Raw genomic sequence first — 229232 nt, forward strand, 5'->3', positions numbered from 1 at the left:
TCCAGACCCGCGCCGACGCACCGGCCGTGATCATCTATACCTCTGGCACCACGGGCAAACCCAAGGGCGCGCTGCATGCGCATCGGGTGCTGCTCGGGCATTTGCCGGGCGTGGAGACGTCGCACAACGGATTCCCGCAAGAGGGCGATCTGATCTGGACGCCCGCCGACTGGGCGTGGATCGGCGGACTGCTCGACGTGCTGCTGCCCGCGCTCCATCACGGCGTGCCGGTCCTGTCACGACGCTTCGAAAAGTTCGACCCGGTAGCTGCCTTCGATCTGATGGCGCGTCACGGCGTGCGCAACACGTTCCTGCCGCCGACCGCGCTCAAGATGCTGCGCACAGTGGCATCCCCGCGCGACCACTGGCCGCTGCAACTGCGCTCTGTCGCGAGCGGCGGCGAATCGCTCGGCCCCGAATTGCTGGCGTGGGGACGGGAGCATCTGGGCGTCGACATCAACGAGTTCTACGGGCAGACGGAGTGCAACATGGTCGTCTCGTCATGCGCCGCAGAATTCCCGGCGCTACCCGGCGCCATCGGACGCGCCGTGCGCGGGCACGACGTCACCATCGTCGATGACGAAGGTACGCCGTTACCCACTGGCGCGGTGGGCAATATCGCCATCGCACGGCCCAACCCCGTAATGTTCCTTGGCTACTGGCATAACCCGGACGCCACCATGGACAAATACCGTGGCGACTTCCTGCTCACGGGTGACTCAGGATTCGTCGACGAGAACGGGTACATCACGTTCACCGGTCGATCGGACGACGTCATTACCAGCGCCGGCTACCGCATCGGACCGGGACCGATCGAGGACTGCTTGATCCGGCATCCGTCGGTGCAATTCGCGGCCGTGGTCGGTGAACCCGACGACCTGCGTACCGAGATCGTGAAGGCGTTCGTCGTACTGCGCGAAGGACATGAGCCGTCAGACGCCCTGGCAAAGGAGATTCAAGACTTCGTCAAGCACCGACTTGCGGCGCACGAATACCCGCGCAAGGTCGTTTTCCTGCCGGAGCTGCCAATGACCGTCACCGGCAAGATCATCCGCAAGGCGCTAAGGGAGATGGGGGCGTCGCTGGGGTAGGTGCGATTGTAAAAAGCGGCGGGACATCCGATGATGTCCCGCCGTTTTCATTTTTGCTGCCGTTGGGCGATTACTTCTTCTCGCCTTCCAGAAACATCCCCTGAAGGTCGTTCAGGAAGCGTTGACCCAACTCGGTTGGGGCGATCCGTTGCGGATCGTCGACCAGCAAGCCCTTTTCGACCCCGGCCGCGAGCGCCCTGGCGATCTTCGCCATCGGCAATCCCGTGCGGTCGGCAAACAGCTCGCTCTTCACGCCATCGGTCAAACGTAGCGCATTGAGCATGAATTCGAACGGCAAATCACGCGCATCGACTTCACGCTCTTCCTGAATCGCGTTACCGGCGGCGGCTGCCTCCATGAATCGCTGCGGATGCTTATGACGCACCTGACGCAGCACACGATGCGGGAACGAAATCTTGCTGTGCGCGCCTGCGCCGATGCCAAGATAGTCGCCGAACTCCCAATAATTCAGATTGTGCTTGGCGCGTCGGTGCGGCTGGGCGTACGCCGACACCTCGTAGCGTCCGTAGCCCGCGGCCGCAGTGCGCTCGGCAATCCAGTCCTGCATGTCGGCAGACGTGTCGTCGTCCGGCACCGTCGGTGGATATTTGTGGAACTGCGTATTGGGTTCGAGCGTGAGGTGATACAGCGACAGATGCGGCGGGGCGAACGAGATCGCCGTCTCCACATCCTCCTGACATTGCGCGAGCGTCTGGTTCGGCAGCGCAAACATCAGGTCGAGGTTGAAGTTGTCGAAATTCGCTTGCGCGATCTCGATGGCATGACGGGCTTCGTCGCCGTCGTGAATACGGCCGAGCGCCTTCAGATGCTCGCTGTTGAAGCTCTGGATGCCGATCGACAGCCGGTTGATCCCGCTCGCACGGAAGCTGCGGAATTTGTCCGCTTCGAACGTACCGGGGTTGGCTTCCATCGTAATTTCGGCGTCGGCGTCGAGCGGCAGCAGGGCGCGCAGATCCGAGAGCAGGCGATCCAGACCGGCAGCCGACAACAGACTCGGTGTGCCGCCGCCGATGAAGACCGTATGCACCGGACGTCCCCACACCAGCGGCAACGCCTGTTCGAGATCCTGACGCAATGCATCCAGATAGGCCTGCTCGGGAAACGCTTGCGCGCCGCCTTCGCCGCGCCACTCGTGCGAGTTGAAATCGCAGTAGGGGCACTTGCGCACACACCACGGGAAATGCACGTACAGCGACATCGGCGGCAAGGCCGGCAAGCTGATCTTGCCGGGCCGCAGAAAGTTCTGCACGGGCAACGTGGATTCACTCATACGACTTACGCCTCCCGCCCCAGCTTTTCCAGCAGCACGCGCAATGCACGAGCGCGGTGGCTATGGGCGTTTTTCACGGCAGGATCGAGTTCGGCAGCCGTCTGATTCAACGAGCGGATGAGGAAGTGCGGATCGTAGCCGAAGCCATGCGCGCCACGTGCGTCGTCCACGATCTCGCCGTCCCAGCGCCCCTCGGCGATGATTGGCTGCGGGTCTTCTGCGTGACGCACGAGTACGAGGGCCGCGAAGTAATACGCGTCGCGATATCCCGGCGTGTCGGCGTGCGGAGCCAGTTGCTCGATCAGATGGCGGTTGTTCGCGGCATCCGACTTCTCACGGCCGGCGCGCGCAGCATAACGTGCGGAATACACGCCAGGGGCGCCGCCGAGGATCGGCACGCACAGGCCGGAGTCGTCGGCGAGCGCAGGCAGGCCGGTCGCGGCAGCCGCGTGACGTGCCTTCGCCAGCGCGTTCTCGATGAAAGTGACGTGCGGTTCTTCGGCCTCGGACACGCCGAGCATGCCCTGCGGCACCAGCTCGATGCCGAGCGGCGCGAACAACGACGCGAACTCGCGCAGCTTGCCCGGGTTGTTCGACGCCAGCACGATCTTCTGCATGGTCATCTTCAGACTCCCAACGCACGCTTTTGCGCGTCGATCAGTTGACGAATACCGGCGTCGGCCAGATCGAGCAACACATTGCTTTGCGCGCGCGTGAACGGTGCGCCTTCGGCCGTGCCTTGAATTTCGACGAAACCGCCTTCGCTCGTCATGATCACGTTCATGTCGGTGTCGCAGGCCGAGTCTTCGACGTAGTTCAGATCGAGCACCGGCTGTCCCTGATACAACCCGACGGAGACGGCCGCCACGTGCGCGCGGATGGGCGACGATTCGAGCTTGCCGTCGGCGATGAGCTTCGAGACGGCGTCATGCGCAGCGACGAATGCGCCGGTGATCGACGCGCAACGCGTGCCGCCGTCGGCCTGAATGACGTCGCAGTCGATCTGAATGGTGCGCGGGCCGAACTTCTCCAGGTCGAATACGGCGCGCAGCGAGCGGCCGATCAGACGCTGAATTTCCTGCGTGCGACCGCTTTGCTTGCCGCGTGCGGCTTCACGGTCGCCTCGGGTGTGCGTGGCGCGCGGCAGCATGCCGTACTCGGCGGTGAGCCAGCCCTGGCCCGAATCGCGCAGGAAACCCGGCACTTTCTCTTCGACGCTGGCCGTGCAGATGACCTTGGTCTCGCCGCACTCGATCAGCACGGAGCCTTCGGCGTAACGGGTGTATTGGCGGGTAATGCGCACGGGGCGCAATGCGTCTTGCGCACGGCCGTCCGGGCGGGTGATTTGCGTCATGGATGAATGTCCTGCGAGGTGAATTTATGCGGCAATACCCGAATGGTATCGCTAAACGCCAAAAGCTTGGCGGCGCGCACCGGTGTCGTGCGCGGAATCAGGAGCCTTGGGCCGGAAAATGCGATAATCCCGTTTCATCCATTGCATGCGAAACTGGTTGCTGCATCGCCCCGCTGAAAAAGTGTCACGGCGCTGTGGTAACGGTCACCCCGATGAAAGACAACAATATCTACAGTATGACCGGCTACGCCAGCGTCACGCGCGACATTGCGCATGCCGATGGAGCCGCAGGCGCGAGCGTGTCGGTCGAATTGCGCACGGTTAATTCGCGCTTCCTCGATCTGGCATTCCGTATGCCCGAAGAAGCGCGTGCGTGCGAGCCGTCGTTGCGTGAATCGCTGACTGCCAAGCTCTCGCGCGGCAAGGTCGATATCCGCATCAACGTGCAACGTCCCGAGAGCGGCACCAACGGTGCGCTCAATCTCGAGGCCGTCAAACAACTCGCCGATCTCGAACAACAAGTCCTCGTTTATTTCCCCGATGCCGAACGCATGCGCACGGGTGAAATCCTGCGCTGGCCGGGCGTGCTCGGCGAAGAGTCGGTGACGGCCGAAGCGCTGCGCGATGCCGTGATCGATGCCGGTCGTGCGGCGATCGGCGATCTCGTCGACGTGCGCCGTCGCGAAGGTGCGCAGCTCAAGACCAGTCTGATCGAGCGCATCGAGAAGATGGAGACGATTCTTACGGGCCTGCAACCGCTCGTGCCGGATCTGATCGCGCGCCATCAGCAAAAGATCGTCGATCGTCTGCAAGAAGCGCTGGGCGTGGTCGTGCCGGAAGGCTCGGCGGCACCGAGCAAGGAAGAGGTCGCGGAACGCATTCGCCAGGAAGTGACGATTTACGGCGTGCGCATCGACGTTGCAGAAGAACTCACGCGACTCGACGCCCACCTGAAGGAAACCCGCCACATCCTCGATAAGGGAGGATTGGTCGGCAAACGGCTCGACTTCATGATGCAGGAGCTCAATCGCGAAGCGAATACGCTCGGCTCGAAGGCAGCCTCGAAGGAACTCGCCGATGCATCGATGGAGCTCAAGCTCTACATCGAGCAGATGCGCGAGCAAGTGCAGAATCTGGAGTAAGTCGTATGTCCCCGCAATCACACGCCCCGCAACCCGCCTTGCATGCCGAGTACCCCGGCAATCTGTTCATGGTGGTCGCCCCCTCGGGCGCGGGCAAGTCCACGCTCGTCAACGCGCTGCTCGCGCAGGATAGCGACGTTCGTCTGTCGATTTCCTGCACGACGCGAGCACCGCGTGCCAACGAAGAAGAAGGCGTGCACTACAACTTCATTTCGGTCGATCAGTTTCTCGAACGCCGCAAGCGTGGCGAGTTTCTGGAAAGCGCCGAGGTGCATGGCAACTATTACGGCACGTCGCGCGTGTGGATCGAAGAGCAGATGCGCGAAGGCCGTGACGTGCTGCTGGAAATCGACTGGCAGGGTGCGCAGCAGGTGCGCAAGCGCTTTTCGAATGCGGTCGGTATCTTCATTCTGCCGCCGTCCATCGAAGCCTTGGAAGAGCGCCTGAAGAAGCGCGGGACCGACGAGCCAAAGGTGATTGCACGCCGCTTGCTGGCAGCCGGTGGTGAGATCGCCCACGCGCCGGAAGCGGACTTCATCATCATCAATGACGAATTCCAGCGCGCGCTGGATCAATTGCAATCGGTGTTCACTGCGGTGCGTCTGCGATTCGCTTCGCAGTATGCGCGGCACAAGACGTTGTTCACCGATCTGGATATCCACGCGCCGAACGATCACGAGTAACACCGTCGCATTCGCTGGCAGCACTCGTGTTTTGCGCGAGCGCGCGCCGGCTGCGATAGAATACGCCTTATATTGAGAAGGAACCTCCTTATGGCCCGAATTACCGTTGAAGATTGCCTGAAACAAATTCCGAATCGCTTCGAGCTCGCACTCGCCGCGACCTACCGCGCCCGCCAACTGGCGCAAGGTCATACGCCGAAGCTCGAGAACAACAAGGACAAGCCTACCGTCGTCGCGCTGCGCGAAATCGCAGCTGGCCAGGTGGGCATCGAGATGCTCAAGAAAGTGCCGCTCTGATCGGGAGACTGCACTGATGCGATGTGACGTTGCGGGCCGCTCGACGAAGCAGGTACATGTATGAGTCATGCGAAATCACCGGCCACGTCCATCGCTGCGGATGAACCCAAAGCGGGGGAGCCCAAGCCCGAGCGCAAGAAGAAAAAGGGCGAGAGCGCCACGCGACAGTACATCGACGCGCTGCTGGAGCAGTCCTATCGGCACCTCTTCGGTCCGACGGCAACGCCCGAGCAGCCGCGCAAGCACGAGGTCGTCTCGATCGCCCGTCTCAAGGGCATGCTTGGGGAGTACCTCAAGGAAAGCGACCTCGCGCAAATCAAAGAAGCCTTCCAGTTCAGCGATGAGGCCCACCTGGGCCAGTATCGTCAGAGCGGACAGCCTTACATCACCCATCCCGTTGCTGTAGCCGAGATCTGTGCCGAGTGGAAACTCGATGCGCAGTCGATCATGGCTGCGCTATTGCACGACGTGATGGAAGACCAGGGCGTGACCAAGGCCGAACTCGCCGAGCGATTCGGACCGAAGGTCGCGGAACTGGTCGACGGCCTGTCGAAACTCGACAAGATGGAGTTTCGCAGCCGCGAAGAAGCGCAAGCCGAGAGCTTCCGCAAAATGCTGCTGGCGATGGCGCGCGATGTGCGCGTCATTCTCGTCAAGCTGGCCGACCGCTTGCACAACATGCGCACGCTGGGCGTGACGTCGACGGAAAAGCAGCGCCGCGTGGCGCGCGAAACGCTCGACATCTATGCGCCGATTGCGCACCGTCTCGGCCTGAACAACACCTATCGCGAACTTCAGGATCTGAGCTTCGCGAATTACCATCCGCGTCGTTACGCCGTGCTCGACAAGGCCGTGAAGGCCGCGCGCGGCAACCGGCGCGAGGTGGTCGGCAAGATTCTCGACGCCGTCGAGAAAGCCCTCAAAGACGGCGAAGTCAGTGCCGACGTCTTCGGCCGCGAGAAGACGCTCTTCAGCATCTATACGAAGATGCAGGAAAAGCAGTTGTCGTTCTCGCAGGTGCTGGACGTCTATGGCTTCCGCGTGGTCGTCGAGTCGAACGCGCAGTGTTATCTCGCGCTCGGCGTGCTGCACGCGCTCTACAAGCCCGTACCGGGCAAGTTCAAGGATTACATCGCGATTCCGAAGGTCAACGGCTATCAGTCGTTGCACACGACGCTTGTCGGCCCTTTCGGCACGCCCATCGAATTCCAGATTCGCACGCGCCGCATGCATGAGATCGCGGAAGCGGGTGTGGCCGCGCACTGGCTGTACAAGAACGGCGGCGCGGACATGAATGACGTGCAGAAGCATGCACACCAGTGGCTCCAGTCGCTGCTCGATATTCAGAGCGAGACGGGCGACTCCACCGAATTCCTCGAACACGTCAAGATCGACCTGTTCCCCGACGCCGTCTACGTCTTCACCCCGAAGGCGCGCATCATGGCGCTGCCACGCGGTGCGACGGCGCTCGACTTCGCTTATTCGGTCCACAGCGATCTGGGCAACCAGTGCGTGGCCGTCAAGATCAACAACGAGTTGCTGCCGCTTCGCACCGAACTGAAGAACGGCGACATCGTGGAAGTGATTACGGCGCCGTATTCGAAGCCGAACCCCGTGTGGCTCGGCTTCGTGCGTACCGGCAAGGCGCGCTCGGCCATTCGTCACTACCTGAAGACGATGCGCTTCGCCGAGTCAGTGCAGCTTGGCGAGCGTCTGGTCGAGCAGGCGCTCAAGGGTTACGGGCTGACGATGAGCGAGATCTCGCCCGAGATCTGGGACAAGCTTGCGCAGTGGACGGGCAACAAGGATCGTCAGGACATCTTTGCCGACATCGGGCTTGGACGTCGTGTCGCCGCCGTGATGGCCAAGCGTCTCGCGGTGCTCACCTCGGGCAAGGAAGGCGAGAACGACGACAGCCCGGACGATCCCGATTCGCCGCGTACGGGCGACGAGAACGTCGGCCCGCCGGTACTCATCACGGGCACGGAAGGCATGTCGGTGCAGTTCTCGGCGTGCTGCCGCCCGATCCCGGGCGACGCCATCATGGGCTATATCGGCATCGGGCTGGGCATGGCGATCCACACGACGGACTGTCCGGTCGCGCGCCGTATCCATCGCAAGGATCCGACCCGCTGGATCGACGTGGCGTGGGCACCGCAGCCGGGGCGTCTGTTCGACGTCGGCATCAAGGTGCTGGTGCATCACAACCGTGGCGTGTTCTCGCGTGTGGCGGCCGATATCACGGCATCCGACGCGAACATCGTGCACATCGGGATGGACGAAGTGGTGCCGGACGAATCCGCCACGCTACGCTTCCTCATTCAGGTGAGCGATCGTGTGCATCTGGCTAACGTGATGCGTCGCATTCGCGTGAATCCGGACGTCATGCGCGTGGCGCGCGAGCGTCCGAGCGAGCGGCATCAGGACGATGTCCACGCGAATCACGCCATGCGCATTTCGCGCGAACGCGGCAACTACTGATCAACTACTGATTCGCGGGATTCGCGGCATCGATGAAATGAAAACGCCTCCCTCGGGAGGCGTTTTGCATGGTGTCGAACGGCGCGCGGTGCGCTTATTCGGACGGCGGGTAACGCACGTCGAGAATCTCGATCTGATCGAGCCCGGCCGGCGTGCGCAACGGCACGGTGTCGCCGATCTTCGATTTGGTGATGGCTCGGGCGATGGGCGAGATCCAACTGACGTGCCCTCGGTCGAGATCCACTTCGTCGATACCGACGATCATGATCGTATGCTCGTCTCCCTTGCCGTCCGCATAGGTGACTTGCGCACCGAAAAACACCTGATCGACGTTCTCCTGACGACGCGTATCCACCACTTCCGCGTTATCCAGGCGTTTCGTCAGAAAGCGAATTCGCCGGTCGATTTCACGCAGACGCCGTTTGCCGTAGATGTAATCGCCGTTCTCCGAACGGTCGCCGTTGGACGCCGCCCACGACACGATCTTCACCACTTCAGGGCGCTGATTATCGATGAGATCCAGCATCTCATCCTTGAGACGACGGTAGCCTGCGGGCGTGATGTAGTTCTTGGAGCCCGCAGGAATCTCCGGCGCGCCTGCGTCGAGATCATCATCGTCGTCGCCGTTATCTTCCTTGACGAAGGCCTTGTTCATAAGTCGATGCCCGCGACGCGCGCGAGCCAAAAGCGTTAGACAATCCCTGCATTATAGGAGCGATGTCGCAGGAACACTCGCGCCCCCCATTTTTCGTGGTGGCGGCCATCATGCTCAGGTGTCATGGAGCGCGCCCGCAATGTCCTCTACAATCGGGCGACAGCACCCCCCACTTGACCGCAACACTTCACCACAAGTGTCGAACGCAGGAGAACCGCGCCATGACCGATTCCACGAGTCCCTTCCTTGCCGTGCTCAAGCCGCACCTGAGCGATATCGGCGCTTTCACCGTGCAGCGCAGTCTGCCGAGCCTGCCATTCAAGACCGTCGGGCCGTTCATTTTCTTCGACCACATGGGGCCTGCAACACTGCCGCCCGGTGTGGGGCTGGACGTGCGTCCGCACCCGCACATCGGGTTGGCGACCGTCACCTATCTGTTCGATGGCGAAATCTGGCACCGCGACAGTCTCGGCAGCGATCAGCGCATCACGCCAGGGGCTGTGAACTGGATGACGGCCGGGCGCGGCATCGTGCATTCGGAACGTTCGCCGGACGACGTGCGCGCGCGCGGCGGTGACGTTCACGGCATTCAGACGTGGGTCGCACTGCCGCAGGCCGACGAGGAGACCGCGCCGTCGTTTTCGCATCACGAGGCGTCGTCGCTGCCGGACATCTTCCTGCCGGGCGTGCACATGCGCCTGATCCTCGGTGAAGCGTTCGGCGAGAAGGCCCCGGTCAAAGTGTTCTCGCCGATCTTCTATCTCGCGGTCGAAATGGAGCCGTGCGCGGCGTTCGTGCTGCCGCCGGAGTACGCCGAGCGCGCCGTCTACACGGTGCAGGGCGAGGTGACGGTGAACGACGAGGCGCTGCCGGAGCATCGGATGGGGGTGCTCGCCCCGGGTGGGGACGTGCGCATTGTGGCGGGCGACCGACCCGCACGACTGATGCTGCTAGGGGGCGCGCCGCTCGACGGCGAGCGCTTCATCTTCTGGAACTTCGTGTCGTCGAGCCGTGAGCGCATCGAGCAGGCGAAGGCCGCCTGGACCGCGCAGGAAATGGGCAAGGTGCCCGGTGAGACGGAATGGATTCCGTTGCCGGAGCGCAAGCCGTCGGCGAACTGAGTTTCATCGCAGTAAGCACTAAAAACGCCTGTTGACGGTCTGCCGCAACAGGCGTTTTTCATTGGGCTGTTCTGAGACGTCAGGCGCTCAGCACGATCACGGAACAGCGCCGCTCTTCGAGCAAACGATGGGAGACGGCACCGAAGTTGAGACGGTCGCCGAAACGCGGTTGCACACCGAGCACGAGCAGGTTGTGTTTGCCGTGGTGGATCTGGTGCAGGATGGCGTCGTCGACCTTGCCGCCCGCGAGCAGACGCGTACGGAGCTTCACACCGTTACGCTCGGCCAGCGAATGCAGGTTCTCCAGCATGGCGGCTTCTGCGGCGTCCGGGCGCAACACGCGCGGACGCCACCGGCGGTGAAGCATGCCCGGCGCCACGCGCGCCGAGACGTGCAGCGCGGTGACCGGCGCGTTCGCCGCGCGCGCGAGGGTGATCGCCAGCTCGGCCGCATGCCGCGAATAGTCGGTGCCCGAGACCGGCACGAGGATGTTCAGCGGTGCATCCGGCTGGAGAGCGTGGTCGCCATGCGCGAGCACGATGGCGATGGCCCCGTCGAACGCCTTGGTCAGCGGCAGCACGCCCGTCGGCAGGGGGAGCGGAGGGACGTCCGAGTCCGATTCTTGGCCCGGTGCGTCGAACCCTGCGATGACGAAGCCGTAGCCCTTGGCGATTTCGTCGGAGATGCGCACCGCTTCCTCGCTGCTCTCCGGCTGCGCCGCTTCCTGGTCGCGTGCGGTGTCGGACGGATCGTCTGCGACGAATTCGCCTTCCTCCGTCGCCTCGCTCACGCGCTTGTCGTCGTGCGCTTCGCCGACCGGTTCGTGCTTCGGGGCAGCTTTGGATGACGTTTCGCTGGTCGGCGTTTCGTCTTCGCCATCCTCGCCATCCTCGCCTTCCTTGATGGGGCCGTGTGGCAATTCCGGCGTTTTCTGCGGCGCTTTGCCAGTGCGCTCGCGTAGCACCAGACGTGCTGCCTCACGCTCCTTCTCGCCCGGTTTGACGGGTTTGTCTTCTTCCACGCCCGGCGTACCCGGGGCGCGGCTCACCGCATGCGTGGCGGCGGCAAGGGCGATCTCATAGGCATCGAGTCCAGCGCATTCGCCCGCATCGACGGCGGCGCTGTCATCGGTCGCAGCAGGTGCGGGGGCAAGCACAGTGGTCAGTGTGCCGCGCACACCGGCCGTCAGCCCGGCGATCCACGCGGCGAAGCGTCCGTTGGCGCTACCGTCGACCGCCGTCAGAATGCGCTCGACGTTCGGCAGGAAGTCCTTCTCCTCGGCGGCTTCCTTTTCAAGCCGCGCTTTCTCTTCGGCAGACAGCGGAATGCGCACGAGCGCACGGCGCAGCACTGGCGGCATGATGAGCGTGGTGATGAGCGCCATGATGACGATCATGGTGAAGAGGTCCTTGCTCAGCACGCCCAGCGATAACCCGATGCTCGCGACGATGATCTCGGTCGAGCCGCGCGCGTTCATGCCCGTGGCCAGCGCAAGCGCTTCCGCTGTGGACATGCCGCCCAGACGTCCACCGATAAAGCACCCCGTGAACTTGCCGATGCTCGCGATCAGGATCAGTCCGGCCACCAGTCCGAGCATTCGCCAGTCGAACAGGATCGTTAGGTCCACCGACAGGCCCGCCACACCGAAGAACACGGGCGCAAAGAGGGCGACGATCAGCCCGCGCAACTGCGCCTCGATCTGTTCGCTGAGAATAGGCGACTGCCCAATCATCACGCCTGCCATGAATGCACCCAGCGCCGTGTGCACGCCCAGTTTGTCGGTCGCGAGCGCCAGGACGAACGTGATGACGAGAATCGCGCTGAGCACCGGCATTTCCACGGTAAATCGGTCGTTCGTCCAGCGAATGGCCACCGCCACGGCGCGCTTGCCGACGGTAAAGCACAGCACGATGAACAACAGGGTGCCGCCGAGGCTGAGCGTCAGATGGCCGAGGTCGACCGAACCGCTGGCCCCCAGGCCTGCGATGGCGGCGATGATGATCCAGCCGGTCGTGTCGTCGAGAATGGCCGCAGCGAGGATGATCTGGCCGATGTTGCGCCGCAGATAATCGACTTCGCGAATGACCATCGCCACGACCTTGACCGACGAAATCGACAGTGCCGTGCCGAGAAAGAGCGATGTGACGAGCCGCGCTTCCGGATGCGGCAGCAGATTGTCGGGCAGATGCCACCCGAGCGCGAAACCGCAGACGAACGGAATCAGCATGCCACCCGCCGACGCGAAGATGGCCATGCGCTTCATACGTCGCACAAGCCCCAGATCCGTCTCCAGCCCCGTGGACAACAAAAGCAGCAGCACGCCCAACTCGGAGACGGCGTCGAGCATCTTTTTCTGCGCTTCGTTGTCGGGAAAGACGGCGTGTTGCCAGGCGGGCATCAGCGCGCCGAAGATGGACGGGCCGAGCAGCACGCCCGCGAGCAACTGGCCCATGACCGCTGGCTGACGTAGCCGTTGCATGACCTCGCCGAGCAGACGGCCGACGAGAACCAGCAAGAGAAGTTGGGTAAAGAAGATTGCCGTGCCGTGGCCTGCGTGCATGTGCCTCCCTGCCCGTCGTTGGACTTTGCGATTACCATGCTTCAAGCTGGCGGCTGTTTTCTATGAGTAACGGCCGCTATTTACGCAATTTACCACGCTCGACAGAACCCATGATCGATACCAATCTCGCCAGTTTCGACACCGACGTACTGGCCGTCTCGCATCAGGTCCCCGTGCTGGCCGACTTCTGGGCCCCGTGGTGCGGCCCCTGCAACACGCTCGGGCCGATGCTCGAAAAGCTGGAGGCCGAAGCGCAGGGGCGCATCCGTCTCGTTAAGATCAACGCTGATGAAAACGCGCAACTGTGCGCGGAGTATGGTGTGCGTAGCCTGCCGACCGTCGTGGCATTCGTCGATGGCGAGCCGGTTGATCAGTTCGTAGGTGCGTTGCCGGAGGGGCAGTTGCGCGCGTTCATCGACCGCATCGTGCCGAATCCGGCGGACATGGCGCGCAACGTGGCGCGTAAGGCGCTCGCAGAAGGCCAGCCGACGGTGGCGCGCGACGCCCTGCAAGCCGCGCTGGCGCTCGACCCGGCGCATGACGAAGTCCGTCTCGATCTGGTGGATGTTTTGCTCGGCATGGGGGACATCGATGCAGCACGTACCGAGCTGACGCTGCTCTCGCCGCGCACTGCCGCGAGCGGCGACGCCCGCATCGCTGCCCTCAACACGCGTATTGCCGCCGCCGAGCAGGCCAGCCATCTGCCGCCAGCCTCGGAGCTGATCGCACGCGTGGACGCCGAACCGGCTAATCTTCAGGCACGTCTGGATCTTGCCAATCGTTATCTCGCGGACCGGGCTTACGAACCGGCCTTGCAGACGTTGCTCGATATCGTGCAGCGCGACCGCTCGTTCGGCGACGATGCGGGACGCAAGTCGATGCTCGCGATCTTCGACGCACTCGCCGAGACCGATCCGGCGACGGTGGCGGCGTGGCGTCGCAAGCTGAGCGCGGCGCTGAACTAAGCGATGCCCCGACGTCCGGACGCCCGGACGCCACATAGCTCTCTAAACTCTTCGACGCATATGACAACTCCAACATCTCCCGCACTCATTACGTTCGCCCCCGATCAGGCGGGCGAAGCGGTCTTCGATCATCCCGCCGAGGCGCGCCGTGTGAGTGGCAATCCGCAGCGCATGACGCGCCCGTTCTACACCGACGCACTGGGCGAGTTCGATTGCGGCGAATGGACCTGCGAACCCGGCGCGTGGCGCATCGCCTTCGGTGCGCATCGCCAGGAATACTTCTCGGTGATCGAAGGACGTATCCGCATCAGCGATCTTGACGGCAACGCGTCGGAGTTCGGGCCGGGCGACGCTTGCGTGATTCCGGCCGGGTTCGAAGGCGTGTTCGAAGTCGTCGAACCGGTGCGCAAACACTTCGTGATGTTCGAGCGCAAGGCGGCGGCATGACACGTCTGATCTTTTTCTGCGGCCACGCCGGGGCAGGGAAGACCACGCTGGCCAAGCGTCTGATACGTCCGCTGATTGCGCGCAGCGGCGAGGCCTTTTGTCTGCTCGATAAGGACACGCTGTATGGCGCGTACAGCGCGTCGGTCATGGGCGCGCTGACCGGCAATCCCAACGACCGCGACAGCCCGCTCTATTTGCAGACGTTGCGCGAGCCGGAGTACGCGGGACTGCTGGAGACGGCGCGCGAGAACCTGCGTCTCGGCGTGAACGTGCTGGTGGTCGGCCCGCTCTCGCGGGAGTTGCGCGAAGGCCTGCTATTCGACCGCGCGTGGCTGGACGTCGACGACGACGTGGGTGTTCACGTGGTCTGGGTGGATCTTGACGAAGCGCAGGCGCGTGAACGCATCGAGAGCCGGGGTAATCCGAACGACGCCTACAAGCTGGAACATTGGGACGAGTATCGGGTGCGTCGTTTCCTGCCGCCCGCTGCGGCATTCCCGGGACTCGTGCGCTTCGATAACACCGCGCCGACGCCGGACGACGACGAGCAACTTTTGCAGACGTTGCTGGCGCATACGCGCTAAGGCCGCCGCAGAAGGGGCAGTCGCCGCGAAGGGAATAATCCGAAAGGGTTGGCGTCGCCGGTCGTTTCGCCGGTGGCCGTCGCTAAGGTGTGGGCATTTTCCCTCTTGGTGTCGCGTCGACCATGTCCCTTATTTCCCTTCTTTCCCTTCCGTTCCTCATCGCTGCGGGTACTCGCCGTCGGTCCGGCCGCTTCATCAGCGCCTTTATCGGCATCGTCATCGGCACCTTCGCGGCCACCATGCTCGCGTCCCCCAATGCGACGCTCGCCGCCGAGCCGCCCGTGGCGGGCATGCCGCGCCTGAGCACGGTGGCTGCGCCCGCACAAGCGCCCACATTTCCTGCCGACACCTCGTTTGCTCAGACACCAGCCGTCGCCGATACGCCGACGACGGCGCGCATTCGCGAGCGCGGTCGCATTCTGCTCGGGTATCGGCAAACCGCCGTGCCGTTCTCTTATGTCGACGCCGACGATCGGCCGATGGGACTGGCGTGGGCACTATGCCAGCGGGTCGTGACCTCGCTGCAACAGGAGATGGCGATGCCGGAACTGCGCGTCACGCCTGTGCGGGTGATCGAACAGATGCGCGGGCCGATGGTGAAGGGGGATGCCATCGATATCGACTGCGCGCCGTCGACGGTCACGGCGTCGCGCGGGCAGCAGGTGGCCTTCAGCTTGCCGTATTACGCTGCGAACGTTCGGTTGATGGTCAGGGCGGGCACGGGCGTCACGTCGATCGACGATTTACGAGGACTGCGCCTGGCGGTCGTGCAGGGGACGACTGCCGAGCGCCTCGTGAGGGCACAGCATGCCCGCGCAGGGTTTCAGCTTTTGATGGCGCGCGACTACGACGAGGCGTTTCGCATGTTGAGCGAGCGCCGTGCGCAGGCGTTGGCGCTGGACGATGTGCTCCTCGAAGGTTTGCGTGCCACCAGCAAGACACCGGACGCCTACCGGATCGTCGGTGCGCCGCTCGCCGTGCAGTCCGAGTCTTACGCGCTGGTCCTGCCCAAGGACGACCCCGCGTTCAAGGCGCGTGTCGACGCGGCCCTTGCGGCGGTCTTTCGTAGCGGCGAAATGGCGCAGCTTCAGCGGCAATGGTTTCAGGCCGCCATACCGCCGTACGGGCACCGTCTGGCGGTCGAGCCGTCGCCCGAGACCCTGACCCTATGGGAGATCGGCGGGCGCTCCGGCAACGAGCAGGAAGCGTCTGCCGCATCGCCGACAACTTCGTCATCTTCGACATCAGGCAGTTGATTGTCCGCGCATAAGCTAATGACAAAGGTTTCTTTGCGCTGCGTACCGCAAATCTGTAACTTCCTATCATGCTGTTAATCCGATAGGAATTTGCTGTGAACGGTTTCAAGAAAGTCGACTGGAAAATCGCTGCTGGACGCGTCGCGCTCAGTCTGTCCGTGTGGTTCGCCGCTCAAGCGGGTATTTCGACAGCGACCGCCGCGCCCGCCAAGGCTGATACGGTCGTCGCGCTGCCGACGGTGAACGGTGATCTCACCGGCACCCTCAAGAAGATTCGCGAGACCGGCGTCATCACGCTGGGGTATCGCGAGGCGGCCATCCCGTTCTCGTACGTGAACGACAAGGGCAAGCCCGTCGGCTACACGATGGATCTCTGCTATGCGGTAGTCGACGCCGTCAAGACCGCGCTCAATCTGCCGAATCTGCGCGTGCGTGAAATGTCCATCACGCCGCAGAACCGTATTCCGCTGGTGAAGAACGGCACCGTCGATCTCGATTGCGCCCCGAACACCATTACCCCGGAGCGCGCTGAGCAGGTCGGTTTCAGCAATCCCTACTACGTCTCCGAAGTGCGCCTTCTGGTCAACAAGAAGGACAAGATTCAGGGTCTGGAAGACCTGAAGGGGCAGAACCTCGTGGCGTCTGCCGGTTCGACCGGTGAGCGTCTGGCGCGCATGCAGGCGGAGAAGATCGGCTACCGCGTGATTCCGGCGCGCGACCACGGCGAATCGATGGTGACGCTCGAAACCGGTCGCGCCAAGGCGTTTGCACTGGATGACGTGCTGCTTGCGGGCTTCCGTGCGAATGCTCGGGACCCGGAGTCGTTCGCCATCGTCGGCGCACCGCTGGAGACGGAACTGAACGCGCTGATGTTGCCGCGCGACGATCTGCAGTTCAAACGCTTCGTGGATACGACGCTGGCGCATATATATAGCTCGGGCGAGATCCGTCGCATTCAACGCAAGTGGTTCCAGCAACCGATTCCGCCGCGCAACGTCAACCTGAACCTCGAACCGAGCAAGGAAGTCGTGGAAGTCTGGCGCAAAGGCTCGCATGTGACAGAGTGACGTGCGTCTGACGAACGTCTGACAGGCGCGCGGCGAGAAATCCCGCAGCGCCTTAGCCAGCACGGCCCAGAAGCCCGCCGATAGCGATATCGGCGGGCTTTGTCGTTTACACATTTCGGCCCCGTGTTTACACGTTGTTTACACCCCCTTTACCCCTTTTGTCCCCGTCTTTACGCGCCCCTACGTATCGTTCAGGGCACGGCTGGCATGCGCATGCGAGGGCGCGTCGCGCCCGTGGCGTGCCAGCCGCCACACGATAGGGAGTTGTCATGGACTGGTTATATCTCGGCGTGATCGTGGTGTTCGTTGCCACGACCGTCGGCTTTGTCGCGTTTTGCGCGTCGGTAGGGGGGCAGCAATGACAGCCATGTATTGGCTGAGCGGCGGACTCACGCTCGCGCTGCTCGCTTATCTCGTCTACGCGCTGTTCAAGCCGGAGGACCTAGCATGACACTCAATGCCTGGATCCAGCTCGGCGTTTTCCTCGTCGTGCTACTGGTGCTGGCGCGCCCGCTCGGTCGTTTCATGGCTGACGTGCTCGCCGGTGAATCCCGCGTGAACCGCTGGTTCGCGCCTGTCGAACGCGGTCTTTATCGTCTGTGCGGGATTCGTCCCGAACAGGAGATGCACTGGCGCACCTACGCGTTCGCGCTGATCGGCTTTAACGCCGTGGGCGCTTTCGCTGTCTACGCGCTGCAACGCTGGCAAGTCTGGCTGCCGCTGAACCCGCAAGCGTTCGGTAACGTCACGCCGGATTCGTCGATGAACACGGCCGTCAGCTTCGTGGCAAACACGAACTGGCAGGGCTACGCCGGTGAGTCGACGATGAGCTATCTCACGCAGATGCTCGGTCTGGCCGTTCAGAACTTCCTGTCGGCCGCCACCGGTATCGCGGTCGTGGTTGCGCTCATTCGCGGTTTCGCCCGTCACACGGCGCAGACGATCGGCAACTTCTGGGTCGACATGACCCGCATCACGCTCTACGTTCTCGTGCCGCTGTCGGTGGTGCTTGCCGCAGCGTTCATGAGTCAGGGCGTGATTCAGAACTTCGACGCCTACCAGGACGTGACGACGCTGCAGGTCACGCACTACGACAATCCGGTCCTCGGCCCGGACGGTCAGCCGAAGATGGACGCCGCTGGCAAGCCGGTCACGACGCCCGCGCAGACGCAGACGCAAACGCTCGCCATGGGCCCGGTCGCTTCGCAGGAAGCGATCAAGATGCTTGGCACGAACGGTGGCGGCTTCTTCAACGCGAACTCGGCGCACCCCTACGAGAACCCGACGCCGCTGTCGAACTTCCTTCAAATCCTTGCGATCTTCCTGATTCCGGCGGCGCTGTGCCACACGTTCGGACGCATGGTCGGCGACCGTCGTCAGGGCATCGCGATTCTGGCGGCCATGACGATTGCGTTCTCGATTGCGGCAGTGGCGACCGTGTCCGCAGAGCAGGCGGGCAACCCGCTGCTCACACCGCTCGGTGTGGATCAGCAGGTCAGCGCTACGCAGTCGGGCGGCAACATGGAAGGCAAGGAAACGCGCTTCGGCATCGTCTCGTCGGGCATCTTCGCGACGGTTACGACAGCTGCGTCATGCGGTGCCGTCAACGCGATGCATGACTCGCTTACGCCGCTCGGCGGCATGGTGCCGATGTTGCTGATGCAGTTGGGCGAAGTGATCTTCGGCGGCGTCGGGTCCGGCCTGTACGGCATGCTCGTCTTCGCCATGCTCGCGGTGTTCGTGGCCGGGCTGATGATCGGTCGCACACCGGAATATCTGGGCAAGAAGATCGAAGCGTACGAGATGAAGATGGTCGCTGTGGCCGTGCTCATGACGCCGCTGCTGGTGCTGCTCGGGACTGCGCTTGCAGTGCTCGTCGCGGCCGGTCAGGCGGGCGTGCTGAACCCCGGAACACACGGCTTCTCGGAAATTTTGTACGCCTATAGCTCGGCCGCGAACAACAACGGCAGCGCATTTGCGGGTCTGTCGGCAAACACGCCGTTCTACAACACCACGCTGGGTATCGCGATGTGGTTCGGCCGCTTCTGGGTGATCGTGCCGGTGCTGGCGATTGCCGGAGCGCTGGCGCGCAAGAAGCGCATTGCCGCGACGTCGGGCACGTTGCCCACGCATGGTCCGCTGTTTGTCGTGCTGCTGCTCGGCACGGTGCTGCTGGTGGGCGCGCTCACCTACGTACCGGCGCTTGCACTCGGTCCGGTCGCCGAACATCTGGCGATGATCGGTGCGCATTGAACAATGAAATGAGGCATTCGAGGCTCTCATGAATCAACCCTCAAGTAATACCGCCACCCGGCAGATGGGCGAAGGGCATACATCGGCGTCTCAGTCGATGTTCGACCCTGCCATCGTCAAACCGGCCATCGTGGACTCGTTCCGCAAGTTGCACCCGATCACGCAGGCCAAGAACCCGGTGATGTTCGTGGTGTATGTCGGCAGTCTGCTCACGACCGTGCTGTTTGGCATGGCCGTGGCAGGCCACGCCGAGGCGAGCGCGCCCTTCATCCTCGCGATCACGCTGTGGCTGTGGTTCACGGTGCTCTTCGCGAACTTTGCCGAAGCGCTGGCCGAAGGTCGTAGCAAGGCGCAGGCTGCTTCGCTGCGTCAGGCCAAGAAGAACGTGCCCGCCAAGCAGCTGCGTTCGGCACGTCGCGACGCAGAATGTCTGGTGATCGACAGTGCCAGCCTGCGTCGTGGCGACTTCGTGCTGGTCGAGGCGGGCGATGTCATTCCGGCCGACGGCGAGGTCGTAGAGGGCGTGGCGTCCGTCGACGAATCGGCTATCACGGGCGAATCCGCGCCGGTGATCCGCGAGTCCGGCGGCGACTTCTCGGCCGTGACCGGTGGCACGCGTGTGCTCTCGGACTGGGTCATCATGAAGGTGACCGTCAATCCGGGCGAAGCGTTTCTCGACCGCATGATCGCGATGGTGGAAGGCGCAAAGCGTCAAAAGACGCCGAACGAAATCGCGCTCACGATTCTGCTCGTTGCGCTCACGCTGGTGCTGCTGCTCGCCACGGCCACGCTGCTGCCGTACTCGATCTATAGCGTGTTCGTCACGCATGCCGGGAATCCGGTCACGATCACGGTGCTCGTCGCGCTGCTGGTGTGCCTGATTCCCACGACCATCGGTGGCCTGCTTTCGGCCATCGGTGTGGCAGGCATGAGCCGCATGATGCAGGCGAACGTGATCGCAACGTCGGGCCGTGCGGTGGAAGCGGCTGGCGACGTGGACGTGCTGCTGCTCGACAAGACCGGCACGATCACGCTGGGCAATCGTCAGGCGTCGCAGTTTGTGCCCGCGCCGGGCGTGGACGAGCGTGCGCTGGCTGACGCCGCGCAACTCGCGTCGCTGGCCGACGAAACGCCGGAAGGCCGCAGTATCGCGGTGCTCGCCAAGCAGCGCTTCAATTTGCGCGAGCGTGAAATGAGCGGTCTGAACGCGCTGTTCATTCCGTTCACGGCACACACGCGCATGAGCGGCGTGGATCTGACCGACAAGCAGATTCGCAAGGGCGCAGCCGATGCCGTCAAGCGTTATGTGGAGTCGGCCGGTGGCGTGTGGCCGGTGGCGCTCGCGACGTCGGTCGACGAGATCGCACGTCGTGGCAGCACGCCGCTGGTGGTGGCAGAGCAAGACGCGAACGGCGCGCGTGCGCTGGGCGTGATCGAGCTGAAGGACGTGGTCAAGGGCGGCATCAAGGAACGATTCGCCGAACTGCGCCAGATGGGGATCACCACGCTGATGGTCACGGGCGACAATCGCCTTACGGCCGCCGCGATTGCCGCAGAAGCGGGGGTGGACGACTTCCTCGCAGAAGCTACGCCCGAGGAAAAACTCGCGACGATTCGTAAGTACCAGGCCGAAGGTAAGCTCGTGGCGATGACGGGCGACGGCACCAACGACGCCCCGGCGCTTGCGCAGGCCGACGTGGCCGTCGCGATGAACTCGGGCACGCAGGCCGCGAAGGAAGCGGGCAACATGGTCGACCTCGATTCGAACCCGACCAAGTTGATCGAGATTGTCGAGATCGGCAAGCAGATGCTGATGACGCGCGGCAGCCTCACCACGTTCTCGATTGCGAACGACGTGGCGAAATACTTCGCCATCATTCCGGCCGCCTTCGCCACCACGTATCCGCAACTCGACGCGCTGAACGTCATGCGTCTGGCAAGTCCGTCGTCGGCCATTTTGTCGGCGGTGATCTTCAACGCGCTGATCATCGTGGTGCTGATTCCGCTGGCATTGAAGGGCGTGAAGTATCGCCCGCTCGGGGCTGCGACGCTGCTGCGCCGCAATCTCTTCGTCTACGGTCTGGGCGGGATTCTGGTGCCGTTTGCCGGTATCAAGGTCATCGACATGATCATCGCCGCGATGGGCTGGGCCTGATCGCGACGGCTTCCGGGCGCGGCGGCAGCGGTTGCCGTGCACCCGGGCCACATTGCTGAAACTCTAAGGAACAGACGTCATGAAAACCCTCTTGCGCCCGATGTTGAGCCTGTTTGTGGTGCTCTCGGTCATCACGGGGCTGGTGTATCCGCTGGTCGTGACCGGCATCGGCCGCGCGGCCTTCTCGCGCGAAGCGGCCGGTAGCCTGATTTACAAGGACGGCAAAGCCGTCGGCTCGTCGCTGATCGGTCAAAACTTCGACGAACCGAAGTACTTCTGGGGCCGCCTGTCGGCCACCTCGCCGAATCCGAATAACGCCACGGCGTCGGGCGGCACGAACTTCGGTCCGCTCAATCCGTCGCTCACCGATGCCGTCAAGGCGCGCATTGCCGCGCTGCGCGACGCCGATCCGAGCGCTCAATTGCCGGTGCCTGCCGATCTCGTGACGGCGTCGGGCAGCGGGCTCGACCCGGAAATCAGCCCAGCGGCGGCCGACTATCAGGTCACGCGCGCGGCCAAGGCCCGTGGGCTGACGCCGGACGTCGTGCGCGATCTGATCGCACGCAACACGCAAGGCCGTCAGTGGGGAATTTTCGGAGAACCCCGGGTGAATGTTCTGAGGCTCAACCTGGCATTGGACGGATTGGCACGCGGCGCTGTCTGAAAGGCGCAGCCGCAGGCGGGCGTATGACCGGGAATCTCTGGTTTTGCCTGTCGGCCTGCGGTAGATTGGCGGCACGCCCTGCGCGTGCCGCGTTTTTTTGCTTCATCGGGTAACCGATGAGGATTTGCCGCCCGAAGGTGACGCCGGGCGACTTGGCTCGCGCTTTCATAGTGGACTGACCCGATGGCTGGCATGGAACGCCCCGATCCCGACGAATTGCTTGGCAAGCTGCAACGCGACGAAGCGCGCGAGCGGCGCGGCCGTCTGAAGATATTCTTCGGCGCTTCCGCCGGTGTGGGCAAAACGTTTGCGATGCTGCAAGCCGCCCGCAAGTTGAGCGAGGAGGGCACCGATGTGGTCGTCGGTGTGCTGGAGACGCATGGCCGGGAAGAGACCGCGCGTTTGCTCGAAGGGCTGGAAGTCCTGCCGCAGAAAACGGTCGAGTATCGCGGTCGCGTGCTACGCGAGTTCGATCTCGATGGCATGCTCGCGCGCAAACCGGCCGTCGCACTCGTCGACGAACTCGCGCATGCCAATGTGGCGGGCGAGCGGCACCTCAAGCGCTGGCAAGACGTGCACGAACTGCTCGATGCAGGCATCGACGTCTACACCACGCTCAATGTGCAGCATCTCGAACGGCTTAACGATGTGGTCGGCCAGATTACCGGCATCCGTGTCTGGGAGACGATTCCCGACCGGGTGTTCGATCTGGCGGACGAAGTGAAGCTGGTCGATCTGCCGCCCGACGAACTGCTCGAACGCATGCGCGAGGGCAAGGTGTACATGGCCGCGCAGGCGGAGCGCGCCGTGCGTAACTTCTTCCGCAAAGGCAACCTGATCGCGCTGCGCGAACTGGCGCTGCGTCGCACGGCCGACCGTGTGGACGCGCAGATGCGCGAGTACCGTGCGGACCAGTCGATCAGTCAGGTCTGGCAGGCGCGTGAGCGTTTGCTCGTGGCGATCGGGCCGGGACCGGAAGGCGTGGCGCTGGTGCGCGCGGCCGCGCGACTCGCGGCGAGTCTGCGCGCAGACTGGTTGGCGGTACATGTGGAAACACCGGCGATTCTGCGTCAGTCTACGGCCCGTCGGGAGAGTGTCTATGCCACGCTCAAACTGGCGCACGAACTGGGCGCCGAAACGCTCACGCTGGACGGGGCGCAAGCCGCGACGACATTGCTGGCCTATGCGCAGATGCGTAACGTCTCGAAGCTGGTGGTCGGGGCGAGCGGTGCGCGACGCTGGTGGACGGCGCGCACGCCGTTGCATGAACAATTGCTGCGTCACGCACGCGGCGTAGATGTGGTGCTGATCGGGCCAGCTGCCGGCGACCGGTCGGCCGAGAACCGGGTGGTGCGCGGCGACTGGCGTGACTGGTTCGATACGCCCCCGGAACTGGGGCTCGTCGGTGGCCCGTGGCGGGCGTATGCGTGGGCTGTAGGCATCTGCGGCGCGGTGTCGCTGGCGGCGGCCGAGCTGACGTCGTTCCTCGATCTCGCCAACATCGCCATGCTGTATCTGCTGGGCGTGATCGTTGCGGCGATGCGGCTGGGGCGTGGGCCGGGGGTGCTTGCATCGTTCCTCTCGGTGGTGGCGTTCGATTTCTTCTTCGTGCCGCCGAAGATGTCGCTGTCGGTCTCGGACACCCAGTATTTGCTGACGTTCGCCGTCATGCTGACCGTCGCGCTGGTCATTAGCCACCTGACGACGAGCTTGCGGTTTCAGGCGCGTCTTGCCACGTGGCGGGAGCGGCGCACCGGCGCGGTGTATGCGATGGCGCGCGAACTCGCGGCGGCGCTCACAACGCCGCAGATCGTCGAGATCGGCTCGCGACACGTACGTGAAGTGTTCCAGGCGCGCGTGGCGTTGTTGCTGCCGGACAGTCAGAGCAGTGTGCGTCAACCGGTGGAGAATGCCCGGGAAGAGACCATGCCTGCGCATATCGATACGGATGTCGCGCAATGGGTGTACGACCGGCAGCAGGCGGCGGGGCGGGGCACGAATACGCTGCCCGGATCGGACGCCTACTATCTGCCGCTGCGCGCGCCGATGCGCACGCGCGGGGTGCTGGTCGTCGCCCCGGAGTCGGGCGGCGGTGCAATCGGCACGCCGGAACAGCAGCGTCTGCTCGATACGTTTGCGGCGCAAATTGCATTGGCGCTCGAACGTGTGCACTACGTCGAAATCGCACAGGATGCGCTGGTGACGATGGAGTCGGAGCGCCTGCGCAATTCGTTGCTCTCTGCGATCTCGCACGACTTGCGCACGCCGCTCACGTCCATCGTCGGATTTGCGAGCATGCTCAGCCGCAACGCGCAGACGCCCGGGCCGCTGCGTATCGATCTCGTCGACGCCATTCATGAAGAAGCGCAGCGCATGACGGGCCTCGTGACTAATCTGCTCGACATGGCGAAGCTGGAAGGCGGTGGCGTTCAGCTCAATCGTCAGTGGCAGATGCTGGAGGAAGTGGTGGGCACCTCGCTGCGTGCTTGTCGTCGTGTGCTCGCGGATCACGAAGTGACGACGCGCTTGCCTGCCGATCTGCCCTTACTGCGTTTCGATGCCGTGCTGCTCGAGCGTCTCTTCGCCAACTTGTTGGAGAACGCCGCGAAGTATTCGCCTGCGGGCTCGCACATCGAAATCGCGGCACGTGTCGTCGGTGAGGAAGTCGAAGTGAGCGTGAGCGATGACGGTCCCGGTTTGCAGGCGGGCATGGAAGGCCGTATCTTCGAGAAATTCATGCGTGGCGAGAAGGAGTCGGCCAAGCCCGGCATCGGCCTGGGGCTGGCGATCTGCCGCGCGATTGTGGAAGCACACGGCGGTAAAATTCACGCCACCAATGTCCCTGACGGGCACGGTGCGCGCTTCATATTCACCTTGCCGGTGGAAACGCCGCCTGTGGCGCCCGACGTCGCAGAAGGGATCGATGACGGCGTCGCCGAGTCTGGCGATTCGGCGTTATCCGTCGACCCGACCGGCGATGTGGAAGCCGCAGCTGGCGCACCTGATGCGCCTGACACAAACGTAACGAAACAACATGAGTGAACCGACCATCAACATCGTGGTGATTGAGGACGAGCGCCAGATCAGGCGGTTTCTGCGCACGTCGCTCGAAGCCGAAGGCATGGTCGTGCACGAGGCGGAAGCCGGGCGGCAGGGCATGGTCGAAGCGGCCACGCGCAAGCCCGACTTGCTGATCGTCGATCTGGGGTTGCCGGATATCGACGGCGTGGAAGTCATTCGCGAAGTCCGAAGCTGGACCGACATGCCGATCATCGTGCTGTCGGCACGCAACGAGGAGGCGGAAAAAGTCGTCGCACTCGATGTCGGGGCCGACGATTATCTGACGAAGCCGTTCGGGGTGTCGGAACTGCTCGCGCGCATTCGGGCGCAACTGCGACGGCATCATCGGGGCGGCAATTCCGAGACGCTCGACGAAGCGTTCTCGTTCGGCGATATCAACATCGACCTCGCCCGCCGCAAGGTGACACGCGCGGGTGAACCGGTGCACCTGACGCCCATCGAGTATCGGCTGCTGGTCACGCTCGTGCGTCATGCGGGGCGGGTACTCACGCATCGACAGTTGCTCAAGGAGGTGTGGGGGCCGTCGCATGTCGAGAGCAATCACTATTTGCGCATCTACATGGGGCACCTGCGGCAGAAGCTGGAAGCCGACCCCGCGCAGCCGCAACACATCCTGACCGAGACGGGCGTGGGCTACCGGCTTGAGGTGGACGCGAACGGCTGAGACCGTCGGCGGACGTCGGACGGCCTGCTTTGCTAAAATCGCCCCTGTTCCGTCCGGGGTGTCTGGCGCTCAGCCTCAATTCGATTGACCTTCGATGGAATCCATTGCCGGGACGACCCGGCAAGCGGTTCTCTTTTCTCCGGGGACGACCCCGATCTTTCATCGAAGTCAGTCATGGCCTGGATTCTTCTGGTTTGTGCCGGTTTTCTTGAAGTGGCGTGGGCCGTCGGGCTCAAGTACACGCAAGGTTTCTCGCGTCTAGTCCCCTCTGTATTCACCATTGTGTCGATGGTCGGCAGTGTGTGGCTGCTAGCCCTCGCCGTGCGCACGCTGCCGCTCGGCACCGCCTACGCCATCTGGACGGGCATCGGCGCCGTCGGCGCGTTCGTCCTCGGGATTGTGCTGTTCGGCGAGTCGGCGTCCGCCGCCCGTATCGCAAGCGTTACGCTCATTCTTGCCGGGCTGGTCGGTCTGAAGCTGACGGCGGCTTGATGGGGAGGTGATGGCGACGTGATAGTGACGTAGTAGCGACATCAGGCCGCTGTCCCACCGGGTCGGTCAACGCCTCCAACGCTGTGCCCGGACGCGCCACAGGCACCTTTCAAGTCACCGGTGGTGCGTTGCCGCAACGCGCGGCATAATGACGCGGTAACAGTCGAGTTACTCATCGGTCACATGTAGGGCGGATGTCGGGCAGATGCCGGGTGGTTGAACGGCGTTAAGGGGTCAGCGTTCGACGTCCCGCGGATGGCCAGCGGGCTGTTGCCGCGTCGGCAGTGCGTGACGCGTGATCGTGCGACGCCGTCATGTCGGCGGCAGCGAGGTCACCATGCTTGAATCGATTGCGCTCGGTGCAGGGCTGTCCTGGGGCAGCGGCCTGCGGTTGTACCTGACGGTGTTCTGCGCGGGGCTGGCGGCGCGTTTCGGGTGGCTGCACTTGCCACCAACGCTGGCCGTGCTGGCGTCGACGTGGGTGATTGCCACGGCGGGCGTGCTGGCGGCCATCGAGTTCTTTGCGGACAAGATCCCCTTTGTCGACAGCGCGTGGGACGCCGTGCACACGTTCATCCGGATTCCGGCGGGGATAGTGCTTGGCGCGGCGGCGCTCGGTCAGACCGATCCGGCCGTGACCGTGCTGGCCGGGCTGGCGGGCGGCGCGCTGGCAGGCACGGCGCATCTGGCCAAGGCGGGCAGCCGTGCGCTGATCAATACGTCGCCGGAACCTTTCTCGAATGTCGCGGCCTCAGCCGGCGAAGATGTCTCCACGGTGGGCGGACTGGCGCTGGCGTTTTTCCTTCCCGCCGTTTTTCTCCTGATGTTGTTACTGTTCGTCGTGTTGGCTTGGTGGTGGTTGCCGCGCGTCTGGCGCGGTTGGCGCTCGTTACTGGCGCGGGTCAAAGGATTGAGGAACGATGGGGTTCACTGAAGTTGCCCGCCAGGCCTGGCGGATGTTCCTGCGCGATTGGCGCGCAGGCGAGTTGCATCTGCTTCTCGTGGCATTGTTGCTGGCGGTCGGCGCACTCTCCAGCGTAGGTTTTCTCTCCGATCGGATGCAGGGCGGGCTTGAGCGCGACGCGCGCCAGATGCTCGCCGCCGATCTCGTCGTTCGCAGCGACGCGCCTCTGGCACCCGAATTCACCCGTCAGGCACAGGCCGACGGGCTATCGACGGCCGTGATCGCCAATTTCCCGAGTATGGCCAGCGCGACGGGCGAGGGCGGGCAGACGGCCGCGAGCCGTCTCTCGTCGCTCAAAGCGGTGAGCGACGGTTATCCGTTGCGTGGCCGCGTGCGCGTGGCCCCCGACGCCGGGGCCAATACACCGGATGCACCCGCCGACGGCATTCCCGCGCCCGGTACGGTCTGGGTCGACGCCGCGTTGCTCGATGCCCTGCATGTCAAACCCGGCGAGTCGATCCGCGTGGGCAACCGCACGCTGCGCATCGCCGCCGTCATTACTCGCGAGATGGATCGGGGCTACGGCTTCGGCTCGCTCGCACCGCGCGTGATGATGCGCTTCGACGAATTGCCGTCGACCGGCCTCGTGCAGTTCGGCAGTCGCATCACCTACCGCCTGTTGGTGGCGGGCACCGACACGCAGGTCGGCAAGTTCACCGCATGGGCGCGTCCGGCGGCGGAGCAGGCGCGCGGCGTTCACCTCGAATCGCTGGAAGACGGGCAGCCGCAGGTGCGGCAAACGCTTGATCGCGCCGAACGTTTCCTCTCGCTCGTGGCACTGCTCGCCGCTGTGCTCGCGGCGGTGGCCGTGGGCATCGCGTCGCGCCGGTACAGCGAGCGCCATCTCGACGCGTGCGCCGTCATGCGCTGTCTCGGCCTGCCGCGTCGCGCCTTGCGCGGCATGGTGACACTCGAATTCATCGGGCTCGGTCTGATAGGCGGCGTGCTCGGCGTCGCGCTCGGGTACGCAGCGCACTGGGTACTGCTGGCGCAACTCGGCGACGTGATTCCGGCGGGGTTGCCTGCGCCTACGTGGCGACCCGCTGCGTTCGGTCTCGCAAGCGCGCTGGTGATGCTGCTGGGGTTTGCGTTGCCGCCACTGTTGCCGCTGTCGGAAGTGGCCCCGCTGCACGTGCTGCGTCGCGACGTGGTGGGGGGCGCGCGCCGTCAGGGTTGGCTTGCGTACGGAGCAAGCGCGCTGGCGTTCGGCGCGCTGCTGCTGTTCGCGGCACGCGACCTGCGTCTGGGGGCGATGGTGGCCGGTGGGTTCGTCGTCGGCGCGATTGTTTTCGGCGTGCTGGCCTGGTTGGCGATTCGCGCTCTTGCGGTCTGGGCGCGCAGGACGGGGGCCGCCGGCGGTGCAATGGGTGGCATCGGCTGGCGGTATGCGGTGGCGGGGTTGCGCCGTCGAGGTCTCGGCAGCGCCTTGCAGGTGGTGGCGTTGGGGCTGGGATTGATGGCGTTGCTGCTGTTGGCGGTGACGCGCAACGATCTGGTCGCGGGTTGGCAGCATTCAAGTCCGCCGGATGCGCCGAACCGTTTCGTCATCGACATTCAGCCGGGGCAGGACGCGCCGGTGCTCACACAACTTCACGCGGCCGGTCTTCCGGACGTGCAGCTCTCGCCGATGATCCGTGCGCGACTGACGGCCATCAACGACAAGCCGGTGACAGGCGAAAGCTACACTGAGGAGCGCGCGCGTCGCCTCGCTGAGCGCGAATTCAACCTGTCGTACACGTCGGCGTTGCCCGATGGGAACCGTGTGACGGCGGGTCAGTGGTACGGCGAGACCGACAAGCCACAGATCTCGATGGAAGAGGGCATCGCGAAGACGCTCGGCCTGAAGCTCGGCGACACGCTGCGTTTCGAAGTGACGGGGCAGACCATCGACGCGCCGATCACGAGTCTGCGCAAGCTCGACTGGGGCTCGATGCGAGTGAATTTCTTCGTGGTGATGCCGCCCGCTGCGCTGCGCGATTTCCCGATGACGTGGATTACCTCGTTCCATCTGGAACCGAGTCAGCAGCGCGTGGCGGACGCTTTGGTGCGTCAGTTCCCCAACGTCACCGTAATCGACACGGGCGCATTGCTCGCACAGATTCAGCAGATTCTGTCGCAGGTGATCGATGCCGTGCAGGCGCTCTTCCTCTTCACGCTCGCTGCCGGGGTGCTGGTGCTGTACGCTGCGCTCGCCGGGACGCGCGACGAACGCATGCGCGAGAGCGGCATTTTGCGGGCGCTGGGGGCATCGTCGCGGCAGTTGCGAGACGTCCATCTGGCAGAACTGGTGACGGTGGGTGCGCTGGCTGGGCTGCTCGCTGCGCTGGGGGCGGGCGCGTTGGGTTGGGCTTTGGCGCGCTACGTCTTCGAGTTCGCGCTGACGTTCAATCCGTGGCTACCGGTGCTCGGGATCGGCGCGGGTGTCCTGTGTGCGCTGATCGGTGGCTGGAGCGGGTTGCGCGCGGTCTTACGTCAGTCGGCAGTGCGCACGTTGCGCGACGTGTGATCGTTTGCTGTCGGGCGCTGCAATGTGCCGCGCCGGTTTAGCGCTCATTGGCACGTGCATGGTCCTGCATGGTCCCGCATTGTCCTGGCCACGCGGCGTCTTTTTCGAGACGCCGTCCGTGGCAGACGTGTTGAGCCTCGGGCACAATATCGCCCATGACGACCGAAAACTCCTCCGAAAACACCCGTCAGGCTGCTGCGGCAGATGACGAAACGCAAGACGCGCCGGCACAGCCTACGGCCTTTTCTCTGCTCGGCGGCGAGGCGCGCGTACGCGAACTCGTCGACCGTTTTTACGACCTGATGGACCTTGAGCCCGAGTTTGCGGGCATTCGGGCGATGCATTCCGCGTCGCTCGACGGCTCACGCGACAAGCTCTTCTGGTTCCTGTGCGGCTGGCTCGGTGGGCCGAATCATTACATTGAACGGTTCGGCCACCCGATGCTGCGCGCGCGCCATCTGCCGTTCCCGATCGCGTCGAGCGAGCGCGACCAGTGGTTGCGCTGCATGGCACTCGCCATGCAGGACATCCACGTGGAGAGCACGTTGCAGGAACGTCTGATGCAGGCGTTTTACGGCACGGCGGACTGGATGCGGAATAAGGCAGGCTAAGCTCCCAAGGCGCGTGCCGAACATTCCTTCGCTTCGCGAGGGGCGTGTGACGTTAAACCCGGCTCACCATGTCGGCATCCCGCGGCCTGAACTTCCCCTCGGTCCCGAACGGGTCTTCGTAGTTCAGGCAGCGCTCGACCACATCCATGTTGCGTTTTTCTTCTCTCGCGCTCATCCAGTCGATGACCGCTGTCGTCGCGATGTCCCCGAAGGCACGGTAAGTCGTGGCGACAAGGCCGATGTAGCTTTGCAGCGCGTCGAGTTCCTGTGCGCGGGTCTGCGGTGAGGCGGACGGCGCGGGCAAGCTCAGCGAGTTCGGCGTGACGGCGTCGTCGTGTTCGTGCTGCGCGTCGTGCTGGCCTGCGATCTGCCCCGCCTGATTGAAGAACAGGATCATCGACGTACCGAGTAGCGCCGTCTGATATTTCCCGCCGTAGGTCTCGAAATGCTTCGAGCCGAGGAGCTTTCCGGCCGATGCGACCCATGCCGTATTCATGATCTGCGACGTGGTCGACGTGGGATTACAGTACTTGCCGACGGCCACCGCCAGGTCCATCACGCTCGACAACGATGCGACTGCGGCCGTACTCAATGTAATCTTGTGCGCGCTGGAAAGCGTGCTGCTCTCATACGTTTCCTTCACCATATTCAGACTGGCGGCACCCAGCGCGCTGATGCTCAGTGCAGCGTTGCTGACGTGATGCATCAACGCGGTAAAGCGACCGACCGTGGGCGGCGACGGCGCCATTTCACTCAATGAACTCGAAAATTCGGAAAGGCGGTTAAGGGCTTTTGCAGCGTCGTTTCGCACGGCGGCGTTGTCCCCGCCTGGCAAAGGAATGCCACCGGCGTAGGTGTTCGAAACGTTGGCTTGTGTGACGTATGTGTTCGTTTGTGTACTTGGCATCGACTTGAGGGGGGAAGGGTGTTGAAAGAGCCAGGGAATCAGAGGGCGTCCAGCAGGCGCGTCAAACGCGCGCGCAGGTCGGTGTTGTCGTGGATGCAGCGGGCCATGTCCAGCGCGTCGGTCGCCATCTCGCGCGCGGTTTGTGGGTCGCCCGTGCGTTGCATGCAGATCGCGGCGAAGTAGAGTGGCTCCGGATTGCCGTATTCGCGGGAGATCGCCACCATCAGTGGCGCAATCGCCTGCTCGAAATCGCCGAGCTGGCAAAGCACATAGCCGAATGCCTTGTACGCGGCGGTGTGATCGGGAAGCGCGCGGCAAATCGAGGCGAACGCGCGTGCGGCCCCCTCCAGATCGTTCGAGGCGTACAGGGCGTACGCATGCGCGAGCGCTTGCGAATCCACCGCGCCGTTGATACGGGGTGTCGGTGCAGGCGACGACAAGGCACGCGTTCGATGATGGACGGTGGCACCGGCAGAGATGACTGACGGGGGGGAAAGGGAGGGTCTCGTCATGGCGTCGTTCCTTTCAAAGGCGACCGCGTCATTGCGATCGTCCGTAATATGCGGCGAGCCAAAACGGCGGGCTGTTGCCCCGGGACAATCAATGTCGAGAAGTCGCAAGCGCGGCGTCGGGTTGGGGCGCAGCCTATGAGGGCACGCTGCTCATGGACCAAAGTGGGCTGCGTTGGGATAAGCACGAGGAACTGCCTGATGGCGCAGGATTGCGGTCGTGGGGCACGACCGTACCGGTGTCGGCGCACGGGATTGTGTCTTGCCAGCGGGGCAAGAGTCGCGCGAACATGTCCCGTTCCCACAGGAGGCTGCATGACAACCGAAGCGCTGTTCCGACAAGACGCCTATTTGCGCCAATGCGAGGCGCGCATCACGCATATCGACGAGACGGGCATCATGCTCGATCGCACGGTTTTCTATCCGCTCGGTGGTGGGCAAGCCGGTGACGCCGGTGCATTCGTGCTTGCCGACGGTACGCGCCTGACGATCGCCGACACCCGCAAATCGAAGCACGAAGGCGCGACGCCCGACGATGCCGTGCACGTACCCGCCGAAGGGCAGAGCCACTTGCTTGCCGGACTGTCGGTCGGCGATGTCGTTCAAGCGGAAATCGACTGGGAGCGGCGCTTTCGTCATATGCGATTTCATACCGCGTCGCACCTGATGTGCGCCGTGCTGCCGCACCCGGTCGACGGATGCAGCATCACCACGGAATACGCGCGGCTCGACTTCGTGACGAACGAACCGATTGAGCGCGAGACGGTAGAGGCCGGATTGGCGGCGCTGGTGGCAGCGGCACGTCCTGTGGCGATCGACAGCATCAGCGACGAGGAGATGGCGGAGCGTCCTGAACTCGTGCGCACGATGAGCGTGAAGCCGCCGGTCGGGCTGGGACGTGTGCGACTCGTGCGTATCGAGGGCATCGACTTGCAGCCTTGCGGCGGCACGCACGTGGGCAACACGGCGGAGATCGGCGCATTGCGCGTGTCGAAGATCGAGAAGAAGACGTCGCGCACCCGTCGGGTGGTGTTGGCATTCGCCTGAGTCTGGCATTATCGGGTGATCTCCCAACGCTTACCTCAGGATTCTCGATGGCGACTCCGGCAGCAGACATTCTTTCGCAAATCCAACCGTTGCAACCCTGGCAGGCGGTGCTGGACTTCTGGTTCGGCACGCCTGACGCCGAGGTCTATGGGATGGCCCGTCCCGAGTGGTTCCGTAAATCGGATGCCTTCGACGAGGAGATTCGTACACGCTTCGGTGAGATCCACGCGCAGGCGATTGCCGGGGCGTTGAGCGATTGGGCGCAAACGCCGCTCGGTGCTTGTGCGCTGATCGTGGTGCTCGATCAGTTCTCACGTAACTTGTTCCGGCATCGTGGCGAAGCGTTCGCGGGAGACGCGCAGGCGCTGGCGGTGGCGCGTCGTCTCGTGGACGCGGGTGACGATCAGCGGCTGCCGACTGCGCAGCATCGCGTGTTCGTCTATCTGCCGTTCGAACACGACGAGTCGCTCGAAAGCCAGCACATGTCGCTGGCGCTATATGAGCAACTGGCGCAAACGTCGGGCCTCGTCGACAACCTGGATTACGCACGCAGGCATGCCGTCATCATCGAGCGATTCGGTCGATATCCGCACCGTAATGCGGCGTTGGGACGCGACTCGACGCCGGAGGAAATCGCTTTCCTCAAGGAGCCGGGGTCGTCGTTCTGATCTGCTGAGGTGGGGGACGTGCAGTCAGTCGCGCGGCGGGTTCCTCACCGCTGCATTGGCTGCCGAGGTGGGTGAAGTCACCGGCGTTGCCGGTTGACGTTGTTGGTGCCACCGGATCGAGAGGAAGCCGATGACGTACGCCAGCGCACCACCCACGACGGCAAAGGCAGCCAGACCGATGCCGAGATGCAACGTTGCGGTGCCGAAGTCGAAATTCAGTAATTGCGCCCAGAAGCTCTCACCGGCCTGGGTGGCCGCCGCGACAGTCGCCTCGATCTCTGCCTTGGGGGACCAATCGAGCATCCACCGGCCGACGTGATGCGCCCCGAAATAGACGAACGGCACTGTGAGCGGATTGGTAATCAGCGTGCCCATCGTCGCCAGAAAGAGATTCCCGCGCAGAAGGGCTGCCACGAGAATCGCCACCGGCATTTGCGCCACCGGAATCAGAAACCCGAAAAAGACGCCGCACGCCAGTCCGATGGCCACGCCACGCGGTGTGGCTTGCCACAGACTGCGGCGCAACAGTAGGCCTGCATGCGGACGCAGCCAACGGGATCGCAGCAGCCGCATCGGGCGGAGCATCTTTAACATCATGGGTAGGTTGCTCGTCGGATGGTGTTGACCCAGGCGGGCAGAAAGGTGGGTGCATACGCAAAGGTCCGCATGCAACGGATGTCTGAGTGTCGGAGACGTCGAGAGTTCAATCGCGCCATTGCGCCATTTAGCGCGCGATGAGGCTGCCGTAGGGGCGGGGAGATGATGAGGAGGTGCAGGTGCTGCGCGACGGCCATGCCGCGCAGCGATGCAGCGAAAGGCAACGAGACGGCGACTTAAATCTGCGTGCGCTGATGCGCCCAGCGATCGACCTGCGACGGCTTGAAGTGACGCATCGTCTCCAACAACGATTCCGGCGATGCGGCAATCTGCAACTGATCGAGTTGCGGTGCCTTGAGGAACTGTTCGGTCACCATCGACTTGAGGAACACCAGCAGCGGATCGTAGTAGTTCTCGACGTTGAGCAAGCCAATCGGTTTCGCGTGGTAGCCGATTTGCAGCCAGGTGAAAACTTCGAACAGCTCTTCGCACGTACCGATGCCGCCGGGCATCGCGATGAAGGCGTCCGAGAGATCGGCCATCATCTGCTTGCGCTGATGCATGTTCTCGACGACGTGCAATTCCGTGAGCCCGGTATGGCCCACTTCCTTTTCCATCAATGCCTTCGGAATGATGCCGATGACGTTGCCGCCATGCGCGAGCACGGCGTCGGCAATGATGCCCATCAGGCCGACCTTGCCGCCGCCGTACACGAGACGGATGCCAGCTTCGGCCATGCGACGGCCCAGATCACGGGCGGCGTCTGCGTACTCGGGGCGAGCGCCGGTCGCGGCCCCGCAGTAGATGCAAATGGATTTGACTTCCGACGACATGCCTTACTGAACTCCCTTGGACGATGATTCCCGGGCCATCTTGTCATACAGCTCGCGCGACTTGCCCTTGAGGTAGGGCGCCATCTGCGAAAGGATGTGATAGCTCGATTGATGCAGTCCCGCGCCGATTTCTTCGGGGTCGTTGTACTTGCGCGGGTTCATCACGAATTGATAGGACAACCAGTACGTGGACAACACCACCATATTGGTGGTCACGATCTCGATCTGCTCCGGCGTGATTTCCATTTCGCCATCGGCCAGGAGCAGGTCGCACATCTCGCGTGCAAAGCGCTTCTTGTGGCCGACGATCTGCTTGAAATGCGTCTCCAGCGTGCGGTTACGCGCGAGCAGATCGTTGAGGTCGCGATAAAGGAAACGGAAACGCCACAGAAATTCGGACATGTATTGCAGGTACGTCCAGACTTCGTCGAGCGTGGGTTTGTGATCATCGGGCAGCCGCAGGCGACGTTCGATTTCCTGCTCGAACTGCGCAAAGATGCTGTTGATGATGTCGTCTTTGTTGCGGAAGTGATAGTACAGATTGCCCGGGCTGATTTTCATTTCCTCGGCAATCGTAGTGGTGGTGACGTTCGGTTCGCCGATTTCGTTGAAGAGTCGCAGGGACACTTCGAGAATTCGTTCGCGGGTTCGGCGTGGCGGCTTTGCTTCCATGTCTGTCGGCCCCGGTTAGCGGCAAGCTCGGCGAAGGAGGTTCTCCGCTTGCGTTTATGAGTTGAGTATTGGGTATACGGCGAACGATTATACCCGGCAGCCCGACGCTGCCAAGCCTGCAACCCGGGGCGACGGGCGATATCAGAAAAATGCCGTACGTACGAGCGCCACAATGACCGGGCCGGCGAGCGAGACCCAGGTGAGAAGACACAGGCCGAGTGCGACCAGCACGGCGGCGCTGCCGAAATCCTTCGCGCGCTTGGACAGTTCGTGCCGTTCGAGCGAAATACGGTCGATGGCGGCTTCGATGCTCGAATTGATCAGCTCGATGATGAGCACGAGCAGGATCGAGCCGATCAGCAGGACGCGCTCGACGGCCGTGACCGGCAGGAAAATGGCAGCGGGCAGGAGAATGGCGGCGAGCGCGAGTTCCTGACGGAAGGCGCTCTCCTCGAACACGGCAAACTTGAATCCGGACAGCGAATACTTCAGGGCTCGCCAGGCGCGCATGACGCCCCGGTTGCCTTTGTACGGATTCGGTTGTTTGTCGCGTGGCGGCGGGTGATCGATGAACAAGCGTCAGGTTCCTCGCCGCAACGGGCTCTGGAGGTGGATCAGACCGCGGGCGCGAGCGACGGCTCGGGCTTGCGCGGATGCAGATGCGAGGCGAATTCTTCAGAGGCCGCCTGCCACGAGAAGCGCTCGGCCCAGGCACGTGCGCTCGCTCGCGAGACCTTTAGGGCGTCCAGACACGCCTCGCGCAAATCCTCACGCAGTGCGCCGCCGTCGCCCTCGGGGCAACCGGCGAACACATCGACCGGCCCGGTTACCGGATAGGCCGCCACCGGCAGGCCGCACGCCATCGCTTCGAGCAACACCAGACCGAACGTATCGGTGCGGCTCGGGAACACGAAGACGTCTGCCGATGCGTAGACCTTCGCCAGTTCAGGCTGCGAGAGCATGCCGAGATAGTTCACATCGGGGTAGCGCGAGCGAAGCTCGGCCAGTTGCGGCCCCTCGCCTGCAACCCATTTCGAGCCAGGCAAATCCAGCTTCAGGAAGGCTTCGATGTTCTTCTCCACGGCAACGCGCCCTACGTAGAGGAAAATCGGATGTGCTGAATTTAGCACATGTGCTTCCTGCACACGGAAGATGTCGAGATCGACGCCGCGCGTCCACAACACTACGTTGTCGAAGCCGTTCGCTTCGAGGTCGCGTTTGACGACCGGCGTGGGAGCCATGACCGCACGCGAGGGTTTGTGAAACCAACGCAGGAAGCGGTAGGTGGCGGAGAGCGGGAAGCCGAAGCGAGCCTGCACGTATTCCGGGAAACGCGTGTGATAGGCAGTGGTGAACGGGAAACCGTTACGCACCGCCCACTTGCGGGCTGCCATGCCCAGCGGGCCTTCGGTGGCGATGTGCAGGGCGTCCGGGGCGAAGTCTTCGATGCGGCGTCCGACGCGTCCGCCCGCGAAGAACGCGAGACGGATTTCGGGATACGTCGGGCACGGAATCGTGCGGAATTCCTGCGGCGTGAGCAGCTCGACACGATGGCCGGCCGCTTCGAGCTGAGCGCGCGTGTTTTTCAACGTGCGGACCACGCCGTTAATCTGCGGATCCCAGGCGTCGGTGACGATCATGATTTTCATCGGGCGCTCCTTCGCGCGTTTGGCGCGGGTGGAATGACACGCGCAATCGCGCGTGAAGTGAAGCGCATGTCGGGCGGTGTTCGGCCGTCCGTGCGCAGGTTGAGTTCGGCGTTTCGCGGGCCGCCGTGTCAGGCGCTGACTGGCGTGGCCTTCACGCTCTCACGCGTATTGCGCTTCTGCGTCCAGTAGATGATCTTCAGCTCGCCTTCGGTCGTCTCGACGAGCGCAGACAGGCTTTCGACCCAGTCACCGTCGTTGCAATACAGCAGCCCGTCGATCTCGCGGATTTCCGGCTTGTGGATGTGCCCGCAGACCACGCCGTCACAACCGCGGCGGCGCGCTTCGTCGGCCATCACGTTCTCGAACGCAGAAATGAAATTCACGGCGTTCTTCACTTGATGCTTCAGATACTGAGAGAGCGACCAGTACGGGAAGCCGAAGCGCGTGCGCACGCGGTTGAACCAGCGGTTGAGCAGCAGCGTGAGCGTGTAAAGCGAGTCGCCCAGATAAGCGAGCCACTTGGCGTGTTGAATCACGCCGTCGAACAGATCGCCGTGGGTGATCCACAGACGCTTGCCCGAGAGCGTTGTGTGAAACGCTTCGTCGCGCACTGCGATGTCGCCGAACGCCAGCCCGCAGAACTGACGTGCCGCTTCGTCGTGATTACCCGGCACGTAGATGACCTGCGTGCCCTTGCGCGCGCGCCGCAGCATTTTCTGCACGACGTCGTTGTGCGCCTGAGGCCAGTGCCAGCCCTTGCGCAAATGCCAACCGTCGATGATGTCGCCCACGAGATACAGGTAATCCGACTCGTGATGCCGCAGGAAGTCGAGCAGATATTCTGCCTGGCAGCCTTGCGTGCCGAGGTGGATGTCCGAGAGCCAGATGGTGCGGTAGCGGGTGATACCTTCGGGCGGCGGGTCGAGCGGATCGGGGGTGTCCGGCGGCAGGTCGATGATGGAGGGCGGTGTGGCGGGAGGGCTGGCGGGCGGGGAGGCGGGGCGGCCCGGCGGGGTATCTGCGAAGTGACCGGCGCGAGCCGAAGGCGTTGGGATCGGCAGATCGAAAGTGGGTGTCGTCGTCATAGCGGCTCGCACGTCGCGTTGAACATGCGAGCATTGCGCCATGCCTTCGTGAACGCACGATGACAGTCATGCGTGTGTCGCGAAAGTGTCTTTTAGCGTCGTGCCGATGCGACAGCATGCAGCGCATGCACCCATCGGGAGATGCCGGGCGGCATCGCCGTGCCTATGTCACTTGCCGTGCCGCAAACCTTGCGCCACGCGCTCAAGCGTTTCCAGCACCAGTGCCCGCGAGCGCGGATGCGTGCCCAGAGAGACGTGCCCCAGACCGTCCAGCGCAATGTTGTGCGCGCCCGGCAAAACCGACGTGCGCACCGGATACACGACGTTGTCGTGCGCCGTGTAAATCGACGTGATTCGCGCGCGTTCGGAATCCTTTTCGCTGCTGGCCAGTGCCACCAGCCACTCGCTGCCGATGCTCATCTGACGGACGTTATGGCCGATGCCATGACGCGCGTGCAGCGTGCCGAAGTGCGGCGAACCCAGCGTGATGGTGTGCGCGACAGGCAGCGTCGGATAGCGGCGCAGGCAGGCGCGTGCGGCGATCCCGCCCATGCTGTGACCGATGATGACCACGGGCAGCCGCGTGCGCGCCGCAAGGCTCTGCGCAGCGTTGGCGATGGTCTCGGCGTAGTCGTCGATATCGCCGAAGATCGGGGCGAGATTGATGGCGTCGCAGTGGTAGCCGGCGTCCGCCAGATGACGGGAGAAGCGCAGCCAGAAGGCGCGATTGCAGCCGTAACCGTGGAGCAAGAGGACGGCCACGGGGCGCGCGGGTCCGACGGGGGCGGGCAGTGGGGCCGCGCTGAACCACGGTTGGTACAGATCGAGCAGGAGGATCGACGCTGCGCACTCGTAAGCCCAGACAGCGATGTTCGTGCTGGCAGTGGTGCGCCGCTCGGCGCTCGGATCACCGTGCGCCGCCATCACGAAGCCTGCCGCAAGGCCGAGCGCGTGCGAGACGGGAAGCCAGAGGAGTGTCCAGAGCACGGTCGTCCACGGGCTGTGCCACGCCGACCACGTCGCGATGGCGACGACGATCGACAGGGCGATTTCGATCGCGCCGTAGACCAGATGCGCACGGGAGGGCCGCAGCACCGGGGCGGCGGCCAGCGGCGGCGTGCTCATGGTCCCCTCATTTGCCCAAAACGCTGACGAGCCGCGTACCGGCGAGCCGGTCGTGAACGAATTGATGATCGGGCATCACGCGCATGGCGAGCGCCCAGATGACGAGCCATCCGGCCAGCAGCGCCACACTGTTCCAGCCGGTGAGTCCCAGTGCCCAGTCGAGCGCCATGGCGGGCAGTACCCAAAGCCACGCGAGGACGTAACGCAAGACCGCGCGGCCCGGGCGCACCGGCGAACCGTGCGCGTCGACCAGGCGGATCTTCCAGGTCTTCATGGCAAGGGTCTGACCGCCATGCGTCCAGAACCAGACGAAGTACGCGCCGAGCACGAGGAACAGCCAGGTTTGCATGGCGTGACGGTACATCAGGCCGCTGCGTTGTTGCGTCAGGGCACTGAAGAGGTAGCCCGCAAGGAAGAGTACGCCAAAGAGCAGCAGCGACTCGTAGACCATCGAGAGCAGACGGCGACGCAGCGTCGGCACGGCATAGCTTTGCTGCTCGGCGCTGTCCTGCGTGTTGGGCCTGTCGGGCGTGCCGGCAGCCGGGGACGAATGAGACGAACGAGGCGGCTTGGCAGGCTGAGTCGTAGCGGAGTCGGTCATCGCGGCGTGGTCTGAGGTCTTGTTGTCGAAGGCGAGTGGCGGCCCGGTTTGCATCCCGCAGCATGCGTTCGCTGATATGGCGTCGCCCATTATGCGGAAGATTAGGCGGATGGGCCAGCCAGCCTTGGTGGCCTCACGCGGGCGCCAAATGCAAACGGCCGCCCGAAGGCGGCCGTCCACTGTCATGCAGGCTGACGCTTCACGTCAGTTGTGGTGATACAGATCCGAGTTGAAGGTGTCCGCATTCTTGTCGCCGTTGGCCGGGGCGACGCTGGCCGCACCGTTGCTGGCGGCGGATGGATTGGACGCAGCGGGTGACGACGAGCCTGACGCCGGTGCCGGAAGGGCGGCCGACGGGCTCGACGCGACCGGTGTGGGTACAGGCAACGCACCGTTCCTCGATGCGGCAGCGCCATCCTTGCGGTGCACGGCAGCGTACGGATTCTTCACACCGGAACGGCCCGTGGGCGGGGCGCTGACCACGTTGGGACGGTTGGCCTGCTTCTTGTCGTCCGCGGCCAGGCGCTTTTTCTGTTCTTCCGTGAGCTGCTGGTACTGCTGCCAGACTTGCGCCTTGCGCTCGGGCGGCAGGGTCTTGGCGTTCTGATAGCTTTCGCGGGCCAGTTGGCGCTGCTCAGGCGTCAGGCGCACCCAGTCGGCCATGCGGTCGTGCAGACGCTTGCGGCTTTCGGGCGACAACGTCTGGAAACGCTTGGCAATCTCGACCCACTTCTCGCGCTGACGCTCGCTCATCCGGTTCCAGTCCTGGGCGAGCGGGGCGAGGGCTTCCTGCTGTGCGGCATTGAGCTTTGCCCACGCACCGCCCGGTGAGGGCAGGGCGGCCAGCGGCGCGCTGGCTGCGGCGGGTTGGCTGGCCGTGAGCGTACCGACGGGGCCGGAGGCCGCCGCGCCGTTGCCGGATGCGGTGGCGCCGTCCATCACCGGCGGCACGTCAGACACCGGTTCGGGGGCTTGCGAGCGGCGCAGCGCTGCCGTGCCGGCAAGAGCGGCGACGACTAGCGCGGCGACCAGAAAAAGTACGTTGCGTCGCGTCACTGGCTGGTCTTGGATGGGGGGACTACTGGGCACGCTTCACGTAAGCGTTGAAACCATGATCGGCATAAGCCGACAGCGGCAGTTCGTCGCTCAATACGGCAGCGTCGATATCTGCCAGATCCTGAATATGCTGCTGATGTTCCCAGTACGCTATGCCTGCCAGACCGATCACCAGTGCGGCGAGCGGCCAGAGCAGGCCCAGACGGCCCAGTTTGTCGAACGCGCGACGCGGCCCGCCGATATCCGGCGATTGCATGCCGCCCACACCCGCGAGCACCAGCGCCGGTTGCACAACGGCCACCGGTTCGGGCTTCTTGCGGGCGAGCGCCTCCTGGCGCGCGGCGGCCAGCCGGGCCGCGATGTTCGGCGACGGTGCCTCGGACGCCTCGTCCAATGCCAGTCGCACGCGATGTGCGAAGCGAATTTCCCTCGTTTCCAGATCGTGACTCATAACCTGATCCCTTTTGCCTTCAACGCCTGTGCCAACGCGTGAGTGGCACGCGAGCAGTGCGTCTTGACGCTGCCTTCCGAGCACCCCATCGTGGCGGCGGTCTCGGCAACGTCCATGTCTTCCCAGTAACGCATGAGGAAGGCTTCTCGTTGACGTGTCGGTAGTTTCTGTATTTCCGCTTCGATGAGCGTGAGGATTTCGGCACGCGAAACCGAGTCTTCGCTGCTCTCGGTTTGCACAGACCCATCCTCGCCCAGCAAGGTTTCCAGCGGGTCGAAGTCGTCGCGGTCGTCGTCGCCGGGGCCGGCGAGGTTGGAGAACAGCGTGACCCACGTGTTGCGCACCTTCTGGCGGCGGAAATAGTCGTGAATGGTGTTCTGGAGAATGCGCGTGAACAGCAGCGGCAGGTCGGACGGCGGCTTGTCACCGTACTTCTCGGCCAAACGGATCATCGCATCCTGAACGATATCGAGGGCGGCCTCGTCGTCGCGTACGGCATAGACGGCCTGCTTGAAAGCGCGCCGTTCGATGCCCGCGAGAAAATCCGCCAGTTCCTTGTCAGATGCCATCCGGTGGGGTACACGCAGCGTCGGCCGCTGCGCCTGTGAAATGCCGTGTAAGCGTAAAGATTACGTAAAGATCGCGTAGTCGGTGCGGATGCTACCAAAAACGCGCCTGCCTGTAACCGCTTTTGCTTCCGGTTGTGTCGCGTTGTGTCGAGTTAGGTCGGTCGGACCGGTGCCGCCTTCCTATCATGTGAGGATTGTGCACCAGCGTGGGGACGCACGCCGCAGGGTGTGGGAATTTTGCGAACCGGACTTCGCGATCATGCTGCAAATGCATAAACTTGCTTGACCATTTTGCTGCAAACCGGTAACGTTGCCAGTTCGCAATATCTGTGATTGTCTCAATATCGGCACACCCATCAGGTGGGTCCATCATTCAGACGCGCAGCTTGAGCCCGGACCACAAGTTCGCGGGGAGAGCACCCAATCAAAATTTTTGCCGAAACTTTGAAAGGTCGACGATGAACATGCCAAGCGCGGAATTCTCCGAGGCGGAAGCTACACGCCACCAAAATACTTCTGAAGACATGATTGGCGCCGAGATCCTCGTGCGCTCGCTTCAAGAAGAAGGGGTCGAACATCTGTGGGGTTATCCCGGCGGTTCGGTTCTCTACATCTACGACGAACTCTACAAGCAGGACAAGATCCAGCACATTCTGGTGCGCCATGAGCAGGCAGCCGTGCATGCGGCCGACGCTTATTCGCGTTCCACCGACAAAGTCGGCGTGTGTCTCGTGACGTCTGGCCCGGGCGTGACCAATGCTGTCACCGGGATTGCCACGGCGTACATGGATTCGATCCCGCTCGTCATCATCACCGGGCAGGTGCCCACGGCCGCGATTGGTCAGGACGCCTTCCAGGAGTGCGACACGGTCGGTATCACCCGTCCCTGCGTCAAGCACAACTTCCTTGTGAAGGACGTGCGCGACCTCGCTGCCACCATCAAGAAAGCCTTCTATATCGCCAAGACGGGCCGTCCGGGTCCGGTGCTGGTCGACATTCCGAAGGACGTTTCCAAGGCACGTTGCCGCTTTGAATATCCGAAGACGGTGTCGCTGCGCTCGTACAACCCGGTGACGAAGGGCCATTCGGGCCAGATCCGCAAGGCCATGAGCCTGCTGCTCTCGGCCAAGCGTCCCTACATCTACACCGGCGGCGGCATCATTCTGGCCGACGCGTCGAAGGAACTGAACCAGTTCTGCGACCTGCTTGGCTATCCGGTGACCAATACGCTCATGGGCCTGGGCGGGTATCGCGCGAGCGATCCCAAATTCCTCGGCATGCTGGGCATGCACGGCACGTACGAAGCCAACATGGCCATGCAGCACTGCGACGTGCTCATCGCCATCGGTGCGCGCTTCGATGACCGTGTGATCGGCAACCCGGAACACTTCTCGTCGACCGCCCGCAAGATCATTCACATCGATATCGACCCGTCGTCGATTTCCAAGCGTGTGAAGGTCGACATTCCGATCGTCGGCGACGTGAAGGAAGTGCTGCGCGAGATGATCGAGAATCTGCAAACCGCCGAGCACGGCCCGGATACCGGGGCACTTGCCGACTGGTGGAAGCAGATCGAGGAATGGCGTTCGCGCGATTGCCTCGCCTTCGATCGCAAGAGCGAGATCATCAAGCCGCAACATGTGGTCGAGACCTACTGGAAGCTCACTGACGGTGAAGCCTTCGTGTGCTCGGACGTCGGCCAGCATCAGATGTGGGCCGCTCAGTACTATCGCTTCAACAAGCCGCGCCGCTGGATCAACTCGGGCGGGCTGGGAACGATGGGCTTCGGCTTGCCGGCGGCGATGGGCGTGAAGATGGCGCATCCGGACGCAGAAGTTGCCTGTATTACCGGCGAAGGCTCGATCCAGATGTGCATTCAGGAGCTCTCGACGTGCCTGCAATACCGCACGCCGGTCAAGATCCTGTCGCTCAACAACCGCTATCTGGGCATGGTTCGTCAGTGGCAGCAGATCGAATACAGCAAGCGTTACTCCAGTTCGTACATGGACGCGCTGCCGGACTTCGTGAAGCTCGCCGAGGCGTACGGTCATGTGGGGATGCGTATCGAGAAGTCGTCGGACGTCGAGCCGGCACTGCGCGAGGCGCTGGCCCTGAAGGACCGCACGGTATTCATGGATTTCCAAACGGATCCCACCGAAAACGTCTGGCCGATGGTTCAGGCGGGCAAGGGCATCAGCGAGATGCTGCTCGGTTCGGAAGATCTGTAAGACGAAGCGGCACGTACGCGCTGCCAGTCGCTGCCGGCATGGCCGGGGCACGGGCGCGACGTCCCCAACAAGGACAATCCGGGATACACCATGAGGCACATTATTTCTGTTTTGCTCGAAAACGAGCCGGGCGCGCTGTCGCGCGTGGTCGGGCTGTTTTCTGCACGTGGCTACAATATCGAGACCCTCACCGTTGCGCCGACCGAAGACCGGTCGCTCTCACGCATGACGGTGGTCACGACCGGCTCCGATGACGTCATCGAGCAGATCACGAAGCACCTGAACCGGCTCATCGAAGTGGTGAAGGTGGTCGATCTGACCGAGGGCGCGCATATCGAGCGCGAACTCATGCTGATCAAGGTTCGCGCGGTAGGCAAAGAGCGGGAAGAGATGAAGCGGATGTCGGATATTTTCCGCGGCCGCATCATTGACGTTACGGAAAAGACCTATACGATTGAGCTCACCGGAAATTCGTCGAAGCTTGACGCATTTATCGAAGGGCTCGACCAGACGGCGATTCTCGAGACGGTTCGTACCGGTGGCTCGGGCATTGGGCGCGGCGAGCGCATCCTGAAGGTCTGACCGGCAACGGCAACGCGGTAAGCGGATTTCGATCCATTCTGATTTCAGTTTATTTTTGGTAATACGGGACACTCCAAATGAAAGTTTTCTACGACAAAGACGCCGACCTCTCCCTCATCAAGGGCAAGCAAGTCACGATCATCGGTTACGGCTCGCAAGGCCACGCCCACGCACAGAACCTGAAGGACAGCGGCGTGAACGTGACGGTCGGTCTTCGCAAAGACGGCGCTTCGTGGAACAAGGCAGTCAACGCTGGCCTGAACACCAAGGAAGTGGCGGAAGCCGTGAAGTCGGCCGATATCGTCATGATGCTGCTGCCGGATGAGCAAATCGCCGACGTGTACAAGAACGAAGTGCACGCCAACATCAAGGAAGGCGCTGCGCTGGCCTTCGCGCACGGCTTCAACGTGCACTACGGCTGCGTGATCCCGCGTGCGGACCTCGACGTCATCATGATCGCCCCGAAGGCACCGGGCCACACGGTGCGCTCGACGTACTCGCAAGGTGGCGGCGTGCCGCACCTGATCGCCGTGGCACAAGACAAGTCGGGCGCTGCTCGTGACATCGCGCTGTCGTACGCTGCCGCTAACGGCGGTGGCCGTGCCGGCATCATCGAAACGAACTTCCGCGAAGAAACGGAAACCGACCTGTTCGGCGAACAAGCCGTGCTGTGCGGCGGTACCGTCGAGCTGATCAAGGCCGGTTTCGAAACGCTGGTCGAAGCCGGTTACGCGCCGGAAATGGCCTACTTCGAGTGCCTGCACGAACTGAAGCTGATCGTCGACCTGATCTATGAAGGCGGCATCGCCAACATGAACTACTCGATCTCGAACAACGCCGAATACGGCGAGTACGTCACCGGCCCGCGCGTCGTGACGGAAGAGACGAAGAAGGCCATGAAGCAGTGCCTGACCGACATCCAGACCGGCGAGTACGCCAAGTCGTTCATCCTGGAAAACAAGGCAGGCGCTCCGACCCTGATCTCGCGTCGTCGTATCACGGCCGAGCACCAGATCGAGCAAGTGGGCGGCAAGCTGCGCGCAATGATGCCGTGGATCGCCAAGAACAAGCTGGTCGACCAGTCGAAGAACTAAGTTCTCTGAACTGACGTCGCTGACCGCCTGTTTTGCCGTAGCTGTCGCTGCGGTAAAACGGGCGGTTTTTTTATGACATCCGCGTGTCGGTTGGGGAAAAAGTGTCGCCGTGTCGCGCGCATTGCTACAATGCCGCCACGCCACGGTTTGGTCCAAAGCAGGCCGACCCGCTCACTCAACCGTTTTACCAAGGACGCGAGTTCAATCGCATGAATTATCCTCACCCGATCATCGCCCGCGAGGGCTGGCCCTTCCTGGGTATCGCCGTCGCCGTCGCGCTCGTCGTGCATTTTATGGCTGGCGTGTTTTGGGCCGCGCCGTTCTGGGTGATCGCCCTGTTCGTATTGCAGTTCTTCCGCGACCCGCCGCGTGAAGTGCCGCAGCAGGCCAATGCCGTGCTGTCCCCGGCAGACGGTCGCATCGTGGCCATCGAAACCACGCAGGACCCGTATGCAGGCCGTGAAGCGCTGAAAATCAGCGTTTTCATGAACGTCTTCAATGTTCACTCGAATCGTGCCCCGGTTGACGGCACGGTAACCAAGGTGGAATATTTCCCGGGACGTTTTTTCAACGCCGATCTCGACAAGGCGTCGCTTGAGAACGAGCGCAATGCGCTGGTGATCGACGTGGGCGGCCAGATCGTGACGAGCGTGCAGGTCGCCGGTCTGATCGCGCGCCGTATCCTGTGCTACGTGAAGGCGGGCGACCGTCTCACGCGTGGTCAGCGTTATGGCTTCATTCGCTTTGGTTCGCGTGTCGACGTCTATCTGCCGCTGGGTTCGCGCCCGCGCGTGGCGATCGGCGACAAGGTGTCCGCCACCTCGACGATCCTCGCCGAGCTGTAAGCTGCTCGTAACTGCATCAGTGCCAGTGGTGGTGGCGCGACCTCCGGGCCGCACGCCACCGTGGCCACCGCGTCGTCAGGCTTCGCCACGGGGTGCCGCGGTTGGACGATGCGGTCTGCAACTGCTTTCGCGTTTCACGTTCCAATAGCGGTGATCCGTCGCGGGTTCGCCCGCAGTCTTGGGGTCTGTCCATCGACCCTAGCATCGAAAAGGAGTTATAGATGCCGGAAAACCATCGCGGCCGCTTGCGCAACAATGTCAGGCATCTCTCGCCGTTCGGCCGTCACAAGAATCCATCAGAGCCATCGATGAACGAAGACCACGATCAGGGTGTGGAGGACGATGTGCCGGTGCGTCCGCGCAATCGCGGCATCTATCTGCTGCCGAACGCTTTTACGACCGCAGCACTCTTTTGCGGCTTCTTCGCCATCGTGCAGGCGATGAACGACCGCTTCGAGCAGGCGGCCATTGCCATCTTTTTCGCGATGGTGCTCGACGGCATGGACGGGCGCGTAGCCCGCATGACCAATACGCAGAGCGCCTTTGGTGAGCAGTACGATTCGCTGTCCGATATGACCTCGTTTGGCGTTGCGCCGGCGCTGGTGATGTACGAGTGGATCCTGCACGAAATCGGCAAGTGGGGCTGGCTCGCGGCGTTCGTCTATGTGGCGGGGGCAGCGTTACGTCTGGCGCGCTTTAACGCCAACATCGGCGTGGTCGATAAGCGCTTCTTCCAGGGGCTCGCCAGTCCGGCGGCGGCGGCATTGATCGCCGGGTTCGTCTGGATCACGATCGACAACAAGTTGCCGGTGAACGTGTTCTGGATGCCGTGGGTCGCATTCTTCCTCACCATCTATGCGGGGATGTCGATGGTGTCGAACGCGCCGTTCTACAGCGGCAAGGCGCTCGATGTGCGCCAGCGCGTCTCGTTCGGCGTGGTGCTGCTGTTCATGGTCGGCTTCATTCTGGTGTCGTCCGACCCGCCGCTGGCGCTGTTCGGCATGTTCTGTGTGTACAGCGTGTCGGGCTATGTGCTGTGGGCGTTCCGCTTCGTCAAGGGGCGCCGTCAGCGGATTTTCGGCGAAGTCGACGAATAACAGATTAGGAAACAAGGGGCGTCTCGGTACGCCCCTTGTCATATCTACCTGTCAGTGTTGTCAGGCATGACATCGTTGGGATGCGCTAATCTTGACGTTGGTAAGCGAAGTACCCTTGTGGCACGGGCCGTTTTCCGCCGATCTGGCGGGGCCCGGCGCTGTTTTCCATAGTTCGACGTGACGAAGGAGAAATCATGGGCATACTCGATTTCGTGAAGGAAGCCGGTCAGGCACTGCTTGGTAACGCACATGCGGCAGACGCGCCGCCGCCCGCCCCGGGGCCCGATGCGGATGCGGCCAACCGCGCCGCCGGCGAAGCCATCGAAAACTACATCAGATCGCAAGGATTGGATGCGACCGGTCTCGACGCAGAATTCGACGGCGCAACCCGCACCGTCAAGGTCTACGGCGTAGCCGCCGATCAGGCGACCAAGGAGAAGATTCTCCTGTGCTGCGGCAACGTGAAGGGGGTTGCCAAGGTGGACGACCAGATGTCGGTATCGACGGCGTCGGCCGAAGCCACGTACTACACGGTGAAATCGGGTGACACGCTGTCGGCCATCTCCAAGTCGGTTTATGGCGACGCCAACAAGTACAACGGCATCTTCGAAGCGAACAAGCCGATGCTCTCCAGCCCGGACAAGATTTATCCGGGGCAGGTGCTGCGGATTCCGCCGCTCTGATCGGGCCTTCGTCCCGAGATTGCCAGCCCGGCCTCGTGCCGGGCTGTTTCGTTTTGGGAGGCGGCTAGCGCTCCGTCCGATGGCCGCGAATGCCCGTATGTACGGGACTTTACGTCTGCCGCCCGCGTTGCGGAATCACCCGTTTGCGACTATATTGGCGCTCATGATTTCAGGCGCCTGACCGGCTCCGGGCCTTCTTCATGCGCCGCTTGTCGTCGCACACGGTGTCACTTGCGATGCCGCCGATGCCATGCTGTTTCTCCGCCTTCGGGCCGGCCAAGCCTGCACGCGCCGCGCGCTGATATCAAAAAAATACCGAACCCTACGAAATCCCCACAGGAGCAAATCATGGCCGACAAGCTGATCATTTTCGATACGACCTTGCGCGACGGTGAGCAGTCGCCGGGTGCGTCGATGACCCGCGACGAGAAGATCCGCATCGCCCGTCAACTGGAGCGACTTCGCGTGGATGTCATCGAAGCCGGTTTCGCGGCCAGCTCGAACGGCGATTTCGAGGCGATTCAGGCGATCGCCGGCATCGTGAAGGACAGCACGGTCTGCTCGCTCGCACGCGCCAACGACCGTGATATCGCGCGGGCCGCCGAGGCGCTCAAAGGCGCGAATTCGTCGCGTATTCATACGTTCATCGCCACGTCGCCGCTGCACATGGAGAAGAAGCTGCGCATGAGCCCGGACCAGGTGTTCGAGCAGGCAAAGCTTGCCGTGCGTTACGCGCGCCAATTCACCGACAACATCGAATTCTCGCCGGAAGACGGCAGCCGCTCGGATCTGGACTTCCTGTGCCGCGTGCTCGAAGCCGTGATCAACGAAGGTGCAACGACCATCAACGTGGCAGACACCGTCGGCTACGGCGTGCCGGAACTCTACGGCCAACTCGTGCGCACGTTGCGTGAGCGCATGCCGAATTCGGACAAGGCGGTCTGGTCGGTGCACTGCCACAACGACCTGGGCATGGCCGTGGCGAACTCGCTGGCTGGCGTGCAACTGGGTGGCGCGCGTCAGATCGAGTGCACGATCAACGGCTTGGGCGAGCGGGCAGGCAATACGTCGCTCGAAGAAGTCGTGATGGCGCTCAAGACCCGCAAGGATTATTTCGGTCTGGAACTCGGCATCGACACGACGCAGATCGTGCCGGCCTCGAAGCTCGTTTCGCAGATCACCGGCTTTAATGTGCAGCCGAACAAGGCCGTTGTGGGCGCCAATGCGTTCGCGCACGCGTCGGGCATCCACCAGGATGGCGTGCTCAAGGCGCGCGATACGTACGAAATCATGCGTGCGGAAGACGTGGGCTGGACGGCGAACAAGATCGTGCTGGGTAAGCTCTCGGGCCGTAACGCGTTCAAGCAGCGTTTGCAAGAACTGGGCATCGAGATGGAGTCGGAGCAGGACGTGAATGCCGCCTTCTCCCGCTTCAAGGAACTCGCCGACCAGAAGTCGGAAATCTTCGACGAGGACATTCTCGCGATCGTCTCGAACGAAGCGCAGGCCGAAGGCAACGAGCACTTCTACCTCGTGTCGATGGCGCAGCACTCCGAGACCGGTGAGCGTCCGAGCGCACGCGTGGTGTTCACAGCGCAGGGCAAGGAACTTGTGGGTGAGTCCGACGGCAACGGGCCGGTCGACGCCGTGCTCAATGCCATCGAATCGCAGGTGAAGAGCGGTGCGGAGCAACTGCTGTACTCGGTCAACGCCATCACGACCGGCACGCAGTCGCAAGGGGAAGTGACGGTGCGTCTGTCGAAGGCGGGCCGTATCGTGAACGGGGTCGGTACGGACCCGGACATCGTTGCTGCGTCGGCCAAGGCCTATCTGTCGGCGCTCAACAAGTTGTACTCGAAGGCTGAGAAACTGAATCCGCAGCTCACGCCGTAATCGTCTCGATCGCCTCAATCGCAGTTAGACACGGAAGATCCGGTCGATCGATCCGTCGGGTGGGGCGATTATGTCGCCGTCGACGACGAAAATGCTCGCACCCTGCACATCGGGGGCGGGCATTTTTTCTATTTCAGTGCCGAAGGGTACCGGCTGTAGATGTTCTGCTCGCGGCCTTGCGCGAACGTGCGTGCTGCGACCAGCAGGGCGACACTCAGCAGCGTCAGATCTTTGATCAGAAAACCGAAGGTGCCGCCGCGCAGGTCCGGTGTCGTCGCAAGGAACGAGACAGTCACGATTAGGGTGAGCGCCACCCCCAGACTGCCTGCCAGACGCACGCGCCGGTTACCTGCGTGCGCCATGGCCAGCGCCGAGGCGAGTTCGAAGCAACCGACGAGGTTGGATACCGTCTGCGCGCTCAGACCCAGGTAGAGCCAGCCCAGCAGCGGATGTTGGCTGACTAGCGGGAAAATGACAGCGGCCTCGCGTTCGGTGAACTTATGAAAGCCGTAGCCGATGAAGATGCCGACCACGCTGTAGAGGGCGAAGTAGTAAGCAAGGCGCTCCAGCCGAGCCGCGGTAGGGCATGTCATATGAGCGTTATGCATGGGTGGGGCCGACTCCGAAATTAGTCCCGTGTCCCCGGGGAGTCTGCAGAGGTATTCTCGGCTCGCCGCCGACTCGGCGACGAGTGACTTCCGATCGACGACTTACTGACCGCGATAGATGCGCTCGTGCAGCGATGCGTCACCGTAGGCTGCGCGCTTCATACCTGACTTCATACCCGAGGCAGATGCAGGCATGGCGTCGCCGGTGGCAACGCCAGTTGCGGTTTGCGTGGGCGCCTGTTCGCGCTTTGCCAGCTCCGCGTTTGCCGCCAGAAGGTTGGCGGGATATCGGGTATGGTCGGTACCGCTGTGATAGCCGACCGCTTGCAGTGCCTTGAGTTCGGCGACGACCTGTTCGCGCGTCAGCCCGCTCTGCGGGGAGGCAAAGGCGACGGTCGAAACGCTGACGATGGAAAGTGCGGCAGCCGAGAGAATGGACGTCTTCATGGTAGCTATCTCCAAATGATAAGCGTGGGTGGAAAAGTTCAATCGCCTAGCACGTTGGCTGTCGATCGCACCGGTTAGTCGTAGGGAGTCGCCGGATATGACAGCGCGGCGAAAAAATTCTTGCTCATCGTCAATCATCGCTGGGCGTTGCGGCGACGTCGGCGTAACCGGCAACGCGGCGCGATAGGGCGCGCAGCGTGGCGATTTGCGATGCGTACGCGCGGCACCCCGCGCACATCAGCAGATGCGCATGAACACGAGCGCTCTCGAGCGTGGTCAACGGCTGGTCGAGTTGGTCGGAGAGCGAGCGTGTGACATTGGCGCAGTTACCCAAGGGCATCGGTGACTTCCAGTCCTTTGGCCGAAAGGCAAGTGCGCAGGCGAGTGCGCGCGCGGTACAGCAATACGCTGCAATGATTGGCATCGAGGTCAAGTTCCCGGCAGATTTCGGCGATGTCCATGTCGAGCAATTCGCGCATGGAAAACACGCGACCGGTGGATTCGGGCAGGGTGTTCAGGCAACCGTCGAACAACGCCCAGAACTGTTGCCTGGCTACCAGCGTCTCGGGGTGATGCCAGGGGCGTGGGCGCGCATGATCGTTCCAATGGCCGCGCTCGTCGAAAAGCTCGCGATCGAACACGGAGTTCTCATCGGCGTCGTCTTCGAGAGACGAAGCGTTGATCGTGCGGCGTCGCGCTCGCATGGTATCGGTCAGCTTGTTGCGCAGAATCGCGAAGACCCACGTCTTGTGTTGGGAGCGCCCCGAGAATTCGTTCGATGGCGAGCAAGCCGCCGTCAGCGCTTCCTGAACGGCGTCTTCTGCCAGATGTTCGTCGCGCAATTGCAACTTGGCAAAGCGCAGCAGATCGCGACGCAGTTCCGCGAGATACGAGTGGTCGAGATACGAATTCGCGGGAATAGGGCCCCTCCTGACTTAGAACAAATTGTTATCCCGTTTCTCGTGCAGCGGATCCGGGCTGATTTGGGTGGTCTTGACGATGCCGTCGGCGTCGAAATAGAAGTTCATCATCGAGAACCACACGTCGTCCTGCTTGAAGCGGTACGTCCAGACTTCGCGCTTCATCAGAGGGAACGCCGAGGTCTCGACAGGCTCGCCAAAGTGATGCAGTACATCCGTCTTGGTCCACTTGTCGATTTCGACCTTGTTGAACTCCTGCGTCGACAATACTTGCGTGACGTGCAGCAGCCGTCCCTGCGCGTCGAAGTCGGCGGCAATCGTTTCCTCGCCGAACGGCTTCGTCGGATAGAGCCAGCGTGTGACGCCGGGCGCGAGCGGATAGACCTCCTTGGGCTTGCCCAATTGCGCCTGAACTTCCGCCTGAGACGCCGACGCGGGCAATTGTTGCCACGGCGGCGTGATACAGGCCGACAACGACAACGCGAGCACGCCTGCAGCGGCCCAGCGAATGGCTCGAGTCGACGTAGTATCGGTGTCGATAAGCATGGGGAAACGATACGTCATGGTTGGCCTCATGGGGGTGGGGATTTGCCCAAAATATGGGCGATGGTGGCTTGCTGATAGCATACCGCCACCATTCCCCATCGTGGGGTGCCTTGGCTTGCCCGGGCGGGTGGCGGCAGTTATGATTCGCGCCGGAACAGTTCTGGGGGCCTCGATGAAATCTCACGTATTGCTGGCGCGTGTTTGCGCGGTGCTGTGCACTTTGGGTCTGCTGGCCGCCACCGGTGTGGCCGATGCCGCGCCGCCGATTCGGCTTGCCCTCATCGAGGGGATGAGCGGGCCTTTCGGCAATGCGGGGGCGATGGTCGAGCGAAATCTGCGTTTCGCGATCGATCGCGTGAACGCACGTGGCGGTGTGAAGTTGCGCGACGGCGCACATCCGCTCGAATTGACAGTGTTCGATAGCAAGGGCGCCGTCGAAGACAGTCTCGTGCAGCTCAAGGCTGCCGGGGATCTCGGTATTCCGTTCGTCCTGCAGGGCAACAGTTCTGCGGTGGCGTCGGCACTGATCGACGCCATCAACAAGCGCAATGCGCGTGAGCCAGGCCAGCGCATGCTGTTCTTCAACTACTCCGCTGTCGATACGGCGCTGACCAACGAGCAGTGCAGCTTCTGGCATTTCGCATTCGACGCCAACGCCGCGATGCGCATGCAGGCGCTTACCGAAGCCATCAAGCAGGACGACAGCATTCAGAAGGTCTATCTGCTCAATCAGGACTACAGCTTCGGGCGTCAGGTCGCCACACTGGCTCGCCAGATGATCGGTGCCAAGCGCCCCGACGTTCAGATTGTGGGCGAACAGTTCAGCCCGGTAGGCCGTGTGAAGGACTTCACGCCGTATCTCGCGCGTATTCGCGCGGCCGGGGCCGATACCGTGGTCACGGGCAGCTGGGGTAACGACCTGACGCTGCTCGTCAAGGCTGCGCGAGAGCAGGGCATGGAGCTCAAGTTCTACACGTTCTACGGCAACGCGCTCGGTGCCCCGGCGGCGCTGGGCGATGCCGGAGTCGGACGCGTGTACGCGGTGGCTGAGTGGCATCCGAATGTCGGGGGCGAAGCGTCGGACGCGTACTACAAGGCGTTTCGTGCGCGCTATCCGGAGGCGCGCGACGACTATCCATTGCTGCGCATGAGCGTGATGGTCGACATGATTGCCGCAGCGCTCGAACAAGCGGGGACCACAGATGTGACGACGGTCGCGCGCGCGCTCGAAAACCGTCGCGTGCGTGAGGCGCCGGCCGACGCGTGGATGCGCGCGAACGACCATCAGATGATTGAACCGCTGTACGTCTCCGTGATGCGTCGCGCGGGCGAGCCTGGCGTGAAGTTCGATAACGAGGGCTCGGGCTACGGTTTCCGGACCGTGATGGAGCTGCCGATGAACAAGGTGGCGCTGCCGAGCACGTGTCGGATGGCGCGTCAGCGCTGACCGGCGGTCGGCCCTGAGGGCGACAGGGAAGGTCGATTGGTCGTGATTTTTCGGATAATTTGACGAATTTCTCCGGATTATTCGTCGGAAATTGGCGTTTTATGCGGTTTCAGGGGGGCTTGCAAGCCCCCCTGCTGCGGCAAAGCGCGGAAAAAAGTGGCGTCGTGATGCCGGTTCCCGTATAATCGCGCACTTGCAGTTTTGTTTATGTACGGCAACGTACATGTTTTTGTAAGTTCACGGCACGGCCATTCTTCCGTGACCGCGTGTATATCCAAAGGAAAGAAAATGTCGAACGCAGATATCAAGAAGTCGGACGTCGTGGCGCAATTCGCCCGCGCCGCCAATGACACTGGCTCCCCCGAAGTTCAGGTTGCGCTGCTGACCACGCGCATCAACGAACTGACCCCGCACTTCAAGGCACACATGAAGGATCACCACAGCCGCCGCGGTCTGCTGCGCATGGTGAGCCGTCGTCGTAAGCTGCTCGACTACCTCAAGGGCAAGGATGCAGACCGCTACCGCGCCCTGATCGAGAAGCTGGGCCTGCGTAAGTAAGCGATTACGATTACGACGAGATGCCTGTATCAGCGTGCTGATGCAGGCATTTTGTTTTTGGGCGGTACCCGATCGATGCTCTGAGAGCGACTTTCGGGGCGTTCTGCCCGGCGGTTGCGCCGGGTTTCCGGTCTCCGTTACCGATTTACGGGGCCTCGTCGGCAAGCAGGGCTTGTGTCATTCCAGGGTCGTCTTAGAGGCGCGCTAGCGGATTTTCGCAGCGGGCTACGCTGGAATGGCATAACACTCCCCCCTGTAAGGCGTCGGGATCACCCCGGCAGCGATATCGCGCCGCTGCTGCATTCGCGCGATTCGATATAGGAGTGCAAATGTTCAATAAAGTCGTCAAGTCTTTCCAATGGGGACAAAACACGGTTCGCATGGAAACCGGTGAGATCGCTCGCCAGGCATCCGGTGCTGTGCTCGTCGACATGGACGATACCGTCGTGCTCGCCACGGTCGTGGGTGCGAAGAAGGCCAAGGCTGGCCAGGATTTCTTCCCGCTGACGGTCGACTACCTTGAAAAGACTTACGCCGCCGGCAAGATCCCGGGTGGCTTCTTCAAGCGTGAAGGCCGTCCGTCGGAAAACGAAACGCTGACGTCGCGCCTGATCGACCGTCCGATCCGCCCGCTGTTCCCGGAAGGCTTCTACAACGAAGTCCAGGTGGTGGTGCAGGTCGTCTCGCTGAACCCGGAAGTCCCGGCCGATATCCCGGCCCTGATCGGTGCTTCGGCCGCGCTGGCCATCTCGGGTCTGCCGTTCAACGGCCCGGTCGGCGCCGCCCGCGTTGCCTACGTCGACAGCCAGTACGTGCTCAACCCGTCGCGCGAGCAGATCGCCAAGTCGAAGCTCGACCTGGTCGTCGCCGGTACGGAGCAAGCTGTGCTGATGGTGGAATCGGAAGCACAAGAGCTGCCGGAAGACGTGATGCTGGGCGCAGTCGTGTTCGGTCACGAGCAAATGCAAACGGCCATCAACGCGATTCACGAACTCGTGCGCGACGGTGGCAAGGCTGAGTGGGAATGGGCCCCGGCTGCCAAGAACGACGCACTGATCTCGCAAGTGGGCGAGTTGGCCGAAGGTCAACTGCGCGCTGCATACCAGACGCGTGAAAAGCAAGCGCGTACGCAACAACTGCGCGCTGTGAGCACCGACGTGATCGCCAAGCTGGCCGAAGCCGCAGCGGCTAAGGGCGAAGCTGCACCGGACGACATCGAAGTCGGCAACATCCTGTTCGATCTGGAAGCCAAGATCGTCCGTAGCCAGATCCTGGCGGGTGAGCCGCGTATCGACGGCCGCGACACGCGCACCGTGCGCCCGATCTCGATCCGCACCGGCGTGCTGCCGCGTGCCCACGGTTCGGCGCTGTTCACGCGTGGCGAAACGCAGGCACTCGTGGTGGCCACGCTGGGCACCAAGAGCGATGAGCAGATCATCGACGCGCTGCAAGGCGAGTACCGCGATCGCTTCATGCTGCACTACAACTTCCCGCCGTTCTCGACGGGCGAAACGGGGCGCGTGGGTTCGCCCAAGCGTCGCGAAATCGGTCACGGCCGTCTGGCCAAGCGCGCGCTGGTCGCGTGTCTGCCGGGTGCCGACGATTTCGGTTACACCGTGCGTGTTGTGTCGGAAATCACCGAGTCGAACGGTTCGTCGTCGATGGCATCGGTCTGCGGCGGTAGCCTCGCCATGATGGACGCCGGTGTGCCGATGACCTCGCCGGTCGCCGGTATCGCCATGGGTCTGATCCTTGAAGGCAACAAGTTTGCCGTGCTGACCGACATCCTCGGCGATGAAGATCACCTGGGCGACATGGACTTCAAGGTGGCCGGTACGTCGAATGGCGTGACCGCACTGCAGATGGACATCAAGATCCAGGGCATCACGAAGGAAATCATGCAGGTCGCGCTGGCGCAAGCCAAGGAAGGCCGTCTGCATATCCTGGGCAAGATGACGGAAGCCCAGTCTGGCGTGCGTACGGAGCTGTCGGAATTCGCACCGCGTATGGTCACCATCAAGATCAATCCGGAAAAGATCCGTGACGTGATCGGTAAGGGTGGTTCGGTGATCCGCGCGTTGACGGAAGAGACTGGTACGAGCATCGACATTTCGGACGACGGCGTGGTGACTATCGCTAGCCCGAGCGCCGAAGGTATTGCCGAAGCGAAGCGTCGGATCGAATTGATCACGGTGGAAGTCGAGGTCGGTCAGGTCTACGACGGTACCGTGCTCAAGCTGCTCGAGTTCGGCGCCATCGTCTCGGTGCTGCCGGGTAAGGACGGTCTGCTGCACATCTCGGAAATTGCCAACGAGCGCATCAAGGACATCAACGAGTACGTCAAGGAAGGTCAGGCCGTGCGCGTGAAGGTGATCCAGCAAGACGACAAGGGTCGTCTGCGTCTGTCGCACAAGGCACTGACCGAAGAAGAGAAGCAAGGCGGTGCACTGCTGGTCAAGCGCGAAGGCGACGCCCAGTAAATCGGGCCTTGGCATGAAGCGGGGCGGCGCGCTTGCGTGCCGTGACGACATGCCATGATCGCGATAAAGAAGACGGCGACTCTCATGAGTCGCCGTTTTTTTATCTTTCGCACGGATTCGCAAAATAATGCGGAAAAAATGCGAGGAGGGTATTTACAGGAAATGGGTTTGTCATTAGAATCTCATTTCTCTGTTCGGGGGTATAGCTCAGCTGGGAGAGCGCTTGCATGGCATGCAAGAGGTCAGCGGTTCGATCCCGCTTACCTCCACCACGGATTCAGAAGCTTGATTTTCAGGCTGCGTCGAAAGAGCAAGATTCTTGCAAAAACGATGCAAAAAACTTGAAAATAAAGCTTCACAAGCGAAGAAATGTTGTTTAGAATGGCGTTCTTCGCGAAATGCAGTAAGCAGTAGCGAAACAGACAAAGTTTTGACGATTTTGTCCCCTTCGTCTAGAGGCCTAGGACATCACCCTTTCACGGTGAGTACAGGGGTTCGAATCCCCTAGGGGACGCCAGAATTGGTGCCGGTAGCGAGTCGGTATCAGTTTGAAAATGCCAAGCAGTTTGTGGCGTAAAGCCCGCTGAAAGTTAGGCGGGTTTTTTTGTCGGTTTTGGAGCGGTAGTTCAGTTGGTTAGAATACCGGCCTGTCACGCCGGGGGTCGCGGGTTCGAGCCCCGTCCGCTCCGCCAAAACCTACGAAGTTCGGTGATATGCGCATGAAAATGCAGCAATGCCGGACAACTAGCAGGAAAGCAAAGTGAGTGACATCACGATGCTGCAGCAAGTTTGGAGCGGTAGTTCAGTTGGTTAGAATACCGGCCTGTCACGCCGGGGGTCGCGGGTTCGAGCCCCGTCCGCTCCGCCAAACGAAGAAAGCCCAGGCTTAACCGCCTGGGCTTTTTTTATGTCCGAAATCACTCGGCCATCGAGCATCGCATAGGTATCGCAGGGTCTCGCAAGGAGGTCTTCCGAAGGTTTCGATACCGATTTTTCCTCCATTGATTCCCTTTGACACGGCCTTGCGGATTTTTCGCGTCGTTTTTTAAAATTCCGCAATTCATGCGCATTGCGACCGGACGGTGACAGAGCGTCGGGATTTTGATTCTCCGACGCTCCGAACGATGCAGTGACGCAAGCGTGAAATGCCGACGAATCAGCGCACCAGGCAAGGGCGTTTCGGATCGAATTTCCAATCCGGCACAAGATATTGCATAGCAACGCTGTCGTCGCGCGCGCCAAGACCGTGTTCGAGGTACAGCGCGTGGGCTGCCTCGACGGCATCCATGTCCAGCGTCACCCCGAGTCCGGGAACGGTCGGCACCTGAACGTTACCGCCGACGATTTGCAGCGGGTTGCGCGTCAGGTATTGACCGTCCTGCCAGATCCAGTGGGTATCGATGGCGGTGATCTTGCCGGGCGCGGCGGCCGCCACGTGGGTGAACATCGCAAGCGACACATCGAAGTGGTTATTCGAGTGCGAACCCCACGTCAGTCCCCACTCGTGGCACATCTGCGCGACGCGGACCGAGCCTTGCATCGTCCAGAAATGCGGATCGGCGAGCGGAATGTCCACGGACTGCAACTGAATCGCGTGGCCCATCTGACGCCAATCCGTCGCGATCATGTTGGTGGCCGTCGGCAACCCTGTCGCGCGTCGGAATTCCGCCATCACTTCACGACCTGAGTAGCCGTTTTCCGCACCGCACGGATCTTCTGCATATGCCAGCACGCCGTGCTGATCGCGGCACAGACGAACGGCCTCGGCCAGCGACCATGCACCATTCGGATCGAGCGTCACGCGTGCCTGCGGGAAGCGTTTCGCAAGGGCGGTGACGGCTTCGATTTCCGCGTCGCCCTCCAGTACACCGCCTTTGAGCTTGAAGTCCTGGAAGCCGTAACGCGCATGTGCTGCCTCTGCCAGTCTGACGACGGCCTCGGGTGTCATAGCGACTTCCGTGCGCACGCGCTCCCAGTCGTCGCGCGCGCCACGATTGTCGGCATAGGCCAGATCGGTGCTATTGCGGTCGCCGATGAAGAACAGATATCCGAGCATCGCGACTTCACTGCGCTGCTGTCCTTCGCCCAGGAGGGCGGCAACAGGGACTTCCAGGTGCTGGCCGAGCAAGTCCAGCAACGCAGCTTCGAGCGCGGTAACAGCGTGGATCGTCGTACGCAGATCGAAGGTTTGCAGGCCACGTCCACCCGCATCGCGGTCGGCGAAGACGCGACGCGTCTGGCCGAGAATCGCCTGAACGTTGGCGACGGATTGTCCGACGACGTAGGGGCGGGCGTCCTCCAGCGTCTTGCGAATCGACTCACCGCCGGGCACTTCGCCAACACCGGTATGCCCGGCGCTGTCCGTCAGGATGACGAGGTTGCGGGTGAAGAACGGCCCGTGTGCGCCGCTGAGATTCAGCAGCATGCTGTCGCGGCCGGCGACGGGAACAACGCGCAATTCGGTGACGATGGGGGTTCGGCTCATGGCAGGGAACGTTGATCAGACCAAAGGGAACGAAGAGTCAGGCATACCGTTGTATGTCGTCAGACAACATTCTATGGAAAGTTCCGTAGATTGCCTTTGCGGGTATACCCGTTTTCTTGGAATATCGGCTGCTTGACGCAGTTGGTCTATGAGGCAGGGAAAGGGGGGGGGCGTATGTGTGCGGCGCTTTCTGTTGTCGTACAACTAGGTCTGAGTTAAAGTCGTCGTCGCCTCACTCTGGCGTCGGCACACGATCTCGCGCATCCACGCAACCTTGCAGCCAATTGATGAACGTAGTGAGGTGTGACGTACCGTCGGTATTCCGATAGAGCGCGTGATAGGGCGGACCTTCGAGCGAAACGCGGTCGTCGAACAGGGCGACGAGTTGGCCGCTTTCCAGTGCGTCGCGCACGACCGAACGCGGTGCGAGGCAGACAATCCGATAATCTCGTTTCCTTCGTTTGCCGCTACGTCTCACCTCTCAATGGACGCCGCTTCGCGAATCGCGCGTCTCCTCATGCTCAGTGCTGCGATTGCGCTGTCCGCTTGCGCGAGCAAGTCCCCGAACGAACGCGAAACGGGGAGTGGCGGCGATTTCATTCGCTACAGTTCGCGTCAGGTCAGCGTGGACCTGACGGATAGGCAACGCGAGACGCTACGCTCGTTGCGTGATCATCGGTTTGTCGCGGCGACGGCAGCGAAGATGCTCGATGCCGTCGCCGCTGCGCTCAAACAGCAGGGGTTCGATCCCGTGTCCATCGACCGAGAGATGGCCGTTGTCGAGGCGGATCGTCATGCCGTGCTCGTTCCGCAATGGCGACAGATTTTGCGTGGCGTGCTGAAGTCCAAAATCGGCGGCTTGCCTGCCAAACCGGATCACGAACGTATGGCGGCGATCATCGCCGTGCGTACGGTGGACGGTGGACGGTGGCGGTGGTGATGGATGGTTGGTGCGTGTGCGGTTCGATCGCACCGTATGGGACAGCAATGGAGACGCACGAACGGAGACGGTGTTGAAGCGAGAAACCTATGACGGCTTCTTTGCCGACGTCGAGAAGTCACTCAAAGGCGGGCTTGCGCTGAAGCCGTCGCTATCAACGTCAGCCCCGAAGGCCGCATCGGCGGCGACGGCAACGCAATAGCGCACGGATGTGTGTCGCTCAGGCCTGCGCGTTCACCACGGGCGTCGCCGAGCCTTTGACATGCACGACCCAACGCAGATACATCAGCAATCCGATGGCGGCGACTGCAACGCTCGCGCTGTTGGCGGCCCAGAAGCCGGTGGCCCCGTGAAGCCAGGCGGGCGAGAGACCACCGACGTCGAAGCCGAGCACGTATCCGCCGCCCAATCCCACACCCCATAGGGACAGGGCGTAAATGACTGTCGGTACGACCGCAACTTTCCACGCCCGCAAGACGAAGACGGCGTTCACCTGAAGGGCGTCGAAGATGTGATAGAAGGCGACGATGGTCAGCAGCGGCGCGGTCACGGCGGCGACCAGTGGGTCCGACGTGTAGGCGGCGAGCACCAGCGGTCGGCCGAGCCACATCAGCAGGGCTACGAGCAATCCCAACGTCCCGGCCAGTTCGACGCCACGCCGCCCGACGAGTTGTGCCGCCTTGTAGTCGCGTGAGCCGATCGCTTGCGCGGTGAGCGTTGCCGTTGCGATGCCGATCGACATCGGCAGCATGTACATGAGCGCGCCGAGGTTGGCGGCGATCTGATGGCCCGCAAGCGTCACGTCGCCCAGACGGGCAATGAAGATCGCCATGAACGAGTAGGCCGTGACTTCGATGAGGTAACTCAAGCCCATCGGCACGCCGAGTTTGAGCAGTGCGCGAATCGCGCGCCACTGCGGCCAGCAGAACTTCGTGAAGACGCCAAATTCGCGCAGCTTCGGATGCCGCGCCATCAGGAGAAGTCCGAGGCTGCAGGAGACCCAGTTGATGGCGGTCGTGGCGATGGCACAGCCGGTACTGCCCAGCGCCGGGATACCCAGCCGATCCACGCCGTAGATCAGCGCGAGATTGAGCGGCACCTTCAGCGCCAGTCCCGTCACCTGAATCATCATGACGATGCGCGGTTGCGCCACGGCCGTCGATAGCGACGAGTACACGCGGAACAGCATGGCTGCAGGTAAGCCATACGCAAGGATATGCAGATAGGCGGTCGCGCGTGCTTCAAGTTCGGGCGTCGCTTCGGAGAGTCGCAGGATGAATTGCGGATGCGACAGCACGAGGAAGCCGGGCACGGCGAGGAACAGGGCGAGCCAGAACGTTTGACGCACTTCCTCGCCAATGGCGATGCGCTCACCCGCGCCGTAAAGCTGTGCGGCGATGGGCGAGAGGGCGACGAGAATGCCCATCAGGCCGACGTACACGGTGATGTAGATCGAGCCGCCGAGTGCGAGCGACGCGAGGTCGAAGGCCGAGGCGCGACCGACCATGGCGGTGTCCATCACCCCGAAGGCGATGACCGCCAACTGGCCGACCAGCACTGGCCATGCCAGCGCGGCAATGCGTTTGATGTCTTGCCACATGGTGTCGGTGTCAGGCGGGTCGTGCAATCAGCGCGGACGCGCCGCGCGACGCCACGGGCGCTCTTGCAGGACGTAAAGACGGAAGCGCTCGTCACGGTCGGCTGCGCGACGACCCTCCCACAGTTGGCGCCACTCATACGGCGCGAGCGACAGCGGTTCGCTGTAGTCCTGCGAATCCTGACGCAGCAGCACGTCGCAGTCGTCGTCGGCCGAACCGAAGCGCATCTTGCCGAAGTAGGCAAACGACGCGAGCTGAGCATCGCCCACCCGTGCCGTGCGAATGCAGGTGTAGTCCGCTGGCAGATGAGACGCAATTTGCGCGGCGACGTCGCGATACGTTCTGCCGTAGTTGACGACCGGCAGCCAGAGCGTCATGAGCAACACCCACATGAGAGTCGTGCCGCCCGAGGACAGCACCACGCTGCGCCAGAGCACCTTCGGGCTGCGCGACACGCGCCACGCCACCAGTGCGACCCAGGCGCCCGTGACGATCAGTGCGCTGATCAGCGTGATCCAGCTGAATTCCGGGTTAAAACCGGGCACCAGACGTCGCAGGTTGCGTGCCGTCGATGCCGGGAAGCCCGTAATGCCTGCGAGCCAGACGATCCATACGAAGCCGGCCAGCACGGTAAACGACAGCACGGCGAACCAGTCGATGGCGTTGACGGTGCCGCGCTTGAGCGTCGGCAGACCGAAGGCTGCGATGATCGAGAGTGCAGGCAGCGCCAGCATGAAGAGCTGGTTGCCCTGATGCGCTTGCAGCACGATCAGTACGAGGATCGTGATGGCGAAGACGAGAGAGATCGCAATGTGCGGGGCGCGTCGCATGCCGCGCCAGGAGTACAGCGACCACGCAGCGAGCGGCCAGGCAGGCCACGCGAACAGCGCCAGGTTCTTGGCGATGTAGCTCAGCGAGGTGATCGTGGGACCGCTGAAAGCGTCCATCCCGATATCGGCCCACTCGCCGAGCCAGCGGCGCGCACCGTCGGCAAATTTGAGGGCTGCGAGGGGCCACGTGCAGGCGATGAGCAGCGTGATCGGGGTGGAGACGAGCAACAGCATGCGCAGCGGAAGCGCGCGGCACACCACGGCTGCGATCATGCCTGCGAACCACAGCGAGAGCGTCATCAGCGGGGACGACGCCAACGCCATCCCGCCAAGTGCCAGACCAAACCACACGGCACCCTGGCGCGGCTTATCCAGGCTGCGCACGAGGCCGTAGATCGCCATCGAGATCAGCGTAAGCTGCCCGACGGTGGCGGTCGTTTCATGGCCGCGCTCGGCCAGACCGAAGCACGCCAGCAGAATCAGCAACGCCCCGTCGGCGAGGGTGCGACCGTAGTCGCGCGGTTCCGGCTCACCGCCGAAAGCGTATTTGAACGGTTGCACTTCCGGTCGGCGGCCCAGCAGATAGGTGCCGTACCAGATGAACGTACAGGTGACGTAGAAGCAAAGACCCGTGACGATGCGGGCGGCGTCGGGCGCATCGAGCCACGAGAAGGCGCGGATGGAGAGTGCGCCGAGCCACGAGACGAGTGGGCCGTTGTCGTAAATCGGTTTGCCTGCGATGTTCGGCAACAACCAGTCGGACAGATGACCGTGCGCCATCGTCCACATGATGCCGAAGCCTGCGGCGTCCTCATTTTTCCACGGATCGCGACCGAACAACCCCGCCAGCACATAGATGACGCAAATGGCGATCAACAGCGAACGCGGTAGCGCGCTGGTGGCGGAGGCGGTGATGCGAACTCGTTTCATAGGCGATACGACAGGATCGGCAGGGCAGCCGGATCGGAAAGACTGAGGGGCTGAGCCGGAACTGGCTCGGGGGCGATGCTCGGGGTAAAACCGTGACCAATGCTCAGGGCAGACCTAAGGGAAAGCGCGCGGCACCCTGAAAAGCCGACAGTATGACAGTAACCGACGACTTGGCGCAGCGCAGACCCAAGAAAAAAGGGCAGCCTGAGCTGCCCCTTTCCAATGCTTTTCACAACGTCGGGATCTTGTCCCTGATGCGCTGACCGGCAAACGTCTGTCCGGTCCCGCATCGCGTTGTACGGCGCGTTGCCGGTGAAGCTTACGCAGCCTTGCCGCCGGCGCGAGCGCCGAACTTCTTGCGGAACTTGTCCACGCGACCTTCAGCGTCCATGATGCGCGTTTCGCCGGTGTAGAAGTTGTGCGATGCCGACGACGTATCCAGCTTCACGAGCGGGTACTCTTTGCCGTTGAACTCGGCCGTTTCCTTCGTGTTGATCGTCGAACGCGAGACGAACTGGAAGTCGACGCCCGGCGTCATGTCGCGGAACAGGACTTCGCGGTAATTCGGGTGAATGCCTTCTTTCATGGTGCACCTTGAGTTAAGTCGGTAGCCAGTCTGCGCGAGCCCCTTGCCCGCTAACGCTATCGCCGCCGTATTGACGGGAAACGCGCCAACCACTTTCCGGATTTGGAAAACGCGCATTATGCCATGAAAACAACAACTTTCGCAAAGTTTTCATGGGGTTGCGGCGGGCTCGTCCGGCGGGGCGGCGGCGGGGTCGGGCGCAGATGCCGTCTGGGCGGCGGGATCTTGCAGAAAATAGCGCGAAAAGAGCGTGTACAGCGCTGGATACTCGCGTTGGAAGGCTTCGGGGGCGACGAAGAACGCCTCAGCGCAGACGGCGAAGAATTCCGACTCGTGTTCCGTGGCGTAGGGATCGAGCAGAGACGTCGAAGCGAAGGCGTCCCACTGCTCGTCGGGCACGTTCGCCACGTGGTGACAGAACTCCTCGTACGCCGGGTCGAACACATCGCACCATGTCTCGGCGGTCAGGTCGCCATGAAGACGGCGCAGCATGGGCGGCACGCCGTCCGCTTCCCCGCCTTCCATATCGATCTTGTGGACGAACTCATGGATCACGACGTTGTACGCCAGCACGTCGCTTGCCTGAACATCCTGCCATGAAAGCACCACCGGGCCGCCTTCCCACGCTTCGCCGCTGGCTTCCTGTTCGACGTCGTGCACGACGCCCGCTTCATCCTGAACCGTCTTGCGAATCAGGAATTCGCCGGGATAGAGCACGATGCCGGTCCATCCGCGATAAAGCGCTGGCGGCAGATGCAAAATCGGGAGACAGGCCTGCGCGGCGACCGAGACGCACATTGATTGCGTGAGCGGCAGGTCGTGTGCCGTTGAGAAATGCTTCCCGGCTAGAAAATCGGCCGCCAGTGCGCGGAGCTTTTCCAGATCGGCGGCACTGCGTCGGGAAAGAAACGGCAAGGCATTGACGACCTCGCGCCAGACGTCGTCTTCAATGGACGTGGGGTGTTGGGAAAGTCCCAGGCGGGCGAACAGGGTCTTGAGCATGGCGGGCGTGGCCGGACGTTGGTGCCGCCGCGACCGTTACATACGATGGATCGCAGTGTGCAACGCAGCCGCGCGAAGGGCAATGACGCAACGATTCTAATTGAGCTGCTTTTGAATTGCCGCAAAAATCGCACCACACAACGCCACGATGGCAATGAAATGAAAACCGTCGATGAACGAGAGAAACGACGCCTGCCGCTCGATCATCCGGGCAATCTGTGCGAGCGCCGCCCCCTGCGCCTGCGAGGCGGCAACGCCCGCATGCGTGAGCGCATTTGCGAGCGACTCCAGCGTCTGCGTGAAGATCGGATTATAAGGATTGGCCACTTCCGTGAGCCGGGTGCGATGCAGGGCTTCCCGGTGCTGCTCGAACGCGACGATGGTGGAGACGGCGAAAGAGCCGGAGAGCTGCCGGAGAATGTTCTTGAGGCGATATCCGTGCACGAAACTCTCGTGATCGAAGGTGCGGAACGTGAGGTTTGCCACTGGCAATACGGTGAAAATACCGAACACGGCTTTGAGCGCGAGAACGCCGTAAAGCTGCGACTGCCCGGCGTCCGGCGGCATGGCGCCGAGCCACATGCTGGTGGCGATCGTCATCAGAAAGCCGCTCACGATTAGCAGCTTCTTGTTCGTGATGAACTTCGCCACACGGAAGTAGGCGACGAGCAGGATGACGGTGAGTAGCGCGGAGTAGCCAAGCAATTGCCCGGTGCGCTCGACCGTGAAGCCGAGCCCCTGCTCCAGCAACCGCGGCATCAGATAACTCTGCGTGTTTGCCAGATAGTAGTAAGCGGCGTAGAGCAGAAGTCCGACCTGGAACTCGCGTCGACGTAACGGCTGCAAACGGATGAACGGCGCAGGATGCTGCCATTGGTGGTAGCCGAACCACACCAGCGCGCCCACGCCCACGACGGTGAGCAACGGTAACGCGGGCGTTTGCAGCCACAGTGTGTAGCGCATCTCCTGGAGCACGACCTGAAATGCACCCATCGCGAGGGCAAAGGCCATGAACGGCGCGAACGGATAGCTGCCACCGGTGGCGCGGTCGCGCAGGCGGCCAACGTCCGGTATGGCGAACCAGGCAAGACCGGCGAGCAGTACGGCCGGTGGCGCGGTGCACAGGAAAAGCGTGCGCCAGGTGTATTCGGAGACCAGCAGGCCGCCGATGAGCGGTGCCGCCGCCGAGCCGGTGAACAGCAGCAGGGCGAAGGTCTGGACCGTTTTGCCACGACGCTCGGCAGGCACGCTCACTTGCGCGAGGATCCGGCATGAGCTCATCCAACTGCCCGCGCAGAAGCCCTGACACGCGCGCGCGATCACGAGTTGCATCACGCTTTCGCTAGCGCCGGCCAGCACGGCGCCGCACGCATAAAGCAGCAGCGAGGCCGTCAGATAACGGCGGTAGCCGATGCGCTCGACGAACCACTGTTGTTTAAGAATGGCGAGTACGGACGCGATGCCATACGCCGTCGTCATCCAGACGAATTCTTTGGGGGACGCATCGACGCCGCCGGAAACATAGACGGCGAAGTACACCAGGAGCGCGTTCTCGAAGAACTCCAGCCCGGGGATCAGGCCGAGGGCGTAACGATAGGCCTCGACGCGCATGGGGCGCAGCGGGTCCGAGCCACCGATGTTGCCCGCAGACGGAGGGCTTGGGGGGGCGTTGGACGAGGTCGGCGGCGCGGCGGGAGGCATGATCGGACTTGGCGGGGCCTGGCTGGGCTTGGTAGGGCTTGGTGGGGCTTGGTGGGGCTTCGGGAGCTCAGTGCGACGAGGATGTCTTGCGCGCTTTGGCGGCGCGCTCGGCCAGCAAGTCATCGGCAGGTACGCCCTGGAGGCGTTGTTCGATGTAGCGAAGGTCGTGACGAATCTGGGCTTCCAGTGTCTCGGCATCGCGCAATTCGCGACGCACCTGCGCGGTGCGCTCGCGTAGCGTGTCGAGTTGCGACGTGAGTGCGTCCCGCACGACTTGGAGGTCTTCCTCGTTCATGCGCGATTTACCCGCTTCGACCATGCGACGCGGACGCTTGAGCATTTCGGTAATCGCCGCAATCGAGAAGCCGAGCGAGCGCATGCGCAGGATGCGGCCGAAGGTTTCGAGATCGGCAGGCGTGTACATGCGGTAGCGTCCGCCGCTGCGAGCGGGGACGACGAGGTTCAGCTCCTCGTAATACTTCAAGGTGCGCGCCGTGACGCCAAGCGCGGCAGCCGCCTGACCAACGGTCAGCAGCGATGCATCGTCCGGTGTGGTGCCGTCGGGGACTGTCGACGAGAGATCTGTGGGCATGAACGTGCCTCCGATCGAATGATGGACGGAATCTTAGCACAACCTATACGTGAACGTACAGGTTTGGGTGGTGGCGCGTCGGTGAGGGAGTGTGAGCGGAAATGGCAATCGGCCCGGGAGAGTATGGACGTCTGAACGTCGTTGCTCGCCGGGCCGATGGGAGGGCGGGGAGGGAGTTGGAAGGGGAGGGAAACTAGCGCGCAGCCAGATTCGGCGCAGTTTCCCAGCGAATCGCGCGGACGCCGGGCGTATCGCCGAGCGTCGAGACAAGATGCACGAGCGCGGCGCGACCACTGCGGTCGCAGCGCAACACGTAGTCGAGCTCCAGCAGGTAGCCGCCCGAGCGGTCGATGCGGGTCGCCGTTTCCGGCGAAATCCGCTGCGAGCGAAGGGCGTCGCGCACCGTGGCGTCGATGGTGTCTGCCCGGGACGCCAGTGTCAGCACGACGAGGCGGTACTGGGGCAACGGGTGCGACGTGGTGATGTGGGAAGTCGGCGTGGCATTCGATGTGGCGGAAGCCGGTGCGAGGCGAGTGCGAGCGCGATCGAACAGCGACGGGATAAGCATTTGCAGCGTCATGGTGTCCTCCTGATTCAAGGGCCTGAGACGGCGGATGCCGGGGCTTGGCGATGCATCGTATGCAGTCGGCGGCCGCTTCCGAGCCACGGATGGTGCGGGAGGCGTACGGATAACGTCACGCGATACATGAATTCGACGCAAGCGTCGGCAGGCTTGATCGCGCCTCGGGTGACCGACGATGTCATGTCGGTCGCGTGACGGCGCTAAAAAGCGTGCCTTGTTCCGGATGACGTGACGTCATCCGTCAAACAAACGCTGAACGGCGGTGATAGGTGCGGGAAATCTGAATCGCTTACCGAAGTCTCGGATGACGCTGACGTCATGGGGATTCGGTGCGATCGATGCACTACCGCTGCGGCATTGAGGCCGGCAGCGGCAGTCGGGGACGACTGCGGGTTACCGGGCCAACGCCTCGCCGGTCATTGCCGACGCTTGCGTGCTTCTAGAGCAACTGCCCACGGAAAACTCCGTCGTAATTGGAAAGAAGCCATTCTAGGGATTTGGAGCGTGTCTGTAAAGAAAATGGCGGGATTTCGCGGCGTTTTGTCGCGAAATTGACGACATTTCTCCAAAAAACGGCGAATTTTTAATGCGTAGTCATCGATTGCATCGATGGCTTGCCGCGATGTCCTGATCTGCTCAGTCGGGCAGCACTTTGCCGGGATTCATCAGCCCGAGCGGATCGAACGCCGACTTGAGCGCGCGCATCAGCGCGATTTCCACGGGCGATTTGTAATGGGCGGACGCGTCGCGCTTGAACTGCCCGAGGCCATGCTCGGCGCTGATCGTGCCGCGATGCGCATGCACGCTGTCGTGGACGGCGGCGGTGACGGGCGTTTGATATTGCTTGAGGAAGGCGGCCGGGTCGACGCCGTCCGGTGCCATCACGTTGTAGTGCAGATTGCCGTCGCCGAGATGGCCGAACGTCACCATTCGCGCACCCGGCGCAATGCGCTGCACGATGGGATCGGTCGCTGCGATGAACGCGGGCACCTGTGAGACGGGCACGGCGATGTCGTGCTTGATGTTAAGTCCTGTGGCCGATTGCGCCAGCGGAATGCTCTCGCGCAGGTGCCAGAGCGCATTCGACTGCGCGAGGCTGCTGGCGACAATGGCGTCGCGCACGATGCCCCGCTCGATGGCGGCATTCAGCACCCGTTCCAACAGGTCGCGCGCGTGCGCCTCGCTCTCGTTGTCGGAGAGTTCGAGCAGTACCGACTGTGCATAGGGTTGGGAGAACGGGTAGCGCAGCGACGTGAAAACCTGTGCGACCAACTGCATACAGAAATCGGACATCAGTTCGAAGCCCGTGAGCAACGGCCCAGCCATGCGCTGTGCAAGATTCAGCAAAGCGAGGGCTTCGGCGGGGCTGTCGAGCGCTGCGAGCGCCGTCATGCGCGCGGCGGGTTGTGCAAAGAGCTTGAGCGTCGCCGCCGTGATCAGGCCAAGTGTGCCTTCCGCGCCGATGAACAGATCGCGCAGATCGTATCCGGTGTTGTCCTTGCGCAGGCCGCGCAGGCCGTCCCACAACTCGCCCTGCGGCGTGACGACTTCCAGGCCCAGACACAACTCGCGTGCATTGCCGTATCGCAGCACCGCCGTGCCGCCTGCGTTCGTCGCCAGATTGCCGCCGATGGTGCAGCTGCCTTCGGCCGCGAGGCTCAGCGGAAACAGACGCTCGGCGGCGGCCGCAGCGGCCTGCACATTGGCGAGGAGGCACCCGGCTTCGGCGGTGAGTGTCAGGTTATCGGCGTCTACCTGACGGATACGATCCAGACGCCGCAGGCTGATCACGACCTGATGGCCGCTGGTGTCAGGCGTTGCGCCGCCAGCGAGGCCAGTGTTCCCCCCTTGCGGCACCATCGGCACACCATGTGCGATGCACAGACGCACAAGCGCGGCGGTCTGGACGGCGTCGGCAGGACGTAGGACAGCGAGCGCGTTGCCAACGTACCGTTTGCGCTGATCGGTGAGGTAAGTGCCGGTGTCGGCGCGCTCAGTCAGCACATGATCGCGACCCAGCAAGTCGCGACAGGCTGTGAGGAATTCGGCGTGGTTCATTTGACGAAGGCGGGGCGAAGGCGTGAGGCGGGAATGCAGGGACGGCGTCGCCTGAAGGGGAGGTGCAGCGCGCTAGCGCGCTGCCGCCGCCCGGGCTTTCGCAGCGCGCTTGAAGGGTCGCAGATAAAAGACGGTCGCGAAGAAAAAGATCAGCGACAGCGCCGTCTCGATCCAGGCGAGCGTGGCAGATGGGCCGGTATCGCTCATGCCACGCACCACGCCTTCTGCGAGGAATAACAGGATGAACATGCTCGACCACTGGAGCGTGTACAGGTTGCCGCGCAATACGCCGCGCAGCGGCAGGAGCAAAAGTAACGCCTTGAGCACGAGCCACGAACCGCCTGGACGCAGCGGCGCCAGCCACAGTTCCCACGCTACCGACAACGCGATCAACGCCAGCAAGCTGGCAATGCTCACTCGTCGCAACCCCTGGGCGTGGCCCGGCGAGGGTGCCCGACGGACATCGACTTGCGGGGCATCGTCACGCGGGAGGTCGTGCTGACGGTCGGGCGGCGTGGCAGTCATGGGCGTGTCTCGTGGACTGTACTACTGCGGGAAGTGATCATTCTGCCAGCTTGCAGGCCGCGCGTGCGAGTCGTGCGCCGAGTGCCGAGGCGAGCTGACGTTCGTCCGCCGAGAGCGGGTTGCCGTCGTGTGCGAAGTGCGTCGCGCCGTAAGGTGAGCCGCCGGTGCGCGTGCTCGAGAGCGCAGGTTCGGTGTACGGGAGTCCCATGAGCAGCATCCCGTGGTGCAGCAGCGGGATCATCATCGACAACAACGTGCTTTCCTGACCGCCGTGGAGGCTGGCGCTGGACGTGAACACGCATGCGGGCTTGCCAGCGAGCGCACCGGACAACCACTGGGGCGTGGTGCCGTCGAGAAAGTACTTCAGCGCGGCAGCCATGTTGCCGAAGCGGGTCGGCGAGCCGAGCGCGAGACCGGCGCACTCTTCCAGATCGCGCAATTCGACGTACGGTGGGCCGCTGTCCGGAATGTCCGGTGCGCTGGCTTCGCATACCGTCGACACGGCGGGCACGGTGCGCACGCGGGCTTGTGCGCCGGGAACGCTGTCGATTCCCGCAGCAATGCATTGGGCGAGTTGTGCGGTGGTGCCGTGACGGCTGTAGTACAAGACGAGGATTTCAGTCATTGATGCGAGTGAGCGAAGAATCGAATGCGAGCCGGTTGACCGGAACCGCGGGCGTTCCATCTTCCGGAGCACGCTGGCAACGCTGCCAAAGCCCCAAGTGCAGAGTGAAAAGCCTGCGAAAAGTGCGGGTATTATAGGGCGTTCCTGGTGGCGTGATTGTAGGGTGGCGTGGGCGCGGCGGATCGCGCTCGACCCGCTGCCATTGTCAGATTCTTGTCACGCGGTCGTACCTGTGTCGTACGTGTGTCGAACCGGTGTCGTGTGGGTGTAGTGCTTTCGTAGTGTCTGTGTATTACCTGGTAAGGAGCCCGATTTGTTCAAACTGTCCCGCATCAACTGGAATAACGTTCGCCAACTGCTGAGGTACGCGCTCGCGCGGGCGCAGGACGACCGGATTCCCCAAGTGGCGGGCAGTCTGACGTTCACCTCGATTCTGTCGATCGTGCCGTTGTTCGCCGTGACCTTCGCCTTGTTTACGGCGTTCCCGATTTTCAATTCGTTTCGCGACGCCCTTCAGGGCTTTCTGCTCGAACACCTGATGCCGGAGAGCGTCAACGCACAGATATTCAATTACCTCAATCAGTTCGCCTCGAAAGCGAAGAGCCTGACGGCGTTCGGTCTGATCGGTTTGCTCTTCACCTCCGTGCTGACGTTGATGACGATCGAGTCGGCATTCAACGTCATCTGGCGTGTGCCGCGTCCGCGTCCACTGGCCCAGCGTCTGCTCATTTACTGGAGCCTGCTCACGCTCGGGCCGTTGTTGTTCGGTGTGAGTCTGTCGATCAGTTCCTATGTCTTCACGCAATCGATGTCGCTGGTGAGCACCTTGCCACCGGCCGTGGCGTCGCTGCTCAGTCTGATTCCGCTGGCACTCACGAGCGTGGCGTTCATGCTGATGTACGTCTACATGCCGAATTGCAAGGTCGACTGGCGCGACGCGCTGGTGGGCGGCGTGGTGGCGGCGCTGGCGTTCGATCTGACCAAGCGCGGCTTCGGCATGTACATCCGGCAGTTCCCGACCTATACGGCGGTGTACGGTGCCTTCGCAGCCGTGCCGATCTTCCTGCTCTGGATCTACCTCTCGTGGCTCGTCGCGCTGGCGGGCGCGACGATCACATCGGTGCTTCCCGCGTTGCGCCTTGGCCATTTCCAGTATCCACGCTTCCCCGGCAGCGATTTGCTCGATGGCCTGACACTCATCCATCTGCTCAATCAGGATCGTGAAGCCGGTGGCAGTGGTTATACGACGCAGCAACTGGCGCGCACCATGCGCACGAGTCTTGAACACGCTAACGAGCTGCTGTGCCGCCTCGAACGCATGGGCTGGGTCGGACGCATGACCATGCAACCCCCCGCCGAGCGTTGGCTGCTGCTTGCGAACCCACGGACGACGACTCTGGCGCCGCTCGTCGCCCAACTGGCGCTCAACGTGGACGAACTGGCCCGGCAGATGGAGCGACATGCGCTGGATGGCGCACATGTGGCCGACATGCTGCGCGAAGGGAAGTGGGACGTGCCGCTTGCTGACGCGCTGCCGCGTGACCCGTCGTCACTCGATGCAGACGCGTCGGACGAAAGCGATGCGTGCACTGACACCCGCCATTCGACCGACACGCCTTCGGCGCAGGATGTCCGGCAATGGACCCCCGCGTCCGGCAAGCGCTAAAGCTTGATGCGGCCGACGCAGATGTCGCGAAACATGACCCAGTCGCCCATCAGGCTGTAGACGGGATGCCGAAACGTGGCGGGCCGGTTCTTCTCGAAGAAGAAGTGCCCGACCCACGCGAACGCATAACCGCAGACGACTGCCGCAAGCAGCCACCACGCGTTGCCCGTCACAGCGAACGTCACCAAAAAAGCGATCACCCCCCACGAGCCGACGAAGTGCAGGCGGCGGCACGTGGCATTCCTGTGTTCGCCGAGATAGAACGGGTAAAAGTCCGCGAACCGGTCGAACGTTCTTGTTGCCGGTTCGGGGTCACGGCCCTCGGTCATGGCAAGCCTCCTTGTCCTGGTTGGCGAAAGTGACGTTTTCGCGTCATGCATCCCGGTCACACATTCCGATTGTGCGGTGTTGTCCAATCAGCCTGCATCCAGACCGGGTCAGTCTCGCAAGAATCGTTTGAGCGCGTCGAGCAGTGCATCCGGCTGTTCGGTCATGATGGCATGACCAGCGTTGACGAGTTCTACCGTCACCGGCGCGCCGTTGTCTCGCAAGGCGTCGAGCAGGGCTTGCGCGGCGCGCGGCGGTGTCATCTGGTCGCGTTGTCCCAGCACGGCCAGCACCGGGCACTTGATTCGCGCGGGGGCGTCCATGCCCTGATCGTAGCCGTTGCAAGCCTCGAAATCCGTAAGAAACACTTTGGCCGGATTCCGTTGCGCGACGCGCTCCATCAACCGCTGGTTGCCGCCCCATGTCCAGAACCCGGGGCCCGGCGCGGAAGGTTTGGCCGCGAGCGTGCTATGCGACCAGGCATTGACCAGTGCGATGGCCTCGGACTCGCGCTCGGCGGCGGCGCTGAGCAATGTGTCGGCGACCTTCATCGGGTAGGCCGTGCCCACCAGCGCGATACGCGAGACGCGGGCCGGGTGACGTGCGGCCGCATCCAGCGCAATCAGCGACCCCATGCTGTGGCCCACCCATGTCGCGCGCTCGACACCCGCTGCGTCGAGCACTGCGACCACGCAATCCGCCATCTCACCGATGGTCTTTAGCGGCGCGCCGGTGCTGCGATGATGTCCCGGCAGATCGAGCGCGAGCACGTTCATGCCGTGATGCGCCAGATATCGACTCTGCAACCCCCAGACACTGTGATCGTGCTGTGCGCCGTGCAGGAAAACCACGGTCGGCTGCGTCGGTTGAATCGGCTTGCCTGCGGTGTAGGCGTAGACGTTATTGCCCGCAATGTCGAAATTCATCGTGCCTGCCCCTTCGAAGACGATTTCACCGCCGCCTTGAGGCCGCGCTTGAGGTCCTGAATCAGATCGTCGGCGTCTTCCAGTCCGATGGACAGGCGTACGGTGCCTTCCCCGATGCCGGCAGCGGCGAGGGCGGCGGCGTCCATGCGGAAGTGCGTGGTGGACGCGGGGTGAATGACCAGCGAGCGTGCGTCGCCGACGTTCGCGAGGTGCGAGAACAACTGCAACGCTTCAATGAATCGCCGACCGGCTTCGCGATCTCCCTTCAGGTTGAAACTGAAGACTGCACCGGCACCGCGCGGAAGTAACCGTTTCGCCAATGCGTAATCGGGGTGCGACGGCAACTCTGGGTAGGCGACGCTCTCGACCGCTTCGTGACCTGCGAGGAACTCGACAACCTTGCGCGCATTCTCGACGTGGCGCGCCATGCGCAACGGAAGCGTTTCGATCCCCTGAAGCAGTTGCCAGGCGGCCTGTGGGTGAAGGCACGCGCCGAAATCGCGCAACCCTTCGCGCCGTGCACGCAACAGGAACGGCGCGACCGAGCTTTCCTCTGCGAAGACCATGCCGTGGAAGCCGTCATAGGGTTCGGTCAATTCGGGAAATTTGCCGCTTTTCTCGAAATCGAACGTGCCGCCGTCGATCAGCACGCCACCGATGGTCGTGCCGTGGCCGCCGAGGAATTTCGTCGCCGAGTGATAAACGAGGTCCGCACCGTGCTCGAAGGGCTGGATGAGCCACGGCGTCGTGAACGTGCTGTCGACGAGCAGGGGTACGCCCGCGTCGTGCGCGATGGCCGCGACCTGTGCGATGTCGAGCACGTCGAGGCCGGGGTTCCCCAGCGTCTCGCCGAAAAACAGGCGCGTCTCAGGGCGGACGGCTGCCCGCCAGCCCGCCAGATCGCCGGGGCGAACGAACGTCGTTTCGATGCCGAACCGGCGCAACGTGTAATGCAGCAGATTGTGTGAACCGCCGTAGAGCGCGCTTGACGCCACGATATGCGAGCCGGCCCCCATCAGGGTCGCGATGGCCAGATGCAGCGCAGCTTGTCCGCTCGCCGTTGCAATCGCGCCGACGCCATTCTCCAGCGCTGCCATGCGTTCTTCGAAGACCGCGTTCGTCGGATTGGAAATCCGGGAATACACATGCCCGGCACGCTCCATATTGAACAGGGCGGCCGCCTGATCGGCATCGGAGAACACGAAGGAGGTGGTCTGATAGATCGGTGTGGCACGCGCCCCCGTGGTGGGGTCGGGGGCCGCACCGGCGTGCAGGGCAAGCGTATCGAAGTGCGGGACTGACATGTCGTGGATGGCCTCGCAGGTGGTGTGATGTGAGCTTTACGTATACGGCAATCCTAGCACCACCTTCGTGCGCTCCGGCAGGCATTACGGGGGGATCAGGGAAATTGCGGTGTTGTCTTACGTCAGCGGCAAGGTGTTGTCCGAGAAGGAGGTGGAATCGGCTGAAAACCCGCGTGGTACGGCCATGTCGGCGTTCTTCGCCTTTCCTTTTGGGGCGCTTTCCGATAGCATCCATCGAAAAGGTTCCAATCACTATTTGACACGGAGACAGCGGGCGTACGCGTCGGCCATCCGTCTCGCAAGCCGAGTTCGGCAACGTCGGCGGCAACGTTCTGCCATGATTGCCGGAGCAACACAATGAGGAGTGTGTGCCATGCGTGTGTCTGACATCCTGAAAGTAAAGGGCAACACCCTTTTCACCGTGACCCCGGAGACGTCGCTGGCGGATGCCGTCGACACGATGGCGGAACATGACATCGGTTCGCTCGTCGTGATGGAGTACGGCGATCTCGTGGGCATGCTCACGTTCCGCGAGATCATCAACACGATCAGTAAGAACGGCGGCACGGTCGGCGGCTCCACGATTCGCAAGATCATGGACGACCATCCGCTGACCTGCACGCCCGAGACGGACGTCAACGAAGTGCGTCGCATGATGCTCGAGCGCCACGCGCGCTATCTGCCGGTCATGGAAAGCCGCACGCTCATGGGCGTAATCTCCTTCTACGATGTGGCCCGCGCGGTCGTCGAGGAGCAATCCTTCGAGAACCGTATGCTCAAGGCCTACATTCGCGACTGGCCTGCCGAGGAAGCGGAAAACGCAAAGTGAGTGAGGCCAGTCAGCGCGAGGCTCGCGGCGACGGCCACCAATCACGACTGCTGAAGGAACGCCGTTTCGCGCCGTTCTTCTGGACGCAGTTCCTCGGTGCGATGAACGACAACGTGTTCAAGATTGCGTTCACGTCGCTCGTCACGTATCACGCATCGCTTTTTCAGGACGTCGATGGCAAGACCGCGGCGTTCCTGATCTCGGCCATTTTCATCGCACCGTTTCTCCTGTTCTCCGCGACCAGCGGGCAGATTGCCGACAAGTGGGACAAGGCCCGGCTGATCCGCTTCGTCAAGACACTGGAGATTGCCATCATGGTCGTGGGCGCTGCCGGGTTCGTCTGGACGAGCGCGCCGATGCTGTACGTCTGCACGTTTCTGATGGGCTTGCACTCGACGCTGTTCGGGCCGGTGAAGTACGCGTATCTGCCGCAGCACCTCGCCAATCATGAACTGGTCGGTGGCAACGGGCTGGTTGAGATGGGCACGTTCGTGGCGATTCTCGTCGGCACGATCATCGGCGGCGAATTGGCGGGGGCGGGCGCAGGTGCGCTGCCGTGGATCGGCGGCGTGTGTATCGGTCTGGCGGTGCTCGGGCGTCTGGTCTCCACCTGGGTGCCGCAAACACCTGCCGCGCAACCGGACCTGCGCATCAACTGGAATCCGTTTACCGAAACGTGGCGAAATCTGAGCATCGCGCGCAAGGATCGCGCCGTGTTTCAGAGCCTGCTCGGGATTTCGTGGTTGTGGTTTCTCGGCGCCACATTCCTCGCATCGTTCTTCAATTTTTCGCGCGACGTGCTGGGGGCGAACCCCGACGTCGTGACGTTGCTGCTGGCCATGTTCTCCGTCGGCATCGGCTTGGGGTCGCTGCTCTGTGAGCGTCTCTCGGGTGGCAAGGTGGAAATCGGGCTGGTGCCGTTCGGGTCGATCGGCATGACGGTATTTGCCGTCGATTTGTACTTCGCGAGCCGGGGCGGCGCGCCCGGCGGGGCGTTGCAGACGGTCGGACAGTTCATCTCGCAACCCGCCCATTGGCGCATCCTGGCCGATCTGTTCCTGCTGGCGATGTTCGGTGGCTTCTACAGTGTCCCGTTGTATGCACTGATTCAGAGCGGAAGCGCGCCGTCGCATCGCGCGCGCATCATTGCGGCAAACAATATTCTGAACGCCTTGTTCATGGTCGTCTCTGCGCTGATGGCCATGATGCTCACGAAGGCCGGACTGACCATCGATCAGTTGTATCTCGTTACCGGCATTCTCAACGCGCTCGTCGCCGTCTATCTCTATACGTTACTCCCCGAGTTCCTGATTCGATTCGTGATGTGGTTGATGCTCCACACCATTTATCGAATCGAGGTGAAAGGCGCGGATCGGATTCCGGACGAGGGGCCTTGCGTTCTGGTGTGCAATCACGTGAGCTTTGCCGATGCCGTGGTGATCGGCGCGTCGATTCGTCGCCCGGTGCGTTTCGTGATGGATCATCGGATTTTCCAGATTCCCGTGCTGTCCTGGTTCTTCCGGACCGTGGGCGCCATTCCGATTGCGCCGGCGCACGAGGACGCGGCGGGCCTGGAGCGCGCTTACGCGCAGATCGCCAGGGCGCTCGACGCAGGGGATGTGGTTTGCATCTTCCCGGAGGGCAAGCTCACGGCGTCGGGCGACCTGCAAGTGTTTCGGCAGGGCGTGCAGCGCATCATCGAGCGCTCCCCTGTGCCGGTCGTGCCGATGGCGCTGCGTGGACTGTGGGGAAGTTTCTTCTCGCGGCACGGCGGGGCAGCCATGACGCGTCCGTTCAAGCGAGGCATTCTGAACCGGCTGGAACTGGTGATCGGTGAGCCGGTCGCGCCGGCGCACGCGACGCCGGAATCTTTGCGCGACAAGGTACTCAAGCTTCGCGGCCCCTGGCCGGTATAATAGACAATTCCCGTCACACCCCAATCTGATCCCCGTATGTCTGGCAATACGCTTGGAACCCTGTTTACCGTTACCACTTTCGGCGAATCTCATGGCCCGGCCATCGGCTGTGTGATCGATGGATGTCCGCCGGGAATGGCGCTGACGGAAGCCGACATTCAGGTGGAACTGGATCGCCGCCGTCCGGGTACGTCGCGTCACGTGACGCAGCGCAACGAGCCGGATGCCGTCGAGATTCTCTCGGGCGTATTCGAAGGTGTGACGACAGGCACGCCCATCGCCTTGCTCATTCGCAATACCGATCAGCGCAGCAAGGATTACGGCAACATCGTGCAGACGTTCCGTCCCGGGCACGCCGATTACACCTATTTGCAGAAATACGGCGTGCGCGACTATCGCGGCGGCGGACGTTCGTCGGCGCGTCTGACGGCACCGGTCGTGGCAGCGGGTGCGGTGGCGAAGAAGTGGCTGGCGGAGCGCTTTGGCGTGCAGGTGCGTGGCTGCATGACGCAGCTCGGCGAAATCGAAATTCCGCAGAGCGACTGGTCGCAAGTGCCTCAGAACCCGTTTTTCGCAGCAAACGCGGAGGTTGTCCCGCAGCTCGAAGCGTACATGGACGATCTGCGCAAGGCCGGTGATTCGGTCGGCGCGAAGTTGCGTGTGATCGCAACGGGCGTGCCGGTCGGTCTCGGGGAGCCGTTGTTCGATCGCCTCGATGCCGATATCGCGCACGCCATGATGGGGTTGAACGCCGTCAAGGGCGTCGAGATCGGTGCGGGATTCCGCAGCGTGACGCAGAAGGGGTCCGAGCACGGCGACGAACTGACGCCGGAAGGCTTTGTCGGCAACAATGCCGGCGGGATTCTGGGTGGCATTTCGACGGGCCAGGACATCGACGTCTCGATTGCCATCAAGCCGACGTCGAGCATCCGTACGCCGCGCCAGTCGATCGACGTCAATGGACAGCCAGCGACGGTAGAGACGTTTGGTCGTCACGATCCGTGCGTCGGCATTCGCGCGACGCCGATTGCCGAAGCGTTGCTGGCGCTCGTGCTGATCGACCATGCGCTGCGTCATCGTGCGCAGTGCGGCGATGTTCACGTGAACACGCCGGTCATTCCGGCGCGCGCACCGGACTAAGCGGAGTGGGGGAAGTAAAGCGGCGTGAGCCGAAGCGCTGAACCCACAAAAAAACGCCAGACGATAAGTCTGGCGTTTTTCACATCTGCGGCCTCATCTTTCGCTTTCGGTTGGTGCGATTACTCGCGACATTGCGTGATGGGTTGCTCGCCCTTGGCGGTGTACAGCGTGCCTTCAGGGCCCTTGCTCCACCAGATGAGCGTGCGTCCGACGTGCTTTTCTCCACTCGCGGCGCGCGCCGGTTTGAGGACCTCGCGTTTGCCCATCCAGTACAGCGTGACGTCGCCACCGAGGTTGTGATCGTCGTAGACGAGCACGGCGACGTGCTGGTTGTCGCACAGGTAACTCACCGTCTTGGCCTGGACGGCGCCGCCGGTCAGTGCGAGGGCGCTTGCCAACGTCGCGCCCGACATCCATACGGAAATTCTCGTCATCATGCCTCCTGTGTGTGCAAATAAAAACCGCCGGGCGAACCGGCGGCAATACAACATCACATATTCGGGTAGTTCGGACCGCCGCCGCCTTCCGGCGTGACCCACACGATGTTTTGCGTCGGGTCCTTGATGTCGCACGTTTTGCAGTGCACGCAGTTCTGGGCGTTGATCTGCAAACGTTCGGAGTCGTCGTCGTTCTTCACGAACTCGTACACACCGGCCGGGCAGTAGCGTTGTTCCGGCCCGGCGTATTCGTTGAGATTGATACCGACCGGCACGCTCGCGTCCTTGAGCGTCAGGTGAGCCGGTTGGTTCTCTTCGTGGTTGGTATTCGAGATGAACACCGACGACAGACGGTCGAACGTGAGCTTGCCATCCGGCTTCGGATAGACGATCGGCTGGCATTGCGCGGCCGGCAGCAGACATTCATGATCGGCTTTCTTGCGATGAATCGTCCAGGGCATCTTGCCGCCGAGCAGCTTTTGCTCGATACCGGTCATGAGCGTCGCGACCGTCAAACCCTTCTTGAACCACTGCTTGAAGTTGCGTGCCTTGTTCAGTTCCTCGTGCAACCACGATTGCTCGAATGCGGCCGGGTAGGTCGTCAGCTCGTCGCGCTGGCGATCTGCCGTGACGGCATCGAACGCAGCATCGGCGGCCATCATGCCGCTCTTGATCGCGGCGTGGCTGCCCTTGATGCGGCTGACGTTGAGGAAACCAGCTTCGCAGCCGACCAGCGCACCGCCCTTGAACACCAGCTTCGGCAGCGCGAGCAAACCACCTGCCGTGATGGCGCGGGCACCGTACGAAATGCGTTTGCCGCCTTCGAGGAAGTGGCGGATCGACGGATGCGTCTTGTAGCGTTGGAACTCCTCGAACGGCGACAGATACGGATTGCTGTAGTCCAGCCCGACGATAAAGCCGACGGCCACCTGATTATTCGGCAGATGGTAGAGGAACGAGCCGCCGTAGGTGCTCGAATTGAGCGGCCAGCCCGCCGTGTGAATCACCAGCCCTTCCTTGTGCTTGGACGGATCGATTTCCCACAATTCCTTGATGCCAAGACCGTACGCCTGAGGATCGCGCCCCTCATCGAGGTTGAACTTGCGCATTAGTTGGCGGCCGAGACTGCCGCGCGCACCTTCAGAGAAGATCGTGTACTTGGCGTGCAGCTCCATGCCGAGCTGGAAATTCTCGGTCGGCTCGCCGTCCTTGCCGATACCCATATTGCCGGTCGCCACGCCCATGACCGCGCCGTTTTCGTCATAAAGCACTTCGGCGGCAGGGAAGCCCGGGAAGATTTCGACGCCCAGCGCTTCGGCCTGCTGGCCGAGCCAGCGCACGACGTTGCCCAGGCTGATGACGTAATTACCGTGATTCTGGAAGCAGGCAGGCAGCAGCCAGGAAGGCGTGGAGGTCGCGCCTGTTTCGCTCAGGAACAGGAAGCGGTCTTCGACGACGGGGGTGTCGAGCGGTGCGCCGAGTTCCTTCCAGTTGGGGATGAGTTCGGTCAGGGCTTGCGGATCCATGACCGCGCCGGACAGGATGTGAGCCCCGATTTCCGAGCCTTTTTCCAGGACGCAGACGGAAATCTCCTTGCCCGCTTCCTGTGCGCGTTGCTTCAAACGGATAGCCGTGGACAGGCCGGCCGGACCGCCGCCAACAATGACGACGTCATACTCCATCGACTCCCTCGGGCCGTACTGCTCAAGCAGCTTGGGATCCATTGATGCTCCTGTTATAAACGTTAGAATTCGTGGGTGCGGCCATTTTCCGGGAATGGAGAACACCTCGCAACCGCATATTAATAGTACGGTCGTTCGATTTGGTAGGTAGGAAGCTCTAGCGGCGAGCCGGTTGGCGACGCCGTTGCTCAACGGGTGTCGAGGCACGAGGGAGAAGACGATGGGGCGTTCGCTGAATCTGGAAGGCAAGGTCGCAATGGTGACGGGGGCGTCGAGCGGGCTTGGCATGCAGTTCGCCAAGGTGCTCGCGCAGGCGGGGGCGAAGGTCGTGCTGGCCAGCCGTCGCGTTGAGCGACTCAAGGAATTGCGGGCGGAAATCGAGTCTCAGGGCGGCGCGGCGCACGTTGTGCCGCTCGATGTCACCGATTACGACAGTATTCGCGCCGGAGTGGCGCATGCCGAGACTGAAGCCGGCGCCATCGACATTCTGATCAACAACTCGGGGGTGTCCACCCAGCAAAAGCTGGTCGATGTGACGCCACAAGACTTCGATTACGTCGTCGACACGAACACGCGTGGTGCGTTTTTCGTGGCGCAGGAAGTGGCCAAGCGCATGATCCGTCGCAGCAAAGGCGACCCGCAACGGCAGCACCGGATCATCAATGTGGCCTCGGTCGCCGGACAACGGGCCATTTCCATGCTCGGCGTCTATTGCGTGAGCAAGGCCGCCGTGATTCACATGACCCGTTCAATGGCGCTCGAATGGGGGCGCTACAACATCAACGTGAACGCGCTCTGTCCGGGATATATCGATACGGAAATCAATCACGATCATTGGCAGACCGAAGCCGGCCGCAAGCTGATCCAGATGTTGCCGCGCCAGCGTGTTGGTGAACCCGGCGACCTTGACGGGTTGATTCTGCTTTTGGCGTCAGACGATTCCCGTTTCATTAACGGCTCGATCATGACCATCGACGATGGTCTGGCCGTGGGCTAAGTGCAACGGCCGTCCGATGGCCGCCGGGCAAGGCCATCACAGGCGACTGGTCGATTGCGCAGGCTCGCTGCAATGCGGCAATCGGGGATTGTCCGAGGCAGTCAGCGCAGCGACGACGAGCGCATAATTTCTCGGCGCTCCAGAACGCTTTTTTGACGTTCATGGACGCGCAGCGGATCACGAAGGACGTCGCGTTGACGTCGGATCCCGAATCATCTCGAGGACAACATGCGTAATCAAGGCTGGCGGGGGCTCGTCGGAGTCGCGCTTGCCCTCGCCGCAATCGCGCTGCCAGTGGCCGCGCAACCTTACAAGGCCGAATACACGCTGTCGATCGTGCCCGATGGAGGCACACCGTGGGGCAAGGGCACGCAGCTCTGGGCGGACATGGTGCGCGAGCGCACGCAAGGGCGCATCAACATCCGGCTTCACCCCAACGCCACGCTCATGGGCGGCGATCAGACGCGTGAATTCACGGCGCTGCGTCAGGGCGTCATCGACATGGCCGTCGGCTCGACGATCAATTGGTCGTCGGCGATACCTGAATTCAACGTCTTCTCGCTGCCATTCCTGCTGCGCGGGTATCGCTCGCTTGACGCGCTCACGCAGGGCGAAGTCGGCCGTGAACTCTTCCGTCGCGTGGAGGAGCAGGGGGTCGTGCCGCTAGCGTGGGGGGAGAACGGTTTTCGCCAGGTGACCAATTCGCGTCGCGCAATTCGTTCGCCGGAAGACATGAAAGGGCTGCGCTTTCGCGTCGTTGGCTCGCTTTTGTTCAACGATATCTTCACAGCGCTCGGCGCAGTACCCACTCAGATGACGTGGGGCGAGGCCATTCGCGCGTTGCGAGCCCGCAAGATCGACGGTCAGGAAAATCCGATCACGATATTCAACAATGCGCGGCTCGATACCGTCGGACAGCGCTATCTGACGGTGTGGGATTACGTGGCTGACCCCATCGTCTTCGTCGTCAATCGTCAGGTCTGGGATAGCTGGTCGCCGCAGGATCGTGACATCGTTCGCGACGCTGCGGTGGAGGCGGCACGCTTTGAAGTCGCGCTGGCCCGTGAGGATCTGCTCAGCAGCGGGCAGGGGATGTGGGAGAACCTGGAGTCCCGCGGGGTGAAGGTCACACGACTGACCCCTGAGCAGCGCCAGCGCTTTGTCGACGCGACGCGGCCGGTCTACGTGAAGTGGAAGACACTGGTCGGGCGGGATCTTGTCGAAAAGGCCGAAGCGGCCGTCAGGGACGAGTCGATCAGCAGCAAGGCGCCATCCCTCGGGACGCGCAAGTAAGACGCAAGACGCGGGATCGTCGCCTTGCCGGAATTGGGGCGGGCGCTTCGGAAACTTCCGATGCACGGCCCTCTCGCCATTCCTAAATGACAGCTCGTCGAGGCAAATCCGGGTAGTCTGACGCGCGCCACAACATCCGAAGCGCTACACTTTATCCCCATGACGCCCTGTCAGTTCAAAGCAGGGCGTCGATTTTCATCATGGGGAATTGCAGTGTCGTCAGAGTACAAAGAAGTCTTTCGTATGAGCATGCCCATTCGCTGGGGCGATATGGACGCCTTTGGGCATGTCAATAACACCGTGTATTTCCGTTACATGGAGCAGGTGCGTATTTCGTGGCTGGAAACGCTGGACATCGCCTCGGAAGAGCGTGATACGGGCGAGGGCCCGGTCATCGTCAATGCCAACATGACGTTCCTGCGTCAATTGCGCTATCCCGGCGATATCGAATGCCGCATGTTTATCGGTGCACCGGGGCGCAGCAGCATCGATACGCGTTTCGAACTGCGCCGTGCCGATATGCCGGACATTCTCGTCGCCGAAGGCGGCGCGAAAATCGTCTGGGTGAACTATCAGGCTGAGAAGTCGGTGCCGTTGCCGGAGGCTGTGCGCACGTTGGTCGCGGGGGATTGACGCTGGTATGCAAGGTGAACGGCTGAGAGGGTGTCGATGACCGCTCGCCGTCGCCTATGCTGTGGGTGCTTGTGTTGTCGTGCCTGAACCCGCGTTGGCATTCAGTTGCCGAGCAGACGTTGCACCAGTTCCGTTGCAGTGCCCGCACCGTATTTCTGCATGAGGCGGGCGCGGTAGATATCGACGGTTCGCGGGCTGATCTCGAGAATCTTGCCGATCTGCTTGCTTGTCTTGCCTTGCACCAGTTGGGCGGCAATTTCGCGTTCACGGGCGGTCAGCGCGACGGCGACGCGGCGTGTGGCGGAGATGTCTTCGAAGGTCCAGAGCCCAGCGGCGTGCGGATCCTTGACGTCGAGCGAACGGCCCGTAACGTGGCACCAGAACAGTTCGCCGTTGGCGCGTCGCATGATGCGTTCGTCCGAATAGACGCCTTGCGTGCTCATGATGGGGGGAATGCGTTCGCCGATGCGCTCGAATTCCTTCGGTGACGGATACAGGACCTGGAAAGACTGGCCGATGAGTGTTTCGTGTGCGTAGCCGAAGATCTTGCCGAGCTGGCGGTTGCAGTCCTCGATGATGCGCTGGCGCGAAATGACCAGACCGACGGGGGCAATGTGAAAAGCTGTCTGGTAATCGAACGTCGGCATTGGGGGAGATACGGATCCGGTCGGGTCTCCGGCGCGGGAGCTGCGTGTGGCGGCCCGGTACGCGGGAAGATATGTAATTTCACGTATTGTGCCCCATTTGCGTGCCACCGTAAGCTCTGAGATTGCATGAGGTGCGTGGTCCGTGGTGTCGGCGGACTGTCGCAAGCCTCGCAACGCGCGAGCGCGCGGCATAATTTCAATTCTCAACCGAGGGAAAGGGACAAACGATGAACAAGGTATACGCCAGCGCCAAGGAGGCGCTCGCCGGTGTCGTCGCAGACGGGCAAACGCTCGCCGTCGGTGGCTTCGGCCTGTGTGGCATTCCGGAGGCCCTGATCGCCGCATTGCGCGACTCGGGCGTCAAGGGGCTCACCTGTATCAGCAACAACGCCGGTGTCGACGGCTTCGGCCTTGGTCTGCTGCTTGAGACGCGTCAGATCAAGAAAATGATTTCGTCGTACGTGGGCGAAAACAAGGAATTCGAGCGTCAGTATCTGGCGGGCGAACTCGAACTTGAATTCACGCCGCAGGGCACGCTGGCCGAGAAGCTGCGCGCTGGCGGCGCTGGTATTCCGGCATTCTTTACGAAGACGGGCGTGGGCACTGTTGTTGCCGAAGGTAAGGACACGCGCGAGTTCGATGGCGAGACGTACGTCATGGAGCGCTCGCTGCGCGCCGACGTTGCGCTGGTCAAGGCTGCCAAGGCCGACCGCGCAGGCAACCTCGTCTTTAACCGCACCGCTCGCAACTTCAATCCGATGGCCGCCATGGCCGGCAAGATCACCATCGTCGAAGTCGAAGAACTGGTCGAAACCGGTTCGATCGACCCGGACGATGTGCATCTGCCGGGGATCTTCGTTCAGCGCATTGTGCTGAACGCACATCCGGAGAAACGCATCGAACAACGCACGGTACGTGCCAAGTAAGCGCCGAGATCAAGGAGATAACCATGGCATGGAATCGTGATGAAATGGCTGCGCGCGCGGCGCGAGAGCTCGAAGACGGCTTTTACGTGAACCTTGGCATCGGTTTGCCCACGCTGGTGGCGAACCATGTGCCGGACGGCATGGAAGTTTGGCTGCAATCGGAAAACGGCCTGCTCGGTATCGGTCCGTTCCCGACCGAAGACGAAGTGGACGCCGACATGATCAACGCGGGCAAGCAGACCGTGACGACGCTCCCGGGCTCGTCGATCTTTTCGTCGGCCGATTCGTTCGCGATGATTCGCGGCGGTCACATCAATCTGGCGATTCTCGGGGCGATGCAGGTCAGCGAAAAGGGCGACCTCGCGAACTGGATGATCCCGGGCAAGATGATCAAGGGCATGGGCGGCGCAATGGACCTCGTTGCTGGCGTCGGTCGCGTGGTAGTGCTCATGGAGCATGTGGCCAAGGGCGATGCGCACAAGATCCTCAAGGCGTGCGATCTGCCGCTGACCGGTGTGGGCGTGGTCAATCGCATCATTACCGATCTCGGTGTGATCGACATCACGCCGGACGGCCTCAAGGTCATCGAACTGGCACCGGGCGTGACGAAGGAAGAAATTTCGCAGAAGACCGGAGCGCAGCTCGATACGAGCGCTGTCTGAGGTCAAAGCGCTTGCCGCCGACGCCAGGGTTACCGGGTTAGGCGCGGCAACGGATTGCTGAGGATGGCCTGGGCCGTTGAACCCGGTCGTCGATGATGTAGGAAGTTGGACTGTGCAAGGCAAAACGGGCGGAGAGTTTCTCCGCCCGTTTTGTTTTGATGGTCAGCATGGTTGGCTAGCGGTTGAAATGCCGCGTCGGTGCCTTCGTCGCCGCCTTCGTCACATTACTGTGCCGTCCAGCCACCGTCCATGTTCCACGCTGCGCCGCGCACTTGCGCGGCGGCGTCGCTGCACAGGAACACGGCGAGCGCTCCGAGCTGCTCGGGCGTGACGAACTCGCCAGACGGTTGCTTCTCGCCGAGCAGCGAGCGTTTCGCTTCATCCCCTGACAGCTTGTCACGGGCTGCGCGGTCGTCCACCTGCTTTTGCACGAGTGGCGTGAGCACGAAGCCCGGGCAGATCGCGTTGGCCGTCACGCCGGTCTGCGCATTTTCCAGTGCCGTGACTTTCGTCAGGCCGACGATGCCGTGTTTGGCTGCCACATACGCCGACTTGCCTGCCGAGCCGACGAGTCCGTGGACCGACGCGATGTTGATGATGCGTCCCCAGTTGCGTGTGCGCATGCCGGGCAAGGCAAGTCGCGTGGTATGGAAAGCGGACGTCAGGTTGATGGCGATGATCGCGTCCCATTTGTCCGTCGGAAAATCCTGAATTTCCGCAACGTGCTGAATGCCTGCGTTGTTCACCAGAATGTCCACGCCACCGAACTCCGATTCGGCGTATTGCATCATCGTCTCGATCTCGCTTGCGCGGCTCATGTCGGCACCGTGGTAGCCGACTCGTGTGCCGGTGTGGCCCGCCTTCGCTGCGGCATCGGCAATAGCCTTGCGCGCCGTATCTGCGTCGCCGAAACCATTCGTGATGAGGGTGGCGCCTTGTGCCGCAAGCGCTTGTGCCATGCCCAGACCGATGCCGCTGGTCGAGCCGGTCACGAGGGCGATTTTTCCTTTCAGCATTGCGTCGTCTCCGTGCGGGAGGAGGGTGGGGGAGGAACTCGATGTCGACGAGTGCGGCCCGCAGACTGCGGTTTGATGCCGCTAATGAGTGACCTCATTCTAGCTTACGGTTTGCGGCAAGCGCGGTAGAATTCGAGTCTGGAAACCGATCCGATGAGTCTGCCATGCCGAGTCACGCGCCGCGTCTGTCGAACGTTCAGTGTCTGAGTCCATCCGGGCTGCATCGCATGGCCTATGCAGAGTGGGGTGATCCCGAGAACCCTCGTGTGTTGGTCTGCGTTCACGGGCTCACGCGCAGTGGCCGCGATTTTGACGCGATGGCGAATGCGCTCGCAAACGACTACCGTGTGGTGTGCCCCGATGTGGTGGGGCGAGGCCAGTCGTCCTGGTTGCGAAACCCCGCGGGTTACGTTGTGCCGCAGTACGTCGCGGACATGGTGACGCTTATCGCTCGTCTCGGCGTCGCGACCGTCGACTGGTTTGGTACGTCGATGGGGGGACTCATCGGCATGGGACTCGCGGGTCTGCCGGATACACCGATTCGTAGCCTGTTGCTTAACGACGTGGGTCCGCATATCGATGCGCCAGCCCTCGCGCGCATCGGGCAGTATGTTGGTATCCCGAAGCGATTTGCATCGATCGACGAGGGCGCAGATTACATCTGGTCGATCTCGTCGGCGTTCGGGCCGCATACCCGTCAGGAGTGGCTTGCGCTGAGCGAGCCGCTACTCAAGGCGGATGGCGATGGCTATGTGTTGCGTTACGACCCGTCGATCGGCACGGCTTTCTCGGCGGTGACGCCTGAGGCCATTGCGGCAGGAGAGGCTATGCTTTGGGCGTCGCTTGCCGCGTTCCCGGGGCGGACATTGATCGTGCGGGGCGAGCAGTCGGACCTGCTTTCGCGCACGACGCTCGACCAGATGCTGGCGCACGCGCAACACGCGCGCGCCGTTGAAATTCCCGGCGTGGGACACGCGCCGACCTTTGTGCATGCGGATCAGATCGAGATCGCACGCCGATTTTATGAGGGATATGCCGACTGAGACGCGTCCGTACGACGTGGCGTGGCGGTAGGTCCCGAGTCAGAAGAATACGAGGAGTCTTACATCATGGCAGTACAACGTTTTTACGTCGAAAAGCGCTGGTCGGATATGGCTGTGCACAATGGCACCGTCTATCTCGCCGGTCAGACCCCCGACGACCGCTCACAGGATATGGCAGGTCAGACGCGTCAGGTGCTCGCGCACATCGACCGCCTGCTCGGCGAAGCGAACAGCGACAAGTCGCTCATTTTGTCCTGTCAGATCTTCATCTCGGACATGAAGTACTTCGGTGAAATGAATCAGGTGTGGGACGAGTGGGTGCCGGCAGGTAATGCGCCCCCGCGTGCTACGGTGCAGGCGTTGCTCGCCGACCCTGCCATGCTTGTTGAAATCGTGGTCGTGGCAGCTCAGCGCGAAAGCTGAGCGCACGACCCGCAACATCCGGGGCGCTGGTCGCCCCGTGTTCCGACATGAACCAACATCAAGCACCGACATCCACTGAGTCGCGTTCGACGCCGGGTGTGGGTGATGCACCACTGCCCGCTACTCTGGACGACGCACTCGCGTTCGCCGCGACGCTGTGCGGCGAACACGTCCTCTCTTCTGGCGAGCCGATCATGGCGCACGCGCGCGGCATGATCGCGATTCTCGACACGCTACGCGTGGACGAGGCGACGCATCAGGCGGCTGCGCTCTTTTCGGCCGTCGAGTTCCTCCCCGATCCGCAAGCGACCTTGACGCAGAAGTTCGGCGCCGAAGTCGCCGCGCTCGTGATCGATGTGCGCAAGCTGCAACGGCTCTCGGGTGCTGGCGCGCGTGCCGCGCAAGCGATGCCGGTCGATGGCCGCGATCGTGACGCCATCGCGGAGCGTAAGTCGCAGGTCGAGGGGCTGCGCAAGATGCTGCTGGCGTTTGCGCAGGACATTCGCGTTGTAATGATCCGGCTGGCGTCGCGTCTGCAATCGCTGCGCTGGTATGCGGCCGAGAAAAAGGCGCCGCCCGAAGAGATGCCGCACGAGGTGCTGGAAATCTATGCGCCGCTGGCCAATCGACTTGGTATCTGGCAACTGAAGTGGGAGCTTGAAGACCTCGCGTTCCGTTTCCTGGAGCCGGTCACTTATAAGCAGATCGCCAAGCTGCTGGAGGAAAAGCGCGTCGAGCGTCAGACCTTTATCGAAGGGGCGATCCAGCGGCTTCAGGACGAACTGTCGCGCGCGGGCGTCAAGGCCGAGGTGTCCGGGCGGCCGAAGCACATCTACAGCATCTGGAAGAAGATGCGCGGCAAGGCGGTCGATTTTGCCGAGCTTTACGACGTGCGGGCGTTTCGCGTGATCGTCGACGACATCAAGGATTGCTACACGGTGCTGGGCATTGTCCATAACCTGTGGCAACCGATTCCGAAAGAGTTCGACGATTACATTTCGCGTCCGAAACCGAACGGCTACAAGTCGTTGCATACGGTCGTCATCGGCGACGACGGGCGCGCGTTCGAAGTGCAGATTCGCACGAACGAAATGCACCACTTCGCCGAGTACGGCATTGCGGCGCACTGGCGTTACAAGGAAGCCGGGCAGCGGGGTTACGGCGGTGCGTTTTCGGCGAACGACGCTTACGACGAGAAAATCGCGTGGCTGCGCCAGTTGCTCGCGTGGAAGGACGATGTCGCCGATACCGTGGGCGCCGAGGCTACCGTGCAGCCATGGGAACAGCTCAAGCGCGCGACGATCGACGATCACATCTACGTGCTTACGCCGCAGGCGCGTGTGATTGCGTTGCCGCAAGGGGCGACGCCGGTCGACTTTGCTTATCACCTGCATTCGGAGCTGGGGCATCGGTGTCGGGGCGCGCGTGTCGACGGCGCGATGGTGCCGCTCAATACGCCGCTGCAAAACGGGCAGACGGTTGAGATCGTCACGGTCAAGCAGGGTGGTCCGTCGCGGGACTGGCTCAATTCACAGCTTGGGTATTTGCAGAGCCATCGGGCGCGTCAGAAGGTACGTCAGTGGTTCAACACCATCGACCTCGAAGAGACGATTGCGCACGGCCGCACGATCATCGACAAGACGTTGCAACGCGAGGGCAAGACGTCCGTCAACCTTGAAGAGTTGGCGGCGCGTCTGGGTTTTCGCGCGCCGGACGATCTCTACGCGTCGATTGCCAAAGACGAATTTAGCCTGCGGCACGTCGAACAGGCGCTCTCGGGCAATCTGCCGGGGCCCGAGCCGAAGGATGACGACACGGTCGTCGCCAAGAAGAGTCTCGATACGAGTGTTGCGCAGGGGGCGAAGAGCGGTGTGCTGGTGGTGGGTGTCGGCGCTTTGCTGACGCAATTGGCCAAGTGCTGCCGGCCGGCACCGCCGGATCCGATTGTGGGTTTCGTCACCCGGGGCAAGGGCGTGTCGATTCACCGGCAGGACTGCAGTAGTTTCCAGTCGATGAAGGCGCGCGCGCCCGAGCGGGTGATTCAGACGGCGTGGTCGTCCGACGTGCTCGAAGGGCGCGGCGTTGCGGCCTATCCGGTCAATATCCAGATCGAGGCGACGGATCGTCAGGGTTTGCTGCGCGACATCTCCGAAGTGTTTTCGCGAGAGAAGCTCAACGTGACGGGCGTCAGCACGCAATCGCGCGGTGCGCAGGCGTTCATGCAGTTCACGGTCGAGGTGCGCGACGGTGGCCAATTGCAACGTGCGCTGGCGCAGTTGAGTGGTGTGGCGGGTGTAGTGTCGTCGCGCAGGCGTTGAAATAGCTGTTGGCGGCGAGCTCTTTCGGGTGAATTGTCCGGGGCTCGCCGCAGACAGTACGATGCGGCAATTGCCGTCGCGACTCCGCGCGAAAGCCTTGATTGATGCGGTTTTTCGTCGGCAGGCACAATAATCGCTTGGCGATGTGCCGAAACCTTGCTAGAATCTCGTTCTCTTGCAGTAGGCTCGTAGCTCAGCTGGTTAGAGCACCACCTTGACATGGTGGGGGTCGTTGGTTCGAGTCCAATCGAGCCTACCAACGAAATTTGATGCATTACAGTCCGCGAAGCCCCGCAGACACAGGCGCTGGAAAACACTCATGTTGAAGACTGCCCGAACTTTCACAGTGGTGAAGGTGCGACGTTAAGTCGAGGGTGTTTTTCGTCTGGATGCTAGGAATGAAGAGACGGCCTCGACGACAGTCGAGGCCGTTTTTTTTCGTGGTTTGCCGCGTGGCGTGGGCCGCGCGTGACGTTTTTGCGCATGGGAGTGCGACATGATTTCGGTACGTTTGCCTGACGGTTCGCAACGCCAGTACGAAGCCCCCCTGACGGTGGCGCAAGTCGCCGGTTCGATCGGCACGGGTCTGGCCAAGGCTGCCTTGGCCGGCCGCGTTGACGGCAAGCTGGTCGATACGTCCTATCTGATCGATCGCGACGTGAGTCTCGCCATCGTCACGGACAAGGACGCCGACGGCCTCGACGTCATTCGTCACTCGACGGCCCACTTGCTGGCCTACGCCGTCAAGGAGTTGTTCCCCGAGGCGCAGGTCACGATCGGTCCTGTCATCGAAAACGGCTTCTACTACGACTTCTCCTTCCATCGTGCTTTCACGCCAGAAGATCTCGAAGCGATTGAGAAGAAGATGCACGAGCTCGCCAAGAAAGACGAGCCGGTGACGCGCGAAGTGCTGTCGCGCGACGATGCCGTGCGTTTGTTCCTCTCGATGGGAGAGAAGTACAAGGCCGAAATCATCGAATCGATCCCGGCCACGGACGAAATCGGTCTGTACCGCGAAGGCAAGTTCGTCGATCTGTGCCGTGGCCCGCACGTCCCGTCGACGGGCAAGCTCAAGGTCTTCAAGTTGATGAAGGTGGCTGGCGCCTACTGGCGCGGCGACGCGAAGAACGAGCAGCTTCAGCGCATTTACGGCACGGCCTGGACGAAGAAGGAAGACCAGGATGCGTATCTGCACATGCTGGAAGAAGCCGAAAAGCGCGATCACCGCAAGCTCGGCCGCGCGCTCGACTTCTTTCATATGCAAGAGGAAGCGCCGGGCCTCATCTTCTGGCACCCGAAGGGCTGGACGCTCTGGCAGCAGGTCGAGCAATACATGCGCCGCGTCTACCGCAACAATGGCTACCAGGAAGTGAAGGGTCCGCAGATCCTCGACCGCTCGCTGTGGGAAAAGTCGGGGCACTGGGAGAACTATAAGGACAACATGTTCACGACGGAATCGGAGAACCGCGCCTATGCGCTCAAGCCGATGAACTGTCCGGGACACGTCCTGATTTTCAATTCGGCGCTGCACAGCTATCGCGATCTGCCGCTGCGTTTCGGCGAGTTCGGCCAGTGCCATCGCAACGAGCCGTCGGGCGGCCTGCATGGCCTGATGCGCGTGCGTGGCTTCACGCAGGACGACGGTCACATCTTCTGTACGGAAGACCAGATCCTCGACGAGTGCGTGAACTATACGGCGCTGCTGCACGCGGTCTATAAGGACTTCGGCTTCACGGACATGATTTACAAGGTCGCAACGCGCCCTGAGCATCGTGTCGGTTCGGACGAGAACTGGGATAAAGCCGAATTCGCGCTGATGGAATCGCTGCGCCGTTCGGGCTGCGAATTCGAGATTGCCGAGGGCGACGGCGCTTTCTACGGTCCGAAAATCGAATACACGCTCAAGGATGCGCTCGGCCGTCAGTGGCAATGTGGCACGATGCAGGTCGATTTCTCGATGCCGGAGCGCCTGGACGCCGAGTATGTGGCCGAAGACAACAGCCGCAAGCGTCCGGTCATGCTTCACCGGGCAATCCTTGGCTCGCTCGAGCGTTTCATCGGGATTCTGATCGAGCACCACGCTGGTGCATTGCCTGTCTGGCTGGCGCCGGAGCAGGTGATTGTGATGAATGTCTCGGAAAAAACGGCCGATTACGCCCAAGAAGTGACGAAAAAGTTGAAAGAACAAGGGCTTAGGGCTCGGAGCGATTTGCGCAACGAGAAAATTAGCTATAAAATACGCGAGCACTCTCTGCAGAAAGTTCCCTATCTCTTGGTGGTTGGGGATAAAGAGCAGGAGGGCAATACGGTAGCCGTGCGTGCCCGTGGCGGCGTGGATCTGGGTGTGATGCCCGTTGACGCGCTCATCGAACGTCTTGCGCAAGAATGCGCATCGTTCCAATAACGCCTGTCGGACAGCGCGGCTAAATTTTTGACTTTTTTCGAGGATAAGCAACATCGCTACCGATAAGTCGCATCGCATCAACGGCGAGATTACTGCGCCCGAAGTGCGTCTAAATGGCGTCGACAACGAGCCGCTCGGCATTGTGAAACTGGCAGAAGCTTTCCGTCTGTCCGAAGAGGCTGATGTCGATCTGGTGGAAATTGCACCGACCGCGAATCCGCCGGTTTGCCGTCTGATGGACTACGGCAAATTCAAGTATTCGGAACAGAAGAAAGCGCACGAGAACAAGCTGAAGCAGAAGGTTGTTCAGATCAAGGAAGTCAAATTCCGACCTGGCACCGACGACGGTGACTATAACGTCAAGTTGCGCAATCTGAAGCGTTTCCTCGAAGACGGCGACAAGACCAAGATCACGCTGCGATTCCGCGGCCGTGAGATGGCTCACCAGGAAATCGGTGCTCGTATGCTGGAACGTCTGAAGTCCGATCTCGAAGAGGTCGGCCAGCCGGAACAGATGCCGAAGATGGAAGGCCGTCAGATGATCATGGTCATCGCGCCGAAGAAGAAATAATGCCGTGGCGGTGTCGAACGACACCGCCGGGCAGCAAAGAATTGCCGCCGTCGCCCGTTAAGGGCGTGGCAGCGATGCAGGGTGCAGTCGGACCCTGAAAATAAGTGGTCTCAGGTTCTAAAAGGGGCGCGATTTTGGCGTCACACCTGTGATCATGTTAAAAACCCTGGAGTTTTTCATGCCTAAGATGAAAACCAAGAGCGGTGCCAAGAAGCGCTTTCGCGTGCGTCCTGGCGGTACCGTCAAGCGTGGTCAGGCCTTCAAGCGTCACATTTTGACGAAGAAGACCACCAAGAATAAGCGTCACCTGCGCGGTGCCGTCGGCGTTCATGAGTCTGATCTGAACTCCGTACGCGCAATGCTGCCCTTCGCTTAAACCCCGACTTAGATAGGAGAGAAACATGCCTCGAGTCAAACGTGGGGTCACCGCACGGGCCCGCCATAAGAAAGTCATCGCAGCAGCCAAGGGTTTCCGCGGCCGCCGCAATAACGTCTTCCGCATCGCCAAGCAAGCGGTCATGCGCGCTGGGCAATACGCCTACCGCGATCGCCGCAACAAGAAGCGCGTGTTCCGCGCCTTGTGGATTGCGCGTATCAATGCAGGTGTGCGTCAGCACGGTATGACCTACAGCGTGTTCATCGCTGGTCTGAAGAAGGCCTCGATCGAACTCGACCGCAAGGTGCTGTCCGACATGGCCATCAACGACAAGCCGGCATTTGCCGCGATTGTCGCTCAGGTGAAAGCCGCCGTCGCAGCCTAAGCTGTAGTTAGCGTATAGCGCGTTTTAGTGCGCGCCGTTCGCCAAGAGGGGGCTCTCATCGGAGCCCCCTTTTGTTTTTCGCTTGCCTTTCCGCTTGTTTTCGCTGGTACACGCGGCCATTCCGACCGCCTAACTTGAGTCTGTAGCATATGGATCTGGAACTTATCGTCAGCGAAGCGCAGCGTGCGTTCGCCGCCGCTCCCGACGCCGCCGCGCTGGAAAACGAGAAAGCCCGCTTTCTCGGCAAGACTGGCCAACTGACCGAGTTGCTCAAAGGCCTCGGCAAGCTTGATCCCGAAACGCGCAAGACCGAAGGCGCACGGATCAACGCGGCCAAGCAACAGATCGAAGGCGCCCTGCAGGCGCGCCGCCAGGCCATGGCCGATGCGCTGCTCGATGCGCGCCTGTCGGCCGAGGCTATCGACGTCACGCTGCCCGGCCGAGGCCTGGGCGCTGGCAGTCTGCACCCTGTGCTCACCACCTGGGAGCGCGTTGAACAGATTTTCCGTTCCATCGGATTCGACGTGGCCGACGGCCCCGAGATCGAAACCGACTGGTTCAACTTCACTGCCCTGAACAGCCCAGAGAACCATCCGGCGCGTTCGATGCAGGACACCTTCTACGTCGAAGGCAATGACGATGCGGGCAAGCCGCTGCTGCTGCGCACGCATACGAGCCCGATGCAGGTGCGTTATGCGCGCATGAACAAGCCGCCGATCAAGGTGATCGCGCCGGGACGTACGTATCGTGTCGACTCCGATGCCACGCACTCGCCGATGTTCCATCAGGTCGAAGGCCTGTGGATCGCCGAAGACATCAGCTTCGCGGACCTGAAGGGCGTGTACACCGACTTTCTGCGCAAGTTCTTCGAACGCGACGACATTCAGGTGCGTTTCCGCCCGTCGTACTTCCCGTTCACGGAGCCGTCCGCCGAAATCGATATGCAGTTCGAGACCGGCAAGAACGCCGGCAAGTGGCTGGAGATTTCGGGATCGGGGCAGGTGCACCCGTCAGTGGTCCGTAATATGGGTCTCGACCCCGAGCGCTACATCGGTTTCGCGTTTGGCTCGGGCCTGGAGCGTCTGACGATGCTGCGCTACGGCGTGCAGGATCTGCGTCTGTTCTATGAGAACGATCTGCGCTTCCTGCGCCAATTCATGTAATCGATGCCGATAGCCCTGGCTGGCGCGCAAAGCCGCTGCCGCCGGGCTTTCGGAAGTGAAGACTTAACTGCGAGCGAACTGATCCATGCAATTCTCTGAATCGTGGCTGCGTACCCTGGTCGACCCGGACTTGTCGACGGACGCGTTGGCGCATGCCCTGACGATGTCCGGGCTCGAAGTCGAGGAAACCGATCCCGTTGCGCCGCCGTTTACCGGCGTGGTCGTGGCCAAGGTGCTCGAAGTCGCCCGTCACCCGGATGCTGACCGTCTGAACGTCTGTCAGGTCGATGCCGGCACCGGCGAGACGCTGACCATCGTATGTGGTGCACCGAACGTGGCGCCGGGTATCAAGGTGCCGTGCGCTACCGTCGGTGCGGCTTTGCCGCCGTCCGAAGCGGGTGGAGCGCCGTTCCAGATCAAGATCGGCAAGCTGCGTGGCGTGCAAAGCTTCGGCATGCTGTGCTCGGCGCGTGAGCTGAAGCTCTCGGAGGATCATGCCGGACTGATGATCCTGCCGGAAGACGCACCGGTTGGCATGAACATCCGCGAGTATCTCGATCTTGACGACACGATCTTCGTCGTCAAGCTCACCCCGAACAAGGCAGACTGTCTGTCGCTGCTCGGTGTTGCCCGCGAAGTCGCGGCGATTACCGGCGCACCGCTCAAGGATCTCCCGGGGCAGGGCGCACAGGCGTCGACCATCGCCGACACGCTGCCGGTGCGCATCAGCTCGCCGGACGGTTGCGGACGCTTCGGTGGCCGCATCATCCGTAACGTGAACGCTGCGGCACCGTCGCCGCGCTGGATGGTGGAGCGCCTGGAGCGCGCCGGACAGCGCAGAATCTCGGCGCTCGTCGACATCACCAACTATGTGATGCTCGAGCTGGGTCAGCCGCTGCACGTCTACGATCTGAATCGTCTGCAAGGCGGGATCGACGTGCGCTTCGGCCGCGCGGGCGAGACGCTCAAGCTGCTCAACGAGCAGACGGTCACGCTCGACGAGACGACCCTTGCCATCACCGACGCCAGCGGCCCGATCGGCCTCGCCGGCATTATGGGCGGCGATTCGACGAAGGCCGGTCTCGAGACGCAGAACATCTTCCTGGAAGGTGCGTTCTTCTTCCCGCAAGCTATTCAGGGCCGTGCTCGCAAGTACAACTTCACCAGCGACGCATCGCATCGCTTCGAGCGCGGTGTCGACTTCGCTGGCAACGTGCGCGCGCTCGAGCGAGCGACGCAACTGGTCCTCGACATCTGTGGTGGCCAGGCCGGTCCGCTGGAGGACCAGGTCGCGAAGCTTCCAGAGCGTCAGCCGGTGAAGATGCGTGTGGCCCGTGCCGTCAAGATTCTCGGCGTGCCGGTCACCGAGCAGGAAATGAGTGCGATCTTCACGCGTCTTGGTCTGCCGTTCACGCTGGTGGACGGCGTGTTCGAGGTCACGCCGCCGTCTTACCGTTTCGATATCGAGATCGAAGAGGATCTGATCGAAGAGATCGCGCGCATTTACGGTTTCGACCGTATTCCGGCCAATCCGCCGGTGGCCGCGAGCGAAATGCGTCCGACGCAGGAGGGCCGTCGTTCGCAGCATGCCGTGCGTCACGCCGTGGCCGCGCGCGACTATCACGAGACGGTCGGTTTCAGCTTCGTAGACGTGGAATGGGAAGCCGACTTTGCCGGTAACGACAATCCGATAAAGTTGCTGAATCCGATCGCGAGTCACCTCGCCGTGATGCGCTCGACGCTTATCGGCAGCCTGATCGCGACGGCGCGTTACAACCTGAATCGCAAGGCATCGCGCGTTCGTGTGTTCGAAATCGGTCGCACCTATCACCGTGACAACACTGTGGCGTCTGGTGAACTGAGCGTGGGTGGGTATCGTCAGCCGCTGACAGTAGCGGCGCTGGCCTACGGTCCTGTGCTCGAAGAGCAGTGGGGCGCAGCGGCGCGTCAGGTCGACTTCTTCGACGTGAAGGGCGATCTCGAAGCCTTGCTGGCACCGCGCGTAGCGCGTTTTGTGAAGGCTGAGCATCCCGCGTTGCATCCGGGACGCAGTGCTGCAATCGAAGTGGACGGCAAGCGCGTCGGTTTCATCGGCGAGCTGCATCCGCGCTGGCAGCAGAAGTACGACCTGCCGCAGGCACCGGTGCTGTTCGAGATCGAGGCAGAGGCGCTGTTCGGCCGTGACGTCGCGAGCTACGAGGAGATCTCGAAGTTCCCGCCCGTCACGCGTGACCTCGCATTGGTGGTCGATCAGGCACAGCCGGTTCAGGTGCTGCTCGATGCGATGCTGGCTGCGCGTCATGACGATCCGGCATGCAGTGTGGTGCAGTCGGTGCGCCTGTTCGACGAGTTCCGGCCCAAGGCGGGCGCGGCTTCGGGCTCCCTGGGAGCCCAGGACAAAAGCGTGGCGTTTCGTGTTACTCTGCAAGACCCCTCGGGTACGTTGCAGGACGAGACGGTCCAGGGCGCCATTAACGCACTGGTACAACGGGTAGAAGGGTTCGGCGCACGTTTGCGCGCTTAAAACCCAGTAGAAAAATCCGGGTGCGAGTGGGCTATCGCACTGTCATCGCCATCGCGTGGGACGTATGAACGAAATGAATCCTGGTGAATTTGAAGCCATGCTCGCGGCACAACGCATTGCGTTGGGTCGCGGCGAAGTGAACGAGGTCTCGACCGAGGCGCCGACGCTGACCAAGGCCGAACTGGCCGAGTTACTGTTCGAGCATGTCGGCCTGAACAAGCGCGAAGCAAAGGATATGGTCGAGGCGTTCTTCGAATCGATCCGCGATGCGCTCGAATCGGGCGACAGCGTCAAGCTCTCCGGCTTCGGTAACTTCCAGTTGCGCGACAAGCCACAGCGCCCGGGTCGGAATCCGAAGACGGGCGAAGCGATTCCGATTGCCGCGCGCCGTGTCGTGACTTTCCACGCCAGCCAGAAACTCAAGACGATGGTCGAGTCCGGCGTACTGAGCAAGTAATTCCCCCGGCCGCCGCATTCTGTGGCGGCCGTTGGTTTTTCGTCCGCAATTTAACCGTCGTCCCATTCCGCTAACGCCGCGATGGATCACGTTGCCTTGCCGCCGATTCCCGCCAAGCGTTACTTCACCATCGGTGAGGTGAGCGAGCTATGTGGTGTCAAACCGCATGTGCTGCGCTATTGGGAGCAAGAGTTTACGCAACTGCGTCCGGTCAAGCGACGCGGCAACCGGCGTTACTACCAACATCACGAAGTCCTGCTGATCCGGCGTATCCGGGAATTGCTCTATGAGCAGGGCTTCACGATCAATGGGGCACGCAATCGTCTCGAAGCCGACACGCCGCGTGGCGCGCGCGTTTCGGGAGCGGCGGGCGTGCCGGTGGATGCGTCGACCTCCGGCGAACCGGGCGACGCTGCACTCGATGTCGACGATCTGCGTCGCCGTCTCGAATCCGTCATCGATCTGCTGAAGTCCTGAGCGGTCCCCGCACTTCGGATCCCCCGCGTCACCCCCCCCGTCCGACTTCGGGATTCTCCTAATACGGCGTTAGCCGAAACTTCCGTAATCCGAGATATGGCACGCTGCAAGGCGGGGGCGCGCTCGTCTGGCCGGATGAACTCCATACATCCCCGGATTGAGACGACGCGGAACGACTTCCGGGGGCGCCGGGATTGCCTTACACTTGCCGGAAACTATGGCGTCCGATAGCGGCGTCTCAGGATCCTCTTGAAAACCGGGCCAACACCGACCTTTTCGCGCGGGGGCGCGAGGGCTGAAAGGATCTCGACCTATGGCGGAACCGAGCATGACGGGAGCGCGACGCGGGCGTTGGGCGACTTCCTATCGCTCTATCGTCGCAATCCTGATTTTCGGTTTTCTGATCCTTGTCCTTCTATGGACGGCGGTGCTCTGGCGCATCTCCATCGAGCACAAAGCCATCCTGCGCGACACGGCGGCGTCCGCCTCGACCGTCTCGACCGCCCTCGAACAACAAACGCTGCGTGCGATTCGTCAGGTCGACCAGATCACCCGCTTCGTGAAATACGAGTATGAGCGCCATCGCGGCGACTTCGATCTGAAGCAGACGCTGACCGACGGCATTGTCGTCGAACGCTTCATGGTGCTCGTGAGTGTGACGGACGCGAGCGGTAACGTGGTCGCCGCCACGATGCCGGGCGGTGCGGGCGTGAGCATTGCAGATCGCGAGCATTTTCGCGTGCATCTCGACGACGAGAGTGACGGCCTCTACATCAGCCATCCGGTATTCGGGCGTGTGTCCCGCAAGTGGGTACTCCAGTTCAGCCGACGCCTGAATCATTCTGATGGGTCCTTCGCCGGCGTCGTGGTGGTCTCGCAGGAGCCGAGCTACTTTACTTCCGACTTCTACACGAATGCGGTGCTCGGGCAGTACGGTCAGATCGCCGTGATTGCCGACGACGGCGCACTCCTCGCGCGTAGTACCGGGGCGGGCGTTGCCGTCACCGGCACTGGCGAGTTGCCGCCGTTCGCGGCAGAGCAACGGACTTCCGGCGTGCAGCGCGACCCAATCGACGGCGTCGAGCGCGTCGTCGCGTATCGGCATTTGCGTGACTATCCGCTGGCCGTGCAGGTCGGGTTGTCGCTCGACGAGGAGTTGTCCGAATATCGTCACGTGAAACGCGTCTATCTGACCATGGCGACGTTTATCTCCGTGGCGCTTGTCGTCTTCTTCGCGCTCATTGCGTATCTGATGCAGCGTCTGATCGGCCGTGACCAGCAGCTCACACGCCTGATTTCATACGACGCGCTGACCGGCCTGCCGAATCGTTACGCGCTGATGGAGTCGCTGCGTCGGGCATTGTCCGCACCTGATCAGCTGGGCAAGGTCGCACTTTTGCACATCGATCTCGATAACTTCAAGAGCGTGAACGACACGCTCGGTCATTCGCAGGGCGACGCAATCATCCGACAGGTCTCGGAGCGGTTCATTCCGCGCATGCCCGCCGGAGCAATGCTCGCGCGCTTCGCGGGCGACGAGTTCATGGTGCTGCTCGAAGGCGAGGGTGCGCCCGATCAGGCTGAGCCGCTGGGTGAGACGCTGCTGGCCGCGCTCAAGTCGCCCATGGTGGCTGATGGCACGTCGTTCGCGTTGCACGCCAGCATCGGCGTGACGTTCTGGTCGAAGCCCGAAGAGACCGAGTCGGATCTCATCAAGAAAGCGGATCTGGCCATGTATGCCGCGAAAGAGGCGGGCAAGAGTGTCGTGCGGGTCTATTCGCAACAAATGACGCATCAGGCGCACCAGCTTGTCGTGTGGGAGCGTCAGATGGAGCAGGCGCTGGCCAATGGCGAGTTTTTCCTCGCCTATCAGCCGATCATCTCGCTGGGCAGCGATTGCATCTGCGGCATGGAAGCGCTCATTCGCTGGCGTCATCCGGAGCGCGGCATTCTCAGCGCGGGCGAGTTCATCCCGCTGGCAGAGACGACCGGGCAGATCGTGGCCATCGGCGAGTTCGCGCTCACGCAAGCCTGTCGCCAGCTCGTGGCTTGGCGAGGTACGCCGATGGGGTCGCTGCGACTGGCCGTGAATGTCTCGTCCGTGCAGTTTTGGCGAGGCGACATCGGCGAACTCGTTGAGCGTCTAGTGAAAGAGTACGCAATCGAGCCCCATCGCCTGGAACTGGAAATCACCGAATCGGTGATGGTGAAGAACCCGGCGCTTGTAGAAATGAAGATCGAGCAGTTCAAACGTGCGGGTTTGCGCATTGCGTTGGACGATTTCGGCACGGGTTACTCGTCGTTGTCCTATCTGACGCGCTTCCCCGTCGATACGCTCAAGGTCGACCGATCGTTTGTCGAATCGATTCCCGATTCGTCACGGTCGTGTCTCATGATTTCGAACATCGTCAATATTGCGCGTTCGCTGGGCATCGATCTGATTGTCGAAGGTGTGGAAAACGAGCGTCAGCTCGATTGGCTTCGTCATTTTGTCCCGCTCAGTGCGCAAGGCTATTTGTTTTCTCGACCGGTGGAAATCGAACAGCTGGATTTGCTAATTGCCCGGTTCGGTATTTGCCAATAAAGACGAGGTAAATGAGAAACACCAAAACGAGATAGTTAATAGGTTAAATAGCTATACATAATATATCGACGATCAGAAGGTTTTCGTACGGCAGGATCGTCGGAGTACTATAGAATCACCGGGTTCTCGCGGTGATTCCGAAACGCATGAACGGATGGCCGTACGCCCCAACCGGCAGTAGACCGGGGGAGGGAGCGCGGGCTGTCAACGGCCCGCCATTGTTGGGGTAGACAATGGCGTGGCAGCAGGGATCCGAAGGCGCGGGGCGCGACAAGCCGAGGGTCGGAAACGAGGGAAAGAGTTTGACGCGCAGACCAGAATTGGCGGGAATTCGCTGGCACAACGAATGCCGGTCGCGACCAGAAGTTCTGTCCGGGGAAGTGACAGAAGCGCGATTCCAATTGAAGCGGGTACTTTGCCAACGTAATAAGTGAAAAATATTAGAACGAGCGTTTGATTTTCGGATGAGGATAAGGCATTGGCTTTATGCCGCCTGCGTCTCGGTCGGCGTGCTGGTCGCCTGCTGGGTTGCGGCGGATCGCACTGCCACGTCGCTGGTGGGCGATAAGCTTGCGCAAAGCGTCGACGCCGGGCAAATCGTGGCCGATCGCGTCGCCGACGGGATGGTGCATGCCATCAACACGGATTTGTCGATGGTGCGCGCGATTCCCTCGACGCTGGCCGATGTCGACTTGCTGCGCGAGGTCGTGCCCGCAGCGGGAGGCAAGCCGGCTGCGGCGGACGTCGTGGAGCGCGCGAACGAATTCCTGCGCGGCGCACAAAGCTACTTTGGCGTCGACCGCGTGTGGGTTATCGACGCGAGCGGCGTGTGTGTCGCGGCCAGCAACTACCGGGACGTCCCGTCACCGCTCGGCGGATCTGTGGCCGACATGCCTTATGTCACGAACGCGCTGCTCGGCGATCGTTTCGAGCGCTACGCATCGGGTTGGGAACACCAGGCGCCGGGTCTTTATTTCAGCGCACCGATGTACCGTGACGGATTGCTGATCGGCGTGGTCATGACCAAGATTGGTCTCACCCGTCTGCGCCACTGGGTCGGCAGCGGCGAATCGTTCGTGACCGACGGCAACGGCGTCGTCATCATGGCCAACGACCCGCGCTTCGAAAACAGCTTCATGATCGACGGCAAGCTCGGCTCGCTCTCCGACACCGAGCGGCAGGCGCTTTATCAGCGCAACGACTTCGCACCCATGCCGATTTCGCAATTCAAACGTGCGCCGGGCCGCTCGAACGCCTGGGTGCCGCAGGAATTGCTGGACCGGATGTCGGAGTTCAACGATCTGCGCAAGCCTTTCGTGATTTCGTCGCGCCCGAGTGCGAGTAACGATCTGATCGTCTATGCGGTGGAAGGCGTCGATGCGTGGGATGCGCTCACGCGTCAGCATGCCAAGGACCTGGCATTGTGCTTCCTGCTGTATCTGGGGGGCGCGATCATCGTGGCGCTGGTCGTCTGGACGTATTGGCGCGAGCGGACGCAGCACCGTGAGATGCGTCAATCGAACGAGGAATTGCGCGCGGCGAACAACCAACTGGCTTTTGAGGCCAGCTACGACGAACTCACGGGCAGCCTGACCCGTCGTTACTTCTTTCATCGCTTCGAGCAATTGCTGGAAGCCGCCCAACGCAAGAACGAGCCGATGAGCCTCATCGTCGCCGACCTCGACCACTTCAAGACGATCAACGACACCTATGGACATGCCATTGGCGACCAGGTGCTGTGCCGTTTCGTGCTGGTGTGTTCTTCGACGTTGCGTGGCGACGATCTGATCGGACGCATCGGCGGTGAGGAATTCGCCATCCTGCTGCCGGGCGCGAGTGAACGCGATGCGCTGCGTGTGGCCGACCGGATTCGCGAGCGTTGCAAGCGTGAATCGGTCGAAGGGAGCGAGCCGCCGCTGCAATTCTCCGCGAGCTTCGGTATTACAGAGTGGCAGGACTCGGATTCACCGATGAATATGGTCGAGCGCGCAGACATGGCGTTGTATCGCGCCAAGCGCGCCGGGCGTGACCGTTGCTGGGTGTTCTGATCCGCGCAAAGCGCTCAGTGCGGGTCATTCAATCCGGATGTCGCGACGACGGCATCCCTACGTGCATCGCATCCGCTGGATTTCGCCGTCGTTACCAATGTCACGTTTGGTAACCAAAGAGCGTGCACGCATTCCGCATTTCGCGGGAACTCTCCTGTCTAATGAATCAAGCAGGTGCGATCGGGATCGACGCAGAATCGACGGCATCGGTCGCCGTCGCACCGGATTCCATCGATTCGTGCGGGAGAGATCAACGTGAAACGCAGACTGATGTTGGCAGGCGGCGCTGCCGTCGCCATGTTGCTGGGAGGTTGCGTGGCGGTGCCGTATGGCGCGCCCGCATATGGCGGCGCATATGACAACGGATACGCTTATGCCCCGGGCTACTACGCGCCGGGTCACGCGGTCGCACCCGCACCGGTCGTGACGGTGGGCGTGGGTGGGTATTACGGCGGGGGCTACTACCGTGGCTGGCATGGCCGCGGTTGGGGCCGTGGATGGGGATGGCATCACTAAAGCCGTAGCGATGCATTAAAACGGCGAGTGTTGCACCGTCTCCCCAGTCGGATGACCCGGTTGCCGCCTGGCGCAGCGACCGGGCTTTCGGCTTCAGAACTCCGACAGCGCGAAGTCTTCTTTGGACACGTCACATTCCGGGCAGCGCCAGTCGGCGGGCACATCAGCCCAGCGGGTGCCGGGGGCGAGGCCGTCGTCCGGTGCGCCTTCGGCTTCGTTGTAAATCCAGCCGCAAATCAGGCAGATCCAGCTCTTGAATTCAGTCGGGGTGTCCAGCGTGGTGGTCATGATCTTGGGTCAACAGGGAAAACGTGCGCGACCCGCATTGTAAGGCACGCGCGCGACAACGTCCCGCTCGGGCGCGCGCGTGTGCGCACGAACTTAATCTAAATCAATCGGAAAGCATCGGGATAGTCGACGCGTTGGCCGTCGACCGATGCCGGGCGAGCGGATGCAGAAGGGGCATGCGCCGGCGAAGGGCCGACGCAGCAGGCGTTACCAGTGAATCTGGTTGAGGAAGATGGGGGCCATCTGCGCCAGCGAGTTCAGCAGGGACATGGCGGTGTCGCGGTGCGACACTTCCTTCCACAAGCGGCTTTCCTTGACCACACGGTCACGGTCCTCGGATGTTTGGACGTCCGGTTCGCGCAGGCGCTTGATCAGATCGATGACGGAGGCACGGTCGACGGTTTCGGTGACCGAGTGGTGTGCCAGCAGCTCATCCAGATGCACGCGCTCGGCTTCGGTCACGGGGCCCCCGACGGGGTCGGGTTGCCCGGTCTGGCGGGCGTTGGCATCGGCGGACGTAGCGTTCACGGACGGCTTGTCGGATTGGGTCATACGAGACGTTCTCCCCAAAAGTCACTGAAAAGATGCATTGCGATGCGTCGCATGACTCCATCATAGGCCGATTCACCGGGGCTGCGAACCCTCTGCGACTGTTGCGGGTGCCTTCGTTACTCACGCCGCGACCCGAGGGGGCGACGCCGTCTGATCGCATGTCAAACCCGTGACGTTTCCGCACAGAAGCGGCGCAAAACGTCAAGCGTAAAAAATTTGTCCAATGCTGATGCCGAAACGGGCAATCCTCTTGACAGCGTGTAACGACGGGCGTTTTGAGAGGGTGGTGTCAGGTTATCCAGTGGGTTATCCACAGAAGTTGTGGGTAACTCAAGGGGGACGATACGGATCTCGGCAGGCGTCATTGCCGTGACCCGCACGTGAACGGTTACCGCAGCAGCGGACGAAGCATGAGCAGCGCAAAGAACAGCGCGACGCCGACCGGCAGCAATCCCGTAAAGAAGGCGGGCCACGGCGCGCGTCCGCGACGACGAGCGCCGAATGAGGAGATCAGTCCGGCGCACAGGCACAGTACGCCGACACCCCAGGTGGGATTGGGGCTCTTGAGCACCCAGGCAGCCGCCGCCAGCAGGCCGATCCAGGCCAGCGGAATGGCGCCCGGCGGGGGCGGCGACACATCGGCTGCCGGTTTGTTACGGGCGTTACCCGTGGCGTTGGCGGAGGTCTTCTGGGGCTCGGGAATCTTGGCGGACATTGCGTTTTGGGAGAATCAGGAAGCACGACGGCTACGTGCACAACCGGCGCGTGAAAGTCGCAGCATAACAAACGCGGCGGCCCGTCGCTCAGGACGTCACGCCGTGCAAGGTCAGTGTCCCTGGATGATGTGACGGTGCATGCGCACCGGCAGCGGGCGTGTCGACATACCAGACGGAGGTCGAGTCGACGTCGCGCGTCGGTGCGAACGCTGGCGGCGTCGCGCAGCGATCATCCAGATCGACGTACTGTTTGGTCGGCGGGCTCACGCGCGAGGTGAAGATGAAGGCCCTCGTGGCGCCGGAAACGTCACGTACTGCCGCGTCCGGCAACGCTCGGACCGCCACGCACGGCTGGTGAAACGGATCGGTGGGTTTCGCGGTGGACGGTGGCATCGATTGCGCATGGACGTGCGGGGCGGCCATCGTGGCCAGCAGACCGATCGCCAGCAGCGTGAGCCATCGGAGCATGTCCGGACGACGCCATCCGTCGTGATTCGGCGGGCAACCACCAGGCGGACGAATGCGCGTGCAGGGTGTGACGTGTCTCGGCGGCATGATGGGCTCCGTCGGGGCAATCGTGAAGGGGCGCTTTGCGAACGGTGGGGACGTTGCGCGGCGTTTCCTCTGCCTTAAGCCAATATCGTGCCGGAGTTGCTAAGTGGATGATTTTGCGTGGATTGTTGGCGTGCGCAAGCGGCACGACATCCGATGCGGGCATCAAGTGTTGCAGTTCCGAAACGTGCACCTGAGAATTGACGTCAACGGGTCCGGGATAGGGCCATTCTCCGACTTCTCGAATACTGTATATAATTACAGTATTCCACTCCACGGCGAGACACGACATCTCATGAAAGCCAACTATTCCATCGCCGACATCGAGCAGGCGATCAACTACTGGACCAGTCATCAGGCCGCGGACAGCAACCTGTCGCTGTGTCCGGCAGCGCGCGTGTTGGCGAACATCTACGGCGAGATGATCTATCGCCGCGCGACGAGTGTGGCGGCCGATGCGCTCAACGGCGAGCAGAGCCAGGCCATCGAGACGGCGCTGCATCAGATGGAATTGGGGCTGGCGCCTTGATTCAGGATTGAACAGGGTCGGGCGAGCGTCGCTGAGCGGACCAGCGTTCGAGCCAGCGTTCCAGATCGCCAGCACTCAGCGCGGGGGAGAACAGATACCCCTGCGCCACGCGATAGCCCTGCGCGACCAGCAAGTCGCGCTGGGCTTCGTCTTCCACCCCTTCGGCCACCACCGTGAGATGCAGGTTGCGACCGATGCTGATGATCGCATTGGTCAGCGCACGTACCGTTTCGTCGCGCGCAATGTCGTGCACGAAGCTGCGGTCGAGTTTCAGTTCCGAAACCGGCAGTCGGCGCAGATAGCCGAGACTCGAATACCCGGTGCCGAAGTCGTCCATCGATAGTCGCACGCCCAGGTTGTGGACTTCCTCGATGATGCGCAGCGTGCTGGGGTTGTGATCCATCAGCACGCTTTCCGTGATTTCGATGGCCAGGCACGACGGCGGTAGTTCGTGATCGGCCAGCGCTTCGGCAATCGTGCGCGGCAGATCGTGATCGTGGAAATTGGTCGGCGACAGGTTGACCGACACATTGCCGATACCGACATCGCGTCGTCGCCAGTCGGCCAGTTGACGGCACGATTCGCGTAGCGTCCACGTGCCCAGCTCGCCAATCAGGCCGCATTCCTCTGCCAGCGCGATGAAGCGCGACGGCGGCACCTCGCCGTACTGCGGGTGCGTCCAGCGGGTGAGCGCTTCCGCACCATACACCGACTCGTCGAGCAGATTGATCTGCGGCTGGTAGAACAACTGCAGCTTGCCCAGACGCAGCGCGTCGCGCATGGCGGTCTCAAGCTCCAGCCGTTCCTGCGCGTGGACGTTCATGTCCTCGTGGTAAAAACGCACGCTCCCCGGGCTCGTCATCTTCGCCTGATACATCGCCATGTCCGCGCGTTGCAGCAGGATGTCGAATTCCCGTCCGTGGTTCGGATACAGGCTGATGCCGAAGCTGCCTGACGGCACGAGCGTTACGCCGTCAACCTGACACGGAGCGGTGAGTGCCGTGCGCATGCGCTCGATCGCGATGTCGAGCCGTTCGGGATCGCATTCGGTGAGCACGGCGACGAACTCGTCGCCCGAGAGCCGCGCCACGATATCCGCGCCACGCAGCGAACGGCGCAGGCGCTGGGCAATCGTGCGTAGCAGTACGTCGCCTGCCTGATGGCCGAGCGAATCGTTGATCTGCTTGAAACGATCCAGATCGATGAAGATGACCGCCATACGCGTGTTCAGCTCTGCCGCACTCGCGATGGCCTGTGCGGCGAGCACGCCGAGCATGCTGCGATTGGGTAGCCCGGTCAGGCTGTCGGAGAACGCCAGTTGACGGATGCGTGTGCGCGATTCGTCGCGCTCGAAGGCGAGTTTGCACAGATGCACGCAGACATCGACCAGCCGCTCGTGCAAGGCGTCCGGGCCGCGTGTAGTGCGGTAGTAGAACGCGAGCACGCCGAGCACCCGGCCGTCGTTCGCGATGATCGGCATCGCCCACGAGGCCGCCAGCCCGAACTCGGTCGCCATCTCGCGATATTCGGCCCAGCGCGGATCGTTGGCGATGTCGGTCACGATCACCGGCCGCGCCAGAAATGCCGCTGTCCCGCACGTGCCTACGCTCGGGCCGATGGCGATGCCATCGATGGTCTGGTGATATTGCGCGGGCAGACTGGGTCCGGCTTGCGGCCGCAGCTTGCCTTCGGCATCCACCCGCACGACCGAGGCCATGACTTCGGGCGCGATCTGCTCCAGTTCGCGGCATATGAGAGTCAGCACTTCGACGAGCGGTGCATCGCGCACCATCGCGGCCAGCGCCTTGTGTTGCAGCACTTCCTGAATCTTCGATTGCGTGATGTCCGTGAACAGCACCACCGCGTTCACGAGCTTGCCCTGTGCGTCGAGAATCGGGTTCGTCACGACGGAGACCCACAGCGGTTGGCGCTGCGCGGTGCGCACCAGCACTTCGCAATGGCAACTGCGGCTGTCGTGGGCGGAGACGAGGCACCCGGAGAGGGCTTGTTTGACCTCGATCGCCGCTGCGCCGCTCGCGAATTCGTCCATCGGGCTCTCAGTGGACGAGGCGTGCACCGACTGGCCGACGACCTCGCTCGCCGCGTAGCCGAGCATGCGGGTGAAGCCGGCGTTCACGTAACAGACGCGGCGCTGGGCGTCAGTGATGAGGACGGCGTTGTCCGTCTCGTCGACGCCGAGCGAGAGCAAATGTAAACGCGCATCGTCGGCGGCCTGACGCGCCACGCGGGCCGTCACATCGACCGCCAGCTTGATCACACAGGTGAGCTTGCCGTCGTCGTCGAAGATGGGGTTGTAGGTGGCTTCGAGCCAGACGGTGCTGCCGTCGTGGCGGAGGCGGCGGACCTGATCGGTATGCGAGCGCAGTGTGGAGAGCACTTGCGCGAAGGCGTCGCCGCACGTCGGGTCGGCCGGGTTGCACAGTATGGCGTGCGGCTTGCCGATCAGTTGATCGCGTGTGTACCCGAAGACACCGAGGAATTTGTCGTTGACGTCGGCGATGAGGCCGTCCGGCGTGAGCGTAAGCGTGCCCAGCGACCGGTCGAGAGCTTCGAGCAGCGCTTCGCGTCCCGGTGCCGGTGTGGCGCCTGTGACGGACGGTGAACCGGGCACGACCATCGCAAGGGCCTCCTCGGACGTCCTGCAATCATTGTCGGGGGTGACTGGGGCTGACACGCCAAAATCGCTTTCAAGTATAGCGACCTGCAGGGGCAGGCTCACGTGGGAGAAACCGGGAGGGCGTCACGCGACGGCGCCGTGCCGGGAAGTCGTAGATTCGAGGGTAAAACCGTCGATGAGTCGAGAATGAGCGCAAAAGCGAACAACGAAGGCGGACGACCGGCGGCCGGGCGATTCGGCGAGACCCGAGGGATCCTCGCAGGCCGCCCTCAGTGCATCTTAAGCCGCCTTCACCCGGATACGCACGCCATCGACAGCGACCGTCTGGCCCGCACGGATCTTGCACGTCTTGCGGGTCTCGATCTGGCCGTCGACACGGACCGCGCCGTTGGCCACCATGACTTTGCCCGCGCCGCCGGAATCGACGACGCCGGTGAGTTTGAGCAGGTCGTTCAGGGCGACGAATTCGCCCGTCAGTTCAAAAGTTACGTTTTGCATAGTGGTGCGGATACTACGGAAAAACCCAGTGCGCGTCGACTGCCGCCGCGCACCGTGTCAAGGAGGTCACCTCTCGATTACGTGTTCGATGCGGCGGTCCGGGATCAGCCACACGGCGGCCATGAGCGCATACAGCGCCAGCGAGACTGCGGGCACCACGAACGCCAGCCCGATGGCTACCGCGTAGACCACCACCGACAGCTTGCCCTTGTAGTCGCGACCGAGGGCGTCGGCCAGCTTCTTGTTGCCGCCGTCATGCACGGCGAGCAGGGTTCGCGACAGAATGTAGTGGGCAATGGCCGCCATGAACAGCACCACACCGTAGAGCGCTGTCGGCCACGCGGTGAAGTGGTTCTCTCCGAGCCAGTGCGTCACAAACGGGATCAGCGACAGCCAGAACAGCAGGTGCAGGTTAGCCCACAGAACGCCGCCGGACACCTTCTGGACTACCTGGAAAAGATGATGGTGGTTGTTCCAGTACAGGCCGACATAGACATAGCTGAGGATGTAAGTGAGAAACGTCGGCGCGACCGGCAGCAGGTCCGTCAGTTCGCTGCCGTGCGGTGCTTTCATCTCCAGCACCATGATCGTGATGATGATGGCGATCACGCCATCGCTGAATGCTTCTAGTCGGCTCTTACCCATTGCGGTGGTGTTGAATATCTTCAGTCGGGATTCGTCGAGACCGGTCGACGAGGGTTGGACATCACAGCACGGCCACGCGATTGCGGCCGCCTTGCTTGGCCGCATAAAGCGCGCGGTCGGCACGTTGCAGCAGGGTACTGAAATCGGCGTCGTCCGGGCCGAGGCTGGCGACACCGATGCTGGCAGAAAAGCGCACCGGCGCGTTCCCATTCGGGCCCGGTACGCTCGCGCCGTTGATCGCGACGAGCATGCGCTCCGCCGCCTGCAAAGCACGCTGAGCATCGGTCTCGGGCAGCAGCACGGCGAACTCCTCGCCGCCCAAACGGCCGATCACAGTACTCTTGCGCAGCGCAGCCCGCAACACCAGCGTCAACTCGACGATCACCCTGTCGCCAATGGCATGCCCCCAGGTGTCGTTGATCCCCTTGAAGTGATCGATGTCGAGCATCAGCACGGACAGGCGGCGCTGCTGCGCGCGCGCGACGGCGAACAGCCGGTCGGCCTGCATGAGAAAGGCCCGGCGGTTGAGCAGGCCGGTCAGGCCGTCGCGCATCGCCATGTCGCCGAGTACCCGGTTCACGCGGCGCAGTTCGAGTTCGTCCACCACAAGAGAGGACAGATCCGCCAGTAAGCCGCGCTTCTCGTCGTCGAGATCGCGCGGACGGCGGTCGATCACGCAAAGCGTGCCCAGTCGGTGCCCTTCCGGCGTGCGCAGCGGTGCGCCCGCGTAGAAACGGATGTTCGGGTCGCCAGTCACGAGGGGATTATCGGCGAAGCGCCGGTCGGCGCGCGCGTCGGGCACGACGAGCACGTCGTCGCTGAGAATGGCGTGGGCGCAGAAAGCCATCGAGCGCGGCGTTTGTGAGGCATCGATACCCCGGCGCGCCTTGAACCACTGGCGCGATTCGTCGATCAGGGAGACGAGCGAGATCGGCGCGCCCAGCACGTGGGAAGCGAGCCGCACAATACGGTCGAAGGCGGGTTCGGGCGGTGTGTCGAGAATCTCGTAACGGCGCAGTGCAGCAAGGCGCTCTGCCTCGTCAAGGCCCACACTGGCGGTGCGTCCAATTGGCGAGCCAGTCGAGCGCAGGAGACGGGCGCGGGCGTCGTTGAGATCGTTTGCGTCGGAGGAATCGTGGCCGGATGCAGTCATGTCGCGACGGGTGGGCAGGGCCCAGCGGGTGGACGACAGCAGTGCCGTTGACGGAGATGGTTCGGGCCGCGAGTTCGGCAACTGCAGGAAAGGTTCGAACGACTCGTGATGCTCGAAGCGCGTAGCAGATGCGAGCGACGCGCCGGGTGCAAAAGCCACAAAAGGCGATGGACTCGACGCAGACTTCGCAGGTGATTCAGATGTTACGGCGGAACGGGCGTGGAGCCATGTGCACTCACGATCGAAGACATCCGCAACGCTGTCAATTCTGCCCCGCCCGGGGCTACTTGGCAAATAGGGCGACGCGATGGCCTCCGCACCCGCGTCCGCATCCACGACGTCGACCCTGTCCACCCCGCAGCCCATGCCGCCCGAGCCACTCGTGCGCCACAAGGCGTGCGCGGTCTGTGCGAGGCGGTCGCTGCTGTAGAGACTATCGGTGCTGTCGGTCGTACGGCGCGGCGGCAAGGTGTGGCTCATGGCGGGTTGTCGGAGAGAAGTGTCGGGCTAATTGCCGGGTTTGACTTCGAAGGCTTCGCCGGTCTCGAAGAAGTTGCCACCGGCGATGTAATGCAGGCTGCGCGACGTGCCGGGTTCGAACTGCCAGTGTCCGTCGCGAAACGCACGCGGATCGGCCCACGCCGCCACGACTTCGCCGAGGAACAGGTCGTAGCGATCCTGGTTGTGCGGTTCGGGAATCACCCGGCATTCGAGCCATGCGAGGCAGCCGTCGATGAGCGGTGCGGCGATGTGCGAGCCGGTGAAGGCCGTCACGCCGGTGCCTTCGGCGAACTTATCGGTGTCACGTCCGGACACCGAGCCGACCGCCAGCGTTTCACGCGCGATCAGGCGCGCGGGCACATTCAGCGAGAACTCGCCCGAGGCTTCGACCAGTTCGCGCGTGAGCGTATTGCGGTCGATGACGACGGCGACCTTCGGCGGCGAGAAGTCGAGCGGCATGGACCACGCCGCGGCCATGACGTTGCGACGCCCGTCGTGCGCGCTTCCCACGAGAACGGTCGGGCCGTGGTTGAGCAGACGGTAGGCTTTGGGAAGTTCGACGGGCAGACGTTCGGTCATGGCAAGAGGTCCGTGCAGGCGGCGATCCGTTGTGGGGCCGCATGTTGATGGCGGACCATGATAGCGCGCGGCATGCCATCCGAAAAAGGCGGCCCGCAGGGTCAGCTGCGGGCCGTATAAACGGCACGCCGCGGGGAGCGCGTGCCGGATCAGATGTGCATGCAGTATTTCACGCGTTCGTCCCATTCCAGTCCCCGTGCTCCAGGCGTTGTGTCGCCGAGCAGTTTGCGTCGAACGCAGCGCCGTCATGACGCCTTGGCACGCGCCTATACTTGTGCGAAAGCTACCGCAATGTCGGGACGGCAAACCGGCTGACGCGCGGCCGATGTCGCGCCAATGGGAGGCTCCGGGATGGGCAAGGTCTATGTCGGTACGGCGTCGTGGACAGACAAATCGCTGATCGCCTGCAAACGGTTTTATCCACCGGGACATACGTCTGCCGAAGCACGTCTGCGCTTCTATGCCAGCCAGTTTCCGATGGTCGAGGTCGACAGTAGTTACTACGCGATGCCTTCGGGATCCAATGCGCGGCTGTGGGTCGAGCGCACCCCGGACGCGTTCGTCTTCAATATCAAGGCCTTCCGTCTGCTCACGGGCCACCAGACCCCGCGCATCGCGTTGCCCAAGGATCTCCAGTCGGCGCTGCCGCCGGGGCCGCGCGCGAACGTCTACTACAAGGACCTGCCGAACGAGTTGATCGACGAGATCTGGCGGCGCTATCTGGAGGCTATCGAGCCCTTACGCGAGGCAGGGAAGCTCGGTCTGGTCCACTTCCAGTTTCCGCCGTGGCTGACAGGCGACAAATCCAGCCGCGCGCATGTCGAAGCCTGCGCACAACGCATGACCGGTTACGGCATCGCGGCCGAATTCCGGCATCGCGGATGGTTCGACGGCGAGCGCTGCGACAAGACACTGGCGTGGTTGCGCGAGATGGGCTGGGTCAACACGACGGTGGACGAGCCGCAGGGCTTCACGAACAGCATCCCCCAAATCTGGGCGACGACGTCGCCACTCGCGGCGGTCGTGCGTCTGCACGGACGCAATCAGCAGACGTGGAACGTGCGCGACAGCACGGCTGCGTCCGAGCGTTTCAACTACGACTATCGCGAAGCGGAGCTGGCGGCGCTGGTCGATCCGATCCGCGTGATCGCGAAAGTCGTTGCGCGCGTGTACGTCGTGTTCAACAACAACTATGAGGATCAGGGCCAGCGCAACGCCATGACGCTCATGGCGTTGCTGGACGAATGACCTCAGACCGCCGGGATCAGACGCTGTGATGCGTGAGGAAGGCCTCGATCACGGTCGCGAAATACGGCGGACACGCCTGCATCGGGTAGTGCCCGCAATTCGGCATGACTTCCAGCGTTGCGTTGGAATGCCACGCGAGAAAGGTTTGCGTCATCGCGGCCGCATCGATTCCGGGATCCTTATCGCCGACGATTACCAGAAACGGGGTGTCAACCCCTTCAGCCCCCTGAACTTCTGCGGCGAAATCCGTTGTCACCAGCATATCGAGGTATCGCGCGCGGCAGGCCGGTGAGACCGTGGTGCGGTTCTGTGTGACCTTGCGATCCACCCAAACGTCGGATAGCCCGCCGCTCACGAACTTGAACAATCGTCGCAGGGCGTCGTCGTCGTTCGTGGTGCTTGAGAAGAAGGCGAGGGCCTCGGGATTCAACCGGTTTCCGGCCGCCGACACCGGACATACGGCGATGGCGCTCGCAATGCGCGACGGCGCATCGACGGCCAGACGCTGCGTCACCATTCCCGTCATCGAATGACCGATCACGTGAAAGCGCGACCAGCCGAGGTGATTGGCGAGCCTGAGGCAATCGGTGGCGATTTCGTCCACTGTGTAATCGCCGGTCAAATCGGTGGAGAGTCCGTAACCGCGCAGGTCGACGAAGACGTAGGTGAACGTGCGGCCGTCAAGCCAGGACATTGTCGCGTTAAAGCTGGTGTGATCGCCGAGCCAGTCGTGCATGACGAGCACGGGCGTGGGGCCGTCGCCGTATCGTGCATGGCCGAGGAGGTTGCCAGCAGCGGCGATGTGTTCGAAGTGTTCTGGGGAAATAGTCATGTCTTGGTTCCAATGTTGTGAGTGGAACCAAAACGAAACGCCCTCCCGGCGAACCGGGAGGGCGTTTTCAAAGTGAACCGATCATATCAAGCCGTCACGCACCGGTCAATCGATGTGTCAAACCTCGACCGTCTCGATGACCGCTTCGCATTCGATCGGGAAATTGACCGAGTTGGCGATGTAGCACTTCTCATGTGCGGCGTGATGCAGATGTTCGGCGAGCGCGACGTCGCCACCCGCGCGAATCGTCACGTGCGGACGCAGGACGATGCGGGTGAAGCGTCCTTCGGTGGGCGTGTCTAGCATCGTGCCGACGGCATTGTCCTCATACCGTTCGACGACAATCCCGGCGTCGGCGCACAGGTGCAGATACCAGAGCTTGTGACAGGCGCTTGCCGACGCGACGAGCAAATCTTCCGGATTCCAGCGCGCCGCATCGCCGCGAAAGGCCGGGTCCGCCGAGCCGGGGATCGTGGGTTTGCCGGCGACGCGAATCTCGTGATTGCGCCCGTACGCGCGATAGCCCGATGTGCCGCTGCCCTGATTGCCGATCCATTCCACGTTGACGCGGTACTCGTGTTCGCCTGATGCCATGTCTGCTCTCCACTGAAGGCCGCGGCCGATGGGATAAGAAAGAAGGGGAAGGGGGCCGGGCCCGCTCGCGATTCTCGCAGTCCCTTGCATGAAATGCTGGCCATTTTCGGCCATTAAAAGGACGGATTCCGTCGTCGATGCCACCCGTGCGCTACCCGTGCGCCAAACGTTAAGCCAGCGGCTCCGTCGTGAGCGCACGCGTGAGGCCGTGCATCGGGCGGCGCATCGCGACGTCGAACGGATTCGTCTGCGGGCCGATCAGCTCGGCCTGACGCCGCAACAGTTCCACTACCATCGGCAGTCGGTCCTGCGACAGCCGTGCGGCCAGCGTGCCCACGCTCAGCGCTGCCACGGCATGCCCCATACGGTCGAACACCGGCACGGCGACCCCGGCCATGCCGTCGAGCACACCGCTGTTGCTCCCGGCATAGCCCAACTGACGCACCCGCTCGATCTCCGTGCGCAGATACACCTCGTCGAGCACGCCGTATCCCCGCAGTCGCGGCACGTTAAAGCGGATGATCTCCTCACGTTCGGCCTCAGGCAGGAACGCCAGAATTGCCAGACTGCCCTGACCCACGCCCAGTGCCACACGTCCGCCGATGTCGCCGGTGAACGAACGGATCGGGAAGGGGCCTTCGCACATGTCGAGGCACACGGCATCGAAGCTGCTGCGCACCAGTAGAAAGATGGTGTCGCCGAGACTCGCGCACAACCGCAGCAGCGACGGACGGCACAACGTGCGCATGCCGCTCGGGTTGCCCGCCTGCGCGGCCATCGCGAAGAAATCGATGCTCAGCCGGTACAGCTTGGACGACTCGTCCTGCTCCACGACCTGCTCGGCGATGAGCGCGTGAAGAATACGGTGCACCGTCGCCTGACTCAGGCCGACGGCTTTGGCAATGTGAGTGACGCGCTCGCCTTCGGGCTTGGCCTCACCGAGGGCGCGGATGACGGCAAACGTGCGTTGCAATATGCCCGCGCCGGCGGATTCCGCAGACGAGTTTGCCGTTGGGCGGGGTGAATCGGAGGTGGTCATCAGGGTCTCGAATATTCCGTCAAATGAAATACTAGCGTAAGCCGACACGACTTGAAAACTGGCGCGATGCGTCGAAACCCGCAAAAACAACCAATATTCAGCTTAAGTTAGGGATTATCCCGAGACGGTGACGCGAAACGAAAAGGTTTGTCCATCCGTGAAACATTCCGTCAAACGAAATAATCTGAAAATTTATCTCATTTCATGGAATCGTTATCTTGCGACATGCAATTTGGCTCGCTACTGTTCGATGCAATTGCATTTCATGCGACGCGCGAGCGTCCGAAGGTAGTGACCATGTCTTTTCTGACTTTGACGGATGTTTCCAAGACGTTTGGCGAGCTGAACGCCGTCTCGAACGTCAATCTCTCGGTGGAGAAAGGCGAGTTCGTCTCGCTGCTCGGCCCGTCGGGCTGCGGCAAGACCACCACGTTGCAGATGATCGCGGGCTTCGTCGAAGCCACGACCGGGCGCATTACGCTCGACGGGCGCGACATCACGAACATGCGGCCGAACAAGCGCGGTCTGGGCATCGTGTTCCAGAGCTACGCGCTGTTCCCGCACATGACCGTGGCGGATAACGTCGGATTCGGTCTGGAGATGCGGGGCGTCGACAAGTCGGAACGCAAGGACCGCATTCGCGAGGCGCTCGCGCTCGTGCGGCTCGAAGCGCTCGGCCATCGCTTCCCGCGTGAGCTCTCGGGCGGCCAGCGTCAGCGCGTGGCCATCGCCCGCGCCGTGGTGATCGCGCCGCCGGTGCTGCTGCTCGACGAACCGATGTCCAACCTCGACGCCAAGCTGCGCGAAGACATGCAGTTCGAGCTGCGCTCGATCCAGCGCAAGATCGGCACGACCACCATCATGGTGACGCACGACCAATCCGAAGCGCTGTCGATCAGTGATCGCGTCGTGGTCATGGAAGCCGGGCGCATCACGCAGGTCGACACGCCGTACCGCGCGTACGAGCGCCCGGAAACGCCGTTCGTTTCGCAGTTCATCGGCAAGGCGAACATGCTCGACGGTCGCGTGGCCGCGCGCGACGGCGAGCATCTGCATATCGAGTTGGGCGCGCAACTCACGCAACGTGCGGCACTCGCGGACCTCGCGCCGCGCGACCGGGGCATGGCGGTGGGCGACGCCATCACCATGTGTCTGCGTCCGGAGAAGGTGCGCTTGTGCGCGCCGTCGACGGGCCGTCTGTCGGCGACGGTGACGAGCCGCTTCTTCCTCGGCAGCCAATGGCTCTACCGCGTCGACAGCGCGTTGGGCGAGGTGCTCGTGTGCTGCCAGAACGAAGGCGGCGAGCCGTTGAGCGAAGGGGCGCCGGTCGGTCTGGATTGGCAGCCGGAGGCGGTGCGTTTCGTTTCCGCAGGAGCGTGCTCGAATGGCTGAGACGCTGCAAGTTCCGCGTACGGACGCCGCGCCGGTCGCGCGCGCGCCGTGGAGCGCCTATCTGCCGATGTGGGTGATGAGTGCGCCCGCCATGCTGTTGTTCGTGGCGCTGGTGCTGATTCCCTTGCTCATGACGCTCGCGCTCACGTTCTATCAGTTCGATCCGGCAAGCGGTCCGATTGCCGCGTTCCAGTTCGAGAACTACAAGGAAGTGCTGTTCGACTCGTACTTCCACACGATCTTCCTGCGCACGTTCGGCATCTCGCTCACGGTCACCGCGATCTGCGCCGTGGTGGGGACGTTCGAAGCCTACGTGCTCTCACGCATGGGCGACCCGTGGCGCTCGCTGTTCCTGCTGATCATTCTCTCGCCGCTGCTCGTGTCCATCGTGGTGCGCGCGTTCGGCTGGAGCATGTTGCTCAGTTCGGGCGGCCTGATCAATCAGGCGTTCGGGCTGGTCGGCATGGGGCCGTTCAAGATGGAATACACCAACTTCGCCATCGTCGTGGCGCTGGCGCACGTGATGCTGCCGTTCATGGTGATTCCGGTGTGGACGTCGCTGCAACGCCTCGATCCGCAGACGGAAAACGCAGCGCTCTCGCTCATGGCGTCGCAAGCGACCACGCTGCGCCGCATCGTGCTGCCGCAACTGGTGCCGGGCATTCTGTCGGGCAGCCTGATGGTGTTCGGCTTGTCGGCGAGCGCTTTCGCGATCCCGAGCCTGCTGGGAGGACGCCGTCTCAAAGTGGCCGCCACCGCGGTCTACGACCAGTTCCTCAGCTCGCTGAACTGGCCGCTGGGCGCGACCATCGCCGTGTTGCTGCTGGTGGCGAACCTGATCGTGATGCTGACGTACTACCGCCTGCTCGACCGCCGTTACTCGCGCAGCATGGGCTAAGGCCAACGCTATTGCCGAACTGAAGCAGAACAGAACTCACTCGCCATCATGCGTAAAAACAGTCCCCTGGCGCTCGCGTTCCACGCGCTCGTCATCCTCTTCGTTCTCGCCCCGATGATCATCGTGGTGCTGGTCGCGTTCACGCCGGAGCAGACGCTCTCGCTGCCCACGCGTGGCATCTCGCTGCGCTGGTTCAGGGCGATTCTCGACTATCCCGACTTCATCGCGTCGTTCTTCGCCAGCCTGAAGCTGGCGTTCATCTCGGCCACGCTCTCGCTCGCGATCGCGTTGCCCGCGGCGCTCGCGATCGGCCGTTCGCGCTTCCCGGGGCGCAACTTTCTCAACGGTCTGTTGCTCTCGCCGCTGGTGATTCCGGGCCTCGTGCTCGGTATCGCGCTGCTGCGCTTTTTCGCCATGCTCGGTGTGACAGGCTCGTTCGGCGCGCTCATCTTCGCGCACATGATTGTCGTCACGCCATTCATCATGCGTCTCGTGCTTGCCTCGATCAGCGGACTGGATCGAAGCGTCGAGAATGCGGCGGCCTCGCTCGGTGCCGGATCGTGGACGACATTCCGCCGCGTGACCATGCCAATGATTCTGCCGGGCATTACCGGTGGCTGGTTGCTCGCGTTCATCAACAGTTTCGACGAACTGACGATGTCGGTCTTCCTCACCGCGCCGCAAACCGTCACGCTGCCGGTCCGTATGTATATGTACGCCACCGAGTCTATTGACCCAATGATGGCATCCGTCTCGGCGCTCGTCATTGCCGTCACGCTCGGCGCGATGCTGTTGCTCGACCGTATCTACGGTCTGAATCGCATTCTCATCGGTCAGCACTGAACGCGCGCTCCACGACGACTCTTATGTCCAGCTCCTCCCAAACTCCTCAAGACGTGCGCGCGTCTGGCTCGTCGGCTTGCCATGCGCAGTTGACGCGTCTGGCCGAGACCGGCCGTGCGTCAGTGACGTTCTATATCGACGGCGAACCGGTGCAGGCGCTCGCCGGTGACACGTTGCTTACCGCCATCCTCACGCATCAACGGCACGTGCGCATCAGCGAATTCAGCGGCGCGCCACGCGCCGGTTTCTGCATGATAGGTGCGTGCCAGGACTGCTGGGTGCGTTGCGAAACGGTGAGCGCCGACGGTGGCGACGCCCAACTCACGCGCCTGCGCGCCTGCTCGACGACGATACAGGCGGGCATGCGCATCGTCACACGCGCGCCTGATGCGAACGAAGTCCACGGAGGCTCGCATGGCTGAGCGCACCGTGAATTCCGGCGGCACCAACGTGCGCAACGTCGCCAACGTCGTGATCGTGGGCGCAGGCCCGGCGGGCATTCGTGCCGCGCAAACGCTGGTCGCTGCGGGCGTGCGTCCGATTGTGCTCGACGAGAACATTCGCTGGGGTGGTCAGATCTACCGTCAGCCGCCGCAAGGTGCTGGTTTTGCACGCAGCAAGCAGGCGCTGTATGGCTTCGAAGCGGCGAAGGCCGATGCCGTACACAACACGATGGCGGCGCTTGTGCCGCAAGTCGATTACCGGCCCGAGACGCTCGTGTGGGCGTGCGATCCTCAACGTTTGCACACCATGCACGGCGGACGTGAAGCGCCTGTCCCGTTCACGCATCTGATCATTGCCAGCGGTGCGACCGACCGCGTGCTGCCGGTGCCGGGCTGGACGCTGCCGGGTGTGTACACGCTCGGCGGCGCACAGGTCGCGCTCAAGGCGCAGGGCTGTGCGATTGGTGAGCGCGTTGTGTTCGCGGGTACCGGGCCGCTGCTGTATCTCGTGGCGTACCAATATGTGAAGGCTGGCGCGAATGTCGTCGCGGTGCTCGATACCAGCCCGTTTGTGGAGCAGGCGAAGGCTGCGCCGCGTCTGCTGAGTCAGCCGTCGACGTTTGCCAAGGGCGTCTATTACCTGGGATGGCTGCGTGCGCGCGGCGTGCGAGTGGAGTACGGCGTGACGCTCGAAGGCATCGGCGGCACGGCCGGTGTGCGCGCGATTCGCTGGCAGCACAACGGTCGCGAGTCGAGCGTGGAATGCAACGCCATCGGTCTGGGGTTCGGTCTGCGACCGGAGACGCAACTGGCCGATCTCGCGGGGTGTCGCTTCGTGTTCGACGATCTCAATCGATGCTGGCTGCCCGAGCGCGACGCCGCCGGACGCAGCTCGCAACCCGGTATCTATCTCGCAGGCGACGGCGCGGGCATCGCGGGGGCAGACGCCGCCGAACTCGCTGGCCGTCGCGCGGCACTGGCGTTGCTCGAAGACCTTGGCGTCGCTGCCCCGTCCATACCGGACTTACTGGACGCACCGGACGCAGCGACCATCGAGCGCAAGCTCGCGAGCATCCGTCGTTTTCGCGAAGGCATCGAACAGGCGTTTGCGCTGCCGAAAGACCCTGCCGCCCGATGGCCCGACGACATGCTCGTCTGCCGTTGCGAGGAGGTCAGTGCAGGCACGTTGCGCGAGTGCGTTCGTCAGGACGGCGTCACCGAAATCAACCGCCTGAAGGCGCTGACCCGCGTGGGCATGGGCCGCTGTCAGGGGCGCATGTGCGGCGAAGCGGCCTGTCATGTGCTGGCCGACGCCAGCGGGCAGACGTATGCGCAAGTGGGGCGGCTGCGTGCGCAGGCGCCGATCAAACCGATTCCGATTGCTCCGATGTTATTCGACGAAAACGTCGCCGCCATTCCCGAGGAGGCGCGCGATGAGTGAGGCGCTGCATTACGACGTGGTCGTCGCCGGTGGCGGACTGGTCGGTGCCTCGGCCGCACGGGCTTTGGCCGAGCGCGGTCTGAAAGTCGCACTGTTCGAGCGGCGCTATTGCGGCGCGCAGGCCAGTGGCGTGAACTATGGTGGCGTGCGCTGTCAGGGCCGTCCGGAAGTGCAGTTGCCGCTCGCCATGCGGGCGCGTCGGATCTGGGATCGGTTGCCGGAGCTGATCGGCATCGACGGCGAATTCGTCCGCTCGGGCCACCTGCGTCTCGCGCGTCGCGAGAGCGATCTCGAACCCCTCGACGCGTGGTCGGCCATGGCACAGAACTACGGCTTGTCCACGACGGTGTTTCGCGGCGCGGCGTTTCGCGAGCGCTTCCCGTGGCTGGGGGATGGTGCCGTCGGCGGTTCGCTGTGCATGAGCGACGGTCACGCGAATCCGCGTCTGGTGTCCCCGGCCTTCGCACGTGCCGCCCGCGCCTTGGGTGCGGACGTACGTGAGCGCACCCCGATTACGTCGGTCACGCACGACGGTGTGCGTTTCCAACTGACGGCGAAACCGGAAACCGGCGACGAACTGCACGTGAGTTGCGACTGGTTGCTCAATACCTCCGGCGCGTGGGCGAATCACATTGCAGGCACCTTCGGCGAGCGTGTGCCGATGCATGCCATCTACCCGAACATGTGGGTGACGGAGCCGTTGCCCAAGTTTGTCGGACACAACCTCGGCGTGTACGGCGGCGGCGTGTATGCGCGACAGGTCGAGCGCGGCAACTGCGTGATCGGCGGTGGACGCGGCACAGGCGACGGCGAATACGCTCAGCCGTCGGCCGACACCACGCGCGCCGTCATGCGCGAAGCGTGCGCGCTGCTGCCTGCGCTGCGCAATGCGCTGCTGATTCGCACGTGGAGCGGTGTGGAAGGCGAGACGCCCGACGACAACCCGATCATCGGCATGAGCCGCACGACACCGCGTCTGGTGCACGCGTTCGGCTTCTCGGGCGGCGGTTTTCTGCTCGCGCCTGGCGTGGGTGAAGTGCTGGCCGATCTGGTGACGCAAGGCGAGACGGCCACGCCGATCGATGCCTTCGCCGTCGACCGCTTTGCCGCAGTCACGACCACGCACGCCGAAGTCTGAGGAACCCAACGCATCCCCCACGTTCAGAGTCCGTCCCAAACAACATTCCTAACACCCTGGAAACGCAAGGAGAACCACGATGAAGCTGTCTAAGAAGGTCGTCATGTGCGCTGCGGCGCTGGCATTGGGCGCGAGCAGCGCAGCCTGGTCGCAGTCCAAAACGCTCTACATCGGCATGAATGGCGGCCCGATGGAAAAGGCTTACACGAGCCAGGTCTTCCCGGAGTTCGAGAAGGCCAATAACGTGAAGGTCGTGGTGGTGCCGGGCACGTCGTCGGACGTGCTGGCCAAGCTGCTTGCCAACCGTAACAGCCCGCAAATGCACGTCGTGTTTCTCGACGACGGCGTGATGGCGCGCGCCATCAGCATGGGCGTGTGCCAGAAGCTCGACGATTCGCCCGTGCTCAAGGAACTGCTGCCGTCCGCGCGCGTGAAGGACGACATGGGCGCTGGCGTGCAACTGGGCATGACCGGGATCGGCTACAACACCAAGCTGTTCAAGGAGAAGGGCTGGGCCACGCCGACCTCCTGGACCGACTTCGCCGATCCGAAGTTCAAGGGCAAGGTGGTGTTCCAGTCGGCGTCGAGCAGCACGTTCGGCCTGCATGGCTTTCTCGCACTGAACCGCATCTGGGGGGGAAGCGAGACGAACGTCGAGCCGGGCTTCACGAAGTGGGCGTCGACAGTCGGCCCGAACGTGGTCGAGTACATCCCGAACTCGGCCAAGCTCTCGGAGATGATCCAGACGGGCGAAGCCGCGATCTTCCCGTTGACGCCGACGGCCGTGAGCGATCTTCAGGACAAGGGCATTCAGGTCGGCTACGTCGCGCCGAAGGAAGGCGCGGTGCAGTTGCTCGTCGACCTTTGTGTGGTGAAGAACAGCCCGGACAACGCGATGGCGCAGAAGCTTGCGCAGTATCTGCTGTCGGCCAAGGGCCAGTCGCTGGCCGCTGCCGCCGGTGCGTACATCCCGACGAACCCGAAGGCTACCGTGCCCGCGACGATGCAGACGCGCCTCGGCAAGCTCGATGACCTGACGAAGAACATCAAGACGGTCGATTGGGATGCCATCAACCAGCGTCGCGCGCAGTGGGATCAGCGCTGGAACCGTCAGATCGAGCAGTAATGATGCCGTCGTGGGCGTGACGTGTGTCACGCTTGCGGCGCGAAAACGCCGGACGGCGAATGCAAAACGCCGGGTCCCTCAGGGTGGCCCGGCGTTGTTGTTTTCAAGCTCAGTTAGTGTGCCTGTGACCGTACCCGCGGCCCGACGTCACATCACGTCGGCCTGTTCCGCCAGCACGTTGAAGGCGCCCACGAGTTGGGCATGGTCGGCGGGCATGACGAAAGCATGCAGTGCGTGGGCTGGCTCGTCGAGCATCAGATAGCCGAGACTCCACGTTGAGAACGCGCCCGGCTGGCGGGGCGTGCCGTCGAGCAACACCTGGATGGACGAATGGTGACGCGACGCTTCGATGCGCTGGCGGGCATCTGCCAACGGCTCGGCGGGCCCTTCGATGTACTGATAGAAGGTAGTACCGTCGTATAGCAGCAAGCCGGTGATGCCACAGCTTTCGTTGAAACCGCGGGAATGCACGATGATTTTCGAGAGCGCCACCGGATCAAGATCGGGCAGGGCTCGGCTGGTGTATGCGTAGCACTCGATCATTATTGTTGATGTCCCCCAAGTCTCTCGTCGACTTTGCGTCAACGCGCATTAGAATACTCCAAGTGCGAAGCCGGGAACTCCTGCATCATGCCGATCAACTATCTTCGTGGCTTTACCCAACCGGTGCGCACCGATGCGGCGAACCGGCGTTTGGGCTGCTCGCTCGCTTTCATCGCCGGGGCGGCCAATGCGGGTGGCTTTCTCGCCGTCGGGCAATATACGTCGCATATGTCGGGGATCGTGGCGTCGCTCTCCGATAACCTCGCGCTCGGCCAACTCTTGCTGGTGCTCGCGGGGCTAAGTGCTTTGCTGGCGTTCTTGCTGGGGGCGGCCACATCGAGCGTACTGATCCATTGGGGACGTCGTCACCATACCCAAAGCGAGTACGCGGCACCGCTCATGTTCGAAGCGCTGCTGCTGCTGACGTTCGGCGTGATGGGCGCGAATCTCGAGAGTCACCGGGTGTTGTACGTGCCTGCCACGGTGGGGCTGTTGTGCTATGTGATGGGCTTGCAGAACGCCATCATCACCAAGATATCCCGGGCCGAAATTCGGACGACGCACGTGACCGGTCTCGTGACGGATATCGGTATCGAACTCGGCAAGATGGGTTACTGGAATCGGCCGGGCGTGGCGCAGGAGTTGCCGCGCGTGGCCGGCGACCGGCAGAAGCTGCGGTTGCTCTGCGCGCTGCTGGGTATGTTCTTTCTGGGCGGCATGACGGGGGCGCTGGGCTTCAAGCATCTGGGTTTCGTCTCCACGATTCCGCTCGCCGTGGTGCTCATCATGCTGGCCATCGTGCCGCTGCTCGATGACCTCTCGCAGAATGTGCGCTAGTGGACGCTAGTGCGCATTTGTGCACATTGATGCACGTTGATGCGTGGCATCCTAGCCGATCCTCACACCGGTATCGCTGTCAGGCCATTCGCTATGACTAAAAGCTCAGGTGTACCAAGCTCGCGCAGTCTGGCCGGAAACTGGACCCGCAAGCGGCTGCACGCTGTGTTCGGCAAGTTCGACGACTACCCGTGGATGATCGGTGTGATCGGCACGATCATCGCGCTGGCGATTCTCGCTGGCGTGGCGCTGCTGCTGCGAGCCGACCGGCAGACGCGCCACGAACACGCGCTGGATCGTGCGCAAAGCGTGGCGTCGGTGGTCGCGGCGGGCCTGGGCGGCAACATCGCAGTCTACGATGCGCTGCTCATGGAGATGGTGCGCGAGGCGGAAGATCCGGCCACGCCGCTATTTCCGGACCGGGTGCGCGACCGCGTGCGCTTCGGACAGGCGCTGGGTCGGGACTTTCTGGACGACGCTTACGTCGTCGACAAGACCGGGCGCATTGCCGCGCCGCTCGACCGGACGCAGGGCGCCCCCGTCAGCGTGGCCGATCGCGACTACTTCCGCTCGCATGCGAGCAGCCCGTCGCTCGGCCTGTACATCTCCCAGCCCTACGCGTCACGCACTCACAGCGGCCGGTTGTCGGTGGCGCTCACTCGCCGTATCGCGGCCCCCGATCATTCGTTTGCCGGAGTCGCGGTGCTTGCGCTGCGGCTGGATCGTCTCGGCACGCTGGTGAAGGACGTAGATTCGGCGGATCTGAAATCCATCGACATCGTGGAAGAGAAGGGCACGGTGCTGGCCTGTGACCCTTGCGCGAATGTGAAGCCGGGCCAACTCGTGGTCTTGCCGGGCAACGCGGCGCGTAACGGCGATCTCGCGGCAGCGCTGGCATTCCCGCGTGGGACGAAGGCGAGCGAGTACCGGTCCGTGCGGGTGCCGGGGGCATCGATGTTCGTCGTGGTCACGCCGTCGACGGACGACCTTCTGCACGACTGGCAGCGCCACGCCATGTTGTTCGGTACGATTGCCCTCGCGTGCGCCGCCACGCTGATGGCGGGCTCCTGGTTGTTGGTGGCCGCGATGCGCACACGCGCCGCGGCCGCTGTGCGGCTCATGAGTCTGTCGATGACCGATGGGCTCACCGGACTCGCCAATCGTCGCGCGCTCGACGCCAAACTCGGTAGCGAATGGCGGCGCGCGAAACGCTCAGGCAGCCCGCTGTCAATCCTGTTTGCCGATATCGACCACTTCAAACATTTCAACGACGCCTACGGCCATTCGATCGGCGACGATGTCCTGCGCGCCGTGGCGAAGAATATCGGGGGGCACGTGCGGCGCGACAGCGATATGGCGGCGCGTTACGGTGGCGAAGAGTTTGCCGTGGTGCTGCCCGACACCGATGCGCATGCGGCCGAGGTGATGGCCGAACAGTTACGCCGCGATATCGAGCGTCTGCATATCGATCACGCAGGGAGTGCCGCAGGCACGGTGACGGTGAGCGTGGGGGCGGCGACGGGGCGCGCGACCGAGTGCGACAGCGTCGACGCCATCCTGAAAGCCGCCGACGCCCAATTGCGTGTGGCCAAGCAAAATGGTCGCAATCGCATCAGCGTTACAACACTGACCAACACTGACGACACCCACGGCGCTTAGCCGAACGACGGGGGAGGGGCGTCAACTGTGATTTGTGCGGGCGACAACGCGAAAAGACGCTGAGACAATGCAGTCATGTCGAAAGATAACGAATCAATGACGAATCACTCACCGGGGGCCTTATGAACCGCACCAAATTTTTCGCAGCCATTGTCTGCCTGACGGGGCTTCTGGGCCTTCTGACGTTCGGTCATGCCAGTGCGCAGTCGTACCTCGGTTCGAGCGATCTTGGCAGCATCCGCCAGTCGAATCAGACACCGGCGGTGAGTCCCGCAGTGGCCGCCGTGGGCAAGCCGACCGCAACGGTCACCGACGCCCATGCCGCCAGCGCGAGCATCAATCGGACGGCGAGCGAGCGCAACGGGCCTTCCACGGGGCCGAGCGATCAGCAAGTGGCGGCGACGAACAACGCGCTCGACACGCGCAATTTGCAGCACCCGCGTCAGACCAAACCTTCTGCCAGCACGGTCCGTGGGGCGCGGCCGGAATAAGTGGCCAGAATACGCGGGTGGACTAATCGGCCATCGCCGGAATGGCACCTTCCTGGAACAACACGCGCGGGGCGTCCATCGTGCCGTCCTCTTCGTCGACCAGCACTTCGTAAGCGGCAATCCCCGCAAAGCCGGAGGCCATCGACTGCGCGATGCGCACCGCCCCGAACTCCGTACTCGCCTGACGCAACTCGCCCGGCTGCAGCACGCCGTCCTTATTCTTGCGATACGGCACGACGATGAACTTGATGGATTTGGCGTCGCTCATGGTGTCACTCACGAAGAAATTGAATGATGGGAAATGTAGCATGACTACTGTATAAAAATACAGTGACCCGCATCAATTTTTCGCCAAACAACATCTCGTAATGCCTACATAACTAGTCAATATTCGTATATTCCCGCGCCTCTTGATAGCCTGCGGTTCTAATCGCGAATTGTTTTCCCACCAACTCGCGGCCAAAACTACAAGTATCGAGAGCATCGAATGAACGCAGGCAATCTGATTTCGGCGAACCGGCTCAAAGACGGTCTGGTCGTCTGGCTGGATGAACAACACAACTGGGTAGACGATCTGACGCAGGCACACGTGTTCGATGCCGACAGTCTCGATCAGGCGCAAGCCGCCGCGAAGGCGTCCGCTGCTGCCAATCTGATCGTCGATCCCGTGCCGCGTCCGGCTGAAGTGAGCGAAGGCGGCCCGGTGCCGGTGGACTTTCGCGAGCAACTGCGCTCGCGCGGCCCGTCGGTGCGCGAAGACCTCGGCAAGCAGGCTGGCGACGCCGACACGCAAGCGGCCCTGGCGCATGCCCCGGCCCTGACCGTCGCCCCGGAACATGCGGGCATCTATCGTTATGACCCGTCGGAGCGCGAGTACCTCAAGGATCGCGCTAACGAATTCGGTCGGCAGGTGGCGCGCCGTCTTAGCGGCGAACTCAGCGAGGACGACTTCAAGGTCTACCGTCTGATGAACGGTCTGTACCTGCAACTGCACGGCTACATGCTGCGCGTGGCGATTCCGTACGGCACGCTGAGCGCGGTACAGCTGCGTCAGTTGGCCTACGTGGCGAATCGCTACGACAAGGGTTACGGTCACTTCACCACGCGTCAGAACTTGCAGTTCAACTGGCCGACACTTACCGATTCGCCGGACATTCTGTCGGCCTTGGCGGATGTCGATCTGCACGCCATTCAGACGAGCGGCAACTGCATCCGCAACGTGACGACCGATCAGTTCGCCGGTGCGGCCAAGGACGAAGTCGTCGACCCGCGCGTGTACGCCGAGATTCTGCGTCAATGGTCGACCGATCACCCTGAATTCACCTACCTGCCGCGCAAGTTCAAGATCGCCATTACCGGCGGTCAGACGGACCGTGCCGCCGTGCGCTTCCACGACATCGGCATTCTGGCGCGCACGAACGAGCAGGGCGAAGTCGGCTTCCAGATTTATGCAGGCGGCGGTCTTGGCCGCACCCCGATCGTGGGCACGCTCGTGCGCGAGTGGTTGCCTGAAGCCGATCTGCTGCGCTTCGTCGAGGCGATTCTGCGCGTGTACAACGCGTTGGGCCGTCGCGACAACATTTACAAGGCGCGCATCAAGATTCTCATCAAGGAAATGCAGCCTGCGAAGTTCATCGAGATGATCGAGGAAGAGTTCGCGCGCATTGCGAAGACGCATCGTCCGCTCGCCGATAACGTCATCGCGGCGATTGGCGAGCGCTTCATCCTCCCTGAATTCGAAACGTTGCCGGTGGAGTCGACCGTCTTCGCACAAGCCTATGCGAACGACATCGACTTCAAGCACTGGGTCGACACTTGCACGCACGAGCACAAAGCGCCGGGCTATATCAGCGCGGTCGTCTCGCTCAAGCCTGCCAGCGGTATTCCGGGGGACGCAAGCGCACAGGAAATGCTGGTGCTGGCCGATCTGGCCGATCAGTACTCGTTTAGCGAACTACGCGTGACGCACGAGCAGAACCTCGTGCTGCCGCACGTGAAGCGCGACGAACTGCATGCACTGTGGAAGCAACTGAAGGCCAACGGCCTGGCGACGCCGAACATCGGTCTGATTTCGGATGCGATTGCGTGCCCGGGGCTGGATTATTGCGCGCTGGCTAACGCACGCTCGGTGCCGGTGGCGCAGCGTATCGCGCTGCGCTTCACGGAGGAGCAGCAACGCGATATCGGCCCGGTAACGCTCAACGTGTCGGGCTGCATCAACGCTTGCGCGCATCACCACGTGGCGCACATCGGCATTCTCGGTGTGGACAAGGCGGGCAAGGAAAACTATCAGATCACGCTGGGCGGTTCGGCGGACGATAACGCGGCCGTCGGCAAGATCCTCGGCCCGGGCGTCTCATACGAAGCGGTGCCGCAAGTGATCGAAAACATCCTCGGACGGTATCTGAAGCTGCGTCACGAGGGCGAGCGCTTCATCGATACGCTCGGACGCGTGGGTGCAGAAGAATTCAAGGGAGCTTTGCATGTTGATTGATCGTAACGGCCTGCCTGCCGAGGACGTTTGGACTTATGTCACGGCCGACGCCGCCAATGACGCCAGCGCGCCAGATCAGGTGAGCAGTGGCACCGTGCTGCCGCTCGACGCATGGCTCGCGGCGGACGCGCAGGGTGTGGCACCCGCCGGTATTCGCGTGCAGGGTCACGACGATCCCGAACGCATCGCGGCGCTGTTGCCGAAGCTGGAACTCGTGGTGATCGAATTCCCGAAGACGCGCGACGGTCGTGGCTTCACGCTGGCGAAGTTCCTTCGCGACAAGTGGCAGTTCAAGGGGGCCATCCGTGCGGCGGGCCCGCTGTTGCCCGACCAACTGGCGATGTTGTGGGCGTGCGGCTTCGACAGCCTGCTCTCGCCGTCGGAAGTGCCTACGGCACGCTGGCGTGAAGCGGCACTGGCTGCACAAGTGCGTGCCGGACGCCCGCGCACGCTGCTTGCCCGTCTGACGGCCTGACGGCCCAGACGACGTGACACGGTCCGGCGCATTCCCGTGCGCCGCCGTGCACGCACCCTTCAGAACGGCAATTCCAAGAGTAAAACGAAAGTGAAGCGAATTTCCCAGCATTTGCGGATGCGTTCGGCTTGATGGTGCGTTGAAGGGCAACGCAAGGTCGCCTGACGCATACTGCGGCGACGGCAAATTTCCTATCGGTGCGTAGGAATAGTTCGGGGGCTTGCGCCGTTATCTCCCCATCGGTGCCCGTTTCCCTTGTTTCCCCGTTTCCGTTTGCACTGCGCGACATCGCATCCATCATGAAGACAACAGGACGTCTGCCGCTGCGTGCGGCCCTTGAGGGGGCGCGCCTGGCGGTATTGGCGCTGGCTTTGCACGGCGCGGCCGCCGTGGCGCGCGATTTCCAGGTGCGCGACAGCACCGGGCAGGCACTGGACGACGCCGTCGTCTATCTCACCCCGGAAGACGGCAAGGTGCCAGTGGCGCGTCCGGCACCGGCGTCCATCGTTCAGCAACACAAGATGTTCATGCCGCTGGTTACCGTCCTGCAGAAGGGGGCGGCCGTCGATTTCCCGAATCGGGACGACATCGCGCACGACGTCTATTCGCTTTCCGACGCGAAACGTTTCGAGCTGAAGCTATATCGCGGCGGATCGAAGCGTGTGGTGTTCGACAAGCCGGGCGTTGTCACCATCGGCTGTAACATTCACGACATGATGATTGCGTATGTCGTGGTCGTGGACACGCCATACTTCGCGAAGTCCGGCGCAACGGGGCGGGGCGAGCTGCCGCAAGTGCCGGCGGGTCGGTACCGCGTGTCGGTCTGGCACCCGCGTCTGGGCAACGTACCGGCTGCCGTCGTTGGCACATTCAGGCTACCGGTGGACGCTTCGGCCGAGGCCAAACCGCTTTCGCTGACGTTGCCGCTGCATGGGGACTGACGCGTGTCGTTCCTTCCTGCATTCCTGAGATCACCTCGCCAACTGCACGGCCGATTTCTTGGCATTACGCGAGGCAAACTGGCCAGTCTTGGCTGGCATCGTCTGCGCACGAAGATCACGCTGGTGTTCGTCGCCCTGATTCTGGTGGTGCTGGCCGTCATACAGATGACGGCCAGCCGGGCGCTCAACGACGCGTCCTCTGCGCAGGTCGCGGAGCAGTTGTCGGTCGGCCAGCGCGTGTTCTGCCGGGCGCTGCAAACCAAGGCGGACGAGCTGACGCAGGTCGCTCAGGTCGTCACGGCCGACTTTGGATTTCGTGAGGCGGTGGCGTTGCATGACCCGGTGACGATGCACTCGGCACTCGAGAACGTGCGCGAGCGTGTGCATGCAGACGTGGCGCTGCTCGTCGATCTGAACGGCGCGGTGATCGCCGATTCGCGGGTGTCGGGCGCGGTGGGCGACGGTGACCACACCGATGCGACCGACCGCGCACTACCCGACACGCCGCGCGGCAATCTGAGAGGCAACCTGAGAAGCAAGTCGGGCACCTCAGTCTCCGCGATTGGCATGCTCGGCGGCCGCGCGTATGAGCTGGTGAGTGTGCCGGTCAAAGCGCCGCTGATCATCGGCTGGGTGACGATGGGCTTCGCCCTCGACGACGCATTCGCGCGCGACATGCACGAGCTGTCGGGGCTGGAGGTGTCGCTGGTGCATCGCGTCGCCTCCGGTCAGTGGGAGGTGGTGGCGAGTTCGCTGCCGGCGGCGGACCGCGCCGACTTACAAGCGGCGTTGACCCGGCACGCCATTCGCGTGACGGGCAAGGAGACGACGTCGCGCGTGAGCGGATATGCCGCGCGCGTCGTCAATCTGTCCGGGACGGCAAGCCCCGCCCCCGTTGTCGCCGTGTTGCAACGTTCGTTGACCGAGGCGGCAGGCCCGTTCCGTCAACTTCGCGCGACGCTCCTCTGGCTGACGCTCGGCGGCATTGTGATTTCGGTGCTCGGGGCAGCGCTGATCGCGCGTAGCGTAACGCGTCCGCTAGCCGCCTTCGTGGATCTGGCGAGGCGCATCGGCAAGGGCGATTACGCGGCGGCCATCGACGTGCGACGCCGCGACGAAACCGGCGATCTGGCGCGCGCATTCGACCTGATGCGCAATGCGATCGCCGAGCGCGAAGAGCGGATTACCGAACTGGCGTATGTCGATACGCTGACCGGGCTACCGAATCGCGCGGCGTTCAGTGAGCAGATGCAGGCCGACATCATGCAGGCGTATCGTGGCGGCGCGCCGTTCGCGGTCATTCTCATGGACATGGATCGCTTCAAGGACGTGAACGACACGCTGGGGCACCACGTCGGCGATCACCTGTTATGGGAGGCGGGGCACCGGTTGAGCACCGAGCTGAAGGCTTCGGGGTATATGGTGGCGCGTCTGGGCGGCGACGAGTTCGCCATTCTCGTGCGCGGTGGCGATCAGTCGGCGGCGCATCGGTGTGCGACGGGTCTTGCGAGCGCCCTCGACGCGCCGATTGTCGTCGACGGTCAGACGGTGGACGTCGGCGCGAGCTTCGGCATCGCCGTCTATCCCGATCACGGCTCGGACATGCACACGCTGCTGCGGCGTGCGGATCTCGCGATGTACGCGGCGAAGCGTTCGAATCTGGGCGTCGCGGTGTATGAGCCGGACACCGAAAGCCGCGACCGGGACCGCTTGTCGCTGATGAGCGATTTGCGTCACGCGATCGAACATGGCGGCCTGTACCTTTGCTATCAGCCGCAAGTGGACTTGTCGGACGGCAAGGCCGTGCGTGTCGAAGCGCTGGTGCGGTGGCGGCATCCGAAGCGGGGGATCGTGCCGCCGGCGGAGTTTATTCCGTTTGCGGAGCAGACGGGGTTCATCCGCGTGATTTCCCGCTGGGTTGCGGCGGAGGCTATTGCGACGTGCGCCGCCTGGCATGCGCGAGGGATTCCGCTTGGCATGTCGATCAACCTTTCGGCGCGCGATCTGGTGGACGTCGATTTACCGGATTACCTCAGGCGGGTGTTGGGCGAACACGCGCTTGCGCCGCATTGGTTGTGTGTCGAGATTACCGAGAGCGCGCTGATGGACGATCCGGAGCAGGCGCTGATCACGATGGAGCGTTTGCATCGCATGGGCGTGCGTATTGCGATCGACGACTTTGGGACTGGCTATTCATCACTGTCGTATCTGAAGCGCATGCCTGTGGAGGAAATCAAGATCGACCGGTCGTTCGTGAAGGGGATGGCGCATGAGCAAAACGACACGCTGATCGTACGCTCGACGATTGCGCTGGGTCACAGCATGGGCATTCGCATCGTGGCGGAAGGCATTGAGGACGCCGTGACGCTGGAGAAGCTGCGCGCGCTCGGATGCGACTTCGCGCAAGGCTATTTCCTGAGCAAACCGCTGCCGGACACCGAGCTTGTCGGCTGGGCGCAAACATGGCAAAAGCCGGGGTGCGGGACTGTATAGAAATTCAGTCTTTTGAAATTGGAAATTCTGTCTTATCTTCTCATCGTCGCGTTCGCGAGGGGACAGTCGGGCGGGCGACACTGGATCAGCTCGATGAACTGATGAATTCATAACGATTACCACGGCGCAACGATGTGAGGACATCATGAAAACAGTCGCGGTTCAGGCCAATCTGGATGAGACGGTGGATCTTGTCCGCAAATTCGCACACGATGAGTTCGCCCGCGCTATCGGCGTTGAAGCACCCTCCGAACAGGACGTCCGCGGTTTCTTACTTGATCGATTGCGGTCGATGCGGTTTCGTGCGGCAGAGCCCGGCGACGAACCGACCGTGCAACGCGTGTTCGACTGCGTCTACGTGATGCCGGTCTGCGTTCGATACGAAGGTATGCGCGTAATCGAAGCGCGCTTAGTCGTCATGCCCGACGTGCGCTATACCATGAAGGCTTATATCCCGGTGTCGGATTAGCTGGGGAACGCTGAGTTGCAGACGCGCTAACGCGTCGCAAATCGGGTGAGCGTTGTCCGGTATGTTTTACCTTCGTTGCCGGTAACGTCGGTGTTCGATCATGACGCCAACGATTCGTGCCAACTCCTGTTCGCTACAGATTGTCGGGAAGTCGGGGTTCAGCGGGACCAGATCGAACACTTGCGCTCCGTCGGGTCCGACGCCGCGAGGGCGATACTTTTTGAATGTCGCTTCGCTTCGGACGTTAGTGGCCACAACGTAGTCGCCTGGAATGGGAGAAATGACCGGGTCGACAATAATCCGGTCGCCCTCCCGAAACTCCGGTTCCATGGACCGCCCGTCGATTTCAAGTGCAAAGGCACCGTCCGAAAGCTCGAGATCTGTCAGCAGATACTCGAAGCCGCTGCCAGGCGGAAACGGCGTCACCGTTTCGTTCATCAACCCCGCCTGCACGCTGCTAATGAGCGGAATGCGGCGTGTGCCCACCTCTGCCAATCGCACATTCGCAGCGCCTTCCATTGGGCCGATCCCGGTACGAAGCCATTCCGGCTCCACACGGAGGAACTTCGACAATGCGGCGATCTGGTTCGCCTCGATCTGGGCTACACCACCATTGAACCAGAGGCGCACGGCAGCCGCGGTAACACCGCCTGCCTTCGCAACTTCACCATGTTGACGAACACCACGAAGGTCCATCGCGAACTTCAGCCTGGCAGGGAAGCTCTCGGGGGATAAGCGTTCAGGAACTTAGGCGCGGGCTTGGCGTGCCGCGGGCGAAGTGAGGGAATGCGTTGCTTCCCACGGCCGGTGATGAGCCAGAACATGTTGAAGCGGTATCGCTCCTGGATTCGGGCCGCCTGATCGTGTGCGATGTCTGTCGCTTCACCGGAAAGCCATGCAGCTATGGTGCCCGCGTCAAGACCTGCCTCGGCCTCAAACTGGCTAGGTGAAACACCTTCAGCCGCGAGGACTGTTGCGATACGGGCAGCAAGCCCGGCGTGTGCACGAGTGACAGGGCTTTCGGCTTCGCTCATTGGGTTCATGGTCATTGAGGGGTTACCGGCGCCGATAGCGACGATGCTCAAGCATCACGCCGATGATTCGAGTCGGTTCGTTGGCGCTGTTGATCGTTGGATAATCCACGTTCAACGGAACAAGTTCGAAGACTTCACGCCCGTCTTGGCCGATCCCGCGAGGGCGATATTTCTTGAATGTGGCTTCTTCGCATCCGTTTTTGGCGACGACAAAGTCACCGGGTTGCGGCCGGACTGCGGGGTCAATGATGATGCGATCCCCTTCCTTAAACTCCGGCTCCATCGATCGGCCTTCGATCTCAAGCGCAAAGGCCTGCTCCGACATTTTTAGGTCCGTGAGCAAATACTCGAATGCAGCGCCCGGAGGGAAGGGATTGATCGCTTCGGTCATTTGACCCGCCTGAACACTGCTAATCAGCGGTATTCGACGTAAGCCCATGTCGGCTGGACGCACGTTGGCGTTGCCAGGATCGCTGCCAGCAACCATTTGGCCCTGGCCATCGTCGATCCATGTGGCGTTGATTCCCAACTCACGCTGCGCAATCAGCCGGCCCTGTTTCGAAACGCCATTTCCGCGATACGCCCAGTTATTGATGGTCTGCTCGCTCTGATTGAGTGCGCGCGCCAAATCGGCGACTGACGAAATCGCGGGCCGCACTTGCTTGGCGGCCTCGAATAGTCGTCGGAACGTCTCGTGCATCTCTTTTCCCATAACCGGATCTTCGCTCAAGTAAACGCAGCGTTTATAAACAGTGTGTTTGCTTTTTAAATAAACATGGTGTTTAATTTTAGCATGAACACCACCCAAACTGATCATCTCAACTGGACGCAGATCTGTTCGCGCGATCTGGCGGGGCATGCGTAGGCGGGAGCGCAATGGCACGAATTCGATCCCTCAAACCGGAATTTTGGACGTCCGAGCAGGTGATGGATGTCTCTCGCGATGCTCGCATTCTATTTATCGGCATGTGGAATTTCTGCGACGACGCGGGAATCCACTCGGCCAACGAGAGACGCCTGAAGGCGGAAGTGTTCCCTGCTGACGATCTGACGATGACGGATGTTCGTCGAATGATCGACGAACTGCTTCGTGTCGGATTGCTCGACGAGTACGAGGTTGCCGGCCAGCGATTCTGGATCGTCACCGGTTGGCATCACCAGAAGATCGATCAACCGACGTTTAAGCACCCCGGTCCGGACGGCACAGTGCCGTCCGGTTCGCCCAGACGTCGCCAGGTTCGCGCTACGACGCTGCATTCGGCGAGCGATCGCGGACCCGACGTCGAGCGTTTGGACAACGTTCGACAAGTGTTCGGCGAACCCTCGGAGAATGCTCGACGAGTGGACGCCGAGCGTTCATCCCCGGAAGGGAGAGGAGAGGAACGGAGTGGAATACCGAAAGGCAGCGGTTCTTCAGTCGTCGTAGGTGATGAAGGAGATTCTCGCGACGATGACCTTAAATCGGATGGTTGTGTGCCGGTGAGTGCGGCGCAGTGGGCAACATACTTTGGCGATGAACACGGCATCGGTATCGACCCGGCCAGTGCGCACGAGCGCAAGCGCTTCGTGCCACTCGCGACGGCCTGGTGCAATGCCCGCGTGTCGGTCGGTCGAATGCGGGCCGCTATTGCCGAGGCGCAGGAGAAGGCGACCGAGGCCATCGTGTTTCTGCCCGCCTACGTCGACCGTGTACTCGCCAACCAAGGGATGCCTCGTGCTTCGCCACGAAGTGTCGACAACGCAGCCATTCTCTCCGGCCTCGCCGGCCAATCCTTGGGATACGACGATGAATACAACGCCTGCATCCTCGACGTCGACGCGCACTTCGTCGCCTGACTGGCCACGCGACGCGGCACCCCAGCGACTGATCGAGCGTTTGTTCGCCGTGCTTAGTCATCGCTACGGCGCTCGGCTCGCGGACATGTGGCGAGGCGGCGATCCATCGAAGCCGGACACGGTGGCACGGCATGTTGATGGCGTGAAGCGACAGTGGGCGCTCGATCTTGCCGACCTGACGCCCGTCGAGTGGCAGCGCGGTATCGAGGCGTTGAGGGACCGGCCATATGTGCCGACGTGTCCGGAATTCAGGCTGCTTTGCCGACCGCGTGAGCATATCAATGCGCTGCTTGACGTCGCCATCACGCAGTTGCATCGCAGGAATACCGGCGGTACCGACGTTTGGCCCGACCCGATGCTGTTCTGGGCTGCACAACGAGTCGGTGGGTACGACATGCGCACGCTCGGCCGCAATGAGTTGATGAAACGATTCGCGGCAGCACTGGAGGCCGTGAGACAAGAGGGCATCGTGCTGCCGGTCCCTCCGAAGGCGCAGGCGCTGCCCGCTCCCGGGCAGGCGACGACGGACAGGGTTTCGGCCCGGGCGATGCTTGCGGCATTGTTGGCAGGTCGCCCAGGACGCACGCGAGGGGCGCAGGGCAAGGGAATGGGAATGAACAATTTTTACGGGGGAACCGACCAATGAACGAAGCATTTCAGGACACTCGACAGGCGCTGCATGTGGCGTACCTTATCCTCTCGTTGCCGCCGCGCCAGAGTGCGACGTTCCGGAGCATGCTCATCCGGGTCATGGAGTCTGTGGACAAACCGACGAAGGGGCAGGAGGCGTGGCTGAACCAGCTGCGCGGCCCCCAACGCGAATTCGATCCAGATCGGCTGACAATGGAAGAATTTCGCGCGCAGTGCGCCATGATCACCGCGGCTGCGCGCACCCGTCTGCCGTCGCCCGAGTATGCGGCGGTGCTCGCACGCTTCGCGCACGGCGACGAGAAGATTCAGGGCATCAGCGCGCTTGCCGTCTGGTCGCGCAAATCCTGCGGCATTACGGCGGTTGCACTGCTGCGGGATCTCGCCGCGTGGAACTATCTCCAGCGTACGAGAAGAGAGGGGACGTCGATCCGTGAACTGGCCGATCGCCACAAGGTGTCGAAGGACAAGGCGTTTCGGGCCGCCAAGTGGATGGCGACACACTTCACCGAGCTGGAAAACATGGCAGTCGCACGACTCGACTATAGTTTCGTGCGGCACGGCGTCGTTCCGCCGGTCAGCGATTCTTCATACGCATGCTCTTCGTCTGTCTCGTAATAAGGACTACTAAAAAAATGCTTGCACTCTTGCGACAAAGCATCTAATATTTGTCCATACTCACCGCAATTGCATCCAAGGCCCGCTCACCGCGGGCCTTTTGCATTGGTGAATCGAAATAGATCACTTCCGGGATAGCTCATGAATAACAGTTCGACAGGTGGTTATTTGGCCCCGGTGCAATCGGTGCCGCCAATCGAAGATTCGGCGCTGGAGGATTTTCTTCGAACGATGATCGCGGGTGTGACCGGGTTGGACGCCAATTTTGTCCTTTCGCTTCCACAGCCACCGACGTCGACGCCTCCGGAATCCGGCGTCAACTGGTGCGGTTTCACCGTGTCCAGTTTCCAGTCCGACGCAAATGCTGGCCTGTTGCACGTACCAGCCGACGACGGCAGCGACACCTACGTTCGGCACGAAGACATCGAAGTCAAGTGCCAGTTCTACGGGCGCAACGCCAGTCAATATGCCCGGATGTTGCGCGACGGCTTGTACGTGCCGCAAAACCGCGAGCAGCTACAGCTCAGCGATTTCGGCCTTGTCGACACCTCAGGCATCGTTTCCACACCGGGTGTGGTCGACCAGCAGGTGCAGCGACGCTGCGATATCAGTATGTTTCTGCGCCGTAAGGTGACGCGTACCTATCGGGTGTTGAACCTCGCGTCGGTGCAAACTTCGGTGGTGAGCGAGCGCTAGGCCCGACAACCGAAATCTCGTGCACTACCCTGGGGGGACGTTTCCTCCGTAATTTTTCACTTCACTTCACTTCACTTCACTTCACTGCGCAGGCGAAGCGCGATACCCGATTCGCGTCAGCCTGCCATTTTCGTTTCAAGCCCGCTTAGGCGGGCTTTTTTTTGTGGGGATCACAATGTCCAACGGATTGCCGGTTTCACGGCTGATCAACGTTACGATCAACATGTCGCCACTGGCGGCACAGGGTGCGAACCTGAACACCGCACTGCTGCTGGGTGCGTCGGCCGTCATCGATGCTGGCGAACGCATGCGTAGCTACGGCGCGATTGCAGACGTCGCAGCCGACTTTGGCACCACTGCACCTGAATACCGGGCCGCCGCGCTGTATTTCCAGCAGACGCCGCAGCCGTCCACGCTTTGCATCGGCCGCTGGGCGAAAACGGCGGCCTCCGGCGTGCTTCGCGGTGGTGTGCTCTCGAGCACTCAGCAGGCAATGACGAACTGGACGTCGGTTACAAGCGGCGCCTTTAAGGTAAGCGTCGACGGAACGGCGAAGACGGTCTCCGGTCTCGACTTCTCGGCGCAGACGAACCTGAATGGCGTTGCGACCGTGATCAACGGCTCGCTGACCGGCGCGACCTGCACATGGAACGGTTCGAGGTTCGTCATTACGTCGAACAGCACCGGCGCAACGTCGGCCGTGGGTTATGCCGAAGCGCCGGCGAGCGGCGTGGATATTTCGGCCCAGTTGGGGCTGACATCGACGCTGGCGGGGGTGCCGGTGCAGGGCATTGCGGCCGAAACGCCGACGGATGCCGTTGCGATCTTCCTCGATCGTTTCGCAAATCAGTTTCTGGGCCTCGCGTTCGCCGACACCGGTGTGACCGATGACCAGCACGTTGCGGTGGCTGCCCTGATCGAGGCCGACCAGAAGCATCTCTATGCGGCGACGACGCAAAATCCGCAGACGCTGGATCCGACTGTCTCGTCCGATCTGGCGAGCCGGTTCAAGGCGGCGAAGTTCAAGTACAGCTTCACGCAGTATTCGAGCGCGACGCCTTACGCCGGTGTGTCGCTGTTCGGTCGGCTGTTGACGGTGGACTTCAACGCGAACAACACCACGATCACGCTCATGTGGAAGCAGGAGCCTGGGATCGTGGCGGAGGCGCTGTCGACGACGCAGGCCAATGCCTTGCAGGCGAAGAACTGCAACGTGTTCGTGAATTACTCGAACGACACGGCAATCGTGCAGACCGGTGTGACGCCGAGCGGCATCTTTATCGACTCGGTCTATAACGCGATCTGGTTCCAGAACCGTATTCAGACCGATGTGTACAACCTGCTCTACCAGAGCCCGACCAAGATCCCGCAGACGGATGCAGGAAATTCGCTGATCGCGGCCGTCATCGAATCGTCGTGCGCCGCTGCGGTGAACAACGGCTACCTGGCCCCCGGCGTGTGGAATTCCGGCGGGTTCGGTGCCCTCAAGCAGGGCGGCGCGCTCTCCAAGGGCTACTACGTGTACACGCCCTCAATCGCAACTCAGGCCCAGTCGGACCGTGAGGCTCGTAAGTCCGTGCCGTTCCAGATCGCTGCCAAGGAAGCCGGTGCGATTCATTCCGTCGACATTCTCGTCAACGTCAACCGATAACAGGAGTCAAATATGGCCACTTACAGCTTTCAAGACGTTCAAGCCAGCATCGTTGGTCCGGGTGCCGCCTTCTCGATTGGCGCAGGCTCAGCCACCTCGGAGGAGGGTATCTCCATCGAAACCGGCGGCGGAAAGAACACCATGACGGTGGGCTCCGACGGCGAGGTGATGCACTCGTTGCACGCCGACAAGTCGGGCACGATCAAGGTGACGTTGCTCAAGACCAGTCCGCTTAACGCACTGTTGCAGGCCGCGTTCGACGTGCAGACGCTTAGCAGCGCCCTGCATGGCAAGAACATCATTACGGTGTCCAACGCCGCTTCGAGTGACCTGCACGTCGGTCGTGACTGCGCGTTTGCCCAGAAGCCCAACGTGGTCTACGACAAGGCCGGGGCCAAGATGGAGTGGACGTTCAACGCGGGCAAGATCGATTCGATTCTGGGGACGTACTGATGCCCTCCGACATCGAGATTCGCCAAGTCAAGTACCGCATCGGCAAGCTCTCGGCAATGAAACAACTGCACGTGTCGCGCAAGATCGCGCCGCTGGTGCCGGCGCTTCTGCCGATCATGCTGGAACTGGCCTCCCCGAAAGGGGAGCCGCCGGTTCAAACCGGGGCTGGCGATGTGACGCAAGGCGCCGGGGGCGAGGGCAGCGCGCTGTTGTCGCAGCCTCGATTGCTTCAACCGTTCGCGGACGGACTGGCCAGTCTTGCAGACGATCATGCGGAGTACGTGATCGGCGAGTGCCTCGCCGTCGTGCAGCGCTTCCAGGGGAACGCGTGGTTTTCGATCTGGTCGCCCGCCGCGAAGCTACCCATCTACGACGACATCGATCTGTCGATCATGGTCGAGCTGTCCGTGAAGGTCATTGCGGACAGTCTCGGCCCTTTTATTGCCGGGTGGCTTACCAGCCCCGCGAGTCACCCACCGGCGATGGCGTAGCGTGGGCTCACCTGCCAGGGAGCGAAGATTGGTTACTCGCGCCGGTACTCGCCGGCATGTGCAAGTACGAATCTTTGCTCGATGGCACGCTAAGCCTGCACGACATGGCCCTGATGAATGATGCCTTGGCCGTGCGCAACGACAACCGCGCACAAGCCGAGCGCATGAGGGAGAACGACAATGGCAGATGAGCCGACGGTCATCCGGGATTTTCTCGTCACCCTGGGATACAAGGTCGACGAGAGAAGCCTGAAGACATTCAAGGACGGCGTCGAGGGCGCAACAAAAAGCGCTGTCCGGATGGTGGCTGCGACGGAGGGCGCGGCCGTTGCATTGGGCGAGAACCTCGCTGCGTTTGCGTCGAAGATGGAAGGATTGTATTTCGTCTCACAGCGCAGCGGCGCGACGGTTGCAAACCTAAAAGCTCTCGAATTCTCGGCCAAAAATCTCGGTGTTTCGTCCGAGACGGCGCGCAACAGCGTTGAGGCGCTTGCACGCTTCATGCGCAGCAACCCTGCCGGTGAGAGCTATATCAAGCGTCTGGGGGTGCAGACACGCGATGCCAATGGGCAACTGCTTGACACCGTCGACATCATGGCCAGTCTTGGAGGCGAGCTTGCCAAGAAGCCAGCCAAGGTCGCAAGTGAGTACGGCAGTGCTCTCGGTATCGACGCAGGGCTGATGTCTGCGATGCGTGGGGGTGAGTTCGCGCACTCCATGCAGCAATATCGCAATCTGAGCGGGCAGACGGACTTCGACGGGGCATCGCGAGACTCGCACCGCTTCATGCTTTCTCTGCGAGAGCTCGACGCGGTCTGGGAAGGTTTCGTCACGCGGCTTGAGGGCAGTTTGATTCAGCGCCTCGGGCCAAAGCTCGATGCGTTTCAAGGCTGGTTCCAACGCAACGGGCCGCTCATCGAGCAGCGTGTCGGTGATGTCGCGGTGGCGGTCATTGGTGCAGGGGAGGCCATTGCGCCGACGGTGGGGTGGCTGTTCGACCGGTTCGTCGATCTCGACAAAGCGACCGACGGCTGGTCGACGAAAATTCTCGGTGGTGTGTTTGTCCTTCGCGCACTCGGTGCCTTCCAGTTGGTTGGGGGTGTCTTCAAGATGGCCGAGGCGCTTTTCGCAGTGGGTCGCGCCGCAGCAACAGTAGGCGGACTTGCCAATGCCGGTGGTGTCGGTGTTGCAGTCGCTGCCGCGGGTGGTCGCACCGCCGGCTTGCTGAGTCGATTCGCGCCGCTGGCGCGTATCGGAGGGGCGCTCGGCTTGCTGTTTCACAGCGAGGGACTGAATCAAGGCGAGGCGGAATATATCGCACGCCGCCGGAAAGTCGGCATGCCCGTCTTGAACCCTGACGGAACGACATCGAATGTGTTGCCGCCAGGTGTTTTGCCGCGAGGCCCTCACAACATCACCCCGCGCAACATCCGCTTCGGAGAGGGAGCGGTGGGGAAGGTCGCAGACGATTTTGCCGACTTCGTGATGTCCGACGACAGCCTGCGCGCCAGGGGGGATTTGCTGCGCGGTCAAGCGCGTCGTGGCCTGAGCGCCGTACGTGGTGCCATTAACCGAGCACCGCTGGCCGGGAACGACGCCGGTGCGTATGTCGAGGCAATGGCGAAGCGGCTCGGCGTTGCCGAAGGCCCGGCGATTCATTTTGGCGACCCCAATGTCATCGCTGGTCTGACGAGGGAAATCAATGGCCCCGAAAACGGACGCAACCCGTTCGTGCCGGACACCATTCTTGGGACCGCCGGTGGTGGCACGCGTCAAACGATCATCACGCAGAACAATCAGACCAGCATCAACGTATCCGGTGGCGATCCGCAGGCGACAGGGCGCGCGGTGCGCGACGAGCAGGCTGGCGTCAATCGAGAACTCACTCGCAATCTGCAAGGCGCATTGTTATGAAAATCCCCGATTATTTCGACGTCATGACGATCATTCCCAAGACGCTTGACGCGATCCGGATCGGCGTAATGATCGAAGAGACTTACACCGACGACTTGATGTTCACTCAGATCCCGGTGGAAAAGGGCGCGCCGATCACGGATCACGCGTACAAGAGTCCGCCGAAAGTCGTTATCAAATGTGGGTGGTCAAACGCTGATTATGCGGCGTTGCGGGCATCGGGTGCGGTCTGGTCCGACTCGACGGCGTCCACACCGCAGTCGGGTTACATCGATACCGTCTATTTGAAACTTCTCGCTCTGCAAGCCAGTCGGCAGGTATTCCGTGCGGTCACGTCGCGTCGGAATTACGACAAGGTGCTGCTGACAGGTCTGAGCGTGACGCATAACGATAAGACCGGCGAAGCGCTGATGGTCACGGCAACGCTGCAGCAGGTCCGCATTGTGGAGACGCGGGCGACAACACTGCCGCCTCGCGACGATCAGGCCGACCCGTCTCGCACCGCTGAGACGCAGAACATTGGGTCGAAGCAGGCAACACCGGCAACGCCGGCACCGGGCGGATCAGTCGCCCCGCAATGACATGGCCAATTTCTACGAAATCCCGTTCTCGCCAGCCCCTCAAGCATTTCGCGTTACGTTGTCGGGCGTCGAGTACACGCTGACCGTACAGTACCGAGCGGCAGATGATGCCGGATGGATGCTGGACATCGCGGACGCGAACGGTGCGCCGATTATCGGTGGCCTGCCGCTCGTGACCGGAACGGATCTGCTGGCGCCTTATGCCTACCTTGGGCTGGGTGGTCGTCTCTGGGTGCAAGGTGCAGACAATCCGGATAACACACCAACGTTTGATGATCTAGGTGTCGGATCGCATGTTCTCTGGGTGACGGACTAATGACCGAACAATATCTTCGAAAGGCATCCCTCATCATCGGCGAGAAGGTGGGCGATGCCCTCGACCTGTCCGATCTGCGCTTCACATTCGATGTGAAGCGCGGGGATAGTCAAACACCGAACAGTGCGCACATTCGCGTCTTCAACGTGAGTCCGGACACAATGACGCGCGTGCAGAAGGAGTTCAAGCGTGTTGTGATTCGGGCCGGGTACAAGGGCAATTACGGGCTGATCTTCGATGGCACCGTAGTGCAGACGCGACGCGGCCGTGAGGGGGCGCTCGACACGAAGCTGGAAATCACCGCAGCTGATGGCGATTCCGCTTACAACTTTGCCGTCGTCAACACGACCTTGGCTGCGGGATCCACCGCGCAGGATCATTTCAACGCGGTCGCGAAGTCGATGGTGCGGTATGGCGTGGGCGTCGGGTACACGGCCGGATTACAGTCGAACCCGTTGCCTCGTGGCAAGGCGATTTTCGGCATGGCCCGCAATTTCATGCGAGGGGTTGCGCGGGCCACGCAGACGACCTGGAGCATTCAGGACGGGCAGATCGTGGTCATCCCCGAAACCAGTTACATGCCTGGCACGATCCCGGTGATCAACGCCGATACCGGCATGCTCGGCATGCCGACGCAAATGCAGAATGGCATCTCCGTCAGGGTACTGCTCAACCCGAACATCAAGATCGGCACGCTCGTTCAGCTCGATAACGCTGCGATTCAACTGAGTGAACAGAGCCTTGCCCACTCGAATGCCAAGCCGGTTGACAAACCCTCCGGCGAGGGCGTTCAGAAAAGCCGTCTTGCTTCGAGCGAGTTCTATTACGTGTCGGTGGCCGAACACCACGGTGATACGCAGGGTGACAATTGGTACACAGAACTGACGTGTCTCGCGGCCGATCCCACGGTCATCCGGTCATCGGCGTTGCTCAATCGACCGATGTTTAGCGCTGTGGAACCTGCACCGAACGCGGTCAAGAGTCACGGTTAGTAAACTCGCCGTACTGGAATTGCTCACTGAGTGTCCGGTACGTCGGGACAACCAGTTTCATTCCCCGAGTTTCCCCATGAATCGACAAGAGCGGGTTGGCGACCCCAACGAGATGCTGCTGCTCGCGATGCGAGGCTCGCTGTCCGAGGTATGGACCGCGCTTCCGGGTGTCATCCAGTCGTTCGACGCCGTCGCGATGACCTGCACCGTGCAGCCTGCAATCCAGGTGCGAGCGCGTGGCCCAGACGGCACAGAGAGTTCGCTCTCACTGCCGCTGTTGGTCGACTGTCCCGTCCAGTTCCCTGCGGGCGGCAATTGCACGCTGACATTTCCCGTTACTCCGGGCGACGAATGCCTGATTGTCTTCGGCTCACGATGTATCGATGGCTGGTGGCAGTCGGGCGGCGTGCAAGACCAGGCGGAGCCGCGCATGCACGACCTTTCCGACGGCTTCGTGCTGCTGGGCACGAGATCGCGTCCGCGCGCACTCCAGGGGGTGAGTACCGAGTCGGCGCAGTTGCGCAGCGACGATGGCGCGACCTTCATCGATCTGAATCCGGTTACGAAGAAAGTCAGCATTGTTGCCCCCGGCGGGCTCGACGTCGTTACGCCATTGGCCACATTCTCGCGGGCTGTCACGATTGGCGGTCTGCTGACCTTCATCGGTGGCATGATCGGTAGCGCCGCGAGTGGCGCTGCGGCCGTGTTTAACGGCGTGCTGAATGTTATCGGACAGATCACAGCCAACGGCAAACGTGTTGACGACACCCACACACACAACAACGTGCAACCCGGTTCGGGTAATTCTGGCACGGTGAACTGACCATGAGATATCGAAAACTCGACGCTGACGGCGATTACGTCCTCGGCGGGGCTGCCGCATTCCTGACGAATTCGCCGGAAGCGGTGGCGCAGGCTGTCGCGACTCGCCTGCGACTGATACGTGGCGAGTGGTACCTCGACACCACGGTCGGCATGCCCTGGGACAAAGCGCTCGGCAAACACACTCAGGGCGCGGCAGACAGCGCCATACGGACGTGCATTCTCGGCACGCAGGGCGTCGTCGAAATCACCGACTACGCCAGCCGCTTGGCGCCCGACACCCGGGCAATGACAGTGACCGCAACGATCACCACGATCTACGGCACAACGACGATACAGGAAACGCTGTGACCATCACGACAACCGCCCCCACCATCGATGCCACCGGCATCCACGCGCCGACCTACGCCGATGTGCTGGATTTTCTTCAGACACAGTTCCGCGCAATTTATGGTCAGGACGCATATCTTGAACCCGACAGTCAGGATGGCCAGTTCCTCGCCGTCATCGCATCCGCGATCAACGATGGGAACAGTGTCAGCCTCGCCATTTACAACAGCTTCAGTCCGGCGACGGCGCAGGGTGCTGCGTTGTCGAGCAATGTGAGAATCAACGGCATTGCCAGGCACGTGGCGTCGTACTCGACCAGCGACGTGCTGCTCGTCGGTCAGGCGGGAACGACAATCGCCGATGGGCTGGTGCAGGATGCTAACCAGATCAACTGGGCGCTACCGGCGACGGTGACTATCCCACCATCCGGGCAGGTGACGGTGACGGCGACCTGCACGAAGATCGGGGCAATCGACGCCCCCGCCGGTACCATTGGCAGGATCATGACGCCCACGCGTGGCTGGCAAACAGTGATGAACCCTTCGGCCGCCGCGCCGGGTTCACCTGTCGAGCCGGACGCTGCGCTGCGGGCTCGTCAAAAGACGTCGACCGCGATTCCGTCGCTGACGGTGTTCGAGGGGACCATCGGCGCAGTCGCCAATGTGCAGGGTGTGACGCGATGTGCCGGTTATGAGAACGACACCAATGCCACCGACGCGAACACGTTGCCGCCGCACACCATCTCGCTGGTGGTAGAGGGTGGCGACGCGACGGCTATCGCGAATGCGATCGCCGCGAAGAAAGGGCCGGGCGGCGGCACGTACGGCACGACAGCCGTCAGCGTCAATGATGTGTACGGGCGGCCGATCGTCATCCGGTTCTATCGGCCGGTGCCTCAGGCGATGACAGCAGTGGTGCAGTTCAACGCTCTTGCCGGGTTTACCGCGGCGATCGGTCAGTCGGTTCAGCAGGCCATCTCGAACTACATCAACGCTGTGGCGATTGGCGGTGGCACGCCTGGCGTCGTCGAGTGGGATGCGTGCATTGCGGCCGCCAAGAGCGTGCCGGGGGCGACCACGTTCAAGATCAAATCTCTCACGCTGAGCGGCCCGGCTGGGGCCGGTTCCCCTGACGTGCCACTTGCGTTCAATCAGGCCGCAACGTGCATGCCCGCCAGCATCACTATGACATCGGTCTGATATGGCTGACATTACCGATTACACCGGAAAGCTCACTTCCGAGCACGCCGACAAGCCGCGCTATGCGGCGATGGTTCGGGCGGTCACGCAGTGCTTTGTCGATGTGCAGGATGCACTCGCGAGCCTGCCGGCAAGCTTCGACCTCGACAGCGCCATAGGGAAACAGCTCGACGGTGTGGGGCTGTGGGTGGGCGTGTCCCGCAATATCCGTGCACCGCTGTCCGGGGTGTACTTCTCGTTCGATACGGCGGGGCTTGGTTTAGATCAAGGGGTATGGAGAGGTCCGTTCGATCCGGATACGGGGGTGACGACGCTCGATGACGAGACCTATCGGCTTCTCATCCGGGCACGTATCGGTGCGAACCATTGGGATGGAACACTGGCGGGGTCGAAGGCGATTCTGAGCCAGATTTTCAACACCGGCACCCATGTTTTTATTCAGGATAACCAGGACATGTCGATCACGGTCGGCATTTCCGGCAAGGTCCCCTCGGCCCTGTTTCTCGCGCTGCTGTCTGGCGGTTACATCCCGATCAAGCCTCAGTCGGTTCGGATCAGCTTCTATATCGTGACGTCAGTCAGCGACTCGCCGATTTTCGGGTTCGATATGTCGAACGAGTATGTCGCAGGTTTTGATTCTGGCGCATGGGCCACACCGCTCTAATTCAACTCTCCGTTCCACCAGCCGCCTTCGGGCGGCTTTTTTTATGGGTAAGACATGACTGCAAACGATTTTTTGGCTTTCGCTAACGGCGCGTCGGCGAACGTGCTTCCACAGGCGGAATACGCAGCGCTGAGCGCGCTTTTGGCGTCCGGCTTTCAGGCGGGAACGGCCCAGTCTGCACAGGTAAACAAAGTCTGGCGACAGTCCAGCATCATGGCGGCAGTGCTGGCACAACTTATCGTCGACACGACAGGGCAGAACGCTGTCGACGATGGCACGACGGCTACGCTTCTTGCGAATCTGAAAGCGGCTGTTAGCGCTCGATCCGTCGGCGTCGTCGGGACGAGTCGTAACGCGTCGATGAGCATCGCCACGGCCAGCGTGACGGGCACGTTCACGGCCGACGAGCTGATCGTGGAAACGGCTCTGGGCGGACTGCGTTACAGCCTCGCTAATGTCTCCGACACGTTCAACCTGACGACGGACATGGACACCGGCAGTGCACCGGCGTCCGGTTACGTAGCGCTCTACAAGCTATTCAACCCTTCAACGGGTGCGAGTGTGCGCCGCATCGTCAACGCAACGTCGATCACAGCGCCCGAAGTATTCAGCGGTGCGAACCCACCGGCGGGATTCACCGCATCGGCACTGGTCGCGGTGGTGCCGACGAATGCGTCGGCGCAATTCGCCGCAGGAACGAATCTTGTGTGCAGATGGGTGAACCGGCCCGCCTCAATGGCGTTGAACTCTAGCGTTGTGAAAACCTCCTTCACCGCGTTGAACTTTACGAATATCCCGCGCAACGCCCGGCGAGCGAAGATCATTGTCGGCACGACATGCAACGCAGTCGGGACGACACAGACACTCGACCTGGCAATGGACGCCAACGCTTCGGGACAGATATCGTGCGGTGCCGCGACTTCGATTTCGGGGAACGGCAACAATTCGAATGCCATCGTCGACATCGGCACGCCGCAGACGCTTTTCTATCGTGCAGATAACACCCCGAATAACGGCACCGCGATCTTTTCCTTCTACGTCACCGGATACGAATTCTGAACATGCTCACTACTGTCTACTGTCAGTTTTCGGACGCTACCGAGAGTGCAATCGTCTCGGTCTTTGCGTGTCTGCAGGATCCCACCGATTGGCCCCATCAGGGCGAAGTCACGAGCGATGACAGCCGATATATCGCCTACTTCGACGGCGTCGGCAAAGACCTTCAACGCCACATGCTGAAGCCCGGCGAATAGCCCCTTTTTTAAACACGTTCGTCGCCGCTCGCCGCATCTACTCGCGGGCGGCGTCATTCTTTCGTAGGCGGGGAATTATCGATGGACGACCACAAGACTACCTGGACGATTCTGGGTCTTTTGGTATTGGGCGCCGTGATGGGCGTTGGGAAACTGCTCGTCAGCGATGAGATCCTGACATGGCGGCTGATTGTCGGGCGTGCGATTTTGGGCGCTGGTGCTTCGATGATCGCTGGCGTCGTACTCATCCAGATCCCGGACATTCCGCCGCTGGCGCTGCTGGGTATTGGCAGTGTGCTCGGTACGGTCGGCGCGCAGTTCATCGAGTTGCAACTCAAGCGTCGCGCAGGATCGTTTCGTAGCGGGAAGGGGTGAGCGATGGCCATGACGTTTTTATGCTCGTCTGGCAGGCCGGTGTCGCGATTGAATAAGGGGAGGGGGCATGGCTCGGATTGACTTGGTCATGGCCAGTGATCAGAACGTGTGCGCGTTTCTCGACATGTTGGCGTGGTCAGAATTCACATCACGGATCGCAGGTTCAGACGATGGTTACAACGTGATCGTGGGCGGCGGTACGTTCACCAGCTACGCGGACCATCCGAGGAAATCGGTGTGGATCCAGCGCTTTAATGTGTGGTCGACGGCCGCGGGGCGGTATCAACTCCTTTCGCGCTATTACGACGTGTATAAGCGGCAATTGGGCCTGCAGGATTTCTCTCCAGTGAGTCAGGACAAGATCGCGATACAGCAGATTTGCGAGCGAGGTGCGCTGAACGACATCATGGCGGGAAAGATCGAGTCTGCGATCTCGAAGTGCAGGAACATCTGGGCTAGTTTGCCCGGTGCGGGTTACGGTCAGATGGAACACGCGCTTGCACCGTTGCTTCAGCAGTATGTGAAAGCCGGAGGTGCAATGTGATGTGGTTCGATCCTCGCCTGTGGGGCGGCTTGTTGCTCGCTATGCTGCTGGCCGTATGCGGAGGTTATTGGAAGGGACATCACGACGCCGGACAGTCGTCAACGGTTGCTTCACAAGCCAGGCGGATTGACGACCTCACCGCCACCAACAACCTGTATCGCCAGACGACGCAAACGCTGGCCGGGATATCGATCGATGCAAAAAGATCTGCCGATGCCGCGAATGCGGCTGCTCGTACTTCTGATCTCGTCGCTGACGGGCTGCGCAAGCAACTCAGCCAGTACGTCAGCGCCGCGCGACATTCCACCCCTATCGCCGGAAGCTCGCCAACCGATGCGGGACCAGATCCCCTCGATCTGCTCGCAGGGATGCTCAGTCGGACTGACGAGGCTGCGGGAGCGCTCGCGAAGTTCGCTGACGCTACCCACATCGCCGGACTTGCCTGCGAGCGTAGCTACGATGCGTTGATGAAAAAAGATAATTAAAGTTATCAAAAATATTAAAAAGCTGCTAATTATTATCTTTTGTCGTGTGGCTTTGCATGATCAATCTCCGGATTTCAGCGAGTGGTTGAGGCAAGATGCTTTTGATCTGTTGTCAGAATAGCGAGCCTCGGACTCACGGTCATCAGAGATAAATCGCAGTTCACCGGCGCAGATTCACATGTTTGTTAAGCCGTGGAATACTCGTCAAGCGCTGGCACGCGGCCGTGCTGAAAGAGGACTTTCGGCGAGTCCATGGCCCCCGTCTCGGGATCGAGCTGGACTTCGTAAGCCGCCACACCCGCGTGCAGCTCGCGCATCGAGTGCGCGACGCGCACGGCGCCGAAGCTGGTGCGGACTGGCCGCACCTCTATGGGCAGCAGATTGCCGCCAGCCCCTTTACGGAAGGGGATGACGACGAATCGGGTGTTGTACAGATCTCGCATGGCGGCCTCCTTCGGGTGACTTCGAGAGAGGTAAATTAGCATGAGTGCTGTGTAAAAACACAGTGTTGGTGGCCATTAATTTAAGGACTCGTGAGTCGGTTGCGGCGTCGTAGAATCGGCGAAAACACAGCGGGGGAACTGGGATGCGAGGACTTATCGGGGTGTGTCTAATGTCCATGTGCACGATCGCATTTGGACAAGGCAACATTTGCGATTGCCAGCAGATCGTTTGAACGTGTTCAGTGTCAATGAACGTGGTTCCTGCTGAGTCAAAAAATGGCAGCTACGGGGCAGACCTGAAATTCACCTCCAGCGCTCCCATATGCTCGAAAGTCGATTTCTACGTCGACGGGACTCCGTACTTCACTATCCTCAGTCAGGGGAATCAGGGGGAGGACAGAGTATTCGGTCAGAAGGCGATTGTTCGATCCACTATCTCGAGCGTCTCATGCCGAGTATGTAAGCGGGCGGAAGGTGCCGCAGCGGCTTCGCGTTCAGATAACGATTCAGCAAACAAGGTACCGACGTCGCAGCTCGACGGTACGTGGTGTTCGCGTGATGCCTATGGACGGAACGCCATGTTGATCTCAGGCGCCTCGATTCGATTTGCGTTCGTAGGTGATTCCGGAAGCTCCGGCAATACGGGGACTATTTACCGATTGAACGATACTGACTTTGCAATAGCACTCGCCAACGGCTATCGAGGCTTGTATCGGATGAGGGGTAAAGACCACTGCAGTTGGATTGAGCGCGATGGGGCGCCCGCACCGCAGAGTGGCGGTGAGGTGTGCTGGATGACCTTGGCCACCTGACACATGCGGGCAAGCTATCGCGCTCCGGATAGGCGGTCGATCAAAGACAAGTCCGAGATGACCGTGCGGGCTCTTTTTGTTTTGCCCGCCTAGAATACAGGCAGACGCGGAATGCGTTCGTCAGCAAAATGGCGGTTGTGCGGAGTCGCTGCTTTCCAGCAGCTATCGACGACATCGTCGATGTCACGCACAATCATCATCTGCCTGTTCTAACGATGTCGCAGTTGTTCAGCACTTCAGCGCTTACGCTTCTTCTCTGCGTCGCGTCACTCATCGGCAACTCGAGTAAAGCATCGGCGGCCGAGGGGCAATCCGAGAAGCACTCCGGGCCGACCGTTATGGTTCATTTTGACTATTACCGAACGGACTACGCAATCCTCAGCAAACTTGAGGTGTGGTTTGGGAGAGCAACCAAACGAGCCCACGTCGGCGAGCTGGGTGAAAGCGAATTGCACCTCGATGGCAATGACGGCTACCTCTATATGTGCAGTCCTGATCCTGACCGGCTATACGACGTAGCTCGAGCGATCTTGCGAGCCTATCGGTTGACCGCAAAGGCTGACGTCACAGGATGGCGCGGCACGCATGCGGAGACATTTTCGCTTTCTCCGGGCAAGGCCGACCTGCACTCCAGCGGAGAGGATCGCACTTGCTCTCTCCGTGCATTCGCGCGAGCAATTTGCGATTAGGAATGGCACTGTCGTTCACGATGCTGACGTTGAGCGCAGATCATCACCTTCTGATATTGCGCTGTACGAATCAACCGATCGCTATAAACGAAAAAACCCGCACAGCCAAAGACTGTGCGGGTTTTTCAATTCTGGTCGGGGCGAGAGGATTTGAACCTCCGACCACCTGCACCCCATGCAGGTACGCTACCAGGCTGCGCTACGCCCCGTGAGAGATGCATCGCTAGGAAGCATCGCTCGAAAGAACGCGATTATAGCAGAGCTTTTCGCGCGAAAGATAGGGGGCGTGCGCGTCGGGCGCATCTTTTTTTGCTCCGACCGAGCGCTCGCCGCATCAACTCCTTGAATCGCTTCTGTTTTTCGCGCACGACCTTGCTCACGCATCGCGTCGTCAAGCATTCGCATGGCGTCCCGCATCCATGATGGTTATTCCGGATGTCGTATTCGAAGGGCCTCACGATAATGGAATTCTGCCTAAATCCATCGCCCATGAGGCTCGGAGACAAGCGATGCCGCACACCCAGGGATTCGGCGACGCACGCGACCTGCTGCTCGCGCAGCGCGCCCATTACGACGTGGCGTACCGTGATTTCCGTTGGCCTGTCCTCACCCATTTCAACTGGGCGCTGGATTTCTTCGATCCACAAGCGCAAGGCAACGACACCCCGGCCCTCTGGGTCGTAGAAGAAGACGGACGCGAAGCGCGTCTGTCGTTCGCCGAAATGTCGGCACGCTCCAATCGCGTCGCGAACTTCCTGCGGGCACAGGGCGTGGCGCGCGGTGACCGTGTCCTGCTCATGCTGCCCAATCAGGTCGAACTCTGGGACCTCATGCTTGCGTGCATGAAGCTCGGCGCCGTCATGATTCCCGCCACTACGCTGCTCGTTGCCGGTGACCTCGCCGACCGGCTGGAGCGCGGCCGCGTGCGGCACGTCGTCACCACCGCGCGCGATGCCATCAAGTTCGATGACCTGCCCGGTGACTATCGACGCATCGCGGTCGGCGATCATCCGCCCGACGGCTGGACGTCGCTCACGCTCGCCTACGAAGCCCCTGAACAGTTCGCACCCGACGGCGTCACGCTCGCGACCGATCCGCTGTTGCTGTACTTCACCTCAGGCACGACATCGCGTCCCAAACTCGTGCTCCATACGCATCAGAGCTACCCCGTCGGTCATCTCGCCACCATGTACTGGATCGGCCTTCAGCCGGGCGACGTGCACTGGAACATCAGCTCGCCGGGGTGGGCGAAGCACGCGTGGAGTTGCTTCTTCGCGCCATGGAATGCGGGCGCGACGATCTTCATTTACAACTTCTCGCGTTTCGACGCCCGCGCCGCGCTAGAGACGGCCGCGCGCTGCGAAGTGACGACGCTCTGCGCGCCGCCGACCGTCTGGCGCATGATGATTCAGGAAGACCTCGCGCGTCACGCGGTGAAGTTTCGCGAACTCATCGGCGCGGGCGAGCCGTTGAATCCCGAGGTCATCGATCAGGTGAAGCGGGCGTGGAACATCACGATTCGCGACGGCTACGGACAGACGGAAACCTGCTGCCAGATCGGCAACTCGCCGGGACAGACCGTCAAGGCGGGGGCGATGGGGCGGCCGATGCCGGGCTACCGTGTCGTGCTGCTCGATCCGGACGGCGCGGAAGCCGACGAAGGCGAAGTCGCGCTGGTGCTGTCGCCGCGTCCCGCCGGACTGATGCAAGGATACGAAGACGACAGCGAGAAGACCGCCTACGCAATGCGCGACGGCTACTACCACACCGGCGATGTCGCCATGCGCGACGACCGCGGCTACTTTACATACGTCGGGCGTGCCGACGATGTTTTCAAAGCGTCCGACTACCGCATCAGCCCGTTCGAGCTGGAGAGCGAACTCATCAAGCATCCCGCCGTGGCGGAAGCCGGTGTTGTGCCCAGTCCCGATCCGCTGCGTCTGGCTGTGCCAAAGGCGTTCATCACGTTGCGTTCGGGCTTTCAGGCAGATGACAAACTCGCGCTCGATATCCTGCGTTTCTGCCGCGACCATCTCGCACCCTACAAGCGCATTCGTCGCATCGAATTCTGCGATTTGCCAAAGACGATCTCGGGCAAGATCAGGCGCGTCGAACTCCGTCGCACGGAAGAGGGGCGGAGTCTGGAAGCGCGTCGGGAAATGGAATTCTGGGACGTCGATTTCGCCGATCTGAAGTGAGGCGTGAACGTCGCAGGCCCTGCTCAGCGTATGTGCTGGATCACAAGTTCGGCACCCAGCATGGCGAGGCCGATGAAGAAGCAGCGGCGGAACACCGGTGCGCTGACGCGGCTTCGCACCCACTGCCCGATGAACATGCCGCCCAGTGCGGGCGCCAGCGCCAGCAGCGACACGCCCATGGCCGGGCCGTGGAAGATGCCGTCGCGCGCCAGTCCGGCCGCCAGCGCAATCGTCGAGACGGTGAACGACAGGCCCATCGCCTGCACCAGATCGTCTTTGTCGAGATCGAGCGCCTGAACGAACGGCACACCCGGGATCACGAAGACGCCGGTTGCCGCCGTCACCAATCCCGTTGCCACGCCGACGACGCCGCCCACCGCGCCTTCGCGTCTGGCCGTCCAGTGTTTCGGCACGTGCAGGCGAACCGCCGCCAGTCCGAGCACGGAGTAGGCGAGCAACGCGACGCCCAGCGCCATCCCCGCGAGATTGCCACCGTTCGCCAGCCATCCGCTGCCAGCCCATGTGCCGACGCAGATGCCCAAGAGCATCGGCCACAGTCGCTTCGCCAGCGCGGCAAAGCGCGGCCCGGCCAGCAATTGCCAGATGTTGGTGACGAGTGACGGGACGATGAGCATCGCTGCAGCTTCGGCCGTCGGCATGGCCAGTCCGAGCAGGCCGATGGCCACCGTCGGCAGGCCCAGCCCGATCACGCCTTTGACGAAACCCGCGAGCAGGAAGGTGACGAGGCCCAGCGCCAGCAAGGGGAGGAGGTCGGTGAGGTGTTGAATATTCATCATGTCGCCAGTATCTGCGCGGTCTTTCGGGGCGCCAATGCGGCATTCGCGCAGGGGCACTCAGGCTGACGCTGAGGCTAATGCTGACCGTGCCGCTGAAGCTCACCCCAAGGCTCACACCAAAGCGCATTCCGAAGCTGGCCCGGAAGCCGAAAAGCCCTATTGAAGTGGCGGCCGACGCGGTTTGGCGTTTTCAGTTATGCTCAGGCCAAATTCGCGCCGTGCCGCGCATCGGGCGCGTCCTCCGGAATCCAGATTCCGGCGGTCGTGCCGCCGCCGTCGGCACCCCGTAGACCTCCGTATGTCGTTCGACGTCGAACCCCACGCCGATCATGACGCCTCGTCATGACGGGCTTCGGCGTCGACAGCCATGCCAAAGCAGTCCGCTTGCCCAGAGGGATGGAAGTTGGAAAACCAGAATCGTCAACACGAACACACCGCCGATGCCGCACTGCTCGACCAGCGTCTGGCGCTCATCATGCAACCCGCCCACCGCGACTTGCTCGGCCAGGGCTTGTCGGGCATCGAGCGTGAGACGCTGCGCGTCGAAAGCGACGGCGAACTTGCGCTGACGCCGCACCCGCACGCGCTTGGCTCGGCCCTGACCAACGACGAAATCACCACCGATTACTCCGAAGCGCTGCTCGAATTCATCACGCCGCCGCAGCACGACGCGGCCGCCGTCATCGCCCGTCTCGACGAAATCCATCAGTTCGCCTATCGCAAGCTCGGCGCAGAATTGCTGTGGAGCGATTCGATGCCGCCCGCACTGCCGCCGGAAGACGTGATTCCGATTGCCGACTACGGCACCTCTCACATCGGCATGCTCAAGCATGTCTACCGTCGGGGCCTCGCGCTGCGCTACGGCAAGCCGATGCAATGCATCGCCGGTATTCACTACAACTTCTCGCTGGCCGAGCCGGTGTGGGAACTGCTGCGCGAAGCCGAAGGCTCGAAGGACAGCGCACGCGATTATCAGTCGGCGCGCTACGTCGCCCTCATCCGCAATTTCCGCCGCTACAGCTGGCTGCTGATGTACCTGTTCGGTGCGTCGCCGGTGCTGCATGCCGAGTTCCTGCGTGGACGTAATCACGGCCTCGATTCGTTCGACGAAGGAACGCTGGGCCTGCCGTACGCGACCAGCCTGCGCATGAGCGACCTCGGCTATCAGAACAGTGCGCAGTCGGAAGTCTCGCCTTGCTATGACTGCCTGCCGAGCTACATCGATGCGCTCACCCAAGCCGTCAGCCAGCCGCACCCGGCTTACGAGGCGCTGGGCACGAAGCGTGACGGCGAGTGGATTCAGCTCTCGACGAACCTGCTGCAAATCGAAAACGAGTTCTACGCGACGATTCGCCCCAAGCGCGTAACGTACAGTGGCGAACGTCCGGTGCAGGCGCTGGCGCGCCGCGGGGTGCAATACGTCGAAGTGCGTTGTATCGACATCGACCCGTTCCAGCCCGTCGGCATCGACGTCGATGCCGCACGGTTCATCGACGCCTTCCTGCTGTTCTGCGCGTTTGAGAATAGTCCGTCGTGCTCGAACGCCGAGAACATGGAGAATCGCGATAACTTCGCGCACGTCGTCAAGGAAGGCCGCAAGCCCGGACTTGTCCTGCATCGTGGCGGTGAAGCGATCACTTTGTTCGATTGGGCGGAAGACCTGCTCGATCGCATCGATCGCACGGCCGCGGCCTTCGACGCGCAACGCGGCGGCGCGCATTACGCGCACTCGATGGCGCTGCAACGCGCGAAAGTGCAGGACGTGACGCTCACGCCGTCCGCCCGCGTGATGGCGGCACTCGAACCGCTGCGCGGCAGGAAGGGCGGCGCGTTTCAGGCGTTCGCGCTGGATCAGAGCAAGCGTCACGCACAGACGCTGCGCGACATGCCGCTCGATCCGGCGGTCGTCGATCACTTCGAGACACTGGCCCGTAAATCGCTCGACACGCAGGCTGAACTGGAACGCACGCAGGTCGGTGACTTCGACGCGTTCGTCGCTGCTTATCGTGCTGGCACGCTGGGTACCGTGTCAGTCTGACGCCGCATATTGCCGCAAAAAAAAGCGCCTTTCGGGGCGCTTTTTTCTTTCGGCTTCGTTGTTTTCCTAACGATCCCGCCGCTATGCCAATACGCCCAGTTGCCAGGCGAAGAACACGGCCAGCCCTGCGCCGATGGTGAGCAATTGATGGCGTGTCGCCGCACAGACGGCGATGGCGACGAGGGCCGCCACGAGTTGTGGATTGCGCCACGTCAGTTCGAGACCGTTGCCATGGGGAGCTAACGTCATCGGGACAATGATCGCCGTGAGCACCGTCACCGGGACAAACGACAACGCTTCGCGCAACCACTCCGGGAACCTTACGCGGTCGCCCAGCACGAAGATGCCCGCCTTGACCGCGAACGTGACCGTCGCCATGCCGAGAATCGCCAGGACGTAGTTCATTGGGCACCTCGCGTCGACGTCGGTTGCGCGCCGCCGCGACGCTTCGCGTGCAGTGCGAGCATGCCTGCCGCGATGCCCAGCGCTACCGCGACCAGCAGGCCGAGCTTATAGGGCAGCGACTGACAAAGATACGCTGCCGTGCCTGCGACGACCGTCGCCACGGCCCACGGCATGCGCGCCATCTGCGGCACGATGATGGCGATAAAGGTCGCGACCATCGCGAAGTCGAGGCCCAGCGTTTGCAGACGTGGAAATGCAGCGCCGAACAAGAGGCCCGCGAGCGTCCACACTTGCCAGTTCACGTACATCGACAGCGCTGAGCCGAGGAAGTACCAATGGCCCATCGGATCGTCGGGATGACGGTGGAAGTGGCTGCTCGTCACGGCGAACGTCTCGTCCGTCAACAGGAATCCCAACAGCGCGCGCCAACGCAGGTTCAGATGCTTCACCTGCGGCAGTAGATTCGCGGCATACAGCATATGGCGCAGGTTGACGATGAACGTCGTCGCCCACAGCACGGCGTAGCCTACGCCGGTCGCAAAAAGCCCTGCGGCAATGAACTGGCTCGATCCCGCGAACACGGTGAGCGACATCAGTTGACCGTGCCAGAGTGCTAGCGGCGTGGTGGCGACCAGGGCGCCGAAGATCAGGCCGAACGGGGCCGCGCCGACGATCATCGGCAACGTGTCGCGGGCGCCTGCGGCAAAGCTTGCCGTGCGGGACAGAACCGGCATGGTGAGACGTTCCTGTGGGTTGAGGTGTTGGGGTGAAGGGAAAAAAGGGCAAAAAGAGGCCTTCGATGCCCCGAGCATAACGTTTTGCACCGCGTGTCGGCTTGTACGTTCTTGCGCTTGTCGTCGCGTCGCGCGATAGGACAGTCGACGCAAAAACGGCCACCGTTCGGTGGCCGTCGTTGGTAAAGGCTTGCGGTGGCTAATGGAGGCTTAGGGATGCTTGAACATGTCCAGAATCCGGGCCTTTTCGCTGGCATCCGTGCCGCCGGGCGAAGGCGGTTGCGCGGCGGCCGGCGGCGGGGCGGCAGGTGAGGGCGAGCCGTTACCGAAGAACGGCAGCGAGAAGCCGCCGCTGTTGTCTTCGATGCCGATGCTCGCCACAAACCCGTTGCCCGGCAGCTTGTCCGTCTCGTACAACTCGCCGTTCACCACACTCACGCCGTCGGGCATGGCCATCTGCTGTTGCGGCACGCCGTTTAGCGCCACGCCCATGTATTTCGTCCACACTGGCAGCGCGAGTTGCGCACCGAATTCGCGGCTACCCAATGTCTTCGGCTGATCGAAACCGATCCACGCGACGGCCACGAGCGAGTGCTGATAGCCAGCGAACCAGCCATCCAGCGCGTCGTTGGTCGTGCCTGTCTTGCCCGCCAGGTCGGAGCGCTTGAGCACGTTCGTGCCGGAGCCCGTTCCGCGCTGCGCCACCGTTTGCAGCAGGCTGTTCATGATGTATGCGTTCGGTGCGGAGATCGCACGGGCAGCGTTCACGCCTGCCACGACCGGCGTCGCCTTGTTCAGGATGTTGCCGCGTGCATCGCGAATCTCGCTGATGAGATAGGGCGCGACACGGTAGCCGCCGTTCGCGAACACCGCATAGGCACCGGCGAGTTGCAGCGGCGTCGTCTGTCCGGCACCCAGCGCCATCGGTAGATACGGCGGCACCTTGTCCGCGTCGAAGCCGAAACGCGTGGCGTAATCCTGCGTGTATTGCGTGCCGGCGAACTGCAGCAGACGAATCGCTACGAGGTTCTTGGAGCGTTGCAGGCCCTCGCGCACGGTCATCGGACCGCTGAAGGCGTCGTCGTCGTGCGGATCCCACGCCTGACCGCCCGTCTGTGCGGGCGGCAGGTTCAGCGGGCCGTCCATCACCATCGTGGCGGGGCTCACGCCCTTCTCGATCGCTGCCGAGTACACGACCGGCTTGAACGTCGAGCCCGGCTGACGCCATGCCTGCGTCGCGCGGTTGAACTTGCTCTGGTTGAAGTCGAAGCCGCCGATCAGGGCGCGAATCGCGCCGTCGTCCGGCGAGAGCGAAACGAGTGAGCCTTGCACTTCGGGCAGTTGCGAGATGCGCCACTTGCCGCGCGCGTCCTTCATCACGCGGATGATCGAGCCGGGGCGGATGCGGACCTTCTCGCTGGCCTTGGCCGAGAGCGCCGACGCCGCGAAGCCGATGCCGTCGCCGTTGATCACGGCGGCGTCGCCCGAGAGGGGAACCGCCGTCACTTGCGAGGTGCTTGCGGCCACGACCACAGCCGCCACGAGATCGCCGTTATCGGGGTGTTCGAGCAGCGTGTCTTCGATCAGTTGCTGACGATCGGGCATGGCCGCTGGCAGTTCCACGAAACCTTCCGGGCCGCGATAGCTATGGCGACGCTCGTAATCGAGCACGCCCGCGCGAACGGCTTCGTAAGCGGCCTGCTGCTTCCTGGAATCGAGCGTGGTGATGACGGTCAGGCCGCGCGTGTAGGCGTCGTCCTTGTACTCGTCGTACACCGCCTGACGCACCATTTCCGCCACATATTCGGCGTGGACGTTGTACTCGTTGCCGGACGTGCGCGTACGGATCGGTTCATGCAGGGCATCTTCGTACTGATTGCGCGAGATGTAGCCCAGATCGAGCATGCGCTTGAGGATGTATTCCTGACGAATCTTCGCGCGCTTCGGGTTGACGATCGGGTTGTAAGCGGAAGGCGCCTTGGGCAGTCCGGCAAGCATGGCGGCTTCGCCAAGCGTGATGTCCTTGAGGTCCTTTCCGAAATAAATGCGCGCGGCGCTGGCGAAGCCATAAGCGCGCTGTCCCAGATAGATCTGGTTCATGTACAGCTCGAGAATCTTGTCCTTGGACAGCGCGGACTCGATCTTGTACGCGAGCAGCATTTCATAAATCTTGCGGGTCGCCGTCTTCTCGCGGGAAAGGAAGAAGTTACGCGCGACCTGCATGGTGATCGTGCTGGCACCCTGTGCCGCACCGCCGTGCATGACGTCGGAGACACCCGCGCGCAGAATGCCGATGAAGTCGACCCCGCCGTGATCGTAGAAGCGGTAATCCTCGATCGCGAGGACCGCCTTCTTCATCACATCCGGAATCTGATCGATGGTCACCAGGCTGCGACGCTCTTCGCCGAATTCGCCGATCAGCACGTTATCGGACGTGTAGACCCGCAGCGGCACCTTGGGCCGGTAGTCGGTGATGACGTCGAGCGCGGGCAGATTGGGGCGCATGACGATCAGCGCGTAGCCGACGATCAGGGCCGCGACCACGGCCAACCCTGCCAGCGTGGCAAGGATGACGGCAAGCGTGCCGAATCCGCGCTGACCGTGAGGGCGACGGTGGGGTGAAGGCGAGGCAGAGTGCGATGACTGCGCCTGAGGCGTGATGACGGGGGACTTACGGTGCGCGCGATGCGACGGCGCACGAGGCGGCAAACAATGCTTCAAGGACATACCCAACGAAGAATGCAGGATGGGAACAGGCCGGCCGGCCTAGCGCTGCGTGGATCCCCGCCGCGCGGCGAAATCGGTGCAGTATGCCACGCCCGGGGCGACACCCCCAAAAAAGTGGGGGGTGCGCCGCGGGGCAAACGGCAAAGGGTTAGAGCGACGTCCGCGTGCGGCGTTCGCCCGACGCCCGACTAAGCGGCATTACGTGTGCTCAGCGGCGTGCTTCGGTCGCCATGCGCAGCGCCAGTGCGCCGAGCACACCCCCCATGAGCCAGCGCTGGATGCGCAGCCATGCCGGGCGTTGACCGAGAAAACGCGAGATGGAGCCAGCGGACAGAGCGACCGAGGCGTTCACCGCCACGCTCACCACGATCTGCGTGAGGCCGAGTACCAGCGACTGAGTCAGCACGCTGCCGTGCTCCGGATGCACGAACTGGGGCAACAGCGCCAGATACAGCATCGCAATCTTAGGGTTGAGCACCGACGTGAACAAGCCCATCGTAAAGAGACGCCGGTTGCTGTCTTTGGGCAGCGTCGTCACTTCGAATGGCGAACGGCCACCCGGCTTGAGCGCTTGCCAGCACAGCCACAGCAAGTAGAGCGCACCGCCGAAGCGCAGCACGTCATACGCGTACGGCACGGCGAAGAGCAGGGCGGTGATACCGAAGGCGGCGCATAACATGTAGACGACGAAGCCAACTGCCACGCCGCCCAGCGACACGAGACCGGCCGCCGGTCCCTGACACAGCGAGCGTGAGATCAGGTACATCATGTTCGGCCCTGGCGTCAGGGCCATGCCGAAGGCGACCAGCGCGAAGGCCAGCCAGGTGGAGAGTGCGGGCATAGTTGTGGTGGCTGGAACGTCGATGCGTCCGCGCCATATCTGAGGAGCAAGTCGCAAGATACCACGCACTCGGCACGCACGCCGGTTGCCTGAACCGTGCAGTCACATCGGGGTGAATTTCCCCTGGATTCCCCGAGAAATCAGCCTAGCCGTTTGAGAAAGACGGTCATTTCCTTTTCGGCCTGACGGTCGCCGTGGGCCTGCGCAGCGGTAATGCCTTGCGTCCACGCGTCGCGCGCGCCATCGATGTCCCCAGCGCCCTGACGCGCTTTACCCAGCAGCTTCCACGCCGCGGTGTACTTAGGGTCGAACGCGACGCAATGGGTCAAGTGATCGGCCGCGACCGCGAAGTTCTGCGCGTCGAGATACGCCTTGCCAAGGCCAAAGCGCAGCAGGGCGTTGTCTTTGCCAGCCGCCAACAGTTTCTCAAGTCCGTCAATCATCATTTGAATATATCGTCGGTATATATAAAAAACGTAATAAGATCGCGCTGACTCCCCCGGTCACCCGCAGCATTCTGCTGTCCTTGCGTGCCTGCCCGGTGTTCTTTTCGGTATTCCCTCGTTTTGATCCATAAGACGTCACGAGCGCCGAATGCCGGACGCCAGTCATTTGATATCGATCAATCCGACGCCGACCGATACCTTGGCGCACGGGCACGTAAACCCGCAGGATGCTCAAGTCTGGCGTGAGGCACGCCGATGTGACAAGTATGACCGGCCCAAAAGAGGCCGGACAGGGGTGAGCTACCCATCACGTAAGACGGAGACGACAGCATGTTTCGGAGCTTTTCGATCAAGGCGCGCCTGGGCATCACCATGGCGCTGTTGGCTGTTTTGTTGATTCTGCTGGGCGCATTGGGCATTGCGGGTATGACACGCACCGGCGATGCGCTTCGCGAGACGTACGCCAATCACCTCGCCGCCACGGTGGCACTCGGTAAAGACAACGCCACACTTGCCCGCACCCGCGCGATTCTCGATCGCGTGGTGCTGCATCCCGAATCACCCGATGCCGACAAGGTGGCCGCGCGCGCGCGCAACATGATCAAGGACGCGAATGCTGCGTGGGCCGCGTATCAGGCCTTGCCGCACGGCGCCGAGGAGCAGCGTCTGGCGGACGATGTCGCGACACGCCGTGCGACCTTCTTCGATAAGGGCATGGATCCGATGCTGGCCGCCATCGATGCGCGCGACCGCACCGCGATGGACGACATCACGATGAACGTGCTGCCCAAGCATTACGCGACACTGACCGCTGCGAGCGACGCGCTGGCGGCGTACAAGATGAAGCTCGGGCAAGACACGTACGAAGCCTCGATGGCGGAACTGACGGCATTCCGCTGGCTGAGTATCGGGGCGACGGTGCTGGGTGTGCTCATGGCCATCGCCTGCTACTTCTCGCTGCGAGGCGCGATCATGCGGCCGCTGGGCGAGGCGCTCGCGCACTTCGAAAATATTTCCGCTGGGCAACTCGACAATCCCGTGCAAGTGCGCGGCAAGGACGAAATGTCGATGCTCATGCGCGGGCTGGAGACGATGCAGGCGCGTCTGGCGGGCACCATTCGCGGCGTGCGTCACAGTTGTGATGCGATGGCGACGGCCACGGCCGAGATTTCGGCGGGCAATACCGATCTGTCGGCGCGCACCGAGCAGCAGGCGGCCTCGCTGGAGGAGACCGCATCGTCGATGGAGCAACTGACGGCGACCGTCAAACAGAACGCCGACAACGCGCGTCAGGCGAGCCAGTTGGCGGTGAACGCTTCGGACATCGCCGCGCGCGGTGGACAGGTCGTCGCGCGCGTGGTCGATACGATGCAGGGCATCTCGGCGAGTTCGTCGCAGGTCGTGGACATCATCGGGGTGATCGACGGCATTGCCTTCCAGACCAACATCCTGGCGCTCAATGCGGCGGTGGAAGCGGCGCGTGCGGGTGAGCAGGGGCGCGGTTTCGCTGTGGTGGCTGGCGAGGTGCGCACGTTGGCCCAACGAAGTGCTACGGCTGCACGCGAGATCAAGGGGTTGATCGAGGCGTCGGTGCAGAAGGTGTCGGACGGCTCGACGTTGGTGACCGAGGCTGGCCGAACGATGGACGAGATCCTGCAAGCTGTGCAACGTGTGACCGACATCATGGGAGAGATTTCGGCGGCGTCGGACGAGCAGAGCGGTGGCATCGAGCAGGTGAATCAGGCCGTCACCCAGATGGACACGGTCACGCAGCAGAACGCGGCGCTGGTGGAGCAAGCGGCTGCGGCGGCGGCCTCGCTGGAGGATCAGACGAACGCGCTGCGAGAGGAAATGGCGCGATTCCGGCTGGGCGACGAAGGCGTGTCATCGGCCGGGGCGCGGCGTGTTGCGCTGCATGCCGTGGAGGATGCGAGGCTCTCGCTGGCAGCGTGATGGCGGCCTGAGGGGCGACCGATGCGACTGTGCGAGATGGGCATGTTCATGGCGGTGATGCGCCGAACCGGGTAACATTGCCCATCTTTTGCTCAGTTGAGGGTGTCGAAGTATGAAGCGAGTGGCGCTGATGGGGACGGTGGCCGTGCTGGCTGGCCTGATGGCAGGCTGTGGCCCGATCAACCAGATGAGCCGGCCCGATCCGGCGACGGGTCGACTGATCGACCAGGGAACCAGTGCCGATCGTTTCATGGTGCTCAACTGCATCTATCACGGCTGGAGCGAGTTGTCGCAGAACGTCGATTCGACGTCGTATGCCCGTCAAGGGGCTGACCGGGTGCGCGTGTATCGCGGTCACGACAAGGACAACAACGCGATCTACAACCCGTACGTCGACATCCTGCAAGGCGGCTTCGGTGCACGCGTTCAGTACTTCGAAACCCCCGACAGCAATCTGTCGCGCGATTTCGAAAACACCGTCAAGCGCTGCATGGTGCCTTACGCAGGCAGCAACGACTGACATTGGTGGCATCGGCAAGAAAAATAGCCCTGGCGCGAAAGTGCCGGGGCTTTTTTGTTGGCTTAGCGAGGGGCGAAAAGGCGAATCCCTATTATTAGGATTCAAGATTCGCTGCGTCCCTGACCGTGGAAATCTTCCCGGGCTTCGACGACTGCCGGGACGACGCCCTGACGCACAAGAAAATCGCCGAATGGCTCTCCGGGGGAGCGGTCTTGTGCATATCTCTGAAAAAGCGGCGTCAACTCGGCGACGATCTGGTCTTCGCTCAAGGACTCCTTGTGCAACTTGTTCAGACGCTGACCGTGAAAGCCCGCGCCGAGATACAGGTTGTACTTGCCCGCCGATTTGCCGACCAGACCGATCTCCGCGATGTACGGCCGCGCGCATCCGTTCGGGCAGCCCGTCATGCGAAGAGTGATCGGCTCGCCCGCCAGCCCCGCGTCGTCCAGCGCTTTCTCCAGACGTGTCACCAGACCGGGCAGGGCGCGCTCGCTCTCGGCCAGCGCCAGACCGCACGTCGGAAAGCCGACGCATGCCATGGAATTGATCCGTAAGGCGCTCTGGTGCTTGCCGTCGAGCAGGCCATACTCGCGCACCAGCGCTTCGATCTGCGGCTTCTTCGCTTCGCTCACCCGTCCCACGATCAGATTTTGATTGCCGGTGATGCGGATGTCGCCGTCGTGCACTTTCGCGATTTCACGCAATCCCGTCATCAACGGGTAGTCGTCCCAATCCTTCACACGGCCGTTCTGGATGAAAAGCGTGAGATGCCACCGGTCGTCCGCGCCTTTGAGCCAGCCGTACTGATCGCCGTTGGTTGAGAAGTGGAACGGCCGAGCGCTGTCCAGTTCCCAGCCGAGATAACGGTTCAGTTCCTCCCGGAACCACGCCACGCCACGGTCGTCGATGGTGTATTTGAGACGCGCATGCTTGCGGTTCGTCCGGTCGCCGAAGTCGCGCTGCACGAGCAGCACCTTCTCGGCCACGTCGACGATGCGCTCGGCCGGAATGTAGCCGATCACCGTGCCCGTGCGCGGATAGGTGGCAGCGTCGCCATGCGTCATACCCATGCCGCCGCCGACCGCGACGTTGAAGCCTTCGAGCTTGCCGTCGTTACCTACGATGGCGATGAAGCCGAGATCGTTCGCGAAGAGGTCGACATCGTTGTTCGGCGGAATCGCAATGGCGATCTTGAACTTGCGCGGCAGATAGTGCTTGCCGTAAATCGGTTCGTGATCCTCCTTGCCTGCGCCAAGGCGCTTGTCGCCCAGCCATATCTCGCGATAGGCGGTCGTTTGCGGCAGCAGATGCCGGTCGATCTTCAGGCACCAGTCCAACGCTTCGGCGTGTGCGGGCGAGAGGTGAGGGTTATTCGACACGAGCGTGTTGCGGTTGACGTCGCCGCATGCCGCGATGCTCGTCATCGCCACTTCATCGATGCCCCGAATGAGCGGGCGCAACTGATGCTTGAGGACGTTGTGATACTGCACCGTCTGACGCGTGGTGAGCCGGATCGTGTTACCGCCATACTTCTGTGCGAGCTCGTCGAGCCTGAGCCACTGCGCGGGCGTGCACACGCCGCCCGGCATGCGTAGACGGATCATGAACTGATACGCCGGTTCCAGTTTCTGCTTCTGCCGCTCCGCGCGAAGGTCGCGGTCGTCCTGCATGTACGAGCCGTGAAATTTGAGCAACTGGGCGTCCTTCTCGAAGATCGCGCCCGTGAGCGGATCGGCCAGCCCTTCGGCAATCGTGCCGCGCAGATACTGGCTCACGTCCTTGATCTTCTCGACTTCCGAGCGGGTTGCCGATGATGCGGCCCCGCTTGAGCTGGCTTGTGTCATGTGAGGTGCCTGTTCTGCATCAATAGACGTCGCGCTGATAGCGCTTTTCGCGTTGCAGCGTCTTCACGTATTCGGCGGCGGCTTCCTGCGACAGGTCGCCATGTTGTGCGATGACGTCGATCAGCGCCGTGTGGACGTCGCGCGCCATGTGCTCCGCGTCGCCGCAGACGTACAGATGCGCGCCTTCCTGCAGCCATTCGTACACCGCTTTGCCTTGCTCGCGAAGGCGGTGCTGCACGTACACCTTGTCTTCGGTGTCGCGCGAAAAGGCGAGATCGATTTTCGTCAGCACGCCATCTTTCACATAGCGTTGCCACTCACGCTGATAGAGGAAGTCCGTGCGGAAATTACGGTCCCCGAAGAAAAGCCAGTTCTTGCCCGGCGCATCGAGCGCCTGACGCTCTTCCACGAATGCCCGGAACGGTGCAATGCCGGTGCCCGGCCCGATCATGATGACCGGCGCATGCCCGTCCTGCGGCAGCTTGAAGTTGCGATTTGCTTCGATGTAGACGGGCACTGACGCCCCGGTTCGGTCGAGATCGGCGAGATAAGTTGACGCCACCCCGCGACGCGCACGTCCGTGGCTGTCGTAGCGTACCGCGCCGACCGTGATGTGGACCGCCGCCGGGTTGGCTGCCAGACTCGACGCGATGGAATACAAACGCGGTTGAAGCGTGCGCAGCGTGCCGACGAATTCGGCGGCTTTGAGTTTGCGCGCCGGGAACTGCCGCACGACATCTAGCACGTCGCGGCCATGCAGATAGTCGCGCAACGCCGCTTCATTGCCTGCCGAGAGTAACGTCCTGAGTTCGGTCGAATCGGTGAGAGCGGCGTATTTTTCGAGGAACGCGCGCGAGAGCGTGGTGATGTCGTAGGCGCCCAGGAACGCATCGCGCAGGCTGAGGGTGCGGTCGTGCGTGGTCGTCGTGGCCTGCGGGTCGAGCGCGAGGGTGTCGATCAGTTCGTCGACGAGAGACGCGTCGTTTTTCACGACGACGCCCAGCGCGTCGCCGGGTTCGTACGTCAGCCCCGAGCCTTCGAGCGAGAGTTCGAGGTGATGGACTTCCTTGGACGAACCGCGCCCTGACAGGGTGATGTTCTCCAGGACGGGCGCGTCGAACGGGGACTTTCGACTGTAGTGGGGCTCGGCCGTTGCCGTGGCGCCCACGCCTCCCGCCAGCGCGGCAAGCGTGAAGCTGTCCATCAGGTTGGCAGCCGCGCCGGTGGTCGATGCCTGTGATGCCGCTGCTTGTTTGAGGGGTTTGAGCAGTTTGAGCGTTTCGATCGCATCATCGATCCAGCGCTCGGCTGGCGTGTCGTAATCGACGTCGGAGTCCACCCGGGAGACCAGACGCTCGGCACCGAGTGCTGCCAATCGGGTATCGAAGTCCTTTCCTGCCTGGCAGAACTTCTCGTAGCTGGAGTCGCCCAGCCCCAGCACGGCAAAGCGCGTGCCATCGAGCCGGGGGGCGTTGTCGCTATGGAGGAAATCGTAGAAGTCTCGGGCGTCGTCAGGCGGCTCGCCTTCGCCCTGCGTCGACACTGCGACGAGCAGCAGCTTGTCGTGCTTCAGGCGCGACGACTTGTAATCACCCATCGCAAACAGCTCGACCTTGAACCCGGCGGCCGTCGCACGTGCTTTCGCTTGTTCGGCGACTTCCTGCGCGTGGCCTGTCTGGGAGCCGTAGAGAATAGTGAGTTGTGGTGCGCTGGCGTTCCCGGTTGCGGCGACCGCCCCTGGCTGGCCGACCTGACGGACGGAGTGATTGATCCCGGCGAGAAATCCCCGCACCCAGGCCATCTGCTCGGCGGAAAGGCCATCGACCAGTTGGCTGAGCAACTGGACTTGCTGAAGGTTGAGCGGTGAAGTCTCTTGCATGTCGGTTTGGGCTCCAGAGGCCGGACCGGCAGGGCGTTACGGCGGGGCAATCCCGTCCAGACGCCCCCGCAATGGACCGGCAAGGGATACTCATCACCCTATGCCTCAGGCTTTAGAAATTAAAATAATAAAAATTAATTTTTATATATCCAATTTCCATATCGTCATATAGAGGTGGGGGAATAACGGGTCTCGGGTGCGTAATACGAATACGCGCGATGACGGCATGTTCGCGGTCAAATCGGGGGGAGGTGTTGCGAAATCGGGGTCGGATGTGCGCAGGATGTCGGCAATGCGAACGCGCGTTCGACAGGACGGACGAGGATGAACGACAGGGACGGGGACCCATGCGACGGGCACCCCGCAAGTCCCCGTACGACGGCTTTCCGGGGCGGTGAGCGCCAAGAAAACGTGCTATGCTCCTCGCCGTGATTGATCAGGTCCTTCCAAGCACCACTTGATTCTCGCAATCCGCTAATCGGTCAGGCCGTGTCGCGGAAGGTTTCGTAACCCGCTATTTCTCGAGACACTCGTAGAAAAGGTGAGCGCAAAATGAGTTTGATGGAACAATTCCAAGCGAACTCGTACCTCTTCGGCGGCAATGCCCCCTACGTCGAAGAACTGTACGAATCGTATCTTGATAATCCGGCTTCCGTGCCGGACAACTGGCGCCAGTATTTCGACGCGCTGCAAAACGTTCCCGCTGTTGATGGTTCCAACGCCAACGACGTGGCTCACGCCCCGATCGTGGAGTCGTTCGCCCAGCGCGCCAAGGCCAATGCCTTCGTGTCGCATGCCGGTGCCTCCGACCTGGCCGTTGCCCGCAAGCAGGTGCACGTGCAGTCGCTCGTCGCGGCCTACCGCTTCCTCGGCGCACGCTGGGCCAATCTGGACCCGCTCAAGCGTCAGGAACGCCCGGCGATTCCGGAACTGGAACCCGCGTTCTACGACCTGACCGAAGCCGACATGGACAGCGTGTACTCGGCTGAGAACACGTACTTCGGTTTCGAACAAGCCAGCCTGCGCGATCTGCTCAAGGCGCTGCGCGACACGTACTGCGGCTCGATCGCCGCCGAGTACATGTACATCAGCGATCCGGTGCAAAAGCGCTGGTGGCAAGAGCGTCTGGAGAAGGTGCGTGCAACGCCCAACTTCACCGCTGAAAAGAAGAAGCACATCCTCGAACGCCTGACGGCCGCTGAAGGCCTCGAGCGTTATCTGCACACCAAGTTCGTCGGCCAGAAGCGCTTCTCGCTCGAAGGCGGCGAATCGTTCATCGTGGCGATGGACGAGCTGGTGCATCACGCCGGCGCCAAGGGCGTGCAGGAAATCGTGATCGGCATGGCCCACCGTGGCCGTCTGAACGTGCTGGTCAACACCCTGGGCAAGATGCCGTCGGATCTGTTTGCCGAATTCGAAGGCAAGCACGTCGACGACCTGCCGGCAGGCGACGTGAAGTACCACAAGGGTTTCTCGAGCGACGTTTCGACGACGGGCGGCCCGGTCCACCTGTCGCTGGCGTTCAACCCGTCGCACCTTGAAATCGTGAACCCGGTGGTCGAAGGCTCGGCCAAGGCCCGTATGGACCGTCGCGGCGAAGCCGACGCGGCCAGCGTGCTGCCGGTGCAAGTTCACGGCGACGCCGCCTTCGCAGGTCAGGGCGTTGTCATGGAAACGCTGAACCTCGCGCAAACGCGTGGTTACGGCACGCACGGCACGGTGCACATCGTCATCAACAACCAGATCGGCTTCACGACGTCGGACCCGCGCGATGCGCGCTCGACGACGTACTGCTCGGACGTGGTCAAGATGATCGAAGCGCCGGTGCTGCACGTGAACGGCGACGATCCGGAAGCGGTCGTGCTGGCCATGCAACTGGCCCTCGAGTTCCGTCAGGAGTTCGCGAAGGATGCCGTCGTTGACATCGTTTGCTTCCGCAAACTGGGTCACAACGAGCAGGACACCCCGGCAGTGACGCAGCCGCTGATGTACAAGAAGATTGCCCAACACCCGGGCACGCGCGCTCTGTACGTCGAAAAGCTGGTCGCGCAAGGCGTGATCACGGCCGAAGAAGGCGACGGTTTCGTCAAGGCCTACCGTTCGGCCATGGACGACGGCCACCACACCATCGATCCGGTGCTCTCGAACTACAAGAGCAAGTACGCGGTCGACTGGGTGCCGTTCCTGAACAAGAAGTACATCGACAAGGCCGATACGGCCGTGCCGCTCGCCGAGATCAAGCGTCTGGCCGAGCGCATCACGACCATTCCGGCGAACTTCAAGGTTCACCCGCTCGTCGAGAAGGTCATCAACGACCGTCGCAAGATGGGTCTGGGCGAGCAGCCGCTCGACTGGGGCATGGGCGAACACCTGGCGTATGCCTCGCTGGTTGCTTCGGGCTTCGCCGTTCGTCTGACGGGGCAGGACGCTGGCCGTGGCACGTTCACGCACCGCCACGCCGTGCTGCACGACCAGAACCGTGAGCGCTGGAACGACGGTACGTACGTCCCGCTGCAACACGTGGCAGACGGTCAGGCCACCTTCACGGTGATCGACTCGGTGCTGTCCGAAGAAGCCGTGCTGGGCTTCGAATACGGTTACTCGACCGCAGAGCCGAACACGATGGTGCTGTGGGAAGGCCAGTTCGGCGACTTCGCCAACGGTGCGCAGGTCGTGATCGACCAGTTCATCTCGAGCGGTGAAGTGAAGTGGGGCCGCGTCTCGGGCCTGACGATGCTGCTGCCGCACGGCTACGAAGGCCAGGGTCCGGAGCACTCGTCGGCACGTATGGAGCGCTACCTGCAACTGTGCGCCGATACGAACATGGAAGTGGTTCAGCCGACCACGCCGGCACAGATCTTCCACGTGCTGCGTCGCCAGATGATCCGTCAGCAGCGCAAGCCGCTGATCGTGTTCACGCCGAAGTCGTTGCTGCGTCACAAGGAAGCGGTGAGCGACCTGTCGGAACTCGTGAAGGGCGGTTTCCAGACCGTCATCGGCGAAACCGACGCCACGATCGACCCGAACAAGGTCAAGCGCGTTGTGGCCTGCTCGGGCCGCCTGTACTACGACCTGATTGCTCGCCGTCGCGAAGAGAAGTCGAACGACGTCGCGATCGTCCGTGTGGAACAGCTCTACCCGTTCCCGCACAAGGCGTTCGAGAACGAGCTGAAGAAGTACGAAAACCTCGCCGAAGTGGTGTGGGCCCAGGACGAGCCGCAAAACCAGGGTCCGTGGTTCTACATCGAACACCACCTGCTCGAAGCCATGAGCGCCGGTCAGAAGCTGGCCTACGCTGGCCGCCCGGCTTCGGCCTCGCCTGCTGTGGGCTACTACGCCAAGCACTACGAACAGCTCAAGTCGCTGCTCGATACGGCTTTCGGTCGCAGCCTCAAGGGCGCGACTGTGGTGCAGTAACCGGTTAGGTCTTACAGCGGTCGTCCTCCCCCAGGGACGGCCGCTGCCGTATTTCCGAATTGAACGTTTATCGAATCCAGGATCCAGAAATGGCCATTGTTGAAGTCAAAGTCCCCCAGTTTTCCGAGTCGGTTTCCGAAGGCACGCTGCTCGACTGGAAGAAGAAAGTCGGCGAAGCATTCGCTCAGGACGAAACCATCATTGAAGTCGAGACCGACAAGGTCGTGCTCGAAGTGCCGGCACCCGCTGCTGGCGTGCTCGTCGAAGTGACCGCCAACGCTGGCGACACCGTGACGTCCGAGCAGATCATCGCGAAGATCGACACCGAAGCCAAGGCTGGCGCTGCCGCCCCGGTCGCTGCCAAGCCGGCAGAAGCCGCCGCGCCTGCCGCCGCTGCTGCACCGGCCGCTGCCCCCGCAGCCGGTGGTGCTTCGGGCAACATCGCCAGCCCGGCCGCTGCCAAGGTGCTGGCCGAGAAGAATCTGTCGGCCGGTGACGTCGCCGGTTCGGGCCGCGATGGCCGCGTGACCAAGGGCGACGCTCTGGCTGCTGGCGCCAAGCCGGCCGCTGCTGCCGCTTCGTCGATCCCGGCACCGGCACAACGTGCTGCACTGCCGTCGGTGTCCGCACCGGCTGGCCGCGACACGTCGCTGGAAGGTCGTCCGGAACAGCGCGTGCCGATGTCGCGTCTGCGCGCCCGTATCGCCGAGCGCCTGCTGCAATCGCAACAGACCAACGCCATTCTGACCACGTTCAACGAAGTGGACATGAAGCCGGTGATGGACCTGCGCAACAAGTACAAGGACAAGTTCGAGAAGGAACACGGCGTGAAGCTGGGTTTCATGTCGTTCTTCGTCAAGGCCGCTGTCCACGCGCTCAAGAAGTACCCGGCCGTGAACGCTTCGATCGACGGTAACGACATCGTCTACCACGGCTACTTCGACATCGGTATCGCTGTCGGCTCGCCGCGTGGTCTGGTGGTGCCGATTCTGCGCAATGCCGACCAGATGAGCCTGGCCGACATCGAGAAGAAGATCGCCGAATACGGCAAGAAGGCTGCCGACGGCAAGCTGTCGATCGAAGAAATGACTGGCGGTACGTTCTCGATCTCGAACGGCGGTGTGTTCGGCTCGATGCTGTCGACCCCGATCATCAACCCGCCGCAGTCGGCCATTCTGGGCGTTCACGCCACGAAGGAGCGCGCTGTGGTGGTGAACGGCGAGATCGTCATTCGTCCGATGAACTATCTGGCCATGAGCTACGACCACCGTATCATCGACGGTCGCGAAGCCGTGCTGAGCCTCGTCGCCATGAAGGAAGCGCTGGAAGATCCGGCCCGCCTGCTGCTCGACCTGTAAGCGTTAGCGCGCACTGCGTGGTGTCGCCCGGCCGTGTTTCTCATGGTCGGCGCGCCGCGCCTCCCCCTGCCGTCAACCTTCACTGAGTCTCAAAATGGCAAACAAAGAATTTGATGTAGTCGTTATCGGCGCCGGCCCCGGCGGTTATATCGCCGCGATCCGCGCTGCGCAACTCGGCTTCTCCGTCGCCTGCGTCGAGAAGTGGATCAACCCAGCCAAGAAGATGGTGCTGGGCGGCACGTGCCTGAACGTCGGTTGCATTCCGTCGAAGGCATTGCTCGCGTCGTCGGAAGAATTCGAAAAGGTCGGTCATCACCTGGCCGATCACGGCATCACCACGTCCGACGTGAAGATCGACATCGCCAAGATGCTCGAACGCAAGCAGAAGATCGTCGACAAGATGACCGGCGGTATCGAGTACCTGTTCAAGAAGAACAAGATCACGTGGCTCAAGGGTGAAGGCACGTTCGTTGCGAAGAGCGACGGCGGCTACCAGATCGACGTGAAGCCGGTGCAGGAAGCCGACAAGCCGGAAACGGTCACGGCCAAGAACGTGATCATCGCCACGGGTTCGAAGGCGCGTCACCTGCCGGGTATGCCGGTCGACAACAAGCTCATCTCGGATAACGAAGGTGCGCTCTCGTTCGACACCGTGCCGAAGAAGCTGGGCGTGATCGGCGCTGGCGTGATCGGTCTGGAACTGGGTTCGGTGTGGCGTCGTCTGGGCTCGGAAGTGACCGTGCTCGAAGCCATGCCGGAATTCCTGGCTGCAGCCGATGCTGGTGTCGCGAAGGAAGCGATCAAGCAATTCGGCAAGCAAGGCCTGAACATCAACGTCGGCGTGAAGGTTGGCGAAGTGAAGGCTGGCAAGAACAACGTCACGGTCAACTACACGGACAAGGACGGCAAAGAGCAAGTGCTCGACGTCGATCGCCTGATCGTGTCGGTCGGTCGTGTGCCGAACACGGACAATCTGGGTCTGGGCAACATCGGTCTGGCGACCGACGAGCGTGGCTTCATCCCCGTGGACGACCACTGCCGTACCAAGCTGCCGAACGTGTACGCAATCGGCGACGTGGTGCGTGGCCCGATGCTCGCGCACAAGGCTGAAGACGAAGGCGTGCTGGTCGCCGAAGTCATCGCCGGTCAGAAGCCGCACATCGACTACAACTGCATTCCGTGGGTGATCTACACCTCGCCGGAAATCGCATGGGTCGGCAAGACCGAGCAGCAGCTCAAGGCCGAAGGCCGTGAGTTCAAGCCGGGTCAGTTCCCGTTCGCTGCTAACGGCCGCGCACTGGGCATGGGCTCGTCGGACGGTTTCGTGAAGGTGCTGGCCGATGCCAAGACCGACGAAATCCTCGGCGTGCACGTGATCGGCCTGAACGCTTCGGACCTGATCGCCGAAGCCGTGGTCGCGATGGAGTTCAAGGCGGCGTCGGAAGACATCGGCCGTATCTGCCATCCGCACCCGTCGCTGTCGGAAGTGATGCGTGAAGCCGCCCTCGATGTCGAGAAGCGTGCACTGAACAAGTAAGCCGCTTTACGCTTACCTGTACGAACAAAGGCGAGGCGACTCGCCTTTGTTTTTTCCCGCGATTTATCCCGATTTCCTTCGTTACTTTTGCCCCCCGGCGCCGGCTCGTCGCCGCACTGCATGAACGTTCGCGAATACTACCAACAAGAATTGGCCGAGCGCGGCTACAAGCCCGACGAAGCGCAGGAGCGCGCCGTCGAGCGTCTGCAGCAATGCTACGACGAATGGGCGGCGTACAAGTCCAAGCGTTCGAACACCCTCAAGAAGTGGCTCGTGCATCCGGATCTGCCCAAGGGTGTCTATCTCTGGGGTGGCGTGGGACGTGGCAAGAGCTTCCTGATGGACAGCTTTTACTCGGTGGTGCCGCTGCAGCGCAAGACGCGTCTGCACTTCCACGAGTTCATGCGCGAAGTCCATCACCAGTTGCAGGCGCTCAAGGGGCTGCCTGATCCGCTGGACGAACTCGCCAAGCGCATCGCCAAGCGCTACCGGTTGATCTGCTTCGATGAGTTTCACGTCTCCGACGTGGCCGATGCCATGATCCTGCACCGCTTGCTGGCCGAACTCTTCAAGAACGGCGTGCAGTTCGTGATGACGTCGAACTATCGTCCCGACACGTTGTACCCGGACGGCCTGCACCGTGATCGCGTGCTGCCCGCGATCCGATTGCTCGAAGAGAAGCTCGACGTGCTTAATGTCGACGCTGGCATCGACTATCGCCGCCGTACGCTGGCGCAGGTGCAGGTTTATCACTACCCCCTGGGCAACGAAGCCAACCGTGCGCTGCGTGCAGCGTTCAGTGAGATTGCAGGCGTGCCGGACGAGAGTCCGCTGCTGCACATCGAACAGCGCGAACTCAAGGCGCTGCGTCGTGCGGGCGGTGTTGTGTGGTTCGACTTCCATACGTTGTGCGGCGGTCCGCGCTCGCAAAACGACTATCTGGAACTGGCCAACCGTTTTCACACCGTGGTGCTCTCGGACGTGCCGAAGATGACGCCGCGTATGGCCTCGGAAGCGCGTCGCTTCACGTGGCTGGTCGACGTCTTCTACGACCACAAGGTCAAGCTGCTGATGTCGGCGGAAGTCCCCGCGGAAGAGCTGTATACGGAAGGGACGCTTTCCAACGAGTTCACGCGCACCGTGTCGCGACTCGTGGAGATGCAGTCGCTGGAGTATCTGGAAGCGCCGCGTCGCGTAGTGGATACCTCGCTGACCTGACGTAGCCCGCCTGGTCGCAAACCGAGGGCGGGGCGCTTAGCGCCCCCGGTCCCCGCGATTGCGCTGGCGCGAGTCCTGCGATGGCGGCGGGGGAGGTGGTTGCCGCTGCTCGCGGATGTGGTTGTAGATGTCGCCCCGCAGGTCGCCTTGCGGCCGGACTTCCTGCGGTTGTGGTCGGGACGGTCCAGGCCGTGCCCCGCCATGATTATCGCCGCGTCCGTTCGGACGATCGGCAGCCTGCGCGAACCAGCCCTGGAAGAATCGGCCGTCCGGCGACGATTGGGCCGCAGCGCCCCACGACGCACCGGCCAGCATGACGAAACACAGTATCCGGACAAGTCGGTTGTGACGCATGGTGCCACCTCCTTGTCGGTTGAGCTGCCTTGATTGGCCGAAATCCCGTTTGTCGTGCCGATGCCATGCCAGCCGGGTAGGCTGGTTGGCACGCCACGGCAAATGCGGCTACGCTTCGAGAGTAAAAGCGTAACGGCCGACGTGCTGTAAAGATTTGTAAAGCAATGTAAGCCGATGGGGGCCGCGCGTAATACGTCGCCTACCATGCGCAGTTTTGAATGTCGGAGTCTTGCAATGCGTAAGCTTTCTCTGGTTGTCGTGGCCCTGCTCGTCGTGCTGGGGCTGCTGTTCGGCACGCCGTATTACACCTTGTGGCGCGCGCGCGATGCCGCCAATGCCCGTGACGCCACCACGCTGTCGTCATACGTCGACTATCCGGCGGTGCGTGAAAGTCTGAAATTGAGCCTTCACGACGAGCTTTCCCGTCAGATGGACAAACAGCGCAGCAATGCCTTTGGCGCGCTAGCACTGGCGTTGGGTGGCTGGGTGTCCGATCGCGTGGTGGAAGCGTTGCTGACGCCGGAGGCCGTTGCTGCGATGTTGCGCGGCGACAGTACGGGGCTGCCGCCGGTACCCGGTGCGCCTGCGCCGCGCGATGTGGTACCGCCGCAAGCCGAATCGAGCGCGCCTCAAGCTGCACCTGTGACACCGCCGACGAATGGCGGCGCCAATGCGTCGGACGCTCCGGCTACCCCGGAAAATCAACCGCCGCGTACGACAACGCGTACCGAGTTTCAGGACTTCAACCACTTCCTCGTGCACGTTTCGCGCAGCGATCGCCCGGAGCGGGTCGTGACGTTTACGCTCACGCGCCGCAACGTCGTGCAGTGGCGATTGACAGCCATTGCGCTGCCGCCGCTCTGATCCCTTCAATCCGTCTCATCGACCCGCGCTTTCCGGTCAGTTGCGAACACCATCTTGAACTCGATTTTGAATGTGATGTCCTGGCGACGCCTGTGCGTCGCCGCCATGCTGACCGGCAACGCGCTCGTGGCCGCAGCCTCCGCCGATCCGTCGACGCCGGTCGGCGTGTGGCGCATTGTCGACGAGACGGGCGACCCGAAGGCCCTTATCACCATTACCGAAAAAGACGGGGAGATCGTCGGTGCGCTGACCAAGAGCCTCGGTCGGCCGGACGGGCTGGAGCGCCGCTGCAACGAATGCACCGACGCACGTCGCGGCAAGAAGCTTCAGGGCATGCAGATCATCCGTGGCCTGCACAAGGATCCCGATGGCGACGAGTACATCGGTGGGAAAATTCTTGATCCTGACAGCGGTAGCGAGTACGGCTGCAAGATGCGGGTCGTCGAAGGTGGCAAGAAACTCGAAGTTCGAGGCTATTTCGGCATCTCTTTGCTGGGCCGCACCCAGACGTGGATTCGCGAGCAGTAGCGCCGCATCCCTCACATCCCCCACACCGCTTTCATCTCCCGGTAGATTGAGCGACGAAGATTTCGGTCGAGCACACGCACGATGGCAAGACGCAGATGCGGGTCGGCTAGAGGACTTCCTCAGCACGAGGCCACGCCTTTGGCGTAATCTTCAAAGCGACTCACGCGTGATGTGCCGCATTCCCGGCGACGACGTCGAGTCCTACGACAATCAATTCCGTATCTGGGAGGATGACAATCATGAAGCAGATTTCGAACGCGACGTCGTGGCGACGTCTGGGTGCGCATGCGCTCGTCGGAGTAGCGTTGCTGGGCGGTGTCGCGAAGGCGGCGCTCGCTGCCGACGACACGTCGCCGGTCGGTGTGTGGAAGACGATCGACGACAGCACGGGCAAGCCGAAAGCGCTCGTCACGATCTCGGAGAAGGACGGCGAGTACGTCGGCGTGATCACGAAGGGGCTTGGCGAGAACGACGATCCGGCGCGCGTGTGCGACAAGTGCACCGACGAGCGCAAGGGCCAGAAGATGCTCGGCATGCAGATCATCCGCGGCATCAAGAAGGACGGTGATTCATACGGCGGCGGTTACATCCTCGACCCGGAGAACGGCAAGGACTACAAGTGCAAGATGACCGTGACGGACGGCGGCAAAAAGCTCGACGTTCGTGGCTTCATCGGCATTTCGCTGATCGGCCGTACTCAGACGTGGATTCGCGAGCAGTAACGCCCACAAGCGCTACAAGCGCCATCGAGAGACGACAAGACCCGGACGACATTGCGCCGGGTCTTTTTTCGTTAATGGTGCAGGCGTTAAGGCGTCGGCGTGGCAGTGCGCATGCGGCGCGCCACATTGGGCAGGTCGTCGAATAACGAATAGATCATCTGCAATGTCGAATGCCGGGCGATAGCGCCCCGGATGCCCGAGGTGCTGCGCGCTGCGGGCGTTTCGTGCGACGCATGGCGGCCGCGATGATGCGTGGTGGCGGCCTCTGGCGGCAAGGCAACCGGCAAGGCGATGCGCGCGCCGATGGGGCGCGGGACCATGATTCGCGCGATCCACGACACCGCGTGCCCAATGAGCGGCATGTGCGCCGCGAAATTGATACTGTTTTTCAACATCTCCTGAATCACCGAAAGTAGTTCTCCATCGACGTAATAAGACTTCACACGCGACCAGGCGGGAACGGCGGCATGCCGAGCGACCGTCTTGTTATGAAGCCCGGCCGGGTCGAAAGTCACCGCAGTCGAATGTCTTACCACGGACGTTTGCGCCGATGCCAGTCCACCTCCCAACGAATGACCTGTGAACACGAGCTGCCGCGGTGGGTAGCAGAGCGCCAGCGATTTGGCCCAGTCGATGGCCTCTTCGTACTGCCTGGAGCGTAACCCCAACGCCTGTCGGAAATTGTGTGTCCAGTCGACGAGGGCGCGTGCGGTAATGCCCATCTCTGTGCCCCGGTCCGCCGCGAGATAGCGCTCGCATAGCGTGTCCTCATACAGCGCACCGAAGAAGCCCGATTGCTTCGGTCCGTTGTCGTCATGCACGCTGATGCGACGTACGCGTGTCGGCAAAATCTGTGGGACTGAGTGATCGAAATAGACGTCGTGATTCACTAAGGCGGCCGTGATGTCGTTGCGTTGTTCGATGATCGACGCGGGGAGGTACGCTCCGTCTTTTGCTGCGATCAGCGTATCGAGTTCGTCGATGCGTTGCGCGACGGTGACGAGCTTCGCTGTCCGACACGCGGAATCGTGAGCGGCGCTGTCGCCGACGAGCGGCTGCATTTGCGCGAACACGTTGTCGTAGGCCACCGATTCCAAGCAGCCGCAAGGGCGCGATGCCGAGTCGATGTCCTCAGCTGCTTTGCATGCGTGCGATCGCGCGCCGGACGCCCGTGCCTCCTGGACGGCTTCCCGCCAAGTCTGCACCAGCACACGCACACGCTCGGCCAGCAGATCGCTGGTCGTTTCACTCGTGCGGCGGGGACGTCTGATTTCTGCGCGTTCAAGCGTACTGGCCCGTTGCAGTGAGCGTCGCCGCTCGGCATCGAACGCGCGACGTTCCGTGGCAAAGTCGACCCATTGTGAAGGTGTGTCGGAAGCTACGTCGTGGTGAGATGCCGCTAGCGATGTAGTGCCTTTGGACGCGTCGGGTGGTTCGCTGCTGGTGCGTGTGTTCCGAGTGGCGAGCGTGGTGAGCGCGGCGGGGAAACGAGTAGGGCTTAAAGCGCCGGTCTGGATATGCATAGGGGGTTGGGAAACGGCTTGAAAGGCGAGCGATTCTGCGCGACGCCGTTGCCCCCGGAAATCAAGAATGGCTCATTTGAAAGTCGTCACTGCGCGTTTCATGAACATGCGAACGATCGGTTGCCGACAACGACGCGTTCGACCTCAGATACGACAACGCCCGGGCAGTGTCGCTTCACTGTCCGGGCGTTGCCGTCCTGCACCGTCGTCAGGGCCTGTACCCTGCGAACGGCTCCCCCTCGCGATCTTCCGGCGGGATCGATGTCCCGTCGATCCCGTCGTCTTTACTTGCTGCCCAGTCCCCCGAGCAAACCGGTCACCGGAGCGAGCAGACCACCTGCGCCGCCGGTGCTCCCCGATGCGCCGCCGGCAATCGATGTCAGCGGTGAGGTCACCGAACTGAGCAACGTCGTGACGGGGGCGAGCGGATTACTTGCACCGCTACCGCCCGCGCCGGTCGCACTTGTCACGCTGCCGAGCAGACCCGTGACAGGACTGAGCGGATTGCTGCCGGATGCGCTGCCACCTGCCACGCCGCCAAGCAGTCCCGTGAGCGAACCGAGCGGGTTAGCGGATGAACCTGATGCGCCACCCAGCCCACCCAACAATCCGGTGAGGGCGCCGAGCGGATTGTTGCCGCCGGCGGAGGTCGGTGTCACCGTCGTATTACCGACGTTCGCCAGCACGTTACCCAGCGCGTTTGCGCTGCTGCCGTTGGTACTGCCGGAGAGCAGACCGCCTGCGCTCGCGACCGTATTGCCCAGGGCCATTAGCGGATTGCCGAGACTCGCGACGACGGCGTTGGGCGCGGCTGCTTTGACCTGTGCGCCCGTCGAATTCAATGCGCCGCCGAGCGTGCCGAGCAAACCTGCAACGGGTGTACCGAGGCCGCTGGCACCGCCTACGGTTTGCGTCGTCGTGACGAGCGTGTTCGTAATCGGTGTGATGGCGGACGAGAGCGCCGAGGTTGCCTGAACGACTTGCGGGCTCGTGAGCGTCTGAGAGAGGGCCTGGCCGCCGGTGACGACGCCCTGGCCGACGGTAGTGACCGCCTGGCCCAGCACGCCCGTCAGCGAGCTGACAGGGGTGTTGGCGAGCGGTCCGCTGTTGCCGATGCCGGCCACGCCGCTACCGAGCGACTTGGTCGCGTTGCCGAGGTCCGAGACCACGCCACCGGTGCTCGCGAGTGTGGTGCCGACCGGATTCGCGCCGGACTTGCCGAGTTGACCGAGACCGTCGCCGACACCTTTGCCGAGATCGGAGACGGCGGTGCCCGTCTGCGAGATCGCCCCGCCGACGCCTTGCGTGACCTGCGGCGACACGCCGGGAATCGTGGTGCCCGACACCTGATCGCCGAGCGCGCTCACCACCGAGCCGACAGAACTCACGACACCGTTGCTGCTCGTGGTGGGGTTCGTCGGATTGACCGGGTTGGTTGGATTCGTCGGGTTATTGGGGTTCGTGGGGTTGGTCGGCGTGTTGGCCGTCGCGCCGCTGCCACCGCCCGAGCTGGAGCATCCGGTAATACCGACTACACCCGCCACAAGTGCCGCGAACAACGTGGGACGCAGAATCTTCGACATGACGTATCTCCTTTCGGTACGGCGCAGTCCGCTTCGATCTGCGTCGACGGGGGGGGCGGTCTTAGCGTTCGTGCGAACGCCATCCGCTCATCCGTTATTGGACTTACGACTTCGATGCGTTGCCGCGTCCGTTCGATACCAGACCGGCGATGTCCTGGTCGGCTTCGAAGCGCAGACGGAAGGTCTCGCTCTTGAGGGTGCGAATGCTCTGCACCAGGAAGTCGTGGATCGCAGCGAGTTCGCTGTGGTCGTACGCCGCGCTCACCGCGGTGAGTTCACGCGAGACGGACGACAGGAATTGTTCGATCTGCGCGCACTTTTCTTCGATGGGGTGAATCATCACCATGCGACGGTCGTGCGGATTCTTCTCGCGCTCGACAAAGCCTGCCCGCTCCAGTCGGTCGATAACGGTGGTGATACCGCCGGAGCTCACGCCCATGAGTTCGGCGAGCTGTCCTGCGGTGATCGATTCGAGTTCGAGAATCAGATCGAGCGCGTTCAGATCGGTGACGTTCAGGCCGAGTTGTTCGGCAAGGGCTGCGTGGTAGAGCGCCGTGTACACGGCCAGCCGGCGTCCGAGTGAGCGGACGATACCGGCGACGAGATCGTTGCGGTTCGTGTGTCGATCGCTCATGGTGCTGTTCGCTCCGTTCGTTGCATGCGTTCCATTGGAGCCGTGAGGCGAAGCGGTGCCGGACTCGGTACCGTATGTGTTGTGCGTTTGCGGGCCGGCATAGTGACTGCCGGAGTTTCCTGTGTCGCGCATCGCCAGAGGTTCTGCGCCTTGCGGGGCGGATTCGCCATGACCGCGCATCAGAACGCCGGTATCGGAGAGAAAGCGGGCCATGGCATTTCCTTATCGTTTGTTGTTGGTTGTGACGTGGCCGGCGCTACGGCTGCTGAACGTCTGTGCGCGCCGTGCCACGTCCTGAAGCGAGTGATGCAATTACTTGCCGACGCTGGCGACGCTGCCCAGGAGGTTCGTCACCGGCTGGATCAGCACCAGCAGACCGCCCGTGCCACCCGTGCTGCCACCAGCGCTGCTCGTCACGCCCGAGAGCAGGCTCGTGACGGGGGCGAGCGGGTTGCTGCTGCCGCTGCTGCCACCGGACGCTGCGCCGCTCAAGCCACCGAGCAGGCTCGTGACAGGCGCCAGCGGGCTGCTGCTGCCACTCGTGCCACCCAGACCGCCGAGGCCGCCCAGCAGGCCGGTAACGGAGCCGAGCGGGTTGCCCGCGCTGCCGCCGCCGCCGGCGGCCGTGTTGCCGAGTCCGCCGAGCAGCGAGCCGAACGCGTTCGTCGAGCCATTCGACGTGGGACCGTTGACTACGCCGCCGAGCGTCGAGACCGTTTTCCCGGTGGCGTCCACCGTGTTGCCCAGTGCGACCACCACGCCGTTGTTCGACGTGCCGCCGATCGTCGTGCCGACCTTGCTGACGGCACCGCCCACGGTGGTGATCAGGTTGGACACCGGACCGCCGAGGCCTGTCGTGGTGCCTACGGTGCGCGTGGTGTCGGAGACCATGTTGGTGATCTGGTTGATCGGCTGTGACAGCGTCGAGGTCACTTGCCCGACCGGACCGGTCGTCGCGAGGGTCTGACCGAGGATCGCGCCGCCAGCAATGCCGCCCTGGCCGACCGACTGGACGATGCCGCCGACGCCGCTCACCAGCGTGTCGACCGGGGTGCCTTGCAGCGGATTGCCCTTGGTAATGCCCTGGATGCCGCTGCCGAGCGATACACCTGCGTGGCCGAGATCCGTCACGGCCGGGGCGACGCCAGCGAGCGTTACGCCCACGGTGTTCCCATTCGTGCCGGTCTGGCCGAGGCCGCTGCTGACGGCATTGCCGAGATCGGTGACGGCGTTACCCGTGCTCTTGAGTGCGCCGCCCATGCCTTGCGACGTTTGCGACGACACCAGCGGCAGTTGCGTGCTGGCGACCTGATCGCCCAGTGCGCTGACCACGTTACCGGCCGAGCTGACCACACCGCCTGCACCGGCGGCCGTCGTGCCGACCGCGTTCGGGGTGCCGGTCGTGCCGGCCGAGGTTGCGCCGCTGCCGCCGCCGCTGGAGCAACCCGTGAGGGCGATGGCTGCGATGGCGGCCGAAGCCAGCAGAGTGCGTTGAAGTGCGTTGCTCATGATGTCTATCTCCCTTGATCGTTCTGAATATCGGCTGGCGGGGGACCGCTCAATGACGCCGTGTGATGCCGCGAATTGCCTCTGGTGCTGCTATTTCCATTTGAGAAACCGTGGCCGCTCGCTGTGATGCCGTTGTGTGCGTGCGGCGTGTGGGGTGAGCCGGATCCGGCCCGGCCCGGTCCGGTGCGTGAGCATCGGTACGAGGGCCGGATCGCGGCGGTCACAAGCTGGCGGTGGAATCGCGTGGGTCATGATCGGTCTGCCTCTCGTGAAGTCTGTGCGTTGAGCGATGTGTCGACGTTGCCGATCCATGTGCTCGATTACTTCTTGCCGCCGAGCAGACCGCCGAGCAGACCGGTCACCGGAGCGAGGGGGCCGCCGCTGTTGCTGCCGCCCGAAGTCGCACCACCGACCGCACCTGTCACCGAGCCGAGCAGCGTCGTCACCGGGGCGAGCACACCGCCCGAAGCCGAGCCGCCAGCACCGGCCGAAGCACCGCCGGTTCCGGCAGAGCCGCCTGCGCCAGCCGTGAGCGTGCCGCCGAGGCCGCCCGTCAGACCGGAGACGAGGTTGGTGACCGGGGCGAGCGGGTTGCTGCCCGAAGCACCGCCCGTTGCGCCGCCGAGTGCGCCCGTCAGGCCGGAGACGAGGTTGGTGACCGGGGCGAGCGGGTTGCTGCCCGAAGCACCGCCCGTTGCGCCGCCGAGTGCGCCCGTCAGGCCGGAGACGAGGTTGGTGACCGGGGCGAGCGGGTTGTTACCCGAAGCACCGCCCGTTGCGCCGCCGAGTGCGCCCGTCAGGCCGGAGACGAGGTTGGTGACCGGGGCGAGCGGGTTGTTACCCGAAGCACCACCCGTCGCACCGCCGAGCGTGCCCGTGAGACCCGAGAGCAAGCCCGTGACCGGAGCCAGCGGGCCGGAGCCCGTGCCCGAGCCGACACCGACTACACCCGACAGGCCACCGAGCGCAGCGCTCAGCGGAGCGAGCGGGTTGGTGCTCGTCGGTGTGCCGTGGACGAGGCCACCCAGGCTGGCCACCGTGGTGCCCACACCGGCGACCACGCCGCCGAGGTCCTTCGCGACCGGGTTGTTGATCTGACCGCCGAGCTTGGTGCCCACACCGGCCAGACCACCGCCAACCGTGGCGAGCAGACCGGCGACCGGCGTACCGAGACCTGTGGCGTTACCGACCGTTTGCGTCGTGTTGGTCACTACCGTCGTGATCGGGGTGATGGTCTTCGACAGGCCCGACGTCAGTTGCTGTACCGGTGCGCTGTTGACCGTGGTCGTCAACCCGTTGCCGAGTGCGACACCGGCGTCGCCGACCGAGGTCACCACGCCGCCGAGCAGCCCGGTGACACCGTTCACCAGCGCCACGTTCTTGAGCGGACCGGTTTGACCCAGGCCTGCCACAGCGCTACCCACTTGCTGACCGGCCTGACCGAGGTTGGTCACGGCACCCGTGACGCCGGTGAGCGTGGGGTTCAGTGCGTCGTTGCTCGAACCGAGCTTGCCGAGGCCGTTCGTGAGGCCGGTGCCGATCGACTGCACGGCGTCGCCCGTCTTCACGACAGCGCCAGACAGTCCGCCTTGCGTTTGCGAGCTGACGATCGGCAGGTTCGTGCTGCCAAGGGTCGTGCCCAGATCGCTGACCGTCTTGCCGACTTGCGTCACGACACCCGTGCTGGCAGTGGCAGCCACGACGCCGATTGGGTTGGTGGAGGCTCCCGTGCCGCCGTTGCCATTCCCGTTACCGTTGCCGTTGCCATTCCCGTTGCCATTGCCGTTACCGCTGCCATTCCCGTTGCCCGAGCCGTTACCCGAACCGTCCGGCACGGTGCCCGCGCCCGAGCCGCCACCGCTGCCGGTGCCAGCCGAGGTGCCGCTGCCGCCACCGTCGCCGAGCGAGCCACTGGTGCCGCCCGAACCGGAGCTGGCGCAGCCGGTCATCGTGACGACGGCGAGAAGAACGGCAGAAGCGAGAAGGTTGCGTTGGATGTTTTTCATGATGGTGTCCTCTGGTCTTTGTCGTATTCAGGCGAGCACGTTTTGTGCTGCCAGTCGGTTGTTCATGCGTTGTGCGATGAGTGCGAACAGGAGCGCTGTTACGGTTGCGCTATCGGGGCCCGTCATCGCATGGGCCGAATTCGTGTTGCTGCTGCGAGCGTTCGCCATGTCGGTCGGTGTGGCGGTGGCGCGTGCGCCACCGCCTTCTTCACCGCCCCTCCCTGGGCTTGCGCCTCTACGACCGGTGTCGGCCACAGCCTCGCGCTGCTTCGCCGTGATGCGTTGACGCTCTGCCGAGATGGCTGCCGCGCCGTGCATCGTTTGTTTGGTATTGCCAACGATCATGGTGTCCCTCGTGATCTTTAGCGTTGCGATGCAGGGATATCTGCAAGACGTGTGCCAACCACAGACCAGGGGTTCGAATAAGCCTTCTAGTTTTTCCGGCAATCGGCTGAAAAGCCTGTATTTATTTGCGTTTCGGAAAACAAGAATCTTTTGGATCGAGATATCTCGACGGCGCTGGGGGAGTAGGAAGTCAGGGTTAACGCCATCGGGAAATGGCGAATAAACGGGGAAACGACGTTCCCGTTACGGGGGGCGTTACGGGGAACGTAACGTAACGAAAGGGTTACGAAAGGCGTGTGGAAAGGCGTAGCGCAAACGAATGAAACGCAGCCGTGGAATTAAGGAGTAAAAGCAAATGCATCAGAACACTGCGGAAGATATTCGGGTGCACCGGCGATTCGGGTAATGCCTGATCGAACCTAATAACTAGAAGGCCTTACTAATAGCTAAAGGCGCGATGCTGTGGGGCGGAAGGGAAGTGATAGGCGGGCGCTAAGTGCTGCGTGGCGTGGGCGTGTTCGCGTGTCGAAACGCGGCATGCCTACTTCGGAAAAGATGAATAGTTATTAAATGCGTGCTGAAACCGCTGTTGAGGGTATTTCGCTAATGTGTGTGGCGTCGCACCAATCATGGTTTTCCCTCGCGCACGTTGTATTGCCTAGTTTTGGAGTATTGTTTGATCAACCTGAGTAACGTTTTCTTACATCCTTAGGGGTGATTGGAAGCAAGACTCTAGTTTTTGTGATTTAGTTTAAATTAGCATCAGAAAAAAATAGTACGCAGGTGCAAATGCTGTGCCAACAGCCAAGGAAATATTGGCGTACAACGTAAAAGAGGTTCGCGAGCCTTGCAGCACAACGAACCCGAGGCCGAAGTCAAGAGTTGATCTGCGATATGGCGGGATTCCGTCGTCAGACCTTAGGGTCGATGGCAGCCCTGCTGTGTGCCAACGGGCGCCTGGCGCCTTTTTGAGGGAGGGTGATATGAAACTCGGAAATCGTTTTCGTCTGTTTGCGCGCGACGAGCGCGGTGTAACGGCGCTTGAGTACGGCATCCTCGCCGCTATCGTCGCGGTGATCATCGGTGGCACCGTCTATACCAATCTGGGCACGACATTCGCCTCCGTGTTTTCGAAGATCCAGTCGGCGGTCACGGCAGCAGGCGCATAAGATTCACGTAGTTCGTATCGGAACAACGGCGCTTTGGCGTCACAGAAGAAGTCGGCACAGGTTCCTCGCGTCTGCGTGTTGTAGCGAGGGATCGTGCGGACCATAAGGGGAAGGGCGCGGGTTCACAGACAAGCGCCATCCGGGGTAGTGGGATGCTGTATTCGCGAGGAAGCGAATCATGCGAGCAAATCGAGTTGGGGCAAGCCGCCGACAGCACAGACTGTCGCGGCAAAAGGGTGTGACCGCGCTGGAGTACGGCATTCTCGCGGCTATCGTGGCGGTCATCATCGGCGGCACGGTCTATACGAACATGAGCAGTGTGCTCTCGAGCGCATTCAGCACGGTGACGTCGGCGGCCACCTCGGCTGCATCGCATTAAGACAGCATCGACGCTGATATGTATAGGCGGTGTGATAGGCGGTTTTAGCGGAACCGGATGCGAGACCTCCTGTGCTGACATTGCTTTGGCTGTTATGTGTGCCGATCGTACTGACCGACCTGATCGCACGGCGTATCCCGAATATCTGGCTATTGTGTGTTGCTGCGCCCGCGCTGGTCTGGATTGCGTGGCAAGTGTGGCACACCGGACCTCGCGTGCTGTGGGTTCACGGACTGGGCGCACTTCTTGGATTGATCGTACTGCTACCTTTTTGGTGGCGAGGCGTGATGGCTGCAGGCGACGTCAAGCTGTTTGCGGTGATCGGGTTGGTAGCGGGTTATCCCGCGCTGTTGCCGGTGTGGTGTCTGGCCAGCGTGGCGACCGGAGTGCATGCGTTGGTGGTGCTTGCCGGTCGTATGAAATGGCTCGCACGATGGCGCGAACGTTGGATGGCGTCGAGCGTGTGGCAACGAATTCTGCAGTGGCGGGCGGGGCGCGTGGGTTTGCCTTACGGGGCGTATCTGGCTGCCGCAGCGCTCGTGGTGCGATGAAGACAGTGAGCGGATGAAGGTGTGAGGGCACCGGCCTTAGGCAGTAGCAAGATCGCTGACCATCGCAAAGTGGGGATGCATCGGAGGTCACGAGTGTTGGCGAAGTCAGCACCGTAATAATGGGAGGCGCGGGCGACGCCGCGCAAATTTGCAGGTTCATGCGTCGCCAGACACGGTCGAAAAGCGCCGTGCGCGACGGGGGGTATCGTCATGAAGCGGTCTGGGGCACGGGCGAATTCTGGGTTGCGATGCGTACGGTCGACACGACCGCGCGGTGTCGCTGCTCTGGAATTCATGCTCATCCTCATGATTCTGCTGCCTGCCTTCTACGTCGCCGTCGCGTTCTCCATCAACATTCTTGCCCGGCAAATGCTCACGCAGGCCGCCTCCGAAGCGGGGCGTGCGATGCTGCGCGCCGGCACCATGGCACAGCGTCAGGGCTACGCCACGACGGCCATCAATACCACGCTGACATGGCCTTCGGCGTCTGCCGTCAGTGCGACGTTTCCGGCGGATGCCACATATCCCTGCCCGGCGTCGGGGACCGGCACGGTATCGCAATGCATCGTGCACGTGACGCTGACGCTGAATCAGCCAATGACGGTCAACTGGCCGGGGCTGGGCGCGCTGGTGCCGCAAACCGTGATCGGTACGGCGGCCGTGACGCTGGACACGTCGACGCTCGGGGGCAGTTGAGCGATGGTCTGGACGGGCAGCAAACACGCGAAACAATTACGAAGCTAGCAACAGGTAGGACCACGAGTGAGGTAACAGGAAGTCGCATCGGATTGATATGCCGCCGGTACGCCGGCGTCCCGCAAGTTGTGACTGAACGGCCGACAGGCCCCAAGCCATGAACAAAGCCACCAAGATTCTTGCTGCTGTGCTGGTTATCGTCGGTGTCGCGCTGGCGCTCTTCGCATTGCGTCTGGGAACGAACAATGCCCCTGCGCCGAACGCCGCGCCCTCGGCGGTCACCCAAACGCTGACACAGCGCTTCCCGGCCGTGGTGGCGGCTAAGGCGCTCGCCCCGGGCAAGCCGATTACAGCGGACGACATCAAGATCGCGCAGTTCGATAGCCAAACGCCCAATGCCTTTGCCAACCCGGCCGATGTCGTGGGACGGGTGCCCCTCGTTGCACTCGCAGCGGGAGTGCCGGTCACGCAAAACACGCTGGCACGCGGCCTTGCGATGCAGCTCGCTCCCGGGGAGCGCGCCGTCGCCCTGCCCGTGACCGAGACGGTCGGCGTGAGCAACCGCATTCGCCCCGGCGATTTCGTGGACGTCTTCTTTACGATGAAGACGAATCAACCCGCAGGCAGCCCGACGGTCGGCCTGGTAGACGACACGCAAGCGCGCTTGCTGGCGTCGCGTGTGCGGGTACTGACCTACGGCAATGCGTCGCTCGACGACATCACGCCGCCGCCCGCCGCGCCCAGCGTCGCGTCCACGGTCGCGGCAGCGACGGCCAGCGCGCCGCCACCTCAGCAAGCGGCTGCGCCGCAACCGCCGCCGATGCCCGCGACCTCGGCGGTCGTGGCTGTCCCCATCGAAGACGTCAACCGGCTCGTGCTCGGCGCACAGCAGGGCAAGATCACGCTCGCACTGCGCAACCCGGCTGACGACACGAAGCCCGATACCTCGCTGTTCCCGCCGACACCGCCCGTACTCGTGAGCAAGGCCGGTCTCGCGGGCGACAACAAGGCTGCACTGAACTCGCCGGAGAACCTGGCCTATGCCGGTATCGCCACGACGGGACTGGCCGGCGAGCCGCCGCGACGCACGGCGGCGGCACCGGCACCGCGAGCGCCGGGGGGCGGCGGCGGTGGTGGCGGCACGGTCGAAGTCGTGCGCGGCGCCGAGCGATCTACCGCGTCCTTCTGAGCCGAACGCATCGAAGCGATTTGAATTGAGTGAACTGAATTGAAGTGACGAGCAGATCCAGTGATGTTCGGGCGCGGGGGGCAACCAGTGCGACGAACACCACTTAACCGACACAGTGACCGATACAGCCACGCCATGATCAGAAGCCAGGTTCGCACTGCCAGACGAGAAACCAGACGTGTCACGGGAATGCTGTTTTGTTTTGCTGCGCTGCTCGCATGTGGCGCGACGGTCGCGGTCCGGATGGCCGACGCTGCCGACACCGCACCTGGCGCAGGGGCTCGTTCGCTGACGCTCGCGGTGCACGAGCAGCGCGAATTACCGGTCTCGGGCACGCTGGAGCGCGTGGCCGTCGCTGATCCGGAGATCGCGGACATCGTCGTGCTCAAGGGTTCCGGCGGTCGTCGCGGCTCGGTGTTGGTCGTCGGCAAGAAGGCTGGTACGACACAGGTATCGACGTGGCCGCGCGGTGGTGAGGCCACCCGTTGGGAGGTTCACGTGCAGGGCAACCTGCAAAGTGCATTGGGTGACACCGGTACGGCCAGCGTCGACGCGCGCGGCGGTGCGGCCGTCATCAAGGGACATACGAATACGCTGATCGAACACAGCGGCCTGCAAGCGGCGGCGGTCGATGCGTCGGGCAAGGGGGGGTGGTGGTGGACCGTTCGACGGTCGGGGACACCGGCGTCGTGCAGGTCGACGTCAAGATCGTCGAAGTGAACCGCAACATTCTGAATCAGCTGGGCGTGGACTTCACTGCGCAGCACAACTCGCCATCGGGCGGATTCGGCGTGATTTCGACACTGGGGACGGCCGCGTTCGGCAGCGGCGGCACCTCGACGTCGAACTTCGGATCGTTCTTCGGCTCGATTACGCGAGGCGCATTCAACCTGTCGGCGAAGATCAATCTGCTGCAGTCGAACGGTTTGGGGCGCGTACTTGCCGCACCGTCGCTCGTCGCGTTGTCGGGCCAGAGCGCGAGCTTCCTCGCCGGTGGCGAGTTGCCGGTGCCGCAGTCGGGGGATTGGGAACGACGACCATTGTCTACAAGTCGTTCGGTGTGGGCCTGACGGTGACGCCGACGATTCTGTCGCCGAACCGGATTGCACTGAAGGTCGCGCCGGAGGCGTCCGACCTCGACTACACGAATGCCGTAGTGATTGCGTCGACGCAGATTCCCGCGATCACGACACGGCGCGCCGATACGACGGTCGAGCTGGGCGACGGCGAGAGTTTCATCATCGGCGGCCTGATTTCGCGCACGACGACCGCTGCCGTCGACAAAGTGCCGCTGTTGGGCGATTTGCCGCTCATCGGCTCGTTTTTCCGGAATCTGAAGTACAACAGTATCGAGAAGGAACTGGTCATCATCGTCACACCTCACCTGGTCAAGCCGGTTTCCAGAGATGTGACGCTGCCGCTGCCGGGGACACCCGGGAGAAGCGGCCGGGGCCGGTGTGGGGCGAGTATTTGATGGGCGTGGCAAGCGACAGCGAACTGCCGGGCTTCTCGAAGTGACCTAAGGGGCATTAGCGCCGAATCGAAGCAGGTTCGTCGGCGGCGTAGCGGTCTCGGGCGAAGTATCGGCGAAAGCCGGGTTGGGGTAGTAAGGAGTGCACAAATGAACGCACCGACGCGAATTCTGGACACCATGACTGAGTTGCATCGCTTTCTTTTTTGCAGCGCACATGCCGGCCACGGACAGTGGCTCTCGGCAGCTTTGCGCGAAGAGGGCGTAGTGCTGCAGGAAGCCGGACGTCCGGCGCAGTTGCAGCAGCGCATCGGCGATCTCGATCCGCAGGTCGTGTTGCTCGACTTCTCGGGCGAGCCGACCGGTCATGCCGACGATCCGCCCGATGGCGGCATTGCACAGGCCGCCGAGCTCGCGCAGATGCTCAAACGCGTCGCGCCCAAACTACCGCTGGTCGCTGTGGGGTCGTTGGTGCGCGCCGACGGTATGAAGGCCGCGCTGCGCGCGGGCGTCCACGATTTCATCGACATGCACTCGACGCACGAAGAAGCGCTCGATGTCGTGCGTCGCGTGATCGATCACACGCCCACGGTGAGCGTGACGACAGCCCCCCAGCGCCACGGCCGGTTCATCGTACTGCTCGGCGCCCGGATCGGTGTCGGATGCAGCACGCTTGCTGCACATCTCTCGCAACTGGGTCAGGAAATGTCCGTCGGCACCGACCCGGACCGTGCGGAAAAGACCTCGAAGGCTGCCAAGGCCAACGCGAACAAGGACGACAAGTTCGACAGCTCGTTGCTCGGCCACGTCGCGCTGCTCGATCTCGGACTGCCTTCCGGCGACGGTTTGCTGTATCTCAATACGCAAAGCCAGTTCAGCTTCGCCGAGGCCGTGCAGAACTTGCGCCGTTTCGACGAAACGCTTGTGCACACAGCCGTGTCGCACGCGCCGAGCGGTCTGGCCGTGCTGCCGCTGCCGCTCGATCTGGGCGACATGCGCAGCGTGGCGGCGGCCGACGCGCTCGCGCTCACCGACCGCCTGCGCGCGTTCTTCGATCTGATCGTGGCCGACCTCGGCGGCTTCTCGAATCCGGCCTTTGTGGCCAGCCTCGTGCGCGCCGCCGATGAAGTGTGGCTCGTGGTCGACCAGAGCGTGGGTGCGATTGTCTCGCTCGCGTCGATGCTGCGCGACCTGGAGGAGAAGAGCGTCGAGCGCAGCCATCTGCATCTCGTCCTCAATCGTTACGACCCGCGCTACGGCATGGCGGCCGACCAGATCGCCAAGCGGTTCGACGTGCCGCTGCTCGCCACGCTGCCCGACCGGCCGCTCGCCATGCTCTCGGCCACCAATCAGGGCAAGCTGATCATCGACACGGCGCGCAGCGACCCGTATGTGCGCGCCCTGCAACCGTTGGTGGAACGACTACTCTCCGCACAGCATGCGGGCGCCGCATCGCATCGCCAGTCGTCGGGCTGGCTGGGCCGATTCATGGGAAAGCACTGATATGACTGACTCCATCGAATTCGCCGACGACAAGCGTGCGTTTGCCAATTCACAGCAGTTTCAGGACATCAAGACAGCTGCGCACGAACATCTGCTTGCGCGCATCGAAGAACTCGGCGCGGAATTCGGGCGCTGGAGCCGTAGTGCGATCCAGCAGTTCGTCGATCTGGAAATGGACGGCTTCGTGCGTCTGCGCCGCATCCCGATCAACGAGGCGGAGCTGCGCCAGATCTCCGATGCGCTGACCAAGGAGCTGGCAGGCTTCGGTCCGATCGAGGATTTGCTGGCCGACGCGGCAGTGGAAGACATTCTGATCAACGGCTACAACGACGTGTACGTCTCGCGTCGTGGTGTGCTGGCGCGCGAAGCGTTGCGCTTCTCGGACAATCAGCACCTGCTGCGTATCGTGCGCCGCATTCTCGCGCCCATCGGACGGCGTCTGGACGAATCGAACCCGATGGTCGACGCGCGTCTGCCCGATGGCGGACGCCTGAACGTGGTGATCGAGCCGCTGGCCGTTGATGGCCCGGTCGTCTCGATTCGTAAGTTCCGCAAAGACCCGCTCAAGCCGTCGGACCTGCTGCAACTCGGCAGCTTCAACGAAGAGATCTACAACCTGCTCGAAGCAGCGGTGCGCTCGCGTTGCAACATCCTCGTCTCGGGGGGCACGAGCTCGGGCAAGACGTCGCTGCTCAACGCGCTGGCGAGTTTTATCCCGGCGACCGAGCGCGTGGTGACGGTGGAAGATACGGCCGAACTCTCGCTGAACCACCCGCACGTGGTGCGGCTGGAGTCGCGGCAGGGCGGCTTCGACGGTTCCGGGGAAGTGACGATTCGCGACCTGATTCGAAACAGTCTGCGGATGCGCCCCGACCGGATTATCGTGGGCGAAGTGCGCGGCTCCGAAGTGCTGGAAATGATGCAGGCGATGAACACGGGCCACGAAGGCTCGATGGCGACGATTCACGCCAACTCGCCGCGTGAATGTCTCTATCGTCTGGAGATGCTGGCGGGCTTCGCCGGGTTCCAGGGCAGCGAGAGTAGTCTGCGCCGTCAGATCACGAGCGCGCTGGACTTCATCGTGCAGATCGGCCGTCTATCGAGCGGACGCCGACGGATTCTGTCGATCACGGAAGTGACCGGTGTGTCCGATACCGTCATCTCTACGCAGGAGCTGTTCCGTCACGAATCGGTAGTCGGGCCGGACGGCGAGGAAAAAGACAAGTGGGTGTCGCTCGGGCTTCAACCGCATTCGCCCAAGCTGCAACGCTACAAAGAGCAGACGCGCAATGCGGCGGCGGCCGCGCAGGCACAGCAAGGCAATGTGCCGCCGGACTCGGGCGGTGGTGGCTTCTTCGGACGCCGTCGATGAACCCCCTCGTGCTGTGGGCCGCATGCATTGCACTGCTGCTGGTGGCAGCGGGGCTGGAGCTGTGGCGTCGCACACACCAGCGCGCACGCGAACAGGCGACCAGCGCGTTTCTTGAGCGTCAGCTGGCGCAGAACGCGCCGAAGTTCGGGGCTGCCGAGACGGGCGAAGTGCGCGCGCCGCGCCGCAAGTCGTTGCCGTGGGAGTTCTTCTTCGAGCGCGCAGGCGTGCAGCCCGATACGCCGTTCTATCTCATGCTGATCGTGCCCGGTCTCGTGCTGACGCTGGGGTTCTGGATGTGGCAGGGGCCGCTCTCGGCCATTGTGATTCTGATCGTGTACGGGGTCGTCACGGTGCTGCGCTACTGGCTCAAGGCAGCGCGCCGACATCGCGACATCGTGCGTCAGTTGCCGATCTTTCTCGATGGCATGGTGCGTATGCTGACCGTCGGTAACAGTCTGCCCTCGGCGTTTCAGTCGGCCGCAGGCAACGCCGATCTGCCGCTGCGCGAGTTGCTGGAGCGTGCGGTGCGTCAGGTGCAGGCAGGCGTAGAGCTGGACGTCGCGCTTAAGCAGATTGCGCGCGTCTATCAGGTGGATGAGATTTATCTGTTCGCGTCGGTCGTCGATCTGTCGACGCGTTTCGGCGGACGCGCCGATCAGATTCTGGCGCGCATGTCGGGCTTCATGCGCGACCGCGAGCAGGCGCAGGCCGAGTTGTTCGCGCTGTCGTCCGAGACGCGCATGTCGGCGTGGGTGCTCGCGGCGCTGCCGATTGTGGTGAGTGCGTTGCTGATGTTGCTGAACCCGAAGTTCTTCGAGCCGATGTTCCAGGAGCCGACCGGCCAGAAGCTGCTGGCCATCGGACTGGGACTGGAGGTGTTCGGCGGTTTCGTGCTGTATCGGTTGGCCAAGTCGCTCTGAGCGCGAAGGACCCGCAGCCATGAACTTCTCATCGTTCTCGACTGACTCGCACACCTGGATGATGCTCGGCCTGCTGATGGTCTCGGCCGGGCTGTTGCTCGCGGCGTCGGCGATCTTGCTGCGCGCCGTCCGACAGGGGCGTAGTGGCCGGATGATCGACCAGGTGCTGGCAAGCCGTCAGCAGCAGGCGCTCGCGGCATTGCGCGCGGCTACGTCCCCGGCGGGGTTACGTGCCAATGCCAATGGCGATGACGATGCGCAGGGCTTGGGCGAGGGTAAGCAGCGGGGCTGGCGCTCGCTGCTCGACCGTGCGGCGGCGCTCGGCAAGCAATGGTCGGAAACGCGCCTCGGACAGAACCTGATCGCGGCGGAAGATCGTCTGCTGCTCGCGCAGTGCGGCTATGACAGCGTGCGCGCCAAGTCGCTGTTCCTCTTCGCACGCGTGGCGCTCGCGGTGGTGCTGCCGCTGATTGTCTGGTTGTGGTTTCCGGGCGGTGGCGGACTCGGCACGATCCTGCGTCTGATCGGCGCGGCAGGGGCGGGATTGCTGGCACCGAAGTTCTACGTGCAGCGCAAGGCGGGACAACGTCGCCGAGATCTGGTGGACGAACTGCCGTTGCTCATCGACTTGTTGCGACTGCTGCAAGGCGTGGGGTTGTCGATGGACCAGAGTTTGTACGTGGTGGTGTCCGACTTCCGCGAAGTGCTGCCGATTCTGTCGAAGGAATTCGAGAACGCCAACCGTCAGTACGCTTCGGGGCGTGGCCGCGAGGCGTCGATGGGACGGCTGCGTGAGGTATACGACAACGACGATCTGCGTGCGTTGGTGAGGCTCATCGTGCAGGTCGAGCAGCATGGCGGCGCAGTGCAGGAGCCGCTGCAACAGTTCAGCGATCGCTTGCGCGAACAGCGCCGTCAGACGATGAAGGAGCGCATCGGCAAGCTTACGGTGAAGATGACGCTGGCCATGATGCTCACGCTGCTGCCCGCGCTGATGCTCGTGGTTGCCGGACCGGCGCTACTGTCGCTGACTAAATCCATGGAGGCCATGAATTGACCATGCCAATCCAGACGCCAATCCCCGCACGTGAGCAGACGCGCCATGCCGGTGCGGTCGCTGCGTCCACTGTGGCCGTTGTGTTGTGTGCTGCACTGCTGGCCGGGTGCAGCAGCGGGCCGACGATGGGGGCTTACGGCGCGCCGTCGGCCGCCGCCCTGATGCAGGCGCAGCAGAACGACGAGGAAAAGGCGAAGCTTGCAAAGCCCGACACCCGTGAGTTGTATCTGTCGATGATTCGTCAGGTGCAGGATCAGGGCTCGTACTTCGCGTCGCTCGCGCATATCGAACAATTCCGCATGCAGTTCGGCGCCGCGCCGGACGTCGACATTTTGCGTGCCGATGCCCTGCGCGAGACGGGGCAGCCCGACGCGGCAGAGCAGGCGTATCGCCAGTTGCTGGGCAGCACTGAAGCCGCTGCCGCCTGGCACGGTCTGGGACTGGTCGCCGCACAGCGCAAGGATTACGCCGTGGCCACGCAAGCGTTGCGTGAGGCGGTGACACGCGCGCCGACACAAGCGTTCTATCTCAGCGATCTTGGCTTCGCGCTGCTGCGTAACGGTGAACCCGCCGCCGCGCGTGTACCGCTGGCGCAAGCGGCCGAGTTGCAGCCCGACAGTAAAAAAGTGCTCAGTAATCTTGCGGTATATCTGCTCGTGACCGGCGATCGATCGCGCGCCGACGCGATGATGACGAACGCCAAGATGTCGCCGTCCACGCGCGAAGCCATCGACAAGCTGGCTGCCGATATCCGGGCGCAGACCAAGGCGCGCAAGCAGGCCGCCGATGCCGCTGCAGCGCGGGCCGCAGCACAGGCGGCGGCAGCCATCGCACCGCAGGCCGCACCGGCCTTGGCATCGGCAACGGCATCGACGGAATCTGCTGCATCGGCCCGCGTGAGCGCAAGCAGCGAGGGGCCGGTCGTGGTACGACTGCCGCAGGCGAGTGCGCCGGACGGTGGGCAGAACAAGGGGCCGTCGAAGCCGTCTCAGGTCGCCTCGGCATCGGACGCCAAACTCGCGCGTGCCGGGGACGGACCGCGCAGCGACATGCCGACGTCGATGCTCGACCGATTCGCGCATTCGCAGTAAGAACGAACGCAGCAACATCAGGGGAGACGTGAAGATGGCCATCCAGAAACTTAAGGGAACACCGGGCGTTCGTTCGCTTCGTGCGGCGCAGCTCGGGCTTGCCGTGTTCACGCTTTGGGCCGGAGCGGCCGCAGCGCAAAGCAACGCACCTCTCACCGGCACGATGGGCGGGGCGGACTCGCGCGCCGTCGCTACGACATCCGCCGCTCCGGTGGCGCAGCAAGCGCCTGTCGCAACCAATCCGCAGCAGGCACCCGTTGCACAGAGCACGGCAGCGCCCTCGCAGCAGGCCGTCAGCATTCCGGCCAACGTGGTGCGCCGCACGTCGCCGCCGGTCGTGGGCGCTCCGGCGCGCGATGGCATGCTCGGCGACGAGACCGAAGCGTTGCTCGCTGTGCAGTCGAATAACCTCGCCGCAGGCCCCGGCTTGCCGATGTTGGGGGCGACGGCGTCGCGCGCTTATCGTCGCTATCTGGAGAGCTTCAACTACGCGATTCCCGCGTTCTTCACCACGATGGTCCAGAGCGATAGCGGCACGGGCGGTGGCGGCGGCAACGGTGGCGGTATGGCACCGGCGGCAGCGGGGGCTGGCGCGAGCCAGTGATGTCTCATGACTCCGCGTGCGCGTGGGCGCTCAACGAATGACACGACTCGTGCAAAGCGTTCGGTGTGGTTTGCCGGACGCCAGCGCGGGTCGGTGCCGATCCTCGCCTTCATCTTCCTGACCGTCGTGCTGATTCTGGCGTTTTCCATCGACGCCGGTTTCGCCTTCATGAAGCGACGAGATTTGCAGCGTGCCGCCGACATGGCGGCGCTCGCCGGCGCGCAAACGCTGCCCGGGTGCGCCAATGCGACCTCGTACGACACGGTCGCGCGGGCGAATATCGCGTCGAACCTCGGCAACAACGTTACAGGTCTGACGATCTCCACGTCTTGCGGGATCTGGACGTCGCCAGCGGCCACGGCGACGACCCCGGGGACATTCGTGGCCGCGACGTCGGCCAATGCGGCGAGCGGCAACGCCGTCTCGGTGACGCTGACGCTCGGCGTGCCGTCGTTCTTCCAACTGGCCGGTACGCGCACGATCTCCGCCAACGCCGTCGCACGCAAGGCACCGGCCGTGGTGACGTTTACGGTCGATTCGGGGCTGCTCGCGCTCAATGCGAACAATTCGGTCCTCGCACCGTTGCTCAATTCCGTGGGTATCTCGCCGGCGCTTTATGTAGGCGCGGCGCAGCAACTTGTGGGCGTGAACATCACGCCCAAGGGGCTGTTGCAGGCCCTTGGCGTGCCCGTGACAGGGGACGTGAGCGTAGCATCGCTCTCCGGGGTGGCGGCGGTGAAGAACCTCACGGTCGGCACGCTGCTGAGCGCGACGAATACGGCACTCGCCACGCAGAACGGGGCGTTGTCGGCCTCCGTCACAGCGATGAACAACCTCATCAACGTGTTCGCCAACAGCCCGGTACTCAATCTGCCAATCAACCTGCTTGGCTCGGCAACGACGCCCGGCATCATCGCCAACATCGATGCGGCGGGGGTAAGTGCGGCGAACGCGCTGAACGCTAACGTGGGCATCTCCGATCTGATCACGGCGGCCGTCGTCGGCGGCACGGGGAACAATGCCGTCGCGATTCCCTCGCTCAATATCCTCGGCGGCACAGTGTCGGTGGTCGCGCGGGTAATCTCGCCGCCGCAGATCGGCGTGGGCGGGGTCGGTGCTACGGCGACGAATGCGCAGGTGCGATTGTTCCTGACGGTGAATTCGGCGGCATCCAGCGCCGGTCCGCTTGCCGGGATTCTGAGCGCCACGGGTACGACGCTCAACCTGCCGCTCGTGCTGGAAGTCGCGCAGTCGACGGCGACCGTCACCGCGCTGCAATGCGGAGCGACGCCGTCGACCACCTTGCAAGTCAACTCGGGACTGGTGAACGTCTGCGTGGGTGCGGCGGCCAGCGGCGTGAACGTCCAGACCGATCCGGCGAGCTGCACCACGCTCATGACGCAACGCACGAACATCGCGACGTTGCTCGGACTCATCAATGTCGGGGCGAACGTCAACCTCTCGCTCGTGGCCAATTCGCCCGCGCCGATTACCTTCACGGGACCGTTCCCACAGAAGGTTGGGCCCATTGGATCGAATGTGAATTTGAGTCAGATTGTCTCGGCGCTGCTTACGGGCTTGTCACTTGACGTGAGTGCGGGTGGCGGCACATCGTCGTCTGGGAACGTTGCTGGCGGGCTGGTCAATAACGTCCCATCGGCGCAGTCTGCCGTAGCCATCTCTACCGTCAACTCGTTTCTCAGCACGGCGGCCAACGGGCTCAATCAAACGGCTAATGCGTTGGGCACCACCCTCGGCGGCGTGGCCACACTCAATCTGCCGCAAGTGCTCGGTGGTGTGGGAGGGCTGGTGACCGGGCTGGCCAACACCCTCGGCGGGATTGTGACCGGACTGCTGGGCGGGGTCTCTGACTTGCTTTGCACCCTGGGCGGCACGCAGTGCCGTATCAACGCCGTAGCGGCAACGCTTAGTACGTCCAATATTTCACCCGTCCTCGGCAGCGTGCTCTACACCTTGCTCAACCCGCTGCTCACGCCGCTCAGTAATGTACTGAACACGCTGCTGTCGTCGCTGGGCATCACGCTGGGCATGACGACGGTGACGGTCGACAGTATCAATTGTCAGAACGGGCTAGTACAGCTCGTGTATTAGCGAAGCTATCGGAACATGCCGCGACGCCTGAACCGGAGCCCGGGCGGCGCACCGAATTTCACCAGGACGAACGCCGGGGGCGTTCGTCAACGAGCAAATCAGCATGAAAAGCAAGCCAGTACGTGAAGACCTCGATGTCTACGTGTGGGAAGGCAAGTCGGACATTGCCGACCGCGTGTCGCATTGCCTCGCAAGCTTCGATATGGAAGTGATTCGTGCGGACGGTATCGATCTGTCGCGCGAGCGCACGCGTGCGCGACCGTCCATTGCTGTGGTCAGCGTGTCGGTGATCGAAGGCGCGTCGACCAACGCGAACGAATGGCAACTCGGTCATGGCATGCCGGTGATCTGGGTGGCCACGACGCCGCGCGAGAACGACCGGAGTGTCTTTCCGCCCGAGTACAGCAACATCCTCACGCTCGACTTTTCCGGCGCGGAACTGCGCACGCTCATCTTCAAACTCTCCGGTGCGATTGCGGAAGCCGACCGTGCGCCCGTACCGTCCGACCCGCTCGTCGCCCAGTCGAGTGCAATGCTCGGCCTGCTCGCCGAAGTGGACGCCTTCGCCGACTGCGATTCGAACGTGCTGATTCACGGCGAAACCGGCGTGGGCAAGGAGCGGATTGCGCGTCTGCTGCACGACAAGCAGAGCCACTACGGACAGGGACCGTTCGTTGCCGTGAACTGCGGTGCGATTCCGGATGGCCTGTTCGAGTCGCACTTCTTCGGGCACGCCAAAGGGGCGTTCACCGGCGCGTTGTACTCGCACAAGGGGTACTTCGAGCAAGCCAACGACGGCACGCTGTTTCTCGACGAAATCGGCGATCTGCCGCTGTATCAGCAGGTCAAGTTGCTGCGGGTGCTGGAGGATAGTGCGGTGACGCGTCTGGGCTCGGCGCAGCCGGTGAAGCTCGACTTCCGGCTGGTGGCGGCGACGAACAAGAACCTGAAGTCGATGGTGCGCGACGAATTGTTCCGCGCCGACTTGTTCTATCGTCTCGCCGTGATCGAGTTGCACATCCCCAGTCTCGAAGAGCGCGGACCGGTCGACAAGCTGGCCGTCTTCACGGCATATCTCGGCAAGGTGGTCGGCGATAGCGAAGTCGGCGCGCAAGTGCCGCCGTGGCTGCGCGAACTGGTCGAAGGCGGCGTGTTTCCCGGCAACGTCCGCGAAATGCGCAATATCGCCGAGCGTGTCGGCATCATCTACCGGCAACTCGGGGGCTGGGACGAGCGGCGAATCCGTCCGATCTTCGATGCATTGTCGATGGGCGCCACCGGGGCGGTGCCGCGCGCCGACGATCCGGCACGCAGTGGGGCACTGACCGACCGCGCACGCTGGGACGCCACCGAGCGCGCACGCATCGTTGCTGCGCTCGACGCCAACGGATGGCGGCGTCAGGACACGGCGAACGCGCTGGGTATCAGCCGCAAGGTGCTGTGGGAGAAGATGCGCAAATATCAGATCGTCGGAAACGACTCGGAACTGGCGAGCGAATACGAGGGATAACGACGGATACGAGGGATATCCAGAGATAGGCACAGCGCCGCGTGTTGCGTGGGGAATGCCTCAATCGCACCTCGAATGACGGGATTTTTCTGACAAACAGTTTCTTCTGACCGGAAGTCTCGCGCCCCTTCAGTTGCGCGGTATCAACAGATGAAATCGCGGGGGCACAATAACGCATTCCCTGCTTGGAAGAGCGCGCCTCAATGGATAGAATTGTCGGCTATTGCGGGCATGCGGTTATCATTCCACAAATACGCAGGTCTCAGATCCTCGGGACGGAGTCCGGGGTGGCGAATGAATGCGACGAATAAGGGCCGTAAAACGGTCCGGTCGATAACAGGAAAACAGATCAGATGAAAATCAGTGATTGCCGGGGGCGGTTGTGGTTGGGCGTGGGGGTGGCATGCCTGGCAGCCTGGGGAACGTCAGCGATGGCTGCCGATGCGGTGCGCGACGTAACGGGTGCAACGCCTGCACAACTGGCAGCTCCGGCAGTGCCTGCGCAATCGGCGACGGCACCCGCAGCAGCGTCGGGCACGATTCAGGAACTGCGCGATCGCATCCAGAACAAGGAAGTGACCGAACTGCGCACGACCTATAACGGTCGCTACGGCGCGAGCCTGTTGTTCTACCCGCAGACGCTGGGCTACTACGTCGCCCTGTTCCACGAAGGGCAGTTCTGGCGAGTAGTCAAGGTGAGCAACGAGAAGAAGGCCGAATCGCTGTACGCCGACTTCGTTCACCAGACGCAGGTGCTGGCCGATGTCGAAATCAACCGCATCAAGCTCGAAGCGCAGAAGGCGATGATCGAGCGTCAACTGGCCGAGAGCGAAACCCGCTTGAACGCCGTGCAGAACGACCTCAGCATTCAGCGTCAGCAAGAACAGGCACTGGCGCAGAATCAGCAGGCCGTGCGTGAGCAGGCCGCCGCGCTGGAAACCGAACGTAGCGCCGCGCGCATTCGCCTGACGGACGTTCAGGGCCAGATCCGCTCGCTGGAAGCTCAGCAGAACACGGTCGACTCGGAACTCGTGCGCTCGGTCAAGGGCTCGACCAAGAAGACCTCGCGTCGTCGCTGATCGATGCCGTATCCGCGCGTCGCTGGATGATGCTTCCGGTGTCTCAGGATGTAAGAAAGCCGCCTTCGGGCGGCTTTTTTCATGGGCGCGTCAAACGCCGGGCTTCACGCTGTCGGCGGGTGAAGTGAACGACAACGGGCAGGCGCAGGCGGCTGTCGCTACACGCAATTGCCGGGACTGTCGACACACGAATCGCGCATGTCGGGCATATGTCGCGCATTTGCAACTCGAAAAGCGGTGCCGCACCGGCGATCCTGCGTGCGCCCATGTCGGGCAAAACCCTTGCCGCGCGGGACTGGTCACGGCACGCGGCTCGTCATATCCTAGCGAGGCATGTCATGTAACAGGTCCGGCGCTCAGCATCTGCCCGGACTGGCGAGGGAACCGGCGCCCAGTTAGAATAGCGCCCATTTTGTGCAGCGCAATAAAGCGATTACCCAAACCTTATGACGCAAAACATTCGACACGGGCAGCGCCCTCAGGCCATGCCCGCGCTCATGGTGGCGGCCATCGGCGTGGTCTTCGGCGATATCGGCACCAGCCCGCTCTATGCGCTCAAGGAATGTTTCGATCCGCAGCACGGCATTCCGTTTAACCAGCAAGCCGTGTTCGGCATCATCTCGCTGCTGTTCTGGGCGCTGGTGATCGTCGTTTCCCTGAAGTATGTGTTGTTCGTGATGCGCGCCGACAACCGCGGTGAGGGCGGCGTGCTGGCGCTTATGGCGCTTAGCTTGCGCAGTGTACGGGCAGGCAGCCGATGGGCCTCCGTTCTGATGATGCTGGGGATGTTCGGCGCCTGCATGTTCTACGGGGATGCGGTGATTACACCCGCCATCTCCGTGATGTCGGCGGTGGAGGGGTTGGAGATCGCAGCACCCTCGCTGACGCGCTTCGTGCTGCCGATTACCATCGTCATCCTGATCATTCTGTTCTCGATGCAGAAGTCGGGGACTGCCAAAGTCGGCCGTCTGTTCGGCCCTGTCATGGTGGTCTGGTTCGTGATTCTCGGCGTGCTTGGCGTGTACAACATGGTGCTCGCGCCCGAGATCATCAAAGCGATCAATCCCTACTACGGCATTCATTTCATTCGCACGCACGCGCTGCAGGCGTACATCGTGCTCGGCTCGGTGTTCCTGGTGCTGACCGGTGCAGAAGCGCTGTATGCGGATATGGGCCACTTCGGCATCCGTCCGATTCGTTTCGCGTGGTCGTTTCTCGTCTTCCCGGCACTGGCGCTGAATTACTTCGGTCAGGGCGCGTTGCTGCTGTCGAACCCGAAGGCCATCGAGAACCCGTTCTTCCTGCTCGCGCCGGACTGGGCGCTGCTGCCGCTGGTGATCGTGGCGACGGCCGCGACGGTGATCGCGTCGCAGGCCGTGATCTCAGGGGCGTTCTCGCTCACCAGTCAGGCGATTCAGCTCGGCTACGTGCCGCGCATGAAGATTCTGCATACGTCGGATCGCGAGATCGGTCAGATCTACATGCCGGTCATCAACTGGTCGCTGCTGCTGGTCATCATCTGGATCGTGCTGGCGTTCAAGTCGTCGAGCAATCTGGCGGCGGCGTACGGGATTGCCGTGACGACGACCATGGTCATTACGACGATTCTCGCGTGCGTGGTCATGGTCAAGGTCTGGAACTGGAACAAGTTCCTGGTGGCGCTCATCATCACAGGCTTCCTTGTCGTCGACTTCGCGTTCTTCGGCGCGAACCTGATCAAGGTCGAAGAGGGGGGCTGGCTGCCGCTGGCGCTCGGCGCGTTCCTGTTCTTCATGCTGATGACCTGGCATAAGGGGCGTCAATTGCTGCGCGAGCGTACGGCCGCCGACGGGATTCCGCTCGGTCCGTTCCTGCAAGGTCTGCTGGCGCACCCGCCGCATCGCGTGGCTGGCACCGCCATTTATCTGACGGGCGGCAACACGCTGGTTCCGGTGAGCTTGTTGCACAACCTCAAGCACAACCGCATCCTGCATGAGCGCACGATCTTCCTGACGTTCCGCACGCTTGACGTGCCTTACGCCGAAGACAGCAGCCGCATCGAGGTCAAGGACCACACCGGCGGGCTGTACAGCGTGGTTGCGACGTTCGGCTTCAACGAGACGCCGGACGTGAAGGAAGTGCTGCATCTGCTCGAAGAGAAGACGGACATGCACTTCGAACTGATGGATACGTCGTTCTTCCTCGCGCGCGAGACGGTCGTGCCGACGAAGCTGCCGGGGATGTCGATCTGGCGCGAACGTTTGTTTGCCTGGATGCACCAGAACGCCGCCAAACCGACGGACTTCTTCAGTATTCCCGCCAACCGCGTGGTTGAATTGGGGACGAAGATCGAGATTTGACGGTTAATCGACAGATCGGACGTAAAAAAAGCCCGCTCGAATTGAGCGGGCTTTTTCTTTATGACACCGACATTGCGATCAGCGCTTGAGCTTGGCGAATGCCGCTGCCATGGCGTTGACCGTTTCCGGCTCGCGCTGACGGCCACCGCCGCCATTGCCGCCACGATGACCGCCACCGCTGGCACCACGTCCACCCGCGCCACCACCACCGCTGCTCGGGCGATCGCTCGCACCGGCCACCGGCAGATCGTCGTTCAGACGCATGGTGAGTGAAATACGCTGACGGCGCGGATCGACTTCGAGCACCTTGACTTTCACGATATCGCCAGCCTTCACGACTTCGTGCGGGTCCTTGATGAACTTCGTCGACATGGCGGAGACGTGAACCAGACCGTCCTGATGCACGCCGATATCGATGAACGCGCCGAAGGCGGCCACGTTCGTCACCACGCCTTCGAGCTGCATGCCCGGCTTCAGGTCGGTCAGCTTCTCGACGCCGTCCTGGAACGTCGCAGTCTTGAACTCGGGGCGTGGGTCGCGGCCCGGCTTTTCGAGTTCGGTCAGGATGTCCTTGACCGTCGGCAGGCCGAAACGCTCATCGACGAATTCCGTCGGCGACACACTGCGAACGACCGAACCGTTGCCCATCACATCGCCAATGGTCTTCTTGATCTTGGCGAGAATGCGCTCGACGACCGGGTACGCTTCCGGGTGAACCGACGAACGATCCAGCGGATTGTCGCCGCCGTTCACGCGCAGGAAACCTGCGGCCTGTTCGAACGTCTTGTCGCCCAGACGCGGCACCTTTTTGAGCGCTTCACGGTTGGCGAACGGGCCGTTGCTGTCGCGGAAGTCCACGATGTTCTTCGCGAGCGTGCTGTTCAGACCCGACACGCGGGCGAGCAGCGGCGCCGATGCCGTGTTGACGTCAACGCCCACCGCGTTCACGCAATCCTCGACGACGGCGTCCAGCATACGTGCCAGTTCGCGCTGGTTCACGTCGTGCTGATACTGGCCCACACCGATGGCCTTCGGCTCGATCTTGACGAGTTCGGCCAATGGATCTTGCAGACGGCGGGCAATCGAGACGGCGCCGCGCAGCGACACGTCCAGTTCCGGGAATTCCTTCGCCGCGAATTCGGAGGCCGAGTACACCGAAGCGCCGGCTTCCGAAACCACGATCTTTTGCAGCTTCAGTTCGGGATGGCGCTTGATCAGTTCCTGCGCGAGCTTGTCGGTCTCACGCGAGGCCGTGCCGTTGCCGATGCTGACGAGTTGCGCGCCGGTCGCGGCGGCAATCTTCGACAGACGGGCAAGCGAGCCGTCCCAGTCGCGGCGCGGTTCGTGCGGATAGATCGTGTCGGTGCCGAGCAGCTTGCCGGTCGCATCGACCACGGCCACCTTCACGCCGGTACGCAGACCCGGGTCCAGACCGATCACGCCCTTCGGACCGGCGGGCGCGGCAAGCAGCAGCGCCTTGAGGTTGCGGGCGAACACGCGAATGGCTTCGCTCTCGGCGCTTTCGCGAATCTGCGTGAGCAGTTCCGACTCGAGGTGCGGCTGCACCTTCACGCGCCAGCTCCAGCGGCAGACGTCGCCCAGCCACTTGTCGGCTGCGCGGTTCTGCTGACGAATGCCGAAATGACCGGCGATCACGCCTTCGCACGGATGCGGGACCTGTGCGTCGAGTTCTTCGCCAAGGCCCAGCTTGACCATCAGAATGCCGAGGTTGCGACCGCGGAAGAGGGCGAGCGCGCGGTGCGACGGCACTGCAGCGAGCGGTTCGGCGTAGTCGTAGTAATCGCGGAATTTCTCGCCTTCTTCGCTTTCCTTGCCTTCGACGACTTTCGACGACACCACGCCCTGATTCCAGAGGTAGTCGCGCAGCTTGCCGAGGAGTTCGGCCGTCTCGCCGAACTGTTCCGACAGGATGTCGCGTGCGCCATCGAGGGCCGCTTTCACGTCGGCTACGCCCTTTTCGGCGTCGACGAACTTGGCGGCTTCGACTTGCGGGTCGAGCGTCGGGTCGGCGAGCAGGGCCTGCGCGAGGGGCTCGAGGCCGGCTTCGCGGGCAATCTGCGCGCGGGTGCGGCGCTTTTGCTTGTACGGGAGGTAAAGGTCTTCGAGCGTCTGCTTCGTTTCCGCCGCCACGATGGCGGTGCGCAGTTCGTCGGTCAACTTGCCTTGCTCTTCGATGCTCGCGAGAATCGCGCCGCGGCGGTCTTCCAGTTCGCGCAGATACAGCAGGCGCTCTTCCAGATTACGCAGTTGCGTGTCGTCGAGGTTATCGGTCACTTCCTTACGATAGCGAGCGATGAAGGGCACGGTGGCGCCTTCGTCCAGCAGTTGCACGGCGGCGGCGACCTGACGCGGCTGCACGTTAAGTTCGTCGGCAATGCGTTGAACGATCTGAAGGGCTACGTTTTGCGTCATGAGTGTTGCGAGTTACCCAAGTGCCAGGAGCGGGGCATTTTGCCATAAACCGCGGGCGCGTCCGGGCAGGCAATGCTAAAATTTGGCATGACTCCGCACAACCTCATGATTTCCTTCGAAAAATTGTTTTCGCGACTGAATCTGCACCAGGTTTCGCGCCGTCCCGCACGTGCAACGTTCTCCGCCGTCGGGCTGTTCGGCATCGTGACGGTCGCTGCCGTCGTGCCGATTGCCGCATCGGCACAGCAGGGGCTCTCGGCAGTCGAGGCCGCCGGGCGCACGACCGAACAGCTCCGGGTGCCCGTCAAGCCGTTCGATGCGACCGCGGACCGTATCCCGTCGTCGGCCAGTCAGGCCAGCGCGGCAGCCGCTGCCGCCGAGGACGACAAACCCGTTCCCTATGACGATCAACTGGACATGCACCCGGCCGCCGACGATTTTGGCGGCCGTCGCGCCGTGCTCGATCGTCAGCGTGCATGGATCGATTACCGGTTCGAAGAGGCCAAGTACGAGTGCGCGTCGAAGTTCTTCGTGAACTATTGCATCGACAACGCCCGTGACGAGCAGCGCGAAGCGCTCAAGGCTGTTCGCAGCCAGCGTCTGGTGCTGGAAGATCAGGAGCGCAAGGCGCGCGCGCAGGAGCGTGACGAGCGTCTGGCGGAAAAGCGGGCGCAAACGGCCGCCGAAGCACCGCAGCGTGCTGCCGAGCGTGCACAGAACGTCTCCGATTACGAAGCCAAGCAAGCCGAGTATCAGCAGCGGGTGACGGAGCGCACGGGACAGGCACCTGAGCGAGCGGCGAATGCCGGGGCGTACAATGCCAAGCAGGCTGCGCAGCAGCAAAAGCTCGACGAGGCGAAGGCTTCGGCGGCGCAGAAGGCGGCCGAGCGCGAAGAGAACGTACGTAAGTACAACCAGAAGCAGCAGGAAGCCATCGAGCGTCAGCAGAAGTCGGATGCCCGTCGTAACGAATCGCAATCAGGCAGCTCGCCTGCGCAAAAGGCGATTCAAGGGCAGTGAGCGACGTCGCCCGGATTGGGCGGGCTGGGTTGGTTGAGTCGGTCGAGGTGCTCAAGTCGCTTAAGTCGCATAGGTGGATTAAGTCGATTTAGTCCGGAACCGGAATCACTTGAGAGTTGCAGGAGAGTCGCCACGATGCAGCAAGATCTTCACTCCGTTGGACGTCGCATCATCGAGTTGCAGATCGAACACCGCGATCTGGACTACCTGATCGACAAGTTGCTGACGGAGCCGACGTACGACGAACTTCAGGTCTCCCGGCTCAAGAAGCGCCGTCTGAAGATCAAAGACACGATCACCCTGCTGCAAGTGCAACAAACGCCGGATCAGCCCGCCTGAGCGGGACGATCAGCAGATCCGCGAGACGTCGGCGACTATCGTTCGAATTTGTCCGAATTTGTCCGAATCGTTTGCGCGGGTATTTTTTCATTGCGGCGCCGCGAATCTCCGTGAGGGGAATCGCGGCGCCTTCGAGTTTTCTGAGCCGTTTTGACCGATTCCGCCGCATCCAGCGATTCCTCCGATCTCTCCCGAAGCCCCGATAGTCCGGACGCGCCGACGTTCCACGGACTCAAGCCGCTCGCGCCCAAGCGCGAACGCGAACTGGAGGAGATCTTCGGCGACGGCGGCATGCTCGCCCGCGCCATCGATGGCTACCGCTCGCGCGAGCCGCAGACCGAGATGGCGCGCGCCGTGGCAGCCGCCATGGACACACACGACTCGCTGATCGCCGAAGCAGGCACCGGCACGGGCAAGACCTACGCTTATCTCGTGCCCGCCATGCTGTGGGGCGGCAAGACGATCATCTCGACCGGCACCAAGCATTTGCAGGATCAGATCTTCGCGCGCGACATCCCCACCGTGCGCAAGGCGCTCGCCGTGCCCGTGACCGTGGCCATGCTCAAGGGGCGCGCGAACTACCTCTGCCACTACTATCTGGAGCGCGCACAGCAGGAAGGGCGCTTCGCGTCACGTCACGAGGCGGCGCAACTGCGCGAAATCACCACGTTCGCGCAGATCACGCACAGCGGCGACAAGGCGGAACTGGCGTCCGTTCCCGAGAACGCGCCGATCTGGGCGCAGGTGACCTCTACTCGCGATAACTGCCTGGGTCAGGATTGCCCGCGCTACAAAGACTGTTTCGTGATGCAGGCGCGTAAGGAAGCCCAGCAGGCGGATCTGGTCGTCGTCAATCACCATCTGTTCTTCGCGGATGTCATGCTGCGCGACACGGGCATGGCCGAACTGCTGCCCAGTGCGAACACCGTCATCTTCGACGAAGCGCATCAGTTGCCCGAGACAGCGACGCTCTTTTTCGGCGAGACGGTCTCGACCACGCAGTTGCTCGAACTGGCGCGCGATTGCGTAGCCGAAGGGCTGATTCATGCGCGCGACGCGGCCGATTGGGTCAAGCTCGGCGCGAGTCTCGAGCGCGCAGCGCGCGATGTGCGTCTGACGTTCGGTCAGGACAATGCGCGTATGTCCGTCACGCAATTGCCGGACGATCACGAACTGTTCGGCGCGCTCGAAAGCGTGGACCTCGCGCTGCAAGACCTGATCGAGACGCTTCAACATCAGGCCGAACGTGCGGAAGCGTTGGGCGCGTGCCTGCGCCGTGCACTGGAATTGCACGAGCAGCTGGAGCGTTGGCAGATGGGCGTGACGCCGCCGACGCCGGGCGAACAGCCGCTGCCGTTGCTCGATCCCGACGCGCCGCGTGTGACCGACGGCAAGCGAGAGAAGGCGGCCAAGGCACGCGAGGCGGAAGCTGCGCGGCTTGCTGCCGAAGCGAAGGCCGCGGACGACGGCGACGGGAAATCGGAAAAGTCTGAAAAGACGTACACGCCGCCGGAAACCGTCCGCTGGATCGAAGTGTTTTCGCAGGCAGTGCAGTTGCATCAGACACCGCTTTCGATTGCGCCGATCTTCGCAAAGCAGCGCGCCGGTGCGCCGCGCGCGTGGATCTTCACGTCGGCCACGCTGTCGGTGAAGGGCAACTTCATGCACTACGCCGCGCAGCTAGGCTTGGATGCTGGCAAGTCGCTCACGCTGGCCAGTCCGTTCGACTATCAGAACCAGAGCCTGCTGTACGTGCCGCGTGGCTTGCCGCAACCTTCCGCGCCGAATTTCACCGATGCCGTGCTCGACGCCGCGTTGCCCGTCCTTGAAGTGAGTGGCGGCCGGGCATTCGTGCTGTGTACCACGCTGCGTGCGGTGAACCGCGCAGCGGAGCGTCTGCGCGAGGAGTTCGAGCGTCGCGGTTGGCCTTACCCGTTGCTGGTGCAGGGCGAAGCCAGCCGTACCGAACTGCTCGACCGATTCCGCGCGCTGGGTAACGCGGTGCTCATTGGCAGCCAGAGTTTCTGGGAAGGTGTGGACGTGCGCGGCGAAGCGCTCTCGCTCGTCATCATCGACAAGTTGCCGTTCGCGCCGCCGGACGACCCGGTGCTTGCCGCGCGTCTCGACGCGCTGACGAAAAAGGGGCTGAGTCCGTTCGCCATCCATCAGTTGCCTCAGGCGGTGATTACGCTGAAGCAGGGCGCGGGACGATTGATTCGCTCTGAGGCGGACCGCGGCGTGCTGATGATTTGCGATCCGCGTCTGGTGGATAAGCCTTATGGGCGTCGGATCTGGCAGAGTCTGCCGCCGTTCAAGCGCACGCGGGAGCTGCCGATTGTGCGCGGTTTCTTCGACGAATTGGCGGCGGAGGCCGGAGGCTGACGTTTATCTGCCGCGAGAGTGAAACGAAAAAGCCAGACGCCGATGCGTCTGGCTTTTTTGTAGCGGAAGCCGGGCCGCGCTTGCGTTAGCCGGGAAGGGCATCCAGCCACCGCCCGATGACGGCCGGCGCGACTTCCGACAGGCGAGCGTGATGCACGCGGGCATCGTTGCGCAACGTAGTCGGGTCGATTTTGGCAGTGCCGAGTTCGCAGGCGTGGCCGACGAGCCAGGACTCGATGCTCGCGGCGTCGGCTTCTAGGTGGAATTGCAGTCCGAGCGCATGGTCGCCCATCGCAAAGGCCTGATTTTCACCAATCGCAGTGCGGGCCAGATGCGTCGCGCCTGGCGGGATGTCGAACTGATCGCCGTGCCAGTGCAGCACGCTGGCGTTGCCGAGGGCGGCCAGGGGCGACGATTGCCCGGCTTCGGTGAGCGTCAGCGGCGCGTAGCCGATTTCCTTCACGCCCAGCGGATAGACTTTCGCGCCCAATGCGCGTGCCATCAATTGCGCACCGAGACAAATACCTAGAATCGGCTTGTTCGCGCTCAGGCGTGCTCTCACCAGTGCAAGTTCATTCGCGATAAACGGATGGATGACGTCATCGAAGGCGCCGATCGGTCCGCCGAGCACGACCACCATGTCGGGCGCGAGGACGTCGATGGCGCGAAGGTCGGCAAGCGGGGCGTCGACATAGTCGATGCGATAACCGCGCTGGGCGAAGTACGGTGCCAGCGTGCCGAGGTCTTCGAAGTGCACGTGACGCAAGGCGAGCAGTGTCTTGTCGGGGGCGGGGGGGGTGCTCACAAAACGAACTCCTGTCGAGGGATCGTCATGACGACGGGAAACAAAAAACCCCCGCAAAGGCGAGGGCTTTTCGATGCATTCCAACCGGCAACTGGCTTAACGCCAGATCTGCCACCAGGACTTCTTGTCGCCCGGGTTGTTGTCGATGCGACGGCCGACCGTGAGGTAGCCGCTGTTCGGGTAGGTCTTTTCCATCACGCGGCGGGCGTCGTCACGCAGTTCGGTCATGCCAAGTTTGTCGTACGACTTGATCATGATGCCGAGGGCGTCTTCGAGCGCCGGTGCCTGATCGTAGTCCTGCAGGGCGGTTTGCGCGCGGTTCACGGCGGCGAGATACGCGCCACGGCGATAGTAGTACTCGGCGGCGTGCACTTCGTGGGCGGCCATCGCGTTCACGGCGTAACGCATGCGCAGGGCGGCGTCGTTCGCGTACTTGCTCGTCGGGTAGTGCTCGACCAGGTACTTGAAGCTGTCATACGCTGCGCGCAGCGCCTTCGGATCGCGTTCGCTCAGATCCTGACCCGAGAAACGGCCGAACAGACCGAGGTCGTCGTTGAAGTTGATCAGGCCCTTGAGGTAATAGGCGTAATCGATCGACGGGCTGTCCGGATGCAGACGAATGAATCGGTCGACGGCCGTGAGCGCCTGAGCCGGCTCGTTGTCCTTGTAATAGGAGTAGGCCGTGTTGATCTGGGCCTGTTGAGCGTGCGGGCCGAACGGGTCGCGCCCTTCGAGCAACTCGTAGTACTTGGCGGCTTTCGTATAGTCGCCGCCGTCGAAGCTATCCTTGGCTTCCGAGTATAATTTGTTCGTCGACCAGCTGGCCGTTTCGTCGACCTTCTCCGGCAGAATGCCACAGGCGGCCATGCTGCCGACCACAATCGCGGCCAGCGTCAGATGTTTGACAAGTTTCAGGGCTTGCATGCTCGTTGGCTTCACTTCTCGATGACCCGTTCAATAGTGCCGGATTATAGCGTAACCGCCTCATTTGCCACGGAAAATGCGGAGGATTCGTCGGACGACGATTTCGACTCGCTTCCGGGGGCTTTCTCAGACTCCATCGATAACGCCGTTACAGGCGCCACTTCTTCGACTTCCGCTTCACCCGACACCGCGTCTTGCGCCGCGCCGCTCGTCGCGACATTGCCCGACGCACTTGCAGGCGAGCGCCTCGACAAAGCGTTGGCGCAGTGTTTTCCGGAATACTCCCGCAGTCGTCTTCAGGCCTGGGTCGAAGACGGCCGCGTCACGCTCGACGGCGAACCCGCCAAAGTGCGCCAGAAAGTGGCGGGCGGCGAAGCGGTGGTCATCACGCCCGCAGCGCTCCCCGAGCAACTGGCGTTCGCGCCGGAGCCGGTGCCGCTCGATGCCGTTTATGAGGACGCGACACTCGCCGTTTTCAACAAACCTGCTGGCCTCGTCGTTCATCCGGCGGCAGGCAACTGGTCCGGTACGTTGCTCAACGGCCTGCTGCATCGTTACGGACAGGCGGCCGCCGATCTGCCGCGCGCGGGCATCGTCCACCGGCTGGACAAGGAAACCTCCGGCCTGATGGTGGTCGCGCGCACGCTGGTCGCCCAGACCGATCTGGTACGTCAGTTGCAGGCACGCTCCGTCAAACGGCATTACGCAGCGCTGGTTTGGGGACGTCCGCCGCAGCGCACCGTCGTGGATGCGCCGATCGGCCGCGATCCGCGCGAACGTACGCGCATGGCGGTCGTGCAGGGGCAGGGCGGCAAGCCAGCGCGCACCCGGGTGGTAACGGTGGCCAGCGCAGAATGGGAAGGATCCCCGGTTTCGCTGGTGCTTTGCTCGCTGGACACGGGGCGTACGCACCAGATCCGCGTCCATCTTTCCCATCTTGGGCATTCGCTGCTGGGCGATCCGCTATATAAGCCGCGTCACAAGCGTCCGGCGCTACCGGGCGGCTTTGCTCGACAGGCCTTGCACGCATGGCGTCTGGGGCTGATCCATCCCGAGGACGATGCCGCCATGCACTGGCAAGCGCCACTGCCGGACGACATGCGTGAACTCATGCACGCGCTCGGCCTCGAATTCGACTTCACCACGCTCCCCGATTCGCTCGATGACTTCTTCCCTGCCTGAGCAAGACAGCAAGTTCGATACCGCGGATAACACGATGCCTGAGGACTGGATCGTCCCCGAATGGCCTGCCCCGGCGAACGTTCGTGCCGTGTTCACGACGCGCGCGGGCGGCGTCAGCCAAGGCCCGCAGGCCACGTTCAACCTTGGTTACAAGGCGGACGACGATCCCGAAGCCGTCCGTACGAATCGTGCCTTGCTGGCGACGAGAACGGGCGTGCCGTCGGCGTGGGTCGCTCAGGTTCACGGTCCGCGTGTGGTCGATGCGCAGGCCGCGTTCGATGCCGTGAATGCTGGCGAGCCGCTTCAGGCGGACGCCAGTGCGACCAACGCCATTGGACTCGCGAGCACGATCATGGTGGCGGACTGCCTGCCGGTGCTGCTATGCGACGTGCAAGGGCACGCAGTGGCGGCCGCACACGCGGGCTGGCGCGGGCTTTGCGCCGGTGTCATCGAACAGACGGTACAGGCGCTGCGGGCACGGTTGCCGAAATCCTCGGCGAACGACGACGCGCAGGTCATCGCATGGCTCGGCCCGTGTATCGGACCGACGGCGTTCGAGGTGGGGCCGGAAGTGCGCGAAGCCTTCCTCGACGCGGCGATTCCGCAGGAGCGAGACGCAACGTCAGCTGCGTTCGTCCCGCACGGCGATCCCGACGTTGGGAAATCACTGGCGGATCTGTGTGCGCTGGCGCGCTTGCGGCTCGCACGCGAGGGAGTAACGAACGTTTCCGGCGGCACGTGGTGCACCGTCGGTGATTCGGCACGTTTTTATTCCTATCGTCGCGACCGGACAACGGGGCGCATGGCCGCACTGGTCTGGCGCGTTAGCTGAGACGGTTATTCTGCGTCATCGGGTCGCAGCGCGCGTGTGCGCCGCGCGCGGCTTCCCGCGATGTACAGGATGAGGAGCGCCGGTCCGATACCGCCGAACAGGAAGATGGCGATGCCCAGCCACGCAAACGGCGCGGTGATGGCGACCATGCCAATGACGTAGAGCCAGCCGAGAAGAACAATGATCATCGGGACAAGTCGGGGCAAACGCGCATTCAAAAATGGGTATGGCGACGGGACAATGCACTCAGGACGTTCGCCACAAAGATTGACACGCCTGCGCCCGCACGCAAGAATGCTTCACAGGCGGGGCGCATCGCTCATAAAGTGAAGCACGCCGCCGCGTTTCGGGCGCCGGCCCTGAACGCAACGGACGTGACACTCAGGCTACCATGAATCGCGCCAGTGCCAACTTCGATCCGGCCTCGTTTGCCGCCTCGTTTGCCCAGCAGTTTCCCTCCGCTTCGCTCTCCGCTCAGGACATGTCGCAGTGGTTCAAGGCCGCCCAACAACTGTTCGGCGCGTTGCCGGGATCTGCTGGCCCGTCATCTTTCGCTGCGAATGGTGCAGCGGCTGCCGCGAACCCGTTCGCGGGGCTTTTCGAACTTTTTGGTAAATCAGGCGCGATGCCGCAGCCGACGTCGTTGCACGTCGATCCTGCGCGACTGAACGAACTTCAGTCTGAATACGCACGCGAATTTGCCGAACTCGTCGCCAGTTTCAATCAACCCGGTCTCGATACGGCCCCTGCACTCGGCGATCGTCGCTTTGCCGGAGAGGGCTGGCGCAATCCGTTCTACGCGTTGCCCGCCGCGCTTTATCTGCTCAACGGCCGCTTCCTGATGCGCATGGCCGAACTGGTCGATGCCGATGCAAAGACGCGCGAGCGGATTCGCTTCGCCGTCGAGCAATGGGTTGCCGCGAGTTCGCCTGCGAATTTCATCGCCACGAACCCGGATGCACAGCAGCGCCTCGTACAGACGCACGGCGATAGCCTGCTGGCGGGCATGCAGCATCTGCTCGTTGACATGGGTAAGGGCAAGGTGTCGCAGACCGACGAGGCGGCCTTCGAAGTCGGACGCAATGTCGCGACGACCGAAGGCGCCGTGGTCTTCGAGAACGACCTGATCCAGCTCATTCAGTACAAAGCGCTCACGCCGACGGTGCACCAACGCCCGTTGCTGATCGTGCCGCCCTGCATCAATAAGTTCTACATCCTCGATCTGCAGCCCGAGAATTCGCTGGTGCGTTACGCCGTCGAGCAGGGTCATACAGTGTTCGTCGTGTCGTGGCGCAACCCCGATGCCTCGCTCGCCCACAAGACCTGGGACGACTACGTTGGCGAGGGCCCGATTGCGGCCATTGACGTGGTGCGCGACATCAGCGGCCAGTCGCAGATCAACGCGCTTGGCTTCTGCGTGGGCGGCACGCTGCTGGCCGCAGCGCTCGCCGTGCTCGCCGCCAAGGGGCAGACGGGCCGCAAGTCACCGGTCGCGAGCGTGACCTTGCTCACGACGCTGCTGGACTTCTCCGATACCGGCGTGCTCGACGTCTTCGTCGACGAGCCCCACGTTCAGTTCCGCGAACAGACGATCGGTGGGGGGCTTGGTCAGCCGCCGGGACTGATGCGCGGCGTTGAGCTTGCCAACACGTTTTCGTTCTTGCGTCCGAACGATCTGGTCTGGAATTACGTCGTCGACAGCTATCTGAAAGGCAATGCACCGCAGCCGTTCGACCTGCTTTACTGGAATGGCGATGGCACGAATCTGCCGGGGCCGATGTTCTGCTGGTATCTGCGTCACCTTTATTTGCAGAACGAACTGAAACAACCCGGTGTGATCCAGACCTGCGGCGTGCCCGTCGATCTGGGGGCCATCGAAGCACCGGCGTACGTGTTCGGCTCGCGCGAAGATCACATCGTGCCGTGGACGTCGGCGTTCCGCTCGTTGCCGTTGCTCGGTGGTGAACGCCGCTTCGTGCTGGGGGCGTCGGGTCACATCGCGGGTGTTGTCAATCCGCCGGTGAAGAAGAAACGCAGCTACTGGCGCAACGACGACGTTGGCGTCGAGGCGAGCGACTGGCTGGCCGGGGCCACGGAGCATCCGGGAAGCTGGTGGACCGACTGGAGCGATTGGCTCGCGGGCTATGCCGGCAAACGCGTCAAAGCGCAAAATGCGTATGGTAATGTTGCTTATGCACCCATTGAACCGGCGCCCGGGCGTTACGTGAAGGCGAAAGCCTGAGCGGATGGGCATCCCCCCCTGGTTCGAATACATTGAAAAAGAGGAATGAGACATGTCGGATATCGTGATTGTGTCGGCTGCCCGCACGGCAGTCGGTAAGTTTGGCGGCTCGCTGGCCAAGGTGGCCGCGCCGGATCTGGGGGCGATCGTGATCGACGAAGTCCTCAAGCGCGCGAAGTTGAAGGGCGAGGACATCAGCGAAGTCATCATGGGGCAGGTCCTGACCGCCGGCTCGGGCCAGAACGTGGCACGTCAGGCGTCGATCAAGGCCGGCCTGCCGTCGATGGTGCCGGCCATGACCATCAACAAGGTGTGCGGCTCGGGCCTGAAGGCCGTGATGCTCGCCGCCAACGCGATCACCGCCGGTGAAGCCGATATCGTCGTGGCAGGTGGTCAGGAAAACATGAGCGCCGCGCCGCACGTGCTGCCGGGTTCGCGCGACGGATTCCGCATGGGCGATGCGAAGCTGATCGACACGATGATCGTCGACGGCCTGTGGGACGTGTACAACCAGTACCACATGGGGATCACCGCCGAGAACGTGGCCAAGGAATACGGCATCACGCGCGAAATGCAGGACGCCTTTGCCGCCGCCTCGCAGAACAAGGCGGAAGCCGCGCAAAAAGCTGGCCGTTTCGACGCCGAAATCGTGCCGGTCTCGATCCCGCAGCGCAAGGGCGATCCGGTTGTCTTCAACACCGATGAGTTCGTGCGTCATGGTGTGACGGCGGAGTCGCTGGCCGGTCTGAAGCCCGCTTTCTCGAAGGATGGCACGGTGACGGCGGCCAACGCATCGGGCATCAACGACGGCGCGGCTGCGGTGGTCGTGATGTCGGCAAAGCGTGCCGAGCAACTGGGCCTCACGCCGCTCGCGCGCATCGTCGCGTACGCGAACGCGGGCGTCGATCCGTCGGTCATGGGCATCGGCCCGGTGCCGGCATCGCAGCGCTGTCTCGCCCGTGCAGGGTGGAAGGCGAGCGATCTGGATCTGATGGAAATCAACGAAGCCTTCGCTGCACAGGCGTTGGCGGTGAACAAGCAGATGGGCTGGGATACGTCGAAGATCAACGTGAACGGCGGCGCTATCGCCATCGGACACCCGATCGGAGCGTCGGGCTGCCGTATCCTCGTCACGCTGCTGCATGAAATGGCGCGCCGCGATGCCCGTCGCGGCCTGGCCTCGCTGTGTATCGGCGGTGGCATGGGTGTAGCGCTGGCTGTGGAGCGCGTCTGACGTTTCAGGGTTGACGCACGCAAGCGTTAGTCTTACGAACCGCAGAAGAATCGGTGTCGCCCGTGTGTGCAATGCGCACGGGTTCGCACCGAAGTAGTCAGGAGACGAAAGGCACGCGTGGGAACGCGCGGCCTGCGCGTCGGTCAATTGGCAGTCGCAACAGGCGGCAAGTTTGCCGTTATTTTGGGGGAAGCGTTCCATGACTCAACGCATTGCATATGTGACAGGCGGGATGGGCGGTATCGGTACGTCTATTTGCCAGCGGCTGTACAAAGATGGCTTCAAGGTGGTGGCCGGTTGCGGTCCGAACTCGCCGCGCCGCGTGAAGTGGCTGGAAGATCAGAAGGCGTTGGGTTTCGATTTTGTCGCCTCCGAAGGCAACGTCGGCGATTGGGAGTCCACGAAGGCGGCGTTCGACAAGGTCAAGTCGGAAGTCGGTGAAGTCGACGTGCTGGTGAACAACGCCGGCATCACGCGCGACACCGTGTTCCGCAAGATGACCCGTGAAGACTGGGACGCCGTGATCGACACCAACCTCACGAGCCTGTTCAACGTCACGAAGCAGGTGATCGAGGGGATGTGCGAGCGCGGCTGGGGCCGCATCATCAACATCTCGTCGGTGAATGGCCAGAAGGGCCAGTTCGGTCAGACGAACTACGCGACGGCGAAGGCCGGTATTCACGGCTTCACGATGTCGCTCGCGCAGGAAGTGGCGACCAAGGGCGTGACGGTCAACACGGTATCGCCGGGCTACATCGGCACGGACATGGTGCGCTCGATCCGTCAGGATGTGCTCGACAAGATCGTGGCGACGATTCCGGTCAAGCGTCTGGGCGAGCCGGGCGAGATCGGTTCGATCGTGGCGTGGCTGGCCTCGGACGATTCGGGCTTTTCGACGGGCGCAGACTTCTCGCTCAACGGCGGCCTGCACATGGGCTAAGCGGTGACGAGGCGAATGGCCACTGCGGGCCGCAGCAGGTACAGCGCCTCGAATCGGGTTAGGGCTTTGCCGCATAGCAGCAAACGCCCTAGAATCGATAATATGTGATTAACCCCGACCGCCGGTCGGGGTAGTCCTTCAAAAAATGCAGGAAACCCACCGCATGACCGCGAGCAAGAAGACTGACGAACGCCTGATCAAAAAGTATCCGAACCGGCGTCTGTACGATACCCAAACCAGTACGTACATCACCCTTGCCGATGTGAAGCAACTGGTGCTCGAAACCGAGGAGTTCAAGGTTGTCGACGCCAAGACGGGCGAGGACCTGACCCGCAGCATCCTGCTGCAGATCATTCTGGAAGAAGAGACCGGCGGCGTGCCGATGTTCTCGAGCGCTATGCTGGCCCAGATCATCCGCTTCTACGGCCATGCGCTGCAGGGGATGATGGGCACGTACCTCGAGAAGAATATCCAGACTTTCATCGAGATTCAGAACAAGCTGGCCGATCAGTCGAAGGGCATCTATGAAGGCGCGGCCTTCAATCCTGACGTCTGGGCGCAATTCATGAACATGCAGGCGCCGATGATGCAGGGCATGATGACCAACTACATCGAACAGTCGAAGAACCTGTTTGTGCAGATGCAGGAGCAGATGCAGAGCCAGGCGAAGAACATGTTCAGCACGTTCCCCTTCCCGGGTGGTCCGGGTGCACCGGGCGCGCCGGGTATGCCGGGCACGCCCCGGGACCCGAACAAGAAGCCCTGAACGAGGCTTTTTTGACGGCGGACATCGGCTCGCATCGATCGATAGCGACCTGGTGCCCGCGAACGCGGCAGTGTGGCGTGGGGCGCACACTGCCGACGATTTGACCCGCCCGGCTGCGCTGCGGCGCAATAGTTGGAACGAACCGCAGACGATCAGGGTAAAATGCGCGGTTATTCAGCCGGTTATGTCGCATCAGACGTAGAAAACGCATAACGCCACAGGCGTTGCGTACCGGTCGACCGTTACAAGCATCTACTACATCAGGATTTCGCCCCATGTCCCGCCCATCGCCCGCCGGCACCCCCAAGGTCGGCTTCGTTTCGCTCGGCTGCCCCAAGGCTTTGGTCGACTCCGAGCAGATCCTGACCCAACTGCGCGCCGAAGGCTACGACATTGCCGGCACTTATGACGGCGCCGACCTCGTCGTGGTCAACACCTGTGGCTTCATCGACGACGCCGTGCAGGAAAGTCTCGACGCCATCGGCGAAGCACTGGCCGAGAACGGGAAGGTGATCGTCACCGGCTGTCTGGGCGCGAAGAAGGACGCTGCCGGTCAGGACATCGTGAGCGCCGTGCACCCGAAGGTGCTCGCCGTTACTGGCCCGCACGCCGTGGGCGAAGTGATGAGCGCGGTGCACACGCACCTGCCCAAGCCGCACGATCCGTTCACCGATCTCGTCCCGCCGGCTGGCATCAAGCTCACGCCGCGTCACTATGCGTATCTGAAGATTTCCGAAGGCTGCAACCATCGCTGCACGTTCTGCATCATCCCCTCGATGCGTGGCGATCTCGATTCGCGTCCGGTCGCGGAAGTGATGCTCGAAGCGGAGAATCTGTTCAAGGCAGGTGTCAAGGAACTGCTGGTGATCTCGCAAGACACCAGCGCGTACGGCGTCGACGTGAAGTACCGCACCGGCTTCTGGGCAGGGCGTCCGCTCAAGACGCGCATGACCGAACTGGTGACGGCACTGGGCGAGCTTGCCAAGCAATATGGTGCTTGGGTGCGTCTGCACTATGTCTACCCATATCCGCATGTCGACGAGATCATTCCGCTGATGGCGCAAGGCCACATCCTTCCGTATCTCGACGTGCCGCTGCAACACGCGCATCCGGACGTGCTCAAGCGCATGAAGCGTCCGGCCTCGGGCGAGAAGAATCTCGAACGCATTCAGGCCTGGCGCAAGATGTGCCCGGATCTGACGATCCGCAGCACGTTCATCGCCGGGTTCCCGGGCGAGACCGAAGCCGAATTCGAATACATGCTGGACTTCCTGCGCGAAGCCGAACTCGACCGCGTGGGCTGCTTCGCCTATTCGCCGGTCGAAGGCGCTCGCGCCAACGAGCTGCCTGGCGCGTTGCCCGACGAAGTACGTGAAGAGCGCCGCGCGCGCTTCATGGAAGTGGCCGAGGAGATTTCGGCCGAGCGTCAGCAGCGCAAGATCGGCAAGACCATTCAGGTGATCGTCGACGAAATCAATCAGGACGGCGGCATCGCCCGCTCGGCTGCCGACGCGCCTGAAATCGACGGCCTCGTGTACATCGAGCCGACGGCCAAGGCCGCGAAGCGCCTCAAGGTCGGTGAGTTCGTCAACGTCGAAGTCACCGGTGCCGACGGCCACGATCTGTGGGGCGAGGTCGTCTGATGACGCAACAGGATTCGAAACCGATGCAAACGAAGCAAACGCCGCAAGTGCTCGCGATGGGCGAAGCGATGGTCGAGTTCAACCAGTCGCCCGACGACGCTCGTCGCTACCTGCAAGGGTTCGGCGGCGACACGTCCAACTTCGCCATTGCCGCACGCCGTCAGGGCGTGAGCACGGGCTTTGTGAGTGCCGTGGGCGACGACCTCTTCGGGCGCATGCTGCTCGATCTGTGGCGCGACGAACAGGTGGATACGCGCTATGTGCGCGTGGACGGCCAGTCGCCGACCGGCGTCTATTTCGTGTCGCACGACGAGAACGGTCACCACTTCGACTATCTGCGCGCAGGTTCCGCTGCGAGCCGCTATCGCGCGCAGGATCTGCCGGGCGAGGCACTGGCGGGCGCACAGTTTCTGCATTTGTCGGGCATCAGTCTGGCGATCAGCGTGAACGCCTGCGACGCCGCCTTCGACGCCATGTCGAAGATTCGCGCCGCTGGCGGCAAAGTGTCGTTCGACACGAATCTGCGCCTCAAGCTGTGGCCGCTCGCCCGCGCGCGCGCCACGATGCGCGAAGCGTTCAGCCTGACCGACGTCTGCCTGCCGAGCTGGGACGACGTCACGGCGGTGACCGGGCTGGAAGACCGCGACGCGATTCTCGACGAACTGCTCTCCCACGGTGTGAAGGTCGTGGCGCTCAAGCTTGGGCGTGAAGGTTGCTACGTCGCGACCCCGCAGGAGCGCCGCATCGTCGAACCGTACCCGGTGCAGGCCGTCGACGCCACGGGTGCGGGCGATTGCTTCGGCGGCGCTTTCGTCGCGCGTCTGGCGTTGGGCGACGATCCTTTCGCCGCGGCGCGTTACGCCAACGTCTGCGCGGCACTCTCGACAACCGGTTACGGTGCGGTTGCGCCGGTACCGAGCGCCGAGCAGGTGCTCAAGCAACTGGCAAGCTGAACGACGAATCCATTGAAGGACGGGGCAGCGCGGTGCAAGCGCTGTCATCGAAGTTTCCCTCCAATGCGCCTGCCATCGCGGTAACCCCTACGGCGCTATACTCGTTGCAAACCTATATCCACCCGGAGAAGAGACATGCAACGAGAGGTCGTGATCGTCAGTGGTGTACGTACCGCGATTGGTGATTTTGGCGGCAGCCTGAAGGATTTCGCGCCGACGCAGCTCGGCGCCATCGTCGCCCGCGAGGCCATGGCCCGTGCGCAGGTCGGCGGTGACGATGTCGGACACGTCGTGTTCGGTAATGTCATCCATACAGAACCCAAAGACATGTATCTGGCACGTGTGGCTTCCATCGAAGCCGGCGTGAGCCAGCACGCGCCCGCCATGACCGTGAACCGTCTGTGCGGCTCCGGCCTGCAAGCGGTAGTCTCGGCGGCACAATCGATCCTGCTGGGCGACACCGATGTGGCGATGGCGGGCGGCGCGGAGAGCATGAGCCGTGCGCCGTATGTGATGCCCGGCGCACGCTGGGGAACGCGCATGGGCGAGTCGCGTCTCGTCGACATGATGCTGGGCGCGCTGCACGATCCGTTCGCGAACATCCATATGGGGGTGACGGCGGAGAACATCGCGAAGAAGTGGGGCATTACGCGCGACGATCAGGATCGTCTCGCGGTGGAATCGCACCAGCGCGCTGCGCGTGCCATGGCGGCAGGTTACTTCAACGATCAGATCGTGCCGATCACGCTGAAATCGAAAAAGGGCGATGTGGCCTTCACGACCGATGAGCACGTGCGGGCAGACGTCACGATGGCCGACATGGCGAAGCTGCGCCCCGTGTTCGAGAAGGACGGCACCGTCACCGCTGGCAACGCGTCCGGTCTGAACGATGCGGCCGCCGCGCTCATTCTGATGGAGCGCGCCGAGGCCGAGCGACGCGGTGCGAAGCCGCTCGCGCGCCTGGTGAGCTATGCACACGCAGGCGTTGATCCGAGCTACATGGGTATCGGCCCGGTGCCGGCATCGCGCAAAGCGCTGGAGCGCGCCGGTCTGAAGGTCGACGACATCGACGTGGTGGAAGCCAACGAGGCCTTCGCGGCGCAGGCTTGCGCAGTCACGCGCGATCTCGGCTTCGATCCGGCCAAAGTGAACCCGAACGGCTCCGGCATTTCGCTGGGCCACCCGATTGGCGCGACGGGGGCGCTCATCACTGTCAAGGCACTGCACGAGTTGCAGCGCATCGGCGGCCGGTACGCGCTGGTAACCATGTGTATCGGCGGCGGTCAGGGCATTGCAGCCGTGTTCGAGCGCGTGTAAGTTACTCCCGGGGGCCGGCGTTGTTGCCGGCCCAAGTTTTTCCGGAGCCGTGATGACGCAAGACAACCGCAAGCCCCTCGACAAGCCGGAAGCCAACGGCTGGCATTGGCAAACCAATATTCTGCACACCGACACACAACTGCCCGCCGGTTTCTCGGCCATGCCGGTGCCGGTGGCACGCGCGTCGACGGTGGTCTTTCCCGATCTGGCGGCCATGCGCTCGCTCGACTGGAAGAACGACAGCCAGTGGCGCTACGGTCTGCACGCCACGCCCACGTCGATGGAGCTGATGCGACGTCTGGCCGCGCTCGAAGGCGGCAAGCACTGCCTGCTGTTCCCGTCGGGGCTGTCCGCTATCTCGAACGTGTACTTCGGGCTCATCAAGAGCGGCGACGACGTGCTGATTCCCGACAACGCCTACGGTCCGAATCGCGATCACGGCGACTGGCTGGCACAGGCGTGGGGGATCACGGTGCGTTACTACGACCCGATGATCGGCGAGGGCATCGGGGAACTGATTCAACCGAATACCAAGTTGATCTGGCTGGAAGCGCCGGGTTCGGTCACGATGGAAGTCCCGGACATTCCCGCCATCGCGCGCGTGGCCCGTGAGCGCGGTGTGCTTACGGCCATCGACAATACCTACTCAGCAGGGCTGGCGTTCCGTCCGTTCGACCACGGAGTCGATATCTCGGTGCAGGCGCTGACCAAGTATCAATCGGGCGGTAGCGACATTCTGATGGGCGGCGTCGTGACCATCGACGACGACATTCACCATCGTCTGAAGCAAGCGCGTATGCGCCTGGGCGTTGGGGTGTCGGCCGACGATTGCAGTCTCGTACTGCGCAGTCTCGGTAACCTGCAATTGCGTTTCGAAGCGCACGACCGGTCCGCCATGACTTTGGCCACGTGGCTGGGCACGCGTCACGAGATCGCCGCCGTGCTGCATCCCGCGTTCGAAGACTGCCCGGGCTATCAGAATTTCCGTCGCGACTTTACGGGCGCAGGTGGCTTGTTCTCGGTCGTGTTCGACGAGCGCTATTCGCAAGCACAGATCGACGCCTTCATCGAAGGGCTGCGGCTGTTCAAGATCGGTTTCAGCTGGGGTGGGGCTCACAGTCTGGCGCTGCCGTATCGCGTGCCGTCGATGCGTACAGCAACGCCGTGGCCGCACAAGGGCGGTCTGGTGCGCTTCTATGTGGGTCTGGAAGATGTGCGCGACCTGCAAGCCGATATCGAAGCGAGTCTGAAGGCGCACCTCGTCGCCTGATCGCGAACAGCGATCGGCTGCGAAGAGAGAGACGAGCATGTGCGGTCGCCGGTGGGCGGTGAGCGATGTTTGCAAGCCGCCTGCGCGCATATGAGGGATGCTCGCCTTCCCTTATCGACAGGCAAGAGGCGGGCGGCACGGCACACAAGCGTGTCCTCATCCCGCTGCACTACGATGACCACGCCCTCGCTGCAATCCGTTCACTACCCGGTCGTCTTCACGGAGTCGTCGTGCGACCCGGTGAAATCCCACGCGCCTCGCAGATCCGAAACGCCCGACGGCGTGCGCGAATCACGGACGCTCGATGACATCCTTGGTCCGACGTCCGAGTGCGGCTCACGCGGGGAGGGCGACGCTGGAGCGGTATTCGACGATCCTCAGAACGCTGGATTTGTCATCAAGGTCTCCCATGCCGAGACGATCGACGTAGGTGAGGAGTGGGCGGCTGTGCAACGGAGCGCGGAAAGGTGGATGCGGTTCTACGGCCACGGCAGCGCGGAACCGTTCGTCACTGCGGATAATCGTGTTTGCGTGCGGCTTAACAAGGTTCCGGGCAGACCCATGCGCACGATCTGGCCGTCCGAGTACGGCACGTCCAAGCATGACATCATGCTCTCTCTGGACTTGCTGCAAGGGCGACTCATCGATGTCGGCCTTCGGCACGAGGACATTTCCACTAGCAACTTGCATTTCGACCCGGAAACGAACTGCTTTTGGCCGACCGACTTCGACACTGCATCGACGTTCACATCCTCTGCGATGACGCCGGAGGCGGCGTCGCCTGGCCCGCTAGCGTCTGACCATGCGATGTTTTCATCGCTGCGCAAGCGCGTGTCCGCACTCATGGACAGCCACGCCCCGGAGGTTGTCGAAACGTATGCTGTGCTTTCAGAACTCATTGGTCCGGGCACGGCCGTCAGCCACGCATGGCGATGCGGGCAGATCTTTACCGATCCGGAAGACGATGGGCGTGTGTACAAGCCGCTGTTCAAGTTCGAGTTCGACGATTTCGCGCCGGGCGTCGAAACAGGGCCGAAGGAATTGTCGCGGGCCGTCAACGAGAAGCGTATGTTCGAGCACTACTACGGCAAGGGCTCCGCGGATTTGATACGCACGAGAAACGGCTACTACCTGCTGCGCATGAAACGGGTGCCGGGCGTGACTTTCGATGCATCGGCACCGGCGCCGCAAGGCTACCAGGCGGCTTATCGGGAGATGCGTTACAAGATGCTCGCCGCAGGTATCGAGCATCCCGGTCTGCAGCCGGAGCACTTATGCTTCGACGCCTCGACCAAGACGCTTCATCCGG

213 protein-coding genes, 6 tRNA genes and 2 pseudogenes (2 of these 221 cut by a window edge) are annotated in these 229232 nt (G+C 62.5%); 141 read left to right on the forward strand and 80 right to left on the reverse strand.

Annotated elements, in window-relative coordinates; translation table 11 throughout:
• Nucleotides 1–1091 carry the 3' portion of an acyl-CoA synthetase gene (locus NA29_RS08875; RefSeq protein WP_039397568.1) on the forward strand. Its footprint begins 670 nt before the window's first position, so only the last 1091 of its 1761 coding nucleotides appear in the window; its start codon lies beyond the left edge, outside the window; the stop codon is at nucleotides 1089–1091.
• A gap of 70 nt (nucleotides 1092–1161) precedes the next feature.
• On the opposite strand, the gene hemW is transcribed toward NA29_RS08875, so the two are convergent.
• The 3 genes from hemW to rph are packed head-to-tail and all read right to left on the reverse strand — an operon-like array spanning nucleotide 1162 to nucleotide 3736.
• Nucleotides 1162–2382, reverse strand: a complete 1221-nt coding sequence (gene hemW, locus NA29_RS08880; protein WP_039397571.1) for a radical SAM family heme chaperone HemW — start codon at nucleotides 2380–2382, stop codon at nucleotides 1162–1164.
• Nucleotides 2383–2387: 5 nt separating this feature from the next.
• Nucleotides 2388–3005 (reverse strand): RdgB/HAM1 family non-canonical purine NTP pyrophosphatase, encoded by a 618-nt coding sequence (gene rdgB / locus NA29_RS08885; RefSeq protein WP_039397573.1) that lies wholly within the window; start codon nucleotides 3003–3005, stop codon nucleotides 2388–2390.
• 2 nt (nucleotides 3006–3007) lie between these two features.
• A complete protein-coding gene (gene rph, locus NA29_RS08890; RefSeq protein WP_039397575.1) occupies nucleotides 3008–3736 on the reverse strand; it encodes a ribonuclease PH in 729 nt (242 codons plus the stop codon).
• A 212-nt stretch (nucleotides 3737–3948) separates the two neighbouring features.
• On the opposite strand from rph, the gene NA29_RS08895 reads away from it, so the two are divergent.
• The 4 genes from NA29_RS08895 (at nucleotide 3949) to NA29_RS08910 (ending at nucleotide 8339) form a co-directional block, all read left to right on the forward strand.
• Nucleotides 3949–4878, forward strand: a complete 930-nt coding sequence (locus NA29_RS08895) for a YicC/YloC family endoribonuclease (RefSeq protein ID WP_039397578.1) — start codon at nucleotides 3949–3951, stop codon at nucleotides 4876–4878.
• 5 nt (nucleotides 4879–4883) lie between these two features.
• Nucleotides 4884–5561, forward strand: coding sequence for a guanylate kinase (gene gmk / locus NA29_RS08900; protein WP_039397580.1), 678 nt, complete (start codon nucleotides 4884–4886; stop codon nucleotides 5559–5561).
• 90 nt (nucleotides 5562–5651) lie between these two features.
• Complete coding sequence (gene rpoZ, locus NA29_RS08905; protein ID WP_039397582.1) at nucleotides 5652–5858, forward strand: DNA-directed RNA polymerase subunit omega; 207 nt, start codon at nucleotides 5652–5654, stop codon at nucleotides 5856–5858.
• Nucleotides 5859–5918: 60 nt separating this feature from the next.
• Complete coding sequence (locus NA29_RS08910) at nucleotides 5919–8339, forward strand: RelA/SpoT family protein (RefSeq protein ID WP_039397584.1); 2421 nt, start codon at nucleotides 5919–5921, stop codon at nucleotides 8337–8339.
• A gap of 94 nt (nucleotides 8340–8433) precedes the next feature.
• On the opposite strand, the gene greB is transcribed toward NA29_RS08910, so the two are convergent.
• A complete protein-coding gene (gene greB / locus NA29_RS08915) occupies nucleotides 8434–8994 on the reverse strand; it encodes a transcription elongation factor GreB (RefSeq protein ID WP_039397586.1) in 561 nt (186 codons plus the stop codon).
• 221 nt (nucleotides 8995–9215) lie between these two features.
• Between greB and NA29_RS08920 the strand changes: the two genes are divergently transcribed.
• Entirely contained in the window at nucleotides 9216–10115 is a 900-nt protein-coding gene (locus tag NA29_RS08920) for a pirin family protein (protein ID WP_039397588.1), read from the forward strand.
• A 79-nt stretch (nucleotides 10116–10194) separates the two neighbouring features.
• Here NA29_RS08920 and NA29_RS08925 read toward each other — a convergent pair whose 3' ends face one another.
• The gene (locus tag NA29_RS08925; RefSeq protein WP_052252702.1) at nucleotides 10195–12675 is read right to left on the reverse strand and encodes a cation:proton antiporter domain-containing protein; all 2481 of its coding nucleotides are present in this window, start codon (nucleotides 12673–12675) and stop codon (nucleotides 10195–10197) included.
• A 113-nt stretch (nucleotides 12676–12788) separates the two neighbouring features.
• Between NA29_RS08925 and trxA the strand changes: the two genes are divergently transcribed.
• The 15 genes from trxA to NA29_RS09000 all read left to right on the forward strand — a co-directional run bounded on the left by trxA (nucleotide 12789) and on the right by NA29_RS09000 (nucleotide 30384).
• Nucleotides 12789–13640, forward strand: a complete 852-nt coding sequence (trxA, locus tag NA29_RS08930; protein ID WP_039402866.1) for a thioredoxin — start codon at nucleotides 12789–12791, stop codon at nucleotides 13638–13640.
• Nucleotides 13641–13700: 60 nt separating this feature from the next.
• Nucleotides 13701–14087, forward strand: a complete 387-nt coding sequence (locus NA29_RS08935; protein ID WP_039397590.1) for a cupin domain-containing protein — start codon at nucleotides 13701–13703, stop codon at nucleotides 14085–14087.
• Entirely contained in the window at nucleotides 14084–14671 is a 588-nt protein-coding gene (locus tag NA29_RS08940) for a P-loop nucleotide/nucleoside kinase family protein (protein ID WP_039397592.1), read from the forward strand. Before NA29_RS08935 ends, NA29_RS08940 begins: the two co-directional genes overlap by 4 nt.
• 122 nt (nucleotides 14672–14793) lie before the next feature.
• Complete coding sequence (locus tag NA29_RS08945; protein ID WP_052252704.1) at nucleotides 14794–15927, forward strand: amino acid ABC transporter substrate-binding protein; 1134 nt, start codon at nucleotides 14794–14796, stop codon at nucleotides 15925–15927.
• Nucleotides 15928–16022: 95 nt separating this feature from the next.
• On the forward strand, nucleotides 16023–16994 hold the full coding sequence (locus NA29_RS08950; protein WP_224786811.1) for an amino acid ABC transporter substrate-binding protein: 972 nt from the start codon (nucleotides 16023–16025) through the stop codon (nucleotides 16992–16994).
• 358 nt (nucleotides 16995–17352) lie between these two features.
• Nucleotides 17353–17445 carry a K(+)-transporting ATPase subunit F gene (gene kdpF, locus NA29_RS08955; RefSeq protein ID WP_063389843.1) on the forward strand — a complete coding sequence of 31 codons (93 nt, stop codon included), beginning with the start codon at nucleotides 17353–17355 and terminating at the stop codon, nucleotides 17443–17445.
• A complete protein-coding gene (gene kdpA / locus NA29_RS08960) occupies nucleotides 17442–19247 on the forward strand; it encodes a potassium-transporting ATPase subunit KdpA (RefSeq protein WP_039397595.1) in 1806 nt (601 codons plus the stop codon). Before kdpF ends, kdpA begins: the two co-directional genes overlap by 4 nt.
• A 28-nt stretch (nucleotides 19248–19275) precedes the next feature.
• Nucleotides 19276–21402: a potassium-transporting ATPase subunit KdpB gene (gene kdpB, locus NA29_RS08965; RefSeq protein WP_371328959.1), complete on the forward strand. Its 2127-nt coding sequence runs from the start codon at nucleotides 19276–19278 to the stop codon at nucleotides 21400–21402.
• Between the two features lie 79 nt (nucleotides 21403–21481).
• Nucleotides 21482–22066 carry a potassium-transporting ATPase subunit KdpC gene (gene kdpC, locus NA29_RS08970; RefSeq protein WP_039397599.1) on the forward strand — a complete coding sequence of 195 codons (585 nt, stop codon included), beginning with the start codon at nucleotides 21482–21484 and terminating at the stop codon, nucleotides 22064–22066.
• A gap of 192 nt (nucleotides 22067–22258) precedes the next feature.
• A complete protein-coding gene (locus NA29_RS08975; RefSeq protein WP_052253224.1) occupies nucleotides 22259–25108 on the forward strand; it encodes a DUF4118 domain-containing protein in 2850 nt (949 codons plus the stop codon).
• A complete protein-coding gene (gene kdpE, locus NA29_RS08980; protein WP_039397601.1) occupies nucleotides 25101–25811 on the forward strand; it encodes a two-component system response regulator KdpE in 711 nt (236 codons plus the stop codon). The genes NA29_RS08975 and kdpE overlap by 8 nt, the downstream gene beginning before the upstream one ends.
• A 174-nt stretch (nucleotides 25812–25985) precedes the next feature.
• A complete protein-coding gene (gene sugE, locus NA29_RS08985; protein WP_039397603.1) occupies nucleotides 25986–26303 on the forward strand; it encodes a quaternary ammonium compound efflux SMR transporter SugE in 318 nt (105 codons plus the stop codon).
• A gap of 337 nt (nucleotides 26304–26640) precedes the next feature.
• Entirely contained in the window at nucleotides 26641–27237 is a 597-nt protein-coding gene (locus tag NA29_RS08990; protein ID WP_039402874.1) for a DUF4126 domain-containing protein, read from the forward strand.
• Entirely contained in the window at nucleotides 27224–29773 is a 2550-nt protein-coding gene (locus NA29_RS08995; RefSeq protein WP_224786810.1) for an ABC transporter permease, read from the forward strand. Before NA29_RS08990 ends, NA29_RS08995 begins: the two co-directional genes overlap by 14 nt.
• 155 nt (nucleotides 29774–29928) lie before the next feature.
• A complete protein-coding gene (locus NA29_RS09000) occupies nucleotides 29929–30384 on the forward strand; it encodes a group II truncated hemoglobin (protein ID WP_039397607.1) in 456 nt (151 codons plus the stop codon).
• A gap of 52 nt (nucleotides 30385–30436) precedes the next feature.
• Here NA29_RS09000 and NA29_RS09005 read toward each other — a convergent pair whose 3' ends face one another.
• Entirely contained in the window at nucleotides 30437–31132 is a 696-nt protein-coding gene (locus NA29_RS09005) for a hypothetical protein (protein ID WP_039397609.1), read from the reverse strand.
• Between the two features lie 197 nt (nucleotides 31133–31329).
• Nucleotides 31330–31803, reverse strand: coding sequence for a tetratricopeptide repeat protein (locus tag NA29_RS09010; RefSeq protein WP_150777305.1), 474 nt, complete (start codon nucleotides 31801–31803; stop codon nucleotides 31330–31332).
• A 312-nt stretch (nucleotides 31804–32115) separates the two neighbouring features.
• Between NA29_RS09010 and NA29_RS09015 the strand changes: the two genes are divergently transcribed.
• Both NA29_RS09015 and NA29_RS09020 read left to right on the forward strand, forming a co-directional pair.
• Entirely contained in the window at nucleotides 32116–32847 is a 732-nt protein-coding gene (locus NA29_RS09015; protein ID WP_039397613.1) for an alanyl-tRNA editing protein, read from the forward strand.
• A gap of 47 nt (nucleotides 32848–32894) precedes the next feature.
• On the forward strand, nucleotides 32895–33515 hold the full coding sequence (locus tag NA29_RS09020) for a DUF924 family protein (RefSeq protein WP_039397615.1): 621 nt from the start codon (nucleotides 32895–32897) through the stop codon (nucleotides 33513–33515).
• A 24-nt stretch (nucleotides 33516–33539) separates the two neighbouring features.
• Here NA29_RS09020 and NA29_RS09025 read toward each other — a convergent pair whose 3' ends face one another.
• From NA29_RS09025 to NA29_RS09075, 11 genes and pseudogenes are all read right to left on the reverse strand, one after another.
• On the reverse strand, nucleotides 33540–34100 hold the full coding sequence (locus tag NA29_RS09025; RefSeq protein ID WP_157744770.1) for a DUF2062 domain-containing protein: 561 nt from the start codon (nucleotides 34098–34100) through the stop codon (nucleotides 33540–33542).
• Nucleotides 34101–34348: 248 nt separating this feature from the next.
• Complete coding sequence (locus NA29_RS09030) at nucleotides 34349–34945, reverse strand: LOG family protein (RefSeq protein ID WP_039397617.1); 597 nt, start codon at nucleotides 34943–34945, stop codon at nucleotides 34349–34351.
• A gap of 3 nt (nucleotides 34946–34948) precedes the next feature.
• Nucleotides 34949–35617, reverse strand: coding sequence for a TetR/AcrR family transcriptional regulator (locus tag NA29_RS09035; RefSeq protein WP_052252716.1), 669 nt, complete (start codon nucleotides 35615–35617; stop codon nucleotides 34949–34951).
• A 141-nt stretch (nucleotides 35618–35758) separates the two neighbouring features.
• Nucleotides 35759–36154: pseudogene (locus NA29_RS09040) on the reverse strand (diacylglycerol kinase); the annotation flags it as partial.
• Between the two features lie 77 nt (nucleotides 36155–36231).
• Nucleotides 36232–37266, reverse strand: a complete 1035-nt coding sequence (locus NA29_RS09045; RefSeq protein ID WP_039397619.1) for a glycosyltransferase family 4 protein — start codon at nucleotides 37264–37266, stop codon at nucleotides 36232–36234.
• Between the two features lie 128 nt (nucleotides 37267–37394).
• On the reverse strand, nucleotides 37395–38351 hold the full coding sequence (locus NA29_RS09050; protein WP_306592196.1) for a UDP-2,3-diacylglucosamine diphosphatase: 957 nt from the start codon (nucleotides 38349–38351) through the stop codon (nucleotides 37395–37397).
• A 168-nt stretch (nucleotides 38352–38519) separates the two neighbouring features.
• The gene (locus NA29_RS09055) at nucleotides 38520–39476 is read right to left on the reverse strand and encodes an esterase/lipase family protein (RefSeq protein WP_052252719.1); all 957 of its coding nucleotides are present in this window, start codon (nucleotides 39474–39476) and stop codon (nucleotides 38520–38522) included.
• A gap of 7 nt (nucleotides 39477–39483) precedes the next feature.
• Complete coding sequence (locus NA29_RS09060; RefSeq protein WP_072633421.1) at nucleotides 39484–40077, reverse strand: RDD family protein; 594 nt, start codon at nucleotides 40075–40077, stop codon at nucleotides 39484–39486.
• Nucleotides 40078–40281: 204 nt separating this feature from the next.
• A complete protein-coding gene (locus NA29_RS09065) occupies nucleotides 40282–41133 on the reverse strand; it encodes a DUF3106 domain-containing protein (RefSeq protein ID WP_052252721.1) in 852 nt (283 codons plus the stop codon).
• A gap of 22 nt (nucleotides 41134–41155) precedes the next feature.
• Nucleotides 41156–41584 (reverse strand): DUF3619 family protein, encoded by a 429-nt coding sequence (locus NA29_RS09070; RefSeq protein WP_039397623.1) that lies wholly within the window; start codon nucleotides 41582–41584, stop codon nucleotides 41156–41158.
• Nucleotides 41581–42153 carry an RNA polymerase sigma factor gene (locus NA29_RS09075; protein ID WP_039397625.1) on the reverse strand — a complete coding sequence of 191 codons (573 nt, stop codon included), beginning with the start codon at nucleotides 42151–42153 and terminating at the stop codon, nucleotides 41581–41583. Before NA29_RS09075 ends, NA29_RS09070 begins: the two co-directional genes overlap by 4 nt.
• A gap of 458 nt (nucleotides 42154–42611) precedes the next feature.
• On the opposite strand from NA29_RS09075, the gene NA29_RS09080 reads away from it, so the two are divergent.
• From NA29_RS09080 to NA29_RS09110, 7 genes are all read left to right on the forward strand, one after another.
• Nucleotides 42612–44381 carry an acetolactate synthase 3 catalytic subunit gene (locus NA29_RS09080; RefSeq protein ID WP_039397628.1) on the forward strand — a complete coding sequence of 590 codons (1770 nt, stop codon included), beginning with the start codon at nucleotides 42612–42614 and terminating at the stop codon, nucleotides 44379–44381.
• A 90-nt stretch (nucleotides 44382–44471) separates the two neighbouring features.
• Nucleotides 44472–44963: an acetolactate synthase small subunit gene (gene ilvN / locus NA29_RS09085; protein WP_039397629.1), complete on the forward strand. Its 492-nt coding sequence runs from the start codon at nucleotides 44472–44474 to the stop codon at nucleotides 44961–44963.
• A gap of 77 nt (nucleotides 44964–45040) precedes the next feature.
• Nucleotides 45041–46057: a ketol-acid reductoisomerase gene (ilvC, locus tag NA29_RS09090; RefSeq protein WP_039397631.1), complete on the forward strand. Its 1017-nt coding sequence runs from the start codon at nucleotides 45041–45043 to the stop codon at nucleotides 46055–46057.
• Nucleotides 46058–46266: 209 nt separating this feature from the next.
• On the forward strand, nucleotides 46267–46902 hold the full coding sequence (locus NA29_RS09095) for a phosphatidylserine decarboxylase (protein ID WP_039397633.1): 636 nt from the start codon (nucleotides 46267–46269) through the stop codon (nucleotides 46900–46902).
• A gap of 221 nt (nucleotides 46903–47123) precedes the next feature.
• Nucleotides 47124–47999 (forward strand): CDP-alcohol phosphatidyltransferase family protein, encoded by an 876-nt coding sequence (locus NA29_RS09100; RefSeq protein WP_039397635.1) that lies wholly within the window; start codon nucleotides 47124–47126, stop codon nucleotides 47997–47999.
• Nucleotides 48000–48193: 194 nt separating this feature from the next.
• Entirely contained in the window at nucleotides 48194–48682 is a 489-nt protein-coding gene (gene lysM / locus NA29_RS09105) for a peptidoglycan-binding protein LysM (protein ID WP_039397637.1), read from the forward strand.
• Between the two features lie 348 nt (nucleotides 48683–49030).
• A complete protein-coding gene (locus NA29_RS09110; protein ID WP_039397639.1) occupies nucleotides 49031–50575 on the forward strand; it encodes a 2-isopropylmalate synthase in 1545 nt (514 codons plus the stop codon).
• Nucleotides 50576–50703: 128 nt separating this feature from the next.
• Here the strand turns inward: NA29_RS09110 and NA29_RS09115 are convergent, their stop codons facing one another.
• The 5 genes from NA29_RS09115 to NA29_RS09135 form a co-directional block, all read right to left on the reverse strand.
• Nucleotides 50704–51168 (reverse strand): DUF417 family protein, encoded by a 465-nt coding sequence (locus NA29_RS09115; RefSeq protein ID WP_052252722.1) that lies wholly within the window; start codon nucleotides 51166–51168, stop codon nucleotides 50704–50706.
• A gap of 117 nt (nucleotides 51169–51285) precedes the next feature.
• Nucleotides 51286–51630, reverse strand: coding sequence for a DUF4148 domain-containing protein (locus tag NA29_RS09120; protein ID WP_052252724.1), 345 nt, complete (start codon nucleotides 51628–51630; stop codon nucleotides 51286–51288).
• A gap of 130 nt (nucleotides 51631–51760) precedes the next feature.
• Complete coding sequence (locus NA29_RS09125; RefSeq protein ID WP_039397642.1) at nucleotides 51761–51970, reverse strand: zf-HC2 domain-containing protein; 210 nt, start codon at nucleotides 51968–51970, stop codon at nucleotides 51761–51763.
• Entirely contained in the window at nucleotides 51957–52550 is a 594-nt protein-coding gene (locus NA29_RS09130) for a sigma-70 family RNA polymerase sigma factor (protein WP_039397644.1), read from the reverse strand. The genes NA29_RS09125 and NA29_RS09130 overlap by 14 nt, the downstream gene beginning before the upstream one ends.
• A gap of 15 nt (nucleotides 52551–52565) precedes the next feature.
• Nucleotides 52566–53114, reverse strand: coding sequence for a hypothetical protein (locus NA29_RS09135; protein WP_084103586.1), 549 nt, complete (start codon nucleotides 53112–53114; stop codon nucleotides 52566–52568).
• Nucleotides 53115–53268: 154 nt separating this feature from the next.
• Between NA29_RS09135 and NA29_RS09140 the strand changes: the two genes are divergently transcribed.
• From NA29_RS09140 to NA29_RS09170, 7 genes are all read left to right on the forward strand, one after another.
• A complete protein-coding gene (locus NA29_RS09140) occupies nucleotides 53269–54543 on the forward strand; it encodes a branched-chain amino acid ABC transporter substrate-binding protein (protein ID WP_039397646.1) in 1275 nt (424 codons plus the stop codon).
• 288 nt (nucleotides 54544–54831) lie between these two features.
• Nucleotides 54832–55101 carry a 30S ribosomal protein S15 gene (gene rpsO, locus NA29_RS09145; RefSeq protein WP_039397648.1) on the forward strand — a complete coding sequence of 90 codons (270 nt, stop codon included), beginning with the start codon at nucleotides 54832–54834 and terminating at the stop codon, nucleotides 55099–55101.
• 323 nt (nucleotides 55102–55424) lie between these two features.
• Nucleotides 55425–57581: a polyribonucleotide nucleotidyltransferase gene (gene pnp, locus NA29_RS09150; protein WP_052252726.1), complete on the forward strand. Its 2157-nt coding sequence runs from the start codon at nucleotides 55425–55427 to the stop codon at nucleotides 57579–57581.
• 196 nt (nucleotides 57582–57777) lie between these two features.
• Nucleotides 57778–57853, forward strand: a tRNA-Ala gene (locus NA29_RS09155).
• Between the two features lie 169 nt (nucleotides 57854–58022).
• Nucleotides 58023–58098: transfer RNA gene (locus NA29_RS09160), tRNA-Glu, on the forward strand.
• 98 nt (nucleotides 58099–58196) lie between these two features.
• Nucleotides 58197–58273 (forward strand) — tRNA-Asp (locus NA29_RS09165).
• 99 nt (nucleotides 58274–58372) lie between these two features.
• A tRNA-Asp gene (locus NA29_RS09170) sits at nucleotides 58373–58449 on the forward strand.
• A 288-nt stretch (nucleotides 58450–58737) separates the two neighbouring features.
• Here the strand turns inward: NA29_RS09170 and gudD are convergent.
• Nucleotides 58738–60066 (reverse strand): glucarate dehydratase, encoded by a 1329-nt coding sequence (gudD, locus tag NA29_RS09175; RefSeq protein ID WP_039397650.1) that lies wholly within the window; start codon nucleotides 60064–60066, stop codon nucleotides 58738–58740.
• Nucleotides 60067–60298: 232 nt separating this feature from the next.
• Nucleotides 60299–60478, reverse strand: a complete 180-nt coding sequence (locus tag NA29_RS09180; RefSeq protein WP_039397652.1) for a type 2 periplasmic-binding domain-containing protein — start codon at nucleotides 60476–60478, stop codon at nucleotides 60299–60301.
• A 105-nt stretch (nucleotides 60479–60583) separates the two neighbouring features.
• Between NA29_RS09180 and NA29_RS09185 the strand changes: the two genes are divergently transcribed.
• A complete protein-coding gene (locus NA29_RS09185; protein ID WP_150777302.1) occupies nucleotides 60584–61006 on the forward strand; it encodes a hypothetical protein in 423 nt (140 codons plus the stop codon).
• A 220-nt stretch (nucleotides 61007–61226) separates the two neighbouring features.
• Here NA29_RS09185 and NA29_RS09195 read toward each other — a convergent pair whose 3' ends face one another.
• The 10 genes from NA29_RS09195 to wrbA form a co-directional block, all read right to left on the reverse strand.
• On the reverse strand, nucleotides 61227–62606 hold the full coding sequence (locus tag NA29_RS09195; protein ID WP_039402896.1) for an MATE family efflux transporter: 1380 nt from the start codon (nucleotides 62604–62606) through the stop codon (nucleotides 61227–61229).
• A gap of 27 nt (nucleotides 62607–62633) precedes the next feature.
• Nucleotides 62634–64364, reverse strand: coding sequence for an ArnT family glycosyltransferase (locus NA29_RS09200; RefSeq protein WP_039397659.1), 1731 nt, complete (start codon nucleotides 64362–64364; stop codon nucleotides 62634–62636).
• A 319-nt stretch (nucleotides 64365–64683) separates the two neighbouring features.
• Nucleotides 64684–64950 carry a type B 50S ribosomal protein L31 gene (locus tag NA29_RS09205; RefSeq protein ID WP_039397661.1) on the reverse strand — a complete coding sequence of 89 codons (267 nt, stop codon included), beginning with the start codon at nucleotides 64948–64950 and terminating at the stop codon, nucleotides 64684–64686.
• A gap of 150 nt (nucleotides 64951–65100) precedes the next feature.
• The gene (locus tag NA29_RS09210) at nucleotides 65101–65952 is read right to left on the reverse strand and encodes a M90 family metallopeptidase (RefSeq protein WP_084103588.1); all 852 of its coding nucleotides are present in this window, start codon (nucleotides 65950–65952) and stop codon (nucleotides 65101–65103) included.
• A 96-nt stretch (nucleotides 65953–66048) separates the two neighbouring features.
• A complete protein-coding gene (locus tag NA29_RS09215) occupies nucleotides 66049–67653 on the reverse strand; it encodes an MFS transporter (protein ID WP_157744771.1) in 1605 nt (534 codons plus the stop codon).
• Between the two features lie 67 nt (nucleotides 67654–67720).
• Nucleotides 67721–68245 (reverse strand): MerR family transcriptional regulator, encoded by a 525-nt coding sequence (locus NA29_RS09220; RefSeq protein WP_052252730.1) that lies wholly within the window; start codon nucleotides 68243–68245, stop codon nucleotides 67721–67723.
• A gap of 193 nt (nucleotides 68246–68438) precedes the next feature.
• Nucleotides 68439–68825: a hypothetical protein gene (locus NA29_RS09225; protein WP_039397663.1), complete on the reverse strand. Its 387-nt coding sequence runs from the start codon at nucleotides 68823–68825 to the stop codon at nucleotides 68439–68441.
• A gap of 639 nt (nucleotides 68826–69464) precedes the next feature.
• Nucleotides 69465–70886: an FAD-binding oxidoreductase gene (locus NA29_RS09230; protein WP_039397665.1), complete on the reverse strand. Its 1422-nt coding sequence runs from the start codon at nucleotides 70884–70886 to the stop codon at nucleotides 69465–69467.
• A gap of 72 nt (nucleotides 70887–70958) precedes the next feature.
• Nucleotides 70959–71411: a DUF2069 domain-containing protein gene (locus NA29_RS09235; RefSeq protein ID WP_084103592.1), complete on the reverse strand. Its 453-nt coding sequence runs from the start codon at nucleotides 71409–71411 to the stop codon at nucleotides 70959–70961.
• A 37-nt stretch (nucleotides 71412–71448) separates the two neighbouring features.
• The gene (gene wrbA / locus NA29_RS09240; RefSeq protein WP_039397667.1) at nucleotides 71449–72036 is read right to left on the reverse strand and encodes an NAD(P)H:quinone oxidoreductase; all 588 of its coding nucleotides are present in this window, start codon (nucleotides 72034–72036) and stop codon (nucleotides 71449–71451) included.
• Between the two features lie 313 nt (nucleotides 72037–72349).
• On the opposite strand from wrbA, the gene NA29_RS09245 reads away from it, so the two are divergent.
• Nucleotides 72350–73702, forward strand: a complete 1353-nt coding sequence (locus NA29_RS09245) for a YihY family inner membrane protein (protein ID WP_224786809.1) — start codon at nucleotides 72350–72352, stop codon at nucleotides 73700–73702.
• On the opposite strand, the gene NA29_RS09250 is transcribed toward NA29_RS09245, so the two are convergent.
• The 3 genes from NA29_RS09250 to NA29_RS09260 all read right to left on the reverse strand — a co-directional run bounded on the left by NA29_RS09250 (nucleotide 73699) and on the right by NA29_RS09260 (nucleotide 76259).
• Nucleotides 73699–74031 carry an Mpo1-like protein gene (locus tag NA29_RS09250; RefSeq protein WP_039397669.1) on the reverse strand — a complete coding sequence of 111 codons (333 nt, stop codon included), beginning with the start codon at nucleotides 74029–74031 and terminating at the stop codon, nucleotides 73699–73701. The genes NA29_RS09245 and NA29_RS09250 overlap by 4 nt on opposite strands.
• 108 nt (nucleotides 74032–74139) lie before the next feature.
• On the reverse strand, nucleotides 74140–74955 hold the full coding sequence (locus tag NA29_RS09255) for an alpha/beta fold hydrolase (RefSeq protein WP_039397671.1): 816 nt from the start codon (nucleotides 74953–74955) through the stop codon (nucleotides 74140–74142).
• Nucleotides 74952–76259, reverse strand: a complete 1308-nt coding sequence (locus tag NA29_RS09260; RefSeq protein ID WP_039397673.1) for an O-acetylhomoserine aminocarboxypropyltransferase — start codon at nucleotides 76257–76259, stop codon at nucleotides 74952–74954. Before NA29_RS09260 ends, NA29_RS09255 begins: the two co-directional genes overlap by 4 nt.
• A gap of 373 nt (nucleotides 76260–76632) precedes the next feature.
• Here NA29_RS09260 and NA29_RS09265 point away from each other — a divergent pair, with 373 nt between their 5' ends.
• The 3 genes from NA29_RS09265 to aroC are packed head-to-tail and all read left to right on the forward strand — an operon-like array spanning nucleotide 76633 to nucleotide 80144.
• Nucleotides 76633–77088, forward strand: a complete 456-nt coding sequence (locus NA29_RS09265; RefSeq protein WP_039397675.1) for a CBS domain-containing protein — start codon at nucleotides 76633–76635, stop codon at nucleotides 77086–77088.
• The gene (locus tag NA29_RS09270; RefSeq protein WP_052252733.1) at nucleotides 77085–79004 is read left to right on the forward strand and encodes an MFS transporter; all 1920 of its coding nucleotides are present in this window, start codon (nucleotides 77085–77087) and stop codon (nucleotides 79002–79004) included. The genes NA29_RS09265 and NA29_RS09270 overlap by 4 nt, the downstream gene beginning before the upstream one ends.
• A gap of 36 nt (nucleotides 79005–79040) precedes the next feature.
• Nucleotides 79041–80144, forward strand: a complete 1104-nt coding sequence (gene aroC, locus NA29_RS09275; protein ID WP_039397677.1) for a chorismate synthase — start codon at nucleotides 79041–79043, stop codon at nucleotides 80142–80144.
• Between the two features lie 119 nt (nucleotides 80145–80263).
• Here aroC and NA29_RS09280 read toward each other — a convergent pair whose 3' ends face one another.
• Nucleotides 80264–80581 carry an MliC family protein gene (locus tag NA29_RS09280; protein ID WP_095178428.1) on the reverse strand — a complete coding sequence of 106 codons (318 nt, stop codon included), beginning with the start codon at nucleotides 80579–80581 and terminating at the stop codon, nucleotides 80264–80266.
• Between the two features lie 53 nt (nucleotides 80582–80634).
• Nucleotides 80635–82305, reverse strand: coding sequence for an electron transfer flavoprotein-ubiquinone oxidoreductase (locus NA29_RS09285; RefSeq protein WP_039397681.1), 1671 nt, complete (start codon nucleotides 82303–82305; stop codon nucleotides 80635–80637).
• Between the two features lie 178 nt (nucleotides 82306–82483).
• On the opposite strand from NA29_RS09285, the gene NA29_RS09290 reads away from it, so the two are divergent.
• The 3 genes from NA29_RS09290 (at nucleotide 82484) to NA29_RS09300 (ending at nucleotide 85186) form a co-directional block, all read left to right on the forward strand.
• Nucleotides 82484–83260, forward strand: coding sequence for an SDR family oxidoreductase (locus tag NA29_RS09290; protein ID WP_039397683.1), 777 nt, complete (start codon nucleotides 82484–82486; stop codon nucleotides 83258–83260).
• Nucleotides 83261–83488: 228 nt separating this feature from the next.
• Complete coding sequence (locus NA29_RS09295; RefSeq protein ID WP_039397685.1) at nucleotides 83489–84553, forward strand: DctP family TRAP transporter solute-binding subunit; 1065 nt, start codon at nucleotides 83489–83491, stop codon at nucleotides 84551–84553.
• Between the two features lie 243 nt (nucleotides 84554–84796).
• Nucleotides 84797–85186, forward strand: coding sequence for an acyl-CoA thioesterase (locus NA29_RS09300; protein WP_039397687.1), 390 nt, complete (start codon nucleotides 84797–84799; stop codon nucleotides 85184–85186).
• A gap of 101 nt (nucleotides 85187–85287) precedes the next feature.
• On the opposite strand, the gene NA29_RS09305 is transcribed toward NA29_RS09300, so the two are convergent.
• Nucleotides 85288–85833, reverse strand: a complete 546-nt coding sequence (locus NA29_RS09305) for a PAS and helix-turn-helix domain-containing protein (RefSeq protein ID WP_039397689.1) — start codon at nucleotides 85831–85833, stop codon at nucleotides 85288–85290.
• 227 nt (nucleotides 85834–86060) lie between these two features.
• On the opposite strand from NA29_RS09305, the gene NA29_RS09310 reads away from it, so the two are divergent.
• Nucleotides 86061–86759: a CoA transferase subunit A gene (locus NA29_RS09310; RefSeq protein ID WP_039397691.1), complete on the forward strand. Its 699-nt coding sequence runs from the start codon at nucleotides 86061–86063 to the stop codon at nucleotides 86757–86759.
• A 23-nt stretch (nucleotides 86760–86782) separates the two neighbouring features.
• Nucleotides 86783–87421 (forward strand): CoA transferase subunit B, encoded by a 639-nt coding sequence (locus tag NA29_RS09315; protein ID WP_039397694.1) that lies wholly within the window; start codon nucleotides 86783–86785, stop codon nucleotides 87419–87421.
• 224 nt (nucleotides 87422–87645) lie between these two features.
• On the opposite strand, the gene NA29_RS09320 is transcribed toward NA29_RS09315, so the two are convergent.
• Complete coding sequence (locus NA29_RS09320) at nucleotides 87646–88437, reverse strand: 3-hydroxybutyrate dehydrogenase (protein ID WP_039397696.1); 792 nt, start codon at nucleotides 88435–88437, stop codon at nucleotides 87646–87648.
• Nucleotides 88438–88601: 164 nt separating this feature from the next.
• Here NA29_RS09320 and NA29_RS09325 point away from each other — a divergent pair, with 164 nt between their 5' ends.
• The 15 genes from NA29_RS09325 (at nucleotide 88602) to NA29_RS09395 (ending at nucleotide 105726) form a co-directional block, all read left to right on the forward strand.
• Nucleotides 88602–89480, forward strand: a complete 879-nt coding sequence (locus NA29_RS09325) for an alpha/beta fold hydrolase (RefSeq protein WP_039397698.1) — start codon at nucleotides 88602–88604, stop codon at nucleotides 89478–89480.
• Between the two features lie 66 nt (nucleotides 89481–89546).
• On the forward strand, nucleotides 89547–89903 hold the full coding sequence (locus NA29_RS09330; RefSeq protein WP_039397700.1) for a RidA family protein: 357 nt from the start codon (nucleotides 89547–89549) through the stop codon (nucleotides 89901–89903).
• A gap of 47 nt (nucleotides 89904–89950) precedes the next feature.
• The gene (locus NA29_RS09335; protein ID WP_052252735.1) at nucleotides 89951–92221 is read left to right on the forward strand and encodes a RelA/SpoT family protein; all 2271 of its coding nucleotides are present in this window, start codon (nucleotides 89951–89953) and stop codon (nucleotides 92219–92221) included.
• A gap of 182 nt (nucleotides 92222–92403) precedes the next feature.
• A tRNA-Val gene (locus NA29_RS09340) sits at nucleotides 92404–92480 on the forward strand.
• A gap of 237 nt (nucleotides 92481–92717) precedes the next feature.
• Complete coding sequence (thrS, locus tag NA29_RS09345) at nucleotides 92718–94625, forward strand: threonine--tRNA ligase (RefSeq protein WP_039397702.1); 1908 nt, start codon at nucleotides 92718–92720, stop codon at nucleotides 94623–94625.
• Between the two features lie 52 nt (nucleotides 94626–94677).
• Nucleotides 94678–95196: a translation initiation factor IF-3 gene (gene infC, locus NA29_RS09350; protein ID WP_072633239.1), complete on the forward strand. Its 519-nt coding sequence runs from the start codon at nucleotides 94678–94680 to the stop codon at nucleotides 95194–95196.
• Nucleotides 95197–95374: 178 nt separating this feature from the next.
• Nucleotides 95375–95572 carry a 50S ribosomal protein L35 gene (gene rpmI, locus NA29_RS09355; RefSeq protein WP_010806049.1) on the forward strand — a complete coding sequence of 66 codons (198 nt, stop codon included), beginning with the start codon at nucleotides 95375–95377 and terminating at the stop codon, nucleotides 95570–95572.
• 25 nt (nucleotides 95573–95597) lie between these two features.
• On the forward strand, nucleotides 95598–95957 hold the full coding sequence (gene rplT, locus NA29_RS09360; RefSeq protein ID WP_010806048.1) for a 50S ribosomal protein L20: 360 nt from the start codon (nucleotides 95598–95600) through the stop codon (nucleotides 95955–95957).
• A 149-nt stretch (nucleotides 95958–96106) separates the two neighbouring features.
• Nucleotides 96107–97120, forward strand: coding sequence for a phenylalanine--tRNA ligase subunit alpha (gene pheS / locus NA29_RS09365; protein WP_039397704.1), 1014 nt, complete (start codon nucleotides 96107–96109; stop codon nucleotides 97118–97120).
• An 85-nt stretch (nucleotides 97121–97205) separates the two neighbouring features.
• Complete coding sequence (pheT, locus tag NA29_RS09370; RefSeq protein ID WP_039397706.1) at nucleotides 97206–99644, forward strand: phenylalanine--tRNA ligase subunit beta; 2439 nt, start codon at nucleotides 97206–97208, stop codon at nucleotides 99642–99644.
• A 64-nt stretch (nucleotides 99645–99708) separates the two neighbouring features.
• Nucleotides 99709–100101, forward strand: a complete 393-nt coding sequence (locus tag NA29_RS09375; RefSeq protein ID WP_039397708.1) for an integration host factor subunit alpha — start codon at nucleotides 99709–99711, stop codon at nucleotides 100099–100101.
• Between the two features lie 81 nt (nucleotides 100102–100182).
• The gene (locus NA29_RS09380) at nucleotides 100183–100578 is read left to right on the forward strand and encodes a MerR family transcriptional regulator (RefSeq protein WP_039397710.1); all 396 of its coding nucleotides are present in this window, start codon (nucleotides 100183–100185) and stop codon (nucleotides 100576–100578) included.
• Nucleotides 100579–100891: 313 nt separating this feature from the next.
• Complete coding sequence (locus NA29_RS09385) at nucleotides 100892–103162, forward strand: bifunctional diguanylate cyclase/phosphodiesterase (RefSeq protein WP_224786808.1); 2271 nt, start codon at nucleotides 100892–100894, stop codon at nucleotides 103160–103162.
• A gap of 464 nt (nucleotides 103163–103626) precedes the next feature.
• The gene (locus tag NA29_RS09390) at nucleotides 103627–105210 is read left to right on the forward strand and encodes a sensor domain-containing diguanylate cyclase (protein WP_084103598.1); all 1584 of its coding nucleotides are present in this window, start codon (nucleotides 103627–103629) and stop codon (nucleotides 105208–105210) included.
• A gap of 255 nt (nucleotides 105211–105465) precedes the next feature.
• Entirely contained in the window at nucleotides 105466–105726 is a 261-nt protein-coding gene (locus NA29_RS09395; protein ID WP_224786807.1) for a hypothetical protein, read from the forward strand.
• A 93-nt stretch (nucleotides 105727–105819) separates the two neighbouring features.
• Here the strand turns inward: NA29_RS09395 and NA29_RS09400 are convergent, their stop codons facing one another.
• The 4 genes from NA29_RS09400 to NA29_RS09415 all read right to left on the reverse strand — a co-directional run bounded on the left by NA29_RS09400 (nucleotide 105820) and on the right by NA29_RS09415 (nucleotide 107837).
• Nucleotides 105820–106014: a rubredoxin gene (locus tag NA29_RS09400; RefSeq protein WP_039397716.1), complete on the reverse strand. Its 195-nt coding sequence runs from the start codon at nucleotides 106012–106014 to the stop codon at nucleotides 105820–105822.
• A 207-nt stretch (nucleotides 106015–106221) separates the two neighbouring features.
• Nucleotides 106222–106566, reverse strand: coding sequence for a hypothetical protein (locus NA29_RS09405; RefSeq protein ID WP_039397718.1), 345 nt, complete (start codon nucleotides 106564–106566; stop codon nucleotides 106222–106224).
• 388 nt (nucleotides 106567–106954) lie between these two features.
• The gene (locus tag NA29_RS09410; protein WP_039397720.1) at nucleotides 106955–107281 is read right to left on the reverse strand and encodes a hypothetical protein; all 327 of its coding nucleotides are present in this window, start codon (nucleotides 107279–107281) and stop codon (nucleotides 106955–106957) included.
• Nucleotides 107282–107369: 88 nt separating this feature from the next.
• The gene (locus NA29_RS09415) at nucleotides 107370–107837 is read right to left on the reverse strand and encodes a hypothetical protein (protein WP_150777300.1); all 468 of its coding nucleotides are present in this window, start codon (nucleotides 107835–107837) and stop codon (nucleotides 107370–107372) included.
• Nucleotides 107838–108129: 292 nt separating this feature from the next.
• On the opposite strand from NA29_RS09415, the gene NA29_RS09420 reads away from it, so the two are divergent.
• Nucleotides 108130–108363 carry a DUF3717 domain-containing protein gene (locus NA29_RS09420; RefSeq protein ID WP_039397724.1) on the forward strand — a complete coding sequence of 78 codons (234 nt, stop codon included), beginning with the start codon at nucleotides 108130–108132 and terminating at the stop codon, nucleotides 108361–108363.
• A 1-nt stretch (nucleotide 108364) separates the two neighbouring features.
• On the opposite strand, the gene NA29_RS09425 is transcribed toward NA29_RS09420, so the two are convergent.
• From NA29_RS09425 to NA29_RS09445, 5 genes are all read right to left on the reverse strand, one after another.
• Complete coding sequence (locus tag NA29_RS09425; protein ID WP_039397726.1) at nucleotides 108365–111001, reverse strand: EAL domain-containing protein; 2637 nt, start codon at nucleotides 110999–111001, stop codon at nucleotides 108365–108367.
• Nucleotides 111002–111280: 279 nt separating this feature from the next.
• The gene (locus NA29_RS09430; RefSeq protein ID WP_039397728.1) at nucleotides 111281–111499 is read right to left on the reverse strand and encodes an RNA-binding S4 domain-containing protein; all 219 of its coding nucleotides are present in this window, start codon (nucleotides 111497–111499) and stop codon (nucleotides 111281–111283) included.
• 66 nt (nucleotides 111500–111565) lie between these two features.
• Entirely contained in the window at nucleotides 111566–112144 is a 579-nt protein-coding gene (locus NA29_RS09435; protein WP_039397730.1) for a TMEM175 family protein, read from the reverse strand.
• Nucleotides 112145–112205: 61 nt separating this feature from the next.
• Complete coding sequence (locus tag NA29_RS09440; RefSeq protein ID WP_224786806.1) at nucleotides 112206–113456, reverse strand: GGDEF domain-containing protein; 1251 nt, start codon at nucleotides 113454–113456, stop codon at nucleotides 112206–112208.
• Nucleotides 113457–113804: 348 nt separating this feature from the next.
• Nucleotides 113805–114377 carry a flavin reductase family protein gene (locus tag NA29_RS09445; RefSeq protein ID WP_039397733.1) on the reverse strand — a complete coding sequence of 191 codons (573 nt, stop codon included), beginning with the start codon at nucleotides 114375–114377 and terminating at the stop codon, nucleotides 113805–113807.
• A gap of 351 nt (nucleotides 114378–114728) precedes the next feature.
• On the opposite strand from NA29_RS09445, the gene NA29_RS09450 reads away from it, so the two are divergent.
• On the forward strand, nucleotides 114729–115625 hold the full coding sequence (locus NA29_RS09450) for a DUF72 domain-containing protein (RefSeq protein ID WP_039397735.1): 897 nt from the start codon (nucleotides 114729–114731) through the stop codon (nucleotides 115623–115625).
• A 16-nt stretch (nucleotides 115626–115641) separates the two neighbouring features.
• Here NA29_RS09450 and NA29_RS09455 read toward each other — a convergent pair whose 3' ends face one another.
• From NA29_RS09455 to NA29_RS09465, 3 genes are all read right to left on the reverse strand, one after another.
• The gene (locus NA29_RS09455) at nucleotides 115642–116457 is read right to left on the reverse strand and encodes an alpha/beta fold hydrolase (RefSeq protein WP_052252737.1); all 816 of its coding nucleotides are present in this window, start codon (nucleotides 116455–116457) and stop codon (nucleotides 115642–115644) included.
• Nucleotides 116458–116574: 117 nt separating this feature from the next.
• A complete protein-coding gene (locus NA29_RS09460; RefSeq protein WP_039397737.1) occupies nucleotides 116575–117051 on the reverse strand; it encodes an OsmC family protein in 477 nt (158 codons plus the stop codon).
• A gap of 169 nt (nucleotides 117052–117220) precedes the next feature.
• Nucleotides 117221–118090 carry an IclR family transcriptional regulator gene (locus tag NA29_RS09465; RefSeq protein ID WP_039397739.1) on the reverse strand — a complete coding sequence of 290 codons (870 nt, stop codon included), beginning with the start codon at nucleotides 118088–118090 and terminating at the stop codon, nucleotides 117221–117223.
• A 297-nt stretch (nucleotides 118091–118387) separates the two neighbouring features.
• On the opposite strand from NA29_RS09465, the gene NA29_RS09470 reads away from it, so the two are divergent.
• The 7 genes from NA29_RS09470 to NA29_RS09500 all read left to right on the forward strand — a co-directional run bounded on the left by NA29_RS09470 (nucleotide 118388) and on the right by NA29_RS09500 (nucleotide 125371).
• A complete protein-coding gene (locus NA29_RS09470; protein ID WP_039402917.1) occupies nucleotides 118388–119482 on the forward strand; it encodes an ABC transporter ATP-binding protein in 1095 nt (364 codons plus the stop codon).
• The gene (locus NA29_RS09475) at nucleotides 119475–120380 is read left to right on the forward strand and encodes an ABC transporter permease (RefSeq protein ID WP_039397742.1); all 906 of its coding nucleotides are present in this window, start codon (nucleotides 119475–119477) and stop codon (nucleotides 120378–120380) included. The genes NA29_RS09470 and NA29_RS09475 overlap by 8 nt, the downstream gene beginning before the upstream one ends.
• Before the next feature lie 48 nt (nucleotides 120381–120428).
• A complete protein-coding gene (locus tag NA29_RS09480) occupies nucleotides 120429–121223 on the forward strand; it encodes an ABC transporter permease (RefSeq protein ID WP_039397744.1) in 795 nt (264 codons plus the stop codon).
• Nucleotides 121224–121246: 23 nt separating this feature from the next.
• Complete coding sequence (locus NA29_RS09485; RefSeq protein WP_039397746.1) at nucleotides 121247–121645, forward strand: (2Fe-2S)-binding protein; 399 nt, start codon at nucleotides 121247–121249, stop codon at nucleotides 121643–121645.
• A gap of 28 nt (nucleotides 121646–121673) precedes the next feature.
• Nucleotides 121674–123107 (forward strand): FAD/NAD(P)-dependent oxidoreductase, encoded by a 1434-nt coding sequence (locus tag NA29_RS09490; protein ID WP_039402919.1) that lies wholly within the window; start codon nucleotides 121674–121676, stop codon nucleotides 123105–123107.
• Nucleotides 123100–124245, forward strand: coding sequence for an NAD(P)/FAD-dependent oxidoreductase (locus tag NA29_RS09495; protein ID WP_039397748.1), 1146 nt, complete (start codon nucleotides 123100–123102; stop codon nucleotides 124243–124245). The genes NA29_RS09490 and NA29_RS09495 overlap by 8 nt, the downstream gene beginning before the upstream one ends.
• Before the next feature lie 79 nt (nucleotides 124246–124324).
• On the forward strand, nucleotides 124325–125371 hold the full coding sequence (locus NA29_RS09500; RefSeq protein ID WP_039397749.1) for an ABC transporter substrate-binding protein: 1047 nt from the start codon (nucleotides 124325–124327) through the stop codon (nucleotides 125369–125371).
• Nucleotides 125372–125518: 147 nt separating this feature from the next.
• Here NA29_RS09500 and NA29_RS09505 read toward each other — a convergent pair whose 3' ends face one another.
• A complete protein-coding gene (locus tag NA29_RS09505; protein WP_039397751.1) occupies nucleotides 125519–125914 on the reverse strand; it encodes a BLUF domain-containing protein in 396 nt (131 codons plus the stop codon).
• A gap of 87 nt (nucleotides 125915–126001) precedes the next feature.
• Here NA29_RS09505 and NA29_RS09510 point away from each other — a divergent pair, with 87 nt between their 5' ends.
• From NA29_RS09510 to NA29_RS09520, 3 genes are all read left to right on the forward strand, one after another.
• The gene (locus NA29_RS09510; protein WP_039397753.1) at nucleotides 126002–126751 is read left to right on the forward strand and encodes a YoaK family protein; all 750 of its coding nucleotides are present in this window, start codon (nucleotides 126002–126004) and stop codon (nucleotides 126749–126751) included.
• Between the two features lie 93 nt (nucleotides 126752–126844).
• The gene (locus NA29_RS09515; RefSeq protein WP_072633240.1) at nucleotides 126845–128410 is read left to right on the forward strand and encodes a GGDEF domain-containing protein; all 1566 of its coding nucleotides are present in this window, start codon (nucleotides 126845–126847) and stop codon (nucleotides 128408–128410) included.
• 122 nt (nucleotides 128411–128532) lie between these two features.
• Nucleotides 128533–128901, forward strand: a complete 369-nt coding sequence (locus NA29_RS09520) for a hypothetical protein (RefSeq protein WP_039397755.1) — start codon at nucleotides 128533–128535, stop codon at nucleotides 128899–128901.
• A 22-nt stretch (nucleotides 128902–128923) separates the two neighbouring features.
• On the opposite strand, the gene NA29_RS09525 is transcribed toward NA29_RS09520, so the two are convergent.
• Nucleotides 128924–129169, reverse strand: coding sequence for a hypothetical protein (locus NA29_RS09525; protein WP_039402924.1), 246 nt, complete (start codon nucleotides 129167–129169; stop codon nucleotides 128924–128926).
• 219 nt (nucleotides 129170–129388) lie between these two features.
• Here NA29_RS09525 and NA29_RS09530 point away from each other — a divergent pair, with 219 nt between their 5' ends.
• The 5 genes from NA29_RS09530 to NA29_RS09550 all read left to right on the forward strand — a co-directional run bounded on the left by NA29_RS09530 (nucleotide 129389) and on the right by NA29_RS09550 (nucleotide 135773).
• Complete coding sequence (locus NA29_RS09530) at nucleotides 129389–131395, forward strand: DUF2849 domain-containing protein (protein ID WP_039397757.1); 2007 nt, start codon at nucleotides 129389–129391, stop codon at nucleotides 131393–131395.
• Nucleotides 131385–131870 carry a DUF934 domain-containing protein gene (locus NA29_RS09535; RefSeq protein WP_039397759.1) on the forward strand — a complete coding sequence of 162 codons (486 nt, stop codon included), beginning with the start codon at nucleotides 131385–131387 and terminating at the stop codon, nucleotides 131868–131870. The genes NA29_RS09530 and NA29_RS09535 overlap by 11 nt, the downstream gene beginning before the upstream one ends.
• Nucleotides 131871–132169: 299 nt before the next feature.
• Entirely contained in the window at nucleotides 132170–132811 is a 642-nt protein-coding gene (locus tag NA29_RS09540; protein WP_052252743.1) for a methylamine utilization protein, read from the forward strand.
• A 3-nt stretch (nucleotides 132812–132814) separates the two neighbouring features.
• The gene (locus tag NA29_RS09545) at nucleotides 132815–135304 is read left to right on the forward strand and encodes a putative bifunctional diguanylate cyclase/phosphodiesterase (RefSeq protein ID WP_052252744.1); all 2490 of its coding nucleotides are present in this window, start codon (nucleotides 132815–132817) and stop codon (nucleotides 135302–135304) included.
• Between the two features lie 145 nt (nucleotides 135305–135449).
• Nucleotides 135450–135773, forward strand: a complete 324-nt coding sequence (locus tag NA29_RS09550) for a hypothetical protein (protein ID WP_039397761.1) — start codon at nucleotides 135450–135452, stop codon at nucleotides 135771–135773.
• A gap of 66 nt (nucleotides 135774–135839) precedes the next feature.
• Here NA29_RS09550 and NA29_RS09555 read toward each other — a convergent pair whose 3' ends face one another.
• From NA29_RS09555 to NA29_RS09565, 3 genes are read right to left on the reverse strand one after another with little or no spacing between them, the layout of a single operon-like run.
• Nucleotides 135840–136469 carry a LexA family protein gene (locus tag NA29_RS09555; protein ID WP_039402927.1) on the reverse strand — a complete coding sequence of 210 codons (630 nt, stop codon included), beginning with the start codon at nucleotides 136467–136469 and terminating at the stop codon, nucleotides 135840–135842.
• A gap of 8 nt (nucleotides 136470–136477) precedes the next feature.
• Nucleotides 136478–136858 carry a hypothetical protein gene (locus tag NA29_RS09560; protein WP_157127364.1) on the reverse strand — a complete coding sequence of 127 codons (381 nt, stop codon included), beginning with the start codon at nucleotides 136856–136858 and terminating at the stop codon, nucleotides 136478–136480.
• Nucleotides 136830–137666 carry a LexA family protein gene (locus NA29_RS09565; protein WP_224786804.1) on the reverse strand — a complete coding sequence of 279 codons (837 nt, stop codon included), beginning with the start codon at nucleotides 137664–137666 and terminating at the stop codon, nucleotides 136830–136832. The genes NA29_RS09560 and NA29_RS09565 overlap by 29 nt, the downstream gene beginning before the upstream one ends.
• Nucleotides 137667–137683: 17 nt before the next feature.
• Between NA29_RS09565 and NA29_RS09570 the strand changes: the two genes are divergently transcribed.
• From NA29_RS09570 to NA29_RS09670, 21 genes are all read left to right on the forward strand, one after another.
• Nucleotides 137684–138643 carry a hypothetical protein gene (locus tag NA29_RS09570; RefSeq protein ID WP_157127366.1) on the forward strand — a complete coding sequence of 320 codons (960 nt, stop codon included), beginning with the start codon at nucleotides 137684–137686 and terminating at the stop codon, nucleotides 138641–138643.
• A gap of 40 nt (nucleotides 138644–138683) precedes the next feature.
• A complete protein-coding gene (locus tag NA29_RS09575) occupies nucleotides 138684–139289 on the forward strand; it encodes a hypothetical protein (RefSeq protein WP_052252752.1) in 606 nt (201 codons plus the stop codon).
• Nucleotides 139286–139909: a hypothetical protein gene (locus NA29_RS09580; RefSeq protein ID WP_052252754.1), complete on the forward strand. Its 624-nt coding sequence runs from the start codon at nucleotides 139286–139288 to the stop codon at nucleotides 139907–139909. The genes NA29_RS09575 and NA29_RS09580 overlap by 4 nt, the downstream gene beginning before the upstream one ends.
• Nucleotides 139910–140050: 141 nt before the next feature.
• Entirely contained in the window at nucleotides 140051–140605 is a 555-nt protein-coding gene (locus NA29_RS09585; protein ID WP_039397763.1) for a phage neck terminator protein, read from the forward strand.
• Nucleotides 140606–140780: 175 nt separating this feature from the next.
• A complete protein-coding gene (locus NA29_RS09590; RefSeq protein ID WP_039397765.1) occupies nucleotides 140781–142256 on the forward strand; it encodes a DUF3383 domain-containing protein in 1476 nt (491 codons plus the stop codon).
• Between the two features lie 12 nt (nucleotides 142257–142268).
• Nucleotides 142269–142709 (forward strand): tail tube family protein, encoded by a 441-nt coding sequence (locus NA29_RS09595; RefSeq protein ID WP_039397767.1) that lies wholly within the window; start codon nucleotides 142269–142271, stop codon nucleotides 142707–142709.
• On the forward strand, nucleotides 142709–143200 hold the full coding sequence (locus NA29_RS09600; protein ID WP_039397769.1) for a phage tail assembly chaperone: 492 nt from the start codon (nucleotides 142709–142711) through the stop codon (nucleotides 143198–143200). Before NA29_RS09595 ends, NA29_RS09600 begins: the two co-directional genes overlap by 1 nt.
• A gap of 113 nt (nucleotides 143201–143313) precedes the next feature.
• On the forward strand, nucleotides 143314–143391 hold the full coding sequence (locus NA29_RS26555; protein WP_371328971.1) for a hypothetical protein: 78 nt from the start codon (nucleotides 143314–143316) through the stop codon (nucleotides 143389–143391).
• Nucleotides 143381–145114: a phage tail tape measure protein gene (locus NA29_RS09605; protein WP_052252756.1), complete on the forward strand. Its 1734-nt coding sequence runs from the start codon at nucleotides 143381–143383 to the stop codon at nucleotides 145112–145114. Before NA29_RS26555 ends, NA29_RS09605 begins: the two co-directional genes overlap by 11 nt.
• Nucleotides 145111–145695 carry a phage baseplate protein gene (locus tag NA29_RS09610; RefSeq protein ID WP_039397771.1) on the forward strand — a complete coding sequence of 195 codons (585 nt, stop codon included), beginning with the start codon at nucleotides 145111–145113 and terminating at the stop codon, nucleotides 145693–145695. Before NA29_RS09605 ends, NA29_RS09610 begins: the two co-directional genes overlap by 4 nt.
• Before the next feature lies 1 nt (nucleotide 145696).
• Nucleotides 145697–146011: a phage baseplate plug family protein gene (locus NA29_RS09615; RefSeq protein WP_039397773.1), complete on the forward strand. Its 315-nt coding sequence runs from the start codon at nucleotides 145697–145699 to the stop codon at nucleotides 146009–146011.
• On the forward strand, nucleotides 146011–147003 hold the full coding sequence (locus tag NA29_RS09620; RefSeq protein ID WP_039397775.1) for a phage protein: 993 nt from the start codon (nucleotides 146011–146013) through the stop codon (nucleotides 147001–147003). The genes NA29_RS09615 and NA29_RS09620 overlap by 1 nt, the downstream gene beginning before the upstream one ends.
• Nucleotides 147004–147079: 76 nt before the next feature.
• Nucleotides 147080–147826: a Gp138 family membrane-puncturing spike protein gene (locus NA29_RS09625; RefSeq protein WP_039397776.1), complete on the forward strand. Its 747-nt coding sequence runs from the start codon at nucleotides 147080–147082 to the stop codon at nucleotides 147824–147826.
• A 2-nt stretch (nucleotides 147827–147828) separates the two neighbouring features.
• On the forward strand, nucleotides 147829–148176 hold the full coding sequence (locus NA29_RS09630) for a contractile injection system sheath initiator (RefSeq protein ID WP_039397778.1): 348 nt from the start codon (nucleotides 147829–147831) through the stop codon (nucleotides 148174–148176).
• Nucleotides 148173–149354, forward strand: coding sequence for a baseplate J/gp47 family protein (locus tag NA29_RS09635; RefSeq protein WP_039397780.1), 1182 nt, complete (start codon nucleotides 148173–148175; stop codon nucleotides 149352–149354). Before NA29_RS09630 ends, NA29_RS09635 begins: the two co-directional genes overlap by 4 nt.
• 1 nt (nucleotide 149355) lies before the next feature.
• Nucleotides 149356–150018 (forward strand): DUF2612 domain-containing protein, encoded by a 663-nt coding sequence (locus NA29_RS09640; RefSeq protein WP_039397782.1) that lies wholly within the window; start codon nucleotides 149356–149358, stop codon nucleotides 150016–150018.
• A gap of 54 nt (nucleotides 150019–150072) precedes the next feature.
• On the forward strand, nucleotides 150073–151077 hold the full coding sequence (locus tag NA29_RS26240) for a hypothetical protein (RefSeq protein WP_224786803.1): 1005 nt from the start codon (nucleotides 150073–150075) through the stop codon (nucleotides 151075–151077).
• A 2-nt stretch (nucleotides 151078–151079) separates the two neighbouring features.
• On the forward strand, nucleotides 151080–151271 hold the full coding sequence (locus NA29_RS09655) for a hypothetical protein (RefSeq protein ID WP_039397783.1): 192 nt from the start codon (nucleotides 151080–151082) through the stop codon (nucleotides 151269–151271).
• An 81-nt stretch (nucleotides 151272–151352) separates the two neighbouring features.
• Nucleotides 151353–151646 (forward strand): phage holin family protein, encoded by a 294-nt coding sequence (locus tag NA29_RS09660; RefSeq protein ID WP_039397785.1) that lies wholly within the window; start codon nucleotides 151353–151355, stop codon nucleotides 151644–151646.
• 88 nt (nucleotides 151647–151734) lie between these two features.
• Nucleotides 151735–152190, forward strand: coding sequence for a glycoside hydrolase family 24 protein (locus NA29_RS09665; RefSeq protein WP_197701874.1), 456 nt, complete (start codon nucleotides 151735–151737; stop codon nucleotides 152188–152190).
• Complete coding sequence (locus tag NA29_RS09670; protein WP_039397789.1) at nucleotides 152190–152675, forward strand: DUF2514 family protein; 486 nt, start codon at nucleotides 152190–152192, stop codon at nucleotides 152673–152675. The genes NA29_RS09665 and NA29_RS09670 overlap by 1 nt, the downstream gene beginning before the upstream one ends.
• A 185-nt stretch (nucleotides 152676–152860) precedes the next feature.
• On the opposite strand, the gene NA29_RS09675 is transcribed toward NA29_RS09670, so the two are convergent.
• Nucleotides 152861–153118, reverse strand: coding sequence for a hypothetical protein (locus tag NA29_RS09675; RefSeq protein ID WP_039397791.1), 258 nt, complete (start codon nucleotides 153116–153118; stop codon nucleotides 152861–152863).
• 1633 nt (nucleotides 153119–154751) lie between these two features.
• Nucleotides 154752–154828: transfer RNA gene (locus NA29_RS09685), tRNA-Pro, on the reverse strand.
• A 300-nt stretch (nucleotides 154829–155128) separates the two neighbouring features.
• Here NA29_RS09685 and NA29_RS09690 point away from each other — a divergent pair.
• A complete protein-coding gene (locus tag NA29_RS09690; RefSeq protein WP_039397793.1) occupies nucleotides 155129–156817 on the forward strand; it encodes an AMP-binding protein in 1689 nt (562 codons plus the stop codon).
• 23 nt (nucleotides 156818–156840) lie between these two features.
• On the opposite strand, the gene NA29_RS09695 is transcribed toward NA29_RS09690, so the two are convergent.
• Complete coding sequence (locus tag NA29_RS09695) at nucleotides 156841–157614, reverse strand: sulfite exporter TauE/SafE family protein (protein WP_039397795.1); 774 nt, start codon at nucleotides 157612–157614, stop codon at nucleotides 156841–156843.
• 475 nt (nucleotides 157615–158089) lie between these two features.
• On the opposite strand from NA29_RS09695, the gene gshA reads away from it, so the two are divergent.
• Nucleotides 158090–159652, forward strand: a complete 1563-nt coding sequence (gene gshA, locus NA29_RS09700; RefSeq protein WP_052253229.1) for a glutamate--cysteine ligase — start codon at nucleotides 158090–158092, stop codon at nucleotides 159650–159652.
• A gap of 81 nt (nucleotides 159653–159733) precedes the next feature.
• Here the strand turns inward: gshA and NA29_RS09705 are convergent, their stop codons facing one another.
• The 5 genes from NA29_RS09705 to NA29_RS09725 form a co-directional block, all read right to left on the reverse strand.
• Nucleotides 159734–160057, reverse strand: a complete 324-nt coding sequence (locus NA29_RS09705; protein ID WP_039397797.1) for an AzlD domain-containing protein — start codon at nucleotides 160055–160057, stop codon at nucleotides 159734–159736.
• A complete protein-coding gene (locus NA29_RS09710; protein WP_039397799.1) occupies nucleotides 160054–160791 on the reverse strand; it encodes an AzlC family ABC transporter permease in 738 nt (245 codons plus the stop codon). Before NA29_RS09710 ends, NA29_RS09705 begins: the two co-directional genes overlap by 4 nt.
• A 210-nt stretch (nucleotides 160792–161001) precedes the next feature.
• Nucleotides 161002–163518 carry a penicillin-binding protein 1A gene (locus NA29_RS09715; protein WP_371328960.1) on the reverse strand — a complete coding sequence of 839 codons (2517 nt, stop codon included), beginning with the start codon at nucleotides 163516–163518 and terminating at the stop codon, nucleotides 161002–161004.
• A 208-nt stretch (nucleotides 163519–163726) separates the two neighbouring features.
• Nucleotides 163727–164359, reverse strand: a complete 633-nt coding sequence (locus NA29_RS09720; protein WP_039397803.1) for a LysE family translocator — start codon at nucleotides 164357–164359, stop codon at nucleotides 163727–163729.
• Between the two features lie 140 nt (nucleotides 164360–164499).
• The gene (locus NA29_RS09725) at nucleotides 164500–164805 is read right to left on the reverse strand and encodes a hypothetical protein (RefSeq protein WP_306592198.1); all 306 of its coding nucleotides are present in this window, start codon (nucleotides 164803–164805) and stop codon (nucleotides 164500–164502) included.
• 330 nt (nucleotides 164806–165135) lie between these two features.
• Between NA29_RS09725 and NA29_RS09730 the strand changes: the two genes are divergently transcribed.
• Complete coding sequence (locus tag NA29_RS09730; protein WP_039397805.1) at nucleotides 165136–166758, forward strand: methyl-accepting chemotaxis protein; 1623 nt, start codon at nucleotides 165136–165138, stop codon at nucleotides 166756–166758.
• 112 nt (nucleotides 166759–166870) lie between these two features.
• The gene (locus tag NA29_RS09735; protein WP_039397807.1) at nucleotides 166871–167278 is read left to right on the forward strand and encodes a hypothetical protein; all 408 of its coding nucleotides are present in this window, start codon (nucleotides 166871–166873) and stop codon (nucleotides 167276–167278) included.
• Between the two features lie 101 nt (nucleotides 167279–167379).
• Here NA29_RS09735 and NA29_RS09740 read toward each other — a convergent pair whose 3' ends face one another.
• Complete coding sequence (locus tag NA29_RS09740; RefSeq protein WP_052252758.1) at nucleotides 167380–169122, reverse strand: NADPH-dependent assimilatory sulfite reductase hemoprotein subunit; 1743 nt, start codon at nucleotides 169120–169122, stop codon at nucleotides 167380–167382.
• Between the two features lie 19 nt (nucleotides 169123–169141).
• Nucleotides 169142–171001 (reverse strand): assimilatory sulfite reductase (NADPH) flavoprotein subunit, encoded by a 1860-nt coding sequence (locus NA29_RS09745; protein WP_039397809.1) that lies wholly within the window; start codon nucleotides 170999–171001, stop codon nucleotides 169142–169144.
• Between the two features lie 561 nt (nucleotides 171002–171562).
• Here NA29_RS09745 and NA29_RS09750 point away from each other — a divergent pair.
• The 4 genes from NA29_RS09750 to zapE all read left to right on the forward strand — a co-directional run bounded on the left by NA29_RS09750 (nucleotide 171563) and on the right by zapE (nucleotide 178531).
• Entirely contained in the window at nucleotides 171563–174418 is a 2856-nt protein-coding gene (locus NA29_RS09750; protein ID WP_371328961.1) for a 2-oxoglutarate dehydrogenase E1 component, read from the forward strand.
• Nucleotides 174419–174507: 89 nt separating this feature from the next.
• Nucleotides 174508–175776 carry a 2-oxoglutarate dehydrogenase complex dihydrolipoyllysine-residue succinyltransferase gene (gene odhB / locus NA29_RS09755; protein ID WP_039397811.1) on the forward strand — a complete coding sequence of 423 codons (1269 nt, stop codon included), beginning with the start codon at nucleotides 174508–174510 and terminating at the stop codon, nucleotides 175774–175776.
• A 94-nt stretch (nucleotides 175777–175870) separates the two neighbouring features.
• Nucleotides 175871–177313: a dihydrolipoyl dehydrogenase gene (gene lpdA / locus NA29_RS09760; protein ID WP_039397812.1), complete on the forward strand. Its 1443-nt coding sequence runs from the start codon at nucleotides 175871–175873 to the stop codon at nucleotides 177311–177313.
• A 120-nt stretch (nucleotides 177314–177433) separates the two neighbouring features.
• Nucleotides 177434–178531: a cell division protein ZapE gene (gene zapE / locus NA29_RS09765; protein ID WP_039402947.1), complete on the forward strand. Its 1098-nt coding sequence runs from the start codon at nucleotides 177434–177436 to the stop codon at nucleotides 178529–178531.
• Nucleotides 178532–178567: 36 nt separating this feature from the next.
• Here zapE and NA29_RS25725 read toward each other — a convergent pair whose 3' ends face one another.
• Nucleotides 178568–178885: a hypothetical protein gene (locus tag NA29_RS25725; RefSeq protein WP_150777290.1), complete on the reverse strand. Its 318-nt coding sequence runs from the start codon at nucleotides 178883–178885 to the stop codon at nucleotides 178568–178570.
• Between the two features lie 234 nt (nucleotides 178886–179119).
• Here NA29_RS25725 and NA29_RS09770 point away from each other — a divergent pair, with 234 nt between their 5' ends.
• The 3 genes from NA29_RS09770 to NA29_RS09780 all read left to right on the forward strand — a co-directional run bounded on the left by NA29_RS09770 (nucleotide 179120) and on the right by NA29_RS09780 (nucleotide 180999).
• On the forward strand, nucleotides 179120–179749 hold the full coding sequence (locus NA29_RS09770) for a DUF2939 domain-containing protein (RefSeq protein ID WP_052252760.1): 630 nt from the start codon (nucleotides 179120–179122) through the stop codon (nucleotides 179747–179749).
• A gap of 54 nt (nucleotides 179750–179803) precedes the next feature.
• Nucleotides 179804–180277, forward strand: coding sequence for a DUF2147 domain-containing protein (locus tag NA29_RS09775; RefSeq protein ID WP_224786801.1), 474 nt, complete (start codon nucleotides 179804–179806; stop codon nucleotides 180275–180277).
• A gap of 239 nt (nucleotides 180278–180516) precedes the next feature.
• On the forward strand, nucleotides 180517–180999 hold the full coding sequence (locus NA29_RS09780; protein WP_039397817.1) for a DUF2147 domain-containing protein: 483 nt from the start codon (nucleotides 180517–180519) through the stop codon (nucleotides 180997–180999).
• A gap of 86 nt (nucleotides 181000–181085) precedes the next feature.
• On the opposite strand, the gene NA29_RS09785 is transcribed toward NA29_RS09780, so the two are convergent.
• The 6 genes from NA29_RS09785 to NA29_RS09810 all read right to left on the reverse strand — a co-directional run bounded on the left by NA29_RS09785 (nucleotide 181086) and on the right by NA29_RS09810 (nucleotide 188599).
• The gene (locus tag NA29_RS09785) at nucleotides 181086–182087 is read right to left on the reverse strand and encodes a Tle-like phospholipase domain-containing protein (protein WP_157744772.1); all 1002 of its coding nucleotides are present in this window, start codon (nucleotides 182085–182087) and stop codon (nucleotides 181086–181088) included.
• 719 nt (nucleotides 182088–182806) lie between these two features.
• Nucleotides 182807–184105 carry a collagen-like triple helix repeat-containing protein gene (locus NA29_RS09790; RefSeq protein WP_052252763.1) on the reverse strand — a complete coding sequence of 433 codons (1299 nt, stop codon included), beginning with the start codon at nucleotides 184103–184105 and terminating at the stop codon, nucleotides 182807–182809.
• 103 nt (nucleotides 184106–184208) lie between these two features.
• Nucleotides 184209–184952 (reverse strand): MarR family winged helix-turn-helix transcriptional regulator, encoded by a 744-nt coding sequence (locus NA29_RS09795; RefSeq protein WP_052252765.1) that lies wholly within the window; start codon nucleotides 184950–184952, stop codon nucleotides 184209–184211.
• Between the two features lie 99 nt (nucleotides 184953–185051).
• Entirely contained in the window at nucleotides 185052–186248 is a 1197-nt protein-coding gene (locus NA29_RS09800; protein WP_039397820.1) for a collagen-like triple helix repeat-containing protein, read from the reverse strand.
• A 320-nt stretch (nucleotides 186249–186568) separates the two neighbouring features.
• Nucleotides 186569–188254: a collagen-like triple helix repeat-containing protein gene (locus NA29_RS09805; RefSeq protein ID WP_039397823.1), complete on the reverse strand. Its 1686-nt coding sequence runs from the start codon at nucleotides 188252–188254 to the stop codon at nucleotides 186569–186571.
• A 27-nt stretch (nucleotides 188255–188281) separates the two neighbouring features.
• Complete coding sequence (locus NA29_RS09810; protein WP_039397825.1) at nucleotides 188282–188599, reverse strand: hypothetical protein; 318 nt, start codon at nucleotides 188597–188599, stop codon at nucleotides 188282–188284.
• 983 nt (nucleotides 188600–189582) lie between these two features.
• Here NA29_RS09810 and NA29_RS09815 point away from each other — a divergent pair.
• From NA29_RS09815 to NA29_RS09890, 16 genes and pseudogenes are all read left to right on the forward strand, one after another.
• Entirely contained in the window at nucleotides 189583–189768 is a 186-nt protein-coding gene (locus NA29_RS09815; protein ID WP_039397827.1) for a Flp family type IVb pilin, read from the forward strand.
• A 238-nt stretch (nucleotides 189769–190006) separates the two neighbouring features.
• Nucleotides 190007–190147 (forward strand): Flp family type IVb pilin, encoded by a 141-nt coding sequence (locus NA29_RS09820; protein ID WP_231965144.1) that lies wholly within the window; start codon nucleotides 190007–190009, stop codon nucleotides 190145–190147.
• Nucleotides 190148–190218: 71 nt separating this feature from the next.
• Nucleotides 190219–190698 carry an A24 family peptidase gene (locus NA29_RS09825; RefSeq protein ID WP_052252768.1) on the forward strand — a complete coding sequence of 160 codons (480 nt, stop codon included), beginning with the start codon at nucleotides 190219–190221 and terminating at the stop codon, nucleotides 190696–190698.
• Between the two features lie 294 nt (nucleotides 190699–190992).
• Nucleotides 190993–191394 (forward strand): hypothetical protein, encoded by a 402-nt coding sequence (locus NA29_RS09830; RefSeq protein WP_039397829.1) that lies wholly within the window; start codon nucleotides 190993–190995, stop codon nucleotides 191392–191394.
• A gap of 157 nt (nucleotides 191395–191551) precedes the next feature.
• Nucleotides 191552–192583 (forward strand): Flp pilus assembly protein CpaB, encoded by a 1032-nt coding sequence (cpaB, locus tag NA29_RS09835; protein ID WP_039397832.1) that lies wholly within the window; start codon nucleotides 191552–191554, stop codon nucleotides 192581–192583.
• Nucleotides 192584–192826: 243 nt separating this feature from the next.
• Nucleotides 192827–194101: pseudogene (locus NA29_RS26560) on the forward strand (type II and III secretion system protein family protein).
• Between the two features lie 103 nt (nucleotides 194102–194204).
• Nucleotides 194205–195557 carry a CpaE/TadZ family protein gene (locus NA29_RS09845; RefSeq protein ID WP_052252770.1) on the forward strand — a complete coding sequence of 451 codons (1353 nt, stop codon included), beginning with the start codon at nucleotides 194205–194207 and terminating at the stop codon, nucleotides 195555–195557.
• Between the two features lies 1 nt (nucleotide 195558).
• On the forward strand, nucleotides 195559–196929 hold the full coding sequence (locus tag NA29_RS09850) for a TadA family conjugal transfer-associated ATPase (RefSeq protein ID WP_039397836.1): 1371 nt from the start codon (nucleotides 195559–195561) through the stop codon (nucleotides 196927–196929).
• Complete coding sequence (locus NA29_RS09855) at nucleotides 196926–197849, forward strand: type II secretion system F family protein (RefSeq protein WP_039397838.1); 924 nt, start codon at nucleotides 196926–196928, stop codon at nucleotides 197847–197849. Before NA29_RS09850 ends, NA29_RS09855 begins: the two co-directional genes overlap by 4 nt.
• A 19-nt stretch (nucleotides 197850–197868) precedes the next feature.
• Nucleotides 197869–198906 carry a type II secretion system F family protein gene (locus NA29_RS09860; protein WP_052252772.1) on the forward strand — a complete coding sequence of 346 codons (1038 nt, stop codon included), beginning with the start codon at nucleotides 197869–197871 and terminating at the stop codon, nucleotides 198904–198906.
• 2 nt (nucleotides 198907–198908) lie between these two features.
• Nucleotides 198909–199997 carry a tetratricopeptide repeat protein gene (locus NA29_RS09865; protein ID WP_052252774.1) on the forward strand — a complete coding sequence of 363 codons (1089 nt, stop codon included), beginning with the start codon at nucleotides 198909–198911 and terminating at the stop codon, nucleotides 199995–199997.
• Between the two features lie 34 nt (nucleotides 199998–200031).
• Nucleotides 200032–200601, forward strand: a complete 570-nt coding sequence (locus NA29_RS09870; RefSeq protein ID WP_052252777.1) for a DUF3613 domain-containing protein — start codon at nucleotides 200032–200034, stop codon at nucleotides 200599–200601.
• Nucleotides 200602–200664: 63 nt separating this feature from the next.
• Nucleotides 200665–202713, forward strand: coding sequence for a pilus assembly protein TadG-related protein (locus NA29_RS09875; RefSeq protein ID WP_039397840.1), 2049 nt, complete (start codon nucleotides 200665–200667; stop codon nucleotides 202711–202713).
• A gap of 103 nt (nucleotides 202714–202816) precedes the next feature.
• Nucleotides 202817–204223, forward strand: coding sequence for a sigma 54-interacting transcriptional regulator (locus NA29_RS09880; protein ID WP_039397842.1), 1407 nt, complete (start codon nucleotides 202817–202819; stop codon nucleotides 204221–204223).
• 353 nt (nucleotides 204224–204576) lie between these two features.
• Complete coding sequence (locus NA29_RS09885; RefSeq protein WP_072633246.1) at nucleotides 204577–205302, forward strand: DUF2968 domain-containing protein; 726 nt, start codon at nucleotides 204577–204579, stop codon at nucleotides 205300–205302.
• Between the two features lie 446 nt (nucleotides 205303–205748).
• On the forward strand, nucleotides 205749–207641 hold the full coding sequence (locus tag NA29_RS09890) for a potassium transporter Kup (RefSeq protein WP_039397844.1): 1893 nt from the start codon (nucleotides 205749–205751) through the stop codon (nucleotides 207639–207641).
• 78 nt (nucleotides 207642–207719) lie between these two features.
• Here NA29_RS09890 and NA29_RS09895 read toward each other — a convergent pair whose 3' ends face one another.
• Nucleotides 207720–210074 (reverse strand): Tex family protein, encoded by a 2355-nt coding sequence (locus tag NA29_RS09895; RefSeq protein WP_039397846.1) that lies wholly within the window; start codon nucleotides 210072–210074, stop codon nucleotides 207720–207722.
• A 105-nt stretch (nucleotides 210075–210179) separates the two neighbouring features.
• On the opposite strand from NA29_RS09895, the gene NA29_RS09900 reads away from it, so the two are divergent.
• The 3 genes from NA29_RS09900 to NA29_RS09910 all read left to right on the forward strand — a co-directional run bounded on the left by NA29_RS09900 (nucleotide 210180) and on the right by NA29_RS09910 (nucleotide 213815).
• Nucleotides 210180–211094 (forward strand): hypothetical protein, encoded by a 915-nt coding sequence (locus NA29_RS09900; RefSeq protein ID WP_052252781.1) that lies wholly within the window; start codon nucleotides 210180–210182, stop codon nucleotides 211092–211094.
• Nucleotides 211095–211229: 135 nt separating this feature from the next.
• The gene (locus NA29_RS09905) at nucleotides 211230–211433 is read left to right on the forward strand and encodes a YdcH family protein (RefSeq protein WP_039397848.1); all 204 of its coding nucleotides are present in this window, start codon (nucleotides 211230–211232) and stop codon (nucleotides 211431–211433) included.
• A 150-nt stretch (nucleotides 211434–211583) separates the two neighbouring features.
• Nucleotides 211584–213815, forward strand: coding sequence for an ATP-dependent DNA helicase (locus NA29_RS09910; RefSeq protein WP_039397850.1), 2232 nt, complete (start codon nucleotides 211584–211586; stop codon nucleotides 213813–213815).
• Between the two features lie 85 nt (nucleotides 213816–213900).
• Here NA29_RS09910 and NA29_RS09915 read toward each other — a convergent pair whose 3' ends face one another.
• Both NA29_RS09915 and NA29_RS09920 read right to left on the reverse strand, forming a co-directional pair.
• Nucleotides 213901–214620, reverse strand: coding sequence for a glutamine amidotransferase (locus tag NA29_RS09915; RefSeq protein WP_052252783.1), 720 nt, complete (start codon nucleotides 214618–214620; stop codon nucleotides 213901–213903).
• Nucleotides 214621–214716: 96 nt separating this feature from the next.
• The gene (locus NA29_RS09920) at nucleotides 214717–215544 is read right to left on the reverse strand and encodes an outer membrane protein assembly factor BamD (protein ID WP_052252785.1); all 828 of its coding nucleotides are present in this window, start codon (nucleotides 215542–215544) and stop codon (nucleotides 214717–214719) included.
• A 21-nt stretch (nucleotides 215545–215565) separates the two neighbouring features.
• On the opposite strand from NA29_RS09920, the gene NA29_RS09925 reads away from it, so the two are divergent.
• Nucleotides 215566–216726 carry an RluA family pseudouridine synthase gene (locus tag NA29_RS09925; protein WP_052252787.1) on the forward strand — a complete coding sequence of 387 codons (1161 nt, stop codon included), beginning with the start codon at nucleotides 215566–215568 and terminating at the stop codon, nucleotides 216724–216726.
• Nucleotides 216727–216760: 34 nt separating this feature from the next.
• Nucleotides 216761–217558 carry a peptidoglycan editing factor PgeF gene (gene pgeF / locus NA29_RS09930; RefSeq protein ID WP_039402979.1) on the forward strand — a complete coding sequence of 266 codons (798 nt, stop codon included), beginning with the start codon at nucleotides 216761–216763 and terminating at the stop codon, nucleotides 217556–217558.
• A 5-nt stretch (nucleotides 217559–217563) separates the two neighbouring features.
• Here the strand turns inward: pgeF and NA29_RS09935 are convergent, their stop codons facing one another.
• Nucleotides 217564–217746, reverse strand: a complete 183-nt coding sequence (locus tag NA29_RS09935) for a hypothetical protein (RefSeq protein WP_039397852.1) — start codon at nucleotides 217744–217746, stop codon at nucleotides 217564–217566.
• Between the two features lie 293 nt (nucleotides 217747–218039).
• On the opposite strand from NA29_RS09935, the gene phaC reads away from it, so the two are divergent.
• From phaC to NA29_RS09980, 9 genes are all read left to right on the forward strand, one after another.
• Nucleotides 218040–219800, forward strand: a complete 1761-nt coding sequence (gene phaC / locus NA29_RS09940; RefSeq protein ID WP_095178532.1) for a class I poly(R)-hydroxyalkanoic acid synthase — start codon at nucleotides 218040–218042, stop codon at nucleotides 219798–219800.
• 52 nt (nucleotides 219801–219852) lie between these two features.
• On the forward strand, nucleotides 219853–221034 hold the full coding sequence (locus NA29_RS09945) for an acetyl-CoA C-acetyltransferase (RefSeq protein WP_039397854.1): 1182 nt from the start codon (nucleotides 219853–219855) through the stop codon (nucleotides 221032–221034).
• Between the two features lie 199 nt (nucleotides 221035–221233).
• Nucleotides 221234–221974 (forward strand): 3-ketoacyl-ACP reductase, encoded by a 741-nt coding sequence (locus NA29_RS09950; protein WP_039397856.1) that lies wholly within the window; start codon nucleotides 221234–221236, stop codon nucleotides 221972–221974.
• A gap of 163 nt (nucleotides 221975–222137) precedes the next feature.
• Entirely contained in the window at nucleotides 222138–222740 is a 603-nt protein-coding gene (gene phaR / locus NA29_RS09955) for a polyhydroxyalkanoate synthesis repressor PhaR (protein ID WP_039397858.1), read from the forward strand.
• Nucleotides 222741–223015: 275 nt separating this feature from the next.
• Complete coding sequence (gene rimO, locus NA29_RS09960) at nucleotides 223016–224383, forward strand: 30S ribosomal protein S12 methylthiotransferase RimO (protein WP_039397860.1); 1368 nt, start codon at nucleotides 223016–223018, stop codon at nucleotides 224381–224383.
• A gap of 23 nt (nucleotides 224384–224406) precedes the next feature.
• Complete coding sequence (locus NA29_RS09965) at nucleotides 224407–225336, forward strand: sugar kinase (protein ID WP_039402981.1); 930 nt, start codon at nucleotides 224407–224409, stop codon at nucleotides 225334–225336.
• Between the two features lie 135 nt (nucleotides 225337–225471).
• On the forward strand, nucleotides 225472–226653 hold the full coding sequence (gene bktB / locus NA29_RS09970; RefSeq protein WP_039397862.1) for a beta-ketothiolase BktB: 1182 nt from the start codon (nucleotides 225472–225474) through the stop codon (nucleotides 226651–226653).
• Between the two features lie 52 nt (nucleotides 226654–226705).
• Entirely contained in the window at nucleotides 226706–227923 is a 1218-nt protein-coding gene (locus NA29_RS09975) for a cystathionine beta-lyase (RefSeq protein WP_039397864.1), read from the forward strand.
• Between the two features lie 69 nt (nucleotides 227924–227992).
• Nucleotides 227993–229232: the 5' portion of an OspG family effector kinase gene (locus NA29_RS09980; protein ID WP_157127368.1), read on the forward strand. It continues 32 nt past the right edge of the window; 1240 of the gene's 1272 nt are visible here — the first part of the coding sequence; the start codon lies at nucleotides 227993–227995; its stop codon lies beyond the right edge, outside the window.

It is taken from the genome of Pandoraea sputorum (assembly GCF_000814845.2).
GTDB classification, from domain to species: domain Bacteria; phylum Pseudomonadota; class Gammaproteobacteria; order Burkholderiales; family Burkholderiaceae; genus Pandoraea; species Pandoraea sputorum.

Coding starts and splice junctions, on each gene's coding strand:
- NA29_RS09445 (WP_039397733.1), bottom strand. CDS start 114,377: ATGACCGAACGTCTGCCCGTCGAACTTCCCAAAGCCTACCGTCTGCTC.
- NA29_RS09720 (WP_039397803.1), bottom strand. CDS start 164,359: ATGCCCGCACTCTCCACCTGGCTGGCCTTCGCGCTGGTCGCCTTCGGC.
- NA29_RS09415 (WP_150777300.1), bottom strand. CDS start 107,837: ATGCCGCCGAGACACGTCACACCCTGCACGCGCATTCGTCCGCCTGGT.
- NA29_RS09525 (WP_039402924.1), bottom strand. CDS start 129,169: ATGAGCGACGCCAAATCCATCAAGTTCATCGTCGTGCCGTATCGCAAG.
- rimO (WP_039397860.1), top strand. CDS start 223,016: ATGTCCCGCCCATCGCCCGCCGGCACCCCCAAGGTCGGCTTCGTTTCG.
- wrbA (WP_039397667.1), bottom strand. CDS start 72,036: ATGACTGAAATCCTCGTCTTGTACTACAGCCGTCACGGCACCACCGCA.
- NA29_RS09815 (WP_039397827.1), top strand. CDS start 189,583: ATGAAACTCGGAAATCGTTTTCGTCTGTTTGCGCGCGACGAGCGCGGT.
- NA29_RS09465 (WP_039397739.1), bottom strand. CDS start 118,090: ATGACCACCTCCGATTCACCCCGCCCAACGGCAAACTCGTCTGCGGAA.
- NA29_RS09535 (WP_039397759.1), top strand. CDS start 131,385: ATGTTGATTGATCGTAACGGCCTGCCTGCCGAGGACGTTTGGACTTAT.
- NA29_RS09400 (WP_039397716.1), bottom strand. CDS start 106,014: ATGACCACCACGCTGGACACCCCGACTGAATTCAAGAGCTGGATCTGC.
- NA29_RS09690 (WP_039397793.1), top strand. CDS start 155,129: ATGCCGCACACCCAGGGATTCGGCGACGCACGCGACCTGCTGCTCGCG.
- NA29_RS09140 (WP_039397646.1), top strand. CDS start 53,269: ATGAAATCTCACGTATTGCTGGCGCGTGTTTGCGCGGTGCTGTGCACT.
- NA29_RS09470 (WP_039402917.1), top strand. CDS start 118,388: ATGTCTTTTCTGACTTTGACGGATGTTTCCAAGACGTTTGGCGAGCTG.
- NA29_RS08895 (WP_039397578.1), top strand. CDS start 3,949: ATGAAAGACAACAATATCTACAGTATGACCGGCTACGCCAGCGTCACG.
- NA29_RS08935 (WP_039397590.1), top strand. CDS start 13,701: ATGACAACTCCAACATCTCCCGCACTCATTACGTTCGCCCCCGATCAG.
- gshA (WP_052253229.1), top strand. CDS start 158,090: ATGCAACCCGCCCACCGCGACTTGCTCGGCCAGGGCTTGTCGGGCATC.
- NA29_RS09450 (WP_039397735.1), top strand. CDS start 114,729: ATGGGCAAGGTCTATGTCGGTACGGCGTCGTGGACAGACAAATCGCTG.
- NA29_RS08925 (WP_052252702.1), bottom strand. CDS start 12,675: ATGCACGCAGGCCACGGCACGGCAATCTTCTTTACCCAACTTCTCTTG.
- NA29_RS09860 (WP_052252772.1), top strand. CDS start 197,869: ATGAACTTCTCATCGTTCTCGACTGACTCGCACACCTGGATGATGCTC.
- NA29_RS09660 (WP_039397785.1), top strand. CDS start 151,353: ATGGACGACCACAAGACTACCTGGACGATTCTGGGTCTTTTGGTATTG.
- NA29_RS09375 (WP_039397708.1), top strand. CDS start 99,709: ATGAACGAAATGAATCCTGGTGAATTTGAAGCCATGCTCGCGGCACAA.
- gmk (WP_039397580.1), top strand. CDS start 4,884: ATGTCCCCGCAATCACACGCCCCGCAACCCGCCTTGCATGCCGAGTAC.
- NA29_RS09265 (WP_039397675.1), top strand. CDS start 76,633: ATGCGTGTGTCTGACATCCTGAAAGTAAAGGGCAACACCCTTTTCACC.
- NA29_RS09330 (WP_039397700.1), top strand. CDS start 89,547: ATGGCAGTACAACGTTTTTACGTCGAAAAGCGCTGGTCGGATATGGCT.
- NA29_RS09565 (WP_224786804.1), bottom strand. CDS start 137,666: ATGCCCCGCCAGATCGCGCGAACAGATCTGCGTCCAGTTGAGATGATC.
- NA29_RS09305 (WP_039397689.1), bottom strand. CDS start 85,833: ATGCCGACGTTCGATTACCAGACAGCTTTTCACATTGCCCCCGTCGGT.
- NA29_RS09530 (WP_039397757.1), top strand. CDS start 129,389: ATGAACGCAGGCAATCTGATTTCGGCGAACCGGCTCAAAGACGGTCTG.
- ilvN (WP_039397629.1), top strand. CDS start 44,472: ATGAGGCACATTATTTCTGTTTTGCTCGAAAACGAGCCGGGCGCGCTG.
- NA29_RS09580 (WP_052252754.1), top strand. CDS start 139,286: ATGAACGAAGCATTTCAGGACACTCGACAGGCGCTGCATGTGGCGTAC.
- NA29_RS09185 (WP_150777302.1), top strand. CDS start 60,584: ATGCTCAGTGCTGCGATTGCGCTGTCCGCTTGCGCGAGCAAGTCCCCG.
- NA29_RS09000 (WP_039397607.1), top strand. CDS start 29,929: ATGACGACCGAAAACTCCTCCGAAAACACCCGTCAGGCTGCTGCGGCA.
- NA29_RS08940 (WP_039397592.1), top strand. CDS start 14,084: ATGACACGTCTGATCTTTTTCTGCGGCCACGCCGGGGCAGGGAAGACC.
- NA29_RS09615 (WP_039397773.1), top strand. CDS start 145,697: ATGGCCAATTTCTACGAAATCCCGTTCTCGCCAGCCCCTCAAGCATTT.
- NA29_RS09235 (WP_084103592.1), bottom strand. CDS start 71,411: ATGACTGCCACGCCGCCCGACCGTCAGCACGACCTCCCGCGTGACGAT.
- NA29_RS09250 (WP_039397669.1), bottom strand. CDS start 74,031: ATGACCGAGGGCCGTGACCCCGAACCGGCAACAAGAACGTTCGACCGG.
- NA29_RS09590 (WP_039397765.1), top strand. CDS start 140,781: ATGTCCAACGGATTGCCGGTTTCACGGCTGATCAACGTTACGATCAAC.
- NA29_RS09550 (WP_039397761.1), top strand. CDS start 135,450: ATGAAAACAGTCGCGGTTCAGGCCAATCTGGATGAGACGGTGGATCTT.
- NA29_RS09120 (WP_052252724.1), bottom strand. CDS start 51,630: ATGAAGACGTCCATTCTCTCGGCTGCCGCACTTTCCATCGTCAGCGTT.
- NA29_RS09705 (WP_039397797.1), bottom strand. CDS start 160,057: ATGAACTACGTCCTGGCGATTCTCGGCATGGCGACGGTCACGTTCGCG.
- NA29_RS09715 (WP_371328960.1), bottom strand. CDS start 163,518: ATGTCCTTGAAGCATTGTTTGCCGCCTCGTGCGCCGTCGCATCGCGCG.
- NA29_RS09900 (WP_052252781.1), top strand. CDS start 210,180: ATGATTTCCTTCGAAAAATTGTTTTCGCGACTGAATCTGCACCAGGTT.
- NA29_RS09935 (WP_039397852.1), bottom strand. CDS start 217,746: ATGATCATTGTTCTTCTCGGCTGGCTCTACGTCATTGGCATGGTCGCC.
- aroC (WP_039397677.1), top strand. CDS start 79,041: ATGTCTGGCAATACGCTTGGAACCCTGTTTACCGTTACCACTTTCGGC.
- NA29_RS09540 (WP_052252743.1), top strand. CDS start 132,170: ATGAAGACAACAGGACGTCTGCCGCTGCGTGCGGCCCTTGAGGGGGCG.
- NA29_RS09225 (WP_039397663.1), bottom strand. CDS start 68,825: ATGACGCTGCAAATGCTTATCCCGTCGCTGTTCGATCGCGCTCGCACT.
- NA29_RS09725 (WP_306592198.1), bottom strand. CDS start 164,805: ATGATGATTGACGGACTTGAGAAACTGTTGGCGGCTGGCAAAGACAAC.
- cpaB (WP_039397832.1), top strand. CDS start 191,552: ATGAACAAAGCCACCAAGATTCTTGCTGCTGTGCTGGTTATCGTCGGT.
- NA29_RS09605 (WP_052252756.1), top strand. CDS start 143,381: ATGGCAGATGAGCCGACGGTCATCCGGGATTTTCTCGTCACCCTGGGA.
- NA29_RS09975 (WP_039397864.1), top strand. CDS start 226,706: ATGACGCAAGACAACCGCAAGCCCCTCGACAAGCCGGAAGCCAACGGC.
- NA29_RS09060 (WP_072633421.1), bottom strand. CDS start 40,077: ATGACCGACTCCGCTACGACTCAGCCTGCCAAGCCGCCTCGTTCGTCT.
- rplT (WP_010806048.1), top strand. CDS start 95,598: ATGCCTCGAGTCAAACGTGGGGTCACCGCACGGGCCCGCCATAAGAAA.
- NA29_RS09010 (WP_150777305.1), bottom strand. CDS start 31,803: ATGACGAGACCCTCCCTTTCCCCCCCGTCAGTCATCTCTGCCGGTGCC.
- NA29_RS09870 (WP_052252777.1), top strand. CDS start 200,032: ATGGCCATCCAGAAACTTAAGGGAACACCGGGCGTTCGTTCGCTTCGT.
- NA29_RS09555 (WP_039402927.1), bottom strand. CDS start 136,469: ATGGACCTTCGTGGTGTTCGTCAACATGGTGAAGTTGCGAAGGCAGGC.
- NA29_RS09570 (WP_157127366.1), top strand. CDS start 137,684: ATGGCACGAATTCGATCCCTCAAACCGGAATTTTGGACGTCCGAGCAG.
- NA29_RS09800 (WP_039397820.1), bottom strand. CDS start 186,248: ATGAGCAACGCACTTCAACGCACTCTGCTGGCTTCGGCCGCCATCGCA.
- NA29_RS09610 (WP_039397771.1), top strand. CDS start 145,111: ATGAAAATCCCCGATTATTTCGACGTCATGACGATCATTCCCAAGACG.
- NA29_RS09045 (WP_039397619.1), bottom strand. CDS start 37,266: ATGAAAATCATGATCGTCACCGACGCCTGGGATCCGCAGATTAACGGC.
- NA29_RS08995 (WP_224786810.1), top strand. CDS start 27,224: ATGGGGTTCACTGAAGTTGCCCGCCAGGCCTGGCGGATGTTCCTGCGC.
- NA29_RS09925 (WP_052252787.1), top strand. CDS start 215,566: ATGACCCGTTCAATAGTGCCGGATTATAGCGTAACCGCCTCATTTGCC.
- NA29_RS09075 (WP_039397625.1), bottom strand. CDS start 42,153: ATGGCATCTGACAAGGAACTGGCGGATTTTCTCGCGGGCATCGAACGG.
- NA29_RS08990 (WP_039402874.1), top strand. CDS start 26,641: ATGCTTGAATCGATTGCGCTCGGTGCAGGGCTGTCCTGGGGCAGCGGC.
- NA29_RS09750 (WP_371328961.1), top strand. CDS start 171,563: ATGGAACAATTCCAAGCGAACTCGTACCTCTTCGGCGGCAATGCCCCC.
- NA29_RS09435 (WP_039397730.1), bottom strand. CDS start 112,144: ATGGGTAAGAGCCGACTAGAAGCATTCAGCGATGGCGTGATCGCCATC.
- NA29_RS09675 (WP_039397791.1), bottom strand. CDS start 153,118: ATGCGAGATCTGTACAACACCCGATTCGTCGTCATCCCCTTCCGTAAA.
- NA29_RS09410 (WP_039397720.1), bottom strand. CDS start 107,281: ATGTCCGCCAAGATTCCCGAGCCCCAGAAGACCTCCGCCAACGCCACG.
- NA29_RS09735 (WP_039397807.1), top strand. CDS start 166,871: ATGAAGCGAGTGGCGCTGATGGGGACGGTGGCCGTGCTGGCTGGCCTG.
- NA29_RS09830 (WP_039397829.1), top strand. CDS start 190,993: ATGCTCATCCTCATGATTCTGCTGCCTGCCTTCTACGTCGCCGTCGCG.
- NA29_RS09425 (WP_039397726.1), bottom strand. CDS start 111,001: ATGGTCGTGCCCGGTTCACCGTCCGTCACAGGCGCCACACCGGCACCG.
- NA29_RS09300 (WP_039397687.1), top strand. CDS start 84,797: ATGAGCATGCCCATTCGCTGGGGCGATATGGACGCCTTTGGGCATGTC.
- rdgB (WP_039397573.1), bottom strand. CDS start 3,005: ATGACCATGCAGAAGATCGTGCTGGCGTCGAACAACCCGGGCAAGCTG.
- NA29_RS09005 (WP_039397609.1), bottom strand. CDS start 31,132: ATGGCGCCGTCGCCGCCCACGGTCGGTCGCTTTACCGCGTTGATGCAT.
- NA29_RS09035 (WP_052252716.1), bottom strand. CDS start 35,617: ATGGAAGCAAAGCCGCCACGCCGAACCCGCGAACGAATTCTCGAAGTG.
- NA29_RS08920 (WP_039397588.1), top strand. CDS start 9,216: ATGACCGATTCCACGAGTCCCTTCCTTGCCGTGCTCAAGCCGCACCTG.
- hemW (WP_039397571.1), bottom strand. CDS start 2,382: ATGAGTGAATCCACGTTGCCCGTGCAGAACTTTCTGCGGCCCGGCAAG.
- NA29_RS09885 (WP_072633246.1), top strand. CDS start 204,577: ATGAAAATCAGTGATTGCCGGGGGCGGTTGTGGTTGGGCGTGGGGGTG.
- NA29_RS09405 (WP_039397718.1), bottom strand. CDS start 106,566: ATGACCCAATCCGACAAGCCGTCCGTGAACGCTACGTCCGCCGATGCC.
- NA29_RS09905 (WP_039397848.1), top strand. CDS start 211,230: ATGCAGCAAGATCTTCACTCCGTTGGACGTCGCATCATCGAGTTGCAG.
- NA29_RS09125 (WP_039397642.1), bottom strand. CDS start 51,970: ATGCCCTTGGGTAACTGCGCCAATGTCACACGCTCGCTCTCCGACCAA.
- NA29_RS09050 (WP_306592196.1), bottom strand. CDS start 38,351: ATGACGACGACACCCACTTTCGATCTGCCGATCCCAACGCCTTCGGCT.
- NA29_RS09495 (WP_039397748.1), top strand. CDS start 123,100: ATGAGTGAGGCGCTGCATTACGACGTGGTCGTCGCCGGTGGCGGACTG.
- NA29_RS09430 (WP_039397728.1), bottom strand. CDS start 111,499: ATGCAAAACGTAACTTTTGAACTGACGGGCGAATTCGTCGCCCTGAAC.
- NA29_RS08910 (WP_039397584.1), top strand. CDS start 5,919: ATGAGTCATGCGAAATCACCGGCCACGTCCATCGCTGCGGATGAACCC.
- NA29_RS09110 (WP_039397639.1), top strand. CDS start 49,031: ATGGCCGACAAGCTGATCATTTTCGATACGACCTTGCGCGACGGTGAG.
- NA29_RS09500 (WP_039397749.1), top strand. CDS start 124,325: ATGAAGCTGTCTAAGAAGGTCGTCATGTGCGCTGCGGCGCTGGCATTG.
- NA29_RS09740 (WP_052252758.1), bottom strand. CDS start 169,122: ATGACACAAGCCAGCTCAAGCGGGGCCGCATCATCGGCAACCCGCTCG.
- NA29_RS09895 (WP_039397846.1), bottom strand. CDS start 210,074: ATGACGCAAAACGTAGCCCTTCAGATCGTTCAACGCATTGCCGACGAA.
- NA29_RS09695 (WP_039397795.1), bottom strand. CDS start 157,614: ATGATGAATATTCAACACCTCACCGACCTCCTCCCCTTGCTGGCGCTG.
- NA29_RS26240 (WP_224786803.1), top strand. CDS start 150,073: ATGACTGCAAACGATTTTTTGGCTTTCGCTAACGGCGCGTCGGCGAAC.
- NA29_RS09505 (WP_039397751.1), bottom strand. CDS start 125,914: ATGATCGAGTGCTACGCATACACCAGCCGAGCCCTGCCCGATCTTGAT.
- NA29_RS09320 (WP_039397696.1), bottom strand. CDS start 88,437: ATGCTGAAAGGAAAAATCGCCCTCGTGACCGGCTCGACCAGCGGCATC.
- NA29_RS09220 (WP_052252730.1), bottom strand. CDS start 68,245: ATGCCCACAGATCTCTCGTCGACAGTCCCCGACGGCACCACACCGGAC.
- ilvC (WP_039397631.1), top strand. CDS start 45,041: ATGAAAGTTTTCTACGACAAAGACGCCGACCTCTCCCTCATCAAGGGC.
- NA29_RS09285 (WP_039397681.1), bottom strand. CDS start 82,305: ATGGATCCCAAGCTGCTTGAGCAGTACGGCCCGAGGGAGTCGATGGAG.
- phaC (WP_095178532.1), top strand. CDS start 218,040: ATGTCGCAGTGGTTCAAGGCCGCCCAACAACTGTTCGGCGCGTTGCCG.
- NA29_RS09730 (WP_039397805.1), top strand. CDS start 165,136: ATGTTTCGGAGCTTTTCGATCAAGGCGCGCCTGGGCATCACCATGGCG.
- NA29_RS09640 (WP_039397782.1), top strand. CDS start 149,356: ATGGCTGACATTACCGATTACACCGGAAAGCTCACTTCCGAGCACGCC.
- NA29_RS09790 (WP_052252763.1), bottom strand. CDS start 184,105: ATGTCGAAGATTCTGCGTCCCACGTTGTTCGCGGCACTTGTGGCGGGT.
- NA29_RS26555 (WP_371328971.1), top strand. CDS start 143,314: ATGAATGATGCCTTGGCCGTGCGCAACGACAACCGCGCACAAGCCGAG.
- NA29_RS09480 (WP_039397744.1), top strand. CDS start 120,429: ATGCGTAAAAACAGTCCCCTGGCGCTCGCGTTCCACGCGCTCGTCATC.
- NA29_RS08945 (WP_052252704.1), top strand. CDS start 14,794: ATGTCCCTTATTTCCCTTCTTTCCCTTCCGTTCCTCATCGCTGCGGGT.
- NA29_RS09810 (WP_039397825.1), bottom strand. CDS start 188,599: ATGATCGTTGGCAATACCAAACAAACGATGCACGGCGCGGCAGCCATC.
- kdpA (WP_039397595.1), top strand. CDS start 17,442: ATGACACTCAATGCCTGGATCCAGCTCGGCGTTTTCCTCGTCGTGCTA.
- NA29_RS09780 (WP_039397817.1), top strand. CDS start 180,517: ATGAAGCAGATTTCGAACGCGACGTCGTGGCGACGTCTGGGTGCGCAT.
- NA29_RS09850 (WP_039397836.1), top strand. CDS start 195,559: ATGACTGACTCCATCGAATTCGCCGACGACAAGCGTGCGTTTGCCAAT.
- rph (WP_039397575.1), bottom strand. CDS start 3,736: ATGACGCAAATCACCCGCCCGGACGGCCGTGCGCAAGACGCATTGCGC.
- NA29_RS09095 (WP_039397633.1), top strand. CDS start 46,267: ATGAATTATCCTCACCCGATCATCGCCCGCGAGGGCTGGCCCTTCCTG.
- NA29_RS09950 (WP_039397856.1), top strand. CDS start 221,234: ATGACTCAACGCATTGCATATGTGACAGGCGGGATGGGCGGTATCGGT.
- NA29_RS09655 (WP_039397783.1), top strand. CDS start 151,080: ATGCTCACTACTGTCTACTGTCAGTTTTCGGACGCTACCGAGAGTGCA.
- NA29_RS09115 (WP_052252722.1), bottom strand. CDS start 51,168: ATGACATGCCCTACCGCGGCTCGGCTGGAGCGCCTTGCTTACTACTTC.
- NA29_RS09920 (WP_052252785.1), bottom strand. CDS start 215,544: ATGCAAGCCCTGAAACTTGTCAAACATCTGACGCTGGCCGCGATTGTG.
- NA29_RS09855 (WP_039397838.1), top strand. CDS start 196,926: ATGAACCCCCTCGTGCTGTGGGCCGCATGCATTGCACTGCTGCTGGTG.
- kdpB (WP_371328959.1), top strand. CDS start 19,276: ATGAATCAACCCTCAAGTAATACCGCCACCCGGCAGATGGGCGAAGGG.
- NA29_RS09805 (WP_039397823.1), bottom strand. CDS start 188,254: ATGAAAAACATCCAACGCAACCTTCTCGCTTCTGCCGTTCTTCTCGCC.
- NA29_RS09055 (WP_052252719.1), bottom strand. CDS start 39,476: ATGAGCACGCCGCCGCTGGCCGCCGCCCCGGTGCTGCGGCCCTCCCGT.
- NA29_RS09770 (WP_052252760.1), top strand. CDS start 179,120: ATGCGTAAGCTTTCTCTGGTTGTCGTGGCCCTGCTCGTCGTGCTGGGG.
- NA29_RS09260 (WP_039397673.1), bottom strand. CDS start 76,259: ATGTCAGTCCCGCACTTCGATACGCTTGCCCTGCACGCCGGTGCGGCC.
- kdpE (WP_039397601.1), top strand. CDS start 25,101: ATGAGTGAACCGACCATCAACATCGTGGTGATTGAGGACGAGCGCCAG.
- pheS (WP_039397704.1), top strand. CDS start 96,107: ATGGATCTGGAACTTATCGTCAGCGAAGCGCAGCGTGCGTTCGCCGCC.
- NA29_RS09290 (WP_039397683.1), top strand. CDS start 82,484: ATGGGGCGTTCGCTGAATCTGGAAGGCAAGGTCGCAATGGTGACGGGG.
- NA29_RS09295 (WP_039397685.1), top strand. CDS start 83,489: ATGCGTAATCAAGGCTGGCGGGGGCTCGTCGGAGTCGCGCTTGCCCTC.
- NA29_RS09135 (WP_084103586.1), bottom strand. CDS start 53,114: ATGACGTATCGTTTCCCCATGCTTATCGACACCGATACTACGTCGACT.
- NA29_RS09200 (WP_039397659.1), bottom strand. CDS start 64,364: ATGAAACGAGTTCGCATCACCGCCTCCGCCACCAGCGCGCTACCGCGT.
- lpdA (WP_039397812.1), top strand. CDS start 175,871: ATGGCAAACAAAGAATTTGATGTAGTCGTTATCGGCGCCGGCCCCGGC.
- NA29_RS09485 (WP_039397746.1), top strand. CDS start 121,247: ATGTCCAGCTCCTCCCAAACTCCTCAAGACGTGCGCGCGTCTGGCTCG.
- zapE (WP_039402947.1), top strand. CDS start 177,434: ATGAACGTTCGCGAATACTACCAACAAGAATTGGCCGAGCGCGGCTAC.
- NA29_RS09025 (WP_157744770.1), bottom strand. CDS start 34,100: ATGCTCCGCCCGATGCGGCTGCTGCGATCCCGTTGGCTGCGTCCGCAT.
- NA29_RS25725 (WP_150777290.1), bottom strand. CDS start 178,885: ATGCGTCACAACCGACTTGTCCGGATACTGTGTTTCGTCATGCTGGCC.
- NA29_RS09625 (WP_039397776.1), top strand. CDS start 147,080: ATGAATCGACAAGAGCGGGTTGGCGACCCCAACGAGATGCTGCTGCTC.
- NA29_RS09070 (WP_039397623.1), bottom strand. CDS start 41,584: ATGAGTCACGATCTGGAAACGAGGGAAATTCGCTTCGCACATCGCGTG.
- NA29_RS09585 (WP_039397763.1), top strand. CDS start 140,051: ATGAATAACAGTTCGACAGGTGGTTATTTGGCCCCGGTGCAATCGGTG.
- kdpF (WP_063389843.1), top strand. CDS start 17,353: ATGACAGCCATGTATTGGCTGAGCGGCGGACTCACGCTCGCGCTGCTC.
- NA29_RS09335 (WP_052252735.1), top strand. CDS start 89,951: ATGAACCAACATCAAGCACCGACATCCACTGAGTCGCGTTCGACGCCG.
- NA29_RS09310 (WP_039397691.1), top strand. CDS start 86,061: ATGAACAAGGTATACGCCAGCGCCAAGGAGGCGCTCGCCGGTGTCGTC.
- NA29_RS09710 (WP_039397799.1), bottom strand. CDS start 160,791: ATGCCGGTTCTGTCCCGCACGGCAAGCTTTGCCGCAGGCGCCCGCGAC.
- NA29_RS09210 (WP_084103588.1), bottom strand. CDS start 65,952: ATGCTCAAGACCCTGTTCGCCCGCCTGGGACTTTCCCAACACCCCACG.
- NA29_RS09255 (WP_039397671.1), bottom strand. CDS start 74,955: ATGAATTTCGACATTGCGGGCAATAACGTCTACGCCTACACCGCAGGC.
- NA29_RS09215 (WP_157744771.1), bottom strand. CDS start 67,653: ATGCCTCCCGCCGCGCCGCCGACCTCGTCCAACGCCCCCCCAAGCCCT.
- NA29_RS09030 (WP_039397617.1), bottom strand. CDS start 34,945: ATGTCGTCGGAAGTCAAATCCATTTGCATCTACTGCGGGGCCGCGACC.
- NA29_RS09515 (WP_072633240.1), top strand. CDS start 126,845: ATGACTAAAAGCTCAGGTGTACCAAGCTCGCGCAGTCTGGCCGGAAAC.
- NA29_RS09195 (WP_039402896.1), bottom strand. CDS start 62,606: ATGTGGCAAGACATCAAACGCATTGCCGCGCTGGCATGGCCAGTGCTG.
- thrS (WP_039397702.1), top strand. CDS start 92,718: ATGATTTCGGTACGTTTGCCTGACGGTTCGCAACGCCAGTACGAAGCC.
- kdpC (WP_039397599.1), top strand. CDS start 21,482: ATGAAAACCCTCTTGCGCCCGATGTTGAGCCTGTTTGTGGTGCTCTCG.
- NA29_RS09600 (WP_039397769.1), top strand. CDS start 142,709: ATGCCCTCCGACATCGAGATTCGCCAAGTCAAGTACCGCATCGGCAAG.
- NA29_RS08975 (WP_052253224.1), top strand. CDS start 22,259: ATGGAACGCCCCGATCCCGACGAATTGCTTGGCAAGCTGCAACGCGAC.
- NA29_RS09455 (WP_052252737.1), bottom strand. CDS start 116,457: ATGACTATTTCCCCAGAACACTTCGAACACATCGCCGCTGCTGGCAAC.
- NA29_RS09080 (WP_039397628.1), top strand. CDS start 42,612: ATGAACATGCCAAGCGCGGAATTCTCCGAGGCGGAAGCTACACGCCAC.
- NA29_RS09380 (WP_039397710.1), top strand. CDS start 100,183: ATGGATCACGTTGCCTTGCCGCCGATTCCCGCCAAGCGTTACTTCACC.
- rpoZ (WP_039397582.1), top strand. CDS start 5,652: ATGGCCCGAATTACCGTTGAAGATTGCCTGAAACAAATTCCGAATCGC.
- NA29_RS09745 (WP_039397809.1), bottom strand. CDS start 171,001: ATGCAAGAGACTTCACCGCTCAACCTTCAGCAAGTCCAGTTGCTCAGC.
- rpmI (WP_010806049.1), top strand. CDS start 95,375: ATGCCTAAGATGAAAACCAAGAGCGGTGCCAAGAAGCGCTTTCGCGTG.
- NA29_RS09665 (WP_197701874.1), top strand. CDS start 151,735: ATGGCCAGTGATCAGAACGTGTGCGCGTTTCTCGACATGTTGGCGTGG.
- phaR (WP_039397858.1), top strand. CDS start 222,138: ATGACCGCGAGCAAGAAGACTGACGAACGCCTGATCAAAAAGTATCCG.
- NA29_RS09325 (WP_039397698.1), top strand. CDS start 88,602: ATGCCGAGTCACGCGCCGCGTCTGTCGAACGTTCAGTGTCTGAGTCCA.
- lysM (WP_039397637.1), top strand. CDS start 48,194: ATGGGCATACTCGATTTCGTGAAGGAAGCCGGTCAGGCACTGCTTGGT.
- NA29_RS09015 (WP_039397613.1), top strand. CDS start 32,116: ATGACAACCGAAGCGCTGTTCCGACAAGACGCCTATTTGCGCCAATGC.
- gudD (WP_039397650.1), bottom strand. CDS start 60,066: ATGAGCCGAACCCCCATCGTCACCGAATTGCGCGTTGTTCCCGTCGCC.
- NA29_RS09280 (WP_095178428.1), bottom strand. CDS start 80,581: ATGATGACGAGAATTTCCGTATGGATGTCGGGCGCGACGTTGGCAAGC.
- NA29_RS09965 (WP_039402981.1), top strand. CDS start 224,407: ATGCAAACGAAGCAAACGCCGCAAGTGCTCGCGATGGGCGAAGCGATG.
- NA29_RS09475 (WP_039397742.1), top strand. CDS start 119,475: ATGGCTGAGACGCTGCAAGTTCCGCGTACGGACGCCGCGCCGGTCGCG.
- NA29_RS09520 (WP_039397755.1), top strand. CDS start 128,533: ATGAACCGCACCAAATTTTTCGCAGCCATTGTCTGCCTGACGGGGCTT.
- bktB (WP_039397862.1), top strand. CDS start 225,472: ATGCAACGAGAGGTCGTGATCGTCAGTGGTGTACGTACCGCGATTGGT.
- NA29_RS09315 (WP_039397694.1), top strand. CDS start 86,783: ATGGCATGGAATCGTGATGAAATGGCTGCGCGCGCGGCGCGAGAGCTC.
- NA29_RS09020 (WP_039397615.1), top strand. CDS start 32,895: ATGGCGACTCCGGCAGCAGACATTCTTTCGCAAATCCAACCGTTGCAA.
- rpsO (WP_039397648.1), top strand. CDS start 54,832: ATGTCGAACGCAGATATCAAGAAGTCGGACGTCGTGGCGCAATTCGCC.
- NA29_RS09100 (WP_039397635.1), top strand. CDS start 47,124: ATGCCGGAAAACCATCGCGGCCGCTTGCGCAACAATGTCAGGCATCTC.
- NA29_RS09420 (WP_039397724.1), top strand. CDS start 108,130: ATGAAAGCCAACTATTCCATCGCCGACATCGAGCAGGCGATCAACTAC.
- NA29_RS09630 (WP_039397778.1), top strand. CDS start 147,829: ATGAGATATCGAAAACTCGACGCTGACGGCGATTACGTCCTCGGCGGG.
- NA29_RS09620 (WP_039397775.1), top strand. CDS start 146,011: ATGACCGAACAATATCTTCGAAAGGCATCCCTCATCATCGGCGAGAAG.
- pheT (WP_039397706.1), top strand. CDS start 97,206: ATGCAATTCTCTGAATCGTGGCTGCGTACCCTGGTCGACCCGGACTTG.
- NA29_RS09670 (WP_039397789.1), top strand. CDS start 152,190: ATGTGGTTCGATCCTCGCCTGTGGGGCGGCTTGTTGCTCGCTATGCTG.
- NA29_RS09945 (WP_039397854.1), top strand. CDS start 219,853: ATGTCGGATATCGTGATTGTGTCGGCTGCCCGCACGGCAGTCGGTAAG.
- NA29_RS09510 (WP_039397753.1), top strand. CDS start 126,002: ATGCCGATCAACTATCTTCGTGGCTTTACCCAACCGGTGCGCACCGAT.
- NA29_RS09230 (WP_039397665.1), bottom strand. CDS start 70,886: ATGAACCACGCCGAATTCCTCACAGCCTGTCGCGACTTGCTGGGTCGC.
- NA29_RS09205 (WP_039397661.1), bottom strand. CDS start 64,950: ATGAAAGAAGGCATTCACCCGAATTACCGCGAAGTCCTGTTCCGCGAC.
- odhB (WP_039397811.1), top strand. CDS start 174,508: ATGGCCATTGTTGAAGTCAAAGTCCCCCAGTTTTCCGAGTCGGTTTCC.
- NA29_RS09890 (WP_039397844.1), top strand. CDS start 205,749: ATGACGCAAAACATTCGACACGGGCAGCGCCCTCAGGCCATGCCCGCG.
- NA29_RS09385 (WP_224786808.1), top strand. CDS start 100,892: ATGGCGGAACCGAGCATGACGGGAGCGCGACGCGGGCGTTGGGCGACT.
- NA29_RS09845 (WP_052252770.1), top strand. CDS start 194,205: ATGAACGCACCGACGCGAATTCTGGACACCATGACTGAGTTGCATCGC.
- greB (WP_039397586.1), bottom strand. CDS start 8,994: ATGAACAAGGCCTTCGTCAAGGAAGATAACGGCGACGACGATGATGAT.
- NA29_RS09795 (WP_052252765.1), bottom strand. CDS start 184,952: ATGGCCCGCTTTCTCTCCGATACCGGCGTTCTGATGCGCGGTCATGGC.
- NA29_RS09460 (WP_039397737.1), bottom strand. CDS start 117,051: ATGGCATCAGGCGAACACGAGTACCGCGTCAACGTGGAATGGATCGGC.
- NA29_RS09880 (WP_039397842.1), top strand. CDS start 202,817: ATGAAAAGCAAGCCAGTACGTGAAGACCTCGATGTCTACGTGTGGGAA.
- pgeF (WP_039402979.1), top strand. CDS start 216,761: ATGCCTGAGGACTGGATCGTCCCCGAATGGCCTGCCCCGGCGAACGTT.
- NA29_RS09865 (WP_052252774.1), top strand. CDS start 198,909: ATGCCAATCCAGACGCCAATCCCCGCACGTGAGCAGACGCGCCATGCC.
- NA29_RS09390 (WP_084103598.1), top strand. CDS start 103,627: ATGAGGATAAGGCATTGGCTTTATGCCGCCTGCGTCTCGGTCGGCGTG.
- sugE (WP_039397603.1), top strand. CDS start 25,986: ATGGCCTGGATTCTTCTGGTTTGTGCCGGTTTTCTTGAAGTGGCGTGG.
- NA29_RS09595 (WP_039397767.1), top strand. CDS start 142,269: ATGGCCACTTACAGCTTTCAAGACGTTCAAGCCAGCATCGTTGGTCCG.